This window comes from Aquibium sp. ELW1220, from assembly GCF_030398385.1.
Lineage (GTDB): Bacteria > Pseudomonadota > Alphaproteobacteria > Rhizobiales > Rhizobiaceae > Aquibium.
Genome location: NZ_JAOAOQ010000002.1, coordinates 121,600 through 290,762 on the forward strand (window position 1 = coordinate 121,600; position 169,163 = coordinate 290,762).

The window sequence follows — 169,163 nt, forward strand, 5'->3', positions numbered from 1 at the left end:
GCCGAGTTCGGGCGGGGTGCTCTTGCTCCAGAGGCCGGCGGCGAGCGCGCTGCGCAACTCGCCGAGCGCCTCGCACTGGCTGACGCGGTCGCAGACATAGAGGTCGGCGGCGGCGAGCGCCGCGGGGTCGATCTCGTTCTTGCCGGCCTGGTCGGAGCCAATGGCCGTGACGTGCAGGCCCGGATGCAGCCAGCCGGCTTTCAGCACCGGCACCTCGGCGGGTGTCGTGGTGACGACGAGCTGGCTCTGCGCCACCAGCTTCGCCGGATCGGCGACGGGTTCGGCGTCGATGCCGTGGCGGACGGCGATGTCGAGTGCGCAGGCGGCGGCCTTGTCGGCGTCGCGGCCCCAGACGAGCACCCGCCGGACCGGCCGCACCAAGAGCGCCGCCGCGACCTGCAGCCGCGCCTGCACGCCGGTGCCGATGACGCCGACCGTGTGGGTGTCGGCCGGGGCGAGATGCCGTGCCGCCACCGCGCCGGCGGCGGCAGTGCGCACGTCGGTCAGGTAGCCATTGTCGAGGAGCAGCGCCTGCACCAGGCCGGTCTTTGCCGAAAACAGGATCATCAGCCCGTTGAGGCTGGGCAGGCCGATCTTCGGATTGTCGAAGAAGCCGGGGCTGACCTTGATGGCGAAGCCGTCGAAGCCCGGCAGGTAGGCGGTCTTGACGTCGACCTCGCCATTGGCCTCCGGGATCGCCATCGACAGGATCGGCGGCATGACCACGCCGCCGCCCGCGAGCGCGGCGAAAGCCTTTTCCACCATGTCGACGGCCTCGAGGTCGAGCGCCACGATCTTGCGCAGGTCGGTTTCGGTCAGGATCGTCACGTCATGGGGCATAGGCGCGTCCCTCGAGCGTCAGGTCGCCGAGCGCCACGTCCTGGCCACCCATGATGCGGTGGAAGACCGCCATGTCGACGTTGCGGCCGGTGATGATGGTGGCGATCGGACCTTTGATGGCTGGAAGTTTGCCGGCTTGAAGAGCGGCGATGCCCACCACGCAGGCGCCCTCCGCCACCATGCGGTCCTCGTAGAACAGCGTCTGCAGCGCGCGGTAGATTTCCGCCTCGGTGACCAGCACCACGTCGTCGAGCAGGTCGCGGCAGAGCGGGAAGGAGAGGCGGTTGTCGAGGCCGATGCCGCCACCGAGCGAATCGGCGAGGCTCGCCACCTCCTCGACCTCGACGGGGCGACCGGCGCGGATCGAGGCGTCCATGGCCGCGCCGCGGTCCATCGAGACGCCGATGACGCGCGCCGACGGCTTGATCGTCTTGACCGCCAGCGCAACGCCGGCTGCGAGCCCGCCGCCCGACAGCGGCACCAGCACCATGTCGAGGTCGGGCCGGTCCTGCATCAGTTCGAGACCGATCGTGCCCTGGCCGGCGATGACGTGCGGGTCGTCGAAGGGCGAGATTTCCACGAACCCGTCCTCCGCGGCGATTCGCCGGCTCTCGGCATGCGCCTCGTCCTGGCTGCGGCCGACGATGCGCACCTCGGCGCCGATTGCGCGGATGCCGTCGACCTTGGCCTGCGGCACGAGGCTCGACATGCAGACGACCGCCCGCAGCCCGCGCGCCCGGGCGGCATAGGCGACGCCGCGGCCGTGATTGCCGGTGGAGCAGCAGGTGACGCCGGCGACGCTGGCCGGCAGGTTGAGGATGGCGTTGGCCGCGCCGCGCAGCTTGAAGGCGCCGATCGGCTGGGTGGTCTCCAGCTTGAGCAGGAAGTCCTGGCCGGCGAGCGCGGAGAGATGCGGCGACGGCACCAGCGGCGTGCGCACCGCCACGCCGCGGATGGTGCGGGCGGCAGCGAGGATGTCGGCGAGGACGAGGCTCAAGCGGCCTCCTTGACCGCGCTCAGGAACTGCTGCGTGCGCTCCTTCTGCGGATTGCCGAACAGCTCGTCGGGCGTGCCCTGCTCCTCGATGCGGCCGCCGAAGAAGAAGCAGATGCGGTCGGAAATGTCCTTGGCGAAGCCCATCTGGTGCGTGACCATCAGCATGGTGAGGTTGTGCCGGGCGACCAGCTGGCGGATGACGTTGGTGACCTCGCCGATCACCTCCGGGTCGAGCGCCGAGGTGACCTCGTCGAACAGCATGACCTTCGGCCGCATGGCGAGCGCACGCGCGATGGCGACGCGCTGCTGCTGGCCGCCGGACAGGCGGGAGGGATGCTGGTCGCGCTTGTCGGCCATGCCGACCATCTCGAGCAGTTCCTCGGCGCGCTCGCGGGCGTCCTTCTTCGGCATCCCGAGCACGTGGACCGGGCCCTCCATGCAGTTCTCCAGCGCGGTCATGTGCGGGAACAGGTTGAAATGCTGGAAGCACATGCCGATGTTGGACCGCATCTCGCGCAGGTGGCGGGCATTGGCGCGCACGAGCCGCCCGTTCTGCGGCATGTGGGTGAGCGGCTTGCCGTCGACATAGATGACGCCGTCATTGATCGTCTCCAGCGTCATCAGCATCCGGAGCACGGTGGTCTTGCCGGAGCCGGAGGGGCCGATGATCGTGACCATCTCGCCTTCGGCGACGTCGAGGTCGAGCGCGTCGAGCACGACGAGTTCGCCGTAGCGCTTGGAGACCTTCCTGAAGCTCACCATCGGCACGTCGGGTCCCTCGAGCGCGAGAGGGAAACCGGAGAGGTCTTCGTCTGTCATCAGCTCAATCCCAGTTTCCTGCGCACCCAGCGCTCGAAGACACGGATGCCTGCGGCAGTGGGCAGCGAGATGGCCAGAAAGATGAGCCCGACCAGCGTGTAGGGCTCGAGATAGCGGTAGGTTTCGGAACCGATCGCGGTTGCGGTGTGCATCAGCTCGGCGACGCCGATCACCGACAGCATCGGCGTGTCCTTGAAGATGCCGACCAGATAGTTGCCCATGCCGGCGAGCGAGGGCGGCAGCGCCTGCGGGATGACGACGCGGAAATAGGTCCGCCTGGTCGAGAGGTTGAGCGAGGTCGCCGCCTCCCACTGGCCCTTCGGCACGCTGTCCAGGCCGCCGCGATAGACCTCCGACAGGTAGGACGCGTAGTGCAGGCCGATCGCGATCATGCCCGCCGTCCAGGGCGAGAGGCGCAGCCCGAACTGCGGGCCGACATAGAAGACGAAGAAGATCTGCAGCACCAGCGGCGTCGACCGGATGAACTCGACCGCCTCGCGCACGACGAAGGTCAGCGCGCGGTAGGGCGTGCGTTGGGCGAGCGCGAAGACGAGGCCGAGCACGACGGCGATGCCATAGCCCAGCACGGCGGCGAGCAGCGTGTTGCCCGTCGCCATGATCAGGCGGGGCAGGATCTCGAAGGTGAAGTCCCAGCGCCAGTCGAACACGGCTCAGGCCCTCCCGACCATGCGCTGCATGAACCGCTCCAGCCAGCGCATGAAGGGCGTGATCATGAAGCGGGCGATGACGTAGTAGATGATCAGCGCGGTGCCGAAGGTCTGCGCCGACAGGAAGGTCGTGCCGTTGATCTGCTTGACCTGGAACATCAGGTCGGCGACCGCGATCAGCGCGACCAGGGCGGTGCCCTTCAGGAGCTCGATCAAGAGGTTGCCCCAGGAGGGCAGCATGATCAGCAGCGCCTGCGGCAGGATCACCCGTCGCATGCGTCTGGCCGGCGACATGTTGAGCGCCAGTGCGGCCTCCCACTGGCCCCTGGGTACCGACAGGATCGCGCCGCGCACGAGTTCGGCGCCATAGGCGCCGAGGTTCATGCCGACGGCGACGAAGCCGGCGGTGAACTTTTCCAGCGTGATGCCAAACAGCGGCAGGACGAAGAAGATCCAGTAGAGCTGGACGAGAAGCGAAGTGCCGCGGAATATCTCGATGTAGACGGTGGCTGTGCCGCTGACGAGGCCGTTCTTCGACATCCGCATGAGGCCGGCAGCGAGCGCGATCGCGACGGCGAGCACCGTGGCCAGCACGGTGAGCAGCATGGTGACCAGCGTGCCGCTGAGGATCCGGTCGCCATATTGGCCGAGGAACTCGAAATAGGACATGCGGCTCCGCCTTTCCCCTCAAGGCGCCGCAGCAGGGATGGCTCGCATCCCCGGCGGGCGGCCGCGAAGAGCGGCGGACCGGTTCTCCCGGCCCGCCACGCTTTCAGATCAGCGGTTGGCGCAGACCCATTCGGTCGTCCTGTCGCCGGGCAGGGACCCCTCGCCATAGCCATATTCGGCGACGGCGTTCAGCATCTCCTCGGAGCCGAGATACTCCGCCTGGGCCGCGTTGAACTTGTCGACGAAGTCCTGGTCGTCCTTGCGGAAGCCGATGCCGGCCCAGTTGAAGCCGTCTTCCGGCATGGCTTCCGGATCGGTGACCTCGACGGCGCCGTCGGAGCTGTCAGCCAGCTGCTTGACGGTGAAGTAGGTGCCGGCGCCGGCATCGGCGCGGCCGGCGCGCACGGCGGCGAGGATCTCGGTCGGCCCGGGCACCTGCATGATGTTGCTTTCCTCCACGCCGGCGGCCTTGGCGGCCTCGATGTTGGAATAGCCGGCGCCCGTGACCATGACGGCGTCGTTCGCCACCAGGCTTTCGTAGTCGCCGATCTTCTTCGGATTGCCCGGCGCGACAATGAAAGCGTCACCGATCCTGGCCATCGGCTCGGAGAAGGCGATGTTCTCGCAGCGGCTGGCCAGGATGTTCATGCCGCCGGTGACGATGTCGAAGCGGCCGGCGTTGAGGCCCGGGATCAACCCGCCCCACTCGGTCTGCACGGGCTCGATGTTGGTGTAGCCCATCTTTTCCAGCACGCCGAGCGCATGTGCGTTGACGAAGCCTTTCGGGCCGCCGTCCTCGCCGGGATAGGCGAAGGGAATTTCGTTCGCGAAGCCGATGCGGATCGGCTCGCCGGCCTCGATCCGATCCATCAGCGGGCCGGCATTGGCGAGGGACGCTCCCATGGTCAGGGCGGCGATGCCGGTGAGCATGGTTCTCAGGAGGGCGCGTGTCATGGCAGTTATTCCTTTTTCTGGAATGGAAAGATAACTGGGTGTCAGGCGGCGTTGTGCACAACATCATATCATAGGCATGATCTGTCAACGGTGAATGCATTCGGACCGTAAGGAAGCCTCTTCCAAACCGCCCCTCGAATGGAGTAGATGTACACAATGAAGCAATTGCCACCGACGCAGGCGACTGCGCGGTCGGGGAGGACGCATGCCTGCAAGTCAGTTGCCCTTCAGCGCGGGCGAATATGAACGCCGCCTGACGAAAGTCCGCGCCGCCATGGCCGCGCGCGAGATCGACGTTCTCTTCATCGAGGATCCCTCCAACATGGCCTGGCTGACCGGCTATGACGGCTGGTCCTTCTACGTGCACCAGGGCGTGGTCGTCTTTCACGACCAGGACCCGATCTGGTGGGGCCGCGGCCAGGACGCCAACGGGGCCGTCCGCACCGTCTGGATGGCCGACGAGCGGGTGAGGAGCTATTCCGACCACTACATCCAGTCGCCGAAGCTCCACCCGATGGAGACGCTGGCAGCGCTGCTGCGCGAGCACGGCTACGGCCGCCGGCGAATCGGTCTGGAACTCGAGAACTACTATTTCTCGGCCAAGGCCTATCTCGTGCTGCGGGACGAATTGCCGGATGCGACGCTGGTGGACGCCACCGCGCTGGTGAACTGGCAGCGCACGGTGAAGTCGGACGAGGAGATCGTCTTCATGCGCCGCGCCGCGCGCATCTCGGAAAAGATCGTCGACGGCATCATGCAGCGCGTCGAGCCGGGGCTGAAGAAGAACGACCTCGTGGCGGAGATCTACGGCGATGCCATCCGTGGCGTCGACGACGACTGGGGCGAGTACCCGGCGATCGTGCCCTTGCTGCCGAGCGGTTCGGATGCGGCGGCGCCGCACCTGACCTGGGACGGCCGCCGCTTCGAGGAAGGCACGGCGACATTCTTCGAGATCGCCGGCTGCTATCGCCGCTACCACGTGCCCTTTTGCCGGACCGTCTTTCTCGGTACGCCGCCTGCCTACATGCTGGAGGCGGAAAGGGCGCTGGCGGAAGGCCTGGAGGCGGGCCTGGAAGCCGCCCGCCCCGGCAACCGCGCGGGCGACGTGGCCGATGCGCTCTACCGCTCGCTGGAGAAGGCCGGCATCGAACGCGAGGGTCGCTGCGGCTATCCGATCGGCATCTCCTATCCGCCGGACTGGGGTGAACGCACCATTTCGTTCCGGACCGAAGACGACACCATCCTGGAAGCGGGCATGACGTTCCATTTCATGCCGGGGCTGTGGATGAGCGACTGGGGACTGGAGATCACCGAGAGCATCCTCATCCGGGAGAACGGCGCCGCCGAATGCCTGTGCAACCGCCCCCGCAAGCTGTTCGTGAAGAACTGAGCCGCCATGGACCTCCTGGCGCGCACGCGCGACATCCTGGGCGAGCTGATCGCCTTTCCGACGGTCTCTTCCGACAGCAACCTGGAACTCATCACCTATGCCGCCGACCTGCTGTCGAGCGCCGGCGCGACCCTGTCCTTCACGCGCGACGAGAGCGGCACCAAGGCCAATCTCTTCGCCACGCTGGGGCCGGCCGGCGATGGCGGCATCGTGCTGTCGGGGCACACCGACGTGGTTCCGGTGGCCGGCCAGGACTGGGCGAGCGACCCCTTCGTCATGACCGAGCGGGATGGTTTGCTCTACGGTCGCGGCGCCTGCGACATGAAGGGCTTCATCGCCTGCGTGCTGGCCATGGCGCCCCATTACGGTTCGCTCGACCTCAGGCGGCCGCTGCATGTCGCCCTGACCCATGACGAGGAAGTCGGCTGCATGGGCGCGCGGACGCTGGTGGCGGAGATCGAGCGCACGGGGCTGCGGCCCGCCGTCGCGATCATCGGCGAGCCGACCTCGATGCGCGTCATCGAAGGCCACAAGGGCTGCCACGAATACACCACCGAGTTCACGGGCCTGGAGGGCCACGGTTCGCGGCCGGAACTCGGGGTGAATGCCGTCGAATTTGCCGCGCGCTACCTCGGCAGGTTGCTCGATCTCCGCGAAGCCCTCGTCGGGCGTGCACCGGCGGGAAGCCGGTTCACGCCGCCCTGGACGACGCTTCAGGTCGGGCGCATCGCGGGGGGCGTCGCGCACAACGTCATCGCCGGCCAGTGCTCCGTCGACTGGGAGATGCGGCCGGTGCAGCGCGGCGACGCCGATTTCGTCAAGGATGCGATCGGGGCCTATGTCGAGCGCGAGCTGAAGCCGGCCATGCGCGCCGTCTCGCCGAACGCCGACATCGTCACGCACACCGTGGGCGAAATCGCCGGCCTCGCCGTCGTGGACGATTCCGAAGCGCGCGACATCGTCTTCGCGCTGACCGGCCAGAACGAGGCGGACGTGGTGGCCTTCGGCACGGAGGCCGGCCTGTTCCAGGCGCTCGGGATGTCGGTCGTGGTCTGCGGACCGGGCTCCATCGACCAGGCGCACAAGCCCGACGAATATGTCGCGCTTGACCAATTGTCGGCTTGCCTGAAGATGCTCGAGGGGCTGGGCGGCACGCTGGCGGGATGATGGAAACGATACGGAGTCTGGGGGAAAGCGGCGCGGACCTGCGAGCGCCCGCGGTCGAGGAGGGCGCGCGGCGCCGATTCGACCGCATCTACGATACGCTGCGCATGCGCATCTGCCTGCTCGAGTACCAGCCTCTGGAGCGTCTGCGCGAGGAGGATCTCGCCGCCGAATTCAAGGTGTCGCGCACGCCGATCCGCCGCGTCCTGGTCAAGCTCGAGGCCGAGGGCCTTCTGCGCTCCGTCCACGGCGTCGGCACCTTCGTGACCGACATCGACATCCGCGGGCTCGAACAGGTCTACCAGCTGCGCGTCGAGCTTGCCGAACTCATCGGCAGGCTTGCGCCGGTGAAGCCGGACGCGACGAGGCTTCAGGCGTTCCGCGACGCTCTCGCCCGATGCGAGGTGCTGGTCGTGACGCCGGAACCGCGCGATTTCTCGCGGCTCAACATCGACTTCTTCCATCTGCTCAACGGTCTGACCGAGAACGGACCGCTGCGCGAGATCTCCGAGCGCCTCTATTTCCAGACCACGCGGATCTGGCTGAAGACCGTCTCGACGCTGAACCGCTTCAGCCTCGTGCTTCACGAGGAGATCAGGACGTTCCACCGCGAGGTATCCGATATCGTGGCGGCCGTCGAAATCGGCGACCTGCAGTCCGTCGGCCATATAAGGCGCGCCCACATCGCCATGAGCTTCGCGCGGCTCCGCGCCTACTCGGCGGGACGGGGCACGGGCGAAGACGTCCCGTCGTGACGCGATTCAGCCCGCGCGCGCTTCGAGCCATCGCCAGAGATAGGGTCCGTGCGGGGCTTCGACATGCAGCCGCGCGCGACGGTCGGCCCGGCGGTAGAGGATCGCCTGGACGCCAGCGAAGAGAATTGCGGCAGACGGGCTGGATGCGTCGAGATCGGCGGCGGTGCCTTCGCGAATGACATCGGCCATTGCAGGCCCCTCCATGTCCACCACGAACCACGCATCGCCGGCCGTGCTCGCAGCCCAGCTGCCGTTCCAGCCCAGGGGAACGTCGAACGGCCCGGAGCCGACGAGCAGCACGCGGTCGCGGGCGATCCGCAGCGCGACGGGGTCGCCTTCCGCCACGGCCCACAGGCCGATCTCTGTCGCGCCCGGCGCGTGAGCGACGAGTGCGGCGCCGAAATCGCCGCTGACCAGAACCTGCGACAGTCCGACGACCGGCCGGGCTCGCCAGCCCTCGCGCTGGATGCCGGCAAACTCCCAGTCGGGGAAGGCGGGCCATTTGATCGCGGAATCATGCACGGGAGACGAACCGCTAGCCATTGATCCGTGCTCCTTCCGGGTCGAAGGCGCAGACCGGCGCGATCGTCGCCCGGCGGGTCGTGCCGAGATGGACGAAATCGAGCGTCTCGCCCAGGCGCGACAGGCCACGCTCGATCAGCGCCAGCGCCACCGGTCGACCAAGGACGGGGCTCTGGTAGCTCGAGGTGACGAAGCCGATGGAGCGGCGCGCGCCGCCGCGCGTCTCCACCGCATGCGCGCCGGTCGGCAATGGCGGTTCGCCCTCCGCCACCGTCAGGCCAACGCCCTGCTGCCGGTCGTCGCGCAGCGCGTTTTCGGTGAAGAGCGAGCGCTTGCCGACGAACTCGCCGGCGCGCTTGTCGCGCGGGCCGGCGATGCCGAGATCATGCGGCATGGTCGTGCCGTCGGTGTCCTTGCCGGCGATGATGTAGCCCTTCTCGGCGCGCAGCAGAAGCAGCGCCTCCGAGCCGAGCAGGACGGCATCGAGCGTGCGCCCGGCTTCCATCATGGCGAGGTGGAGCGCCTTTGCCGTTCCGGTAGGCACGGCGATCTCGTAGGACCGGTCGCCGGTGAACGACACCCGCGACACGCGGGCGGGTCCGCCGGCAAAGCTGCCGTCGGCGAAGCTCATATGCGGCAGCGCGTCGTCCGAGAGATCGACACCGAGCCCGAGCATGGCGACGAGATCGCGCGAGCGCGGCCCGGTTGCCGTCAGCGTCGCCCATTGCGGCGTCGAATTGTGGACGAAGACCTGGCTGCGGTCGAAGCGGTCCTGGCGCCATTCCTCCAGCCTGAGCACGACACCGCCGACATGGCCGGAGGAACAGGAGACGACGTAGTGGTCGTCGGAGAGTTTCGACACCACGCCGTCGTCATAGATCACGCCGCTTTCCGTCAGCATGAAGCCGTAGCGGATGCGTCCGGGCTTCAGCGTCGAGAGCGTCTGGTAGGAATTGTAGTCGACGACCGCGCCGGCCTGCGGGCCGATCACCTCGATCTTGCCGAGCGGCGAACCGTCGAGAATGCCGACCGTCGCGCGGGCCTGCCGCGCCTCGCGTGCGATTTCCGTGGCCGGCTGTCCGGTGCCGTACCAGCCCGGCCGCAGCCAGCCGCCATATTCGCGAAAGACCGCTCCGTCGGCGCGATGCTGGTTTTCCAGCGCGAGACGCTTGACCGGATTGAAGAATTCGCCGCGCCGTCGCCCGGCGACGACGGTGAACGGCACCGGCACGAAGGGCGGCCGATAGGTAGTCGTGCCGGTCTCCGCGATCGTGCGGCCGGTGATGGCGGCCATCGCCGCCAGCCCGTTCATGTTCGACGTCTTGCCCTGGTCGGTCGCCATGCCGAGCGTCGTGTAGCGCTTCAGGTGCTCGACGGAGCGGAAGTTCTCGCGCGCCGCCAGCGCCACGTCCTTGACGGCGACGTCGTTCTGGAAGTCGATCCATTGCCGCGCCTTGCCGCGCGGCGCGGGCCAGGCTGCGGCGACGGCGCAGGTGTCGTCCGGCGTCGTCGCGCGCGGCGGCTCGCCCGCCCCGCCGCCGGCCGCATGGCCCTGCGCCAGCACCTGCGAAACCGCGAAAGCGCCGTTGGCTGCCCCCGCCACCGCCATCCCGGCGACGGGATCGCCGGGGATGAATCCGGCGATCGCCTCGTCGAAGCGCAGCCTGCCCTTCGCCTGGCAGAACAGGTGCACCGTCGGCGTGAAGCCGCCGGAGGTCAAAACGCAGTCGGCCTCGATCGGGCGGCCGGAGACCGTGACGGACGAGACGCCACGGGCGCCCGAGACGCCGTCGATGGTGGCCTGGTGAATCACCTCCACGCCATCGCGCAGCGCGAGCGTCCCGCGCGGCCGCGTGTCGGCGACCGTCACCTGCGCGCCCGCCTCGTGCAGCGCGACCGCAACGGCATAGGCCTTGTCGTTGTTGGTGGCGACGACGATCCGTTCGCCAGCGAGCACGCCGTGGCGGCGGAGATAGACGAGCGCGGCTTCCGCCGACATCACGCCCGGCCGGTCGTTGTCGGGGAAGACCAGCGGCCGCTCGATCGCGCCGGCCGCCACGACGATGCGCTTCGCCCGCACCTGCCATAGTGCGTCGGGCAGGCCCGTCCGGCGCTGCCAGACGGCGACGAGCCCGTGATCGTAGAGGCCGAAGGCGGTGGCGCGGGAGAGTACCGTGTGACCGGCCGCGCGAAGCTCCGTGACCACGGCTTCGGCCCAGACGCCGCCCGGCATGCCGTCGATCACCGCCGGCCGATGGCCGAGCGACCCGCCTGGCGCGTCCTGGTCGTCAACCAGCATCACGCGCCCGCCCGCCCGGGCCGCGGAGCGAGCGGCGGCGAGCCCCGCCGCTCCGGCGCCGACCACCAGCACGTCGCAGCGAAGGTTGATCGAGGGGCTGTCGGCCGGAGGTTGATGCGCGGGGTCGAGCCGCCCGAGCCCCGCCATGGCGCGGATGCGCGGCTCGAACAGGTGCCAGTCGGGCCACAGGAAGGTCTTGTAGTAGAAGCCGGCCGGGATGAAGGCGGCGAAGCGGTCGAGGAAGCCGGCGCGGTCGGCCTCAGCGGTCGGCGCCGCGTTCACAGATCGCACCGCCATGCCGTCGGCGAGCGGCTCCGTCGTGGCGCGGACGTTGGGCGTGGTCTTCCCCGCCAGCGTCACGTCGACGACGGCGTTCGGCTCCTCGGCGCCGGAACCGACGATGCCGCGCGGGCGGTGATACTTGAAGCTGCGGCCGACGACGCGCACGCCGTTGGCGAGCAGCGCGGAGGCGATCGTGTCGCCTTGGATGCCGGAGAAGGACTTGCCGTCGAAGGTGAAGGGGATGGGGCGCGCTCCGCCCGCGGAGATTCGGCGCGCGGTCATTGGTTCGCCTCGCACGACGGCGCTCTACGGCGCCCCCCTCTGTCCTGCCGGACATCTCCCCCACGAGGGGGGAGATCGGCCGTCGCCGCGGCCTTGGCCAATCGCCGACCTTGTATGGGATGCGCCGGCGCCTGAGCTGCCGATCTCCCCCCTGGTGGGGGAGATGGCCGGCAGGCCAGAGGGGGGCGTGACGGAGTGCGGCGTATCATCGGGGATCACCCCCCAGCGCCTGAGAGCCCGCCACCGCATGGCTCACCGTGTCCCGCTCCATCAGGAAGAACTCGCCGCAGGTGACGTGCAGCCACACCTCGCGCGTCGGACCCTTCGGATTGTCCTTGAGATACAGGTATTTCGTCCAGCGCTCGGCACTGACTTCCGCCGCTGGCTCGGGCCGCGTCTTGCCGGCCTCGGTGGCGAACTGGAACTCGGTCTCGTCGCGGGGGCCGCAGAAGGGGCAGGGAAAGAGCTGCATCGTCAGGGCCTCAATGCGCGATACCGGAGCCGGCCGCCTCGTCCACCAGCCGGCCGGTGACGAAGCGGTCGAGGTCGAAGGGTCGGCTGACGGCGTGGTGGCTTCCCGTCGCCATGAGGTGGGCGAGCAGCCAGCCGCCGGCCGGAATGGACTTGAAGCCGCCGGTGCCCCAGCCGCAGTTGAGGTAGAGCCCGGGCAGTGGCGACGGGCCGATGAGCGGCGAGGAATCGGGCACCACGTCGACGTTGCCGGCCCATTGCCGCAGCATCTTCAGCTGGCCGAAGGACGGGAACATTTCCAGCATGCCCGACAGCACGGTGCGCTGCATCGGCGGGTTGCCGCGCTGCGCATAGGAGGGCACGCGGTCGAGCCCGCCCCCGACCACGATCTCGCCCTTGTCCGACTGGAACAGGTAGGTGCCGGTGCCCATGTAGAGCACCACCGTGTCGAGGCATGGCTTGACCGGCTCCGACACCATCGCCTGCAGCGAATAGGACTGGATCGGCAGCTGGAAGCCGGCCTTCGCGGCAAGCACGCTCGAATGCCCCGCCACCGCGAGCCCGACCGACCGCGCCCGGATCGTGCCGCGCGTCGTCTCGACGCCGGTGCAGCGACCGTTCTCGACGAGGAAATCCGTCACCTCGCAATCCTGTATAATGTCGACGCCGAGGCCGTCGGCGGCCCGCGCATAGCCCCAGGCCACGGCATCGTGCCTGGCGACGCCGGCGCGCCCCTGCCAGACGGCGCCGAAGACCGGATAGCGCGCGCGCGGATCGCGGTTGAGCAGCGGCGCCTTGTCGAGGGCCTGCGCCGGCGTCAGCAGTTCGGCATCGGTGCCGTTGATCTGCATGGCGTTGACGATGCGCGCCGCGATCTCCATCTCGCCCTCGGAATGGGCGACGGTGAGCACGCCGCGCTGCGAGAACATGATGTTGTAGTTCAGCTCCCGCCCAAGCCCCTCGTAGAGCTTCAGCGCGAAATCGTAGAGCGCCACGCTCTCCGGATAGAAGTAGTTGGACCGGATGGTGGTGGTGTTGCGGCCGGTGTTGCCGCCGCCGAGCCATGCCTTCTCGATCACCGCGACGTTGCGGATGCCGTGGTTCTTCGCGAGATAGTAGGCCGTCGCCAGCCCGTGACCGCCGCCGCCGATGATGACGGCGTCATAGGATGGTTTCGGCGCGGGCGAACGCCAGGCCGGCTGCCAGCCGGCATGGCCGCGCAGACCTTCCTTCGCCAGCGTCCAGGCCGAGTAGCGGCGCGTCAATCGACATCTCCGATCGTGTTCGGCATCCTGTCTACACGCATGGGTGCCGCCCTCAAAGCCGGGCCTGCGACACGAACATTAGCCGGAGCGTCGGGCCGATGGCACAACGGGGTGCTTTTCTGTAAACGGAACGGACGGAGGCGTCGGCGGTGGGAGAGGCCGGCCGGCTGCGACAGGGAGAGAGGGAAGCCATGCAAGCCACCCAGAACGCCGCGCGCACGCTGCGCCTGGCCGACGAGGACAACATCGTCGTCGCCGCGGCCCGGATCGAACCCGGCGCGGAGATCGCACCCGGACTTGCCTTGCGGGAGCGCATCCCCTTCGGCCACAAGATCGCCGCCCGTCCGATCGCCCTCGGCGAGCCGGTCGTGAAATTCGGCCAGATCATCGGCTTCGCATCGAAACCGATCGCCCCCGGCGACTGGGTGCACGAGCACAATGTCGAGATGCACAATTTCGCCCGCGACTATCGCTTCGCCGAGGCGGCGCGGCCGCAGAACGTGCTGCCGGTCGAAGAGCAGGCGACGTTTCAGGGTTTCCGCCGCGCCAACGGCAGGGCGGGCACCCGCAACTATGTCGGCATCCTCACCTCGGTGAACTGCTCCGCCTCGGTCGCCCGCTTCATGGCGGAGGCGGCGACGCGGTCGGGCATGCTGGAGGAATTCGGCAATGTCGACGGCGTCGTCTCCTTCACCCATGGCACGGGGTGCGGCATGGCAGGCTCCGGCGAGGGCTTCGAGCTCCTGAAGCGCACGCAGTGGGGCTATTCGGCCAACCCCAACCTCGGCGGCGTGCTGCTGGTCGGGCTCGGCTGCGAGGTCTTCCAGATCGGCCGCATGAAGCAGCTCTACGGCATCGAGGAAAGCGAGACCTTCCGCACCATGACCATCCAGGACTCGGGTGGCACGAAGAAGACCATCGAGCAGGGGCTGGAGCGCATCCGCGAGATGCTGGTGGTGGCCAACAGGGCCGACCGCGAGACGATCCCGGCCTCCGAACTGACGCTCGCCCTGCAATGCGGCGGCTCGGACGGCTATTCCGGCATCACGGCCAACCCGGCGCTCGGCGTCGCCGCCGACATCCTGGTCCGCAACGGCGGGACGGCGATCCTGTCGGAAACGCCCGAGATCTACGGCGCAGAGCATCTGCTCACCCGCCGGGCGAAGAACCGGGAGGTCGGCGAGAAGCTGGTCGAGCGCATCAGATGGTGGGAGGACTATACCGCCCGCAACGGTGGCGAGATGAACAACAATCCCTCGCCCGGCAACAAGGCGGGCGGGCTGACCACCATCCTGGAGAAGTCGCTGGGTGCGGCCGCGAAGGGCGGATCCACATCGCTGAACGCGGTCTACGAGTACGCCGAGCCCGTGACCGAAAAGGGATTCGTGTTCATGGACACGCCGGGCTACGACCCGGTTTCGGTGACCGGCCAGGTTGCCGGCGGGGCCAACATCGTCTGTTTCACCACGGGTCGCGGCTCCGCCTATGGCTGCAAGCCCGCACCCTCCATCAAGCTCGCGACCAACACGCCGATGTACGACCGCATGCGCGAGGACATGGACATCAACTGCGGCGACATCCTCGATGGCGTCTCCGTGCGGGTAAAGGGCGAGGAAATCTTCCGCGAGATCCTCGACGTCGCGTCCGGCAAGCGGACGAAATCGGAGGAGCTCGGCTACGGCGACTCGGAATTCGTGCCCTGGCAGATCGGCGCGGTGATGTGAAGGCGCGCCGGCTGTCTCAGCCGCGTCCCTTCGCATCCGCCAGCATCATCTGCGCGCCCTTGTCGGCGATCATGATGGTGGGGGAGTTGGTGTTGCCGGACGTAATGGTGGGCATGGCAGAGGCGTCGATGACGCGCAGGCTGCCGACGCCGCGCACCCGCAGGCGCTCGTCGAGCACGGCCATGCGGTCGCCGTCGGCACCCATCCGCGCCGTGCCGACCGGATGGAAGATCGTCGTGCCGAGGTCGCCGGCCGAGACCAGCATCTCCTCGTCGGACTGGATGTGGGCGCCCGGCTTGTATTCTTCCGGCCTGAAGGGTTCCAGCGCCTTCTGCGACACGATCCGGCGCGCCCATTTGAGCGAGTCGACCGCCACCTGCCGGTCTTCCTCGGTGGAGAGGTAGTTCGGCCGGATCGCCGGCGCGTCGGCGGCCTTCGGGCCGGAGACGTGGATCGAGCCACGCGAGGAGGGACGCAGGTTGCAGACGCTCGCCGTGAAGGCGGCGAAGGGGTGCAGGCCCGAGCCCCAGCTGTCGAGCGACAGCGGCTGGAAGTGGAACTCGAGATTGGCGGTCTCGTAGCGCGGCGCCGACTTGACGAAGGCGCCGACCTGCGAGGGCGCCATGGTCAGCGGCCCGCGGCGGCGCAGCGCATAGTCCACCCCCATCATCGCCCGGCGGAAGAGGTTGGCGTACATGTCGTTCAGCGTCGTGATGCCGGTGACCTTGTAGATCGGCCGGATCTGCAGGTGATCCTGCAGGTTCTCGCCGACGCCCGGCGAATGCACCAGCGTCTCGATGCCATGTGCTGAAAGCTGCACGCCATCGCCGATGCCGGAACGCTCCAGGATGCCGGGCGAAGCCACGGCGCCGGCCGACAGCACGATCTCGCCGCGCGCGGTGGCCCGCATCGGCCGGCCGTCCTTGTGATAGACGACGGCCGTCGCCCGGCCGTCGACGATCTCGACCCGGTCGACCAGCGCGCCGGTTTCGACCGTCAGGTTGGGGCGCGACAGGGCCGGACGGAGGAAGCCGCGCGCTGCCGACCAGCGGCGGCCCATCTTCTGGTTGACCTGGAAATAGGAGGAGCCGGTGTTGTCGCCTGCGTTGAAATCGTCGATCTTGGCGATGCCGGCCTGTTCGGCGGCGTCGCGGATTCGGTCGAGCACGTCCCAGCGCAGGCGGGGATACTCGACCCGCCATTCGCCGCCCTTGCCGTGCAGGGCGTTTGGCGGGTTGGCATGGTCCTCGTGGCGCATGAAGACGGGAAGCACGTCGTCCCAGCCCCAGCCGGTCAGGCCCATCTGGCGCCAGCCGTCATAGTCGCGCGCCTGGCCGCGCATGTAGATCATGGCGTTGATGGCCGAGGAACCGCCCAGGACCTTGCCGCGCGGATAGGGCAGCGAGCGGCCGTTGAGGCCGGGTTCGGGCTGGGTGGAAAACAGCCAGTCTGCGCGCGGATTGCCGATGGCGAAGAGATAGCCGACGGGGATATGGAACCAGATCCAGTTGTCCCGCTCGCCGCCTTCGAGCAGCAGCACCCGGTTTTTCGGATCCGCAGACAGCCGGTTCGCCAGGACGCAGCCGGCCGAACCGGCTCCCGCGATGATGTAGTCGAACTCGGCGGCGTTCGTCTCTCCCGGCATTTTCCCCTCCCGCGGAATGCAGCACGGGTTGTCCCGCGCGCGTGCGCGCCCTTCTTTAGCGAAGGCGACCGCCGCTTGCCCACCCTTTTCGGTGCAGAGCCGGATTGCGTCCGGTCCAGCCGACGTTTGGCCCTTGCGACGGTGGGGCCGGCATTCTAGCCTTCGTTCGAATCCAGGGGAAACGCGTGCTGAAGAACCATGGGAAGGGTGTCGTTCTCGATCGACGCCTCGACAACGACAGCGAGCCCATGACCTGGCTCGGCCTGTGCGAACTGCGGATCATGAACGATCGGCGCTGGCCGTGGCTGATCCTCGTTCCGCAGCGCCCGGACATGGAGGAACTCCACGACCTGACGCCGCTGGACCAGGCGATGCTCACCTTCGAAATCAATCTCGTCGGTGAGGCGCTGAAGCGGATCACCGGCTGCACCAAGATCAACACCGGCGCGCTCGGCAACGTCGTGCGCCAGCTCCATGTCCACGTCGTGGCGCGCAGCGAGGGCGACCCCAACTGGCCGGGGCCGGTCTGGGGCCACGGCGCCCGTGAACCCTGGCCGCGCGAGGAGCTCTTTCGTTTCGCCGAGCAGATCCGCGCCGCGCTCTGACGGGCTCATCCAGAAGGCATCTCCCATGCGTTTCCCCCTGTTCGACGCGCCCGAGCGCGAGCCGAGCCACTTCGTCGGCTTCGCCGGCAACCTGATCGACCGTTTGTCCGAGAACCGGAGCGACGACTGCGTCGAGACCGCGCTGGCGGACCCGGCGTGCCGCGTGATGCTGCTGCGCGGAGGCCGCATGCATCTGCGGCAGGATGGCCCGGGCTTCGAGGGCTACATGAGCGTCAGGCAGGCGCAGGCGCTGTCGGCAAAACTCGAACACGCCGTGCTGCTCGGCTGGGATGCGGCAGGCCCCGTGCTCGCCGCGCCGGCCGCGCTGGAACCGGAGGCGCTTCCAGCGGAGATGAAGGCGATCGACTACCGCTCGATCTACGCCCAGGGACTGCTCGGGGACGACACGCTGGGCGCGCTGGCGCAGGGGGCGGCGCTGCTCGGCTGGCATCAGACGCATCGCTTCTGCGGCCGCTGCGGCGGCGCCACGCAGATGCGCGCCGGCGGCTACAAGCGCAAGTGCGAGGCCTGCGGCGCCGAGCATTTTCCGCGCACCGATCCGGTCGCCATCATGCTCGCCGTCACGCAGGACCGCTGCCTGATGGGGCGAAGCCCGCATTTCGCGCCGGGCATGTATTCCTGCCTCGCCGGCTTCATCGAGCCTGGCGAGACGATCGAGGCGGCCGTGCGCCGCGAGACCTTCGAGGAAGCCGGCATCCAGGTCGGCCGCGTGGTCTACCACGCCAGCCAGCCCTGGCCGTTCCCCTATTCGCTGATGATCGGCTGCTTCGGCGAGGCCGTCTCGCACGAGATCGACGCCGACCGCACGGAACTGGAGGACTGCCGCTGGTTCACCCGCGAGGAGACGCGGGCGATCCTGTCGCGCAGCCATCCGGAAGGCATTACCGCGCCGCCGCCGATGGCGATCGCGCACCACCTCATCAAGGCGTGGGCGGAAGCGGAGGGCTGAGACCCGCCGCGCAGGCCGCTACTCGTCATCCTCGGACTGGGTCGAGCGGAAGGGATGCGCCTCGTAGACGCCGAGGATGCGGACCTCGCGGGAGAAGAACTGCAACTCCTCCAGCGCCAGCTGGACGTTGCGGTCGTCGGGGTGGCCCTCGATGTCGGCGTAGAACAGCGACGAGAAGAACTTGCCGCCGAGCTGGTAGCTCTCCAGCTTGGTCATGTTGACGCCGTTGGTGGCGAATCCGCCCATCGCCTTGTAGAGCGCGGCCGGCACGTTGCGGACGCGGAAGATGAAGGTCGTCATCATGCGCTGGCCGGTGCCGGTGCGCTCGGTCCAGCGCTTGGTCTTGGACAGGACGATGAAGCGGGTGACGTTGTTTTCGGAATCCTCGACGTTCTCCGCCACGATGTCGAGGCCGTAGAGCTGCGCGGCGAGCTGCGGCGCCAGCGCCGCGTTCGCGCGTTCGCCTTCCTGCGCGACGAGCCGTGCAGCACCCGCCGTGTCGCCGGCCACCACCGGCTTCCACTTGTGCCTGCGGATGACCTTCCGGCACTGGCCGAGCGCGTGGATGTGGCTGTAGACCGCCTTGATCTCCTCGATCTTCACCCCGGGCAGCACCATCAGCTGGAAATGGATCGGCAGGAAGTACTCGCCGACGATGTGCAGCTTCGAATCCGGCAGCAGGTGGTGGATGTCGGCGACGCGACCGGCGATCGTGTTCTCGATCGGGATCATCGCGAGATCCGCCTTGCCGGTCTCCACCGCGTTGAAGGCGTCCTCGAAGGTGGCGCAGGGCAGCGGCTCCATGTTTGGAAACATGTTGCGGCAGGCGGTGTCTGAGTTGGCGCCCGGCTCCCCCTGGAAGGAGATGCGGTTGGTCCTGGCAGTGTTCGGCATGCTCATCGTCCCTGCGCGAGCAGGCGGCGCGCCCGCTCGAGTTCATCCTGCGTGTCCACGCCGAGCGGCACCGTGTCGACGATCCGCACGTCAATGCGCATCCCGGCCTCCAGCGCCCGCAGCTGCTCCAGCTTCTCGCGCCGTTCGAGCGGCGAGGCCGGCAGCGACACGAACCGTTCGAGCGCTTCGCGGCGATAGGCGTAGAGCCCGACGTGATGGTAGAGCGGCCCCTCGCCCCATGGCGCCGTGGCGCGGGTGAAGTAGAGCGCGCGCAGCCTTCGGTCGCCGAGCGGCGAGCCGACGATCTTCACCACGTTGGGGTTGGTCTTCTCTTCCTCGCGGACGATCTCGACGCCGAGCGTGGCGATCTGGACCTCCCGTTCGGCGAGCGGCTCGAGTGCGGCGCCGATGATGGCGGGATCGATGGTCGGCAGGTCGCCCTGCACGTTGACGATGAACTCGACGTCCCCGGCCGGATCGAGCGCCGTCAGCGCCTCGTGGATGCGGTCGGAGCCCGAGGGGTGGTCGGTGCGGGTCATCACCGCCTCGAAACCGTGCGCGCGGACCGTCCGGTGCACCTCGTCGCTGTCGGTCGCCACGACCGTACGTCCGAGGCCTGCGGCCGCGGCCCGCTCGGCCACGTGCACGATCATCGGCCGGCCGTGGATGTCGGCCAGCGGCTTGCCCGGAAGGCGTGTCGCGGCCAGCCGCGCGGGGATGAGGATGAGGACGGACATGCTCGGTCTGGAAGGGCGATAGGTGTCAAAAGGTCTCACATGGAGCGGCCCTTATAGGAGTTGCATCGCCGGAGCAAAAGACCTAGTTTCCGCGCGAATTTGACCGGCTCCGCCCGGTCGGAAAAATGGCGCGTGGCCGGCGCCTGCCACCGCCTTCGGGAGCTTCTGGTCTATGGATTCCTTCGAACTCAACAAACTGCTCGGCGGCCTGCTCGGCGCTGTCTTCGTCGTGTTCTCGATCTCGCTCGCATCGGACGCGATCTTCTCGAGCCCTGCCCCCGAAACGCCCGGCTACGCCATCGCGGCGGCCGAGCCCGAAGAAGGCGCATCAGGCCCGGCCGAGCCCGAGATCGAGCCCATTGCCGTCCGGCTCGCGTCGGTCGACATCGCCAAGGGTGAAAGCCTGTTCGGACGCTGCTCGGCCTGCCACACGGTCGAGAGCGGCGGCGCCAACAAGGTTGGACCGAACCTCTGGGACATCGTCAACCGCCCGATCGCCGGCCATGAGGGCTTTGCCTATTCCGGCGCGATGAAGGAATTTTCCGGGGGCGGCACCGTGGTCTGGGACTACGACCACCTCGACCATTTCATCGCCTCGCCGAAGGGCCTCGTCCGCGGCACCGCGATGGGCTTCGCCGGCCTGAAGAACCCGCAGGACCGCGCCGACATCATCGCCTACCTGCATACGTTGTCGGACAATCCGGCACCGCTGCCGGAAGTCGAGGCGGAGGCCGCCGCTGCGCCAGAGGCGCCGGCTGCCGAAGAACCCGCCGCCGAAGCGCCTGCCGCCGAAGCTCCGGCCGCTGCGGAACCGGCTGCGCCCGAAGCGCCGGCTGCCGAAGAGCCCGCCGCCGAAGAACCTGCAGCCCCGAACGCGGCCCCTGCCGCCGGGGAGGCCACACCGGCTCCGACGGCGATGGAGACCGCTCCCGCCGCGCCCGCGACGGAAACGCCTGCCACTGAGACGCCTGCCACTGAGACTCCGGCCACGGAGATACCGGCGATCGAACCGGCCACGCCCGCCACCGACGGGCCCGTGATCGAGCAACCTGCCGAAAGCGCTGCGCCCGCTGCTCAGTAACCTGACGAAATCGTAATCGCATCACCATGAAAAAGCCGGGTTCCGCCCGGCTTTTTTTGTTAACGTCCAGGCTCACGGGACGGACGGGCTTTCCGTTCGCGCCTTGAAACCTAGCTTTGGACGAAGGATGCCACCCAACGTGAGAACCGGAATGCTGCAGACGAAACCTTTCGCCGCCGCCCTTCTTTCCGTTTTTCTGGCTGGTCAGCCCGCATACGCACAAGCGACCGACGGAGAATGGCGCACGACAGCCTCGTTGATCGGGGAGTCGAAATATGCGGACGGGTTTCAGCGCTACGCCCACGTCAATCCCGAGGCGCCCAAGGGCGGAACGCTGAACACCGTCACCTCCGGCGGTTTCGATTCCTTCAATCCCTTCATCGTGCGCGGTACGGCGGCCGCAGGCTTCACGCAGGCCGGCGGGCTGCTGTGGGACACGCTGATGGACCAGTCGATCGACGAGCCCAGCACCAGCCACCCGCTGGTCGCCGAGGCGTTCAGCTATCCCGACGACTATTCCTCTGCCACCTACCGGCTGAATCCTGATGCGCGGTGGCACGACGGAGAGCCGATCACGGCACAGGACGTGGTGTGGAGCTTCGGCAAGCTGAAGGAGATCAGCCCCTTCTTCAACCGCTACTTCGCCAACGTGACCGGCGCCGAGGCGATCGGAGAGCACGAGGTGCTGTTTACCTTCGACCAGACCGGCAACCGCGAGCTTCCGCTGATCCTCGGCGACATGCCGGTTCTGCCGCAGCACTGGTGGGAAGGGCAGGATGCGCAGGGCAACACCCGCGACATCACCCAGCCGACGCTCGAAAAGCCGCTCGGCTCCGGCGCCTATCGCATCGCCAGCTTCAAGCCGGGATCCGAAATCGTCTGGGAGCGCGTCGAGGATTACTGGGCAAAGGATCTGCCGGTGAATGTCGGGCGCAAGAACTTCGACCGCCGCCGCTACGTCTACATCCAGGACGAGAACGCCGAGTGGCAGGCCTTCATCAAGGGCGGTCTCGAGGATATGCGGCCGGAAAACAGTTCGCGTCGCTGGCACACGGAATACAACTTCCCGGCCATCGAAGCGGGCGACGTGGTTAAGGCCGAGTTCCCGACGGAGCACGGCGAAGCCATGCAGGCCTTCGTTCTCAACCTGCGGCGGCCGCAGTTCCAGAACAGGCGGGTGCGCGAGGCGCTGACCTGGGCTCTCGATTTCGAAAGCATGAACCGCAACCTGTTCTACAATTCAAACACCCGCACGGATTCCTATTTCGAGGGCGGTGAACTGGCCTCGTCCGGCCTGCCCGAGGGCCGTGAGCTCGAAATCCTGGAGGAATTCCGCGAAAAGCTGCCCAAGGAGGTCTTCGAGGAAGAGTTCAAGCTTCCCGTCTACGACTCGCCGCAGGCCGAGCGCCAGAACCTGCGCGAGGCCGTGCGTCTCTTCGCCGAGGCCGGCTGGACCATCAAGGGTGGCAAACTGGTGAACGGGGCGGGCGAGCAGTTCCGGATCGAGTTCCTCGGGCGCGGACCGACCGACGAGACCATCACCGGCTCCTATATTGCCAACCTGCGCAAGATCGGCATCGACGCGTCGCTGCGGATCATCGACCCGGCGCAGTATGTGAACCGCTACCGCGCGTTCGATTTCGATTCGCTCACCGGCCAGTTCGCGCAGTCGCTGTCGCCCGGCAACGAGCAGCGCGAATACTGGGGCTCGGAGGCGGCCGACCAGCCCGGATCGCGCAATCTGGTCGGCATCAAGGACCCGGTGGTCGACGCGCTGGTCGACAGGATCATCTTCGCCACCGACCGCGAGGAGCTGGTGTCGGCGACCCGGGCCCTCGACCGGGTTCTGCTGTGGAATTTCTACGTGGTGCCGCAGTGGCACCGGCCGGAAATCTGGCTCGCCTACTGGAACAAGTTCGGCATGCCGGACACCCAGCCGGCCTATGCGGGCGTCGACATCGATTCCTGGTGGGTCGATTCCGAGAAGGAAGCAGCCCTCGCCGCCAAGTATCGCAGCCAGAACTGACCGCGGAGCAAGACCATGATGGGCGCATCGTCTCGTCGTGATTTCCTGAAGGCGTCGGGCGCCAGTGCTCTGGCGCCGTTTCTTCCGGCCTTCGCGGGCGCGCTGGCCGGCGTGCCGCTGCTGGCGCGCGAGGCCTTCGCGCAAGTGGCGTCCGAAACGCCGCTGCATGGCATCTCGCCCTTCGGCGAGCTGAAATACGGACCCGATTTCGCGCATTTCGACTATGTCGACCCGGCGGCGCCCAAGGGCGGGCGCATCGTCACGCAATTGTCCCAGTGGTCGCTCAACCAGGCGCCGGACACGTTCGATACGCTCAATGCCTATGTGCTGCGCGGAACCGGCGCCGCCGGCATGGGACTGACGTTCGCCACGCTTCTGGCCGGGTCGGCCGACGAGATGGGCGCCTACTACGCCTATGCAGCCGAATCGATCACGCTCGGAGAAGACCGGTTGACCTGGCGCTTCCGGTTGCGCCCGGAGGCGGTCTTCCACGACGGCACGCCGATCACGGCCGACGACGTGGTGTTTTCGCTGGAGACGTTGCGCGACGAAGGGCACGAGAACCTGGCGAGCACGCTGCGGCAGATCGAGGTGATCGAGGCGCTTGACGACCGTACGGTTTCGGTACGCCTCAATCCGCTTGCCGGCATCTCGACCGTGTTCACCATTGCTGCCGGCTGCCCGATCATGTCGCGCGCCTGGTGGGCGGGGCGAACCTTCGATGCCACGTTGTCGGAAGGTCCGCTGGGCTCCGGCCCCTACAAGGTGGGGCGGTTCAATTTCGGCACCTACATCGAATTCGACAGGGTCGAGAACGACTGGGCGGCGGATCTGCCGGTCATGCTTGGCCGGTTCAATTTCGATCGCATCCGCTACGACTATTACCGTGATCGGAACGCCTCCTTTGAGGCTTTCAAGGCCGGGGTCATCCTGTTTCGCGAGGAGTTCACCTCCCGCAACTGGGCGAGCGACTACAACTTCCCGGCCATCCTCGATGGCCGGGTCAAGACCGACGAAGTGCCCGACGAGACGCCTTCGGCCGGACAGGCCTGGTTCTTCAACACGCGACGGCCGAAATTCGCCGACGCACGGGTTCGCAATGCCATCGCGCTGCTGTTCGACTTCGAGTGGACGAACAAGAACATCATGTTCAACTCTTTCGAGCGCTCGATGTCGTTCTACGAGATGACCGAGCACAAGGCACAGGGACGTCCGGACGAAGCCGAACTGGCGCTGCTCGAACCGTTCCGCGAGAGCCTGCCGGAGGCTGTCTTCGGGGAGCCTTTCGTGCCGCCGGTCAGCGACGGCTCGGGGCGCATTCGCGAACGCCAGCGCGAAGCGATCGCGATGCTCGAGACCGCGGGATGCACGCGGCAGGGCGGGAAGATCGTGCTGCCTTCGGGCGAACCCCTGACGATCGAATTCCTCAACAACAGCCAGACGTTCGAGCCGCACCACAACGCCTTCATCCGCAACCTCCGCCAGGTCGGCATCGAGGCGAGCTACCGGCTCGTGGATGCCTCGCAATACTCGTTGCGGACACGGCAGTTCGATTTCGACATGATCGTCGCCCGCCATTCCATGAGCCCCTACCCCAGCCGCGGAATCCGGCAATCCTTCGGGACCGAGACGGCGAACGCCCCCGGCTCGCTGAACTTGGCCGGCGTGGCCCACCCCGCCGTGGACGCGCTTCTCGACGAGATCATCGCCGCTAAGAGCTGGGAGGAGTTCAGGACCGCCAACCGGGCGCTGGACCGGATCCTGCGCGCCCAGCACTACTACGTGTTCCAGTGGTACAAGCCGACGCGGTGGCTCGCCTACTGGGACTATTACGACCGGCCGAAAGTGGCGCAGAGGTTCGGTGTCGGCGTCATCGATACCTGGTGGACGCGCCCCGACCGCATCGACGCGACCGGCATGACCGGCTAACGTAAGATTCGCATGACACCGCTCGGCCAGCCTCGACCCTCGCGCGACTCCAAATCCGGACAGACTTGATGGGCGCCTACATTCTCCGACGCCTCCTTCTCATGATCCCGACGCTGTTCGGTATCATGGCCATATCCTTCACCGTCATCCAGTTCGCGCCGGGCGGGCCGGTGGAGCAGGTCATTGCCCGCATTTCCGGGCAGGCGGGCGATGCGACCGACCGGATTTCGGGCGGTGGCGGTGATTCGGCGGGGCAGAACTTCGACGCCAGCGGCGAGATCACGTCGAAGTACCGGGGCGCGCAGGGGCTCGATCCGGAGTTCATCAAGCAGCTCGAGGTGCAGTTCGGCTTCGACAAGCCGCCGCTCGAGCGCTTCTTCGGCATGCTGTGGGACTATGCGCGTTTCGATTTCGGCGAGAGCTTCTTCCGCGACATCTCGGTGCTGGAACTGATCCTCGAGAAGATGCCGGTCTCGATCTCGCTCGGTCTCTGGCTGACGCTGATTTCCTACGCGATCTCGATTCCGCTCGGCATTCGCAAGGCGGTGAAGGACGGCTCCACCTTCGACGTCTGGACGAGCGGCGTCATCATCGTTGCCTACGCGATCCCGAGCTTCCTGTTCGCCATCCTGCTCCTGGTGCTGTTTGCCGGCGGCTCGTTCTGGGATTTCTTCCCGCTGCGCGGCCTGACCTCGGACAATTGGGACCAGCTGTCGCTGTGGGGCAAGATCGTCGACTACTTCTGGCACCTCGCCCTGCCGCTGACGGCCATGGTGCTGTCGGCCTTCGCAACCACGACGCTGCTCACCAAGAACTCGTTCCTGGAAGAGATCCGCAAGCAATACGTCATCACCGCGCGGGCCAAGGGCCTGTCGGAGCGGCAGGTGCTCTACCGGCACGTCTTCCGCAACGCCATGCTGATCATCATCGCGGGCTTCCCGGGTGCCTTCATCTCGGCCTTCTTCACCGGTTCGCTGCTGATCGAGAACATCTTCTCGCTCGACGGGCTGGGGCTGCTCGGCTTCCGCTCGGTGCTCGACCGCGACTATCCCGTCGTATTCGCGAACCTCTACATCTTCTCGCTGATCGGCCTGTTCGTGGCGCTGATTTCCGACCTGACCTACACCTGGATCGATCCTCGGATCGACTTCGAGCGCAGGGAGGTCTGAGATGTCCGAGGTCATCCTGAAGGGCGAGGTGGAGCGCGTGCGGTCACGCACGAGGCGTCCGTTCCTGTCGCCGCTCAACCAGCGCCGCTGGCAGAACTTCAAGGCGAACCGCCGCGGACACTGGTCGCTGTGGATCTTCCTCGTCCTGTTCGTCCTGTCGATGCTGGCCAATGTCATCGCCAACGACAAGCCGATCATGGCCTCCTACAACGGCGAACTGCTGTTCCCCGTGCTCGTCGACTATCCCGAGGAGAAGTTCGGCGGCTTCCTGGCCGTCACCGATTACCGCGACCCGGTGATCTACGAGGAGATCGAGGCCAATGGCTGGATCCTCTGGCCGCCCGTCCGCTACTCCTACCGCACGGTCAACAACGAGATCCCCGAAGCCGCGCCGGCGAAGCCGTCCTGGATGTACGACCGCGAGACCCGCTGCCAGCGCTACCCGCTCGGCGCCGAGGACCCGGCCTGCACGATCGGCAACTGGAACTGGCTCGGCACGGACGACCAGACCCGCGACGTGCTCGCCCGCGTCATCTACGGCTTCCGCATCTCGGTGCTGTTCGGCCTCGCGCTGACGCTGTGCTCGGCCGTCATCGGCGTGACGGCCGGCGCCATCCAGGGCTATTTCGGCGGCTGGACCGACCTGATCTTCCAGCGCTTCATCGAGATCTGGTCATCGATCCCCGTGCTCTACCTGCTGCTGATCATCGCCGCCGTGCTGCCGCCGGGCTTCTTCATCCTGCTCGGCATCATGCTGCTCTTCTCCTGGGTGGGGTTCGTCGGCGTGGTGCGGGCGGAGTTCCTGCGCGCCCGCAACTTCGAATACGTCAATGCCGCCCGGGCGCTGGGTGTGCCGAACCGCACCATCATGTTCCGTCACCTGCTGCCCAACGCCATGGTGGCGACGCTGACCTTCCTGCCTTTCATCCTGAACGGCTCGATCACGACGCTGACCTCGCTCGACTTCCTCGGTTTCGGCCTGCCGCCGGGTTCGGCGTCGCTCGGCGAACTGCTCAAGCAGGGCCAGAACAACCTCAACGCCCCCTGGCTCGCCATGTCCGGCTTCGTGGTGATCTCGCTGATGCTGTCGCTGCTGATCTTCATCGGCGAGGCGACCCGCGACGCGTTCGACCCGCGCAAGACGTTCCGGTGAGGGGCATGGAATGCTATATCCACCTTCCATTTTCGTCAGGAGGCAGGAATGGGCGTGAACATTGCGAACCCGGACATCGAACGCCTGGCCAATGAACTTGCGGCGGTCACGGGAGAAGACGTCACGTCGGCTGTCCGGAGCGCGCTTCAAGAGAAACTGCAACGGCTGAGCCGCGTGACGGAAAAGAGGAAGCGAATACAGGAAATACTGGACGCCCTCCCGCCTCCGCCTCCGGGGGTCACCAGCGATCATTCGGATCTTTATGACGAGTGGGGACTTCCGAAATGATCGTCGACGCATCGGCGATCCTTGCCATGCTGCTGAAGGAGCCGGAAGTGCTTGCGTTCGCGGATCATATCGGCGGGTGCGCAGAAGAAGCCGTCATCTCGCCGGTGAACTATCTGGAGATCGCTCTCCGGATCGATCGCGGCGAGACACCTGAACTGTCTGCCGCGCTCGACCCGCTGCTCGCATCTTTGGAAATGCGGATCGCAGCGATTACCCCGGAGCAGGCCTATCTCGCCCGTGAGGCCTACCAGCGCTTCGGCAAGGGCAATCACCCCGCCCGGCTCAACCAGGGCGACTGTTTCGCCTATGCGCTCGCCAAGTCGCGTGGCGAAGCGCTTCTCTTCAAGGGCGACGACTTCCGCCAGACAGACGTCGAGGCCGCGTTTTGAACCAACCCCTCCTTTCGGTCCGCGATCTCTCCGTTGCCTTCACCCAGGGCGGGCGAGAGCAGATCGCCGTCGACCGCGTCTCCTTCGACATCGCCAAGGGCGAGACCATCGCGCTGGTGGGCGAATCCGGCTCCGGCAAATCGGTCTCGGCGCTGTCTGTCCTGAAGCTGCTGCCCTATCCTTCGGCCAGCCACCCTTCCGGGTCGATCCTGTTCGACGGCCAGGACCTGCTGGCCAAGGACGATGCGGATCTGCGCAAGGTCCGCGGTCGCGATATCACCATGATCTTCCAGGAGCCGATGACGTCGCTCAACCCGCTGCACACCATCGAGCGGCAGATCAATGAGGTGCTGAAGCTCCACCAGGGCATGAACGACCGCCAGGCGCGCGAGCGGGCGATCGCGCTTCTCCTCGAAGTCGGCATCCGCGACCCCGAGAAGCGCCTCGATGCCTATCCGCACCAGCTCTCCGGCGGCCAGCGCCAGCGCGTCATGATCGCCATGGCGCTTGCCAACGAGCCGAAGCTGCTGATCGCCGACGAGCCAACCACAGCGCTCGACGTGACGGTGCAGGCGCAGATTCTCGAGCTTCTGGACACTCTCAAGGCCCGCAACGGCATGTCGATGCTGTTCATCACCCATGATCTCGGCATCGTGCGGCGGATCGCCGATCGCGTCTGCGTCATGAACAGGGGCCGGATCGTCGAGTCGGGTCCGACCGAGCGCATCTTCGCCGATCCGCAGCACGAATACACGCGCCACCTGCTCGCCGCCGAGCCGAAAGGCCGCCCGCCCGTGAGCGATCCCACCGCGCGCGAGGTCATGACCGGCAGGGACATGAAGGTCTGGTTCCCGATCAAGAAAGGCTTCCTGCGCCGCACGGTCGATCACGTGAAGGCGGTGGACGGCATCGACGTCACGGTGCGCGCGGGGCAGACGGTCGGCGTCGTGGGCGAATCCGGCTCGGGCAAGACGACTCTCGGTCTGGCACTGTGCCGGATGATCTCGTCGCAGGGCGCGATCCGGTTCGCCGGTCGCGGGATCGACAGCCTGTCGTTCAACGAGATGCGGCCGTTGCGCAGCGAGGTGCAGATCGTCTTCCAGGACCCCTTCGGTTCGCTCAGCCCGCGCATGTCGGTCTCCGAGATCATCGAGGAGGGTCTGCGCATCCACCAGCCGAAGCTCTCGGCCGACGAGCGCGACGACCTCGTCGTGGCGGTGCTGAACGAGGTTGGTCTCGATCCGGAGACGCGCTTCCGCTATCCGCACGAGTTTTCCGGCGGACAGCGCCAGCGCATCGCGATCGCCCGTGCCATGGTGCTGAAGCCGAAATTCGTCATGCTCGACGAGCCGACCTCGGCTCTCGACATGAGCGTGCAGGCACAGGTGGTGGATCTCCTGCGCGATCTGCAGAAGAAGCACGATCTCGCCTACCTGTTCATCAGCCATGACCTGCGGGTGGTGCGCGCTCTGGCCAACGAGGTCATCGTCATGCGCAATGGGAAGATCGTCGAAGCGGGCACCTCGGACGAGATCTTCGACCGGCCGAAGACCGATTACACGAAGGCGCTGATCGCGGCCGCCTTCGACATTGCCACCGCGCCGCAAGGCGTGGTCAGCGAATGACAGGACAGACGGACGGGACGACGATGACGCAGGCGACCAAGGGACGGGTCCTCCTCTCGGTGACGGGGTTCAACCCGCAACGCTGGCACGAGCTCCTGTCGGTCCGGCGCGAGGTCGTGCTCGAGCCGCAGGCGCCGAGCGATCCGTCGATCCACTATGCGGTGGTCTGGAAGCAGAAGCCGAACGTGCTGGCGAACCTGCCGAACCTGAAGGCGGTGTTTTCGATCGGTGCCGGGGTGGACCATCTCTTCTCCGATCCCGGCCTGCCGGATGTGCCGATCGTGCGCGTGGTGGCCGACAACCTGTCGCAGCACATGACGGAATATGTCTGCTGGCGGGTGCTCGACCATCACCGCCAGGGCCTGCTCTACCGGCAGCAGCAGAAGCGCAGGCTCTGGCGCGAGCCGGCCCAGCCGGCGGCGGACGCCGTGTCGGTGGGCATCATGGGGCTCGGCAATCTCGGCCGCGCCGCCGCCAGGGCGCTGATCGCCCTCGGCTTCAGGGTCAATGGCTGGAGCAGGACGGGCACGGCGATGGACGGCGTCGCCTGCTTCGGCGGCAAGCAAGGGCTCGAGCCGTTCCTGCGGGCCACCGACATGCTGGTCGTGCTGCTGCCGCTCACGCCGGCCACGACGGGCGTCGTCAATTTCGAGCTCCTGTCGAAGCTTCGGCGGGACAACCCGCTCGGCGGCGCGGTGCTGATCAATGCCGGGCGCGGCCGTCTCCAGAAGGACGCCGACATCGCGCGCGCGCTGGACGAGGGGATACTGAAGGAAGCGAGCCTCGACGTCTTCGAGACCGAGCCGCTGCCGAAGACGAGCCCGCTCTGGTCGCACGAGAGGGTCTTCGTGACGCCGCACGCCGCCGCTACCTCTGATCCGGCCCATCTCGCCGGACCCATGCTCGACCAGATGGAGGCCTGCGATCGCGGCGAGACGCTCGGGAACCTGGTCGACCGCGCCGCCGGGTACTGAGGGTCCCTGCGGCCTAAGGCCTGCGGAAACCCGTCGGCTGCCCATAGAGATAGCCGATCCGGGCGACCGCGCCGCTCAGGCTCTCTCGCGCGACCGACATCGTGTGCCCGTTCGCATGAATGATGCGGTCGGGGCCGGTGACGATCGCGACATGGCCCTTCCAGAAGACGAGATCCCCGCGTTCCAGGCTGGCCAGATCCGCGCCTGGCTCCACAACCGAGCCGATGCCGGCCGCCTGCATGTCGGAATCGCGGGGGGCGCTGCGGCCCGCCATCCGCATCGCCAACTGGACCAGACCGGAACAGTCGATGCCGAAGGCCGAGGCGCCGCCCCAGAGATAGGGCGTGTGTTCGAGCGTCTCGGCGACCCCGACCCAGTCGCTTGCAGGCTCGGAAAGCGGGCGCAGATGCGCCGCGATGGCCGCCTCCCCCGAGGACAGCAGCGCATAGCGCGTCCCGCGCGTCTCCGTCTCGCCGACGACATCGACGCGCGATCCGATCGAAAGCGTCTCGACGCGGTGCTTCTTCATATCGGGCTCCGCATAGAGGAAGGTACGCGGCGCATGGACGACATGCGTAGACGCGCGCGCCTCCACTGCGCCGAGCCCCTCGGCCTCGACATAGCCGACATATCCGTCGTCCCCGGCCTGCACCCAGGCCAGCCCGTCCTTTTCCTCGAAGACGGCGACGGAAGCGCCTCGGACGATTTGCGTGTTCAGACCGGACTGGCGGGACGGGCCGGCCAACATGTCGAGGACCGGGCGGATGATGCACATGGGCGTTCCGGCGACGAACCGGTCGGCCTCGACGCGGCCTTTCAGCCGGACGTCGGCGAGGTCGCTGCGGTAGGCGTGGAGACGCTTGTCGGGCAGGGTCATGGCGTGGTCGGTTCCTTCGCGCAGGCGATGATGACGTCTCCGAAACGTTCGACGAAGAGGGCGCCCTCGACGGTACGCTTCACCAGCACGTTGCGCCTGTCGCTTTCGTCGCGGTGGCGCGAGACCAGCTTCAGCGCGCCCATCATGTCCAACGCGCGGGTGATGACCGGTTTGGACACGTTCAGCCGCGCGGCAAGGCCGCGAATCGTGTGCGGCGGCGGTTCGAGATAGATCGTCAGCAGGATGGCCGCCTGCCGCATCGACAGGTCCGGCCGCCCCGCCCGGGCTTCCGTTACGGCGACGTCCTGCCACAGCCGCAGGGCCTCGCCCGGTCTCAGATGCACCGCCATCGCTCTTCTCCGTTCCGGAACCGTATCATTCCGGCGGGGGAAAGTTCCAGTGGGTCCGCTCAGTTGCCGTAGCGCGCCGCCAGCAGATGCTCCAGCGCCCGGATCGCCTGCGCCTCGCCGCCCGCAGGACCGTGCGGACGAGCCGCGGGATTCCAGGCGAAGATGTCGAAGTGGCTCCAGGCCTTCGCCTTCTCGACGAAGCGCTGCAGGAACAGGGCTGCCGTGATCGAGCCGGCGAAGCCATCGCTGGTCACGTTGTTGACATCGGCCACCTTCGAGGCGAGCTTTTCGTCATAGGGCGCCCAGAGCGGCATGCGCCAGACCGGATCGCCTGCCTCCAGCGCGGCCGATGCGATCTCCGCGGCGAGCGCGTCGCTGCCCGTGTAGAAGGGCGCGATGTCGGGACCGACCGCGACGCGCGCGGCACCGGTCAGCGTCGCCATGTCGATCATCAGATCCGGCGCCTCCTCGTCGGCGAGCGCAAGCGCGTCCGCCAGCACCAGCCGGCCTTCGGCGTCGGTGTTGCCGATCTCCACCGTCGGCCCCTTCCTGCTCTTCAGCACGTCGCCGGGCCGGAAGGCATTGCCGGCGATCGCGTTCTCCACTGCCGGGATGAGCACGCGCAGGCGCACGGTCAGGCCCGCTCCCATGATCATGTCGGCGAGGCCGAGCACGTTGGCCGCGCCGCCCATGTCCTTCTTCATCAGGAGCATGCTGCTGGAGGGCTTGATGTCGAGCCCGCCGGTGTCGAAGCAGACGCCCTTGCCGACCAGCGTCACCTTCGGCGCGTCCGCCCGGCCCCACGCCATGTCGATCAGGCGGGGCGCGTCCGCCGAGGCGCGCCCGACGGCATGGATCATCGGGAAGTTCCTCGCCAGCAGATCGTCGCCGACGATCGTCTCGACCGATGCGTCGTGCTTTTGCGCCAGAGCCCGCGCGGCGTCTTCCAGTGCGGCGGGCCCGAGGTCGTTCGTGGGCGTGTTGACCAGATCGCGCGTCAGGGAGACGGCCTCGGCGATGCGGCGCGCGCGTGCGCCATCCGCACCATCCGGCGCGGTGATACGCAGCGTGTTGCCGGCCTTGCCGGAATAGCGGGTGAAGCGGTAGCCGCCGAGCATCAGCCCGACCGCCGCCTGGGTGGGATTGGCGAGCGGTGCGGCAAAGTGCCAGTCGCCCTCCGGCAAGTCGCGCGCCAGCGCTCCCGGTACGAGCCGGGCAAATCCGACGTCCCTGTCCGGCAATCCGATCAGCGCACCGGCGACGGCGCCGTCCGCGCCTGGAACGACGAGCACGCGTCCCGGCTGTCCGGAGAAGTCGTTCGCCTTCGCCCAGGCCAGGGCGGCTGCCGGCAGCCCGGCCTCGTCCAGCCGACCTTTCGTGATCGGGTGGATCGGCTTCGAGGCCGCGCTTCGGGCATCGACGAGTTGCACGGGCATCGGGCGCTCTCCTGCTCTGCGCGCGGCGACGGACGGCTCGCGCTTAACCAACCGTTAGGGTTAACGGAATATTTCTTTCCCCGACATGGCGCCGCCTGCGGCGCCGATGACGGAGAAGGCGGCATGATGACCAAACGCGACCGGAACGCAACCGCTGGGCTTTGGCGCACGGCCGCGCTGGGATTGGTCCTTGCCGTCGCATTGAGCGGCTGCGCCAATTCGCGCATGACCACCGGCTCCATCAATCGCTCCCCCGGCAAGCCGGTGGCCGAGATGTCGGCCGGCGAACTGGCGCGCGCCGCCGACCAGCTGGGCAAGACGTATGCGAAGAATCCCGCCGACAAGGCCAACGGCCTTCGCTACGCCGAAGTCCTGCAGATGGGAGGGCGGACGGACCAGTCGCTGGCGGTCATGCGCAAGCTGGCGATCGAACATCCAGCTGACCGCCAGGTTCTCGCCGCCTACGGCAAGGCGCTTGCCGCGGCCGGGCAGCTGGAGCCCGCGCTCGATGCGGTCAGGCGTGCCCAGACGCCCGAATATCCGGACTGGAAGCTGGTCTCTGCCGAGGCGGCGATCCTCGACCAGCTTGGCAAGTCCGGCGACGCGCGGGCTCTCTATCGCCGCGCCCTGGACATGAAGCCGAACGAGCCTTCCATCCTGTCGAATCTCGGCATGTCCTACGTGCTCGAGGGCGACCTGCGCAGCGCCGAGACCTACATGCGGTCGGCGGCAAGCCTGCCCGGCGCCGACAGCCGCGTGCGCCAGAATCTCGCGCTGGTGGTCGGCCTGCAGGGCCGGTTCGAGGAAGCCGAGAAGCTTGCGCGCCAGGAACTCTCCCCCGAACAGGCCGAAGCCAACGTCGCCTACCTTCGCTCGATGCTGGCACAGCAGAACGCCTGGAGCGATCTCAAGCGGGACGAGAGCAAGGACACCAACTGACGCGCCGACCCGGCACCATCCACCTCCATCACCCGAAAGGCCGGCGCTCGCGCCGGCCTTTGCCGTCAGAGACGGTGCCTGACGAGGAATGGACAGTTGCGGTCGATCTGCTCCCGCCTGGCGCTGCGCCGGCCTATTCGGACGAACTCGATTCCTTCTTGTCGCCGAACACGCCGCGCTCGCTGAACTGCATGATCGCGGGACCGAGGATGACGGCGAAGAGCACCGGGAGGAAGAACAGGATCATCGGGACGGTGAGCTTCGGCGGCAGCGCGGCGGCCTTCTTCTCGGCCTCGTTCATGCGCATCTCGCGGCTTTCCTGCGCGAGCACCCGCAACGCATGCGCCAGCGGCGTGCCGTAGCGTTCCGCCTGGATCAGCGCCTGGCTGACGCTCTTCACCGTCTCCAGACCGGTGCGGCTGGCGAGGTTCTCGTAAGCCATGCGCCGTTCCTGGAGGAAGGAGAGTTCTGCATTGGTGAGGACGAGCTCCTCCGCCAGCTCGACCGACTGTGCGCCGATCTCCTCCGCCACACGGCGGAAGGCTGCCTCGATCGCCATGCCCGATTCCACGCAGATGAGCATGAGATCGAGCGCATCGGGCCAAGCCTTCTGGATGTTCTGCTTGCGCTTGGTGGCCTGGTTGTTGACGTAGACGACGGGCGCGTAGAAGCCCGCATAGGCGAAGACCACGACCACGAAGCCCTTGATGAAAAGCGGCTGCTCGGGCAGCGAGTCGAGCACGAAGACGTAGATGACGCCAAGGAACAGGCCGACGAACGGCAGGACCAGCCGGAAGAACAGGAACTTGGTGAGCGGGTTCTGGCCGCGGAAGCCGGCCATCTTCAGCTTCGCTAGCGTGGTATCGTCGGCCAGCGCGCGCTTCAGGTCCAGACGTTCGACGATGCTGCGCATGCCGTGCGACTGTTCCTCGCGAAGTCCCTTGCGGCGGCGTTCCGCATCGGCTGCGAGCCGCGCCCGCTGCTTGGCGCGCAGTTCGTCGCGTTCCAGTGCGACGGACTTCATGCGGGCCTTCAGCTCGCTGCCGCCGAAGGCGGGCATGACGGTGAAGACGGTCGCGAACACCGCGACCGCCACAAGGAGCGCGATCAGGAAGGTCGGATCGAAGACCGCCTTGGCGACCAGCTCGGACATGCTCAGCCCTCCTGACGATCAGACATCGAAGTTCATCATCTTCTTCATCACGAAGATCCCGATCGCCATCCAGATCAGCGACACGCCGAGGACGAGATGGCCGGTGCTCGTGACGAAGAGCGGCATGATGTAGTTCGGGCTGGAGAGATAGACGAGGAAGGCGACGATGAAGGGCAGCGCGCCGATGATGGCGGCCGAGGCCTTCGCCTCCATGGAGAGGGCCTGCACCTTGGCCTTCATCCGCTTGCGGTCGCGAAGCACCCGCGAAAGGTTGCCCAGCGCCTCCGACAGATTGCCGCCGGCCTGCGCCTGGATCTGGATGACGATGCCGAAGAACGCCGCTTCCGGGCAGGGCATGGTCTCGGCCATCCGCAGCGCCGCCTCTGGCGTCGACATGCCGATCTGCTGCGCCTCGACCATGCGGCGGAATTCGCCGCGGACCGGCTCGCGCGACTCGCTGGCGATCAGGCGGATGCCGTCATTGATCGGAAGGCCCGACTTGACTGCGCGGACGATGATGTCCAGCGCGTTGGGCAGCTCGTCCAGGAAGGCCTTGATGCGGCGGGCCTTGATGAAGACGATGACCCAGCGTGGAAGACCGACGCCGCCGGCAAGGGCAGCCGCGGGCACGGCCCACAGGGGCGCTCCTCCAATCAGAGCCAGCACCGCGAAGGCCAGTCCCGAGAGGGCCGAGAAGAGATAGAAGCGCTCGAGCGTGATCGTCATGCCCGCCTGCTTGATCTGCAGCTTCAGGGGAGGTTTCCGCATGTTGCGGTCCTTCGCCTTCTGCTTTTCGTCGAGGTCCTTCAGCGAATCCTGGACGGATTTTCGCCGCTTGGCAGCCTCTGCGAGGCGGTCGCGCGACGCCTTGACGACCGCTCGGTCGGTCTCCGCCTTCTTGATGGTCTCGAGCCGCTTGCCCGCCTTGTTCTCGTTGGCGATCGTGTTGAACATGAACACGTAGGCCACCGCGCCCGCCGACAGGCCGGCGAGAAGGATCATGGCGAGGACGGTGACATCGAGCCCGAACATGACGTTACGCTCCCGTACCGATCATCAGCCGGCCTGCTTTTCCATCGATTCGAGCGCGATGGCGAGGCGCGCCTCCTCGTTGTAGTAGCGGGCCCGGTCCCAGAAGCGCGGCCGGCCGACGCCCGTCGAAACGTGCTTGCCGAGCAGCTTGCCCTGCGCGTCCTCGCCCATGATGTTGTAGAGGACGATGTCCTGCGTGATGATCACGTCGCCTTCCATGCCGAGCACTTCGGTCACGTGCGTGATGCGCCGCGATCCGTCGCGCAGGCGCGCGGCCTGGATGATGATGTCGACCGATCCGACGATGATTTCACGTACCGTCCTCTGCGGCAGCGTGAAGCCGCCCATCGCGATCATCGATTCGATGCGGTTCAGGCACTCGCGCGGCGAGTTGGAGTGGATGGTTCCCATCGATCCGTCGTGACCGGTGTTCATGGCCTGGAGGAGGTCGAACACCTCAGGTCCGCGCACCTCGCCGACGATGATCCGCTCGGGACGCATGCGCAGGCAGTTCTTGACGAGGTCGGTCATGGTGATCTGCCCCTCGCCCTCCAGGTTGGGCGGGCGGGTTTCGAGGCGCACCACGTGCGGCTGCTGCAGCTGCAGCTCGGCGGAATCCTCGCAGGTGATGATGCGCTCGTCGCGGTCGATGTAGTTGGTCAGGCAGTTGAGCAGCGTCGTCTTGCCGGAGCCCGTGCCGCCGGAGATGACGACGTTGCAGCGCACCCGGCCGATGATCTTCAGCACTTCGGCGCCCTCGGGCGAGATCGCGCCGAACTTGACGAGCTGATCGAGCGTCAGCTTGTCCTTCTTGAACTTGCGGATGGTCAGTGCCGCGCCGTCGATGGCAAGCGGCGGCGCGATGACGTTGACGCGCGAGCCGTCGGGCAGGCGCGCGTCGCAGATCGGGCTCGATTCGTCGACGCGCCGCCCGACCTGGCTGACGATGCGCTGGCAGATGTTGAGAAGCTGCTGGTTGTCGCGGAAACGGATGCCCGTCTGCTCCACCTTGCCCGCGACTTCGATGTAGACGTTCTTCGACCCGTTGACCATGATGTCGGCGATGTCGTCGCGCGCCAGCAGGGGTTCGAGCGGGCCGTAACCCAAGACGTCGTTGCAGATGTCCTCGAGCAACTCTTCCTGTTCCGAGATCGACATCGCGAAGTTCTTGATCGCGATGATGTCGTTGACGATGTCGCGGATTTCCTCGCGCGCATTGTCCGGCTCGAGCTTGGCGAGCTGCGACAGGTCGATCGTGTCGATGAGCGCCGAGAAGACCTGGCTCTTGGTGTCGTAGTAGTTCTCGCCGCGTTCGCGCGGGGCGGCCGGCTTCTTCGCTTCCGGCGCCAGCGGCGGCGCCTCGACGTTGCGTCGGGCCGGCTCGCCATGCCTGCCCGCGGACGGGGCAGACGTCGGCTGGGCCGTCCGCTCCGCGACGGGCGACGTCGCGACGCCGCGGAACTCGGGCACCGTCCTGTTGCCGCCGTCGCTGCCTCTTTTTCCAAACATGACCAGGATACCAGTTTCGGGTTCGAACTACTTCTTCTTCGCTCTGAGCTTTTCCAGGATTCCCGTCAGACCCGGCTTGGCGCGTGCCTTGATTTCGGTACGACCGGTGATGACGTGCGCGATCTCCGTGATCGACCTCACGACCGCATGCTGTGCGTCCATCTCCGCCAGCATCCGCCCGTTGTTGGCGGCGTTTCCGAAGAACTGCGGCTCGAACGGGATGATCGCCAGTGGCGTCAGGCCAAGCGGCTCGGTGAAGTCGCTCGGCGAAATCTCCGGCCGCTTCGGCACGCCGGCCTGGTTGATGATCAGATGCGGCTGCTTGTCGTTCGGGCGCAGCTTGCGCAGCGTGTCCACGAGGTTCTTGGTGTTGCGCAGGTTGGCGAGTTCCGGCGTGGCCGTGATGATGACCTCGTCGGCCTCGACAAGCGTGTTGCGCGTCCAGCCGTTCCAGACGTGCGGGACGTCGAGCACGAGGAGCGGCGCGCTGCGCTGGGCGGTGTCGATGATCTGCGCAAAGGCATCCGGATCGAAGTCGTAGACGCGGTCGAGCGTCGACGGCGCCGCGAGCAGGGACAGGTGTTCGGCGCACTGCGCCAGCAGGCGGTCGAGATAGACCTCGTCGATGCGCTCGGGCGAAAACACCGCCTCGGCGATCCCCTGCGCCGGATCCTGGTCGAAGTTCATGTTGGCGGTGCCGAAAGGCAGGTCGAGGTCCGCCACGACCACTTCGGAACTGAAGGTGGTCGACATGGTCCAGGCGACATTGTGCGCGATGGTCGAGGAACCGACGCCGCCCTTCGCGCCGACGAAGGCGATGGTCTTGCCGAGCGGCTCGGACTCCGGATTGACGAAGATCTGCGAGATGTTGCCGATGATGTCGGCGAGCGACACCGGCGCGACGATGTATTCCGATATGCCGAACCGCAGGAGTTCGCGGTACAGCCATACGTCGTTGTAGTGGCCGACGATCACGACTTTCGTCGAAGGGTCGCAGACCTCGGCCAGTCGTTCCAGCGACTGCAGCAGGTCCTTCGGCTCCGCGCGCGATTCCAGGATGATCAGGTTGGGCGTCGGCGAGGTCGCATAATAGGCGAGCGCACCGTCCAGCCCGCCCATGGCGACGCGCACATGCGCTTTCGACATGCGCCTGTCTTCAGCGGCGCGTTCGATCGGCTTGGCGACACTTTCGGTCTCGCAGAAGGCGTGGATCGAGATCCGGGGTATCGGACGCAGGGCGTTGAGCTGCGCGATTTCCTCGGCGGTGGCCCCGCCGGCGCCTAACGGATCGGTATGGTAGGCAAGGTTGCTCATCTCGTGCGGTCCCGTGCAGGCGGATCAGTAGTCGACTTCTATGTTGTCCCGGAAGGTTCCGGTGACCTCACGCGCCTTGTACTCGTCGAGGGCGTCGCCCCGGTTCTCGGCGTCGATGTCGCCGGGCGCGCGGGGACCGAGCAGGTCGGCCGGGTTGGCCATCTGGGCCGCGAGGTTGTTCTGGTAGGCACAGCCGAAATTGGCGTAGTGCTTGTTGTCCGTCGTCTTCAGGATATCGTCTGGCCAGCGACCGCACTGCCCGGTGCTGGCCTTCATGCGCCGGTAGGAGACGCGGATCGGCGGGCTCGCGTCCGGTGCGCCGGCCTCGTACGGCATGGAAACCACGCGTCCACCGGGAATGCCGCGGCTCTGGATGTGACGGGCGATGTCGGCCGCAACCAGACCGGCGGCGACGGCGTTCGCGCTGCCCGACGGGTAGAGGATGGTGATCGGCGCGCCCGCGCTCTCGTCGTAATGCGCGATGTACCCGCTGAGCGCCGTGCGCTGGATTCGCGACATCGTGTTGTCGCCGACACCCACCGGCAGGTCGATCTTCTCTTCCTGCTCCGCGACGACGATGGGGTGGTTGGTACGGTAGTCGTCCGGGACCGAACCGACCGTGATGGAATCGCGCCGGGCGCAACCGGTCAGCACCGCCGCCGCGATGGCGGCCAGGAGGACCGCACGGGCGGCGGCGGCGCCGGGCCGTGCGGGGCCCGAATGATCATGGTACTGAGCGCTGCGCATGAGGTCCGTCCCCCGGATCACTTGTAGATGAAGCCGACGACGCCGTGATATCGGCCGTTCGGCTTGTCCGTTTGCATGGTGCCGTAGACGCGGTTGACGCGGCCGAGGAAAATCCCGGCCCCATCGCTGGCGGCGTTGAAATTGTCGTCCGGGCGCGCGAGCTGCTGGCGGGCGACCGGCCGCGCGAGATAGGGCGTCACGATGATCACCAGTTCGGACTCGTTGCGCACGAAGTCGCGGCTGCGGAACAGCGTGCCCAGCACCGGGATCTTTGTCAGGCCGGGAATGCCGGTCGACACCTGTCGGATGTCGTCGCGGACGAGACCCGCGATCATCATCGAGCCGCCGGACGGCAGCTCGACGGTGGTGTCGGCGAGCCGCTTGCGGATCGAGAGCATGTTGGTGCCGTTGTTCTTGCCGCCGGAGCCCATGGCGACGGAGCCCTCGGTGGTCGGTTCGGAGACCGAGGTGCGGATCTTGAGGCTGATGCGGCCGGGCGACAGGACGGTCGGCTGGAATTCGAGGCCGATGCCGTATTCGATCTTCTCGACGTCGTAGGTGATGGCGCCGGTATCGTCGTCGACATCCTGGCCGGTGACCAGATTGAACTCGCCGCCGACCTTGAAGACGGCCTTCTCGCCCGAGATTGCCGTCAGCGTCGGCTCGGCGAGCGTCTTCATGACGCCAGCCTGCTCCATGGCGTTGAGGTAGGAGTTGAGGGTGGTCGAGCCGAGCGCGGCACCGACGTTGAGCTGGTAGTTCGACATCTGCTTGCCGAGGCCGGAGATGCCATCGGTGAAGGTGTTCCACGAGATCCCGTTGGAGGTGCCCGAGGTGATCATGTTGACGCCGAGCTGTTTCATCACGATGCGGCTGACTTCGGCCACCGTGACCTTGAGCGTCACTTGGTCCTCGCCGATGATCTTCAGCAGGTTGATGATGGCGCTCGTCTGGCGTTCGGAATCGGGATTGTCGATGTCGACGCCGCCGCCATCGGTGGGCGCGGCGGCGGTCTGTGCGTACTGGCCGGTGGTCGCTTCGCCACCGGTGACGAAGGCCTTTGCCAGCTGGACGGCGCGCGCGGCATCGAGCGGCGTTTCGACCGTCCCGGACAGCACGACGTTGTCGTTGAGAAGCTCGACCTTGATGTCGGAGTTGGGCACGAACCGTTCGAGGTATTCCTCGAGACCGGCCACGTCGCGCTCGATCGCGAGATCCAGGTTGGCGATCTGCTCGCCATTGGCGCCGAAGACGAAGATGTTGGTCTCGCCGACCTGCTTGCCGAAGAGATAGATCCGGCGTGCCGTGCGAGTCACGGCGTCGGCGACCGACGGGTTGGCGACCAGGATGTCGTAGGCGTCCTGCGGCAGGTCGATGACCAGCGACTTGTTGAGGCCGAGCTTGACCCGCTGGGCGCCGGCCGTCGAGCGGACGCTCGTGTTGCCGGCCTCGGCAGGCGCGATCGCGGCGGGTGCCAGCAAGGATCCGGAGATGGCGGTCGCGGCGAACACGGTCGCGGCGAACCTTGAAAGCGGACGAACCCGGCTTTCGGTGGGGCACTTGTTCCCGTCAAGCGACGTCATTTGCGCGCTCCAACTTCCGTGACTTCTCCCGACCGGATGAGGCGGACGGTGCCCCTTCGGCCGTTGCCTGAAACCAGATAGTCCGCATCTTCGGACGCCGGTTCCTGCGCATCGGTGATCGACCGCAAGGCCAGCGTCAGGCGGTCGGCCATCTGCTGGGCGACGGTGATGATCTCGGACTGCTGCGGCGTGAGTTCGAGCGTGGCCGTTTCGCCCACCTTCACGCGCTTGCCTTCCTCGTTTTCCTGAATCATCTGGTCGATGGCGAGCACGCGGATGTTCTTCAGGATCGTCTCGGTCACGAAGCCCTGCGACGAGCCGTTCTCGGCGCGCCGGGTCATGATCACGTCGACATAGTCATTGGGCAGGATGAAACCGCCGGCCGACGTGTCGGCCGAGATCTGCGTCGCCACGGCCCGCTTGCCGGAGGGGAGGATCGACGACATGAAGCTCTGGCCCTGACCGATCAGCTTCGAGCGCCGGACCGGCTCGCCTTTGTACATGGTGAGGCGGGCGACCGAACCTTTCAGGAGTTCCATCGCGTCGGCTTCCTGATTGCGGAGGATGTAACCTTCCGTCACGGCCGCTTCCGGCCAGGACTGCCACTGCATCTGCGTCTCGAGCGGCTGCCCGGCAGGCACGTCCTCTGACAGGATCAGGACTTCCGTCAGGGGGATGGAGGGCTTCACGGGCGCTGCCGCGACGATTTCCGCCGGCGGCTTGGTGGCCATGTTCTTGGCGATGTACCCGGCGCCGCCTGCGGCGACTGCCGCGACGCCCAGTACGATCAAGCGTGATGTGTTCATCGACCCGCACCTCTACCCGGCGAATGTGTTCACCGGACCCGACAATGGGGGTGCAATCGTCAAATTACGGTTAATGGAATGCTTACGGTCGTCCTTAATGACGGGTTTATAGCCCCGGACAAGCCGTATCCGCTAACACGGACGCTAGCTGCCCGCCATGCGGGCGAAGGCCCAGACAGCGAGCGGTGACCCCGGGAAGGCCGCGAACCCGCCGATGGCCAGGGCTACTCCGTAAGGAATGCCGACCGACGTGTCGGCGACGTTGCGCAGCAGCAGATTGTTCCCAGCATAATGGCGAAGCGGCGAATTCCTGAACATCAGGATGGCGATCGTCAGAACTCCTCCGAATGCGGCGGACAGGACGACGTAGGTCGCGAGCGGCATGCCGAGGCCCATCCAGAGCGCGGTCGCCGCGAGCAGCTTGGCGTCGCCGCCACCCATGCCGCCGATCGCGAAAAGCCCGAAAGTAACGGCGAGCACCACGGCCATCGCCGCGAAGTGCAGGCCGTAGGTCTGCCAGTCCATGCCGGTCAGCGGCGCGATGATCGCGAAGCTCGCCACAAGTATGAGCGAAACGCGATTGGCGATGGTCATCGACAGGAGATCCGACACCGCCGCGAAGGCAAGGCAGAGCGGAAAGACGACGAAGATGGCGGCTTCGAGCATGTCTGTTCGTTCCTTCTGACCGTCCAGGGACGCTGTTAACTTACGATCCAATAGTGAACAATGATCAAGCCGTCCCAGGAATGGAAAAAGGGCCGCTCCTTTCGGGAGCGGCCCTTCCTGCGAAACCGCCTGAATGCGGATCGGCAATTAGTCGCCGGCACCGTCGACTGCGCCGGAGATTTCGGTGAACTTCGCGTCGAGGCTGGTGCCGAGGGCACCGGCGCCGGCCATGATGGCGACGGCGACAAGGGCGGCGATGAGGCCGTACTCGATGGCGGTCGCGCCAGATTCATTCTTCAGGAAGCGTGCAAAAAGCTTGGACATTCGAGAGCTCCTACTCCACGTGTTTACAGCGAACCGTCAACGTTCTTGCCGTGTTGATCGGATGTCCCAACAATAGGAGGGAGGCATTTCGATCGGCTTAAGAAACAGAATTACCGGTTTCCTAATCTCGCCGATGGGTGGGAATGGTTAATGCCCGGCGAATGACGCAATCTCCGGACGGCGTACATCGGTCTCGTCCGTTTATTGAAGCGCGCGCGCGATGAGACGTCTGCGCCGCCCTGCCGGTCGCAGCCTTAACCGCACATTCACCAATCGGCTTCATGATCCGCTAATCATCCTCTGGTCGGAGTTCTTCCATGGCGCGGACATTCTTGCTTTCGCTCGGCGCAGCGGCCGCCTGCATGGCGGCTGCGGCTTTCGCCGGAACGCCCGCCCGCGCGGAAGGCGGAATCCCGATCCTGATGAACGAGGCCAAGATCGTGAAGCTGGCGAGGCCCGCCGACACGATCGTCGTGGGTAATCCCGACATCGCGGATGCCTCGGTCCAGGACGCGACGACCATCATCCTCACGGGCAAGGGCTTCGGCGTTACCAACCTGGTCGTGATGGACGAGACCGGTGCGCCGATCGTCGACGAACAGATCTTCGTCAGCAGGCAGGACGCGCGGTCGGTGCGCATCTACCGCCGCTCCGAGGTGCAGACGCTGTCGTGCACGCCCTACTGCGAGGGCGCCTACAAGAGCGAGGCGGAGCGAACCTCCGAAGCCGAGATGAACGTCAGCCGCTGAGCGACCCGCCGACCGGCAAGGAGCCGCGGACAACCCGGGGCAGACCGGTGAACAAATCGTTGACGGCGCTGGTACAAGTCGAGGTTTCCGAAGAACGGGAAGTCAACGGCCCTGCGATAACGTCATGGCCGACTGCACAGGGGCAGCAGGATCGTGTCATGAGCAAGTGGATTTCCTTTCGCAGGGCAAAGCCTGACGCCAGGGTAGGCGAGCGGCACCTGGTGCGCTTCGCCCGCGACGAGAACGGTGCGCTGGCGATCGAATTCGTCGCGCTGGCCCTGCCGTTCTCCATGCTGGTATTCGCGATCCTCGAAAGCAGCATCTCCTTCGCCGGTCAGCAGGTTCTCGTGAACACGGCCGACAGCATCGCCAGGCAGTTCCGCACCGGGCAGCTCAAGCCCGCCGATATGAACGAGACCAAGCTCAGGAACCTGATCTGCGCGGATCTCAAGATCATCGTCGCTTCGGGGTGTCCGGGGCTGGAGATCGACCTGCGCCAGTTCGACACCTTCGAGGAGGCCGCCAAACTCCGGATCAAATACACCGCCGGCGGCGACATCGACACCACCGACTTCACAGTCGATCCGGGACCTTCCCTCAGCAAGAACACCCTGCGCATCTTCTACCGCTGGCCGGTGATGACCGACGTGATGCGCAAGTCGATGTCGAACATCGGCGACGGCTACACGCTGCAGTTCGCGACGGCCACGTGGCAGAACGAGCCTTTCGATGACTGAGACCACATCCATGACGATCAAGAACGATGGAACGCATCCGAACGATCCGATGCCGGCACGACCGACGGGGATCCTGAGCCGTATCCGCTCGCATCTGGCCAGGCTCGGTCGCGACCGCGGCGGCGTTGCCGCGATCGAATTCGCCTTCGTCGCCCCAGTGCTCCTGGTGACCTACTTCATGACGATGGAGGTGTCCCAGGGGCTGGAAGTGAGCAAGAAGACCGGGCGCATCGCGATCATCGTCGGGGACCTCGTCACCCAGCAGCAATCCCTCAACAAGGCGGATCTGGACGCGATCATGCGGATCGGCGAGGCCGTGATCCAGCCCTACAACCGCAGCAAGCCGTCGATCTACGTCACCGCGATCGAGATCACCAACGAAGACACGCCGAAGGCCAAGGTGGCCTGGTCACGAAAGCTGGTGAATGGCGCGGCCAACAATTACCTGTCCGTGGGTTCGACCATCACGACGGTGCCCGATGAGCTCATGATCGCGGGCTCCTTCCTCATACGCGCCGAGTCCTCTCTCGAATACACGCCGGTCGTGGTCTGGAGCGCGGGTGACGAAGCGGCCTTCGGCATGGCCTCGGCCTTCGACAAGCTCGACATGAGCGACCGGTACTACCTGCGCCCGCGCATGAGCCAGAAGGTGGCCTGCAACGACTGCTGACCGTCGTTCAACGCGTTCCGCCCTCCGCGACACGATCCACCATGGCCCTCGCCACCGCGTAATCATCGTCCGAGACCCGCACGAACCCGCCCTGGCGCATCGGTTCGAGATGCTGGAGCACGTCCGGCCGAGCATCGTGGAGGCCGGTCAGGAAGCGGACGAGGGCAGCCCTGGTTTCGGCAGGCATGTCGGCCCGGACGGCATGCGGACCGTATCGGAGCGGCTCGGACTGCCAGTTCACCAGGAGGTTCTCTTCCGGAACGCCGGCCGCCGCCAGGCGGGAGAGGGTGCCGCCTTCCGGTGCAGTCCCTGGCCGGAACGGGACCCAGCCGATCATCCCGTCCGCTTCCCCCGACGCCAGCATGTTCTCCGCGTCGGTAGCGGTCGCGGCCTCGACCAGACGCCCGGCTGTCTCCGGCCCCGGCTCGACCGACGCCAGCCATCCGGTCGCGTCGCCCGGCACGACCGCGATGCCCCCGGTGCCGTTGCCGTCCTTGCGGCGGATGAGGACCGCGCGCATGCCCGTCGAACCGTCGGTCCCGATCGGTGCCACGATCGCCTCCAGGCAGCTGCAGACGCGCCGAGCCGTGGCATAGGCGGTGGCCGAAAAGACGCCATAGTCGATGCGGCCCCGCGACTGGGCGTCGATAAGGGCCGCATAGTCCCGGGCGACGAAGATCTGCGTCGGCAGCCCCGTCGCATCGGAGAACACCTTTTCGATGAGGACGGCGCCGTCCACCAGGTTTCCGGCCGGCGGTTGCGCCACCATGCCGATCCGCAGGATGGACAGGGCGTCCCCGGTCTGGGCCGTACCGGACTGCGCCCACAGGAGCAGCACCAGGGCCGCGCCGGCCGCGAGGCTGGCCGTCTTCGTCAACATGATCGTCACTCCCGCTTCGCCACCCATCATGCCGCTGCAATCTTGCGGTTTGGTTTCCGAATTGCCAACGCGGCGCAACCTTCCTATCTCTGCACATCGCTTCTCGCAGTCTGGACCATCGCATGGCGCGCGCCTTCCTCTTCGTCCTCGATTCCTTCGGCATCGGCGGGGCGCCCGATGCGGCCCGCTTCGGCGACGAGGGCTCCGATACCTTCGGCCACATCGCGGCCGCCGCCTCCCGCGGCGAGGCCGATCGCGACGGTTTGCGGGCTGGCCCGCTGAAGCTGCCGAACATGATGGCGCTCGGCCTTGGCGAAGCGGCCCGCCTGGCCACCGGCGCCTGGCCGGCCGGCATGGACCGGCCGCGCCCCGAAGGCATCTTCGCCGCCGCGCAGGAGGTGTCGAGCGGCAAGGACACGCCGTCGGGCCACTGGGAGATCGCCGGCGTGCCGGTACCCTTCGACTGGGGGTACTTTCCCGACACGGTGCCGACCTTCCCGCCGGACCTGACGGCGGCCATCATCCGCGAGGCGGAATTGCCGGGTATCCTGGGCGATTGCCACGCCTCGGGCACCGAGATCATCGCCCGGCTGGGCGAGGAACACATCCGCACCGGCAAGCCGATCTGCTACACCTCCGCCGACTCGGTCTTCCAGATCGCAGCGCACGAGACGCATTTCGGGCTGGAGCGGCTCTACGAGCTTTGCGGGATCGTGCGCCGGCTCATCGATCCCCTGAACATCGGCCGGGTGATCGCGCGCCCCTTCGTCGGCGAAAGCGCCGCCGACTTCGTGCGCACCGCCAACCGCAAGGACTATGCCGTGCCGCCGGCCGAGCCGACGCTGCTCGTCCGCGCCGTGGCCGCCGGCCGCAAGGTCATCGCGGTGGGCAAGATCGGCGACATCTTCGCCCACCAGGGCGTGACCGAGGTGCGCAAGGCGCCCGACAACATGGCGATGTTCGACGCCGCCCTCGGTGCCATGGCGGACGCCGGCGACGGCGACCTCGTCTTTGCCAATTTCGTCGACTTCGATTCGAGTTTCGGCCACCGCCGCGACGTTGCCGGCTATGCCGCGGCGCTCGAGGCCTTCGACCGCCGCCTGCCCGAGGCGCTGGCGCGGCTGAAGCCCGGCGATCTCCTGCTCCTGACCGCCGACCATGGCTGCGACCCGACCTGGCGCGGCACCGAACACACCCGGGAGCGCGTGCCCGTGCTGGCGACGGGACCCGGTCTGCCCGCCGGCTCGGCAGGAGTGCGAGAAACGTTCGCCGACATCGGCGAGGCGGTCGCCGCGCATCTGGGCCTGCCGCCCGGCGCGCATGGCCGCTCCCTCCTGGCGGATCGCGCAGACCATGCCTGAACTGCCCGAGGTCGAAACCGTCCGCCGCGGCCTTTCCGGCACCATGGAGGGTGCGCGCATCGTCTCGGTCGACCAGCGCCGGCCGGATCTGCGTTTTCCGTTCCCGTCCGATTTCGCGGCGAGGCTGACGGGCCGCCGCATCGAGGCCCTGTCCCGGCGCGCCAAATACCTTGTCGCCCATCTCGACGACGGGTTGGCACTGATCAGCCATCTCGGCATGTCCGGTTCCTGGCGCATCGAACGCGGGTCGGACACGGCCACGCCTGGCGTCTTCCACCACGAGCGCTCCAAGCTTGTGGCGCACGACCATGCCGTGTTCCACCTCGAGAGCCCGGCCGGCGAAGCGAGCCGCGCGATCTTCAATGACCCGCGCCGCTTCGGATTCATGCTGTTTGCCGAGCCAGGCGCGCTGGCCGAGCATCCGGCCCTGTCTGGCCTGGGCGTCGAGCCGACGGGCAACGAACTTTCCGGCGACCTCCTTGCAACCCTGTTCCGCGACAAGCGGACCCCGCTGAAGGCCGCATTGCTCGATCAGCGGCTGGTCGCGGGACTGGGCAACATCTATGTCTGCGAGGCGCTGTGGCGCGCCGACCTGTCGCCGCGCCGCGCGGCGGGCACGATCGCCACCGCAACCGGGCGCCCGACGAAGGCGGCAGGCAGGCTCGCCACCGCGATCCGCGAGGTCATCGCCGACGCGATCGCGGCCGGCGGGTCGTCGCTGCGCGACTATGTCCAGGCCGACGGCTCGCTCGGCTACTTCCAGCACGCCTTCGCCGTCTACGACCGCGAGGGCGAAGCCTGCCGAAAGCCGGGCTGCGATGGCGTCGTGCACCGCATGGTGCAGTCCGGCCGCTCCACTTTCTATTGCCCCGCCTGCCAGGCTTAGCTAATCCGGAGCGGACAAAGCTCCGGAGGATGTCCATGGCCTATGAAACGATCATCGTCGAAACCCGCTCGCGCGTCGGATTGATCACGCTCAACCGTCCCAAGGCGCTCAACGCGCTGAACACGACGGTGATGGCCGAAATGGTCGCGGCCCTGAAGGTCTTCCAGCAGGATGCCGGCATCGGCGCCATCGTGATCACCGGATCGGAGAAGGCCTTCGCGGCCGGCGCCGACATCAAGCAGATGCAGTCGATGGACTACATCGACGCCTTCATGAGCGATTTCTTCGGCGGCTGGGAAGAGATGACGCGCGTGCGCAAGCCCATCATCGCCGCGGTCGCCGGCTACGCGCTCGGCGGCGGCTGCGAACTGGCCATGATGTGCGACTTCATCATCGCCGCCGACAATGCCAAGTTCGGCCAGCCCGAGATCACGCTCGGCGTCATGCCGGGCATGGGCGGCTCGCAGCGCCTGACCCGCTTCGTCGGCAAGTCGAAGGCCATGGACATGTGCCTGACCGGGCGCATGATGGATGCAGCCGAGGCCGAGCGCTGCGGCCTCGTCTCGCGCGTCGTGCCGGTCGCCGACCTCATGGAAGAGACGATGAAGGCCGCCGCCAAGATCGCGTCCTTCTCGCTGCCTGCCGTCATGATGGTCAAGGACGCGGTCAACCGTTCCTACGAGACGACGCTCGCGGAAGGCCTGCTCTACGAGCGCCGCATGTTCCACTCGCTCTTCGCCTTCGACGACCAGACCGAGGGCATGACCGCCTTCGTGGAAAAGCGCAGCCCCAACTTCCGCCACCGCTGAAGGTCCTGCCCTGCGCCAGCTTCGCCCTGGCCGGGCGATCGATGACGGAAACATGAAAGACGGCTTGGCATTGCGGCCGATATCGACTAGATGAGCCGCGCGTCCCCGTCGTGCTGCGACGGGGAACGCATGGACAGGTGGCCGAGTGGTTGAAGGCGCACGCCTGGAACGCGTGTATACGGGAAACCGTATCGAGGGTTCGAATCCCTCTCTGTCCGCCATTGACCCTCCTGACGACGCTTAGTCCGGCTTTCGAGTGGATGGCTAAGACCACTGAAAACAAAGGGAATTTCGCGCTCGGCTGCGTAGACGGCGCCGCTGGTGGCGCTCCATTTTCTCGATAAATGACCCTTAGAAAGGCGCCCTCCTGAAAAATACCGTACCATCGAGAACGGCGTACGGTATTTTTAGTCAAGTAATCACAGTGGTTTAGCTTTTGACCTTTCGCATCCGTTCCATGGATGGGAAAGAACCTTGAAAATGCGACTGCCTTCTATAGATTGAGCAAAACCAAGAAGAACAAGCCGATTCACAAGAAACGTGGCTTGCGCGATTAGCAGTTCACAACCAAAAATAACATCGAGAAAAAAATTACAACTGCGCTCAGCTAGTGATCTGACCCCAGCATTCCGAACCTCCACCCGAGCATTGGACGGATGACCGCAATTCGGGCCCTGCGGACATTGAATCCGATATCAATTTTATTTCGAATGTTCCACTATTGGTGCGGCATCAGGACAGCCGCTACCGTTCGGCTGTCGAATTATCTTGCGCTTGCCCATCGAAGCGCCTCTTCCATCAAGAAGGCTGGAAATAGGTGTCTTTCACAGCGGGTCGTGCTCGATGAATTCGACAGTGTCATCGGCTACCCGGTCTTCTGGCATGACGAAGATGGAGACCACGATGGAAGCCTGGTACCCGATTAAGTTCGAGCCCCACGTCGAACGCACCTACGCCCTGCAACTGCTGCAACGGTTTGTTCCGCTTGGCAGGTTGGGAATGTCCCTCGGCCTCGCTGCTTTTGTCGGCTACGGGTTTTGGGACCTGATGTTGGATCCCGATGCTTTGAGCAGGACGGCCCCGTTTCGCGCGGCGGCAATACTCCACTTCGCGATAGGCATCAGCGTTTCATTTCTGCCGACCATGCGGACCAGTCCGAGGTTATTTACATATTTTATGACGTATACCTACTTTGGGGTGGCGATTTTGTTTACCTTGATATTGGCGCAACTGCCCGGAGGCTTTGTCGCAGGCGTGGGAGGCCTTGTGACAGGAATGATATTCGTTCCGGCGATGACCAACGGCGCCCGGCAGGCCGCGATTATTTTGGTGTCGTATCTCTGCGTTGCTCTTCTCACGATGGCTCTGGCGGGAGCGACGTCCTTTGAGTATCCGTCTTGGTCAAGCAGGTTTTGGGGCCCAGTTGCGATTGGCTTTGACGAGGGCATTGGCAGTTTCGATGAGCTTGCGCATGATGGTGACGATGGCGACCTTGGCGGGCTTTCCGGCCTCGCGGAGTGTGGTGTATTTTGATTTGAGGTCCGGGTTGAACCTCATGGCCACAAGGGCGGGCATGTAGAGCGCGTCACGCAGGGGTTTTCGCCCGCCGCTGATGAATGACTTTCCCTTCCACTGACCGGACTCGCGGCTGTGTGGGACAAGGCCGGCGAGACTTCCGGCCTGCTTTCTTTCGAGGGTACCGATTTCCGGCAGGAAGGTGAGGATCAGAGCGGCTGCGATGGGGCCAAGGCCGGGGATCGAGCACAGGATCTCACGCTTGCGCTGCAAGGCTTCGTCGCTGGCGATATGGCGTGCAATCTCGTCATTGAGCTCGCCAAGCTGACGCTCGATGAGGGTTCGGCGCGCCTTGATCTGGCGCATCAGAAGCGGGTTGACCTGCAAATGGCTGCGGTTGCTCAAGCGAGTGAGTTCCTTGACCAGCGCCGTGCGTGCCACCTGCAAGTCTCTGAGAACAAGATGGTTCTCCGAGATTGGTGCATCCGGCTCCAAGTTCAGGGAGGCCCCCATCCGAGCCAGGATGCGTGCATCGACGGCATCGGTTTTGGCCCGCGTCCCGCAAGCTTCGGCGAAGCGACGTGCTTGCAGCGCATTGACCTTGACCAACGGAAACTTGCCCGAAAGCGCTGTTTCGAGGCCCCGATGATAGGGTCCTGTCGGCTCAAATACGATCCGGGCAACTGGCGTCTGGCCAAGCCAGCGGATCAGGGCCCGGATGCCCCGGGGCGTGTTCTCGAATTGCCGCGCTGCCTGGTCTTCCAGCCGGAACGCATCCAGATGGATTTTCGAAATGTCGACGCCAATGGTATGCTCAGTCATCTTCGCCATGTCCTATGCTTGTCGTGCGTGGCTCAAACACGCGTATCCGTTCAGGCCCAAGGTGAAGACGGCGGTCGACCCCACTCAAAAACGGTCCTGCAAGACCAAGAGGCTACCGATCCGACCGACGCCGCTGCCCGCCATAAATGGCGTGGCGGGCAGCGGCTCCCTTCTAGCCCGGGAGCCTGCGGAAGTCATAAGACAAGGTGCTGAACGCCATGGCCTGGACCAGTGGCGGCGTGGGATTTGCAATCGGTTTTGCCTATCTTCTGGACGTCGTGAATCGGCGCGCCTATCATCTGGAACGCTTGCTTGAGGAAGAAAAACGCCGTTCCGAGGCATTGCTTCTCAACATCCTGCCTGCGGACATCGCTGGAAGACTGAAAGCTCGGGAAGAACCTCTGGCCGACAGCCATGACTGCGTGTCTGTCTTGTTTGCCGACCTCGCAGGATTTACAGACATTTCGCGGAAGATGTCGGCGAATGAGCTTGTAAACCTGCTGAACGATCTGTTTTCGCGGTTTGACACGCTTGTGGCAGAACACGGCGCAGAAAAGATCAAGACCATTGGCGATGCGTATATGGTCGCTACGGGTCTTCAGGGCAGTGTTGCGGACCACGCCGAAAAAATTGCCGACCTCGCGTTGGGGATGCAGAAAGCCTTCGGCGAATTCCGCAAGGAAAACAATGTTGATCTGAAAATGCGGATAGGTGTCCATTCCGGAGCCGTCATCGCGGGTGTCATCGGCAAGCAGAAGTTCACTTACGATTTGTGGGGAAACACCGTGAATGTCGCCAGTCGGATGGAATCCGAGGGCGTTCCCGATCGAATCCAGATATCGACGGAAACACGGCAGCTCTTGTCTGAGCGCTACCAATCAACGCCGCGCGGTGAAATCGAAATCAAGGGACACAGGCCCAGAGCAACCTATCTGCTTGATGGGCGTGAGTAAGATTTGGCGGTAGCTGTCTGCATCGGGCTCGAGGCCGCCTTCGAGGACCAAGCTAATCTAGTCTAGTAGCCGATGATGTATTTACTATTGGCTTTGAGGAGGGCGCGCAGGGCAAGCGCGATTAGGGCGCACAGGGCGACAATGGCTGTGGTGGCGATCGCGAGGTTGATCCACGGGAGATGCGTCAGTTGGAAGAGAGTGGTGCCTCCGAGGAGATTCAGCACGAAGGGGTGGAGGAAGAAGATCGCGAAGCTGGTATCGGCGATGATGCTGACGATACGACCTGGGGGTGAAGACAACGTAGCGAACAAGCCGACCAACCCGAAGGAGAGCGCGAGTTTTTGAAAGCCCATCAGTTCGAAGCCGTGGATGGCGAAGAACGGCTTCTGCATATTGTCGCTCTGACCACCGGCAGACTGTATCACCGCCAAAAGGACCGCCGCCAGCAGCAGCCGCGGCCATTTTTTTCGAAGGGCTGGCAGTAGCGTTTCGCGGTGAAGCGACAAGAAGAGACCTGAAAGGTAGACTGGCAGGTAGAAGACGACGCTTTGGAATGCGTTGTCGTTGCCAATCGGGCGCTGGACAACGCCGCCAAGGATCGCGCCAACGACGATGATGGTAAATTGGTGCGAGGTCTTCAAATCCATGAAAAGCCGATGAAGTGGTGCGAGGGCAAACATCAGCAGGATGAAAGGGATGTACCAGTAAGCCTGAAATGCATCGCCGAAGACGAAATAGCGAAAGATTTGATCGGACGAGAGCCCTCCTCCTGCCCAGTTCGAAAACATAAACCCGGCAAGGATTGTCAGCAGGCAATAGGGGATCGCGAGCTTCTTCACGCGGTCGAGTATGAAGCTCCAATAGCTGTAGCGGGCGCTGAAGACGTAGTCGAAAACAAAGCCGCTGATGAATACGAAGAGCGCGGTGGCGCCTTTGACGAGGTCCGAGAGTGCATTGTCGAAGCCGGCGCCGAGGTGGATGCCGGAAAGGCCATAGGAGTGACCGGCCACGATCAAGAGGATCGCTATGGTGCGGAACCAGATAATCAACCCAAGGCGGGGATGACCTGCATATTCCGGCAGTCTGCCCGATACTCCTTCACCCGCTGCGTCAGCAGCCAAACCCCCGCTCATTCGTCACGAACCTGCTGTGCTGGGAATACCGTCGCGTGTCAGGACGGCGGGAGAACGCTGGTGATAGGGTGACTTGATGCCTTCATTTTCCAACATCCACAAGCCAATCCTCGAGGTCCGTGTTCGTGTCCTGACGGATTGTCAGTGCGGGCTTGTAAAGTTTTCGCCGCCTGTCAAACGGCAAGGGGTCGCCAGACAGACCAAAGAACTCCTGCAGCGCCTTGCTGAGGTCCGATTTCTGCTTCCGCATCTTCTGCCAGTTCGTCGAGCGGAATAGCTTCATCAGGTCCTGCATGTTCAGGGATGGCCCGCGTGCTGCGAACGCCATGAGCATGTACCACTTGTCGGTCGGGTTCTTTTCCCGGCTGGTGGCGGTGAACATGCCCGAGATATGCAGTCGCTCCCAATTCACGGCTGGCTGGCGGCCGCACTTGATCGCGATGATGTCGCGGGAAAGGAACGTGATCGTTATGTCGTTCCATTCCGTGCCCGGCGGTGTCGGGAATTTGGTGTCGCCTCCGACAGCCGACGGCGCTGGCGCCACGCGGTCTTTCCATGCGGCGACCGTCGCCCGACCGCCGGCTACCGCCGTCAGTTTCCCATCCGGGCCGATGCAGAGCAGATCGTCGAGTGCGATGATCAGGGATCGGCATGCCAGCGCCGTCTCCTGGTGCGCCGGCTTCTGGCACCTGCTGTTTGACACGATCAGCAGAAAGCATTCCCGCGGGCTCATCATCAGCCTGCCGAGCGCCTGATCGATGTCCGCGGCGGTGGCACAAAAGACGAAAAACACAGGCAGGGCATGGTCCCCGACCGTCGGGATGTTGCCAAGGTTCCAGACCTTGAAACTCTCGTCGATGCGTTTGGCGTCGCGACCATGGCCCAGACCATCAGCTATCCGGTCGAAAAGGCGTCCGTAATTCAGCCGGTAGACTGCTCGCTCCATCTTGGTGATGGGTTTCGTCTCGCAAAGCGCAGGATCCTGAACACAGATTCCGACCAGGTCGCCGGGCCCGTGCTCAATGATCTTGCGCTGACAGGCATTGCCATACTCACATGGCAGCGCCGACGCCATTTCCGATGTCAGAAGCAGCAGTTCGTCGGGGAACGCTCCCCATGCGGCGCGGACGCCGAGCTGACCAGGCAGCTCGGTCAGCTTAGCCCAGCTGGACAACATCGGTGCCGTCATGGTGAGCGTCGCCGCCTTCATCATGCTGTTTCGGAATCGCGAAGCCGCGATTGCGGAGCCATGTCTCGATCAGGTGGGCATCCTCGTTACGGTCGTAGTTGGCCTTGGCTGGCGGCGTGATCGAGATCGTGCGCGGACGTCTGGATCCGGTGAACTTGACCGAGAACTTTGCCGAATGAAGATTGCCGTCCTTCGGGAAGTTCTCCCCCGCCGCTTCGAGCATAGCGAAAAAGTCGTTGGACCGCCGGACCCGGAAATCATTGTGAGGGCTCGGATACTGGATCTGCAGCTCGGTCAGCTTGATCTCATCGATTCCCTCGATATCAGCTATGGCTAGGGAATCCTTGCCGGCGTCCCAGAGCGGGTCGAGGGTGAACTTGTGCCGCGAGATGAAATAATCGGGATCACCAAACAGCTTTTTGCCGATCACAGCGACATACATGGCACGCTCGCCCTTGGCCTGCGACTTGTTGAAGATCGCGAGCTCATTGCTCGTCCGGTCGTAGATGACGACATCGTGGAATTCGGGACGATAGAACACGGCCGAGGACTTGCCGTTCTCGATCTTGCCTTCCCGCTTGAACGGCATGCCATGCCGTATGAGGAAGTAGACCTTGTTCTCGTCCGTGGCATCGAAAGCGAAAACACGAGCGCCAGTGCCGCGCTTCCTGGAGGCGAACCACACGTCCATCGCCGCACCGACATCGGCCAACAGGTTCTCGTCGGGAAGGTCGAAATCCCCCGGCGCGTCCACTTCGGACTGGAAATAGAAATAGGTCTTTGGCTTGAGAACCAGGACCTCGGCATGCGATCGCCGCAGGCGCATTGGGTCTTTCAACCAGATTGCGAGCGCGACGTCGGCGGGAGACGAATCGGGCTTCACGGTGACTTCGACGGCATCTGCCAGCTTGCAGAGTTCCTCGAAGCGATCCTCGTCGGAAAGCTCGTGCAGCAGGAACAGCGCCTCAACCAGATCGTCATCAACACCCTCGGTCGGCTGCAGGAGGATTTCCGCGAGCTTCTCGAGATCGAGTTCGCCATTGCCATTGCTGGCAAGGCTGAACCCGCGCCCGCTCAGGTATCCCGAATAGGCGGACAGGAAGGTCAGCAGATTGTCCTGGTCGAGCTGGCGCAGGACATCGACCTGGGCAAAACGGCGCGGATTGAAAGTGCTCATGCAAGTCCTCGCTTTCTCAAATGGACTGCCCCGAGGTTCCCCGCATGCCAAAACGCCGGGCAAGGCCGTCGACGAAGGTTGCGCCGCTGCGGCGCCGATTGTGACCTTCACCGCGAAACGGCGGGCGTTGTCGTCAAATTGAGAATCGAGTCTTTTCAGATTAGTTCTTGATATGTTCCCGTTCAAGCCGCTCGGAAACCGCACGCCGGTTTATCCCCGACGGATTTCATGGCTCCTCGGTAAGTAAGACCTCGACAGCAACGCGAAGGGGTCAATTGCGATGAACATGCTCAATCCCGCACTGATGTCGGGCGACGAACGCCGCGCCGAGGCGGTACAGTACCTGGCGGTCGCCATCCTTCGGCACAAGGCGCGCCAAGTGTCTGCAAAACAACGGAAATCAGCCGCGTCTAAACTGGACTGCAGCGGCGCTTCGAGCCTTCATGCGCCTCGCATGGACACCTGAGTTTTGCGAGGAGTTACCGATGGACAAGACCGTACTGGCGCGTGTCGCCGCCCTGCCCAGGATGACCCTGCCGGAGCTGAAGGCGCTCTGGCGGGACCTCTACCAGGAGGATCCCCCGCGCACGAAATCGGCGCATCTGGTTCGCCGCCTTGCCTACCGGATCCAGGAGCTGGGTTTCGGGGTGGACCCGGCGATCGAAGCCCGCATTTCGGCGCAGGCGAAGGATCTGTTTGCGTCACCGGGGCGACCGAAGACGAAGAAGCCGGACTATGTCGAGCCGATCGTCGGCACCCGCCTCGTGCGGGAATACAAGGGCGTCGAGTATCAGGTCACGGTGCTGGCCGATGGCTTCGAGTATCAGGGCGCCAAATACAGGAGCCTCTCGAAGATCGCCGCTCTCATCACCGGGGCGGCGTGGTCGGGTCCGGCCTTCTTCGGTCTGAAGCAGCGCAAGGAGGTCAAGCATTGACGACGCTCGCCCGAAAGACGCGCTGTGCGATCTATACGCGCAAATCGACCGAGGAAGGGCTCGACATGGAGTTCAATTCGCTCGATGCCCAGCGCGAGGCCTGTGAATCCTATATCGCGTCGCAGCGGCACGAAGGCTGGCTGCGGCTCGACGACTCCTATGACGATGGCGGGTGGTCGGGCGGCTCGATGGATCGCCCGGCATTGAAACGGCTGATCTCGGATATCGAGCGCGGCTTGGTCGATACGGTCGTCGTCTACAAGGTCGACCGGCTGAGCCGCGCGCTGTCAGACTTCGCCAAGCTCATCGACATGTTCGACACGCACAAGGTCACCTTCGTCTCGGTCACCCAGCAGTTCAACACGACGACTTCGATGGGGCGATTGACGCTGAACATCCTGCTCTCCTTTGCCCAGTTCGAGCGCGAGGTGATCGGCGAGCGCATCCGCGACAAGTTTGCCGCGTCCAAGCGCAAGGGGATCTGGATGGGCGGCGTGACGCCGCTGGGCTATGAGGTCCGCGAGCGCCAGCTTCATGTCCACGACGAGGATGCGCGCGCCGTTCGGCTGGTTTTTGACAGCTTCCTGATGCTGAAATCTGTGGCGCGCGTGGCGCACGAACTGCCAGCCCTCGGGGTCGCCAGTCGTGCCCGCGTCACCCGGACTGGCCGCTCCTTCGGGGGCACGCCGCTCGATCGTGGGGCCGTCTACAAGATCCTCAACAATCCGATCTACATCGGCAAGATCCGTCACAAGGACAAGGTCTACGATGGTCGGCACGAGCCGATCATCACGCAGGAAGTCTGGGACCGGGCGCACGAACTCTTGCGCGACAGCCCACGACAGAAGAGTCCGTCGAGCAAGCGCAAGTCGCATGCACCGTTGACCGGCGTTCTCAAATGCGGCGGCTGCATGAGTTCGATGACGCCGGTCCATACCCGCAAGCAAGGCGGCAAGCTCTACCGCTACTATTCGGCCACCAGCTATTTGAAGGGCGGCTGCAAGACGTGCCCTATCAAGCGGATCGCGGCGCGGGAGATCGAAGCCGTCGTGGTGTCGCAGCTGCAGGCGGTATTCGCGTCGCCTGAAATGATCATGGGTGTCTGGAAGGAGGCGTCAAGACAGGACCGCTCCATCGACGACCATGCAATCCGCGATGCGCTTTCTGATCTGGTCCCGATCTGGAACGAGCTCTTCCCCAAGGAGCAGGAGAGACTGATCGCGCTGATGCTGGAAAAGGTCGTTGTCTATCCCGATGCCGTCGACATCCGCGTGCGCGCCGATGGGCTCGAAAGCATCGTCCGCGAACTCGATCGTCAGAAGAAACGACTGGAGGACGGTTATGACCACGCCCCGCATATCGCTGCAGAATGACGTCATCTCGATCCGGGTTCCGATCTCGCTGCGGCGGCACGGCGGCAAGAAGCACATGATCTTGCCTGACGCGGTTCAGGAAGCCGCCCGCCTGCGCAAGCCCGACGAGACGCTGGTCCGCGCGCTTGCCAAAGCCAGGCATTGGCAGGGCCAGATCGAGGCGGGCGAGTTCCGTTCGCTGGATGCGCTGGCCATGCACAAGAAGATCAACCCGTCCTATGTGTCCCGGATCATCCGCCTCAATCAGCTGGCGCCGGCAATCAAGCTCGCCATCCTCGACGGGCGGCAACCGCCGTCCATGGATGTTCAGACGCTGCAAAGGCCGTTTCCCGACCTGTGGCACGAGCAGCTGGCGCATTTCGGGTTCGAGCATCGGGTATCGCCGCCCGATGCCTGACTGAACTGCGCATGGCCGCAGGCTCGGGTACCGTCATTGATCCCAGGAACTTTCAGTCCTGACGGGACGTGTGCCAGCTAGCTTGCAGCCCCAACGGGGCAGCGGCAAGTTCATCCGTCAAGACCGTGGCATTTTCAACATTTGCAGGATCGATCCCATGAAGAGCGGGCTCGATGCTGTCGGTGAAATCTCACCGGGATCCGACAAAGTTTTTCAAGAAATATCGAGCCGCCCAAAGCCCTGTTCCGCAGGGCTTTCTTGTTGTGCAGCGCCCGTCACGAGGCCCTCAACCGAGCCTCTCGGTGAGATTTCGCGGTGGCCGGATGTTCCCGCTTTCGAAGCGGGCCATCACAGCCAAGGCGAAATCATGAAGAGCTGTAACCGCTATGACGGCATCAATCCCTACCTTCTTTCCCAGGTGCGCTATCGGGCCCGGCGTCTCTCCCGCCATTCCCTCATGCAGGGGATGGAAATCGAGGATATCGAGCAGGAGTTGATGCTCGACATCCTGGCGAGGACCCAGTCCTACGATCCCGACCGGGCGAAGTGGTCGACCTTCGTCGACCGGGTCTTGTCCAACAAATGTGCGACCATGATCAGCACGGAACTTGCGGCCAAGCGCGGCGCTGGCGTTCGCGCGATCTCGCTGGATGCACTCCGCGCCGAACCCGACGGAGACCTGCACGAGCCGGTCGATGAGGCGAGCATCGACAGGACCCATCTCGACATCCGGATCGATCTTGGACGGCATATTGCCGGCCTGCCACCCTGCCTGAGCAGGCTTCTCCGCAGTCTTTGCGAGCGCACCATGACCGAGATCGCCCGCGACAACGGTGTGCCGAAGGCGACCCTTTATGGCCATCTCGCCGTTCTCAGGGGTCCTCTCGCGCCGCTGCAGGAATATCTCCACTAGCGGCCGACGATTTCCGCGGGGTCTCGGTATGTAACCCTTTGAAGGCCACCTCGTCGGGGCCTCGCGGAAATACAAGACCGGCCAACGGGAATACCGCGACCGCTTGTCTCTCTGGGCGGCGCCAACCCCGGCTTCGGCTCCAAGACATCAGGATACTTCAACCGTCCAGCCACGGAACGATGACCCATGCCCTATCCGAACAACACAGCACCTTTGGACGAGCTGGTCCACCTGCCGATCGCCGAGATCGTCGCCCTGCCTGCGGTGGAGCTCGCTCGCCTTCAGCAAGACGCCGACGAGGCGTTGCGCAAGGCCAGGCTTACTGTTGCCTGGCTCGATGGCGCGCTGATCCAGAAATATGCCGAGCGTGCCAAGGCGGCGCGTGCGGATGCCGAGAAGGACTTCGGTGTCGCGCGCTTCACTGATGGCGACGTCACGGTCGTGGCCGACCTGCCAAAGAAGGTCGAGTGGGACCAGCGCGACCTCGCCGATCTCGTCGAGCGCATCAAGGCCGAGGGCGAAGATCCCCGCGACTATGTCGAGGTCAGCCTCAAGGTCTCGGAGCGCAAGTACGGCTCCTGGCCGCCTCATATCCGCAACGCCTTCGAGCCCTGCCGCACCGTTCATCCCGGCAAGGAGACGTTCCAGCTGATCGTCTCGGGAGGTGGCGCATGAACGCGCTCACCATCACGAACCTGGACACGTCGAGCCTCCCACGTCTGGTCGAAACGGCGGCCGCCGCGTTGGCCAACGCCCGATCGGCGGCGGAGGTGCTCGAGGCGCGAGAGATCGCTTCGTTCGCATATGACGTGGCGAAGCGGACAGCGCGGTTGCACCAGGCCAAGAACGCCCATGACGAATTGGTCGCCGCCGCTCATCGCGTTCAAGCCGATGCGCTGACCATCGAAGCCGGTGCCAAGCGGCGCCTGGCGGATGAATATGACGCAGCGCAGGCAAGGGGCGAGGTTGCTTCTGCCGCGATCAGTCGCGGCAACCAGTGGACCGTTGCAGCCGGCAACGAAGCACCGGTCACCGCCGCGGATCTCGGCCTTCGCCGCGACCAGATCCACGATGCCCGCCTGATCCGCGACGCGGAGGCGGCTGATCCCGGCATCGTGCGTCGCACTCTCGATGAGCGGCTTGAACGTGGCGAGGAGCCGACCCGCGCCGCCGTCCGTCGAGCCGCCGAGGCTCGGCTGGAGCGTTCCATCGACAGGCTCAAGCGCACGCAGGACAGCATCCAGCGTCTCGAAGCGGAGAAGGCCGAGCCGCTGACGGCAGAGCAGCGTGCCCGCCAGGTCGCGGTCTTCGGCACGGTGGACGACCGGGCGATCTGCGCGCGGATCGAGGAGATCGTCGAACTCATCGCCGAACAACCGGATGCCGCGGAGGCGGTGCGCCGCATTCCGCCCGCGTCGCGCCACGCCATCGACACCGTGCCGATCCGCCGCGCGGCGGCCTGGCTCACCGAATTCAGCACCCTTTACGAACAGGAGGCCCATCATGGGAACCATGCGTCTGAATGACGTTGTCGCCGAGATCGTCGGCGACGTGATCGCCGGCAGCACGATCAACAAGCGGCAGGCTGCCGTCGATCGGTGGGACGACATCGATGCCGATGGCCAGTATCTGGCCGGGATCGATGGTGTCGTCGGCCGGATCGATGGGCGGGCCCGTGCCCTGCGCGTCAAGGCCGAGAAGGTCGCCGATACCGCGCAGGCGGACCTGCCCTTTCAGCTGCCCATCGCGGTGGCCATGGACCTCGATGGCACGACGCTGGTCGCCACACGAAGCTTGTCGCGCGAAGGTTTCAAGCGCGCCATCGCGATCCGCCGTCAGCAGATCGCCCACGACCGGCGCGCGCTGCGCGAATGGCAGCAGGCGCTGAACCAGGCGGACCGCTTCTGGACAAAGCATCCCGATTGGAGCTTCGGCCAGTGCCTCGATGCCATCCTGGGTGCGACCGAAAATCTGGCCGTGACGTCGGAGGTGCTGTCATGAGCAGCACCCTCCCGATCATTCTCGCCGACCAGCGGCTCGCCGAGCGGCGCGGCATCAAGGCCGCGATCTTCGGCAAGAGCGGAATTGGCAAAACGTCGCTTCTCTGGACGCTGAACCCGGAAACGACGCTGTTCTACGACCTGGAGGCGGGCGATCTCGCCATCGAGGGCTGGAGCGGCGACACGATCCGTCCGCGTACCTGGGAGGAATGCCGCGACTTCGCCGTGTTCATCGGCGGTGCCAATCCCGCCATTCCCGATGGCCGGCCCTACAGCCAGCGTCATTACAACGAGGCTTGCGTCAGGTTTGGCGATCCGCGCGCGCTCGACAAGTACGCCACCATCTTCGTCGACTCGATCACGGTCGCCGGCCGCCTTTGTTTCCAGTGGGCGAAGGAACAGCCCGAAGCCTTCTCCGAAAAGAGCGGCAAGCCCGACATCCGCGGCGCCTACGGCCTGCACGGCCGCGAGATGATCGGCTGGATCACGCATCTCCAGCACACGCGCATGAAGAACGTGTTCTTCGTCGGGATCCTCGACGAGAAGCTCGACGACTTCAACCGCAAGGTCTTCGTGCCGCAGATCGACGGCGCCAAGACCGGCCTCGAGCTACCGGGCGTTGTCGATCTCGTGCTGACGATGACGGAACTGGCCGATGCCGACAAGCGGCTGCACCGGGTCTTCGTCTGCCAGACGCTGAACCGGTGGGGCTATCCCGCCAAGGATCGGTCCGGTCGTCTCGACCTCGTCGAGGAGGCCCATCTCGGGCGCCTGATCGCCAGAATCGGCGAGCCCGGCCGCTCTCCCCTCGAACGCCTGACCTTCAGCCGACCGGCGCCTGTCGCTCCGGATGCTGACGCCTCTCACCCCCAGTCCAAGCTCTGAAAGAGGAGACTTTCCCATGACGAACGCATGGAACGATTTCAACGACGCCCGGCAGAACGCCAACCTGATCCCCAAGGGCACGATCGCCAAGGTGCGGCTCACCATTCGCCCGGGCGGATTTGATGATCCCTCGCAGGGCTGGACCGGCGGCTATGCCAAGCGCGGCCAGACGGGCGCCGTCTATATCGACGCCGAATACACCGTGCTCGAGGGGAAGTATGCCAGGCGCAAGGTCTGGTCGATGATCGGGCTCTACAGCCCGAAAGGCCCGGACTGGGGCAACATGGGCCGCAGTCTCGTGCGCGGCATTCTGAACTCGGCACGCGGCCTTTCCGACAAGGACAACTCGCCGGAGGCGCAGAATGCTCGCCGCATCGCGGGCATTGCCGATCTCGACGGCATCGAGTTCGTGGCGCGCATCGATCTCGGCACCGACGCGAATGGCGACGAGAAGAACGACATCCGCCAGGCCGTCACCCGCGACCACAAGGACTACGCCGCCGCCGCAGGGAGTCTTGCGGCGCCGATGGGCTTCGCACCGGCTCCAGCCTATGCGTCACATCAGCCGGCCTATGCGGCCCAGGCCCAGCAACCCGCCTATGCGACACCGGCGGAGCAGCAGGATTTCGCGCCGCCGCAGCACCAGCAGCCCACTCATGCACCGCAGCAGCCCGCGCATGCACCGCAGCAGGCAGCACCGGCACCGGTCGCCGGCGCCCGTCCGACCTGGGCGCAGTGAGGCCGGCCATGCTGTTGCGTCCCCGCCAAAACCTCTTCGTCGAGCGCAGCCTGGCTGCGCTCGACACCCACGACAATACGCTGGGTGTGGCGCCAACCGCATCGGGAAAGACCGTCATGTTGTCGGCAGTCGCGGGCAGGATGGTCGCCGGCGGCGGCAAGGCCTGCGTGCTCGCCCATCGCGATGAGTTGACGGCGCAGAACCGGGCCAAGTTCGCCCGCGTCAATCCGACGATCGGCACCTCGGTCGTCGATGCGACGACCAAGTCCTGGGACGGCCAGGTCACCTTCGCCATGGTGCCGACGCTGGCGCGCGAGACCACCTTGTCCGCCATGCCGGCGCTCGACCTGCTGGTCATCGACGAGGCGCATCATGCGGTCGCCGACAGCTACCGCCGCATCATCGACCGGGTGCGCGAGACCAATCCCGATGCCCGGATCTTCGGGGTTACGGCGACGCCGAACCGCGGCGATCGGAAGGGACTGCGCGAGGTCTTCTCCAACGTCGCCGACCAGATCCGCATCGGCGAATTGATCGCGGCCGGGCATCTTGTGCGTCCGCGCAGCTTCGTCATCGACGTCGGTGTGCAGGAGGCGTTGAGAAAGGTTCGCAAGACGGCCTCCGACTTCGACATGAGCGAAGTCGACGCGATCATGAACAAGCAGCCCGTCACCGACGCGGTGATCGCACACTGGAAGGAAAAGGCCGGCGACCGGCAGACGATCGTTTTCTGCTCGACGGTCGATCACGCCGCCAATGTTGTCATGGCGTTCCGCGCGGTAGGGGTCGCTGCTGCTCTCGTCCATGGCGAGATGGGCAGCAGCGAGCGCAAGCAGACGCTCAGTGCCTATGACCGCCGCGAGATCCAGGTGATCGCCAATGTCGCCGTGTTGACGGAGGGCTATGACAACCCGCCAACGTCCTGCGTCGTGCTGCTGCGCCCGTCCTCCTACAAGTCGACCATGATCCAGATGGTCGGGCGGGGCCTTCGCACCGTCGATCCCGCCGAATACCCCGGCGTCGTCAAGACCGACTGCATCATTCTCGACTTCGGCACATCGAGCCTGATCCACGGCACGCTGGAACAGGATGTCGATCTCGACGGCAACACCGTGGCCGGCGACGCTCCGACGAAGACCTGCCCGTCCTGCAAGGGGGAGATCCCGCTCGCCGCCACCGAATGCCCGCTCTGTGGCGAGGTTTTTCCGCGCGACGAACCGGAGGCGGGCGAGGGCGCCGACGTCATTCCGCTGTCGGGCTTCATGATGACCGAGATCGACCTTTTGAAGCGATCGAGCTTCGAGTGGGTCGACCTGCATGGCGATGGCGCGGCATTGGTCGCCAACGGCTTCAACGCCTGGGCGGGCGTCTTCGCTCTCAATGGCCGCAGCTACGGCATCGGCGGTGCGCAGGGCAAGCGGGCAAGGCTTCTTGCCGTCGGCGAAGCGATGGTGTGCCTCGCGGCAGCCGATGATTGGCTGAACACCAATGAGACCGATGAGAGCGCCCACAAGACCCGGAACTGGCTGCGCCAGCCGGCGACGGAGCGACAGCTCGCCTACCTGCCGACCGAGTTTCGACACGACTTCAGTCTGACGCGCTACCAGGCCTCCGCCCTGCTGACGTTTCGCTTCAACCGCGATCGGATCCGCAGCCTCGTGTTCGGCGCCGAGGAGGCCGCGTTAGCGGCGGCGGCGTGATGGAGGAGCTTCATGTCGCCATCACCCACATCCGCCAGCGCGCGCTTCCGATGCTGGCATCCGCGCTTCGAGCTCTGCGCCGTCTGCCGGCAACCGACGCGTGGCTTTGGCTGGCAGGAGTCGGATCGTGTGAGCCGGCCGCGCCCGTCGGTGTGGTTCTGCTCCATCACCTGTCAGGCCTTCTTCTGGCAACGGGCGCGGAGATCGTCCGCCATGGTTGATCTCACCGACGCGGAAAAGGCCGCCATGCGCGCTGCCATGAAGATGGTGGCCGAGATCATGGAGGAGATCGGCTGGCAGACCCGGCTCGTCGATCTTTCCGAGGCGCAGGTCCTCACCCTCATCGAAGTCGCCATCGGCGGCTTCCAGGACGCGATGCGCGAGATCGCCGCCGCCAACGAACCACACTCACCCGAGGTACCGTTCTGATGCTGGACTACAACCACCGCCCCAGCCTTGCCGAGATGGTGAACGCTGTCGTCGATCACGCGCTCGAACAAGGCAATGCCGCTCGTCCCCGCCGCGCGTATCTTGGCGGCTCCCGCATCGGCCATGCCTGCGAGCGCGCCTTGCAGTTCGAGTTCGCCGGCGCGCCAAAGGATGATGGCGCCGACTTCGCGGGTCAGACCCTGCGCATCTTCGCCATGGGCCATGCGCTGGAGGATCTGGCGATTCAGTGGCTGCGCGCCGCCGGCATCGATCTCTACACCCGCAAGGGCAACCGCCCGGACGGCGAGCAGTTCGGCTTCTCCGTCGCCGGAGGCCGCATCCGCGGCCATGTCGACGGCATCATCGCCGAGGCCCCCGAGGCGCTGAAGCTCGCCGTTCCCGCGCTGTGGGAATGCAAGACCATGAACGCGAAGAACTGGCGGGCCTGCGTCAAGGACGGCGTCACAAGGTCAAAGCCGATCTATGCCGCCCAGATCGCGCTCTACCAGGCCTACATGGATGCGAGTGTGCCGGGTCTCGCCTCCAACCCGGCGCTGTTCACCGCCATCAACAAGGACACCGCCGAGCTTCATCACGAGCTGGTGCCGTTCGACGCCGAGCTTGCCCAGCGCATGAGCGACCGGGCCGTCCGCATCCTCAGCGCCACCGATGCCGGCGAGTTGCTGCCTCGGCTGGCCCGCGAGCGCGATCACTTCGAGTGCCGCATGTGCCCGTGGGCCAACCGCTGTTGGGAGTTACCCGCATGACGGATGAACCTGTTGACCCGCCAGACGTCCTGGACGCGCCGAAGGGTCCGTCTGCAAACGGTGATGACCGCAAGAGCGAACAGACGCCGGAGAACCTGGTCCATTTCAACCCGTGGCGCGACTTCAACGACGCGCCTTCACAGGTCGACGCTTTCGGCGACGATCCGGATCCGCAGCTGATCAGGGCGTTCCTCGACATGGTCTTTGGCTATTGCGAGGGCCTGGTGCCGATCCGCAGCTTCATCGACAAGGGGCAGGGCTACAACGGTCGGCCGCACAACATCTGGGTCGAGGCCAACGAGGCTCTGCCCGACAAGATGGCGACCTTCGCCCACTGGGCGAGCCGTGAGGGTGCTGCCGTCTATGTGATCCCCGGCACCGTGGCCGCCGCCGGCCAGGCCAGCGCCGATCATGTCGTGCAGATGCAGACGGTCGTCGTCGATCTCGACTGCGGCGACATCGCGGCCAAGCGCGCGCATCTGGAAAAGCACCTGGGTTCGCCGACCATGGTGGTCGAAAGCGGCGGCATCACGCTGGACGGCCAGCACAAGTGCCATGTCTGGTGGAAGCTGTCCGAGCCCGTCGAGGCCAGCGACATCGCCCGGGTCTGCCGGCTGCGCGGCGACATTGCCGCCAAGGTCGGCGGCGACATGCATTTCCGCTCGGCCCACCAGCCGATCCGTGTCGCCGGCAGCGTCTATTACAAGAACAGCCTGAAGACGCTGGTGTGCATCGTCGAGCACAATGCGCAGGTCGAGTTCCATCTCGACGAGTTGGCGCAGGCCGTCACCGAGATGCCGCCGGCGCCGGGCATTTCGATGCAGCCGAACTTCACCGCCCATGACAAGCCCGATGTCGGCGACGTTCTGGTGACGCCGGTGCGCGAGGGCGCGCAGGACGACTGGTCGCGCTTCGAGGGCGCCAGCGCTGCGATCGGTCATTTCATCCGCATGGTCCACGAGGGCCGGATGTCGAAGGACGAGGGCTGGGAAGGCATCTGTGGCTACAACGCCGCCATGCTTCGCCCGCAGTGGTCGGTGGAGCGGCTGGCGCGCGAGTCCGAGCGGCTGTGGAACCGGCATGTCGAAAAGTACGGCCCCCCGCTCATCCGCCTCGACAGTGCCGCCCCGGCGCCAAACGAGATGCCCGTCTTCACGCTCGGCGCTCTCATCGACGACGACAGCCCGATGCCGCAGGACATCATCGCGCCGCGCGTGCTGACACCTGGCGGCTTGCTGGTTCTGGGCGGCGCACCGAAGGTCGGCAAGTCGGACCTCCTGATCTCGCTTCTGGTGCACATGGCGGCCGGCGAGCCCTTCCTCGGCTTTGCGCCGCCGCGCCCGCTGCGCATCTTCTATCTGCAGGCTGAGATCCAGTACCACTACCTGCGTGAGCGCATGAGGCAGATCAGTCTTCCCAAGCTGGTCATCGCCGGTGCCCGCGACAATCTCGTTGCCACGCCGAAGCTGAAGATGCTGCTCGACACCGAGGGCAGCATGCGCGTGGCCGAGGCGATCCGGCGGGCGTTCCCGATCGAGCCCGTCGACATCATCTGCATCGACCCGATCCGCAATCTCTTCGACGGCGGTCCCGATGGCGGCGGCGAGAACGACAATGACGCCATGATGTTCTTCCTGAAGGACCGGGTGGAGGTTCTGCGCGATCACATCAACCAGGACTGCGGCGTGATCCTGGTCCACCACACGAAGAAGCTCTCCAAGCAACAGGTCAAGGATGACCCGTTCCTGGCGCTGTCGGGCGCCAGTGCGCTGCGCGGTTTCTATACCACCGGGCTGATCCTGCACCGCCCCGACGAGGAGAGCTCGCAGCGCCGCCTGGAGATCGAACTGCGCAACGGGCCGGCGCTGGACGCCAAGCTGGTCGACAAGGTCAACGGCGCGTGGGTCGAGATCAACCCGATGAACGAGCGCCTGGTGCGCGCCGAAATGGGCGCCAAGTATGATGCCGAGCGCGACCGCAAGCACGATGCCATCTTGGCAATCCTTCTCGATGAGGCGGCCGAGGGGCGACTCTACACCTCGACGCAGTTCGGTGAGGCCTTCGAGAACCGGAATGGTCTTGGCAGCCAGTTCACCATCCGCGAACGCCTCGGTGTCCTCGCCACCAAGGGCTTCGTGAAATTCCGCCGAGATCTGGCCGACCAAGGGTTTCCCGCGACCCGCTCTCACTTCGGCTACCTCTGCGTCGAAGATATGCGTTTTGGCCGGGATCCGATCATCGATGGCAACACCGGAGAGGTCCTCGGTGAGGGCATTTCGCTCCTGCCGAGCCACTACAAATGCCCCCATTCGGGCCGCGCCATGCCGGTCGAGAACCCTGCGGTCTGGGTCTACCCGGAGGGAGCCGACGAATGACTTTGTCATATGACAGAGGCCTTTGTCATCCTCGAGCCTCTGTCATGAATCCAATGAAATCAACACCTTGCAGATGACCATGACAAAGGCCCGCGTCATGTCCCTCCGTCATCAAAAAAAGGAGAAAGTGAAATGCAAACAGAGACTTAGCTTCAAGGCATGAGGAAGGGTGGGAAACCCTATACTTCGTATAGGGGGCAACCCAAGGGTTTGCTCCCCAAACGATACGAAGTCCCTGGCTGGCCCGTCCGACTTCTCACCAGACACATCCGACGACGGCGGCCCTGTACCGCCAAGCACCAGACCGCCGTCGTCTTCCACCACAGCAACCCTCCGGGGAAGGAGCGAACCATGGCTGACAGGACTCTCACTGTGCCGATCAAAAAGGCAAGCCACCCGCCGACAAAGTTTCCGTCGGCGCTCACTGCAACCCTCGCACTCGATTTTGGAACCACGACCGGCTTCGCCGTCCGCAACACGACCGGCCTGATCACCAGCGGCACGGTGTCGTTCCGACCCGGTCGCTACGAAGGCGGTGGCATGCGCTTCCTGCGCATGACCAACTGGCTGACCGCAACCGAGGAGGCCGCCGGTCCGATCGGCGCCATCTTCGTCGAGGAAGTCCGTCGACATGTCGGGACCGACGCGGCCCACGTCTATGGCGGCCTGCTGGCCGTCATGTCGTCCTGGGCCGAGTTGCGCGGCGTGCCCTATCAGGGCGTGCCGGTCGGCACCATCAAGCGGTTCATCGCCGGCAAGGGCAACGCAGACAAGGCAGCCGTCATTGCCGCCGTCCGTGGTCGTGGCTTCCAGCCTGCCGATGACAACGAGGCTGATGCCATCGCCATCCTGCTCTGGGCCATCGAGACCAGGGGAGGCGTGCGATGAACGGGGAGACGATGCTCCGCAATGCCGCGTCAGTCGTCGCCGGGCGGCGCAGGACCTATGGCGATCCGGCCGCCTCGATGGCGTCCGTCGCGGCGCGTTGGTCGATCACGCTCGGCACGCCCGTGACGGCCGCCCAGGTCGTGCTCTGCCTGATCGACCTGAAGCTTGCCCGCCTGGCACACGATCCCGCGCACCAGGACTCGATCCTCGACGTGGCCGGCTATGCCGCCGTCCTTCAGGAGGTCGTCCATCAACACCAGCAGGAAGGGATCTGAGCCATGGCACGTGGACGCAAACGCAAAGCCGGCAAACGCTATCCCTGTGGCAAGCTTGAACGCGCCGAGACCGAACGCGAGGCGATGTCGGTCGCCCTCGATGCCCGCGGCCGCCATTACGGCGTGTCGGCAAAGCGGGCCAGGGACGAACGGCTCGGGACTGCACTTGGCCGGCTCGCCTTCCGTGGATTGATCAGCGATCTGCAATACCAGGCCGGCGTCGCCTTCGCCGACCTCTACCTCAGGCACAACATGACCGTCGGTTTGCCGATGCCGAGCCCGAGCTCTGTCTCGGGCCTGCTCATCAACGAGGGGATCTTCGGTTCGAGCCCGAGCGAGCCGGTGCTCGAGGTGATCGAGAAGGTGAAGCGGCGCTTCGGCGAAGCGACCGCGGCGCTCGATGCATGTGACCGCGAGCACCGAATGTCTTCGGGCCGGAGGCCGACGTTCATGGTCTATCGTTGCGTGTGCGCGGACGAGGATACGAGGCTCTGTACCGACGATGATTTGGGCAATCTGCGCGTGGCGCTGAATGCGCTCGTGAGGGTGTTTCGGCTTTGACGAGGCCAATCCTAGCCATGGACACAAAAGTGCTAAAGCATTGTACGGATTGATAAAAAAAGAGCAGCGGCGTCGATTTTTCCATTGACGGAATTTCGGGACGCGGCTAAAAGTTCCGATATTGGAAGCTTGGAATTCCGCCCGGAGGTTACCTCTCCGGGCGTTTCTGCTTCAGAGGGGCAGAGATGCGTGTCGTGCTACTCGACGCCGACGATGTCCGCATCCGCTTCGAGGCCGCCTGCCATCGCCTTGGCGACGGCGAAGCGCGCCGTGCCTTCTCGATGGCGCTGAACAAGGAAGGCCGCAAGGCGTACACCGCGCATCGGCGCGCCCTCGTAAAGCAGACTTCCATCCCGCGTCCGGTCGTCACCGCCGCGATGCGCTTCGACAGCGCCCGCCGCAACCGGCTGGAGACAAGGATCACCGGCACCGGCCGTCACCTGTCGCTGTCGGTGTTCAAGCCGCGTCAGTTCTCCTACGGTGTCCGTGCAAAGGTCTGGGGCAGGCCCCAGACTTACCGCTCGGCCTTCCTGGTCAAGGGCTACGGCAACGAGGCGTTCAAGCGGGCTGGCAAGGCACGGCTGCCGATCGAAAGGCTGTGGGGACCTGCGGTGCCAACCGAGATGCTGCGTGACGAAGCGGTCGCGGTCTGGCAGGATCATTTGCCGTCCGTCGATGCGGAAGCGAAGCGTCTGATCGGCCTGATGATCGGCGGCCACCGTATTGGATCGCTGCGCTAAGCGACTTCTGAGTAAAGGCAAAGACCAGTATACTATTGTCGCCGACGCCGTAAGACGCGATCGGGCAAAGCAATTTCTCATGGATGAATACGTTGGAGAGAAATACTAGGGAGGGGGGGTATAGGAGCCCCATAATACTTGTTTATAATGCGCTGTCGCCGCTGCCCGGTTTTCGCGTGTTTTTTTCGGTTTGATTTTTCCGTTTTGTTTTGATTTAAGGGGGTCTAACATACTGAAATCATTGATGTCGACCCCAATAAAGCGGGTTTTGAAAGGGTAGAATGCGCACTTCCGTATTTTGCCAGTTCGTTTTGATTTCACGGGGTCCAACCCATTGAAACCATTGATGCCGCCCCCCGATTTCGCGGGTTTGAAGCGCGTGTTCGATGATCGCGTTTCGGCGCTGGTGCGTTTTGATTTCGAGCCGGCCTGACCGGCCCGACGTTGCTTCAGTTCGACTACTCCCGGAGAGCCCCATGATCGTCACCGACATGCCGGTCGAGCGGTTGATCCCCTATGCCCGCAATCCCCGCAACAACTCTGCGGCCATTGATGCGGTGAAGGCCTCAATCGCCGAGTTCGGGTTTCGCCAGCCGATCGTCGTCGATGAGAAGATGGTGGTGATCGTCGGCCACACCAGGCTGGAGGCCGCCAAGGCGCTCGGCCTCGCGATGGTGCCGGTGCATGTCGCGGAAGGCCTGACCCCGGCGCAGGCGCGGGCCTACCGGCTGATGGACAACCGCTCCCACGAAAACGCCGAATGGGACGATGAACTGCTCAAGCTCGAATTCGGCGACCTGAAGCTCGACGGCTTCGATCTCGACCTGACCGGCTTTGACGCCGACCAGCTCTCCCAGCTGCTGGCCGACGCGCCGACCGAGGGGATGACCGACGAGGACGATGTTCCGGACGCGCCGGCCAGGGCGGTGACGCGCCGTGGTGATCTGTGGATCCTCGGCAACCATCGCCTGCTGTGCGGCGACTCCACAAGTCCCGACGACGTCACCCGCCTGATGAACGGCGAGCGGGCAGCATTGTTTGCGACCGATCCGCCGTATCTCGTCGACTACGACGGCACGAATCATCCGACAAAGAAGAACGCCACGGCGCGCGCCCGGAAGATCGCGAACAAGAACTGGTCCGAGGAGTACATCGAGCAGAAGCACTGGGACGACTCGTCCCAGGGGCCGCAGTTCTACGAGGCCTTCATGCAGGTCGCCATCGACTGCGCCATCAAGCCAGACGCGGCCTGGTATTGCTGGCATGCCTCGCGCCGCCAGGCGATGCTGGAGGCTTGCTGGACGAAGTTCGACGTGCTGCATCACCAGCAGATCATCTGGGCCAAGAGCCGGCCGGTGCTGACGCGCTCGATCATGCTGTGGGCGCACGAGCCCTGCCTGTTTGGCTGGCGCTCGGGCCACAAGCCGCGCGTCAGCCGCGAGGGTTTCGAGAACTGGCCGACCACGGTCTGGAGCATTCCCTCGAGCGAGATCGAAACCCGCGAGCATCCGACCTCCAAGCCGGTCAAGGTGTTTACGCTGCCGATGGAGCTGCACACGGTACCAGGCGAGATCTGCTACGAGCCGTTTTCCGGCTCGGGGTCGCAGCACATCGCCGGTGAGAAGACCGGCCGTCGGGTCTATGGCCTGGAACTGTCCGAGACCTTCTGCGACGTGATCATCAATCGCTGGCAGGCGTTTTCGGGGAAAGCGGCCATTCTCGATGGCGACGGCCGGACTTTTGACGACATCGGCCGCGAGCGGCTTGGCAACGATGCCGGCGGCGGGAAAGCGGCCGAGCAGGATGCTGCGTGAAGCAGTCAGCCCTTGCTGCGGGTGTTTGAGGCGACCTGGGCGAGGAGGTCCAATGGTTGGGCAAGTCAGCGATCTGCGATGTAATCGGAACGCTCCTTCGCCACCGGATGCCTCGTTTTCGGAGACAACTGCGCTATGGGGCCGTTGCGAGTGTAGTCTACAGTCAGCCGCGCAGCCGAATGAGGCGTTCCAGCTCGTCGAAGGCGGAGGGCGCATCCTCGAACACGAGGTCTATGTCGACAAGGTCACGAACCATCTCCGCGTCGAGGCCACTTCCGGGGGCGACACCAATGATGGCGTTTGGCATGACGATACGCATCGCCACGACCAGTCGCACCAATGCGTCCAACCGACCAGCTGAACTGAGTGACAGACCAATAATGTGCGGCTCCGTGCACTCGATATGGGCGATAAGGCCATCATGATCTGTATCGGTCTGAAGATCGATCTCCCAACCCGCCTCACGGAACAGATCTGCGGCCACTGTGATCCCGAGGCCATGATCTTCGCCGGGAACCGTCGCAAAAAGCGCGCATCGTCGTGTGTCGAATGACGAAAGTGAAGAAGGCTGCTCGGCCCTCAGAGCCCGCATCAGGGCGTAAAGATGGCCGGTTCCGGTTGTAACTTCGAAGAATGACAGGCGGTCCTCATCCCATCGCTCGCCCAGGCATCGTGCCGCAGCGCCTATGTACCCGAGATAGATGTCATAGCGAGTTACCCCCTCTGCACGGCGGTCTTCAATGAACCGAAGGGCAGCGTCAGGTTCGGGCTGAACCAACGCGTCGCAGAACGCGGCTACGTTGTCCTCACTAATGATGGGGGCGTCGATACTTGGGGATCGTCGTGAATCTGAGGTCAGGCGGCGGATAACGTCACCGGCGAGTGCCGTTACGGCATCGGGGGGAAATGTGTCTCGCTTGATGGAGAATAGCGACGCGGTGCGGACGAAAATGTCAGCGTCGAACGAGACGTCATGTTTGCCCATAGACAGTGCTCCCCCCGTCATTTTGAATTTAATCCAGCATGAGAAACCGGCAAGTGGCTTGAAGTATGTGATCGGCGGATTCGCCTCCAATCACGCCCGAAAAGGGTGACGGTCGGCTGATTGAGCAGTCAAACCTGCGGCGCGGTTCCTGATCTGCCCTGACTTTGGGCTGTACGGCGCGGGCGCGGGGCTTGGAAACTGGCGGTGCGGTTGTCATCGTATCGGTGGTTTGCCCACTTGCTTTGTATTTGGAGTTGAGGGCGGTTCGGATGCGGAGCGCCAAATGAGCGACCGCCGCCCCTGAAGGACGGCGGTCCCAAGGATCGTTCTCGTGTCGTGTCAGGCGGGCGGCAAGTGATACGTCCGCCCGCGACCCTCGACCTTTTCCGTGGTGATGGTCAGCCCGAGCTTCTTCTTCAGCGCTCCAGCGATTGCACCACGAATCGTATGCGGCCGCCATTCCAGTGCGGCAGCGATCTCTTCGATGGTGGCACCGTCTGGCGCGCGCAGCATGGCGATCAGCGTGGCTTGCTTGGTGCCCTCGCGAAGCGTGCGCGGCTTGGGCGCGGTTTCGGTCGTGGTAGTGGTATCGGGCGCAGGTACCTCGACAGGCGCGCCCGTGGCGCCCGCTGGCCCGGTGTCGGCGTCGTCCGGCTCGATGCCGATGGCGGCGAGCCCTACGTCGGTCGCGACCAGCGTGATGCCGTGGCCGTCGTCGGTCTGTCGCCAGACTGTCTCGCCCTTGGGAAGGTCGGCGGCGGTTTCCCGCAGCAGTCCCTTGGCGATCATCGCGCCGACCACCTTGGCGGCGGCGCCGCCGCGCAGGCTGTCGGGCAGCGGCAGGGCGATGCGGTTGTCGCGCTGTGCGGCAGCGCTCAGAATCAGGGCTTGTGTATCGGAAAGCTTGGTCATGGTCGTCTCCGTAGCAGGGCGCGCGGGATGCTGCCCTTCCACGAGGCCAAGCCCGCCAGTCGGCGGACCGGATGCGGCGGCGTTGCTTTCTGCGCGCGCCGCGTGATGACATACAGGCTCTGTTTCGGATCGAAGCCAAGGCAATAAGTGCATCGGCCCGACTGTATTCTGATCGCTCCCACCGTTCGGAGGCATCATGGCCGAGCCATCCGGTCTGATCCCGGTCGGGCAGGCGGCCCGGCTGCTGATGATCTCGGAGGAGCGCATCCGCCAGTTGGTCAAGCAGGGCTATGTGCCGAGGTCCGAGAAGCGCGGCTATGTCCAGCTCGTCGGCGCCGTCCAGGGCTACCTCCGCTATCTGAAGGATGACGAACGCCGATCAGCCAAGTCGGCCGCCGACAGCCGGGTGCGCGATGCCCGGGCGCTCGAGATCGAGCTTCGGATCGCCGAGCGCACACGCGACCTGATCCCGATCGAGGATGCCCTGACCGACATGGCGGAGCTGGCAGGCATGGTGCGCTCGGAGCTGGCTGGGCTTCCCGCGCGCCTGACCCGCATCATCGATGAGCGCCAGAAGATCGAAGCGGAGATCGATGGTGTCCTTTCGCGCCTTGCCGAGCGAGCCGCAAAAAAGGCTGAAGGCCTGGAGGCTGGCAGAAGCCATCCTGCGGCCGGCACGAAGGCTGACGCCTGACGAGTGGGCGCGCGCCAACCGGATCTATCCGGAGACCTCTGGCCTGCCAGGACCGCGTGATCCCTCGATCACGCCCTATGTCATTCCGGTGGTGCGGGCGGTGCACGCCGGCCATCACAAACGCGTCGTCATGGTCTGCGGTGCGCAGATGGGCAAGACCGACGGGCTGCTCGACATCATGGGCGCCCGGCTGGACCAGCGTCCGGCCCCGATCCTCTATGTCGGCCCGATCCGGGATTTTCTGACCGACCAGTTCGAGCCGCGGCTGATGAGCCTGCTCGACGAGGCCGAGACGCTCGCCGCCAAGGTGGTGCGCGGGCGGCGCATGAAGAAGACGCTGAAGATCGTGGCCGGTGTTCCGGTCCGCCTTGCCCATGCCGGGTCTTCGGCTTCGCTGAAGTCGAGCCCGGCGGCCTTGGCGCTGGTCGACGAGTACGACGAGATGCTGGCCAATGTGAAGGGCCAGGGCGATCCGCTCGGCCTGGTGGAAGCCCGCGGCGAGACCTATGCCGACTTCGTCACCGCGATCACGTCGACACCGTCGCGCGGCCTGGTCGAGACCGAACGGGATGAGCGAAGCGGCCTGACCTTCTGGAAGGTTGGCGATCCCGACGCCGTCGAAAGCGCGATCTGGAAGCTCTGGCAGTCCGGCACGCGGCATCACTTCTGCTGGCCGTGCCTGCATTGCGATCGCTACTTCGTGCCGCGCTTCGAACAGATGCGCTGGCCGGAGGATGCAACACCGGCGCAAGCCGCGAAACTCGCGCAGCTGCAATGCCCACACTGCGGTGGCCTGCATCACGACGACGACAAGACGGAGATGAACGCCCGCGGGCTCTATGTCGCGCCGGGCCAGTGGGTCGAGGATGGCGAGGTCCGGGGCTCACCGCCGGACAACGCCGTGATCAGCTTTTGGGCGAGCGGCCTTGCCAGTCCCTTCGTGACTTGGGGCACGCGGGTCGAGCGCTATGTGCGGGCGTTGGCATCGGGCGATCCCGACCAGCTGCAGACGGCCCTCAATGCCGGCTTTGGCGAATGCTACACACCGGCATCGGGACGCGATGCCCTCGACTGGCAGGAGATTCTTCAGCGGCGCCAGCCCTACCGGATGAAAGAGGTTCCGGACGGCGTGCTTCGGCTTGGCATGGCTGTCGATGTTCAAAAACTGTCGCTCTACTACACCATCCGCGGCTTTGGCTCGCGCGGCCGCTCCTGGCTGATCGACAGGGGACAGCTGTTCGGACCGACCGATGACGACGATGTCTGGAACGCGCTCGCCGATCTGATGCTGACGCCGATCGCCGGGCTCCAGATCGAACGGGTGTTCATCGATTCCGGCTTTCGGCCCAACAAGCCGGATGGCGGTGACGAGCACAAGGTCTACGAGTTCACGCGCCGCTATTCCTGGCTGGTCTCGCCGACCAAGGGGCGGGCCACCATGTCGCCGCCCTATAGGGTGTCGAAGATCGAGGTGACGCCCAAGGGCAAGCAGGCGTCCTATTCGATCAACCTGGTGTGGCTGTCGACAGACTTCTTCAAGTCGCTGCTGGTCTCGCGGATCAGGACACCGCTCGATCAACCTGGTTCCTTCATCGTGCCGGACGACATCGACGAGGATTACGCCAGGCAGCTGGTCTCGGAGGTGCGCGTCGTCGATGGCGCCACCGGCAAGCCGCAATGGGTGCAGCGCTCGCGGCAGAACCACTTTCTCGACTGCGAGGCGCTGGCCATGGCGATCGGCTATTCGCTGAACGTCCAGCGCATCCCCGACGGCGTGGTTCGCGAACGAACGGACGCGGGGCAGCCTCTTTCGCGAGATGTCGACCTCGGTGCCGACGCTGACGCCATGGAAGAATCCATCGAGACGCCGACGGTCAGGACAGTCGCGACCATGGCGGCCGCGGCCACTCCCGATCTGCGGGCGCGCTTTGCCGGGCTCTCCTCGCGACTGAACAGGTGATCCATGGGCATGATGAACCGCGTCCGGGACTGGCTGGCGCCGGTCCGCGGCCGGCCGGCTGCACCGCCGACCATCCGCGCCGACTTCATGCGCGGCAATCGCGGCGTGGTGTTCGGTGGCTGGCGGCCAGCCCTTCGCGATGCAGCCGACGATGTCGGCGCCTCGTGGGATCTGGCCGCCGCGCGTACCATCGACCTGATCCAGAACTCCGGCTGGATGGCAGGCGCGCTCGATCAGGCGGTGGCGAGCACCGTTGGCACCGGCCTTCGCCTGAAGGCCATGCCGGAAAACGACGTCTTCGGCATGAGCAACGCCGATGCCGAGCAATGGGCGCAACGCGTCGAACAGCGGTTCGGGCTCTGGGCCGAGCGGCCCTATGAATGCGACATCGAGGGGAGACGGTCCTTTGCCCTGATGCAGGCCGGCGCCTTCCGCTCCTGGTTTGCCACTGGCGAGATCTGGGCCGAACTGCCATGGCGCGAGCGGCCGGGTGGACGATATGGCACCAAGGTCCGTCTCGTTCCCGCGCACCGCGTGTCGCGGCGAACCGACAGCCTGCGCCGTGTGGTCCAGGGCGTGCGCATGAATGGCGACGGCATGCCGGTGTCCTACCTGGTGAGCCGCAAGGATCCCGTCACCGGTCTGACGCAGGAGACGGACGTTCAGGCCCGCGACGGGCTTGGCCGCATCCGCGTCATCCATGTCTTCGACGGTCTTCCGGGGCAGGTGCGCGGCATCAGCCCGCTGACGCCGGCCCTGCAGGTGGCCCGGCAGTTCGACCAGCTGTCGGATGCGACGCTGACGGCGGCCATCCTGCAGACGGTGTTTGCCGCGTCGATCACATCGGATGAGCCGACGGAGGAAGTGCTCGCCGGCTTGCTCACCCCGCAGGAACAGGCGCGGCTGTCGGCCGGCGGCATCTCGCCATGGGACGCCTATATCCAGGCGCAGGCGGGCTGGTACGACAATGCAACCATCAATCTCGGCGTCAATGGCCGCATTGCCCATCTGTTTCCGGGCCAGAAGCTCGAATTGCACCGCGCCCAGCATCCGCATTCGGACTATCGCGACTTTGCCGCCCATCTCCTGCGCGAACTCGCACGCTGCATGGGAATGACCTACGAGAGTGCGACGGCCGACTACACCAACGCGACTTACTCGTCCGTGCGCATGGCAACCGGCGAGATTTTCCAGATCACGCTCTACCGCCGCGCCCATATCGTCGCACCGTTCTGCAATGCCGTCTACGAGGCATGGCTCGAGGAAGAGATCGCGCGCGGCGGCATTCCGTTTCCAGGCGGGCTCGAAGGGTTTGTCGCCCATCGCGCGGCGGCCTCGCGGGCCATCTGGCGCGGGGCGCCCAAACCGCAGGCCGACGATCTGAAGACAGCCAAGGCGCACGAGATCTGGTGCCGGCTCGGTGTGATGACCGACGCCTCGATTGCCGAGGATCTCGGCTACGACATCGAGGATGTCTATGCGCAGCGCGCCCGGGAGAAGGCGCTGCGCCAGACTTATGGCCTGCCGGACGCGCAGCATCAGGGCATCACGACGATGGCGGGTAGTGACCAGGGTGGTCAGGACGTCGACGGCGGTGCCGAGGAAGACGAAGCGTCTTCGGAGGCTCGCGATGACCGTTGACGAAAGCGACCCGTGTGCCGCCGCCGCCACTCTGCGGAAGGTCTACTACGACCTGATCGCGGGACAGGGCGCGATGATGGTGACGTTCAAGGCGGGATCGTCGGGTGTGGAGCGTTCGGTGACGTTCCACAGGGCGCAGCCCGACCGGCTATTGTCCGTCATCCGCGGCTTCGAGCAGAAATGCGCGCTGGCCGAGGGCCGACCCCCGCGTCGGTATGCGATCGCGACAGGAGGGGGCAACTGATGCAACCGCCCAACATCCTGCCGGCGGCCGAGGGCCCGACACTTGCCCATCTGGCGTCGCGCGTGCTGAACCGGCCGCTGCTCCTGCATCCCGACAAGGCGGCCATCGTGCTGCACGTGCTGCAGGGTCGGATCGGCGTGGAACAGGTGGCGCCAATCTCGCCCGACGCAAACCGCTTCATGGGCAGCCGGATCGGCGAGGACGGCCGGAAGCGGACCTATTCTATTGTGGGCGGCGTCGCGACGATCCCGATCGTCGGCTCGCTGGTCAATCGCGGCGCCTGGATTGGCGCCAGTTCCGGTCTCGTCTCCTATGAGGGGTTGAGCAAGCAGCTGTCGGACGCGGCCGCCGATCCAGAGGTATCGGCGATCCTGCTCGACATCGACAGTCCGGGCGGTGAGGCGTCCGGCATGTTCACGCTTGCCGCCCAGATCGCGCAGGTCACGCAGACCATGCCGGTCACGGCCTTGGTCAACGACATGGCGGCATCGGCCGCCTATGGCCTTGCCAGTGCCGCAAGCGAGATCGTGGTGTCGCCGACTTCGATCGTCGGCTCGGTCGGCGTGGTGCTGACCCATCTCGACCGTTCCGGCGAAATGGAACGCAAGGGTGTCAGGGCGACCCTCATCCATGCCGGCAGGCACAAGGTCGACGGCCACCCGTTCGGACCGCTGTCGGAGGCCGTTCACGCCGATCTGCAGGCCGAGGTGACGAAGGTCCATGACCAGTTCGTGAGCCTCGTCGCCGCCAACCGGCCCGGCATGACCGATCACGATGTCCGGGCAACGGAGGCTCGGACCTATCTTGGCCAGGACGCCATCGACGTCGGCCTCGCCGACCGGATCGCAACCCTGGACGCGGTCCTTGCCGAACTGTCCAAACCGGCCCGCGGGGCCACCAGCACAAGGAGAGGTTTTGCCATGAGCAAGCCAACCGAGACCGCCCCGATGGCTATCGCGGGCATCAGCCAGGCCGACCACGATGCCGCCGTCGAGGTCGCGCGCGCCGAGGGAATGAGGGCTGGCCAGACGGAGGCGACCGCCCGGATCAGGAGCATTCTCGGCTGCGAGGACGCGAAGGGCCGTGAAGCACAGGCCATGGTGCTGGCGCTGGATACGGCAATGAATGCCGAAGATGCCGCCAAGGTGCTGGCAGCTTCGCCAAAGGCGCCGAGCGGCGTGGCGTCGATTGCGGAACGCGCGGCCGGGCAGGCGGAAATGGGTGCGGATGCCGGCAGCACCCGCATCGATGCCACCGAGCGTGTCGCCAGCGGCTGGGCCCGGGCCATTGCCAACGCCAACCAGCGCTTCGCCTGACCCGCAGCATCTTCAAACATAGGGAAACACGACCATGACGGTTCTGACCGAGCCCCGCCACCCCGGCGAATTCCTGATGAGCGAGGCCAATGGCCAGCGCTCGCGCGAGACCATCACCATCGCCAGCGGCGCCGGCGTCATCGCGCCCGGCTCCGTGCTCGGCAAGATCACCGCGTCGGGCAAGTATCTGGTCTCTACCATTGGTGCCACGGATGGCAGCCAGACGGCAGCCGCCGTCTCGCTCTATGGCTGTGACGCCACCTCGGCCGACCAGAAGATCGCGGCGATCCTGCGTGACGCCGAAGTCAACGGCAACATCCTCACCTACCACGCTGATCGCGACCAGCCCGCCGAACGGGCCGCAGCCCAGGCCGACCTTGCCGCCGTCGGCATCATCGTGCGCTGATCGCCATCCGGCGCTGAACTCCCGCTTCCGGGCGGCAGTCCACTTTCATGATCGCCGTGCGTCGTAGCACGACGGCGACCGACCGCAGCTCACACCCAATCCCGCAGTCGTGGCCCCGGACGCATGCCATGCGCCGGCCGCTCTGCCGTGCGCAAAAAATGACAGGAGACCTCCATGTCCATTCTGAACATCTTCAGCCAAGACGCCTTCTCCGTCATGCGCCTCACCGACGCGCTGCGCGAGATCAGATACACCCCCTCGCGCATCGGCCAGATGGGGCTGTTCCAGATGACCAGCATCGACACGCTCGACATCGCCATCGAGAAGGACAAGCAGCAAAACCGCATGCTGGTCGCGGCAAGTCCCCGAGGTGGGCCGGGCCAGACTTTTGACAAGTCCAAGCGCGCCGTGCGCATGCTGAAGGTTCCGCACTTTCAGGTCGATGACGCCATCTACGCCGACGAGGTGCAGCAGGTTCGCGCCTTCGGCCAGGAGATCGCCGTCGAGCGCCTGCAGGCCAAGATCGCCGACCGGGCCGCGGAAGCCTCGCAGTTCTTTGCGCTGACCGAGGAGTATCACCGCCTCAATATCCTCAAGACCGGCCAGCTGCTCGACGCGGACGGCTCGGTGCTGTTCGACTATTTCTCCGAGTTCGGCGAAAGCCAACAGACCGAGATCGACTTCGACCTCGACAATGCCAATCCCACCGAGGGCGCCTTGCGCAAGAAGTGCGCCGGCGTGGTGCGCCAGATGGCCGGCATTCTCGACGGTCTGCCCTATTCCGGCATCCTCGCCTTTTGCGGCGACGCCTTCTTCGATGATCTCGTCACCCACAAGGAGGTGCGCGAGACCTACAAGGGCTATGCCGAGGCCGCCAATCTGCGTGCCGCCTACATCAGCACCGGATCTTCGGGCATCTACGGCACCTTCGACTTCGGCGGCATCACCTGGGCCAACTATCGCGGCGGCGACAATGTCGGCATCGCCACCGACAAGTGCCATCTGTTCCCGATGGGCGTGCCCGGCCTGTTTCGAACCGTCTATGGCCCGGCCGACTATATCGAGACGGTCAACACGCCCGGCCAGCGGCTTTATGGCAAGCAGTGGGAGATGCAGAACGGCAAGGGTGTGAACCTGGAGTTCCAGATGAACGCGCTCCAGTACTGCACCCGGCCACGCGTGCTGATCCCCGGCAAGAGAACCTGATCACGGGTGGGCTCTTCGTTTGATGTCCGGGCTGACGCATGATGAGCATGAGGCAGCCGGCATTGCCGATCAGGACCGGTGGGCGTCCCGGAGCTTCTCCCATCGATCCAGCAATGATTCGGTCTCGGCGATCAGCAGGTCTCTTTGAACATCATAGACCTGGCGCGCCGTTTCTCCGCCCAGCAAGTTGGGCTGTGATTCTTCTCTCGCAATCTGTTCCAGCCGTCGATGAATCGCCGCGAGGCGTTGCGTGATATGGTCGTCGTAAGCCATCGTGCTGTCCTCCTGCCAAAAGCATACAGGAGCCGATGGCGGGACGCGACACCCGCATCGAGCGCGAGAAATCCCAAGCCGAGACACCACCATGACCTCGCCGTTCGACGCCTTCGATGCTTCGTTGTCGGCTGCAACGGTGCAGGTCTTTGGTGAGCGCGCGGTCCTTCGCCCTCGCGTGTCCTCGCAATATGCCGAGCGAGCAGCCGACGAAGATCGCCATCAGCAGGCGGTGACCGGCGTCTTCTCGGCCGGTCCCGCCGAGAGTTCGCTCAAGGGGTCTGCCAGTTCGGGCGACTTTGCCGGTACGACAAGGGTTGCCACGCTGACGTCCGCGTTCTGGATCGCGGCCGATGTGGTCACAACACTCTCGGCGCGCCCCGTGAAAGGCGACACGATCATTTTGAGCGGCCGCGACGGCTGCCCGGTCTATACGATCACCCGGGTGGAGCCCTCCGATCGTGGCGACCTGAACTTCATCCTGGTGCGTGAGGATCAGCCGACATGAGACTTGCCCGCCTTGCCATGCGGATTGCAGCCGCACGTGCATTGCCACGCTGATCACCCGGTGTCCTCCGACCGGGCCGATCTCAACCTTCTTCTGGTCGGGAAGGATGTTGCGTCATGAGTCTGGCCCGTCTTGCCATGCGGATTGCGGCTGCGCGTGCCCTGAAGGGTGCGACACTTGCTGGCGACCGCGTCTTCGACAGCGCCATCGATCCGATCGACCAGACCATTGCCGAGACCCGCCAGCCGATCCTGGTCGTCATGACCGACGATCACGAGGCCGACATCACGGGCAGGGACCTGACCTATGGCGATGCCCGCTGCGACTTGGTGATCGAGGCGGCCATCGCTGCGCGGGTCGAGATTCCGGCGACGGATGGTGATGGCAATGCAACGACCATCGCCATTCCGCACACCGACGAGGGCATGGAGCTGGTGCTCGACATGATCGAGCATCAGGTCATTGCCGCCCTGTCGCGGGAGCGCACCGCCTGGTCGCGGGTCTGGATGAAGCTGGTTCCACGGATCAGCAAGCGGCTGTCGCGGCGCGGGGCATCAGCCGAGAACGGTGTGCGCTTTGCCGCCCGCCAGATCGTCATCACCTGCGATCTGATCGAGCCGCCCGTGGCTGGCGCGCCGATCCAAGCAGGTACGGCCTGGGACGACGTGCTCACCGTGATGTCGGCGGACCAGCTGCTTGTTCCGGTCGCAAACATGCTGCGCGCCGAGATCGAGGGCGAGCCTGCGTCCGACTGGCAGCGTGCCGCGAACATCCTCGGCATCACGATGAAGACGGCCGAGGGCCTCGGCATCGGTGAGGTGCTGGACGAGGCGGGTAACCCGGTCGAACTGTCCAGCATCATCCTGGATCCGGACGCGGGCGATCCCTTCATGGTGGCCGACGATGCGTGAGATCGTCGAACTGGCCGCGCGCATCGCCGAACTGGAACGCCGTTTCGCCGGGACGATCCGGCATGGCACGGTGGCCGAGGTCGATCCGGCCAAAGGCCGCGCCCGGCTCGATCTCGGCGAAAGCACCGCAGGGGGCCGGTTCCTGTCGCCATGGGTGCCGTATTCGCAGGTGGCGGGCGCGCTGAAGGCGCACATCCCGCCGACGGTCGGACAGCAACTGACGCTGGTTGCCCCCGGCGGCGACTGGCAGCAGGCCGTTGCGGTGCCGCTCGCTTTCTCCGACAAGAACCCGTCGCCGTCGAGTGCCGGGGACCGGAACGTCATCACCTACGGCAATGTCACGCTGATGCTCGCCGACGATCTGGTGACAATCGCCGTCGGCGGCGTTTCGTTCGAGGTCACCGGCTCCGGCATCGAGATCACGGGCGGCACGATCCGCCACGACGGCAGGAACATCGGCTCGAGCCACATCCATGGTGGCGTAACGCCGGGCGGCGGTACGACCGACGTGCCGGCGAACTGACGATAGCTCGGCGGCTCGATCCGTCTTCACACCGGCCTTCCCGATGAACACGGATGCCATCCGCAGCACAAATCATTTGATCATCAGGTGAAATCGGACGATCCTTTCAACAAGCGGCAGGTCGCTTGGGGAATGAAAAACCTAATGAAAGTCCATGACATATTCGGTGTTTGGAAGCTGATATCACTGCAATTTGCCAGAACGGACACAGGTGAGTGCAAGGACATGTATGGGGCCGATCCTCTCGGCTACATCTTCATCACCCCGGACAAGCGGATGATGACTATCGTAACCTCGCGGAACCGAGCAGAAGCGGACACCGACTCTGGCAATGCCGCCTTGTTCAAGAGCATGATGGCCTACTCCGGTCCATTCCGAATTGAAGGCAACGACCAGTTCATCACAAACGTCGAGGTTTCGTGGCATCCGGGGTGGGTCGGGACCGAACAAGCCCGGACTTTTTCAATCGACGACGACATCCTGTCCATCACGACCGCCGAGGTTTTACACCCGATGTTTCCCGGACAGAAAGGCTGCGGCATTCTCAAATGGCAAAGGACGTCGCGCTTTTGAAGGCGTCTATTTGCCAAGGTCGAAGCCGACACGGAATCGCTCGACAGCGGTGATGTCCGATAAGGTGTCTTTGCGACTTAAGCCGATCCCCGATCCCCGATCCTCGACCTTGGCGGCGTGACGCCGGGCGGTGGGATGACCGACGTGCCGGCGAACTGAGAAGCTGGCTCCAAGAGTCACCGCCCGTCCTTTGCTCGACGGTAGCTCGCGCCGATATCGCCGCTGGGCGTCGTGTTGGGGGAATATGTCAGCGACACGTCTCGACCGCCGCAACCATCGCAGCGCAGGCGGGGGATCAGGTCGGGCGCCATGGCGGGCGCGTCGGGACCGAGGCGCTCGCGCAGCAAGGAAAGATCGAGCTGGCGGTTGTGATGGCAGGCGTTGCATGACGCGTGCAGCGTCATGCGATCGTCGATCAGTTTTTGCACCGTCCAGGCCATGTCTCAAACATAGGCGTCGCTGCGCCCGGAGTCAGCCGCGCAGATCGCCGCGTTGCTGTTACCTTGCATGCATCACATTCAGCGGTTCCACGACCAGCGTGATCGCGAGTGTGGGTTGAAAAAATGGTGGGCCGGGAGGGACTCGAACCCCCAACCAAGCGGTTATGAGCCGCCGGCTCTGACCATTGAGCTACCGGCCCTATCAGGCGTTTCGGCGCGGACGGCAGAACGTTGACCAAGCACGATCGAAGTCGCGGGCTCTCGGTTCCTTGTGTCTGCCAATCCCACCAATTCCACCTTCAAAAGCGACCTATGCCGTTATCGATTGCGATACAAGCCTTCGATACAGCCCGCAGCGCTTAATCCAAACTGCGTGTTTCAACGAATGGCTGAGCGCTGCCGTCAATCCTATTCGTTGCCATCGGATTTCATCACATTCCGTATCAGGTGCTCGGCCGTCTCGTTGAAGTAGCCCATCATTTCGCGATGCAGCAATTGAAACTCCGCAAACACCACAGTCAGAAACTGGGAGCTTTGGACCTTGACGACAACCGTGGTGTAGCGTTGCCGCGAGGATCGGTAGGGCGTGATGCCGTGTTTGCGGCAGACGGCGAAAAACAGCCGCACGGCCCATGCGTCCGGCAACGAATACTGAAGTTCGACCAATGGCTCTTCGTTGCGTTCCGGCTTCTTGCCGACTTGCGCCTTGAGGCGCTCGATCGCGGCGGCGGCCGCTGCTGCTTCGCCGGCCGTCCCGGCCCTGGCGAACAGCGCTTCCACCTTTTTCAGGCGTTCGTAGATGTCGCTTTGCGATGACATGATCGTCCCCCGTGACCAGCGCAGTTCAAAGCCGGTCTGACACGCCAAATCAAGCAGAGACCGACCCAAAGGAAGACCCATGCCACGCTATGCGATCACCGAACGTGCCGGGCGTTTCGTCGCCGGCCAGACCAACACCGGCGTAGGAACGGTTCTCACCATGACCGAGAAGCAGGCCGAGCACGAGGTGCGTCTTGGGACGCTGCGCGCTCTGGTCAGCGTCGCCAGAGTCGCCAAGGCTGCTGGACAAGCGACGGATGCGGAAACGGCGCCAGTTCCGCGAAAGGGGAGCAGGCGCGCTAGCCGGATCAGTGATCCGGCCGCTGACGACGTAGATCGCGCGGCATCGGCATAGTCCGTTTCCGGCGACTGAACTGCCGCGGAGGCCATAGCCGATGGCGACGCTGCAAAATCCCTCGATCGGCATTGACGCTGCAACCGGCGGGACGATCACCGGCTGGGACCATGTCGAGCAGAGCCTGCGCGACATCTTCTCCACCCAGTTCGGCACGCGGGTGATGCGGGAATGGTACGGCTCCTTCGTGCCCAACCTGCTCGGCCAGAACATCACGCCAAAGGACGTCACGCCGTTCTTCGTCGCGGTTACCTCGGCGATCGAGCAATGGGAGCCGCGCTACCGAGTGACGCAGGTCCAGATCGTCAAGGTGACGCGCGAGGGCCGGCTGCACTTCTTCCTCGACGGCGAGTATCGCCCGCGTGCCGTGTTCGGCGATGTCACCGCCGTCGGAGCGAGGCGGGTTGACGCCTACGCCAACCCGGACGGCATCCTGATCGAGCAAAGGCAGACGTCATGAGCCGGTTCACCGCCATCGACCTGTCGGCCATGACGCCGCCCGACATCATCGAGACGCTGGATTACGAGACCATCGTCACCGACATGCGCGACGACCTGGTTGCGCGCTTTCCGGCCATCGTCGGCGTGATCGACCTTGAGAGCGAGCCAGCGCGCAAGCTGATCGAAGCTTTCGCCTATCGCGAACTTCTGCTGCGGGCGCGCATCAATGACAGCGCCCGAGCGGTCCTGCTGGCGTCGTCCTACGCCGGCAACCTCGACCATCTCGGCGCGCTGTTTGCGACAGCGCGACAACAGGACGAGCCCGACGACCGGTTTCGCCGCCGCATCCAGCTTGCGCCCGAGGCGTTCTCGGTGGCCGGCCCCGAGGGTGCCTACCAATATCACGCGCTGACGGTGGCGCCGTGGGCACGCGATGTGAGCGCGATCATGACGGCGCCCGGCACCGTGCGGGTGACGATGCTGAAGGAGGGCACCAATCCGGTGCCCACGCCGGCCGAGCTGCAATCCGTGCTGATCGCGCTGCGCGACGACGCGGTCCGGCCGCTGACAGATGTGGTGCAGGTGCTCGGCCCGCATGTGGTGCCGATTACGATCGACGCCCGGCTGACGCTTTATCCCGGTCCGGACGGGACGCTGGTGCAGAGCCGTGCGCTGGCAGCACTCACCGCATGGGTCGAGCGAAACCGGATGCTGGGCATGAACCTGCGTCGCTCGGCGATCTTCGCACGGCTGCATCAGGAGGGCGTCCATTCGGTCGAACTCGTCGCGCCTGCCGAGGACGTGGTTCTGGACGAGCGCCAGGTCTACGCGGTCACCGCGCTGACCGTGACCGTCCAGACGACCCGGGACCAATAGGATCGTCCGCTCTCTGTATTCATGGGCACCGATCCGCTCCGTAAGTCAGGACTGACCCATGACCCGCGAGACGCTCCTTCCGGCCAATCGCACGGCCTTCGAGGAAGCTGCGGACCTCACTGGCGCGCGCATCGCCGACCTGCCGATCGATTTGCCGAAGCTGGTACGACCCTTCGAGGCGCCGTCGCCCTTCCTGCCTTGGGTCGCGTGGGGCCTGTCGGTCGATTTCTGGGAGAAGGACTGGCCGGAGGACAAGCACCGGCTGATGCTGGCGCGCTCGCTGCGAATGCATGCGCGAAAGGGCACGGCCACGGCAATCGCCGAGGCGGTGAAAATCATGGGCGGCGACCTTCGCCGCTTCATCGTTCCACCCGCCAAGACCCACCTTTCGCCTGCCTTCACGCCAACCGAGCGCGAGGCGTACCTCGCGCTGTTTCCGCAGCTGCGCGTCTATCCCTTTGTCGCGCGCGGCCAGACGGGACCCTTCGGTTGCTTCCTGTCGGTGAAGCGCATGCTCGGTGAGACGCTGCTCGGACCGATCCGCCAGATCAGCACGAATGCTTCCCGCTACACGCGGACAGCAAAGTTGTGGGACCGCGGCGGGGAGACAACGCTGACGCTCCGGGAGGTGAGGCTGGAGCGCGCCGGCCTGGTTGGCGCCAAGGAGTTCGACGAGGTGATCCTCGGCCCCAAGGCCACCAGGGCGATCCACCTCGACGCCCCACCTCGGGCGCGCGGCTTCCTCGTCGATGATCAGGGTGTGGCGCAACGGATGATCCGCATCCCCCGCGATGCCAGCTACGTGTTCCGTCTCGGGCGCGAGACCTACACAACGGTCTGGCCGCAGGCCCAGATGATCGACGTGCGGCCTCGGTTCATCGCCGAGGTTCACGCGGGCCAGAAGGGTGCGGTCCATGCTGGTGGCGGAAGCCGGATCGCGGGCGGCTTCCTGCCGCCCACCATTGCCTGGCGGCATCTCTTCGAGCGCTGGCACATTCATGACCCCGATCGCATCCCGATCGAGCGGCGCAGGTCGATGCATCTCGGGAACACCCGTCTCGGCATGCCGGCCTACCATGCCGAGGCCAGCATCCGGCTGCTCGGTCGCCGGCCATGGCGCATCGCCGGCCGCTTCGTGCAGAGTTTTGTCATCTCGACATCCAAGCAGCCGATCGCCGACGCGCGGCATGCGGTGCGGATCACCAAGTCGCTGCGCGACAAGATCCTGATCGACACCAAAACCCATCGCGCCATCCGTGCCGGCGATCGCCAGAAAGTCGGCCAGGCTGCCGTCGGCGGATACATCGAGGTCTGAACATGGAACGCATCGTCATCTATCGCGACCGGCAGGAGCTCCAGTCGGGCGATTTGAACAGCACACAGGAGTTCGCGCGCACGTCGCTCGACCACATCGTCAAGGATGCGGTCGAGCCGGGGCGGGGCTATGTCGGTTTTGCGGTCACCAAGACCGGAGCAACCGAGGTGACGCTGTCGGCAGGCCGCCTCTACGCCAATGGCGAGGTCCATGACCGCAACGAGACCGTGGTGATCGACCTGTTCAACGCGCTGCCGTTTCTGACACGCCGTCGCGTGGCGATCGTCACCTTCGGCCAGTCGGTCGATACCGACGTGCAGCCGCGCGACTTCCTGATCGACGCGGAGGCTGGTACGACCGAGCCGCAGTCGGTGGCGATGGAGAACCTGCGCCGTGCCGAGGTCTCGACGGTCGCGGGCGTCGAGGGTCCGGACCCGAGCTATCCGACGACGGACGCCAACGTGACGGTCATCGCGTACCTGCTGCTCGACACCACCGGCGTTGTCGGCATCGAGCAGTGGGCGCCGACGCAGCTCCCGAACCTGCGCGCAGTGGCAAACCGCGCAACAGTGCTGGAGAACTGGCGCGGCCAGATCAGCGGTCAGGTCGACACACTGCGCACCGACCTCTCGGCGCTGGCCGACCGTTTTCTGGCCGTGGCACTGAAGAACGAGGTCGTCGATCTGACGCAGCAGCTCGACGAACTGCGCCAGCGGGTCTTTGAGCCCGGCGCCTACATCTACTACGGCACCGATCACTTCCTGAACGAGGAAGGCACCAACACCGATCATGCGAGCTACGACGCGGTGGTGGGCGAGGGCATTCGTTTCGCCATCGCCGGCACCCAGACCTCGCCGCTGGCGCTGCTCAATCCCAACAACGTCTTCATCCAGAACGCCTCTGGCTTCGTCCTGCCGAAGTTTTCTCATGGCCTGCGCATGGATCTCACCGGCTACACCGGTGAGACGCGGATGGCGCAGTACACCTTCGAGACGACGGAGGTCCGGCAGCTGACCCGGACCCGCGAGCGGCGCCGCTTCGGCTCGACGCGCACGGTCTGCACCAACTCGACATGGTGGCGGCAGGGTCAGTTCGACATGGTGCTGGGCGTGTTCCAGCGCGACGGCGAGACCTGGCAGGTCACCAATGGCGTGCCCGACACCATGCCGAACGGCCAGCGCATTCCGAACGGCAACGTGCACTGGGTGCGGCTGACGCAGTTCTGGATCGACGTCTATGTCGAGCCGTACTGGGACCGCGTCGCGTCCACGGCCACGATCAACGGGCAGCAGGTCGCGCAGACGTTTCTGAACAGCCAGGATGGCTGGCTCTCGCAGGTCGGCCTGTTCTTCTCGCGCAAGGCGGCCTCAGGCGACGTGACGCTGATGGTCTGCGAGACCGGGTTCGGCATGCCGAACCTCAACCGGGTGCTCTCGCGCACCACGGTCCCTCTGGCCGACATCCTGGTCGGCGCCAATTCCGGCGGTGCGGGTCTGCCCTCTCTGATCGAGACGAAGGTCGTGATCGCGCCGACATACCTGGTAGCGGGCCGCCGCTACGCGATCGTCGCGATCACGACCGGCGACCACTACGTCGCGATGACCAACAGCGACAATGGCGTGGTGCAGGGCACGTTCTTCGTCTCGACCGACGGGGCCTTCTTTGCCGGCAATCTCGTCGACGACCTGAAGATGCGGCTCTACTTCGCGAAGTTCGAGCGCACCCGGGTGTCGATCGAGATGACGGCGCTGCAGCTTGCCGGTGGCATCCTCGACATCGACATCCTGAACGAGGCGATCACGCCGCCCGCCTGCCGCACCGACTTCGAGGTGCAGGTGAATGGCGCATGGGTGCCGCTCGACGGGGCGCCGAACGGACCGAACCTGACCGGGCTGCCGGCGATCCTGCCGCTGCGCGTGACACTGACCGGCACCACAGACTTGATGCCAGGTCTGGGACTGACCGGCTCACAGGCGATCGTCAGCCGCACCAAGACCGCGTTCACGTGGGTCGGCAACACGCGGACGCTGGGCTCTGCGACGACCAGCGTCAAGGTGGTGACCGACCTGCAGGCATTCGACGAGGCACAGCACGACGCGACGGTAACGCTGCTGACAGGCGTAACACTGGATGGCACCGAGACCGCGGATGTGGTCGAGGACGTGGTTCTGACCGATGGCACCATCCGCCGGACCTCGATCTTCAACGTCGTCGCCGTGACCACCTATGCGGTGAAGATCGTCGGCTCCACCGTCTCGGCGGCGAGCACATTCCATGTCGCCGAGCTGATCGAGTTCGCCCAGTCCTGATCTGGCCCAGTCCACGCTGATCCGATGCCATGAAGGAGACGCCGTGATGGCGAAAACACCCTCGCACTACAAGATCACGGTGAACCGGCACATCGAGTTCGCCGCCGCGCGCTTCCGTCCGGGCGCGCGCTACACCGTCAAGGCGTCGGTCTACGATGCGCTGAAGGCCGAGCACCCCGAGGCGATCGCGTCGGCGAGCCCGATCCGGATGGAGTGACGCCATGGTGGTGCGGTTCGAAGACCTTCGGGTTCGTGACAGCCAGGACCTCGATCGGGACTTCTTCAATCGCCGCTACCGGCTGATCGTCGAGAGCCTGAACGAGCTGGCCGGGCAGATCACGACGATCACGACGGCGTCCGACAACCTGGTGATGCTGGGGCTCACCCGGGTGAACGAGGTTCTGGGCCCCGCACTAGCGCAGGTGAGTGCCGCGGCAGAGAGCGGGTTCCTGGTGGCGACGTCCGCGTCGCCGCTGACCGTCTCGGTTGGGCTTGAGACCACGATCGTCATCGATGATACGGCGGCCCGGGCGCTGTTTGCGCCGACGCCCTATGTGATTATGTCGCGCAACGCCGAGGGGGCGGCGGAGGGGACGATCGACGATTGGGCGCTCCTGGAGGTGCATGCCTACAGCCGCGAGAACGGCGGGCTGGCGTTCAAGGTCGCGGCGATCAGCGGCGACATTGGCGCCGCCCAGCACGACGACTGGGTGATCTCGGCGAGCGCGGGGCTGGCGAAGACGATCCTTGAGGCGGCCACCAACGTCACGGCGACGCTGGCTCTGGCACAGCAGGCAGCACAGGACGCCGCCGCTGCAGCTGCGACAGCAGAGGCGGTCCTGGCGTCGGGTCCGGTCGCCTCTGTCAACGGTCAGACCGGCGTGGTGGCGCTCGGCATTGGCAACATCCCGAACCTGACGACGGCCCTCGCGGGCAAAGCCGACAGCAACCACGGCCACGGCATCGGCCAAATCTCCAACCTGCAGACGACGCTGACCAGCCTGCAAACTCAGATCAACGCCATCAACGACGGCGGCTCGTACTGAGGCACGCGCCGACCACTCCACAACCCAATCCATCTCAACGCTCGCGGACTTCCCTACGCGGCGGCGATCATTATTGCGAAGACACGCCGTGTTCGATCCGACTTTCTGCATTTCCATCACGCGCATCGACAGCGAGCCGCGGCCCGCCCTGTTGAGTATCCCGGCAGGCTTCGTTGCGCTGAGGCTGCGGTCAAGGCCGGGCAGTTCCTCGCGCAGACCGCGCGTGGCGGCGTGCTGGCAACCCTGTCGTTCTCGCTGAAATCGGTTGGCGCGGGCCTGCGGCGGCTGACGCCGAACAACAAGCTTTGCTCGGCTTGGTGCGCTACGTTTTGTTTGCCGTGGCAGCGGAAATAATGGGACCTGCCGGCTTGCCGCCAACAAGATAGGCGACCGGACCAAGGCGATCCGCGATTCTCCAAAGCATCCAGGTCACGCCGTATACAAACATAAGCAGTAGCACGAACTCGACAGGCCACGTCCACGACAGTTGCGCGGCAATGGCGAGACCAACGAGCGTAACTGGAAAGTGCAGGACATAGACGGGGAATACCGCACGGTTCAACTCGGTCAGAATGGTACTGGGCCTGTTCAAAAATCGGACCGCAAGCCCGAGGGCGGCGATGCACCATGCCCAAGCCGTCGTGGCCTCGACGACCGAGTAGAGCGCGGCGTTTGCGGGCTGCAAACCCGCTGGAACCCATCCCCCTGCGGCGAGGGCCTGGCCAGTTGGCACATCCTCGAGCAGGGCGAGGGTAAGCAGGACCGTCTTGACCAGAAAAAGCAGGACAGCTGCGCTCAACAGCATCCAGGCATGGCGCCCGGCCCAATCCAGAACAACCTGATGCTTCGCACCGACAAGGTATCCTCCGATGAAGAAGATCAGATAGAGGGCAAATTGGTAGTTGTCGCCAACGAGTGCCGCGGCATGTGGCTTCAGTCCGAGGATAGCCAAAGCTGAGAGGGCAACCAGCATTGCCAGCAATGACCGGGGCGAAAGCGGCAACCGCGCGATCCCCTCGCGCAGGGCGAAAAGCGGCCAGCACACCAGGGTGTAGAGTGCGAGGTTGAACAGAAACCAGAGATGCTGGATCTGCCGTGGCGTCGGTTCCGTAAGCCAAAGCCACCAGAACGCAAGAAAGTGCGGGACGTCGCCGGTCATCCATGCAATCGCATACCCGCCGAAGACATTGAGAAAAGCCGCACCGAACAGCGCTGGCACAAGGAGCCGGGAGAGCCGGCTGCCAATGAATCCCGGGCCGGTAGCCTTGCGCGTGAGAAACCAGGTACCGATCCCGGCAATCAGAAAAAGCGAAGGCAATCTCCAGCTGTGGCTCCAGAAGATGAAAAGGCTCATCCCGTCACCAGCGAGGTCATTGTTCACAAACTGATAGATGTCGACGCCCCAATCGACAAAGCCGACGGCGATATGATGCGGAACCAGAAGCGCAAAAAGCAGCACGCGCAGGGCGTCCAGCTCATGTCGACGGCTCATGCCTTCTCCAATTTTGTGTGCATGGCCCCGCGCGACGATCATCCGGTGCGCATTCACCAGTGTTGCGATACGACCGGCTCCATTCGCATTCGTCATTAACTTATGGCGAAACACATGATCTGACCACCTTCGAAAACGGAAAACACCATGGCACGAGCCGAAGGGGTGCGGGCGCAGGTGGCGCTGGTGTCGAGACAATCGATGCTTCGTCGCGCACCAGTGGCTTTACCCACATGCCGTTTGCCAGCGCGACACTGGGGGCGGAGCAGCCGCTTCTGAGCAGCGGACTGCTGGGTTGTGATCGAAATCCGTGGGCACCTTCCGATCCAACCTACAGACGACGCTCGCGCGCTTGCAGACACAGATCCACGCCATCAACGACGGCTGCGTCTACTGACGCGGGTCTCTCCATCTGCACCACCCAAGCCATCACGGCGCCCGCGGACTTCCCTACGCGGGGCGATCATTTCATTGCGGAGACACTTCCATGTCCGATCCAACCTTCGGCATTTCCATCACGCGCATCGACAATGAACCGCGCCCCGCCGTGTGGAGCGACATGGCGGTCGTCGGCATCATCGGCACGGCGCCGGATGCTGACGTGCTCGTCTTTCCGCTCGACACGCCGGTGTTCCTCTATTCTGACGTTGCCACGAAGCTCACCGCCCTTGGCGCCTCGGGCACGCTGAAGGACGCCATCGTGCTGATCAACAACCAGCTCGGCGAGTTCCAGGTCGCTGCCAAGGTCGTCGTGGTGCGCGTCGCCGAGGGCGCCGATGTCGACGAGACCATCGCCAACATCGTCGGTGACGGCATCGCGACCGGCCTGAACGCCTTCCTCGAGGCAGGGCCGCTGCTCGGCGTCATCCCGCGCCTGGTCTGCGCGCCCGGCCATACCAGCCAGCGCGCGGTGGGCGAGGCCAATGCCGTCTGTGCGGCCCTTCCGGCCGTCTGCTCAAAGCTGCTTGCCCATGCCGTCGTCGATGGCCCGGCAACCAGCAGCCAGGATGCGATCGACTGGCGCGAGACGCTGAACTCGGACCGCCTGATCCCGGTCGATCCCGCGGTCAAGATGCTGGTCGGCGGTGTTGCGACCGTCGTTCCGCTGTCGCCGGCCGTGATCGGCATTGGCGTGCGCCGCGACCACGAGAGGAAGGGCCGGCCGTTCCACAGCTGGGCGAACCAGGCCGTGCAGGGCATCGTCGGCCCCTCGCGGCCGATCAGCTTTTCGTTGACCGACGGTGCGACCGAGGGCCAGACGCTGCTGTCGAACAACATCGGCGTGCTGTTGCGTGGCGAACTCGGTGTGGAGACTGCCATTGCCTCTGGCGGCTATGTCTTCGTCGGCACCGACAATGCCGGCGAGGACGATCTCTGGCGCTTCTACAATGTCACCCGGGGTCGCGACTACATCCACCTGATGCTGCTCAGAACGCTGCGATTCTATCTCGGCCGCTTCAACCTGACCGGCCAGACCATCCAGGCGGTGCAGAACACCATGGTCATGGCGCTGCGCGACCTGAAGGCTGACAACGACATCCTGGGCTTCGAGGTCAAGTTCACCCGCGACCAGAACTCGCCGGAGGAACTGCGGCTTGGCCGCTTCACGGTCAGCTTCGCCGCCGAGGAAGCACCGGTCCTGCGCTATCTCGGCATCCAATCCTCCCGTTACCGCCCGGCACTCGACGCCCTGCTTGGCGACCTCATATCGCAGGTCGGCGCGGTGACCGGCTGAGCCTTCGTCGGTCAACTCAGTTCGGAGTGTTGCCGCCGAGGATTCCGTACATGGTTGCGAGGGTCACGGTTTGAGAAACGTCGATGCGCTTCTCGTAGTCGCGGACGAGACGACGCCAGGGGATCATCCATCTGAAGCTGCATTCGACCCCCCATCGGCGGGACAGGATTTCGTTGTCCCTATCGTCGGCTGACCGGCGGATTACTTCGACCACGAACTCAAGATAGGCGGCCTTGTCCATCAGCTTGAGCCGTTCGTGGGCGCTGTCGGCGAACAGATGCTTCACCCACGGCCAACGTTTGCGGATTGCGTCCAGGATCAGCTGCGCCCCGGCATTGTCGGCGATGTCGGCCCTGGTCAGGTTGACCAACAACAGTCGCCCGTCTGTGCCGACGGCGATATGGCGATTGCGCCCGGCAATCTTGTAGGCTGCGTTTGACCACGCGGCTTCCGCGAACGGTGCCTTGACCGACTGATTGTCGATTACCTCACGCGCCGGAACCTCCGGGCCGATCATCATCGTCACATCATGGATGGTCTGAAACAGGAACCGCCGTACCAGCTCACGAAACCATTCGTAGACGGTCTCCCAGGAACCGAAGTGACTTGGCAGCATATGCCAGCCGCAGCCGGAACGCGCCAGATAGCGCACTGCGTTGATCACCTCGCGAAACTCGAACTCGCGTGGTCGACCCCGACGACCCGGCGCGGGCATCAGCGGCGCGATTCGCTCCCACTCATCGTCGGTCAAGTCCGACGGGTAGCGCTTCGTCTTGCTTGTGACTTTGGTCATTCACCCATGGCTTTGCTCTTTGCACTTCCAGAGCTTGAAACATAACCCCGACCGGCGCGAAAGCCCCACAGACCGGTCTCCAAACAACCTCTCACGCTTAACCGAACAAGGATGGATCGCCATGAGCACGATCTACATCATGGAAGCCGCCAACCTGTTTTGCGGCGATCACGATCCCACGGCATCAAAGCACCTGACGCTGACCGAGTTGCAGCTTCCAGCCTTGCAGGAGATGTACCAGGACCACCATGCCGGCGGCTCGCGCGTGCAGATCGAGGTGGCCGTCGGCATCCAGAAGCTGGAGCCGACCTTCAAGCTCGCCGGCTGGGATCCCGATCTTCTCACCCGGTTCGGCCTCGGCGCCAGCCGGGCGAGCGTCTTCACCGCCTATGGCGTCGTGCGCGACAAGCGCACCGGCGTCGCCCACGAGGCCAAGGCGATCATGGAGGGAAGGCTGGGCAAGGTCGAGGCCGACACTTTTCAGCGCGGCGAGATGATGGGCCACGGCTACGCCATCAACGAGGTGATGCATTACGAGCTCTGGTTTGCCGATCGCGAAAAACTCTATTGGGATTTCTATTCCACCGACTGGCGGCTCGACGGTGTTTCCCAGAATGACGACGAGCGGCGCATCCTGCGCATTCCGACCACCGGCTGAGGAGGAACACATCATGGCAAGGACAGTCACCATCAATCTGCGTGAGCCCATCGAGCATGATGGCATGGTGATCGCGGAGGTCACCGTGCGCAGCCCGAAGGTGCGCGATCTGCGCGCCATCGACGTCGAGGCCGGCAAGGACGCGACCGAGTTCGACAAGGGCATCGTCATGGCATCCCTGCTGACGGGCATTCCGGTCGAGGCGGTCGAGGAGATGGGCGCATCGGACTTCGCCGCGGTCTCGGAGGCGGTTGCGGGTTTCATGCAGGCGGGGGCAGCACCGTCCAGTGGCGCGGCCTAGTCGCCGACGTGGCGCATGTGCTCGCCACGCCGCTCCCCGCCTTTGACGACATGGATTGGGCCGAGCTGCTGCTCTGGCACGAAGAGGCCCGCCGCCTCAGCGGTGCCAGGCGTTGATGATCTCCAGGACCGTGCCGGCCGGAAGCATTTGGACCGAAAGCTGGACAGGTGGAGATGAACGATCATGGCGAGCCTGACGTCACAGCTGATCGTCTCGCTGGTCGACAATGTTTCGGACGCAGCCAGGAGGATAGGCAGCAATCTGTCCGGCATCTCGCGGACCATCCGCGAGACAAACGCGCAGCAGCTTTCGCTGTCGGAGCGTGTCGACGCTGCGATCACCCGCAACAATCGCGCACTTGAAAGCTCGCGCGGCCGCATGGCCGAAAGCATCGGCACCTTCTACGCGCTGCGTGCCGCCATTTCCGCGCCGATCGAAAGCGCCAAGGCGTTCGAGAGCACGCTGGCGGAGCTTGGCGCCAAGGGCGATCTGTCGGCAGGGCAGCTGGACAGCATCGGGGCGGCGGCTCGCCAGACCGGTGCAGACGTCAACCAGTTCGCCGCCGACATTGTGAAAGCACAGGACTTCCTGGTCGGCATGGGCCTCGACGTCGAGCGTTCGACGAAGGCGATGCCCGCCATCGGCAAGGCCGCCACCGCGACCAAGGCCGACATTCTCGATCTGTCGAAGGCCGGCTTTGCCGCCATGACGAACCTCGGCGTCGCAGCCGAGGATCTTGGCCATGCGATGGACGTGATGGCGCAGGCCGGCAAGGACGGCGGCTTCGAGTTGCGCGACATGTCGCAGTATCTGCCATCGATCACTGCCCTTGCTTCGGCCAAGGGCATGTCGGGAATGGGCGGCCTGGCGGATATCGCAGCCGCATTGCAGATCGTGCGCCGTGGCGCCGGTGACAGCTCCGAGGCTGCCACCAACTTCATGAACGTGTTGCAGAAGATCAACGCAAACGATGCGGCGGCGAAGTTCGCCAAGGCCGGCATCGACATCAACAAGGTGCTGAAGGATGCCGTCGCCAATGGCGCAAGCCCGCTCGAAGCCGCACTCAAGTCCGTCAACCAATTCATCGACGGCGACCTGTCGAAGCTCGGCACGCTGTTCAACGACGCGCAGGTGCAGAAAGGCCTGATCCCGCTCCTGAACGGCATGGAAGACTATGTCGCGCTGCGCGAAAAGGCCGGGGGCGCGGGCGGCGTCATCGACGCCGACTTCGCGCGCATGATGGACACGAGCGCGGAGCAGGCCAAGTCCTTCGAAGTGGCGATGCAGAACCTGAAGACCGGGGTCGGCACGTCTCTTCTCGACGCCATCGGCAAGATCAACACGGCACTGCTGCCGCTGGTCCAGACGCTTGGCGATCTGGTCGACAGGCATCCGAGAGTCACCGCGGCCCTGTTGGGCATCACCGCAGGCTTCATTGCGCTGAAGGCGGCGGTCAATGCCGGGCAGTTCCTCGCGCTGACCGCGCGGGGCGGCGTGCTCTCCGCGCTCTCGTTCTCGATCAACACGGTCGGCGCCAGCCTGCTGCGTCTGAAGGGCGGCGCATCGGAGATGATCCGGCTCCAATCCGCGCTGGCGGCCATGCAGGGGATCAACATGACCGGCTGGCAGAGTTTTGTGGCTGGCCTGCGCGGCATGATGTTGGCGATCCCCGGTATGTCCGGCATCACCGCCGTGATCACAGGCATCGTCGGCGCGATCGGTGCCATCTCCGCACCGATCTGGCTGGCGATCGCGGCTGCCGTTCTGGCGGTTGGCGCTGCGTGGAAATACTGGGATCGCATCTCGGCCATCATCAGCGGCGTCGCATCCGCGATCGGTGAACAGCTACGGCCGGTCTTCGATTGGCTGGGCGAGAAGCTCGGCTTCATGGAGCCGGTGCTCACCGCTGCAAGCGATGCCTTCGGCCTGCTAGGCACCGCACTTGGTGGCGTGGTCGATGCAGTCGGCGCCCTATTCTCCGGCATTTTCAGCCAGGAGGTTCTGACCGACGAAGACAAGGCGCGCATCTCGCAAAGCACTGCCGACATGACCAACCGCATCCTGAGCGGGTTCGGCAGCCTGGCCACCGGCCTCTACCAGGCCGGCGCGGACGCCATCCAGGCTCTATGGGATGGCATGAAGGCGGTCTTCGACAGGCTGATCGCCTGGGTCAATGAAAAGGTGGCGGCGCTCACTGCGCCGTTCAAAGGCATCCTGGGATCATTTTCCGATCCGGCTGCAGCGGCAAAGTCCGCTACACCTCCTCGCAGATCGCGCAACGCGCGCGCGCGCGGAGGCCCGGTCTCGCGTGGTTCGACCTACACGGTCGGCGAGAAAGGGCCGGAGCTGATCACCGCGTCGCGCTCCGGCTACGTCAATCCGACAGGCAGCGGGACGTCGGGCCCGTCCATAACGGTGGCGCCGAGCTTTACCTTCAACGCCATGAGCGCTGCCGACGCCGGCATCATCGAGGCGCAGGTCCGTCGCACGCTTCACGACGAGGTGCAGGAGATGTTTCGCGGCGTCTACGCCGATGCGGGCATGAGGTTTGCGTGATGCTGATGATGATCGGTCCTGTGCGCTTCGAGATCGCGCCGCTGAATGCCATCGGCTTCGGACACGCCCATGAGGCCGGCTTTGCCGAGAAGCCGGTCATCGGCACCATGCCGCCGTTGGAGTTCATCGGTGCTGGCCCCGAAAGCTGGACGATCGATGCAAAGCTGTTCCCGCAAAAATTTGGCGGCCTGGGCGATCTGGAACGGCTCGCCCAGGCCCGCGCGTCCGGCCTGCCGCAATACATGATGCGCGGCGATGGCTCGCTGATGGGCTGGGTGGTGATCACCCAGGTCTCCGAGAAATGGTCCTATCTGGATGCCAGGGGCATCGGGCGCGTCGTCGACGTGACGATCAGCGTTCAACGGTGCCAGGCGCCATCGTCGGGCGCCTATTTCTCGATCCTGTCGGCGGCACTCGCATGACCACGATGACGCAGACCGTCACTGTCGAAGGCGATGCGCTCACCGTGTCGCTGATCGTCTGGCGCCGCTTCAAACGGCCGATGCCCGCACTCGTCGAGGCGTTCCTCGATGCCAATCCGGGTCTCGCCGATCTCGGGCCGATCCTGCCGCTCGGCACGGTGTTCCAGATGCCGGTGCCGGTTACCCAGGACCACCAGGTGCTCGATCCGATCCGGCTCTGGTGAGGAGCAAAATCGATGTCGAAGCGCGCCATCGTCTCGGTCACCGTGGCGGGGACCAACATCACGTCGACGCTGATGCCGGTGCTGACCAGCCTCTCGGTCTCCGACAAGGTCGGCACCCATGCCGACACCGCCACGCTGTCGATCGACGACAGCAATGGCCGCATCATCCTGCCCCAGATTGGTGCGCCGGTGAGCATCGCACTCGGCTGGGCCGGAGCCGGTGTGCGTGTCGTCTTCGAGGGCACGGTCGATGAGGTGAAGTCGTCGGGCAGCCGCGGGGCAGGGCGCATGCTCACCATCACCGCCAAGGGCGTCGATACCACTGCGCCGCCCAAGCAGGGCCAGCAGCGGCACTTCGACAACAAGACGATCAAGGACGTACTCACGGACGCGGGGAAGGCGGCGGGCATCACATCGGTCGAGGTCGATCCCGACCTTGCCTCGATCAGGCGCGCCTATGTCGACATGCGCGACGAGAGCTTCGTTCACATTGGAGAGCGGCTCGCCCGCGAGATCGGCGGCAATTTCCGGATCCAGGGCAGCCAAGCCATCCTGTCGAAACGCGACAGCAGCTACACGGCTGCCGTCACCGCGACCTGGGGCATCAACCTGCACGCATGGGACCTTGCCCCGCAGCTGGGGCGCACCCGTTTCTCGGCGATCCGCACCCGCTGGTACGACACTTCGAAGGCGGAATGGAAGGCCGTTGAGACAGCGACCGGCCTCGACGTCGACGCCACCTATGCCGACCGCCTGCCGCGCGCCGATGAGCATGAGGCCAACCAGCAGAACGGCTCCGATAAGGCGACCACCCGGCGCGACAAGGGCGGCGGATCGGTTACCATCGAAGGTAACACCGAGGCCATCCCCGACGGGCTCTGCATCATCGTTGGCGCAAGGCCCGGCATCGACGGCGCGTACCGGATCGACAGCGTGACCCACACGTTCAGCCGCGGCGGCGGTTTCGTCTCGCAGCTGTCGTTGAAGCAGCCTGAGATCGACTGAACGGCGGGAGTACCGATGCCTGTCGATGCCGAGAGGGTGCCCACGCCGACGCTGTCATCGATCCGATCAATGCAGCGGTCTGAAGCCTCTCGCCATTGCCTCGTGGCACAGGCGTCCGACCTCCATGGCGGCCTCGTCAAAGTCGGCAAAGGATCGAATCGCTACCCGGGCCTTGCCGCCTTTCGATCCCGACAGGATCTCGACGATGAAGCAGCCAAACAGGTCTGCGCTGATCTCGGCGCGCCAGAAACGGACTGTGTCCAGTCCTCTGTAGGCCTGTTCGAGATGAACCGGCTCGAAAAGCCCGTCCTCGTCACGATCCCTGGTCCGGTTCCTGTCCAGATAGGGCTCGATCGAAACTACATTGTCGTCCCTGCCAAGGCGCCGAACAGGTCGGGAAACTGCAACTTGACGGGATGGGACAGGGGACGGGCATGGCTCGGTCATGGCATGGGTCATCCTGCCTGGTTGCACGGCTACGGGCGGTTTGGTTCGCCATCGCCGTCACACCACGACGGTTCGTCCCACAAGGTTAATTTTCCGTAAAAAACGCGCGAGGCCGGGCGACGCCTGCCGCCACGATGTCCGGAAATCGCGTCCGTTCTGGTGCCTATTCCCGCCGCGGGCTGATGCGTCGATCACCGCCCGTATGAAGTTGGCGCGACTGTGAGGGTCGAAACCATGACTGTCGACGTCAGCGACGGCCCGGCGATCGTCGCCGGCTATGAATACCGTTTGCAGGTCGAGGCGAACAGTCCGGCATTTCCCGACGGCTGCACGCTCGCAGCACAGCTTCGAGCCAAGGTCAGCGACACGACGGTCATCGCGACGCTGACCACCGGGAATGGCGGCCTCGTGCGCAGGTCGGACATGGTGATGGAGATCGTCATCGCGCCGGAGGCGAGCGCTGGTCTCCTGGCCGGCAGCGTCGTCCTCGACGTCGTGCGCACCGATCTGCAACCGCACCAGCACCTGAACTTCACCCTCGAGATCCCGGTCATCCGACCTGTCACGCGAGGGCTGCCATGACGGATAGGATCGAGATTGGAAACAACGCCGGTCCGATCCGGGTTCGCGTGTCATCAAGCGAGCCGGTCAAGGCTCGCGTGCTGGCCGCGCCGATGTCCGTTCGCGTGCTCGGTGCACCCGGACCGCCAGGACTGCCAGGCACACCGGGCGCGCCAGGCCCGCCCGGCAGTCTCGAAGCCGGGTTTGCGATCGACGGCGGCAACTTCTGAACCGAAAAGGCGTCACCAATGACAAACGTCATCCGCATCAAGCGGCGCGTCTCTGGCAATGCCGGCGCTCCAGCGTCTCTGAAGTCGGCGGAACTCGCGCACAACGAGGTCGACAACACGCTCTACATCGGCAAGGGCGACGACGGCTCCGGCAATGCCACATCGATCGCGGCCGTAGCCGGCGCCGGCTCGTTCGCCGATCTTTCGAGCACGCAGACCATTGGCGGCGCCAAGACCTTCTCGATCGTGCCGAAGTCGTCGCAAGACGCATCCGGCGCGACGGACCTGGTGCGCAAGTCGCAGTTCGACTCGGGGCTCGCCGCCAAGGCCAACACGTCGCACAGCCACGCGATCTCGGATGTGACCGGTCTCCAGACCGCGCTCGACGGCAAGGCGGCATCGTCGCATACGCACGGCATCTCCGATGTCACCGGGTTGCAGACGGCGCTCGACAACAAGCTCGACGACAGTCAGGCCACCGGTTTCGGCCTGTCGCTTCTCGACGACGCGGATGCGGCTGCTGCCCGCACCACGCTTGGTCTTGGCACCGCGGCGACCTCGAACACCACAGCCTTTGCCCCGGCTGCCCATTCCCATGCCGTCTCCGACGTGACGGGATTGCAGGCCGCGCTCGACGCCAAGGCACCGCTTGCGTCGCCCATTTTCACCGGCACGCCGGCAGCACCCACCCCTGCCGCCGACACGAACACCACGCAGGTGGCCACCACCGCCTTCGTCGTTGGCCAGGCATCCGCATCGAACCCGGTGATGAACGGGGCGGTTGCCATCGGCGGTTCGCTCAAGTTCGCGCGGGCCGATCATGTCCATCCAACCGATACCTCGCGCGCGCCTCTTGCATCGCCGACGTTCACCGGAACTCCGGCAGCGCCGACGCCGGCCAATGGCACCAACACCACCCAGATCGCCACCACCGCCTTCGTTCGCGCCACCCGCATCGACCAGCTCGCGCAGCCGACGGCCGACGTCGCGTTCAACGCCCGCAAGATCACCGGCCTGGCCGATCCGACGTCCGCACAGGATGCCGCGACCAAGAACTACGTCGATCTGGCGGTCCAGGGCCTCGACCCGAAGCAGTCGGTCAAGGCGGCATCGACCGCCAACATTACATCGCTCTCCGGCGCCATGACCATCGACGGGGTGGCGCTCGTTGCTGGCGACCGGGTGCTGGTCAAGGACCAGAGCACGGCCAGCGCCAACGGCGTCTATGTCGTGGCAGCCAGCGCATGGTCGCGGGCGACCGACATGGACATCTGGGACGAGCTTGTGTCGGCCTACCTGTTCGTCGAGCAGGGCACCGTCAACGCCGACATGGGCTTCCTCTGCACCGTGGATGCCGGCGGAACGCTCGGCACCACATCGGTGACGTTCGTCCAGTTCAGCGGCGCTGGGCAGGTGACAGCTGGTGCCGGTCTCACCAGGACCGGCAACACCATCGATGTCGGGACAGCATCGACGGGCCGGATCGTGATCAATGCCGACAGCATCGATCTCGCCACCACGGCTGTGAGCGCCGGCACCTATCGGTCCGTGACCGTCGACACCTATGGGCGCGTCACCGCTGGTTCCAATCCGACGACGCTCTCCGGTTACGGCATCACCGACGCGCAGCCACTCGATGCCACGCTTACCGCGCTCGCTGGCCTCGCAACGGTTGCGGACCGTCTGCCCTACTCGACCGGCGCCGACACCTTCGCGCTCGCGACCTTCACCGCCTTTGGCCGCTCGCTCGTTGACGACGCGGATGCCGCCGCGGGCCGCACCACGCTCGGGCTCGGCACCATGGCAACGCAGGCCGCCAGCGCTGTCGCCATCACGGGCGGCACGATCAACGGCGTGACACTCGACGGCGGCACGTTCTGACGCGCCGACGTTTCACCTCCCGGCACCATGGCAACTGAAGGGGAGCCCAAATGGGCATCAAGCTGAAACGCTCGTCCGTGGCCGCCAAGGCGCCGGTCGTCGGCGATCTTGAACTGGGCGAGCTTGCCGCCAACACATACGACGGCAAGCTCTACATGAAGAAGAACGATGGCGTGGACGCCATCGTCGAGATCACTGGCTCCGACGACACCAGGCACGGCACGCGCGCAGGCGGCACCCTTCATGCCGTTGCCACGACATCTGTCGCAGGCTTCCTGTCGGCGGCTGACAAGACCAAGCTCGACGACGTGTCGACCGGCGCCGACGCGACCGGGGCTGCCATCCACGCGGCCACGGCGAAGACCACCCCGGTCGATGCCGACACGGTGGGCCTGATCGACAGTGCAGCTTCTAACGTCCTGAAGAAGCTGTCCTGGGCGAATATCAAGGTGACGCTCAAGGCGTACTTCGACACGCTCTATGTCGCGATGTCCGGCAGCGCCCTGACCGGCGGCTTCACCGCCACAGCGGTCGACGACGGCACGAAATCGAGCGGCACCTACACGCCGACGCCGCTCAGTGGCAATTTCCGCCGCGCCATCAATGGCGGCGCGCACAGCCTCGCCGCGCCGACGGCGGCCGGCGACTACACCATGGTCGTCCAGTACACCAACAACGCCTCGGCCGGCGCGATCACGCTGACCGGCTTTTCCAAAACCAGCGGTGATGCCTTCACCACGGTCAATGGCGACGACTTCCTGGTCTTCATCACCAGGCTCAACGGCTTTTCGCACGCGCAGGTGGTCGCTCTGCAATGACATTCCCAATGCCGCACGTCCCACACGCAAGTTCGCCCTTGCTGATCATCAATAATCCGGGCGTGGCGTATTCAACCGACTTCGGGAACCATCAGAATGCGGATGATTGGTCTACGTTCAGGAGCGATGATCATGCTTCATTGTCGATTGTAAATTCCGGCATTATCTCCAGCAAATGTTTGCAACTTGAAGACGCCAACGCCGCAATGTCGTACATGGCGTATCAATGGCTGCTAAGTGATGCAGTCTCAACCGACGATCAGGAGGTTTTGGCGTTAATTGAATTTAACGGCACGAAAATCTCTCAGTCTGGTTTTGTTCTACAAGCTGCAGCAGCTATGAAATGCTCTAGTATCTTTCAGGTCATTTCTGCTGGAATAGGCAGGAATAGCTCTGCGGATAGCCAGGGACGATATTCAAACGCGTCATCTCAAGAAGGCGGCCAAGCTTCTTTCAGCTGGAGCGTGGGTTCGCGTTATTGGGTGCGTTTGCGCATCCAGGCAACGCGTCAGCTGCGACGCAAAATTTGGGCATACGGCGGGAGCGAGCCCGGGACTTTTACGACAAACACGCCCGCTACATCGGCTTGGCCTACTGCCGCTGGCAGGGCAGGTGTGTTTTTCTTTAACACGCCGGTCGGCGGGAATATGCGAGTGCATTACATTTCTGTTGCTTACGCCGGTGGCACAGCACCTTCGCCATAGAAACGCTCATTGCGCTGCATCGCCATCCCCCAGCACTGATACAAAGGAAGACCGATGTCCGATCTTGTCTTGAAGCACAACGGCGCAGACATCCGCCGCGTTCGCTCTGGCAGTTGGCTCGACCTGCCCGACGGCCGCAAGGTGTCGCCGGCCTATGCCGGCTGGCAGAGCGACGACGGCTACGCGCTGGTGGCGTACGTGGTGCCAGTCCCGCCCGCACCGACCGCAGAGCAAATGCGTGCCGAGCAGATCGAGGCGGTCAAGGCCGAGGCCATGCGCCGCATCCTGACCATCTGTCCGGAATGGAAGCAGCGCAACTTGACGGCACAGGCGGCGATCCTGGCCGAGAAGCGCCGCGCCAACTGGACGGCCGATGAACTCGCGGCCTGGGATGCCGGCAAGGCGATCTGGGACCAGATTGCGGCCATGCGAATACGCTCCGATGCTATCGAGGCGATGGACCCGATCCCGGTCGACTCCGCCGATGATCATCACTGGGCGTAACCGAACGCCAACGCCCGGGCGAAGGCGGTCGGTGCGAGCGCGGGATTGCTCGCACCGACCTGACCACTCTGCACTGGGGGAAGTGCTTCGTGGCTGCTGAAATATAGCACGCCCGTGTCGGAACCGATCCAGCCAGCAGAGCGGTAGCGGCTGGCCGAAAGGTGAGCCCGGCGGGCTTTTTGCAGGGCATCCTGACCGACTGGTGTTCCAGCCGAACCATACAATCCTGACCAACTGAACGAGGCACCCCGTGGACAGCAACTTCCAGCGGGCGCTTTCGCGCGTCCTCAAACATGAGGGTGGCTATGTCGATCATCCGAAGGATCCCGGCGGCGCCACCAACAAGGGCGTCACCATTGCCACCTTCCGCCGATACGTGAAGCCGAAGGGCACCAAGGCGGACCTGCGCGCCATCACTGCCGACCAGGTCGCCACCGTCTACCGCAAGCACTACTGGACCGCGGTTCATGGCGCCGAGCTTCCAGACGGCGTTGACTACGCCGTCTTCGATCTCGCGGTGAACTCCGGGCCATCCCGCGCCGCAAGGTTTTTGCAGCGCGTCGTGGGCGCCGCTCAGGATGGTCGCATCGGCCCAGCAACGCTGGCGGCGGTCAGGAAGGCCGATCCGACCGAATTGATCGGAAGACTCTGCGATGCGCGGTTAGCGTGGCTGAAGACGCTGAAGACCTGGCCGACCTTCGGCAGGGGCTGGGAGCGGCGCGTCACTGACGTAAGACACGACGCGATCCTCGACGCAGCCGAGCGGGCCATCGCGAAGGCCGTGGTCGAGGACGCAACCACCATCGGCGAGGTGCCAGCACCCATCCCGCCTACGTCCAAGGCTCACCGGATCGGCATCCTCGCCGTGGCAATCATCGGCGCCATCCTCATGGCGCTGTCGCAACTCTGGAACTGGATCACAGGAGGCTGACCGTGCTGCAATCCATCCTGAAATACGTCCTTCCCCGGTCCCTGACCTGGTGGGCCGGCGCCGCATCGGTCGCCACAGGTGCCGGCCAGATCATTGCACCGGATGCCACCGCGCTCGGGCAGGTCGGTGAGATCATCTCGATGCTGAACGGTGCCGGCGCTGCGCCGACGCCCGCCACGCTGATCGTGCTCGGGCTTGGCCTGATCGGGCTGCGCAAGAAGCTGGAGCAGGGCTGATGGCAGACACCGATGAAGCACGCCTCGACCGGATCGAGACCAAGCTCGACAAGATGGCGGAGGCCCTCATTGTGCTGGTGCGCGTCGAGGAGCGCACCAGCACCCTCTTCAAGCGTCTCGACGCCAGCGACGCGCGCATGAACGGCATTTCCACGCGGCTCACCGATCTCGAAAAGACCAGCGACCGGCGCGGCGTGACATTCGGTCTCGTCGACAGGCTGTTCTGGATCGCCGTCACCGCCGCCGTCGGCATCGGTGCCTGGTGGTTACGGGGTGGGTGAAACGCGACAGTCAAAGACAGGCGGGGGATGGTCGGACGCACGTTGGCCGCCGAAGCATGGCACCTCCCCCTGTTCACGACTTCAGAGATTTTCTGCAGGCGCAACCGCATAGCGGTGAAGGTGCGCTCGGGGCGAATGGGGGAGCGAAGGTCATTCATACGCGAGTTTCGCGCACCTGGTTCGGTAGTTCCTCAATCGTCCTCGACAGTGAGCCTCAAAGACTTCGAGAATCATCCAGGAGGAACGCAAGGCGAATCTCGGAACGTATAAAAACCTCACCGGCATTGCGTAATTACACACCCCCTTGCCACCGGGCCGAAAGCCTGAATCCATGCGGGCATGGATCGTGGTGATTTGCAGCGGCTTTCGAAGGACGAACTGATCGACCTGGTGCTTCGTTTGCAGCGGCCGGAGAAGACGTCGAGGACGTCGTCGAAGCCGCCCTCCACGGATCGCAAGGAGCGGCGTGACAAGGCGAAACCCGGCGGCGCCAAGCCGGGACACAAAGGCCACAGCCGTGCCCTGAGCGAGGATTTCGATCGCGTCGTCGATCACCATCCCGACCAATGCCCTTGCTGTCGGGCCAGCCTGTCGAGCGATCTTCCTGCCGAAACCGTGAGCGAGCACGAGACGATCGATCTGCCCGAGATCCGTCCCGACATCGAGCGGCACCGGCGGCTTTCGGTGCGATGCCCGTCCTGTGGGACGCTGGTCATTGCTCCGGTGCCAGCAGTGGCGAACGGCACTCCCTTCGGGCCGCGCACGCATGCGGTGGCAACCTATCTGAAGACCTTCCAGGCCTTGTCTTACGAACGCCTGCAAGGCGCCTTCGCCGATCTCTTCGGACTGACGATCAGCCAGGGCGGTCTGATGAACATGCTTCGCCGTTCACAGACGGCCTTCGCGCCCGAACGCGACGCGGCCATCGCCGTCCTGCGCCGGGCGGAGGTCGTAGCCTCCGACGAAACCGGCGTGCGGATCGAGGGCTGCAACGCCTTTCAATGGGTGTTCCGTTCGCGCGAGGCGGTCGTCCATCGCGCCGCTTCGACGCGCGGCGCCGTCGTGGTGCGTGAGCTGATGGATGGCCACCGGCCGCAGGTCTGGTGTTCCGACCGCTATTCGGCGCAACAGGGGCATGGCGTGGCGCATCAGACCTGCCTTGCCCATCTCGCCCGGGATGTCGCCTTTGTCGACGAGGCGAGCGAGGACATGCTGCCATCTCGGCTTCGCCTCTGGCTGAAGCGGGCCTTTGCCTTGGCCGACGGGATCGAGACCTTCGCCGCCTCGACCATTACCGCGAAGCGTCGGGCCCTGGAGCGAAGTCTTGCCGACATTCTCGCCGCGCCGACTGCTTGCGATCTTGCTCGCGAGCTTCAGATGAAGTTCCGGCGTGCTCGCGATCAACTGCTGGTCTTCGCTGCATATCCAGGACTGGTGGAGCCGACCAACAACGCCTGCGAACGAGCCCTCCGGCCTGCCGTCATCCAGCGCAAGGTCACAAACGGCTATCGCGCCATGTGGGCCGCAAATGGCGAGGCTGACGTGCGAACCGTTGTGGACACCGCTCGCCTACGAACCGGCGTCCGCCCGTTCCAGACCATCCTCAACGCAATCGCCACCTGAAATCCAAGTCCGAGAAACAGGGGGGTGGGTAATTACGGCATTGCAGCATGCGGCAGGCACCTGTATCGATAACCTACTTCAGGACCGTGCCCTAGATGACCTGAAGCCAGCCATGTGAGCAGTCCCCAAGGCGATTGCGAACTTTGCTGTTTTCTGCTATCCACAGTTGCGCTTGCTCCTGCTTCGGTCGCCTGGGAGTGCGGTAGCTGTTCTCGTCAGAATGCTGAGCAAGCGTCGAAAACAGGCACCATACCTGGTGTTCAAATGAAACTCTGGTTGTTGAACGCAGTGCAATGGATGTGGCGGGCTTCCCGAGTTGGACGAGGGGCGCCGATCGCACGCGGACAGGAGTAGTCGGGTTGATCTCTATTCCAACGGCCGGACCGGTTGTCGTGACCGCCAGGCACCGGATCCTTCGAATCCGCTACCAGCTTCTCGGCGGGTTGCTATTTGCCGTTGCTCTACCGGTCGTGTTGAGGAGCCTGGACGGCACGTGGGTGCTTGGCGCAGCCACGACCCAGAATACCGTGCTCGCTGCCATAGTCGCGCATGTGCTGGGCTTTCTCGCCTTCCGGCGGATCGGGAGTTTTCCCGGCGTCGCGGCGGCGGGCTTCATCCTGCCGACCTTCGCGCTCACCTACGGCCTGGTGTTTGCGGTCATCTTCTTCTTTCGCATCGACTACAGCCGCTTTCAGGCCGGCGGCAGCTTCATCCTTTCGACGCTCTGGTACTTCGGCTGGAGCATCGCCGTGCGTCGGGTGGTCCGCTACCGCCTCGCGGTCGTGCCTGGTGGAAACGTGACCGGCATCGAGCGCATTCACAACGTCGAATGGCATCACCTCGCCTCGCCCGATCAGCCGGCGGTCGGGGTCAACGGCATCGTGGCCGACCTGACGGCCGACCTGTCAGAGGCCTGGGAGCGCTACATCGCCGATGCGGCTTTGGCCGGGATCCCGGTCTACCACGTCAAGCAGGTCACGGAATCGCTCACCGGTCGCGCGGCGATCGAGCATCTGTCGGAAAACACGCTCGGGTCGCTCAACCCCAACCAGTTCTATCTGAGTTTCAAGGAGGCAGCCGATCGCGCCGCCGCGCTGGTGGTGCTGGTCGGGCTTTCGCCCCTGTTCCTGGTCATCGCGGCGGCAATCCGGCTTGATTCCACCGGCCCGGTCCTTTTTCGCCAGCAGCGGGTGGGTTATCGGGGCGCGATCTTCACCGTCTACAAGTTTCGCTCGATGACGGTCGAGCCGGCCTCCGACGACGATCGCGAGCGGGCCATGACGCGGCCGGGGGATGGTCGCGTCACGCGCGTCGGTCGGTTCCTGCGCAATTGTCGTCTCGACGAACTGCCGCAGGCGCTGAACATCCTGCGGGGCGAGATGAGCTGGATCGGCCCGCGACCCGAAGCGATCGCGCTGTCCCGATGGTACGAGGCGGAACTGCCGTTCTACCGCTACCGGCACATCGTGCGGCCGGGGATCACCGGCTGGGCGCAGGTCAACCAGGGCCATGTGACGGAAGTGGGCGACGTGCTCGAGAAACTGCACTATGATTTCTACTACATCAAGAACTTCTCCCCATGGCTCGATCTCGTGATCATCCTCCGCACGATCCGGGTGATGGCGACGGGACAGGGCGCGCGCTGATCCGATGAATGCGCAAATGGAACGCGGCCGGGCATCCATGCGTTCCTCGCTCGCCGAACTGTTCCGTCAGCTGTCGGCGCGGCGGCGGCGCCAGTTCGGCATGCTGCTTTGCCTCATGCTGGTCGGCGCGGTGGGCGAACTCGTCTCCATCGGCGCCGTGCTGCCGTTCCTCGCGGTCATCGCCGACCCTCAGGGCGTCATGCAGCATGCGCGGGTCCAGGGCTTCCTGCATGTTTTCGGGATCGATACGCCGGTCCAGATCGCCGTCGCCGCGGCGATCCTGTTCGCGGTCGCCGCGCTTGGCGCGGCCGCTTCGCGCCTGCTTCTTGTCTATGTCAGCCAGCGCTTCGTCTTCGGCGTGGCGCGCGACCTCAGCGTCGCGATCTTCAGCCGCACGCTGCATCAGCCCTACACCTACCATACCGGGCAAAACAGCAGCGAGACGCTTGCGGCCATCAACAAGGCTCAGCTGGTCGCGGGCCAGATCCTGATGCCCTTGATGCAGGCCACTGCCGCATCGGTCATCGCGGTCTTCATCCTGGCGGGGCTGCTCTTCATCGACCCGCTGATCGCGCTCGGTTCCGGCCTCGGCTTCGCGGCGATCTATCTCCTGGTCATGCGCATCACGCGCAAGGTGATGCGGGCCAACGGCGACATCATCGCGCGGGCGCAGGGGGAGCGGCTGCAGGCCGCAAGCGAAGGGCTCGGCGGCATCCGCGACGTGCTGCTGGATCGGTCGCAGGCGGCTTTCGTCGCCCGTTTCGGGGAAACCGAGGCGCGGCTGCGCAGCGCGCAGGCGCTCAACAACTTCATCGCCCAGGCGCCGCGCTTCATCGTCGAAGGGATCGGTCTTGCGCTGATCGCCGGTCTGACCCTCGTTCTCACCCTGCGCGAGGGCGGGCTCGCCGCAGCGCTGCCGGTGCTGGGCGCGCTGGCGCTTGGCGCCCAGCGGCTCGTGCCGCTGATGCAGCAGGCCTATTCGGGCTGGGCGGCGACGCTCACCGGCGGTCCCATGCTCGCCGACATCCTCGACATCCTGCGTCTTCCCGACGCGCCGCAGTTCACCGCCCCGCGCGACCGCGAGCGCCTGCCCTTCGAGCGCGATTTCGTCCTCAGCAAGGTCGGCTTCTCCTATCCGCAAGGGGGGCGGCCAGCCGTGGAGGGCATCGATCTCGTCGTGCAAAGGGGCGCGCGCGTCGGTCTTGCCGGCCGCACCGGCAGCGGCAAGAGCACGCTGATGGACCTCGTGCTCGGCCTGCTCAGCCCCGACAGCGGCCGCATCCTCGTCGACGGTGTCGAACTCAACGACGCCAACCGCGCCGCCTGGCAGGCCCGCATCGCCCATGTGCCGCAGTCGATCTATCTGTCGGACGCAAGCATCGCCGAAAACATCGCCTTCGGCGTGCCGGCGGGCGAGATCGACCGGGCGCGCGTGGCGGCGGCGGCCGCGAAGGCCGAACTCGCCGAGGTGATCGAGGCGCTGCCGCAAGGCTACGACACGCCGGTCGGCGAACGCGGCGTGCGGCTGTCGGGCGGCCAGCGCCAGCGCGTCGGCATCGCGCGCGCGCTCTACAAGCGGGCCGACGTGCTCGTCTTCGACGAGGCCACCAGCGCGCTCGACACCGAAACAGAGACGGCGGTGATGGGGGCGATCGGCAGGCTCGGCCGCGACCTCACCATCTTCATCATCGCCCACCGGCTGTCGACGCTCGACGGCTGCGACATGGTCGTGACGCTGGACGCCGGCCGCGTGCAGTCGGTAATGAAGAGTGACGAGAATCGGAGGGTGGTTTCGTGATTGGTGCGATCGGAAAAGCGACAGCAACCATCCTGCCTCAGGCTACTTATCAGAGGCTTCGGATTTACTCAGGCCGATTAAGGTTTTGGAGATCCATAATGCGAGATATGAGTGGGGTAGCAATTCAGGACAAGCTATGGCTCTCGCTATCCTTCTTGGCCGCACCACTGACCGCCGCGATTAGACTCAATGAATGGCGTGATCCCGTTCTTTTTCATGACCTTGTCTTGGATGTTGCCGATGTAGGGAGGTTCGCACTTAGGGGCCGGACAGACGACCTCTGGCATGTGGCGCCTATTCGAGAACGGGCAATCTTGGCCTGCGTAAGGGAGCGGCTCAATCCTGGCGATACTTTCGTAGACGCCGGGGCAAACATCGGTTTCTATAGCGTTGTCGCTGCGAGTCAGGTCGCCCCAAGCGGGAGCGTGATAGCAATCGAGATGATGAAGCAGACGGCCGAATTACTCCGCCGCAACATCGAACTCAACAATGCCAGTTCGGTTAGCGTTGTCGAAAATGCGTTGGCCGATCGAGGCGGTGAGGCTCTATTCGCGTCCATGCCGTCCGGCAATTTCGGTCAGGCCTCGCTTCAGTCTTCGCAGGGTGATGAACATTTCGAGGTACTAACAAACACGCTAGACGCCGTTCTTGCCGATGTTCCGTATATCAAGTTGTTAAAGATGGATCTCGAAGGCGCAGAACTCAGCGCACTAAAAGGGGCGTTGAAGGTCCTCGATCGAATTGAGGCGATCATCTTTGAGCATCACGAGCTTGGGGTTTTCAACTCGATTGAGAGAATCCTCGCTCAGTATGGATTTAGGGTTGAACCCCTTACTGATCGCGACAGTCTGGCCGTGCGAACTGAAAGGTAGTCAGGTGGGGCTCTGTTGTATCAATTCTATATGGATAGGTCCAAAGCTTGGGCCTTTGCATGCTGCGTGTCTCCGTTCATTTCTAAGGTGGGGTCATCGAATTGTATTGCACTCATATGGCAAACCATCAGATGTTCCAGACGGAGTAGAGTTGTCGGACGCGGAGTTACTTTTGCCTTATTCTAGTATATGTAGGCACAAAGAAACAGGAAGCTTGGCAATATTTGCGGATTTGCTTCGGTATGAATTGCTTAAGAAGGGTACTGGTCTCTATGTAGACTGCGATGTATTCTGTGTGAAGCCAGTTTACGATATGGAATACATATTCGGTTATGAGAACCATAATCTCATTAATAACGCGGTTTTGAAGTTACCTGCAGATTCGCCAGTTTTGTTAGAACTTGGCCGATTGAAGGACGAGAACTCATTTATTCCGCCGTGGTCAGGCCCAAAGCGGCGGACATACTACCGATTACGTTCGAGTATCGGCTTTCCGGTCGAACTGCAGGATATGCCTTGGGGATTTACCGGCCCTCACGCGTTGACTTGGTACCTTAGGAAGTATGGCCTTGAAACACATGCGTTGCCAATAGATTACTTTTATCCAATTCACTATGATCATACATCTCTTCTAGTTGATAGTGGGTTATCGATTGATGATTTGTGCACACATAGAACAATTCTTGTTCATTTATATAATGAACGTCTAAAGAAAATCGATTTATCCAGTGTTAGCCGAGATAGCCCCATAGGGCAAATGCTTGAGGTTTGATTTTGTCATTGAATATATTCGTAATCTCACTGAAGCGTGCAGCGGAACGGCGGAAAAAAATCGTCTCTCAGCTTAATGAAAAGTCCTGCGCTTATACAGTGATCGATGCCGTTGATTCGGCGGCATGCGAGCCTGAGTATCTTCTTTCCCATGTCGATCAGGCGGCTGTCATTCGAAATATTGGAAGGCCTCTTGCAGGTCCGGAGATCGGATGCGCATTGTCTCATAGAATGGCATACAAGATGATTATAGATAGTGGATCGCACGGTGCGTTAATTCTGGAAGACGATGTGACGCTCACTCCGAAATTTGAGATGGCGCTTTCTTACTTTAGTCAAGTCGGCCACCAGATCGAAATCCGACCTGAAGTCTATCATTTTGGAGCATTAAGCCGGCCCTATGCTAGGAATCTCGTTCTTCGTCGCAGAGGCGCAAAATCGGAGGGCAGTGGTCTCTGCTTCAGAGAGCCGGTCGATAGATTTTCCTCTGAAGTGTGGGGAACCTGCGGATACTATATAACAAAAAGAGCTGCCGAATGCATGCTGGAGCCTGGAAAGATAGTATCTGTTGCAGATCATTGGTCGCTTTGGATGAAGCGCTCCAATGGGAAGCTTTATGTAGCAATTCCTCCGCCTATACTGCATCCAGAAGAATTATCATTGAGTGATATAGAAAAATCCCGTTATATTGCTAGAAATCAAGAATATAAGAGTTCGCACCAAATGATTGCAGGGTTTTATTCGCGCGTTGTATTCAGACTTCGCGCTAAATTAATGATCTACGTTATACGGCCTCTCGCGAGAATTGTTTATGAGTGAATTCAATCGAGTATGAAAAAAGATGCCCCAAGAGTCGATTTTCCCGTATCGTTTGTAGTTTTAAGCTACAATAGAAGCGATCAAATTGAGAAAACTATTTTTTCTATAATGGAGATCGTTCGATATTGGGGCGGTGAGCTTATTGTTGTAGACAATGGTTCTACTGACGGGTCTGCAGAAATAATCCGAGAAATTGTTAATGGTGAAAAAAATGTGCGTTGTATATTTAACGACCGCAATTTAGGTGTTTCTAGAGGTAGAAACATCGGTTGGGAACTGGCTCGTTACGATTACATATTTAGTTTGGATGATGACATAATAATCGATACATCGGCGGTTGATAAACTACTCCTTTGCGTCCGGTCTGACAAACGTATTGCCATCGCATCGCCTCAGATATGCGACGCTACGTCGCGCAGGATACTGACTAGCGTGAGGGACGGAAAGATTTCGAGCTTCTTTTTTGAGGCGGCTTTTATGTTGAATAAGGAGGCGCTAGATAAAATCGGGTATTTAGACCCCTATCTGGAAGTAGCGGGTGAAGGCCTTGATTACTCCATGCGCCTGAAAGAAAAAGGGTATCGCGTACATCTTGTCGAGGAAGTTTCTGTTTTGCATTACGATAGGGCGCGAACAGATGTGGATAGGTTATTAAGGCGAAGGAAATGGGTTTTCTCATTATGTTATGTTTACTTTAAAAATATGGCAATACATAGCGCTGTATACTATTCAGCGCGTGCGACTGCAGCAAATGTTAAGAATGCGAGGGTTCGTTCCGGAGTCCTTTACATTGTATCTCTTGTATTTGCCGCATTGCGCGGCGCTGCAACTGGGCGATCTGCCCGGTTTCGGAATCATTTCATTGAAAAGGCAGCAGATGCTTAGAGGGCTAATAAGGCTTCAAGCAATTTACCCATCGCATGCCATCACTCGCATACAGTTGTGCTCGAAACAACGAACTAAATCGCGTCCATCACAAGCACTTCCCGCTGGCAGCCGCGCTGCCTTTGTCGCTGCGCTGTCTGCTGAGCCATCTCGTCGCGGGAACGCGCGCCAACGGGCCGCGCGCCGTTCCGCCGCTGCTGGGCGCCGCCTGGCGCGGCCTGCGCGACGGGCGGCGCCAGCACGTTCCCGTTCCGCCGCAGGTTGTCCGTTTCTACACCAACCCCACGCTCCGCCCCGATCTCGGCAACGTCCCGCTGTCGCGCAAGCTGCGCCGCCGCATGACGCGCTGATGTCATCCCCGCATGCCCACCCACTCGGTTCCGTCGAAAAACTGCGGCTCGTTCTGCGTCAGATTGTAGATCATCAGCCCCGTGGCCGGCGCGGCGATGGCGTCGCGCTGCTCCTGCGTCATGCGCGGCGGCAGGAAGCCCCTCTGCGTGCTTGCCAGATCGAGCAGCGCCGAGGCATGCGGGCTGGCCGTGCCGATGCCCATGCGCCCGGCCGCCTGGTAGAGCGAGGAATTGAGATAGCGCCGCTGCGTGCCGGCCACGTCGTAATAAGGCACGTAGCCGGTGGTCGCCCCCGACTGCTTCATCAGCATGTACCAGATGGCCCCGGCGACACCCGAAACCGCGGCGCCGCGAAAGCAGACCTCGGCATTGGCGATCATCAACTGGCTGAAGAAGCCGGCATTCACGCCGGTGATGGTCATCTGGTACCAGTCGCCGATCGGATTGTTGGCGATGAAGGCCGCGGCGTCGCCAAGATAGATCCCGGTGCCCTTGGCAACCTGCGCGTTGAAGTCGCGGATGGTGGTCGTGTCGGACTCCGTCCCGGTTATCACGTAGGAAGGGAGGCTGGCCTTGAGCTGCACCACCTTGCCGTCGGCATCGACGCCCAGCGTCTTGTTGGTGCGGGCGGCGGCGGGCGAGGCTGCCGTCAGGTCGGCGAAGGCAAGCCCGCTTTCGCCGGTCGCCCCGGGGGCGATCGTCAGCCCGGCGGCGTCGAGCCGGCCGGTTTCGGCGTCGAAGGCGAGCGCGGTGTGCCAGTCCGCGCCGTCGGGCGAGACCTTGACGGAAAAATCGTCGTTTCCGGCCAGCCCCATTTCGGCGCGGCCGGACCATCCGGTCTGGAACAGCAGCGAGCCGGTGTCGCCAGCCTCGGCCTTGTTGATCTTCAGCTGATGGCCGGCGCCGTAATGGGTGAGCAGCGTCGCGGGCGCGGCGACGGTGAGCCGGTTGACCGCATCCGCGGTGGCATTCACACCCACCATCGGCACCGATTGCAGGTCGACCACGGGCGCCCAGCCGGCGCCGTCATGGACGAGCAGCGCCCGCGTTTCGGCGTCCCAGGCCAGCCAGCCGGGCAGCGCCTCGTGAAAGGTCCAGGCGCCGTCCTGGAAGGCGGCGATCGTCCCCGCATGGCCGGCAAATGCGCCCGTCGGCGCATCGCCGACCAGGTGGCGCTCGCCTGCCGCCGGCTCGGCGGGCGGGTCGTTGCGATTGCTGCTTTCGACGCCCACCTGGACGATCGCGTCCAGCGCCCGCAGCGCCTCGTTGTGGGTGACGTGCTTCTGCGCCTGGGAAGGCAGGAGGTAGGGAAGCTTCAGTCGCGTGGTCTGTTCCATTGGGTTCGTCCTTCTGACACACTCTGGCGGCAAGGATAATCGATGGACCGACCCCGTGGATAAGTTCGCCCGTCCCATGCCGCCGCATGCGGCGATGGCGTATGCGCCGCCCTGGCTCGCCGGGCGGCGCGAGGCCCGGCCGCGCTTCAGCATCTGGACCTATGCGCCGCTTCTGGCCGCGCTCGCGCTGCGGCTTGCCTCCGGGCCGACGGCGGACCTGAGCTATCTCGCGCTGGCGGCCTATGCGCTCGCCGGCCGGCCGCACGCGCTGCGGGCGCTGGCGATGTCCTGGCTGTTTTCGATGATCAGCCCCGGCATCGCGCCCGATGCCGCCTATGCCGCGCTCGGGCGCTATGCGGTGCTGGGCGGGGCGGCGCTGTCGATGCTGCTGCATGGCGGCCTGTTCAAGGGCTCGCCGCCCGGCGGCGGCATGGTGCTCGCCACGATCCTGCTTGGCCTGTTCCTCGTTCTCCACTCCTACTTCGTCAGCCCGATGGTCGACGTCTCGGTCCTGAAGGCGGTGTCCTGGGCGATCGCGATGGCCGCGATCCTTTCCGCCTGGACCGGGCTGACGCCGGCCGAGCGCGACAGGGCGGCAGGCGAGCTCTTCGGCCTTCTGGTGCTGGTCCTGCTGGTCAGCCTGCCGCTGATCGCCCTGCCGATCGGCTATCTGCGCAACGGCACCGGCTTCCAGGGCATTCTCAACCACCCGCAGGCCTTCGGCCCGACCATGGCGCTGCTCGGGGCCTGGGCCGCGGCACGGCTGCTCGGCGAGCGTCATCCTACCTGGCGATCGGTGATCCTCGTCGGATTTTGCCTGTTCGTGGTGCTCGCATCCGAGGCGCGCACCGCTGGCGTTGCCATGGTGTTGGGCATTGGCCTGTCCGTTATGGCCGCTCCGGGATTTTCGGGCGTATCGGTGCGCCGGTTGCTGCCTGGGCTGCGCAGTCCGCGCCTGTGGACCGCCTTCTTCGCTGCCCTTCTGGCCGGGTTGATGCTGGCGCCGGTGATCGCGCAGAAGTTCGACCACTACATCACGAAATCCGGTCGCGCGGAGGCTGGTAGTCTCTTCCAGGCCTATGACCAGTCCCGAGGCCGCCTCATCGACAAGATGACTGAAAACATCGTCAAGCGACCCTTCACCGGAAGCGGCTTCGGCATCGCCTCCGAGCCGGCGCTCATGATTGTTCGACGGGACCCGATCCTCGGCCTGCCGGTCGGCGCCTCGATCGAAAAGGGCGTGCTGCCGCTGGCCATCGTCGAAGAGGTCGGGATCGCCGGCGCCCTTCTGGTGGGCGCCTGGTTCTTCCGCCTGATGCGCAATGCCGGCCGACGCGGAATCGCGCCTTTTGCGGTGGGCCTGACTGCAATCATCCTCAATTTCGGCGAAGCCACGCTGTTTTCCGCCGGCGGGCTCGGGCTCCTGCTTCTCTTGCTGCTTGGCTGGGGCGGAGCGAGCGCACGACCAGCCATGGATGCCCGCCGTCTTGGCTGATCCGGTCTGGTTCTGGCAGCGCATCGTGTCGCCGCACATGGCGGGGCTCGCCGAGGCCCTGGCATGGAGCGGCCGGCGCGTCACCTATGTCGCCGAGCAGCCGATGTCGGAAGATCGCGCGAAACAGGGCTGGACGCCGGCCAGGGCGGACGCGATGACGCTCCGATTGGCCCCTGACGCCGCCGCCGCAGCCAGCCTGGTCGCCGGGGCGCCGGAAGACAGCATCCACATCTGTCAGGGATTTCGCGGAAACGGCGTGGTCGGCCCGGCGCGCATCGCCCTGGACGCCCGCGGGCTGCGGCAGTGGGTGATCATGGAGACGGTGGAGGAGCGCGGCTGGGCGGCAACCATGCTGAAACGGCTCGAATATGCCCGGCTGATGCGCAAGTGGCGACACCGGATCGAGGGCGTTCTCGCGATCGGCCATGCCACGCCCGCCTGGCTTGCCGCCCGCGGGATGCCCGCCGAACGCATCATGCCCTTCGCCTATTTCCTGCCGGAACCGACAATCCCGACACAGCCGGAACGGTCGAAGGAGGCGCCCTTCCGTGTCCTGTTCGTGGGCCAGTTCATCGAACGGAAAAGGATTAACCTGCTCATCGATGCGCTCGCGCGGCTGGATGGCCATTCGCTCGAGCTGGTCGTCGTCGGCGCGGGGCCGCTCGAAGCCGACCTGCGGCAAAGGGCCGGCGCGCGCCTCGGCGATCGTGTCACCTGGCTCGGCCAGCAGCCGATGCACGAGATGCCGGCCATCATGGCCGGCGCGGATTGTCTCGTGCTTCCCAGCCGCCACGACGGCTGGGGCGCCGTCGTCTCGGAAGCGCTGATGGCGGGCACCCCGGCCATCTGTTCCGACCGCTGCGGCGCGGCGGGCGTGGTGCGGGCCAGCGGCGTCGGGGGCGTGTTCAAGGCCGGGGAGGTGGCAGAGCTGGCGGAAAAACTGTCAATGGTCGTTCAGTTCGGACAGGTCACGCCCGAACGTAGGCAGTCGATCAGGCATTGGTCCAAATGTCTGGGCGCGGATGCCGGCGCAAAGTTCCTGGACGACATCCTCGTGTCCAGAAAGAGGGGCGAGCCTCGGCCCGCGCCGCCATGGCACAAGATCGTCATTGGAACATGAGGCCGTTGCGTATCGCCCACACGATGGCGTCGCTTGATATTCAGGCCTCGGGTCCGGCCTACAGCATACCCGCGCTCGCAAGGGGGCAGGCTCGTCTCGGTGCTTTAGTGGAACTGCATGCTCTCGGTGGCAGCCCCATCCACGCGATGGAGAGGCTCGATGATCGCCGCCATCGAAACGACCTTGCGGGATGGACCGGCCTTTCGACACTAGGGATTTCGTGTGGAATGCGCGCGGCGCTTCGAACGGGTCGTTTCGACATCCTTCACACACACGGGCTTTGGAGGATGCCGAACGTCTACGCCGCCCCTGGCGCCCGGCTGGTGATTGCTCCAAGGGGCATGCTTGCCCCGCCCGCTCTGGCCTTTTCCCCCTTGCGGAAGCGGCTTTTCCTGAAGATCGCACAGGGCACAGCGTTGCGTGCAGCCGAAATGTTCCATGCTACGTCCGAGGGCGAGTACGACGACATTCGCCGGTTCGGCCTGAAGCAGCCTGTCGCGGTGATCCCCAACGGCGTCGCGGTGCCGCCGCCGGAAGCGGTTGCCCGTGTTGCGGAGGGCCGCAAGACATTGCTTTCCCTTGGACGAATCCATCCGGTCAAGGGATTGGATTCCCTCCTGGAGGCTTGGGCAAAGGTCGAGCCCGTCGCCCCTGACTGGGATTTGAGGATCGTCGGTCCGGATGAAGGCGGGCATGCTGCCGAACTGGCGGCGCTCAAGCGCCGGCTCGGTTTGAAGCGCGTGCGGATAGAGCCTCCGGTTCATGGACCTGCGCGAGATACGCTCATGGCCGCAGCCGATCTCTTCGTTCTGTCATCGCGCAGCGAAAACTTCGCCATGACCGTGGCGGAGAGCCTCGCGGTAGGCGTACCGGTGATATCGTCCAAGGGGGCGCCCTGGTCGGGGCTGGAGGCCAACCGGTGCGGCTGGTGGGTCGGCCACGGGCCGGACGCGCTTGCCCCGGCCCTGATGTTGGCGTTATCGCTTCCCGATGTTGAGCGTCGAGCCATGGGGGCGCGAGGGCGGGCATGGATGGAGCGGGATTTTTCGTGGGCCAGGATGGCGGCCATGTCGCTGGAGGCCTATGGCTGGCTTCTGGGGCAGGGCGACCGGCCGGAATTCGTACGGGTGGATTGACCTTTGCTTGACGTCCGCGCCAATCGCACGAGTCGGAAATGGAGCCGCCGGGAGCAGGCCGGCCGAGTGGCCTGGGCGCTTGTACAGCCGCTCTTCTCGCTCAGTCCCCGACCGTTCTGGGGCTGGCGGCGCTTCATCCTTCGCGGATTCGGGGCCCGCATCGGCAACCAGGTCCATGTTCATCCGACTGTTCGCATCGCCATTCCGTGGAACGTCGAGATCGGTGATGACTCGGCGGTCGGCGACAGGGTTATCCTGTATTCGCTAGGGCGGATCATGCTGGGCCGGCGGGTGACGGTGTCGCAAGGAGCCCATCTTTGCGCCGGTACGCACGATTGGCGAAGGCCCGATCGCCCGCTCATGAAACCGCCGATCCATGTGGAGGACGATGCCTGGGTCTGCGCGGATGCCTTCGTTGGCCCCGCGGTCACCGTTGGAGCCGGCGCGATCGTCGGCGCCCGGGCGGTCGTGATGAGGGATGTTCCCGCCATGGTCGTCGTGGCGGGGAATCCGGCACGCGAAATCCGAAAGCTGGTTGACTGACGACATGCTTCCCCGTGAGACCCACACAAAGCCGGCCGCCGAGCGAGACCTTGCCGTTGCGGTCGTCATCCCGGTCAAGAACGAAGAGAGAAATCTGCCTCGATGCCTGAGCGCGCTGTCGCGGTTCCAGGAGATCATCGTCGTCGACTCCGGCAGCACCGATCGCACGCAGGAGATCGCCGCTTCCGCCGGCGCGCGGGTGATCGATTTCCAATGGAATGGTCGCTTCCCGAAGAAGCGTAACTGGATCCTCATCAATCACCGGCCGAATTGCGAGTGGGTGCTGTTCATCGATGCCGACGAAGTCCTCGACGATGCGTTCTGCGACGAACTCGCCCGTGTCCTCGGATCGACCGCGCACAGTGGCTTCTGGCTGAACTACACGAACTATTTCCTGGGAAAGAAGCTGCGCCACGGTCTTGCCCAGAAGAAACTCGCCTTGCTGAAAGTAGGACGCGGCCTCTACGAACGTATCGATGAAGATTCATGGAGCAGCCTGGATATGGAGGTGCATGAGCACCCGATCGTCGAAGGCACGGTCGGAGAAATCAAGTCGCCGATAGAGCACAATGATTTCCGTGGGCTGGAAAAATACATCGAAAGACACGTTGACTATGCGCGATGGGAAGCCAGACGTTATGTCAACCTCGGGGAACGCAGCCCCCACGAATCATCTTCGCTCACTGCTCGGCAGCGTTTCAAGTACAGGAATATCACCAAGGTCTGGTATCCGGTATTCTACTTCACGTACACATATATATACAAGGCCGGATTTCTCGATGGCGGTGCAGGGTTCTCCTACGCATTTTACAAGATGTGGTATTTTCACACGATTCGAATTCTGATCATCGAAGCCGAGAAGGAGCGCCGTTAATCGTGCGGAAGACTTGTCGTTTGCAATATTTGCCTCGTGTCCGGTCGAAGAAAGTACCGGGGACGGCATCATCGAACAGGAGCGCTCCCTAGTGCCCAGACTCTACGACAGCCGTAAGAAAATTCTCGTCACGGGGGGCGCCGGCTTCCTGGGCTCGCATCTGATCGACCGGCTTCTGGATCAGGGGCACGAGGTCCTTTGTGTGGACAACCTGTTCACCGGCACGAAACGGAACATCGATCATCTGCATCGCCATCCGCATTTCGAGTTCATGCGCCACGACGTCTGCTTTCCCCTCTATGTGGAAGTCGACGAGATCTACAATCTCGCCTGTCCGGCTTCGCCCATCCACTATCAGCATGATCCGATCCAGACGACCAAGACCTCGGTCCTGGGCGCCATCAACCTGCTTGGTCTGGCGAAGCGTCTGAAATGCAAGATCTTTCACGCCTCCACCAGCGAGGTCTACGGCGATCCCAGCATCCATCCCCAGCCGGAGGAATACTGGGGCAACGTCAACCCTACGGGTCTTCGCGCCTGCTATGACGAGGGCAAGCGATGCGCCGAGACGCTCTTTTCCGATTACCGGCGGCAATGGGGCATCGAGGTGAAGATCGCCCGCATCTTCAACACCTACGGTCCGCGCATGCATCCGGCGGACGGCCGGGTGGTGTCCAACTTCATCGTCCAGGCGCTTGGCGGCGAACCATTGACGATCTATGGAGACGGCAGCCAGTCCCGCTCCTTCTGCTATGTCGACGATCTGGTGGAGGGGTTTCTCCGCTTCATGGAAACCGGAGCTCAGGTGTCCGGTCCGATCAATCTCGGCAATCCGGAAGAGTTCACCATCCTCGAGCTTGCCGAAAAGGTCATCGAGATGACGGGGTCGGCCTCCAAAATCGTCCGCCTGCCGCTGCCGCAGGACGATCCCCGGCAGCGCAAGCCCGACATCGGCAAGGCGCGCGAGTTTCTCGGTTGGGAACCGAAGGTCGGGCTGGACCAGGGGCTGTCGAAGACGGTCGATTACTTCAAGTCGTATTAATGATACCGATGGACCAGAGTATCCATCCATCAGATCACTGCGTCCAGAAGCCCTCGTCCGAATGAAGATCACCATCATCACCGCCGTCTTCAACCGAGAGGCGACGATCGCCCAGGCGATCGAGAGCGTGCGGGCGCAGACCTGGCCGCATGTCGAGCATCTGGTGATCGACGGCGCGTCGACCGACGGCACGCTTGCCGCCATCGACGGCGCGCGCCGCGAGGCGATGCGGCTCGTTAGCGAGCCGGACAAGGGGATCTACGACGCGCTGAACAAGGGCGTGGCGCTGGCCAGTGGCGATGTCGTGGGGCTGATGCATTCCGACGATTTCTTCGCTCACGATCAAGTGCTGGCGAAGGTGGCCGCCGCCTTCGAAGCCCCAAGCGTTCTCGCCGTGTATGGCGACCTCGACTACGTGTCGGCGGCCGACGAGAGCCGCGTGGTGCGTCGGTGGCGTTCGGGTTCCTACAGCCCTGCCAGGTTGCGACGCGGCTGGATGCCGCCACATCCCGCCCTGTTCCTGCGGCGCCAGGTGTTCGAACGCCATGGCGCCTACGACACCAGCTACCGGATCGCGGCTGATTATGACGCGGTCCTGCGCTATTTCAGCCGCGGGAACCTCAATCCGGCCTACATCCCGGACGTGCTCGTCAAGATGCGTCTCGGCGGCGAAAGCAATCGCTCGCTCGGCAACCTTGTCCGCAAGTCGCGCGAGGATTATCGAGCGCTGAGAGCCAACGGCGTAGGCGGCCTTTATGCCTTGGCATGGAAGAATCTTGGCAAGGTCGGGCAGTTTGTCGGAAGCGACCGCTAAATCGCTCGTTTCACTCAGGTCATATACAAGGATGGAGTTGGGGTGCCGATGACACGGAAAACAGCACTTGTCTGCGGGGCAGGGGGGTTCATAGGCGGGCATCTGGTTCACCGCCTCAAGAGAGAAGGTTTCTGGGTCCGCGGCGTCGACCTGAAGTTCCCCGAGTTCCGGGACGTAGAAGCGGACGATTTCGTCATTGGTGACCTGCGTCGGCAGGATGTATGCGAGCGCGTGATCGACCGCCGCTTTGACGAGGTGTACCAGTTGGCGGCGGATATGGGGGGGGCGGGCTACATATTCACCGGCGAGCACGATGCGGACATCATGCACAATTCCGCAACCATCAACCTGAACATCGCCGATCTGTGCCACAAGCGGACCGTTCGCCGCGTCTTCTACTCCTCGTCGGCATGCATGTACCCGGCCTACAATCAGGAGGATCCGGACAATCCGAAATGTGCCGAGGATTCCGCCTATCCGGCTGCTCCGGACAGCGAGTACGGCTGGGAGAAGCTTTTTTCCGAACGATTATTTCTAGCCTACAATCGAAACCACGGCATGTCGAACCGTATTGCGCGATATCACAACATCTTCGGGCCCCAAGGCACCTGGCAAGGCGGCAAGGAGAAGGCGCCAGCGGCGATCTGCCGCAAGGTCGCCTCAACGCCCAACAATGGCGAGATCGAAATCTGGGGAGATGGGCTGCAGACGAGATCGTTCCTCTATATTGACGAGTGCATCGAGGGCACGCTCCGACTGACCCGCTCAGGGTTTGAAGGTCCGGTCAACATCGGCTCCGACGAGATGGTGACGATCAATCAGCTGGTCGACATCGTCAGCGATATCGCCGGCAAGACGCTCCACAAGAAGCATATTGACGGTCCCACAGGCGTGCGCGGACGGAACTCCGACAACAATCTCATCGAGGAGCGGCTTGGCTGGCGTCCGTCGCAGCCGCTACGGTCAGGGCTCGAGGAGACTTATGCTTGGATCGAGCGCAACGTGCGCCGCAATGCCGATTGATCGCAGTCGGTCTTTCGGCGATGGCAGGGGATGGTCAGGTTCACCATTGGCGTGCAACGCACTCGGTTCCTGCGGATGGCGCTGGAGCGCCGGTCTTTTTTTTGATTTGCTGAACCAACGGACTCCCTAGCCATGAACGAACAAGCCCGCACGTCGCCCGACCATGGCCTGGCTGCCCGCATCGAGGGGCGCGAGGCCGTGATCGGCGTGGTCGGCCTTGGCTATGTCGGTCTGCCGCTCGCGGCGGCCTGTGCCCGCGCCGGCTTTTCGACGCTCGGCTTCGACGTCGATCCCGGCAAGATCCGCGACCTGAATGCCGGACGCTCCTACATCGACGCGGTACCTTCCGCCGATCTCGCCGCGCATGTCGCGGCCGGACGCTTTTCGGCCACGGGCGAAGTCGCGTCCTTTGCCCGGTGCGACGTCATCGTCATCTGTGTTCCGACGCCCCTGACAAGGCACCGGGAGCCTGATCTCCAGTATGTCACGATGACCGCCGAGGCGATCGCGGCCCATCTGCGCCCGGGCCAGCTCATCGTGCTGGAATCGACGACCTATCCGGGAACGACGGACGAAGTGCTGAAGCCGATCCTGGAAGGAAGCGGTCTTTCCTGCGGCGCCGACTTCTTCCTCGGCTTCTCGCCCGAGCGCGAGGATCCCGGCAACGTCGCCTTCCAGACGGTGTCCATTCCCAAGATCGTGGCCGGCGACGGACCGGTCGCTGCGGCGCTCGTCGAGGCCTTCTACGGCGCGGTGGTGGCGCGCGTGGTGGCGGTGTCTTCGCCCTCGGTCGCCGAAGCGGTGAAGATAACGGAGAACGTGTTTCGCGCCGTAAACATAGCCCTCGTCAACGAATTGAAGGTGATCTACGACGCCATGGGGATCGACGTGTGGGAGGTCATTGACGCTGCCGCGACGAAGCCCTTCGGCTACATGCCCTTCTATCCGGGCCCCGGGCTCGGCGGGCACTGCATCCCGATCGATCCCTTCTACCTCACCTGGAAATCGCGCGAATACGGTCTGACGACGAAGTTCGTCGAGCTTGCCGGCGAAATCAACGTCTCCATGCCGCGCTACGTCATCGCCAATGTCGAGCGGCAGCTCGATCTCCGGCAGAAGCGGTCCCTGAGTGCGTCGAGAATTCTGATCCTGGGACTTGCCTACAAGAAAAACGTCTCGGACATCCGCGAAAGCCCGTCCTTCCACCTGATGGACATCCTGACGCAGCGCGGCGCGCGCGTCGATTATCACGATCCCCACGTGCCGGTGATTCCGTCCACCCGCGAGCACGGGCAGTACGAGGGCATCCAGTCGGTGGCGCTGACGCCCGAGGCCATCGCGGATTATCATGCCGTGATCGTCTCGACCGACCACGACGCGGTCGACTATCAACTGGTGGCGAAGCACTCGACGCTGGTCATCGATACGAGGAATGTCTTCGCGCGGAAGGGAATCGAATCCCCGGTGATCGTGAAGTCCTGATCTTGTTGCAGTTTCGGCGTGCTCGCGCGCCGGAGCGCCGTGATGGCTAAAGAGGTGGAACAAAGCCGCTCACTGGCACCTTGCGCGTCACGTGCGCCGTTCACCCAAGGTCGACGCCGCGCGGAATGTCCCCAAGCTCTGCTGTCGCGTCCGCGTCCGTTCCGATCCCGCGCTCCCCCTCCTGTCGCTCGGCCTGCTCGATCGCCTCTTCCATGCTGAGTGTGTTGAGGACGAGTTCGAATTGCTCGAGGATCTCGGGCGCATGGCGGTCCACATACGAGCGCACGGCATCGTTCTCGAGAACCTTCTTCAGATAGCCCTTGGCAACTACGAGGTTCAGGAGTTCCGAGCCATAGCTTTCCTCGGTGCGCTTGTATTTTTCCTGGACCTGGTTCATCTCGCGCTCCAGCTTGACGATCTGCTCAAGCGGATCGCTCTTTGGCTCGTCCGGCTTGGGCGGCGCATAATCCGACCGCTGCTCCGGCGGGGTCGCTTTCAACAGGGCGTCGGCATGGGCGGCGGTGATCGTGTTGGCCGCCATCATCAGCTCGACTGCCTCGATCTGCCGGGCTGCTTTCATCTTGCGCAAATGCCGGGTCACGTCTGGAGCGAACTGTTGGTCTTGTAGAAGTTCCACCGCCTTGGGGCAGATCCCATGGAGCAGGTTGACCCGGCTATTGATCGTCGAAAGGTTGACGCTGAAGGCGCGGGCCAGCCGCTCCTTGCTGACGCCTTTGTCAATCGCGCGGCGCAGCATGTAGTGCTCCTGCACCGTCGAAAGCCGGTTGATCCGGTGATTGTAGGTATAGGTCTCGAAGTCCTTGGCGATCAGACAGGGGGCGGTGTCCTGACCGAGCTCTTTCAGCGCCAGAACGCGCAGGTTGCCGTCAAGGAGCAGGAAGCCCGATGCATTGGGATCGGGCTTGATGACCGAGAGCGGCTCGATCAGGCCGATCTCCCGGATCGATGAAACGATCTGGCGGAATTTTCGTGTCGTCATCACGCCATCCGGCACCTTCTTCGATGGCATCAGTTCCTCGAGCGGGATCTGGTAGGTCTCAAGATCGAAGCCGAGGGTCAGGTTCAAAGGCGCCTTCGGATAGGGCGTGTCATTGTCCTCTGCTCCGGGCGGCGGGAAGATCCCGGGGTAAAGCGGTTTCACGGTGCTGTGGGTGTTCATGGTGGGCTCCACGGGTTCAGGCGGTTTCGATGCGGTCGGCAAGGTATTTGGGCAATGTGTCCAGCCCTTCGGCGCGCAGGAGCGTGACGAAGTTCTCGTCGGCGAAGAGCCGTTTGAGGCCCTGGACGACCAGGAGGAGCTGCTGCTGGGCATGATCGGCCTTCAGCATCAGCTTGTGCTGGCGCGCCACTTCGCGCTGGTAGGTCTTGACCAGCGAGTGCGCGGAGTTCGGCAGCTTCGGGCGCTCTCCGCCTGTGCGGGGACCCTTTTCCCGGCGTTTTTCGATGAGCCGCTTGGCTTCCGTGATCTGATGGCCCTTCAACTGGCCTGACTTGTAGGCCTCTTCCAGCATGTCGCCGAGGTTTTCGTCGTCGTGCTTGGCGCGGGCGATTTCGAGTGCGGTGGTCAGCGGAATGGTCCCGTTCTGAACCGCCTCGATCAGTCGCTCCTCTCCCTTCTCCAGAAGAAAGACAATGTCGCGGACATACTTCTCGGAAAGCCCGGTCCGCTCGACGATGTCGTCGATGCTGTAGTTCCGCGCCAGCAACAGTTCGATGTCGGCCAAAATCTCGAGCGGGCGGTGGCCGCGCCGGGCGATGTTTTCGGCGAGCGACATGATGAAGGCGTCCTCGTCGGTCACATTAACCACCAGCGCCGGAATGTGGGTTTCACCCAGCAAGCGAAAGGCGTTGAGGCGGCCTTCGCCACAGACCAGCAGATAGGCGGGCGCCCCATCGGCGCCCTCGCGCTCGGTCACCGTGATCGGCTTCTTCAGGCCGATGGTGCGGATGTTTTCCACGATTTCCTCGAAGACCTTCATGTTGCGGTCTCGCGAGTTCAAGACCTCGATCCGGTCGATCGGAACAAACGTTACGCTGTCGGGTGTGTCAGTCATCATCTGGTGATGTCCTTTCTGGGTGTTGATCGTTCATGATATGTTCAGTCGACGAAAATCTGTGCCTCGTGTCTCACCCCCATTTCCGCCGAATGCCGACACGCTCGGCCATGCCGTAGAAAAAGCCGAGATCCTCGAAGCGGAATGCTTCAAAGGCGATGCTGGTGCGATTGCAGAGCCGGATCTCGTGCCGGGGCAGGTCGAGCCAAGGCAGCAGGTAGTAATCGAGCTCCTCGCGGTTTTCGGGATCGAGCCGCACCGCCAGCGTGACATCCGCCTGATAGCGCATGGGGTCGAAGCGGATGCGCCAGCGCAACCTTCCGTCGCCCATGGGCTGGCAGCGCGCCAGAACGAGGCTGACGATCATCTCGTCGTTGATCGAGAAGAGGTCGGTCTTGGGGTTGCGCACCACCCGGCCGCCGATAGCGGCGATCGCGTCTTCTGTGCGGGTGATGATTTCGGGATGCATGGCGCGCAGGCGCTTGTTAAGCGCAAGACGCTCCTGATCCCTGTCTGTCCGGTAGCCGATCATTTCGTAGGCTCGCGCCAGCGAGCCGAAGCGGCTGCGATAGGTCGCGGCCGAGGGCATATCGGAGGTCTGGTCGATCAGGAACCCGGACAGCTGCCCGGCATCGGCATAGAGCCGTTGCAGATGCTCAAGCAGTTCCTCGTCCGACACTCGGGCGGAGCGCGCGGTGATGATCTCTTGCGCCGTCAGAAAAAACTCGAGCGGTACGATGCCTTCGAAGGCTCCCTCCTTGCGGATCCACATTTCGGGAGGATTGTCGACATGAACCTTTTTTAGCTTGAAGGAACTGCGGTTGAAGACGTTGTTGCCGATGTATTTCTCGTTGGTCAGCACTGTGCGAACCGTGCCCGAGGTCCAGGGCTTGTCGAGATCAGTCGGCACGCCCGCTTCATTCATGCGGTCGGCGATCTCACGGAAGGACAGATCCTCCTCGATCAGCCAGCGGTACATCTTGTTGACCCAGACCACCTCTTCCTCGGGGCCCGGCATCAGAATGACGCGGTCGGTCTGCAGCGACTTGTGCTCGCCGCGCTTCAACTCGGCCTTGATGGTGCCGCGCTCGTCGATCAGCACCCGGCGCAGGCCAAAGCCGGCGGGGCCGCCCTGGCGGTAGCCAAGTTCAATCAGGCGGCACTGCCCGGTGAAGACCTTGACCGAAAGCTCCCGGCTGTACTCGCCAGCCATGGCGCGTTTGACCCCCTTGACGATGGTCGAGACGGGAGAGCCGTCATTTTCGAACTGCTCGGCGCAATAGGCAACCTGAATCCCGGCGCGCTTGCAGATGTATTCGTAGTAGGCGGACTCGTCCGCGTCCTGGAAACGCCCCCAGCGGCTGACATCGTAGACCAGGATGACGTTGAAATCGAAGGCGCCCGATTCGACATCCGCAATCAGCCTTTGCAGGGACGCGCGGCCGCCGATCGACAATCCGCTCTTGCCGTCGTCGGCGTAGGTGCGAACGATCTTGATCCCGCGCGCCGCGGCATACTCGCGAATCTTGTCGGACTGATTGTGCGTCGAATACTGCTGGTGCTCGGTGGACATGCGCACATATTGCGCCGCACGGAACTCGCTCACCTCGTCATCTCCGCCCAACCCGCCCTCCATCGCTTCCTGCGTTGCGTTGGACGTTTGCGTGACCGGGCGGAGCTTTCAAGTCATGTCGGCGGAATCGTCGAACAAAAACAGCCATTTAAGCCAAGGCAGCGCTGTCGGAGCACACAATTTGACCGATTGATCTTCAAAGAACAGTTGCCAGCCTGCGTTGCGATGCGGCATATGCTCAGCGTTGAGCGGAGAGGTCGAATGACGTTTCACGATCGCGGCACGAGTTGGTTTCTGGCCCAGTTGAAGGCGAACAGCGGTCACATCGCCGAGCGCAATCTCAAGCGGCAAGGCTTTCGGACTTTCCTGCCGATGGAAAACGCAACGAGACAGGTGCGGGGCAAGTTCGTCAACGCGCTGCGGCCGCTGTTTCCGGGCTATGTCTTCGTGGCCTTTGACATCACGATGGGCCATTGGCGGGCGGTCAATTCGACATACGGGATTACCCGGCTGGTCAGCTTCGGCAAGGATCCGGCGCCAGTGCCGCTCGACATCATCAGCCAGTTGATGCTGCGCTGCGACGCCTCCGGCAAACTCCTGGCGCCAAAGCTCCTGAAGCCCGGCGATCAGGTGCGGCTTACGACGGGTCCCTTTGCGGATTTCGTGGCGACCGTCGAGTCCATCGCGGCCGACCGGCGCGTGTTTGTCTTGATGGAGATCATGGGCGGCGAGACCCGCGTCGCGGTTCCGGTCGAACAGCTGCGCATCGCATGAAGCACCACCATCTGGCTCGTGGCGCCGAGAATGCACACCGGAGGGACCGCTATTGGCGTTCGCGGCCGTCCCGGACGGTACGAGGCGGACCGATACGGCGCGGATCGGTTGCATTGATCGCCAGACGCCATAGAACTGGGTGCGACGGTTCAACGCGGCAGGCCCCGATGGTCTTCTCGATCGGTCGGCGGGTCCGCCATCGCGGCTGTCGCCCGAGCGGCGGGCTGACCTGGCCGCAAAAGTCGAGGAGGGTCCTGACCGCGCCGTCAAAGGCTTCATGCGCTGGCGGCATGTCGACCCGAGGCGCATCATTGGAGCGTTTCCAGGTAGCCTGCACTGCCGGCGGCCCAAATCCGCACCATTCAGGTGGACGCGACGCGGTTCATGCGCTTGAGCAGGACTGGCCAGAGCACGGCACCCAGCGCCAGGCCGCCAGCCACTCCGGCCAGCGAGGCGGCGAAGTCTAGGATCGATGCAGTGCGACCTGGAACAAAAATCTGCATAATCTCAACGCCGCCTGCTACCACCGACAAGGCAAGGGCCGACCAGATCAGGGAGCGAAAGGCCAGCGACGCCGTCAGACCCGCCACGAGGAAGGCCAGTAAGTGGGCTACCTTGTCGTTGAACAGGAAGAAGGATTGCACCTGCATCTGCTGAATGTGGCCGAACGAGGCTAGCCAGGCGATGCACCCCACCTCCACCACAAGAGCAGTCTTTGCGGCAAGGCGCAGGCGCGGAGAAGCGAGGGCGGCGAGTCGGGAAACTTCGGATGACGTCATCAGGGCTCCGCTGTCCTGCCGATCATCTCACTGCAAACCGTATGCGGTCGCGATCCTGCCTTCGCACCGGAGTGTCATTACACTCACCGCCGAAGAGTCTTTCCGCAACTTCACCGCCGATCTCATCGCCGAACTCCTTCGGCAATACGGGAGCGGTGCCTTGCCGGCGGCAGTGGACGGTATAGACTGTAGTATCTTGCCAGCGGGGCTGTCGCATGAGCATGAGGTCGCAAAGCCTGACGAGGGGCGTGCTATGGCGGCACGACAAGCGCTGGCTGTGGCTGCTGTCAGTCCTGTCACCTGCCATGCCAGGGGTCGGAGCAATGATGCTACTGGCGGGTGGGGATCCGCTCTGGTCGTGGTTCTCGCTGGCCTATGGCTACGGCGCACTGACGCTGCTGGACGTCATTGTCGGCGAGGATCCCTTTAACCCGCCCTCGGATAAGGTCGAGGAGCTAGCACAAGACCCGTGGTATCGAGGGCTACTCTTTCTGGCGCTGCCCGTCTACTGGCTTTCCCTGATCCTGTCGGCTGTCGCGGTCGGAACGCTTGACCTGCCGCTATGGGCCTTTGCCGGGGTCACGCTCGGCGCCGGCGCGATGTCGGGAACCGCTCTCGTCGTCGGCCACGAACTCGGTCACAAATCCGATCGCGTCGACCAGATCGCGGCCAAGTTGGCCTGCGCGCTCAGCGGCTATGCGCATTTCTGCATCGAGCACAATCGAGGCCATCATGTGCAGGTGGCGACGCCGGAAGATCCGGCATCGGCGCGCTATGGCGAGAGCCTCTATGCCTTCGCGCTGCGCGAACTGCCGGGCGCCTTCAAACGCGGCTGGGGTCTGGAGACGGCGCGCCTTGACCGCAAGGGGCTGCCCTTCTGGCACTGGCGCAACGATCTCCTCCAAGGCTATACGCTGCATCTGGCGCTGGTTGCCGCAGCGACCGCGGCCTTCGGCTGGATCATGCTGCCCTTTTTCCTGATCCACGACATCTTCGCTTGGTGGCAACTCACCATGGCCAATTATGTCGAGCATTATGGGCTTCTGCGCCAGAAGCGGGCCGACGGGCGGTACGAATCCTGCGAGCCGCGCCATTCCTGGAACACAAACCACATCGTGTCCAACCTCGTGCTGTTCCACTTGCAGCGCCATTCGGATCACCATGCCAATCCGCTGCGTCCCTATCAGGCGCTGCGCAATTTCGACGACCTGCCGCGCCTGCCCTCTGGCTATCCTGGGTCGTTCCTGCTTGCGTCCATCCCGCCGCTCTGGTTTGCCGTCATGAATCCGAAAGCGTTGGCTTGGGCCGGAAACGATGCGACGCGCCTGAATCGGGGCTGACGGAGCGATCCCAGTTGGCTTGCCTATGGCACGTTCTGGCCCTCGCTCGCCTGGCACGGCGGTGGGGTGGTTGTCGGACCGCGTCACACTCCGTATTGTGATCCGTATCTAATTGAGCAGGGCTTGCTGCTCGCTTCAGTTTTCGCGCAATTTTCAAAAATACTATAGTTTTCAATGCCCTGAGCGGCGGATTCGCCGTGAAGATTGTATTTTTTTGAGTCAATACACCGCCACTTGCAGTTACCGAACTCGTTTAGGTGCTCTCGCGGAGCCCTTTTTTCTTTATATTTCAAAGGGGTTTAGCCAAGGCGACCGGCCTTCAGAGACTGGCAAAACGCCAAAAATCGGTCTCTGAACGCTCCACGTCTCTTTCCGACCGGCCCTCAGGTCGAGCACAACGGTCGGAAAGTATGCTGCATTAACAGTGACTTGCAGATTTCGGGAAACCGTTGTGTTCGGAACTGCATATGGTGCCAAAATCGGATACGAATCCGAGGTACGGTGGCGTTTGACCGCGTTAACAACGTCGATTGTCAAAGTCGTCGGTTGCATATAATTTCGAACGGATGGCAGGGCTGGGGAGCTTTTTATGCAGATCGCACGTCATTTGGGTTTCGCAGTGATAACCGGGTTTTCACTAGCAACGCTCGGGACAATCGCCATCATACCAGCTGACGCTGCCACATGGGAATGTTCAGCCAAGGGACTCAAGAGCTACCGCTACACGGGTGGCAGTTCCGCCATGATCCACCTGAGCGCCTATTCAAGCGGCGGCACATACCGTGTTACCAAAGTGAGTGCCACGAAGGTCACAGGCAAGACGCAGGACGGCACGGCCTTCACCTGCGTCCTGAAGTGATCACCAACTGATATCAGTTCGAAGTATTGTGTCGTTGCGATTGCCGTGGGATGGCGCAGCGAGAGCGAAGCCGGCGTACGTCATGAGATGCATATCCAGCGACGTGCTCGAGAGGCCGACAATTCATGTTCATCTTTCCAAGCCGTTAAGCTCGATGAATGTTCGCGGAACGCCCGGCAGGCAGCGATGTCAAGCAAGTGCTGACGCGAGAGGCAGCCGGTGAGAATCGCGGTCATCTCTGCTTTCCCGTTCCTCTCAAACCCGGGGATGATCACCGTCGACCGGGCGCTGATCGATGTGCTACAATACTCAGGTATCGAATGCGAAATAGACTTCTTCTGCCTGGAGAAGTCGTTCACGCTTGATCTCGGCTATGTCGAGATCGACTACAACCTGCTGGACGGTGCGGATCAGCTTGCCACGTTCGATCGCATCCTGTTCTGGGGCGATTTCCTGCACTGGAAGAACTACGTCCTGCGAGACGTCGCGCCGCGGATGGTCAGAAGCGGGGCAGCCGATTGCTCGGCGGCCGTTGTGGATGCCTGGTACCAGCGGTTGATGCTCGAAGGGCGCGAAGACCTCCAGCGCAAGTCGATTGTCTTCGGATCCACGATCTATGCGCTCACCGCGACGGATCTGGCCGACGGACGCTATGTCGCTGCGCTGTCGTCACTATACGCGAATGCCCGCCTCGTGCGGCTGCGCGACGTCATGTCGGCCGGATTCGCCGCGCAACTTGTCGGCGACGGCCGCGATTACCTAGGTTGCGACTGCGCATTCTTCCTGAAGCGGCGCGAGATAACCGTTGGAGATCGCCCCGCACCATCTGGCGAAGTCGTGGTCGCCTTCGGACGGTCTGGCTCCACGATGCTCTACCGAGGATTTACTGAACGCATTGCCGAAATGGCCGGCAGGAGAACGCTCGACCTCGGCTGGTTGGACCGGACCGCCCCCCTTGAGATCGACCACAGGATCGACGTCGTCCGCAATGCCGCCTTCGTGGTGACCGACATTTACCACGTCGCGGTGACAGCGATGCGAGAGGGCACACCGCTCCTCTGCTTCGCGCGCGGTACCGCGGCCACCGACTCGACCTTGTCTGACAAGAAAAAGGAGATCCTGATGAGCCAGCATTTCGCGCGCCGCAATCTCGTGCATCAGGAGATCATCCATCTCACCTCATCCAGCGACAAGACGGCCAAAGCGCTGGTGGACCAGTGTCTCGAAACGATACGCGATCAAAATCATCAGCGTGCGATCTCGACAGGCCTGCGTCGCCATGTCGATCGGCAGGTCAAAAGCCTCCATGCCGCCATATTCGGGTGATGGGTCGGGTCACCGTGCCGAGGGTAGATAAGCTTCGCGGCGCTCAGCCGCAAAATGCTCGAGAACGTCGCCATAGGTCGTCAGGATTTCGTGCTTGAGCGCGCGGTCGATCGGATAGGCGCTTCCCCGTTCCTGGACGACGAGGTCCGCCAGGATGTGTTCGTCAATGGTTTCGCCGATCAGCGCCGCGATCGCTTTGACGACCCGACCCGGATCGGCGACGACGGCCTCGCTCGAGATTTCGAGCGGTCGTATCCCATGCTCGGCGAACGCCATCTTCCAGAAGCGTTCGCTGTCGATCACGAGCCGGCAGGCACGCTCCACAGATTCACGATCGAGGCGAAGGTCGAGGATCCGAAATTGCGTGCTCGTCTCGGAGAATGACCAGCGGTTCGTGGTAGCCGCGGTGACGAGACTTGCGACCTGGGCGGCGAACCCCTCGCGAAAGAGATGGATGAAGTGGTTCTGGACTGACGCGTCAAAGCCCTTGGGATGTACTTTGTTGAAGAACCGGGTCTGAGCAGCCATCAGCTTGGCAGCGAAAAACCCGCCGGAAGTCCGACGACGCAGAAGCTCGCGACCGTAGGCGAGGCGCGCGGCCGCGCCGGCGCTCGGGTCACCGCGAACGCCCCACCTCGCCGCCAGAATTCTGGCGACGTGGGCGCTATAATACTCGTTCGGGATGCCCCAACCTTGCCCGATCATAAGGCGGCAAAGCGTGAAACTCGCAGTTCTCGGCGAGGTGCATAGGTAGATCGCCTTTGTCGCTGGTCCCTCGTCGCTGTCGAACCGTGGCGAAACCAACTGATGGATGTCGAGCCGGTTCAACTCAGATCGACTTTCACCGTGAAACGCAGGGAGCGCTCGAAGGTGCAATTGGCGATGAACGGCGGCGAATCGATCTTTGGCAATGGAATTTCGATGAAAGCGCCGTCGCTGAAGACATCCTTCGACCGGAACAGATCATCAATCCGCTTCCACAATTCGCGACGGAAACGCAAGTCGATGTCGGCCTTCATCTCGAACCGCATGAGGAGGCTCTTGATCTCCCGATAGAGCTTGCCCTTGGCGAAGGACAGTTTCCGGCCAACGCCGTAATTCGCGACGCGTTCGTCATTGGAATGCTCTATGATGCAGGAAACCCCGGCCTCTGGCAGGACATGCCGTTGATAGCCCATCAGTTGCAGTCGGTGGTAGAGATCGACGTCTTCGCCGCAATAACCCTGCATGACTTCATCATAGCCGGCAACTTCGTCAAAGGCGCTCCGCTCAACGACGCAGGTGCCTCGAACGTCGTTGCGGAAAACAAACTCGGCGAAGTGCTCCTTGGGGATGCCGCGTACCAAGTCCAAGAAGTCCGGCGCCAGCACGATGTCAGCATCTACGAAGACCAGCTTTGCCCCATTAGCGCGTCTCGCGCCGGCATTCCGGGCGACGGAAGCGTTGAAGAGCGGTTGACCGTCGATCTCGACGATCCGGACGCCGGGATGATTCGCGCGAACGTAGTGACGGGTTCCCTCCGGGCAGTCGAAATCGACCACCACTACCTCGCAGCCGGCAAAAGCGGTGAGCTGCGGCAAGGTTTGCTTCAAATGGCCAAGGCGGCCCTTGCAGGTCGTTATGAACGAAATATCGGGAATGGGATCAGACATCGGCGAGCCAGCGGTTGATCGTCTCCGAAACCATGTCGGTCTCGGTGACATGTACGAAATGACCACCACTTACCACTGCGATCGAGACCTGTGCGCCGCCAAACTGCGCCGAACGTTCGAAGGTGCCCGCCAAGATGTATGGATCGGCGGCACCGTAGACCAGCAGGAACGGTGCCGGCCCTGACGGCAGCCCTTCGAGGCACATGTCGCGAGCACGTGGATAGTTCTGATTGTAATAGCTGGCCATGGCGAATGAAGACGAACGCTCGAGAGCGGCAACAAGCCGTGTCCTGTGGGTCTCATCATTGCACCAGTAGGCGAGCCGATCCATCTCGAAGACCTCATGCCGATCCCGCGCGGCAATCGTTCGTGCATAAGCAGACGCTTGCCACTGGCCGTCATCGGCCATGCCGGCGAACAAGGCGGACGGATGCGGCGCGGCGATCGACACGAAAGCACGGAACTTGGGGGCTGCCATCATCCACAGCCACCACGCCACCGCTCCTCCCCAGTCATGGCCGACGAAGACCATGTCTGAAGCGCCTAAGTTACTGGCCAGATCCGAAAAATCTCGGGCGACGTCAAGGATACGATAGGCTTCGGGAGCGGCCAACGGCGGGGTCCCGTTGTAGCCGCGCAGGTCAAAGAAGACGTTCGTTCCCGTAGGATTCAAGCGTTTCGACAGAGGTATCAGGCTTTCCCAGAAATCTGGAAAACCATGCAGGAAAACGAATACAGGACCACCGTCACCGATGGTCCTGTACGTTGTCAGGTTGTTTGGGCGCCGAAGGCAATATTCACGGACGCCCAATGCGACCCCAGCACACTCGAAAGCGCGACGATCAGAATTTCAGTTTCAGACCAACGAAGGGGCCGTGGATCAGTATATCATCGCCCTCACCAGAGCCCGTTACGTTCCACAGCTGCTGCCCTCGGTAGCCAACGATCACCTCAGTTCCGTCATTCGGCTTGAATGATACGCCAGCTGAACCGGTTATCTCGGCAAGCCAATCGTTTTCATTTTGGCTTTCACCATACTCGACATTGTACTGATAAAGATCATCGAAAATTTGGTAATCGATGCTGGCACCGTTCTTGCGCTGACCGTACATGGCAGAACCGGACACCGCACCAACGACGCCCCATGTCCCACCCAAGCGAGCTTCAACGCCAACACGAGGACCTGCCCCGAGAAACTCGGTGGTCCCGACCTTGCCAACGGCTACGCCATAGTTGCCGTTAGACGCGCTGAAATCGCTTCCTTGGTCCAGCTTCAAATGCATTCCACGCACGCCCGCGAAGAAGCGGGCCTCAAAGTTGTTCCGCTGGACGCGTCGACCGATGTCAAAGTCAACCGATTGCATCCCGAAGCTGGTGCTTTGGCTGACCGTGCCAATCCCACCGATAAAATTGTCGCCGTAGCTTTCCTCGTTGTCCAGGAACTGTGTCACAGTTCCAGTGATGCGCCAATCATAGGGGGAGGACGCGTCGAATGCCCGCCCGACGGCAATCGCACCATAGCCGCCCATATCATTACCGAAGTCCAGCGGCCCGCCCACCTTTCCGATCGCCTTCGAATAATCGGAGAGCGTCAAGCCGCCCTCTGTCATGATCTCGAGCGACGGATAGCTATCATCGGCGGAGGCAACGGCAGGCGCCGCGATCGCCGCGGCACCCGCCGCAACGAGCTTGATTGTTCTTCCAGACATACCGTCGCGACGCTCCATGTTGCTTTCCCAAGATTGGACCAATGATTGCATTTTGCCCTGTCGAAACCTCTCCTGCAAGAACCGCCCGCGTGTGCAGACGCAGGGATTAGGTTTTCTTGCCGAGTGTGGCCCGTGCGCAACAGGTGCGCCGCATGTCCCGAGGAAGCTGTTGCGTCGGTCTTGCTTTGTGAGATAAGCGGTGCCGCCGTCAGGCGGGTTGCATGTCCTCGCGACGGTTGCCGGCGGAGGGGATTGATGCGAATAACCGAGCAGCTGATCATCGCGCTATACGCCGCGGCGGAACGTCAAAACCGTGGCGAAGAAGTACCGGAATTCGTCGCCGATCACGTTACGATCGGTCAGATTTTGCGCAATGGCGACCTCTTTCGCAAGGATTATGGCCTGATCAGCGAGTTCATGCTCAGCCGATTCAATACGGACGGCAAAGGCTGGAAGGACCGACGCAGCATTTCTCAAAATTATTTTGGCAGCGTTAAAGCCACCGCCTTTGCCCACAGCATGAGCAAGGCTGCCGAGGAGGCCTTCGATCCGGGTGTAAATTTTGCAGGAAGCGGCTTGCGTCGGCATTGCATACGTTATGCTGCCGGTAACTTGTTTCGCATGTTTGGATGGGATTCGGTGCCCGACGGCTTCGTGGAGTGGACTGAGCAAATGAGGGTGTTCGTCCAGGAACTTCAGATCAGGACTTTATCCGGGACGGCGGGCGCGAATTCTATCGCCCCGCGGAAGGAAGCGCTTCTTGATGAACTGCAAGCGATCCTTCCCGCCGGGTTTCCGATAATCGCCGCTGGTATCGAGCGCCTTGGAGATGAGCGGCAGATCCTCGAAGAACTGGCCATGCTGCTCTTTGGCGGCGTCGAATCGACAGTTTCGACAATGTTGTGGTGCATGGAGCTGCTCGGGCGGGGCGCGGAGTACCAGGGCATTTTGCGCGAGCAAGACCCTCGGCGACGGCGCGAACTGGTCGTCGTGTTCATCAACGAGATCATGCGCCGTTTCCCGGCCGTTCCGCTTTTAGTTCGTACACCCGCTGCCGCAACGACGATCGGAGGCAGATGGTTCCCGAAAGACCAGCCGGTGATGATCTCGATCATCGGCGCTCATCACGATGCGCGCAACTGGGAAAATCCGTTCATCTTTGATTATCGTCGTCGAGAGTTTCTGGATGGATCCTTCAGGCATGGGACCTTCATCCCATTCAGTCATGGCCCGCGCACCTGTGCGGGCGCCCGGCTGGCAGCAGACGAGATCCGCGAGGCGATGCTCCACCTCACAGTGCGGTTTGAGATCGAGCAGCCAATCGAAAATCTTGCTTTCGATTACGGTTTGACGCTCAATCCAACGACGTGGGAGCATATTCGGTTCAGGCCCCTGCACTAAACCGCCGGAGTATGACCAAAGGCATTGGAGATCGGTTTGACCGACATAGTTGACAACAGGGCCTTCGAGCGTCCCGTCCTTTTCACTTCGACGATGGATCTTCTCGCAGCGACACCACCGTTCAAGGGGTTCGAGCTTGAAAGCATGGTTCGAAGCGTTCAGTTTCAGATCGACCAGAACACCTGCCTCTTCGCGATCGATGAAGGGCGGATGGCGGGGTACATCGGCTGGATCCTCACCTCGCAGAACGTCGTCGATGAATGGCGCTATTCCGGGGGCATCCTGCGGCCCGCGGTTGAGGCGGAAGTGATCGTCGTGACGATCATCGCCGTGCAGTCGCCGAAGCTGATCCTGCCTTTGATTCGCAAGGCGAAGACCAAGTCCAAGGGACTTCCGGTCTACTGGAAGCGGATGAGCCCCGACGGCCAGTCGGAAGTCATAAGGTCCGTGCCGTGATCACCCGAACTCAGCATGAGATAGCCATTCGCTTCGGCTCGGTGGTCGGTACGATGAAGGTGCGCGTTTGGTCGCCTTCGGACGATGCCCCGGTCCTGTTCTGTTTGCCCGGATTCATCGGCCACATCGGCAGCGAGTACTGTTTCATCGCCGATCACCTTGCCCGCAACGGTTACAAAGTCGTTGTGCCCGACCTGATCGGACGCGGCGAGAGCACCTATTTCGGACGCAAGGAAGTTTATTCGCCACGCAACATTATGTATGCGCTGCATGCCGTGATCAGCGCGTTTCCCGGTCGGTCGCGGTTCCTGATGGGCACCTCGTGGGGCGGCATCATGTCCATAATGTACGTCCAGGCATTCAGGGAGCGGTTCCAGGGCCTTGTCCTGAACGACATACCTGTTACCAACGGGGGCACCAACATCGAGTTCCGTGATCACCTGATCGCGATGTGCAACGCCGAGTTCGACAGTCTGGACGAGGCGGCGCGATGGGGCCACGACCTGCTCGACAACACGCTAGGCCCACTTCCGGCCAATCTCGATTCGCGGTTCTTCGGCGAGCACTACGTTCGCAAAGCTGGGTCTCGGTTCCGCTACAAGATCGATCCGGTAATCGCCGAGGTCATCCGCGACAACGTCGCCACGCGGTTCGATTTGACCGATTCGATCCTCGGCATGAACTGCCCAGTCGCGATGCTGTACGGCATCGACAGCTGGCACCGAGATGCCGCCAACATCGCCTCGTTTCGGAAGGGCGGGCCCGACATCACCATCTTCGACAGCCTCGTTGGCAAGCATCCGCCGCTGCTTGCGACGCGCGACCAGCACATGATCGTGCAGGGCTTCCTGGATTATGCAGGCAACAAAGCGAAAATTGGCGTCTCGTAGGACCTGTTGCTAAACGGGTGCCTTGGTAATACTAAAACCGTGCCGGCTTCTCTCGATTCACGGCCCGCTGGCGGGGTGCGTCACTTTGTTGAATTTGCCTTTCGGGTCACCACGACCGAATTCTAATGGGAAAGGCTGACTCAGGTTGGCGCTACGAATGTCCGCCGGAGCCCTGCATCAGCATGCCTTCCATCCGGAGTTGCTCACAACTCGGCCGGAGCGGCGTTGGTTAAATTATATCTGGTGGGCATGGCCGCGACTAGGGCAACTATTTCGCGCGACAAATGTCACGATCTGACCAAGGCGGAAAATAGGAAGCGTCGTCGCCTTGCCCCATGCACTCCTCGTCGCGATCCATCGGGATAAACCCGCCGGCTTCTATAGGGGGCGAGGGGAGCCGGCGGGTCTGGTGCATTACAACCGGATGGGGGAACGGCTGCAGACCTCGGTTACATCAGTATGGTAAACAAAACATTAACACGGGTAACCATTTTGTTGGGACAAGCCGCCTCCACCCCCGCACCGCCGGTTCAGGATTCGGCTGGCGCCGCGTTGAATACGGCGCTTTCCTGGTCGTCCCAGGCCAGCCAGGCGATGTTGGCCAGTTCGAGCAGCGTCACGGCAGAGGTTTCGCGGCGGTAGACGAGGCGTCTGAGAACGGCGGGGGCGAGCCAGGCAAGCCGCATCTGCCGACTGACCTGCCGTTCGGACAGTTTGAGGGCGATGGCGAGGTCGCGCACCGTGCCGAACTCGCCAGCCTCCATCCGCCGCCGCCAGCTCCAGGCCTGGCCGATGGCGCGCAGGATGTGCGGGTCCTGCGTCTGGTCCTCGCTGGGCAGGTAGCCAGCGGGCGGCAGGATTTTCGGCCGCCCGTTCTTCTTGCGCAGCTTTAGGGGCACGAAGATCTGGATGCTGTCGCTGGTTTTCATCATTCAGCCGCCTCCAATACGCGCGGGGTCATCAGGTCCCGCATAACGCCGGCGATGCCGTCGGTGCGCAGGTCGATCACGAGGCCGTCGGCACCCACGGTGACGCGTCGGACGAGCAACTGGACGATGCGAGCCTGCTCCGCGGGAAACAGCTGTGCCCAGAGATCGTGGAAGGTCTGCAGGGCTTTGATGGCGTCCGCCTCGGCGATGTCGCCATGCCCGTCGCGGGCGAGTGTCGCGAGCACCGGCGCCGCGGTCTCCGGCGCGCGCAGGACGCGGCGGATTTCGGTGATGACGGCGCTCTCGACCATGTCGGCGGCCAGCCGGCGGGGAACATTCTCCTCGCCCGTGTCGCGGTTCTTGATGACGTCCATCGAGACATAGTACCGATAGCGCCGTGCGCCCTTGTTGGTGCAGGACGGCGTCATCGCCACACCCGTGGTGGTGAAGATCAGCCCCTTCAGCAGGGCAGGCGTCAGCGCTCGACTGTTGTTGACGCGCTTGCGCGGGCTTTCCCCCAGAATGGCATGGACCTGATCCCAGAGGCGTTCCTCGATGATGGCCTCGTGCTCACCCGGATAGGCGGTGCCCTTGTGGATGGCCTCACCGCGATAAACGCGGTTGTTGAGCAGCCGGTAGAGGTAGCCCTTGTCGATCAGGGTGCCCTGCTTTGACCGGACGCCATCGCGCCGGAGGTCCCGCGCCAGCACTGTCGCGGATCCGATTTCGACGAAGCGTTCGAACACCGTGCGGACGGTGGCGGCTTCCTCAGCGTTCACGACGAGCTTGCGGTCCCGGACATCGTAGCCGAGCGGCACATAGCCGCCCATCCACATGCCCTTCATCCGTGAGGCCTTGACCTTGTCGCGGATGCGCTCGGCCGTGACCTCGCGTTCGAACTGGGCAAAGGACAGGAGGATGTTCAGCGTCAGCCGTCCCATCGAGGTGGTGGTGTTGAAGGACTGGGTGACCGAGACGAAGGTGACGCCGTTGCGGTCGAACACCTCGACCAGCTTGGAGAAATCCATCAGCGAGCGCGACAGGCGATCGATCTTGTAAACGACCACCACGTCGATCAACCCGTCCTCGATGTCGGCCAGAAGCTGCCTCAGCGCGGGGCGCTCCAGAGTGCCGCCGGAGATGCCGCCATCGTCATACTGATCGCGCACCAGCACCCAACCTTCGGAGCGCTGGCTGGCAATGTAGGCCTCGCAAGCCTCGCGCTGGGCATGAAGCGAATTGAACTCCTGTTCCAGCCCCTCCTCGGAGGATTTGCGGGCGTAGACGGCGCAGCGCAGCCGGCGGGGCGGCGGTTTCGACATCGCGTCCATCAGCGTTCACCTCGCTTGCGCTCGCGAAGCCCGAAGAAGCGGTACCCATTCCAGTGTGTGCCGGTGATGGCCTTGGCGATCGCCGACAGCGACTTGTAGGGGCGCCCCTGCCATTCGAACCCGTTGCGCAAGACGGTGATCGTGTGCTCCACCCCGGACCATTCGCGGACCAGCCTGGTGCCAGCCACCGGATTGCGCGGATCGGCGATCTGGCTCTTGCGATTCAGGACACCGTCCACCTCGTCGGCCAGCAGATCCAGCATGCGACGCGTCTCGCGGTCGAGGCCGCCGTGGGTCAGTTCCTGGATGCGATAAGCCAGCCGCCCCTCCAGATAGGATCGGCTGTTGTTGGGGGCAGCAGCGCCAAAGAGCACCTGCCACTCGGCCTTCAGCTCGTTGACGGACATGGCCTTCAGCGCGGCCAGGCGGGCGGGGATGGGGTCATGCGTCGTCATGCAGGTCTCCGGTGCGTTGGAGTTGCATGACGGCATTGGTCGGGCGGGAAGTGTAGGCAACTTTCTCGCGCACCGGAAGAAAGTTCACGGCGTTCCCGCATCCGCCCATGCAGCTGCACCAGTCCGAGCGCGAGCAGGCGGCAGAGCTCAGTGCGGCGCTCGGTGGGGGTCATTGCCGATGGAGCGAGAGCATTTGGACGACGGATGGGATCGGGATCGAACATCATGGGCAATCGATGGCGCATCGCGCCGCGCGTCGCGACCTCGGAACCGGTCACCCCATGTCAGGCGGGATGGGTGGAACCGTTCCACCCTTCGCTACCGGAATGCCTTGAGTAGATTCGATGTTCACATTATGTTCGATCTATCCCAACCCCGACCCATGAGGCCGCCGATGTCGTTGAAGACGCTCGATCGCACGCAATGGAGCTTCGATGAGGCGCTCGCGCATATTCAGAAGGTGACGGTAGCGCGGGGAATTGAAGCGGCGAAGTTGCTGCCGAAGCGCGAACCGGCATATCAGCCCTGGGACCTTCCGCAGGATCCGAAAATCGCCTGGAAGGCGCAGGGCGAGACCGAACTGCTGGTCGCACTGCGCGACGGCGATATGATAGCGCAAGGTCGCTACACGGAGGAGCGACCCAATGGCTGGGGCTTTGGCGCCAGCAGCGGCTTCGGGCTGCACTCGGGCTATCACACCAGCATTCGGCCCGAAAAGTGGCGCGAGGGCCGGTATCTGATGGGTAAACTCACAGCGCGCGACTGGGAGTTCATCGATATCCGGATGCCGCGCTTCATGGTGAAGGCGATCTGGTCGGATCACATACCGGAGGTGGATCGCAACCTACCCGCCTCTTCCGATGCCGTCTACACCACGCCCTATCTCGAGCTGATGCAGGCAGCGATTGCCAGGTTCGGCATGACGAAAGACCATCAGAGCAAGAAGGAGAACCTGTCGGACTGGTTCCTCCAACAGCAGGTCGAGGGCGAGCCGGTGTCGCAGAACTTGGCCGACGCCATGGCGACGCTGATCCGGTTGCCGTCGGCGCAGCGCGGCGGCGCGAAGCGGGTGTAGGGGCCGGATCTGCCGAAAGTGGGATGAATCGGTCGATAGCCGGGGCTCCGTCCATCGTCATGATCTCAGGTCGGCGATCCCGAGTTCCGTCCACATCCAGTTGAAGTCATAGCCGTGCATCGGGTCGTCGTCGGGGCTGCGCGCACTCGCCTGCTCGAGACCCTTGATCCAGTTCGCCACCGCAAGCCGTCCCTTTGCGCTGCGTACCGCCTGCCGGGGCGTCTTGCCTCCCAGCATGGGTACTGGCTCGTTGAGGCTTTTCCGATAGTGTCGGTCCAGAACCTGATGAACCGCCTCGCGAACATCCGCCGGGCTCATGTCGTCGGAAAGACCTGCTGCCGGGGAGGACGATCCACCGCGCCGGCTGGCCATGGCCTGTTCGGGCGTGACCCGCTCGGTCAAAGGTTCGCGAACGAGCCCGGCGAGCGCGGTCTTGAGCTGGCCGCGGATGCGCTTTGCTCGGGCTTCGGAATTTACAAACACCTCGAGCGTGGTTGCGGTCAGCGTCAGGTTTCCATGGATTGTCCGACCCGTATCGGGATCGGCCTTGCCTCGTCGTTTCCGCGGCTTCGACGCGGGTTTTTCAGGCGCGAACCATGTCCAGTGCGCGTCGTCGTCGTCGCGCCGCAGGTTTGGGATACCGGCCAACGCCTGAGCGATATCAGACGCGGCGACCTTCGGCAAAAGCCTGAAGTGAAGCGTCATCAACTCGAGCGGCTCGCCGTCGGTGTTGACCAACTCGGGCAAAGGCGCCAGGCAGCGACGGATCGCGTCGTTCAGCCAGAGCGTCGTGATCGCTGGCGCCGCGGCTGACAGGAGGCTCTCGTCACTGAGGAGTTCGGCCTCCAGCCGGGCTCGCAGGGCGGGATTGGCGGCCGTGGCGAAGCTTTCAGCGACATTCGGTGCGCGACTTCGCGTTCGTTTTAGCAACGCCAGCATTTCGTCCGCGAGGACCCGCTCGACATGGAGAACCGCGCTGCTCATCTGGACCACGCCGCGTATGGTGACGATGCGTGCGGCGATGACGTCCCAGGACACCAGCGTCTTCGTCGCCGTCTGATCGGCTACCCGGACGGGTTCGCCACCACGAACCAGATCGCGGGCAAGGAAACTCTCACCGGGCCGTACGTCGCTCACCTCATGGAGGCTGACGACCGAATGACGGAGCGCTTCGATGTAGGCGCGGTTGATTGCGCTCTCCTTCCAGCCACGCCGCCTGAGATAGTCGCTGGCAAGGTTGCTGCCGTCCTCCCAGGTCACCGTGCAGCAATCCTCGAAGGCGCAGTCCATCGCCGCCAAGGCAGCGTCGCCGATCACGTTTGGAAGATCGTAGATATCGATGTCGTTCAGATCGCAGGCGCGGCGGATATGTCTTTCGACCATCTCGCCCATCCGTTCCCGCCACGGATCGCGGCGGGACCATTCGACCAGACCGCTGGCGTTTCCCCAAGGCCTGTTCATCGGAACCTCCCGCGGATGTTACCGCCGGCGATCAGCGCCGGCACGGTCTTGATAGCCGAAGCGGGAGCGGGGTTGAAGATCGAAGTCGCGCGGGGTTTTGCATGGAACCCTGCTGGGACGGTCAAAGACCGCGCCGAATGATTTGAGCGAGAGCCGGCCTGACGGGTGCTTCGTCCCGAGCATGTTTTTGGCTGGAACAAGCACCCAGTCACTTTGGGGGCAGGGCTTCAGCCAAAGAAAGTGTCGCCTTCGCCAAGGTCGGGCTGGCCGAGGACTCCATTGCGGCGCAGACGCGTGGTGGAGGCGGGGCGAGATCGCTGCGGTTACGAGCAGTCGCGGCAACCAGTGGACCGTTGCCGCCGGCAACGAAGCACCTGTGACCACGGCCGGCCGCGACTTTCGCGCAGACCCGAGGGGTCCACCCACCTCGCCACGGCGCATCGGCAGGGTGGAACCGTTCACCCCATTCGTGGCGGGGTGGGGTCCGCCCACTGCCGGTCACCAGCTCCCGGCGGCGTGTGGAGCCGGCCATTTCGGTCCTTGGGCTCCACCCTTTTTCTGAAGTGATCACAGCTACTTGCCGGAAGGGTTCCACCCTTTCCGGCGACCCGGCGTGCGGCTGGGTGGACCGGTTCCGACGTCGCGAGGCCTGCCCGGAACGCGGCAGAACCGGGGGCAACGACGCCCTCAACCCGGTTCCGAACGCCCGTGTCCGCCCGCCTCCGTCACCCCCTGCGCATCGTCGCCTCGGCCTCCGGGTCGCTCGGCGCGATCGCGCACGTCCCGTGGTGGCGGCGATGAGCGGGCGGGACTGGCAGGCCTTCGACGCTGACCTGCGCGCGCGGGTGCCGGAGCTTGCGGTCGAGCTTCTGGGCAAGCCGAGATTTCGCGCCGGCCAGGAATGGCGCTGGGGCCGCAAGGGTAGCCTGTCCGTCGTGATCGGCGGTGCAAAGGCGGGCATGTGGTTCGACCACGAGGCGGGGCAAGGCGGCTGGTTCGTCGATCTGGTCGGTCGCGCCCTTGGCCGCCCGCGTGATGCAGCCCTCGACTGGACCGCCGACCGGATGGGGTATGGATCACGCGACCGGCCCGTTGGGCAACGCCCGACGCCGGCAAGTTTCCCCGCCACTCCACCGAGCCAAGCCTCCGCACCGCGAGATGAGGAGCAGGAGACGGCGGTCGCGGATGAGGGCGTCGACCTTGCAGCGATAAGGGCAGAAGGCGCTGCCGATCGCGCCGCCCGGATCTGGAACGCTGCGCACCCTGCGCCGAAAGACCATCCCTATCTCGTCGCCAGGCAGGTCGCGCCGCTTGCCCTGCGCATGGATGCTCGCGGCCAGCTCGTCGTTCCATTGCAGGATGCCGCCGGCAAGCTTCACAGCATCGAGACCATCGCACCCGACGGCGCCAAGCGCTATCTCGCGGGTGGCGCCAAGCGCGGGCATTTCGCCGTGGTGGGGGCCGGGTCTGCGCCGCTTGCGGAGCCCACCGGACCCGTCCTGATCTGCGAAGGCTGGGCCACTGGCGCGAGCCTCGCCATTGCCACCGGACACAGCGTCATCGCCGCGATGGATGCCGGCAACCTGCTGCCGGTCGCAGAGGCGCTGCGGGCGTGCTTCCCGCATGCCGATCTGGTGCTGATCGCCGACAACGACGCGAAGCCCGATCGCGACACCAACCCCGGCGTCGAGGCCGCGCACAAGGCTGCACTGGCCGTCGACGCCCGTATCGCCATTCCGGTCATTCCGGGCGATGCCAACGATCTTTTTCGCACCGAGGGAAAGGAAGCAGTCGCTGCCCTCGTGGCGGGTGCGGTGCGAATCCCTCCGCTGCCACCGACCTATCCGGCACCCGTGCTCACGCCCGAAGAAGCCCGTGCCAGCCTGGCCGACGCCATCAACACCTTCATGGCCGAGGTGCCGCGGCACTGGGCCGCCGTCGAGGCTGCGATCGAGGCGGCAAAGGATGCCGCGGAGGACCGCAGTCCTCTGGATTTCAACATCGTGGCGTGCGCCGTCGTTCCGCCGCTGCTTGGCCTGCCGGTCGATGTGGGTCTCGGCAAGACCTCGAGCGCGCGGGCCGCCATCGCCGCCCTCATCGCCTCAGGCGGGCTTGGCGGCCGCAAGGTCGTCTACGCCGTGCCGCGCCATGATCTCGGAGCCGAACAGGTCGCCGCCTTCCAGGCCCTTGGCCTTCGCGCCATGCTCTGGAAGGGCCGAACGGCTCGCGATCCCACCCCTGAGAAGCCCGAGCAGCAGATGTGTCTCGACACGGAAGCGACCTTCGATGCCCTCGAGATCGAACACCCGGTCGAACAGAGCTGCTGCATGGCCAGGCGCGGCAGCGAGTTTCTCCTGTGCGCCTACTACCATGCCTGCGGTTACCAGCGGCAGAAGCCGCTTGCGCAGGTAGCCGACGTGATCGTCTGCGCCCACGACAGCCTCTTCCACATGAAGCCCGAGGCCATTGGCACGGTTGGCCTGCTCGTGATCGACGAGGCCTTCTGGCAATCGGGCCTGCGCGGTCTCGACGGCAAGGCCACGTTGACCCAGGACGGGCTCGAGCCGGGACGCGCCTCGCTCGTCTGCTACACGTCGCAGGGCAAGATCGACCCGGAGGCGACCGCCAAGCTGGTGGCAGCCCGCGATCGGCTCTTCAAGGCGCTGCAGGTCACCGAACCCGGTCAGCTGCGGGCAGGCTTGCTGGAAGCCGTCGGCCTCACGCCCGAGGATTGTCGCAAGGCGGCTACGCTCGAACGTCGCCGGATGCGCGATGCCGGGCTGTTGCCGGGCATGTCGCCAGCGGGAGAGCCATGGGCGCCGCCCGGACGTTGCGTGACGCTCTGGCTGATCCTTGCCGAAGCACTGGAGACAGGTCATGACGCTGCCGGCGCCGAACTCGGCCACGAGATGACCGAAGCCGGTTCGGTCCGCGCGCTTCGCCTGCGCTGGCGCAGCCGCATGCGCGCCGGCTGGGCCATCCAGGTGCCGATCCTGCATCTTGACGCCACGCTCCGGCCTGAACTCGTCCAGACCTACCTGCCGATGATCGGCATCGGCGCGCCGGTGGCTGCGTGCCAGCCGCATGTGCGGATCAGGCAGGTCACCGGCAGCCCGACCTCGGCCCGCGGGCTGACGCCGGGAGCCGACGCGTCGGATCGGGACCGCAAGGCGGCCGCGACCCGGTTGCGCGATCTCAGCGCCTGGATTGCGCTGCGCGCGCGGCAGTGTCATCGCCCTGGTGCCGCGGTGGATCTCCTCGTCATCGGCCAGAAGAGCGCGGTCGATGCGCTGCGGGCCGCAGGGTTGCCGCCACGTGTCGAGGCGGTTCACTTCAACGCGCTGAGCGGGCTCGACCGTTGGGGGCAAGTCGGTGGCATGATCGTGCTGGGTCGCACGCTGCCTGCACCACGCACGGTCGAGCTCATCACGATCGCGTTGACCGGCCGCGTGCCGGCGCCGAACCCGGAAGAGGCAGGCTGGTGGTATCCGATGGCCGACCGCCGTCTTCGCCTCGCAGACGAACGAACCGCGCCGCTCGCCATGGAAGCCCATGTCGATCCGATTGCCGAGGCCGTGCGCTGGAGCATCTGCGAGGGCGAACTGATCCAGGCGATCGGCCGCGGGCGCGGCGTCAACCGGACCGCCGACACGGTGCTGGAGATCGACCTCCTGACCGACGTCGTCCTGCCGGTGACGGTGGATGCGCTCGTGTCATGGTCGGAACTGCGGCCGACCCGACGCGATCTGATGGCGCTGTCGGGCATCGTGCTGAACAACGCCGCCGACATGGCGACGTGTTTTCCAGATCTCTGGCCGACGCGCGAGGCTGCCAAGAAGGACGGCCAGAGGAAGGGGACAAACTGCTATTATAGGAGCTTCTATAATAGCAGAATGTCCCCATCCTCTGTGGAGGTGACCTACCGCCCGATCGGCGCTGGCCACCGCGCGCGGATCGCGCTCGTCGATCTGGCCCGCATTCCCGATCCGGAGGCCTGGCTCACCAACCGCATCGGACCACTCGCCAGCTGCGAGATCCGGCGGGTCGAAAACGCTGTGACCGACGCGCCTGGCCCGTCCGACTAGCCCAGCCGGATGGATCGGACTTCGACACCCTTTCGCCCTGGGCCAAGCCTGACGAGTACGCCCTGATCAGCGGCTAGCGTGGAAATCCCGCTGCGCGTCAATGCGGTTGCGTGGACAAACACGTCGCCGTTGTCGGTACTGATGAATCCAAAGCCCTTGATCGGGTCGTAACGCTTTACGACACCGCTGTGCTCCGGGCCTTCGGGATCCGCCCGAACAGGAGGTTCAGAACCAGCACGGATGGCATGTCCTGCAACCGGTCCGCCGCCCATGGTGACCGAGACGACCTCGGCGACCTGCGGACCCTTGAGGCCGATTTCCGTCCTGACCGTCAGGCGCGAACCTTCAGACAGATCGCTGTATCCGGCGGCCTGCAGACGTGAGCCGTGAAGATACGCACTCGAGCCGTCACTCAGCTTCACGAAGCCGAAGCATCGACCGGCGTTGAACCAGAGCAGCTCGGCGTCCTCGGCCGCGCTGACCGGCGTCTCGGCAGGCGCGGTCTGCCACACAGGGGCAGTCCGCCGCTGAAAAAAGCTAGGCTCCGAATCTACACCGCCCTCATAACCATAATGGCCGCGGCTTCGCGACTGACGATGATCTCGATACCTGCCCATTCTCGCACCGGCTACATAGGAACCGGCGCCGCTTATAGCCGGGATTGATCCCCAATCAACAGACTTTCCCTGTCTCGCAATCCGGAAAAATCCAAACCGACACCACCGTCGCGTGCGATGGAAAATCAGCCGGTCTTTCGCTGTGAGGGCATGCAGTATCACGCACGCGCTCGATTGCCGGCCGCCTGATCGAGGAAGGCATCATGGGCTTGAGCCCGACCGAGCCGACGCTCGACCAGATCGAACGGCTGCACCGAGGCTTTCCCGAGGTTGCGCCGGAACTGATCGAATGCGAGACCGACGCCTGGGATGCACGCATCGACCGCTGGCTGACCCACGACATCCGCAGTGTCAATCGAGGCCATGGCGGCTACGAGGACTGGCGGGACGAGGAGTTCGAGCGCGCCGCGCCGATCCGCGACGTGTCGGTCGGCGAAATCCTCGAGGGCGCGCTCGGGATCGAGCCAGCGAAGTGGACCAAGGGCGATCAGATGCGGGTCGGCGCCTGGCTGAAGTCGCGGGATTGGGAGCGCTATCGCAACCGCAACGGCGCGGCTCGTGAATGGCGATATCGCAGGCCGGATGGAAACGGCTGACGGCAACCACCGCTGATCGAAGGGCAAAGGGTATCCGAAAGGGTGCCCTTTTTACGTTCAGGGTAGGTCCCACTTCGAGATTGGTCCCACCTTGGCAGCGAAGTGGGACCAGGAAAAACCGTTTGAAATCAATGCTGGTCCCACTGGTCCCACTTGGATCACCACATTCCTTTCTTCCTATAGAGAAAGGGTATGTCCCTGCCGTTTTTCGTTCTTCCTCATACGACGTAAGGAAAAAGGTGGGACCAAGTGGGACCAGTGGGACCAGCATTGTTTTTGTTGATGTTTTTGGTGGTCCCACTTCCGAGCAAGGTGGGACCTGGCATGAGCAAGTGGGACCAGGCAGCAGCCAGGGCGATTTCTCTTGAACCACGGCCGCCGACATGATTCCCTACCCATGACCAAAGCCGAAGGCCCACAGCTTGTGAGCCTTCACCATGAACACAACGATCCTCGCGCAGGACATCCGCCCCGAACCGGGGCGCCGTGCCGCATCAGGCATCCTCGCCCTCGATCTGGGCACCGCCAACGGTTGTGCATTGCGCGACCATTGCGCAAAGGCTGAAACCGTCGAATGGCGGTCAGTCCCGGACTGGCCGGCATATGAAGCATCATCCGATGGCCGCATCCGTAGGGTTCATCGATCCTCGGGTGCAGTGGCGGGCCGCGAGCTTCGCCCCCTGCTCAACAAGAAAACGGGGTACCTCTCGGTCTGTCTTTCCGAGCGCTCTCGCTCGAAGCGCATCGACATTCATCGTCTCGTTGCAACCGCATTTCACGGCCGCCAGCCGTCCGCACGCCATCTCGTCGCGCACAATGACGGCAGTCGGATCAACAACGCGTCCGCCAATCTGCGGTGGGCAACGCAAACCGAGAATCTCGGCGATTGCCACGCGCATGGCACCGCCTTGATCGGTTCGAGAAACCCGGCGACCCGCATCAGTGAAATCGACGTTCTTGCCATTCGGGGGATGAAGGCCACGGGAATTCCGCGACCCGTGATCGCGGAAGGCTACGGGCTGCACAAGCGATCGGCCTTCAGGATTCTTGCCAAGTCCACCTGGGGGCATGTGCAATGAGCATTCTTTCACTGGACCTTGGAACTCGGACTGGTTGGGCGCTTCTCGGCCGCGATGGGATGGTCACGAGCGGCACCGTCGATTTCAAGAACAATCGGTGGCAGGGCGGCGGCATGCGCTTTCTGCGCTTCCGTGCCTGGCTGGACGAAGTCCATAGCCTCGCCGGCGGCTTCGATCAGCTGATCTACGAGCAGGTTTGCCGGCATGCTGGAACGGACGCCTCGCATCTTTACGGAGGTTGGCTGGCAATTGTCGCAGTATGGTGCGAGCACCACGGCATCGCTTACCAGGGCGTGCCGATCGGTACCATCAAGCGGTTCATCGCCGGCAAGGGCAACGCCGACAAGGCGGCGGTCATTGCCGCCGTCCGTGATCGTGGTTTCCAGCCTGCCGACGACAACGAGGCTGACGCCATCGCCATCCTGCTCTGGGCCATCGAGACCAGGGGAGGCATGTCGTGATGAACGCGCAAGCTCTGCTCAGCGAGGCGGCCCGCATCGTGTCGGACCGGCGCGTCGCCTATGGCGATCCGGCGTCGTCCATGGCGGCGATCGCTGCCCGCTGGTCGGTGACGCTCGGCGCGCCCGTGTCGGCCGCCCAGGTCGTGCTCTGCCTGATCGACCTAAAGCTCGCCCGCCTGGCGCACGATCCGGCGCATGAGGACTCGATCCTCGACGTGGCCGGCTATGCCGCCGTCCTCCAGGAGGTCACGCGATGAACTGGCTCCCCAGAGGATATGGCGGCGAACGCCGCGATCCCGAACAGGTCAAGGGCGAAGGCTGGCGCAAGCAGGGCCTGCTGGTCGTCAGCCCAGCCGACCCGCGCCTCACATGGCCAGAGCGGGAACTGGTCAAGCAACTCGGCGACAAGCTGTACGGCAAGCGCCCCGAGCCGAAGGAGAGCCGGTGATGGCACGAGGACGCAAACGCAAGACCGGCACGCGCTATCCCTGTGGCAAGCTGGAACGAGCCGAGACCGAACGCGAGGCGATGGCGGTCGCGCTCGATGCCCGCCGCCGCCACTACGGCGTGTCGATCAAACGAGCGAGGGACCAGCGGCTTGGTTCAACACTCGGCCGGCTGGCCTTCACGAAGCTGATCAGCAATGACCAGCACGAGGCTGGCCGGGTCTTCGGCGAGCTCTACCAGCGTCATCATGCCGTCATGGGTTTGCCGGCTCCCACCCCGCGCTCGATCGCGGGTCGCCTGATCGAGGAAGGCATCATGGGCCTGAGCCCGAGTGAGCCAACGCTCGACCAGATCGAACGGCTGCGCAGACGATTCCGCGAGGCCGCGACGGCGCTCACCGAATGCGATCGCACAAACCGCTTCGATCCTGGCCGGGGTCCGAGCCACCTCGTTCACCGCGTGGTCTGCACCGATGAGGATACGCTGTCCTGGTCGAACGACGACATCGCCAACCTGCGGGTCGGCCTCAACGCGCTGGTGCGGGTGTTCAGGATCTGATGCGTCGGGGTCGCTTATGAACGAAAAAACCCGCCACCTGGAAGGTGGCGGGTTAAGATATCCTCCAGCTTCCGATGCGCTCCGGCGCAACTTCGGGATGAGGAGGGCTGACAGACTGCCTCCGCCTCTTCAGACGTTCCCTCGGAATGAACAAGGGGCCTTTCGGCCCCTTGTGAAAAACAGATCGTCCGGAAGGCGTCAATCGAGAGCTTCTGCCCAGCCGGCGGCGCGATAGGGCATGGTCGGCGTCTGGAAGACGTTGAAAGTGTCCTTGGCCGTGCCGGCGCCGCCGAGCGCCACCGACAAGCCGATGCGGAAGGCATGCTCGGTACCACGGTCGTCGTTTCCGTTCTCGTAGTCGCGGTACTCGTAGGACCCGGTCGCGAAGATCGGAAGCTCGGACGACACCCTGGCCGCACCCTTGGCTCCGATGTTCCAGAAGCGACCCCACTCATCGCCGTCGTCGAAGCCGTCTTCGGCGTAGCCATAGCCGCCCGACAACGCCACCGCGACGCGGTCACTGAAGCCGTGGATCACGCTGCCGCCTACGAAGTACCCGGTGAAGCCCTCGTCATCCTCGTCGACGCGAATGTCGGCCCAGCCGGCATGGCCCGTCAGCGTGGTGTCGGCCGTCAAGGCGTGCGTCAGCAGGACGCCCCCGGTCCAGCCGAAGTTTTGATCATCAGCTTCGTCATACTGGCTGGTCGTTCCGAAGCTTCCAAAAGCTCCGATTGTGCCGCCACCGACGCGGACGTTCAGGCTCGAGCCGGCCACGGCCAACAGGTTCGGTGCATTTTCGTCCCAGTCCTCGTCTTCAGCCAGATGCAGCAGTTCGAACTGCAGATCTGAACTCCAAATCAAGCTCTGAGAGACATCGACGTTGACAAAACCGGAAGCATAGCCGCCCCACAGTGTATCGGATACCTCGGGGTCCCCATCTTCTTCATTGGAGAACCCCAGCGCATTGCCGCCGATCTCGAAGGCGCCCTTGATGCGACTTTCGACAACGGGTTCGATGAAGGACTCGGGAACGATTGCGTCGGCGGCGACCGCGACACTGGCGCTGGCCAGCAGTGCCAAGACTGACAAGGAATGCTTCATGGATAATAAACTCCTAAAGAGCCTGTCGCCCAATGGGTGCGTCTTAGGATCCGTGGCGCTCCAGCGCGCCATGACGGCGTAGGGAGCCGGGTTTCAGCCGCTCATTGCGACCTGTCCTGGCCGTTTTTGCAGTTCTACCCCGCGTTTTCTGTTCGGCGGACGGACTCCCGGTGCAGTTTTCGAAGGTTGTGAACGGCGGCCTGGAGCTGCCACTCGCCGCGGCAGAGCTCAAGCCCGCGCATGCTGAAGCGACCGGCATCCTGGCGATCCTTCATCTGTCCGAACACCGGCTCGACGCTGGCTCCCCGTTGACGGTAGAGCGCGCGGCCGCGCTTGGTCCGCAGCTTGCGGTCCATGCGCTCCCGCGCCGTCATGGACTTCGGCATCCGCCCCCGCGGCGGTGGAGCCTCCCGCAAGGCAGCTCGCTGCTTGTGGTCTTTCTGCGTTGCAATGAACAGTTCGCATTCCTCGGTCTGGCTGGCGGCATTCGCCTCCGACCAGTACCCGGCATCCGCAACCGCCGCACCGAGAACAGCTTCCTCGCCCGCTACTGCTTCGACATTGGCCTGTGCCTGGTCGAGCATGCCGGTGAGTTGACGGACATCGTTGGCCTCGGTGGTGACGTCAGCGGCCAGGATGATCTGCCCGGTCGTCACCACCGCCTGGGCGTTGTAGCCCTGCACCCAGCCGCGCCGCGTCTTCAGGATGCCGCTCTCCGGATCCGTGGTGTTGGCCACCGTGTCCGGATCGACACTCGGGTCGGGTTCCTTCGGCTTGCGTCCGCGCTTGCGCCTGCCGGTGGCCTTCTCCTCGGCCTCCCGTGCCGCGATCTTCTTTTCCTGGCGGCTGGCCGCAGCGGCAGCCTGTGCCTGGAGCTTCTCCTGGCAGGCCTTCAGTCGAGCCAGACGCTCTCCGCGCCGCTTCAGATCGCCAGGCATGGCCGGACCACTGGCCTCGGGGCCGAACTGACGGTCCTCGCGGGCATCCGTCGCCTCGGCCTCCGCCAACACCCGGTCGATCTGCTCCCCGATCGTGCTGGCCGTGCGGTTGGCGTCCAGTGACGCGTTGGCTTTCACCTTGGTGCCGTCCAGCGCAACCAGCCCGAGCCGGATCAGGCCGGCCTCCCGGCACAGCTCCAGAACCTGGAGGAAGACGCCCTTCATCCGCTTGGCATGGCGCTGGCGAAAGCGTGCAATGACGGAGTGGTCGGGAACGTCGTCGCCGACGATGAACCGGTAGCCGGCATCGCGCCGGCACAGCCGCTCGACCGCCCGGCTCGACCGCACACCGTGGCTGTAAGCGTAGATCAACAGCGCCAGCAGCATCGCTGGCGCGAAAGGCGGCTGGCCCGCGCGACCGACCTTGCAGGTCGCCTCGAAGTCGCTGAGGTCCATGAGCCCGACGGCATCCACAATGACGTGGACGATGTCGCCCTCGGGCAACCAGTCCATCATGTCGACCGGGAGCAGGAAGCGTTGGCGACGATCCGGTTCGCGGAAGAAATGGGCCATGGCGAATCCCTCAACGGCTGCTGGCGCTCAGAAAATCATGCCGCTCAAAGCCCCGTCAACTGAGGGACGGCGATAGTAGCGAGGTTCCGACCGCCGAGACGCCGATTCTGCAACAGGCTCTAAATTGGTTGATAACCATTGCTGTTAACCATCTCGCGCCGGCGACGCAATTAGGCAATCGCGACCCAAGAGATGATTTGTTTCCCAGTGTTGTGCTTTGGCAACACGCGTGTCGAGCCGCACCGCACAATCACTCGAGGCCTCGGCTGTCCGAGGCCACCGCCGCACTCGACGACTGCGATCGTGAACATCGGCTGTCACCCGGACGCCGGCCCTCGTTCTGGGTCTACCGGGTGATTTGCGCCGACGAGGACGTGCGGCACACGGACGACGACATTGGCAATCTACGCGTCGCGTTGAATGCCCTGGTACGTGTATTCCGCCTCAGATGATGCTTTCCCACAGGACAGCGCTACGCAGCGTTTCGCTAGAGCACGAAGAACTTATCATGTTGATATGTATCGCAAAAAGGCTTGACGATCACATGCCGTGCGGCTAAAAGTTCCGATATTGGAAGCTTGGAATTCCGCTCGGAGATTACCTCTCCTGGCGTTTGTGTTTCAGGATCCGCGTTGCACCTCGTCGTCCTCGCCGCTGACGCCAACCGCATCCGTTTCGAAGCCGCCTGCCATCATCTTGGTGATGGCGAAGCCCGTCGTGCCTTCTCGATGGCGCTGAACAAGGAAGGCCGCAAGGCCTACACCGCGCACCGACGTGCGCTGGTCAAGCAGACCTCCATCCCACGCCCTGTGGTCACCGCCGCGATGCGCTTCGACAGCGCCCGTCGCAATCGCCTGGAGACGAGGATCACAGGCACAGGCCGGCATCTGCCGCTGTCAGTGTTCAAGCCACGGCAGTTCTCCTACGGTGTCCGTGCCAAGATCTGGGGCAGGGCACAGACCTACCGCTCCGCCTTCCTGGTCAAAGGCTACGGCAACGAGGCGTTCAAGCGCGTGGGCAAGGCACGACTGCCGATCGAAAGGCTGTGGGGACCTGCGGTGCCGAGCGAGATGCTGCGTGACGAAGCCGTCGCGGTTTGGCACGATCAGCTACCGGCGATCGACGCGGAGGCGCGGCGTCTGATCGGGCTGATGCTTGGCGGTCATCGTATTGGATCGCGTCGGTAGGCGAATGGCGAGTAGAGACGAAGACTAGTTAACTATTGTCTCCGACGTCGTAAGACGCAATCGGAATAGTGAGATTGTTAAGAATGAACACGCGAGAAAGAAATACTAGGCAGGGGGGGTATAGGAGCCCCATAATACTTGTTTATACTGCGCTGTCGCCGCTGCCCGGTTTTCGCGTGTTTTTTCCCGTTTGATTTTTCCGTTTTGTTTTGATTTCAGGGGGTCTAACACACTGAAATCATTGATGTCGACCCCAACGAACCGGGTTTTGAAAGGGTAGAACGCGCACTTCCGCATTTTGCCAGTTCATTTTGATTTCAGTGGGTGCATCGCATTGAAATCATTGAAGCCGACCCCCGATTTCGTGGGTTTCAACCGCGTGTTCGCCGACCGCGTTTCCGCGCCCGTCCGTTTTGATTTCGAGCCGGCTTAACCCACTCGTCGTTGCTTCAGCTGGACTTCTCGGAGAGCCTCCATGATCGTCACCAACATGCCGGTCGAGCGGCTGATCCCCTATGCGCGCAATCCCCGCAACAACACCGCGGCGATCGATGCGGTGAAGGCCTCGATCGCCGAGTTCGGATTTCGCCAGCCCATCGTCGTTGACGAGAAGATGGTGGTGATCGTCGGTCACACCAGGCTTGAAGCCGCCAAGGCGCTCGGGCTTGCGACGGTGCCGGTCCATGTCGCGGAAGGCCTGACGCCAGCACAGGCCCGCGCCTACCGGCTGATGGACAATCGCTCCCACGAAAACGCCGAATGGGACGATGAACTGCTGAAGCTCGAATTCGGTGACCTGAAGCTCGATGGCTTCGATCTCGACCTGACCGGCTTTGACTCCGACCAGCTGTCGCAGCTCCTAGCCGACGTGCCGAGCGAGGGTCTGACCGACGAGAACGATGTTCCCGAGGCGCCTGCCAGGGCGGTGACGCGCCGTGGCGATCTGTGGATCCTCGGCAACCACCGCCTGCTGTGCGGCGACTCCACCAGCTCCGACGACGTCACGCGTCTGATGAACGGCGAACGCGCGGCGCTGTTTGCGACCGATCCGCCCTATCTCGTCGACTACGACGGCACCAACCATCCCACGAAGAAAAACGCCTCGGCGCGGGCCCGGAAGATCGCCAACAAGAATTGGTCCGAGGAGTACATCGAGCAGAAGCACTGGGACGACTCCTCCCAGGGGCCGCAGTTCTACGAGGCCTTCATGCAGGTGGCCATCGACTGCGCCATCGCGGAGGATGCGGCCTGGTATTGCTGGCATGCCTCGCGCCGCCAGGCGATGCTGGAGGCGTGCTGGACGAAGTTCGACGTGCTGCATCACCAGCAGATCATCTGGGCCAAGAGCCGGCCGGTGCTGACGCGTTCGATCATGCTGTGGGCGCACGAACCCTGCCTGTTTGGCTGGCGCTCGGGCCACAAGCCGCATATCAACCGCGAGGGTTTCGAGAACTGGCCGACCACGGTCTGGAGCATTCCCTCGAGCGAGATCGAGACCCGGGAGCACCCGACATCGAAACCGATCAAGGTATTCACGCTGCCGATGGAGCTGCACACGGTGCCGGGCGAGATCTGCTACGAGCCGTTCTCGGGCTCCGGCTCACAGCACATCGCCGGCGAGAAGACCGGCCGCCGCGTCTATGGGCTGGAACTGTCCGAGACTTTCTGCGACGTGATCATCAATCGCTGGCAGGCGTTCTCGGGCAAGGCGGCGATCCTGGATGGCGACGGCCGGAGCTTCGACGAGGTTTCGCGCGAGCGGGTTGGCGACGATGCCGGCGACGGGAAAGCGGCCGAGCAGGATGCTGCTTGATGCAGATGCGGGGTGGCCTGGGTGCGGAGCGCCGGATGAGCGACCGCCGCCCCTGAAGGACGGCGGCTCCAAGGATCGTTCACGTGTCGGGTCGTGTTAGGCGGGCGGCAAGTGATACGTCCGACCGCGTCCCTCTACCTTCTCCGAGGTAACCTCAAGCCCAAGCTTCTTCTTCAGCGCTCCGGAGAGAAAGCCCCTGATCGTGTGTGACGCCCAGTTGGTTGCTACGGCGATCTCGTCGATGGTGGCGCCCTGCGGTGCTCGTAGCATTGCGATAACGGCTTCCTGCTTGGTGCCCTGGCGCATCGTGCGCGCCTTGGGCGCGGGATCGGCCGCAGTGGCGGTATCGGGCGGGGACACCTCGTTCTGCGCGCCCGTGGCGCCCTCTGGCCCGGTGTCGGCGTCCTCCGGCTCGACGCCGATGGCGGCAAGCCCTGCGTCGGTCGCGACCAGCGTGATGTCGTGGCCATCGTCGCTCTCGCGCCAGACGGGCTCGCCCTTGCGGACGTCGGCGGGAACCTCTTCGAGGAGGCCCTTGGCGATCATGGCGCCGACCACCTTGGCGGCGGCGCCGCCACGCAGGCTGTCGGGGAGAGGCAAAGCAATGCGGTTGTCGCGCTGCGCGGCAGCGCTCAGGATCAGGGCCTGAGTGTCGGAAAGCTTGGTCATCGTCGTCTCCGTAGTCGGGCGCGCGGGATGCGGGCCCTCCTACGAGGTCGAGCCCGTCGCTCTGCGGGCCGGATGCGGAGGCGCTGCTTTATGTGCTCGCCGCCTGATCGCATACAGGCTCTGTTTCGGCTGGAAGCCAAGGCGATAAGTGCATCGGATCATGGGTTTGCTGATTCCTTTCAGCGTTCGGAGGCTTCATGGCCGAGCCATCCGGTCTGATCCCGGTCGGGCAGGCGGCCCGGCTGCGGAGAACCGCAAGAATGCACCGTGCTGAGCACTCGCCGCCGAAGGATGCCTCCACATGCACTCTTGAAGCGGAAGTAGGTCCGATTGACTACCGTCATTCACCAATGCCTGAAACTTGTGTCGGTCGACTGTGACGGTTGATCCAGACGAAGACCGAAAGGCGTCGCCTTGATATCGCCATGCATCACGATAACCTGCGATCGGGTTACATTGGGGAATGCTGGGCATGTGGAATCGTTTGATGAATGTATTCGGAGTCCGTCACGCGAAGGTCAGCATGGCGGGCATTCTGACTGTGTTCATTGTTATCACCCAGTCCTTCGCCCAGGACGCGCAACCGCTGAAGGGCGTCGCACTCGTGATCGGAAATGGACAGTACGAGCATCTGCCGCCGCTCGCCAACCCGGTTAACGACGCCCGCGCCGTCGAGGCCCTTCTGGACGATCTCGGATTCGAGACCACCATCGTTTCCGACCGTGATGCCCGCCGCCTCAACCGAGATCTCGGCATCTTTCTTGAAGATGCAGAAGGTGCGGACGTCGCTGTCGTCTACTATGCGGGCCATGGCATCGAGGCGGGTGGCGAGAATTTCCTCGTTCCCGTCAACGCGAACCAGTCCGCGCTCGAAGCGGCAAGTGAGACCCTTGTTCCGGTCTCGGCCTTCATCGAGCGGCTTCAAACGGTGGTGCCGGTTGCCATCGTGATGCTCGACGCCTGCCGCGACAATCCCTTTCCTCCCGGCGCGGTGATACGTCTGGATCCGGGGGCGGAACCGGTTGCGATCGGAGCCGGCGGGCTCAACGCGACGCGCGGCGCGAGGCCGCTTTCGACCACGATGATGTCTGCCACCGAAAACGTTGGCACTGTCATATCATTCGCCGCGGAGCCAGGCCGGGTCGCGCTGGATGGAGCAGCTGGCGGCAACAGTCCCTACGCCGCTGCCCTGCTGCGCCACTTCGGTGCGATGGTGGGTGACGAGTTCGGCGTGGTGATGCGTATGGTCGCCGAAGAGGTATATCTCAAGACCTCCGGCCGACAGCGGCCATGGGTCAATGAAAGCCTGCGCCGTCTTCTCTACTTTGGAGTATCGCCGCAGATGGAAGCGGGCGACGAGGGCGAACTGCTGAAGGAGCGGAGGCAACTCCTGCTCACCATCGCCGACTTGCCTCCGGCGGGGCGCCGACTGGTCGAGAATGTCGCAACGCTCGACGGCGTTCCACTCGACGCGCTTTACGCCATGCTGAAGACGTTGGGTCAGGAGGTTCCCGAAGACGCCGAGGAGTTCGACCGCCTCCTGCGCGACCAGGCTGAGCGAATTCGGCGGATCCTTGCCAACCGCGACATGCTCGAAAGTTCCGATCCAGAGATCGCGCGGCTCGTCGAACTGGCGGACCGGGCCCTGGACGAGGGGGCGCTCAGGACAGCTGTCCGCGTGTACGACGAGGCCAAGGCGCGGGCCGAAGAGATCAGCAGCGTTCTGGATGATGTCGAGGAGAACCTTCGCCAGCGGCGGATCGAAACCGCTATGGTGTTTGCGCGAAGCGGTGGCGCCCGTGAGCTCGCGCTCGATCATCGCGGTGCAGCTACGGATTACGCGCGCGCCTTCCGTGAGGCTCGTCAATGGGACCCCGACGCGGCATGGGGCTACAAGATCGCCGAAGCGAACGCGCTGGTGAGCCTGGGCGATCGCACGGGCGACATAGAACGGTTGAACGAAGCGCTACATGCGGTCCAGGAAGCAGTGGAGCTTGCCGAGACGCTTGGAGATTCCGTGAAGCTGTCGGCATCGAACAAGGTCCGCGGCGATGCGCTCACGGTCCTTGGACGGTTGGACTACGGCACCGGATCGCTTGAGAACGCGATCGACGCCTACCGCATGGCGATCTCCCAGTACCCAGCCGGCTCCAGGGGACCGGAGTGGGCCCACCTTCAACAAGCGCTTGGCGTTGCCTATCTGCTGCTCGGCGAGAGGGAAAGCGGCTATGAACGCATATTCGAAGCGGAACGGGCCTTCCGTAGCGTAGCCGAGTTCTGGGAGGCCAGCGGTTCGCCATATGAACTGGCCCTGGCGAAGGTGGAGATCGGCCGCACCTATCTTGCTCGACTGGATGATTCCGCCCACCGTTTCGAGACGACCCAGTTCTATAGGCTCGGGCTTCAGGAATGGTCGGGCGAGAACGTCACCTTCATCGACCTCGACAGCACGATCAGTGATTTCGAGTTCTATCGGTTGGATCATATTTTCGGTGAGGATTCCTATCGCGAGAATGCCGGCTATGCCGCCTCGCTGTTCCGGGAAGCCCGGACTGCACTGGCCGACGATCGGTACTCGGTCCGGTTGGCGAGTATCGCCACCGACCTGGCCCAGGCCCTCGTCCATGAGGCGACGTCGGAACTCTATGCCAGCCTGGCATGGCAGATGTCGAACGAAGGAGATTTCTTCCTTCCTCGCAGCCTGCGTGAGGATCAGCGTGCAGATACCATTAGCGCTTTGGACCAGATCGAAAGCGCGATAGCGCTGATTGAGGACCTGGCGAACGACGAATTGCGTGCGATTGCCCCCCTTCAATGGGCGCGGGCCCGGCTGACTATGGCGGATGGTCACAGAATTCTTGGCTTCTTCGCAGGTGATCCGGCTCAGCTTCGTGAGGCGGAGCGCCTGTATCGCGACGCGCTGGTTGAAATGACTCCGCAACGTTCCTCGCTCGAATGGTCGCTTGCAACGGCCAGCCTCGCGGACGCTCTCTTGCACCTCGGCGCGGCCGAAAGGAGCCTGTCGTTGACCGAGCAGGCGGTCGAGACCTACCGGCTTGCCATTGGCCGGCTGGATCGCCGCAGCACCCCGATGGAGTGGGCGTCCATCCATACCCGTATGGCAGGAGCCTTGTTTCTGAAGGGCATCAGGCATGCCAATGCTGAAACGGGCCCGTCGGTCGAGTTTCTCAACAATCCGGCTTTGGTCGAAGCCCGCGAGGCAGTGCTGACCGCTTTCGAAACATATCGCGACACAGGACATTCCCACTACGCACGCTACTTCGACGCTGTGCTCGAAGAGGTTATGCTTCCCTTCTTCGTTCCAAGCTCCGAGCCGCCTTTGGCGCCCATCTCCACGGCCACCACCGGTAGGCTCGATCTCGAGCCATTCCTGGGCTCGGTTGCCACGCTGCAGTGGAACGGCGAACCGACTTCTGCGCCCGAACCATTCGATGTGGTCTTCACGACCAGACTGCGTGGAGAAGACGCGGTGCCTACGCTGCACGACCCTCACTTCCTGCCGGCCGACGGTCATCTCTACGGGCATTTCGACGTGGAGTTCAGCTTCTGGGTCAGCGGCTCGGCGGGCACGTTTGGCACGAAGGATCAGTGTTACTGGCGCGATGGCAAGATCCTGGCGGTCTGTGGGCAATATGGCCTGTTCGCGACACGCTCTGCGGACGGAGCATTGACCAGCCTCTCGCTGATCGCCGGCGGTGCGTCGAGTCGCGAGACGTGGACCGTCTCCGGTTTCTCCCTGGAACTCGGAGATTACGTCGACCTCGAGTTGCGAGGCGTGACGGATGATCACGTACGGATCCCGATAGCTATCGAAGGGCTCGACATGGCACCCGCCGGGCCTGTGGATATTGGCTCATCGCTCCCTCAGTAGGCCCACCTTGCAACGACCACTGCTGAACGCAACCAGACCTGCGATAACGATCCCAATTGCTCAGGGGAGGCCGATGCGGCCGTCATCGCCCGAGCGTTGCCGGTTCCGCAGTCTCAATGCACCGGCCGTAAGGGAGCGTTCGCCGTTACCGGCGTCGCGGCGGATGACAGGCTGAACATCAGATCATCGCCGCATGGCGATGCGCCGGTGACGGGAAAGATTCCTGCGAACGGCTCCGGCATTCACGTTTACGAATGCCGCAAGGTTTCCGGCTATACGCGCGAATGGTGCCGGATGGAATGGAATTGCACCGAAGGGTGGGTGTATTCCCGTTACATCTCTGAGCCGGCGGCTACCGCCTCATCCTATCGCGTCGCTGACGTGGAGAACTGGGAGTCTTGAACATGCGCTCGGCGCCGACGGCCCAGGCTAGCATCTTGGCAGAGATTCCATCGAACGGGACCGACATCGAACTGCATTCCTGCGTGGTCACGTCCGGTCAGGGAAACCGCTGGTGTGAGGTTTCCTGGCGCGGCATTCGCGGCTGGACTTCCCCGCTACTTGGCGGAGGGAAGCACAGGCGCGCGTCCGTGATGCGCCTGCCGAGGTGAACTGATCAGTTTCGACCAGACACCCGCCATAGGCAACGAAGCCCAAAACAGGCTTGAGGATTGGCTTATGTCCGAGGACTCCGTGGCGGGGGCGCGGGGGATACTGCTGTTCGGTGTGGTCGCCAGTTTTCTGATCGCTCCCAACGTTCGGAGGCATCATGGCCGAGCCATCCGGTCTGATCCCGGTCGGGCAAGCGGCCCGGCTCCTGATGATCTCGGAGGAGCGCATCCGCCAGCTGGTCAAGCAGGGCTATGTGCCGAGGTCCGAGAAGCGCGGCAATCTCCAGCTCGTCGGCTCCGTCCCGGGTTATCTGCGTTACTTGAAGGACGATGAACGCCGATCGGCCAAGTCGGCCGCCGACAGTCGGGTGCGCGATGCCGGGCGCTCGAGATCGAGCTTCGGATCGCCGAGCCTATCACGTCCGAAAGCCCACGATCGCAGGCTTCAATAGGAGGCGGCTTTGCGCAGGTCCGAAGCCGCCAAGATCTCGTCGCGGCGGTCGAAGAGGATTTCCGTCAGGGCGCAGATGCGGTTGAGGCCGTCCATGTCGGGACGCGCGACTGCGGCGGAAGGTTTCGGGCGCTTGAGCACGGCATTGATGGCGGCGAGGAACCGGCGCGGGTTCTTGGCCATCTCGATGTCGATGACGTCGACCCAGCCGAACTCGGCCGCCCGATTGGCGCGGATCGTCTGTTCGCGGCGCGGTGCGGTCCGCGGCACGAAAAGCGCGCGCTTGTCGAAGGAGATCACCTCGCAGAAGGTGTTGTAGCCGCACATGCCGACGACGGCGCTGGCATTGGCGACGATCGCCTCGAGATTGGCGTCGAAATCGATGATGCGGACGTTAGACAGGCTGCTCGCGCGCGCGGCGATCTCGGACCGCTCACAGTCGGTCATGAAGGGGCCGAGCACGATCAGGAATTCGCGGTCCGGAGTCCGGTCCTGACGCGCGGCGCTCAGCGCGGCGGCCATGAGTTCGTAACCGTCGCCGCCGCCACCGGCGGTCACCAGAACGTAGTCTCGGCCGTATTTCTCCGACGCATCCTCGTCGACCGTGGTGCGCGGCAGGAAGCCCGTGTAGCGGGTCTGCGACAGGATGGCTTCAGAAAGGTCGATCCCCGCGAGCGGATTGTAGAAGCTGCCCGGCCCATAGATCCAGATTTCGTCGTAGAGGGTCAGGTGCTCGACGATGTGCTTGCGCTGCCATTCCTCCCGCAGGAGTTCGGGTGCGTCGAGCACGTCGCGGAGCCCAAGCACCGTGATGGCGCCTTGTGCCTTGGCCCATTTCAGGGTCGAAAGCATCTCGCGGGCAAGCCCGAGGGGCTCCTTGTCGACGATGATCATGTCGGGACGGATACGCTTGGCGGCCGCGCGGATGACCGCCTCGCGCGCGGTGACTGTCTGCTCGAACGTCAATTCGCCGCTGCCCGAGGCATAGGTTCCGTTGTAAAGTTTGTTGGCTGGCGGTATCTGGATGTAGTCGACGCGATCCTCGAAGGGAAATGCGCCAACCACCGGAGAGCCAGAGACGATCGACACGCGAACGCCGGGAAAATGCGAAACGAGCGCATGCGCTATCGTGCGGCTACGCCGCAGATGCCCAAGTCCGAACGTGTCGTGGCTGTACAAGAGTACAGAGAAATTGAAGACCGGGTCCATGCGCGCCTGGTTACGTTCGGCAAACACTTCGTTGCCTCGGTGTCAGACAAGGACCACAGAGGCACCGTGTGCACCCAGGTCCTCGCCTCCTCCGAGACGGGACAGCCATTCACGGTTCCCTCGGTCCGTCGCACTCACGATGGGCGGGCCAGCGACCAACAGCAGACCGAACATTCACGCTCGGCGCGCCGAAATCAAGCTCCAAAGCGGGTACCTGACGACGGACCTTACTGAGCCGCCTACCGGTTGGCGCGTTGGTGCAGCAGCTGCGCGCCTTCGACCAGGAGATCGCGGTCGAGGAGCTACGGCTGAATCTGGGTGACGCGGCCTGATCACGCGGCGCGGTTTGCGTTGTCGGTTTGGGCGACACCGTCGGTGAATGTGACGCCTTCGATGACCATTGGCAACTGGTTCGCGCCCTTCAGGCGTCGCCAGGTCCTTGCGGCGGCCTGAACGAGCTTGAACACCATGAGCTTCGCGGTCTTCTGCGACACGAGTGATCGGGGCCGATCCTCTTGCGCCTTGCAACTCCGTCACCGTCGTCCAGCCGGATGGCGTCGGGCGATCGATGAGCTATAAGCGCTGGCGATGAAAAGCAGGGTGTCGTGATGCCGAGACGCGTACTGGCTGGGCTCG

The 169,163-nt window shown here is 64.0% G+C and carries 169 protein-coding genes, 2 tRNA genes and 2 pseudogenes (1 of these 173 running past the window's edge); 115 read left to right on the top strand and 58 right to left on the bottom strand.

From position 1 onward, the window contains the following. The 6 genes from N1F91_RS02535 to ehuB all read right to left on the bottom strand — a co-directional run. On the bottom strand, positions 1–840 hold the 5' portion of the coding sequence (locus tag N1F91_RS02535) for a cyclodeaminase (RefSeq protein WP_289990013.1). The gene continues 153 nt to the left of window position 1, outside the view; 840 of the gene's 993 nt are visible here — the first part of the coding sequence; it begins with the start codon at positions 838–840; its stop codon lies off the left edge, out of view. Then, the gene (eutB, locus tag N1F91_RS02540; RefSeq protein ID WP_289990015.1) at positions 830–1,837 is read right to left on the bottom strand and encodes a hydroxyectoine utilization dehydratase EutB; all 1,008 of its coding nucleotides are present in this window, start codon (positions 1,835–1,837) and stop codon (positions 830–832) included. The genes N1F91_RS02535 and eutB overlap by 11 nt, the downstream gene beginning before the upstream one ends. Continuing rightward, the gene (gene ehuA, locus N1F91_RS02545; protein ID WP_289990017.1) at positions 1,834–2,655 is read right to left on the bottom strand and encodes an ectoine/hydroxyectoine ABC transporter ATP-binding protein EhuA; all 822 of its coding nucleotides are present in this window, start codon (positions 2,653–2,655) and stop codon (positions 1,834–1,836) included. The genes eutB and ehuA overlap by 4 nt, the downstream gene beginning before the upstream one ends. Then, complete coding sequence (ehuD, locus tag N1F91_RS02550) at positions 2,655–3,323, bottom strand: ectoine/hydroxyectoine ABC transporter permease subunit EhuD (RefSeq protein ID WP_289990020.1); 669 nt, start codon at positions 3,321–3,323, stop codon at positions 2,655–2,657. Before ehuD ends, ehuA begins: the two co-directional genes overlap by 1 nt. Before the next feature lie 3 nt (positions 3,324–3,326). After that, positions 3,327–3,992: an ectoine/hydroxyectoine ABC transporter permease subunit EhuC gene (ehuC, locus tag N1F91_RS02555; RefSeq protein ID WP_289990022.1), complete on the bottom strand. Its 666-nt coding sequence runs from the start codon at positions 3,990–3,992 to the stop codon at positions 3,327–3,329. A gap of 108 nt (positions 3,993–4,100) precedes the next feature. Then, positions 4,101–4,946, bottom strand: coding sequence for an ectoine/hydroxyectoine ABC transporter substrate-binding protein EhuB (ehuB, locus tag N1F91_RS02560; protein WP_289990024.1), 846 nt, complete (start codon positions 4,944–4,946; stop codon positions 4,101–4,103). Positions 4,947–5,151: 205 nt separating this feature from the next. Between ehuB and N1F91_RS02565 the strand changes: the two genes are divergently transcribed. From N1F91_RS02565 to N1F91_RS02575, 3 genes are read left to right on the top strand one after another with little or no spacing between them, the layout of a single operon-like run. Then, entirely contained in the window at positions 5,152–6,336 is a 1,185-nt protein-coding gene (locus tag N1F91_RS02565) for a M24 family metallopeptidase (protein WP_289990026.1), read from the top strand. A 6-nt stretch (positions 6,337–6,342) separates the two neighbouring features. Then, positions 6,343–7,503 (top strand): acetylornithine deacetylase, encoded by a 1,161-nt coding sequence (argE, locus tag N1F91_RS02570; protein ID WP_289990028.1) that lies wholly within the window; start codon positions 6,343–6,345, stop codon positions 7,501–7,503. Further along, the gene (locus tag N1F91_RS02575) at positions 7,500–8,255 is read left to right on the top strand and encodes a GntR family transcriptional regulator (protein WP_289990031.1); all 756 of its coding nucleotides are present in this window, start codon (positions 7,500–7,502) and stop codon (positions 8,253–8,255) included. The genes argE and N1F91_RS02575 overlap by 4 nt, the downstream gene beginning before the upstream one ends. A gap of 6 nt (positions 8,256–8,261) precedes the next feature. Here N1F91_RS02575 and N1F91_RS02580 read toward each other — a convergent pair whose 3' ends face one another. From N1F91_RS02580 to N1F91_RS02595, 4 genes are all read right to left on the bottom strand, one after another. Continuing rightward, positions 8,262–8,798 (bottom strand): hypothetical protein, encoded by a 537-nt coding sequence (locus tag N1F91_RS02580; RefSeq protein ID WP_289990033.1) that lies wholly within the window; start codon positions 8,796–8,798, stop codon positions 8,262–8,264. Beyond that, positions 8,791–11,640: a 2Fe-2S iron-sulfur cluster-binding protein gene (locus N1F91_RS02585; RefSeq protein WP_289990035.1), complete on the bottom strand. Its 2,850-nt coding sequence runs from the start codon at positions 11,638–11,640 to the stop codon at positions 8,791–8,793. The genes N1F91_RS02580 and N1F91_RS02585 overlap by 8 nt, the downstream gene beginning before the upstream one ends. A gap of 205 nt (positions 11,641–11,845) precedes the next feature. Beyond that, entirely contained in the window at positions 11,846–12,112 is a 267-nt protein-coding gene (locus N1F91_RS02590; RefSeq protein WP_289990036.1) for a sarcosine oxidase subunit delta, read from the bottom strand. A 10-nt stretch (positions 12,113–12,122) separates the two neighbouring features. Next, positions 12,123–13,376, bottom strand: a complete 1,254-nt coding sequence (locus tag N1F91_RS02595; RefSeq protein WP_289990038.1) for a sarcosine oxidase subunit beta family protein — start codon at positions 13,374–13,376, stop codon at positions 12,123–12,125. A gap of 191 nt (positions 13,377–13,567) precedes the next feature. Between N1F91_RS02595 and N1F91_RS02600 the strand changes: the two genes are divergently transcribed. Then, entirely contained in the window at positions 13,568–15,100 is a 1,533-nt protein-coding gene (locus tag N1F91_RS02600) for an altronate dehydratase family protein (RefSeq protein ID WP_289990041.1), read from the top strand. A 16-nt stretch (positions 15,101–15,116) separates the two neighbouring features. On the opposite strand, the gene N1F91_RS02605 is transcribed toward N1F91_RS02600, so the two are convergent. Then, the gene (locus N1F91_RS02605) at positions 15,117–16,745 is read right to left on the bottom strand and encodes a GMC family oxidoreductase N-terminal domain-containing protein (RefSeq protein WP_289990042.1); all 1,629 of its coding nucleotides are present in this window, start codon (positions 16,743–16,745) and stop codon (positions 15,117–15,119) included. A 185-nt stretch (positions 16,746–16,930) separates the two neighbouring features. On the opposite strand from N1F91_RS02605, the gene N1F91_RS02610 reads away from it, so the two are divergent. Next, on the top strand, positions 16,931–17,350 hold the full coding sequence (locus N1F91_RS02610; protein ID WP_289990044.1) for an HIT family protein: 420 nt from the start codon (positions 16,931–16,933) through the stop codon (positions 17,348–17,350). Positions 17,351–17,375: 25 nt separating this feature from the next. Next, a complete protein-coding gene (nudC, locus tag N1F91_RS02615; RefSeq protein ID WP_289990046.1) occupies positions 17,376–18,320 on the top strand; it encodes an NAD(+) diphosphatase in 945 nt (314 codons plus the stop codon). 18 nt (positions 18,321–18,338) lie between these two features. Here the strand turns inward: nudC and N1F91_RS02620 are convergent, their stop codons facing one another. Beyond that, a complete protein-coding gene (locus tag N1F91_RS02620) occupies positions 18,339–19,214 on the bottom strand; it encodes a prephenate dehydratase (protein WP_289990048.1) in 876 nt (291 codons plus the stop codon). Positions 19,215–19,216: 2 nt separating this feature from the next. Continuing rightward, on the bottom strand, positions 19,217–19,951 hold the full coding sequence (locus N1F91_RS02625) for a 3-deoxy-manno-octulosonate cytidylyltransferase (protein WP_289990050.1): 735 nt from the start codon (positions 19,949–19,951) through the stop codon (positions 19,217–19,219). 172 nt (positions 19,952–20,123) lie between these two features. On the opposite strand from N1F91_RS02625, the gene N1F91_RS02630 reads away from it, so the two are divergent. From N1F91_RS02630 to N1F91_RS02670, 9 genes are all read left to right on the top strand, one after another. Beyond that, positions 20,124–21,032, top strand: coding sequence for a c-type cytochrome (locus N1F91_RS02630; protein WP_289990052.1), 909 nt, complete (start codon positions 20,124–20,126; stop codon positions 21,030–21,032). Positions 21,033–21,183: 151 nt separating this feature from the next. Further along, entirely contained in the window at positions 21,184–23,058 is a 1,875-nt protein-coding gene (locus N1F91_RS02635) for an extracellular solute-binding protein (RefSeq protein ID WP_289990055.1), read from the top strand. Between the two features lie 15 nt (positions 23,059–23,073). After that, positions 23,074–24,987 carry an ABC transporter substrate-binding protein gene (locus tag N1F91_RS02640; protein ID WP_289990058.1) on the top strand — a complete coding sequence of 638 codons (1,914 nt, stop codon included), beginning with the start codon at positions 23,074–23,076 and terminating at the stop codon, positions 24,985–24,987. Between the two features lie 68 nt (positions 24,988–25,055). Continuing rightward, positions 25,056–26,156 carry a microcin C ABC transporter permease YejB gene (locus N1F91_RS02645; RefSeq protein WP_289990060.1) on the top strand — a complete coding sequence of 367 codons (1,101 nt, stop codon included), beginning with the start codon at positions 25,056–25,058 and terminating at the stop codon, positions 26,154–26,156. A gap of 1 nt (position 26,157) precedes the next feature. Beyond that, positions 26,158–27,309 carry an ABC transporter permease gene (locus N1F91_RS02650; RefSeq protein WP_289990061.1) on the top strand — a complete coding sequence of 384 codons (1,152 nt, stop codon included), beginning with the start codon at positions 26,158–26,160 and terminating at the stop codon, positions 27,307–27,309. Between the two features lie 48 nt (positions 27,310–27,357). Then, positions 27,358–27,597 (top strand): type II toxin-antitoxin system VapB family antitoxin, encoded by a 240-nt coding sequence (locus tag N1F91_RS02655; protein WP_289990063.1) that lies wholly within the window; start codon positions 27,358–27,360, stop codon positions 27,595–27,597. Further along, the gene (locus N1F91_RS02660) at positions 27,594–27,986 is read left to right on the top strand and encodes a type II toxin-antitoxin system VapC family toxin (RefSeq protein WP_289990065.1); all 393 of its coding nucleotides are present in this window, start codon (positions 27,594–27,596) and stop codon (positions 27,984–27,986) included. Before N1F91_RS02655 ends, N1F91_RS02660 begins: the two co-directional genes overlap by 4 nt. Then, positions 27,983–29,611, top strand: a complete 1,629-nt coding sequence (locus N1F91_RS02665) for an ABC transporter ATP-binding protein (RefSeq protein ID WP_289990069.1) — start codon at positions 27,983–27,985, stop codon at positions 29,609–29,611. The genes N1F91_RS02660 and N1F91_RS02665 overlap by 4 nt, the downstream gene beginning before the upstream one ends. Next, positions 29,608–30,585, top strand: coding sequence for a glyoxylate/hydroxypyruvate reductase A (locus N1F91_RS02670; RefSeq protein WP_289990070.1), 978 nt, complete (start codon positions 29,608–29,610; stop codon positions 30,583–30,585). Before N1F91_RS02665 ends, N1F91_RS02670 begins: the two co-directional genes overlap by 4 nt. A 13-nt stretch (positions 30,586–30,598) precedes the next feature. On the opposite strand, the gene N1F91_RS02675 is transcribed toward N1F91_RS02670, so the two are convergent. Genes N1F91_RS02675 through N1F91_RS02685 form a run of 3 tightly spaced genes read right to left on the bottom strand, consistent with a single transcriptional unit; the run spans position 30,599 to position 33,248 of the window. Further along, a complete protein-coding gene (locus tag N1F91_RS02675) occupies positions 30,599–31,462 on the bottom strand; it encodes an NlpC/P60 family protein (protein ID WP_289990072.1) in 864 nt (287 codons plus the stop codon). Then, on the bottom strand, positions 31,459–31,812 hold the full coding sequence (locus tag N1F91_RS02680; protein ID WP_289990074.1) for a MarR family transcriptional regulator: 354 nt from the start codon (positions 31,810–31,812) through the stop codon (positions 31,459–31,461). Before N1F91_RS02680 ends, N1F91_RS02675 begins: the two co-directional genes overlap by 4 nt. 59 nt (positions 31,813–31,871) lie before the next feature. Further along, a complete protein-coding gene (locus N1F91_RS02685; protein WP_289990075.1) occupies positions 31,872–33,248 on the bottom strand; it encodes a leucyl aminopeptidase family protein in 1,377 nt (458 codons plus the stop codon). A 123-nt stretch (positions 33,249–33,371) separates the two neighbouring features. On the opposite strand from N1F91_RS02685, the gene N1F91_RS02690 reads away from it, so the two are divergent. Continuing rightward, positions 33,372–34,187, top strand: a complete 816-nt coding sequence (locus N1F91_RS02690) for a tetratricopeptide repeat protein (RefSeq protein WP_289990077.1) — start codon at positions 33,372–33,374, stop codon at positions 34,185–34,187. 133 nt (positions 34,188–34,320) lie between these two features. On the opposite strand, the gene N1F91_RS02695 is transcribed toward N1F91_RS02690, so the two are convergent. From N1F91_RS02695 to N1F91_RS02735, 9 genes are all read right to left on the bottom strand, one after another. After that, complete coding sequence (locus tag N1F91_RS02695) at positions 34,321–35,340, bottom strand: type II secretion system F family protein (protein WP_289990079.1); 1,020 nt, start codon at positions 35,338–35,340, stop codon at positions 34,321–34,323. Positions 35,341–35,358: 18 nt separating this feature from the next. Further along, complete coding sequence (locus N1F91_RS02700; protein ID WP_289990081.1) at positions 35,359–36,372, bottom strand: type II secretion system F family protein; 1,014 nt, start codon at positions 36,370–36,372, stop codon at positions 35,359–35,361. Between the two features lie 24 nt (positions 36,373–36,396). Next, positions 36,397–37,881, bottom strand: a complete 1,485-nt coding sequence (locus N1F91_RS02705; RefSeq protein ID WP_289990083.1) for a CpaF family protein — start codon at positions 37,879–37,881, stop codon at positions 36,397–36,399. A 27-nt stretch (positions 37,882–37,908) separates the two neighbouring features. Further along, a complete protein-coding gene (locus tag N1F91_RS02710; RefSeq protein WP_289990085.1) occupies positions 37,909–39,195 on the bottom strand; it encodes an AAA family ATPase in 1,287 nt (428 codons plus the stop codon). 24 nt (positions 39,196–39,219) lie between these two features. Then, positions 39,220–39,942: a CpaD family pilus assembly lipoprotein gene (locus N1F91_RS02715; RefSeq protein WP_289990086.1), complete on the bottom strand. Its 723-nt coding sequence runs from the start codon at positions 39,940–39,942 to the stop codon at positions 39,220–39,222. A 17-nt stretch (positions 39,943–39,959) separates the two neighbouring features. Then, positions 39,960–41,525, bottom strand: coding sequence for a type II and III secretion system protein family protein (locus N1F91_RS02720; protein ID WP_289990088.1), 1,566 nt, complete (start codon positions 41,523–41,525; stop codon positions 39,960–39,962). Continuing rightward, positions 41,522–42,331, bottom strand: a complete 810-nt coding sequence (gene cpaB, locus N1F91_RS02725) for a Flp pilus assembly protein CpaB (RefSeq protein ID WP_289990091.1) — start codon at positions 42,329–42,331, stop codon at positions 41,522–41,524. Before cpaB ends, N1F91_RS02720 begins: the two co-directional genes overlap by 4 nt. 144 nt (positions 42,332–42,475) lie before the next feature. Then, positions 42,476–42,997: a prepilin peptidase gene (locus N1F91_RS02730; RefSeq protein ID WP_289990093.1), complete on the bottom strand. Its 522-nt coding sequence runs from the start codon at positions 42,995–42,997 to the stop codon at positions 42,476–42,478. Positions 42,998–43,144: 147 nt separating this feature from the next. After that, the gene (locus N1F91_RS02735; RefSeq protein WP_289990095.1) at positions 43,145–43,321 is read right to left on the bottom strand and encodes a Flp family type IVb pilin; all 177 of its coding nucleotides are present in this window, start codon (positions 43,319–43,321) and stop codon (positions 43,145–43,147) included. Positions 43,322–43,683: 362 nt separating this feature from the next. Between N1F91_RS02735 and N1F91_RS02740 the strand changes: the two genes are divergently transcribed. The 3 genes from N1F91_RS02740 (at position 43,684) to N1F91_RS02750 (ending at position 45,477) form a co-directional block, all read left to right on the top strand. Next, the gene (locus N1F91_RS02740) at positions 43,684–44,070 is read left to right on the top strand and encodes a pilus assembly protein N-terminal domain-containing protein (protein ID WP_289990329.1); all 387 of its coding nucleotides are present in this window, start codon (positions 43,684–43,686) and stop codon (positions 44,068–44,070) included. Between the two features lie 158 nt (positions 44,071–44,228). Further along, the gene (locus N1F91_RS02745) at positions 44,229–44,807 is read left to right on the top strand and encodes a TadE/TadG family type IV pilus assembly protein (RefSeq protein WP_289990098.1); all 579 of its coding nucleotides are present in this window, start codon (positions 44,229–44,231) and stop codon (positions 44,805–44,807) included. After that, positions 44,800–45,477 (top strand): TadE/TadG family type IV pilus assembly protein, encoded by a 678-nt coding sequence (locus tag N1F91_RS02750; protein ID WP_289990100.1) that lies wholly within the window; start codon positions 44,800–44,802, stop codon positions 45,475–45,477. The genes N1F91_RS02745 and N1F91_RS02750 overlap by 8 nt, the downstream gene beginning before the upstream one ends. Positions 45,478–45,484: 7 nt before the next feature. Here the strand turns inward: N1F91_RS02750 and N1F91_RS02755 are convergent, their stop codons facing one another. Then, a complete protein-coding gene (locus N1F91_RS02755; protein WP_289990102.1) occupies positions 45,485–46,357 on the bottom strand; it encodes a PhnD/SsuA/transferrin family substrate-binding protein in 873 nt (290 codons plus the stop codon). Between the two features lie 122 nt (positions 46,358–46,479). Here N1F91_RS02755 and N1F91_RS02760 point away from each other — a divergent pair, with 122 nt between their 5' ends. The 5 genes and pseudogenes from N1F91_RS02760 to N1F91_RS31085 all read left to right on the top strand — a co-directional run. After that, entirely contained in the window at positions 46,480–47,718 is a 1,239-nt protein-coding gene (locus tag N1F91_RS02760) for a phosphopentomutase (protein ID WP_289990104.1), read from the top strand. After that, the gene (gene mutM, locus N1F91_RS02765; RefSeq protein ID WP_289990106.1) at positions 47,711–48,604 is read left to right on the top strand and encodes a bifunctional DNA-formamidopyrimidine glycosylase/DNA-(apurinic or apyrimidinic site) lyase; all 894 of its coding nucleotides are present in this window, start codon (positions 47,711–47,713) and stop codon (positions 48,602–48,604) included. The genes N1F91_RS02760 and mutM overlap by 8 nt, the downstream gene beginning before the upstream one ends. Before the next feature lie 35 nt (positions 48,605–48,639). Further along, complete coding sequence (locus N1F91_RS02770; RefSeq protein ID WP_289990108.1) at positions 48,640–49,413, top strand: enoyl-CoA hydratase; 774 nt, start codon at positions 48,640–48,642, stop codon at positions 49,411–49,413. Between the two features lie 131 nt (positions 49,414–49,544). Beyond that, a tRNA-Ser gene (locus tag N1F91_RS02775) sits at positions 49,545–49,634 on the top strand. 826 nt (positions 49,635–50,460) lie between these two features. Continuing rightward, positions 50,461–50,805, top strand: a pseudogene (locus tag N1F91_RS31085) (hypothetical protein); the annotation flags it as partial. A gap of 9 nt (positions 50,806–50,814) precedes the next feature. Here N1F91_RS31085 and N1F91_RS02780 read toward each other — a convergent pair. Next, entirely contained in the window at positions 50,815–51,759 is a 945-nt protein-coding gene (locus N1F91_RS02780) for an IS110 family transposase (protein WP_289990111.1), read from the bottom strand. A 209-nt stretch (positions 51,760–51,968) separates the two neighbouring features. On the opposite strand from N1F91_RS02780, the gene N1F91_RS02785 reads away from it, so the two are divergent. After that, a complete protein-coding gene (locus N1F91_RS02785) occupies positions 51,969–52,703 on the top strand; it encodes an adenylate/guanylate cyclase domain-containing protein (protein WP_289990113.1) in 735 nt (244 codons plus the stop codon). Between the two features lie 62 nt (positions 52,704–52,765). On the opposite strand, the gene N1F91_RS02790 is transcribed toward N1F91_RS02785, so the two are convergent. From N1F91_RS02790 to N1F91_RS02800, 3 genes are all read right to left on the bottom strand, one after another. After that, a complete protein-coding gene (locus N1F91_RS02790) occupies positions 52,766–53,824 on the bottom strand; it encodes an acyltransferase (RefSeq protein WP_289990115.1) in 1,059 nt (352 codons plus the stop codon). Between the two features lie 94 nt (positions 53,825–53,918). After that, the gene (locus N1F91_RS02795) at positions 53,919–55,049 is read right to left on the bottom strand and encodes a hypothetical protein (RefSeq protein WP_289990116.1); all 1,131 of its coding nucleotides are present in this window, start codon (positions 55,047–55,049) and stop codon (positions 53,919–53,921) included. After that, positions 54,994–56,202: a hypothetical protein gene (locus tag N1F91_RS02800; RefSeq protein WP_289990118.1), complete on the bottom strand. Its 1,209-nt coding sequence runs from the start codon at positions 56,200–56,202 to the stop codon at positions 54,994–54,996. The genes N1F91_RS02795 and N1F91_RS02800 overlap by 56 nt, the downstream gene beginning before the upstream one ends. Before the next feature lie 280 nt (positions 56,203–56,482). Here N1F91_RS02800 and N1F91_RS02805 point away from each other — a divergent pair, with 280 nt between their 5' ends. From N1F91_RS02805 to N1F91_RS02895, 19 genes are all read left to right on the top strand, one after another. Next, entirely contained in the window at positions 56,483–56,668 is a 186-nt protein-coding gene (locus N1F91_RS02805) for a hypothetical protein (protein ID WP_289990120.1), read from the top strand. 19 nt (positions 56,669–56,687) lie between these two features. Then, positions 56,688–57,137, top strand: a complete 450-nt coding sequence (locus tag N1F91_RS02810; RefSeq protein WP_289990123.1) for a DUF2924 domain-containing protein — start codon at positions 56,688–56,690, stop codon at positions 57,135–57,137. Next, entirely contained in the window at positions 57,134–58,510 is a 1,377-nt protein-coding gene (locus N1F91_RS02815) for a recombinase family protein (protein ID WP_289990125.1), read from the top strand. The genes N1F91_RS02810 and N1F91_RS02815 overlap by 4 nt, the downstream gene beginning before the upstream one ends. Next, positions 58,479–58,907 carry a hypothetical protein gene (locus tag N1F91_RS02820; RefSeq protein WP_289990129.1) on the top strand — a complete coding sequence of 143 codons (429 nt, stop codon included), beginning with the start codon at positions 58,479–58,481 and terminating at the stop codon, positions 58,905–58,907. The genes N1F91_RS02815 and N1F91_RS02820 overlap by 32 nt, the downstream gene beginning before the upstream one ends. A 157-nt stretch (positions 58,908–59,064) precedes the next feature. Beyond that, complete coding sequence (locus N1F91_RS02825) at positions 59,065–59,820, top strand: sigma factor (RefSeq protein WP_289990130.1); 756 nt, start codon at positions 59,065–59,067, stop codon at positions 59,818–59,820. A 186-nt stretch (positions 59,821–60,006) separates the two neighbouring features. Beyond that, entirely contained in the window at positions 60,007–60,495 is a 489-nt protein-coding gene (locus N1F91_RS02830; protein WP_289990134.1) for a hypothetical protein, read from the top strand. Next, a complete protein-coding gene (locus N1F91_RS02835; RefSeq protein ID WP_289990136.1) occupies positions 60,492–61,346 on the top strand; it encodes a hypothetical protein in 855 nt (284 codons plus the stop codon). Before N1F91_RS02830 ends, N1F91_RS02835 begins: the two co-directional genes overlap by 4 nt. A 25-nt stretch (positions 61,347–61,371) precedes the next feature. Continuing rightward, complete coding sequence (locus N1F91_RS02840; RefSeq protein ID WP_289990138.1) at positions 61,372–61,821, top strand: hypothetical protein; 450 nt, start codon at positions 61,372–61,374, stop codon at positions 61,819–61,821. After that, positions 61,818–62,705, top strand: a complete 888-nt coding sequence (locus N1F91_RS02845; RefSeq protein WP_289990141.1) for an ATP-binding protein — start codon at positions 61,818–61,820, stop codon at positions 62,703–62,705. The genes N1F91_RS02840 and N1F91_RS02845 overlap by 4 nt, the downstream gene beginning before the upstream one ends. A gap of 16 nt (positions 62,706–62,721) precedes the next feature. After that, positions 62,722–63,444 carry a hypothetical protein gene (locus N1F91_RS02850; RefSeq protein ID WP_289990144.1) on the top strand — a complete coding sequence of 241 codons (723 nt, stop codon included), beginning with the start codon at positions 62,722–62,724 and terminating at the stop codon, positions 63,442–63,444. An 8-nt stretch (positions 63,445–63,452) separates the two neighbouring features. Continuing rightward, positions 63,453–65,144, top strand: coding sequence for a DEAD/DEAH box helicase (locus N1F91_RS02855; RefSeq protein WP_289990146.1), 1,692 nt, complete (start codon positions 63,453–63,455; stop codon positions 65,142–65,144). Positions 65,145–65,357: 213 nt separating this feature from the next. Beyond that, the gene (locus N1F91_RS02860; protein WP_289990148.1) at positions 65,358–65,573 is read left to right on the top strand and encodes a DUF6511 domain-containing protein; all 216 of its coding nucleotides are present in this window, start codon (positions 65,358–65,360) and stop codon (positions 65,571–65,573) included. Continuing rightward, on the top strand, positions 65,573–66,340 hold the full coding sequence (locus N1F91_RS02865) for a hypothetical protein (protein WP_289990150.1): 768 nt from the start codon (positions 65,573–65,575) through the stop codon (positions 66,338–66,340). The genes N1F91_RS02860 and N1F91_RS02865 overlap by 1 nt, the downstream gene beginning before the upstream one ends. After that, complete coding sequence (locus N1F91_RS02870) at positions 66,337–68,715, top strand: AAA family ATPase (RefSeq protein ID WP_289990152.1); 2,379 nt, start codon at positions 66,337–66,339, stop codon at positions 68,713–68,715. Before N1F91_RS02865 ends, N1F91_RS02870 begins: the two co-directional genes overlap by 4 nt. Positions 68,716–69,066: 351 nt before the next feature. Beyond that, a complete protein-coding gene (locus N1F91_RS02875; protein ID WP_289990153.1) occupies positions 69,067–69,603 on the top strand; it encodes a hypothetical protein in 537 nt (178 codons plus the stop codon). Next, positions 69,600–69,878, top strand: coding sequence for a DUF6378 domain-containing protein (locus N1F91_RS02880; RefSeq protein WP_289990156.1), 279 nt, complete (start codon positions 69,600–69,602; stop codon positions 69,876–69,878). The genes N1F91_RS02875 and N1F91_RS02880 overlap by 4 nt, the downstream gene beginning before the upstream one ends. A gap of 3 nt (positions 69,879–69,881) precedes the next feature. Beyond that, a complete protein-coding gene (locus N1F91_RS02885) occupies positions 69,882–70,439 on the top strand; it encodes a hypothetical protein (protein ID WP_289990158.1) in 558 nt (185 codons plus the stop codon). 185 nt (positions 70,440–70,624) lie between these two features. Then, positions 70,625–71,179, top strand: coding sequence for a hypothetical protein (locus N1F91_RS02890; RefSeq protein WP_289990160.1), 555 nt, complete (start codon positions 70,625–70,627; stop codon positions 71,177–71,179). A gap of 476 nt (positions 71,180–71,655) precedes the next feature. Further along, positions 71,656–72,993, top strand: a complete 1,338-nt coding sequence (locus N1F91_RS02895; RefSeq protein WP_289990161.1) for a DNA methyltransferase — start codon at positions 71,656–71,658, stop codon at positions 72,991–72,993. Between the two features lie 163 nt (positions 72,994–73,156). Here the strand turns inward: N1F91_RS02895 and N1F91_RS02900 are convergent, their stop codons facing one another. Together N1F91_RS02900 and N1F91_RS02905 are read right to left on the bottom strand one after the other, a co-directional pair. Then, on the bottom strand, positions 73,157–73,978 hold the full coding sequence (locus N1F91_RS02900; RefSeq protein ID WP_289990162.1) for a cobalamin-dependent protein: 822 nt from the start codon (positions 73,976–73,978) through the stop codon (positions 73,157–73,159). 339 nt (positions 73,979–74,317) lie between these two features. Beyond that, the gene (locus N1F91_RS02905) at positions 74,318–74,890 is read right to left on the bottom strand and encodes a DUF3489 domain-containing protein (protein ID WP_289990163.1); all 573 of its coding nucleotides are present in this window, start codon (positions 74,888–74,890) and stop codon (positions 74,318–74,320) included. Positions 74,891–75,137: 247 nt separating this feature from the next. Between N1F91_RS02905 and N1F91_RS02910 the strand changes: the two genes are divergently transcribed. The 7 genes from N1F91_RS02910 to N1F91_RS02940 all read left to right on the top strand — a co-directional run bounded on the left by N1F91_RS02910 (position 75,138) and on the right by N1F91_RS02940 (position 82,357). Further along, a complete protein-coding gene (locus N1F91_RS02910) occupies positions 75,138–75,584 on the top strand; it encodes a hypothetical protein (protein WP_289990164.1) in 447 nt (148 codons plus the stop codon). Then, positions 75,484–77,544 carry a terminase gpA endonuclease subunit gene (locus N1F91_RS02915; protein ID WP_289990166.1) on the top strand — a complete coding sequence of 687 codons (2,061 nt, stop codon included), beginning with the start codon at positions 75,484–75,486 and terminating at the stop codon, positions 77,542–77,544. The genes N1F91_RS02910 and N1F91_RS02915 overlap by 101 nt, the downstream gene beginning before the upstream one ends. A 9-nt stretch (positions 77,545–77,553) precedes the next feature. After that, a complete protein-coding gene (locus N1F91_RS02920) occupies positions 77,554–79,185 on the top strand; it encodes a phage portal protein (RefSeq protein ID WP_289990167.1) in 1,632 nt (543 codons plus the stop codon). After that, on the top strand, positions 79,175–79,429 hold the full coding sequence (locus tag N1F91_RS02925; RefSeq protein ID WP_289990168.1) for a hypothetical protein: 255 nt from the start codon (positions 79,175–79,177) through the stop codon (positions 79,427–79,429). The genes N1F91_RS02920 and N1F91_RS02925 overlap by 11 nt, the downstream gene beginning before the upstream one ends. Then, on the top strand, positions 79,429–80,745 hold the full coding sequence (locus N1F91_RS02930) for a S49 family peptidase (protein ID WP_289990169.1): 1,317 nt from the start codon (positions 79,429–79,431) through the stop codon (positions 80,743–80,745). Before N1F91_RS02925 ends, N1F91_RS02930 begins: the two co-directional genes overlap by 1 nt. A gap of 34 nt (positions 80,746–80,779) precedes the next feature. Continuing rightward, entirely contained in the window at positions 80,780–81,151 is a 372-nt protein-coding gene (locus N1F91_RS02935; RefSeq protein WP_289990170.1) for a head decoration protein, read from the top strand. A 174-nt stretch (positions 81,152–81,325) separates the two neighbouring features. Further along, entirely contained in the window at positions 81,326–82,357 is a 1,032-nt protein-coding gene (locus N1F91_RS02940) for a major capsid protein (protein ID WP_289990172.1), read from the top strand. A gap of 69 nt (positions 82,358–82,426) precedes the next feature. Here the strand turns inward: N1F91_RS02940 and N1F91_RS02945 are convergent, their stop codons facing one another. Continuing rightward, entirely contained in the window at positions 82,427–82,630 is a 204-nt protein-coding gene (locus N1F91_RS02945; RefSeq protein ID WP_289990174.1) for a hypothetical protein, read from the bottom strand. Positions 82,631–82,721: 91 nt separating this feature from the next. Here N1F91_RS02945 and N1F91_RS02950 point away from each other — a divergent pair, with 91 nt between their 5' ends. The 4 genes from N1F91_RS02950 to N1F91_RS02965 all read left to right on the top strand — a co-directional run bounded on the left by N1F91_RS02950 (position 82,722) and on the right by N1F91_RS02965 (position 85,145). Beyond that, positions 82,722–83,138, top strand: coding sequence for a hypothetical protein (locus tag N1F91_RS02950; RefSeq protein WP_289990176.1), 417 nt, complete (start codon positions 82,722–82,724; stop codon positions 83,136–83,138). Between the two features lie 116 nt (positions 83,139–83,254). Beyond that, positions 83,255–84,049, top strand: coding sequence for a hypothetical protein (locus tag N1F91_RS02955; protein WP_289990178.1), 795 nt, complete (start codon positions 83,255–83,257; stop codon positions 84,047–84,049). Continuing rightward, positions 84,042–84,572, top strand: a complete 531-nt coding sequence (locus N1F91_RS02960; RefSeq protein ID WP_289990179.1) for a phage baseplate assembly protein V — start codon at positions 84,042–84,044, stop codon at positions 84,570–84,572. Before N1F91_RS02955 ends, N1F91_RS02960 begins: the two co-directional genes overlap by 8 nt. An 87-nt stretch (positions 84,573–84,659) precedes the next feature. Next, entirely contained in the window at positions 84,660–85,145 is a 486-nt protein-coding gene (locus tag N1F91_RS02965) for a lipocalin-like domain-containing protein (RefSeq protein ID WP_289990181.1), read from the top strand. A gap of 176 nt (positions 85,146–85,321) precedes the next feature. On the opposite strand, the gene N1F91_RS02970 is transcribed toward N1F91_RS02965, so the two are convergent. The 3 genes from N1F91_RS02970 to N1F91_RS02980 all read right to left on the bottom strand — a co-directional run bounded on the left by N1F91_RS02970 (position 85,322) and on the right by N1F91_RS02980 (position 86,404). Beyond that, positions 85,322–85,585, bottom strand: a complete 264-nt coding sequence (locus N1F91_RS02970; RefSeq protein WP_289990183.1) for a hypothetical protein — start codon at positions 85,583–85,585, stop codon at positions 85,322–85,324. Positions 85,586–85,709: 124 nt separating this feature from the next. Continuing rightward, a tRNA-Ile gene (locus N1F91_RS02975) sits at positions 85,710–85,785 on the bottom strand. Positions 85,786–85,993: 208 nt separating this feature from the next. Beyond that, on the bottom strand, positions 85,994–86,404 hold the full coding sequence (locus N1F91_RS02980) for a hypothetical protein (protein ID WP_289990188.1): 411 nt from the start codon (positions 86,402–86,404) through the stop codon (positions 85,994–85,996). A 79-nt stretch (positions 86,405–86,483) separates the two neighbouring features. Here N1F91_RS02980 and N1F91_RS02985 point away from each other — a divergent pair, with 79 nt between their 5' ends. Genes N1F91_RS02985 through N1F91_RS03015 form a run of 7 tightly spaced genes read left to right on the top strand, consistent with a single transcriptional unit; the run spans position 86,484 to position 92,746 of the window. Beyond that, positions 86,484–86,759: a hypothetical protein gene (locus N1F91_RS02985; RefSeq protein WP_289990190.1), complete on the top strand. Its 276-nt coding sequence runs from the start codon at positions 86,484–86,486 to the stop codon at positions 86,757–86,759. A gap of 40 nt (positions 86,760–86,799) precedes the next feature. Next, positions 86,800–87,219, top strand: a complete 420-nt coding sequence (locus N1F91_RS02990) for a GPW/gp25 family protein (RefSeq protein ID WP_289990193.1) — start codon at positions 86,800–86,802, stop codon at positions 87,217–87,219. Next, positions 87,216–88,076, top strand: a complete 861-nt coding sequence (locus tag N1F91_RS02995; protein ID WP_289990194.1) for a baseplate J/gp47 family protein — start codon at positions 87,216–87,218, stop codon at positions 88,074–88,076. Before N1F91_RS02990 ends, N1F91_RS02995 begins: the two co-directional genes overlap by 4 nt. Positions 88,077–88,134: 58 nt before the next feature. Next, positions 88,135–89,391 (top strand): phage tail protein I, encoded by a 1,257-nt coding sequence (locus tag N1F91_RS03000; protein ID WP_289990197.1) that lies wholly within the window; start codon positions 88,135–88,137, stop codon positions 89,389–89,391. 2 nt (positions 89,392–89,393) lie between these two features. Beyond that, positions 89,394–91,700: a hypothetical protein gene (locus N1F91_RS03005; RefSeq protein ID WP_289990198.1), complete on the top strand. Its 2,307-nt coding sequence runs from the start codon at positions 89,394–89,396 to the stop codon at positions 91,698–91,700. Positions 91,701–91,746: 46 nt separating this feature from the next. Next, complete coding sequence (locus N1F91_RS03010) at positions 91,747–91,917, top strand: hypothetical protein (RefSeq protein WP_289990200.1); 171 nt, start codon at positions 91,747–91,749, stop codon at positions 91,915–91,917. A gap of 4 nt (positions 91,918–91,921) precedes the next feature. After that, complete coding sequence (locus N1F91_RS03015; RefSeq protein WP_289990202.1) at positions 91,922–92,746, top strand: hypothetical protein; 825 nt, start codon at positions 91,922–91,924, stop codon at positions 92,744–92,746. Between the two features lie 322 nt (positions 92,747–93,068). Here N1F91_RS03015 and N1F91_RS03020 read toward each other — a convergent pair whose 3' ends face one another. After that, a complete protein-coding gene (locus N1F91_RS03020; protein ID WP_289990204.1) occupies positions 93,069–94,238 on the bottom strand; it encodes an acyltransferase family protein in 1,170 nt (389 codons plus the stop codon). A gap of 487 nt (positions 94,239–94,725) precedes the next feature. Between N1F91_RS03020 and N1F91_RS03025 the strand changes: the two genes are divergently transcribed. Next, positions 94,726–95,973: a phage tail protein gene (locus N1F91_RS03025; RefSeq protein WP_289990206.1), complete on the top strand. Its 1,248-nt coding sequence runs from the start codon at positions 94,726–94,728 to the stop codon at positions 95,971–95,973. Between the two features lie 16 nt (positions 95,974–95,989). Here the strand turns inward: N1F91_RS03025 and N1F91_RS03030 are convergent, their stop codons facing one another. Next, positions 95,990–96,766, bottom strand: a complete 777-nt coding sequence (locus N1F91_RS03030; protein ID WP_289990208.1) for an IS5 family transposase — start codon at positions 96,764–96,766, stop codon at positions 95,990–95,992. A gap of 121 nt (positions 96,767–96,887) precedes the next feature. Between N1F91_RS03030 and N1F91_RS03035 the strand changes: the two genes are divergently transcribed. The 6 genes from N1F91_RS03035 (at position 96,888) to N1F91_RS03060 (ending at position 101,932) form a co-directional block, all read left to right on the top strand. After that, the gene (locus N1F91_RS03035) at positions 96,888–97,424 is read left to right on the top strand and encodes a phage major tail tube protein (RefSeq protein ID WP_289990210.1); all 537 of its coding nucleotides are present in this window, start codon (positions 96,888–96,890) and stop codon (positions 97,422–97,424) included. Positions 97,425–97,437: 13 nt separating this feature from the next. Further along, a complete protein-coding gene (locus tag N1F91_RS03040) occupies positions 97,438–97,725 on the top strand; it encodes a phage tail assembly protein (protein ID WP_289990212.1) in 288 nt (95 codons plus the stop codon). A 183-nt stretch (positions 97,726–97,908) separates the two neighbouring features. Beyond that, entirely contained in the window at positions 97,909–100,281 is a 2,373-nt protein-coding gene (locus tag N1F91_RS03045; RefSeq protein ID WP_289990214.1) for a phage tail tape measure protein, read from the top strand. Continuing rightward, positions 100,281–100,703 carry a phage tail protein gene (locus N1F91_RS03050; protein ID WP_289990216.1) on the top strand — a complete coding sequence of 141 codons (423 nt, stop codon included), beginning with the start codon at positions 100,281–100,283 and terminating at the stop codon, positions 100,701–100,703. Before N1F91_RS03045 ends, N1F91_RS03050 begins: the two co-directional genes overlap by 1 nt. Then, complete coding sequence (locus N1F91_RS03055; protein WP_289990218.1) at positions 100,700–100,927, top strand: tail protein X; 228 nt, start codon at positions 100,700–100,702, stop codon at positions 100,925–100,927. The genes N1F91_RS03050 and N1F91_RS03055 overlap by 4 nt, the downstream gene beginning before the upstream one ends. Positions 100,928–100,939: 12 nt before the next feature. Further along, positions 100,940–101,932, top strand: coding sequence for a contractile injection system protein, VgrG/Pvc8 family (locus N1F91_RS03060; protein ID WP_289990219.1), 993 nt, complete (start codon positions 100,940–100,942; stop codon positions 101,930–101,932). Between the two features lie 66 nt (positions 101,933–101,998). Here N1F91_RS03060 and N1F91_RS03065 read toward each other — a convergent pair whose 3' ends face one another. Next, positions 101,999–102,379 (bottom strand): WGR domain-containing protein, encoded by a 381-nt coding sequence (locus tag N1F91_RS03065; RefSeq protein ID WP_289990221.1) that lies wholly within the window; start codon positions 102,377–102,379, stop codon positions 101,999–102,001. A 234-nt stretch (positions 102,380–102,613) separates the two neighbouring features. On the opposite strand from N1F91_RS03065, the gene N1F91_RS03070 reads away from it, so the two are divergent. From N1F91_RS03070 to N1F91_RS03140, 15 genes are all read left to right on the top strand, one after another. After that, positions 102,614–102,961 carry a hypothetical protein gene (locus tag N1F91_RS03070; protein WP_289990223.1) on the top strand — a complete coding sequence of 116 codons (348 nt, stop codon included), beginning with the start codon at positions 102,614–102,616 and terminating at the stop codon, positions 102,959–102,961. Positions 102,962–103,188: 227 nt separating this feature from the next. Continuing rightward, on the top strand, positions 103,189–105,051 hold the full coding sequence (locus N1F91_RS03075; RefSeq protein ID WP_289990224.1) for a hypothetical protein: 1,863 nt from the start codon (positions 103,189–103,191) through the stop codon (positions 105,049–105,051). A gap of 50 nt (positions 105,052–105,101) precedes the next feature. Continuing rightward, entirely contained in the window at positions 105,102–105,869 is a 768-nt protein-coding gene (locus N1F91_RS03080) for a hypothetical protein (RefSeq protein ID WP_289990227.1), read from the top strand. A gap of 38 nt (positions 105,870–105,907) precedes the next feature. After that, a complete protein-coding gene (locus tag N1F91_RS03085) occupies positions 105,908–106,573 on the top strand; it encodes a hypothetical protein (protein WP_289990228.1) in 666 nt (221 codons plus the stop codon). A 54-nt stretch (positions 106,574–106,627) separates the two neighbouring features. After that, the gene (locus N1F91_RS03090) at positions 106,628–107,077 is read left to right on the top strand and encodes a hypothetical protein (protein ID WP_289990230.1); all 450 of its coding nucleotides are present in this window, start codon (positions 106,628–106,630) and stop codon (positions 107,075–107,077) included. A 250-nt stretch (positions 107,078–107,327) separates the two neighbouring features. Continuing rightward, positions 107,328–108,008: a glycoside hydrolase family 108 protein gene (locus N1F91_RS03095; RefSeq protein ID WP_289990231.1), complete on the top strand. Its 681-nt coding sequence runs from the start codon at positions 107,328–107,330 to the stop codon at positions 108,006–108,008. A 2-nt stretch (positions 108,009–108,010) separates the two neighbouring features. Continuing rightward, on the top strand, positions 108,011–108,244 hold the full coding sequence (locus N1F91_RS03100; protein WP_289990234.1) for a hypothetical protein: 234 nt from the start codon (positions 108,011–108,013) through the stop codon (positions 108,242–108,244). Next, on the top strand, positions 108,244–108,525 hold the full coding sequence (locus tag N1F91_RS03105) for a hypothetical protein (RefSeq protein ID WP_289990236.1): 282 nt from the start codon (positions 108,244–108,246) through the stop codon (positions 108,523–108,525). The genes N1F91_RS03100 and N1F91_RS03105 overlap by 1 nt, the downstream gene beginning before the upstream one ends. 339 nt (positions 108,526–108,864) lie before the next feature. Beyond that, complete coding sequence (locus N1F91_RS03110; protein ID WP_289990237.1) at positions 108,865–110,148, top strand: IS66 family transposase; 1,284 nt, start codon at positions 108,865–108,867, stop codon at positions 110,146–110,148. Between the two features lie 527 nt (positions 110,149–110,675). Next, positions 110,676–111,794 (top strand): sugar transferase, encoded by a 1,119-nt coding sequence (locus N1F91_RS03115; protein ID WP_289990239.1) that lies wholly within the window; start codon positions 110,676–110,678, stop codon positions 111,792–111,794. A 37-nt stretch (positions 111,795–111,831) separates the two neighbouring features. Beyond that, positions 111,832–113,592 carry an ABC transporter ATP-binding protein gene (locus tag N1F91_RS03120; RefSeq protein WP_289990240.1) on the top strand — a complete coding sequence of 587 codons (1,761 nt, stop codon included), beginning with the start codon at positions 111,832–111,834 and terminating at the stop codon, positions 113,590–113,592. A gap of 98 nt (positions 113,593–113,690) precedes the next feature. After that, entirely contained in the window at positions 113,691–114,464 is a 774-nt protein-coding gene (locus tag N1F91_RS03125; RefSeq protein WP_289990241.1) for an FkbM family methyltransferase, read from the top strand. 780 nt (positions 114,465–115,244) lie between these two features. Continuing rightward, the gene (locus N1F91_RS03130; RefSeq protein WP_289990244.1) at positions 115,245–116,054 is read left to right on the top strand and encodes a glycosyltransferase family 25 protein; all 810 of its coding nucleotides are present in this window, start codon (positions 115,245–115,247) and stop codon (positions 116,052–116,054) included. Positions 116,055–116,066: 12 nt separating this feature from the next. After that, complete coding sequence (locus tag N1F91_RS03135; protein ID WP_289990247.1) at positions 116,067–116,939, top strand: glycosyltransferase family 2 protein; 873 nt, start codon at positions 116,067–116,069, stop codon at positions 116,937–116,939. A gap of 35 nt (positions 116,940–116,974) precedes the next feature. Further along, positions 116,975–117,289, top strand: coding sequence for a hypothetical protein (locus tag N1F91_RS03140; protein WP_289990248.1), 315 nt, complete (start codon positions 116,975–116,977; stop codon positions 117,287–117,289). Positions 117,290–117,291: 2 nt separating this feature from the next. Here the strand turns inward: N1F91_RS03140 and N1F91_RS03145 are convergent, their stop codons facing one another. Next, positions 117,292–118,626: a DUF2793 domain-containing protein gene (locus N1F91_RS03145; protein WP_289990250.1), complete on the bottom strand. Its 1,335-nt coding sequence runs from the start codon at positions 118,624–118,626 to the stop codon at positions 117,292–117,294. A gap of 55 nt (positions 118,627–118,681) precedes the next feature. Between N1F91_RS03145 and N1F91_RS03150 the strand changes: the two genes are divergently transcribed. The 9 genes from N1F91_RS03150 to N1F91_RS03190 all read left to right on the top strand — a co-directional run bounded on the left by N1F91_RS03150 (position 118,682) and on the right by N1F91_RS03190 (position 128,155). Then, complete coding sequence (locus tag N1F91_RS03150) at positions 118,682–120,121, top strand: hypothetical protein (RefSeq protein WP_289990253.1); 1,440 nt, start codon at positions 118,682–118,684, stop codon at positions 120,119–120,121. A gap of 37 nt (positions 120,122–120,158) precedes the next feature. Next, the gene (locus tag N1F91_RS03155) at positions 120,159–121,241 is read left to right on the top strand and encodes a glycosyltransferase family 4 protein (protein WP_289990255.1); all 1,083 of its coding nucleotides are present in this window, start codon (positions 120,159–120,161) and stop codon (positions 121,239–121,241) included. A gap of 23 nt (positions 121,242–121,264) precedes the next feature. After that, entirely contained in the window at positions 121,265–122,377 is a 1,113-nt protein-coding gene (locus N1F91_RS03160) for a glycosyltransferase (RefSeq protein ID WP_289990330.1), read from the top strand. Between the two features lie 66 nt (positions 122,378–122,443). Next, complete coding sequence (locus tag N1F91_RS03165) at positions 122,444–122,920, top strand: colanic acid biosynthesis acetyltransferase WcaF (RefSeq protein WP_289990257.1); 477 nt, start codon at positions 122,444–122,446, stop codon at positions 122,918–122,920. Beyond that, positions 122,913–123,794 carry a glycosyltransferase family 2 protein gene (locus N1F91_RS03170; protein WP_289990259.1) on the top strand — a complete coding sequence of 294 codons (882 nt, stop codon included), beginning with the start codon at positions 122,913–122,915 and terminating at the stop codon, positions 123,792–123,794. Before N1F91_RS03165 ends, N1F91_RS03170 begins: the two co-directional genes overlap by 8 nt. Before the next feature lie 91 nt (positions 123,795–123,885). Continuing rightward, the gene (locus N1F91_RS03175) at positions 123,886–124,836 is read left to right on the top strand and encodes a UDP-glucuronic acid decarboxylase family protein (RefSeq protein ID WP_289990261.1); all 951 of its coding nucleotides are present in this window, start codon (positions 123,886–123,888) and stop codon (positions 124,834–124,836) included. Positions 124,837–124,897: 61 nt separating this feature from the next. Further along, positions 124,898–125,650: a glycosyltransferase family 2 protein gene (locus tag N1F91_RS03180; protein WP_289990263.1), complete on the top strand. Its 753-nt coding sequence runs from the start codon at positions 124,898–124,900 to the stop codon at positions 125,648–125,650. A gap of 48 nt (positions 125,651–125,698) precedes the next feature. After that, positions 125,699–126,673, top strand: coding sequence for an NAD-dependent epimerase/dehydratase family protein (locus N1F91_RS03185; RefSeq protein WP_289990265.1), 975 nt, complete (start codon positions 125,699–125,701; stop codon positions 126,671–126,673). A 132-nt stretch (positions 126,674–126,805) separates the two neighbouring features. Beyond that, positions 126,806–128,155 (top strand): nucleotide sugar dehydrogenase, encoded by a 1,350-nt coding sequence (locus N1F91_RS03190; protein WP_289990267.1) that lies wholly within the window; start codon positions 126,806–126,808, stop codon positions 128,153–128,155. A 100-nt stretch (positions 128,156–128,255) separates the two neighbouring features. Here the strand turns inward: N1F91_RS03190 and N1F91_RS03195 are convergent, their stop codons facing one another. The 3 genes from N1F91_RS03195 to N1F91_RS03205 form a co-directional block, all read right to left on the bottom strand. Continuing rightward, on the bottom strand, positions 128,256–129,335 hold the full coding sequence (locus N1F91_RS03195) for a plasmid partitioning protein RepB C-terminal domain-containing protein (protein WP_289990269.1): 1,080 nt from the start codon (positions 129,333–129,335) through the stop codon (positions 128,256–128,258). Between the two features lie 16 nt (positions 129,336–129,351). Further along, positions 129,352–130,233 (bottom strand): ParB/RepB/Spo0J family partition protein, encoded by an 882-nt coding sequence (locus N1F91_RS03200; RefSeq protein ID WP_289990271.1) that lies wholly within the window; start codon positions 130,231–130,233, stop codon positions 129,352–129,354. Positions 130,234–130,303: 70 nt separating this feature from the next. Beyond that, on the bottom strand, positions 130,304–131,803 hold the full coding sequence (locus N1F91_RS03205; protein WP_289990273.1) for a recombinase family protein: 1,500 nt from the start codon (positions 131,801–131,803) through the stop codon (positions 130,304–130,306). Between N1F91_RS03205 and N1F91_RS03210 the strand changes: the two genes are divergently transcribed. Both N1F91_RS03210 and N1F91_RS31090 read left to right on the top strand, forming a co-directional pair. Beyond that, complete coding sequence (locus N1F91_RS03210) at positions 131,789–132,577, top strand: transcriptional activator RfaH (RefSeq protein ID WP_289990274.1); 789 nt, start codon at positions 131,789–131,791, stop codon at positions 132,575–132,577. The genes N1F91_RS03205 and N1F91_RS03210 overlap by 15 nt on opposite strands. 139 nt (positions 132,578–132,716) lie before the next feature. Continuing rightward, positions 132,717–132,971, top strand: coding sequence for a helix-turn-helix domain-containing protein (locus N1F91_RS31090; protein WP_354670515.1), 255 nt, complete (start codon positions 132,717–132,719; stop codon positions 132,969–132,971). Here N1F91_RS31090 and N1F91_RS03215 read toward each other — a convergent pair. Beyond that, positions 132,940–133,356, bottom strand: coding sequence for a VanZ family protein (locus tag N1F91_RS03215; RefSeq protein ID WP_289990275.1), 417 nt, complete (start codon positions 133,354–133,356; stop codon positions 132,940–132,942). The genes N1F91_RS31090 and N1F91_RS03215 overlap by 32 nt on opposite strands. A 323-nt stretch (positions 133,357–133,679) precedes the next feature. Here N1F91_RS03215 and N1F91_RS03220 point away from each other — a divergent pair, with 323 nt between their 5' ends. The 3 genes from N1F91_RS03220 to N1F91_RS03230 all read left to right on the top strand — a co-directional run bounded on the left by N1F91_RS03220 (position 133,680) and on the right by N1F91_RS03230 (position 136,881). Then, positions 133,680–134,696, top strand: a complete 1,017-nt coding sequence (locus N1F91_RS03220) for an alkane 1-monooxygenase (protein ID WP_289990277.1) — start codon at positions 133,680–133,682, stop codon at positions 134,694–134,696. A 589-nt stretch (positions 134,697–135,285) separates the two neighbouring features. After that, positions 135,286–135,555: a hypothetical protein gene (locus N1F91_RS03225; protein WP_289990279.1), complete on the top strand. Its 270-nt coding sequence runs from the start codon at positions 135,286–135,288 to the stop codon at positions 135,553–135,555. A gap of 267 nt (positions 135,556–135,822) precedes the next feature. After that, entirely contained in the window at positions 135,823–136,881 is a 1,059-nt protein-coding gene (locus tag N1F91_RS03230) for a polysaccharide pyruvyl transferase family protein (protein ID WP_289990281.1), read from the top strand. 9 nt (positions 136,882–136,890) lie between these two features. On the opposite strand, the gene N1F91_RS03235 is transcribed toward N1F91_RS03230, so the two are convergent. The 4 genes from N1F91_RS03235 to N1F91_RS03250 are packed head-to-tail and all read right to left on the bottom strand — an operon-like array spanning position 136,891 to position 140,260. Next, positions 136,891–137,709: a Stf0 family sulfotransferase gene (locus N1F91_RS03235; RefSeq protein ID WP_289990282.1), complete on the bottom strand. Its 819-nt coding sequence runs from the start codon at positions 137,707–137,709 to the stop codon at positions 136,891–136,893. Then, on the bottom strand, positions 137,706–138,533 hold the full coding sequence (locus tag N1F91_RS03240) for a glycosyltransferase (RefSeq protein WP_289990283.1): 828 nt from the start codon (positions 138,531–138,533) through the stop codon (positions 137,706–137,708). The genes N1F91_RS03235 and N1F91_RS03240 overlap by 4 nt, the downstream gene beginning before the upstream one ends. Beyond that, on the bottom strand, positions 138,526–139,344 hold the full coding sequence (locus N1F91_RS03245; protein ID WP_289990284.1) for an alpha/beta hydrolase: 819 nt from the start codon (positions 139,342–139,344) through the stop codon (positions 138,526–138,528). Before N1F91_RS03245 ends, N1F91_RS03240 begins: the two co-directional genes overlap by 8 nt. Before the next feature lie 31 nt (positions 139,345–139,375). Beyond that, entirely contained in the window at positions 139,376–140,260 is an 885-nt protein-coding gene (locus tag N1F91_RS03250) for an Lpg1974 family pore-forming outer membrane protein (protein WP_289990285.1), read from the bottom strand. Between the two features lie 237 nt (positions 140,261–140,497). On the opposite strand from N1F91_RS03250, the gene N1F91_RS03255 reads away from it, so the two are divergent. From N1F91_RS03255 to N1F91_RS03265, 3 genes are read left to right on the top strand one after another with little or no spacing between them, the layout of a single operon-like run. Beyond that, a complete protein-coding gene (locus N1F91_RS03255) occupies positions 140,498–141,643 on the top strand; it encodes a cytochrome P450 (protein WP_289990287.1) in 1,146 nt (381 codons plus the stop codon). 24 nt (positions 141,644–141,667) lie between these two features. Next, a complete protein-coding gene (locus tag N1F91_RS03260; protein WP_289990289.1) occupies positions 141,668–142,099 on the top strand; it encodes a hypothetical protein in 432 nt (143 codons plus the stop codon). Beyond that, positions 142,096–142,989 carry an alpha/beta fold hydrolase gene (locus N1F91_RS03265; protein WP_289990291.1) on the top strand — a complete coding sequence of 298 codons (894 nt, stop codon included), beginning with the start codon at positions 142,096–142,098 and terminating at the stop codon, positions 142,987–142,989. The genes N1F91_RS03260 and N1F91_RS03265 overlap by 4 nt, the downstream gene beginning before the upstream one ends. A gap of 530 nt (positions 142,990–143,519) precedes the next feature. Here N1F91_RS03265 and N1F91_RS03270 read toward each other — a convergent pair. Genes N1F91_RS03270 through N1F91_RS03280 form a run of 3 tightly spaced genes read right to left on the bottom strand, consistent with a single transcriptional unit; the run spans position 143,520 to position 145,704 of the window. After that, positions 143,520–143,921 carry a hypothetical protein gene (locus N1F91_RS03270; RefSeq protein WP_289990293.1) on the bottom strand — a complete coding sequence of 134 codons (402 nt, stop codon included), beginning with the start codon at positions 143,919–143,921 and terminating at the stop codon, positions 143,520–143,522. Beyond that, positions 143,918–145,249 (bottom strand): recombinase family protein, encoded by a 1,332-nt coding sequence (locus N1F91_RS03275; RefSeq protein ID WP_354670516.1) that lies wholly within the window; start codon positions 145,247–145,249, stop codon positions 143,918–143,920. The genes N1F91_RS03270 and N1F91_RS03275 overlap by 4 nt, the downstream gene beginning before the upstream one ends. Then, positions 145,249–145,704, bottom strand: coding sequence for a DUF2924 domain-containing protein (locus N1F91_RS03280; RefSeq protein ID WP_289990295.1), 456 nt, complete (start codon positions 145,702–145,704; stop codon positions 145,249–145,251). Before N1F91_RS03280 ends, N1F91_RS03275 begins: the two co-directional genes overlap by 1 nt. A gap of 394 nt (positions 145,705–146,098) precedes the next feature. Here N1F91_RS03280 and N1F91_RS03285 point away from each other — a divergent pair, with 394 nt between their 5' ends. Next, the gene (locus N1F91_RS03285; protein ID WP_289990297.1) at positions 146,099–146,779 is read left to right on the top strand and encodes a hypothetical protein; all 681 of its coding nucleotides are present in this window, start codon (positions 146,099–146,101) and stop codon (positions 146,777–146,779) included. A 57-nt stretch (positions 146,780–146,836) separates the two neighbouring features. On the opposite strand, the gene N1F91_RS03290 is transcribed toward N1F91_RS03285, so the two are convergent. Next, complete coding sequence (locus N1F91_RS03290; protein WP_289990298.1) at positions 146,837–148,240, bottom strand: hypothetical protein; 1,404 nt, start codon at positions 148,238–148,240, stop codon at positions 146,837–146,839. A 797-nt stretch (positions 148,241–149,037) separates the two neighbouring features. Here N1F91_RS03290 and N1F91_RS03295 point away from each other — a divergent pair. Next, entirely contained in the window at positions 149,038–152,325 is a 3,288-nt protein-coding gene (locus N1F91_RS03295; protein ID WP_289990301.1) for a toprim domain-containing protein, read from the top strand. Here the strand turns inward: N1F91_RS03295 and N1F91_RS03300 are convergent. Next, positions 152,322–152,837: a cold shock domain-containing protein gene (locus N1F91_RS03300; RefSeq protein WP_289990303.1), complete on the bottom strand. Its 516-nt coding sequence runs from the start codon at positions 152,835–152,837 to the stop codon at positions 152,322–152,324. The two genes, N1F91_RS03295 and N1F91_RS03300, sit on opposite strands and share 4 nt — an antisense overlap. A gap of 308 nt (positions 152,838–153,145) precedes the next feature. On the opposite strand from N1F91_RS03300, the gene N1F91_RS03305 reads away from it, so the two are divergent. From N1F91_RS03305 to N1F91_RS03330, 6 genes are all read left to right on the top strand, one after another. Beyond that, complete coding sequence (locus N1F91_RS03305; RefSeq protein WP_289990305.1) at positions 153,146–153,538, top strand: hypothetical protein; 393 nt, start codon at positions 153,146–153,148, stop codon at positions 153,536–153,538. 437 nt (positions 153,539–153,975) lie between these two features. Then, entirely contained in the window at positions 153,976–154,617 is a 642-nt protein-coding gene (locus N1F91_RS03310; protein WP_289990307.1) for an NUMOD4 domain-containing protein, read from the top strand. Beyond that, positions 154,614–155,078: a hypothetical protein gene (locus N1F91_RS03315; protein ID WP_289990309.1), complete on the top strand. Its 465-nt coding sequence runs from the start codon at positions 154,614–154,616 to the stop codon at positions 155,076–155,078. The genes N1F91_RS03310 and N1F91_RS03315 overlap by 4 nt, the downstream gene beginning before the upstream one ends. Next, positions 155,078–155,335 carry a DUF6378 domain-containing protein gene (locus N1F91_RS03320; RefSeq protein ID WP_289990310.1) on the top strand — a complete coding sequence of 86 codons (258 nt, stop codon included), beginning with the start codon at positions 155,078–155,080 and terminating at the stop codon, positions 155,333–155,335. Before N1F91_RS03315 ends, N1F91_RS03320 begins: the two co-directional genes overlap by 1 nt. After that, positions 155,332–155,526, top strand: a complete 195-nt coding sequence (locus tag N1F91_RS03325; protein ID WP_289990313.1) for a hypothetical protein — start codon at positions 155,332–155,334, stop codon at positions 155,524–155,526. The genes N1F91_RS03320 and N1F91_RS03325 overlap by 4 nt, the downstream gene beginning before the upstream one ends. Further along, the gene (locus N1F91_RS03330; protein ID WP_289990314.1) at positions 155,526–156,083 is read left to right on the top strand and encodes a hypothetical protein; all 558 of its coding nucleotides are present in this window, start codon (positions 155,526–155,528) and stop codon (positions 156,081–156,083) included. Before N1F91_RS03325 ends, N1F91_RS03330 begins: the two co-directional genes overlap by 1 nt. 198 nt (positions 156,084–156,281) lie before the next feature. On the opposite strand, the gene N1F91_RS03335 is transcribed toward N1F91_RS03330, so the two are convergent. Then, complete coding sequence (locus tag N1F91_RS03335) at positions 156,282–157,184, bottom strand: hypothetical protein (protein WP_289990315.1); 903 nt, start codon at positions 157,182–157,184, stop codon at positions 156,282–156,284. A 134-nt stretch (positions 157,185–157,318) separates the two neighbouring features. Further along, positions 157,319–158,695: an IS1182 family transposase gene (locus tag N1F91_RS03340; RefSeq protein WP_289990316.1), complete on the bottom strand. Its 1,377-nt coding sequence runs from the start codon at positions 158,693–158,695 to the stop codon at positions 157,319–157,321. Between the two features lie 632 nt (positions 158,696–159,327). On the opposite strand from N1F91_RS03340, the gene N1F91_RS03345 reads away from it, so the two are divergent. After that, a complete protein-coding gene (locus N1F91_RS03345) occupies positions 159,328–159,882 on the top strand; it encodes a hypothetical protein (protein WP_289990317.1) in 555 nt (184 codons plus the stop codon). A gap of 475 nt (positions 159,883–160,357) precedes the next feature. Further along, positions 160,358–161,695 (top strand): ParB N-terminal domain-containing protein, encoded by a 1,338-nt coding sequence (locus N1F91_RS03350; protein WP_289990318.1) that lies wholly within the window; start codon positions 160,358–160,360, stop codon positions 161,693–161,695. A gap of 96 nt (positions 161,696–161,791) precedes the next feature. On the opposite strand, the gene N1F91_RS03355 is transcribed toward N1F91_RS03350, so the two are convergent. Next, positions 161,792–162,364: a DUF3489 domain-containing protein gene (locus N1F91_RS03355; RefSeq protein WP_289990319.1), complete on the bottom strand. Its 573-nt coding sequence runs from the start codon at positions 162,362–162,364 to the stop codon at positions 161,792–161,794. A 523-nt stretch (positions 162,365–162,887) separates the two neighbouring features. Here N1F91_RS03355 and N1F91_RS03360 point away from each other — a divergent pair. From N1F91_RS03360 to N1F91_RS03365, 4 genes are all read left to right on the top strand, one after another. Beyond that, positions 162,888–166,256, top strand: a complete 3,369-nt coding sequence (locus N1F91_RS03360; protein WP_289990320.1) for a caspase family protein — start codon at positions 162,888–162,890, stop codon at positions 166,254–166,256. Between the two features lie 96 nt (positions 166,257–166,352). Then, the gene (locus N1F91_RS31095; RefSeq protein WP_354670517.1) at positions 166,353–166,658 is read left to right on the top strand and encodes an SH3 domain-containing protein; all 306 of its coding nucleotides are present in this window, start codon (positions 166,353–166,355) and stop codon (positions 166,656–166,658) included. A 2-nt stretch (positions 166,659–166,660) separates the two neighbouring features. Beyond that, positions 166,661–166,867 carry a hypothetical protein gene (locus N1F91_RS31100; RefSeq protein WP_354670520.1) on the top strand — a complete coding sequence of 69 codons (207 nt, stop codon included), beginning with the start codon at positions 166,661–166,663 and terminating at the stop codon, positions 166,865–166,867. A gap of 158 nt (positions 166,868–167,025) precedes the next feature. Next, entirely contained in the window at positions 167,026–167,319 is a 294-nt protein-coding gene (locus N1F91_RS03365) for a hypothetical protein (RefSeq protein ID WP_289990321.1), read from the top strand. On the opposite strand, the gene N1F91_RS03370 is transcribed toward N1F91_RS03365, so the two are convergent. Next, positions 167,313–168,554 carry a glycosyltransferase gene (locus N1F91_RS03370; RefSeq protein ID WP_289990322.1) on the bottom strand — a complete coding sequence of 414 codons (1,242 nt, stop codon included), beginning with the start codon at positions 168,552–168,554 and terminating at the stop codon, positions 167,313–167,315. The two genes, N1F91_RS03365 and N1F91_RS03370, sit on opposite strands and share 7 nt — an antisense overlap. A gap of 305 nt (positions 168,555–168,859) precedes the next feature. After that, positions 168,860–169,021: pseudogene (locus tag N1F91_RS03375) on the bottom strand (IS256 family transposase); the annotation flags it as partial. Positions 169,022–169,163 lie beyond the last annotated feature (142 nt).

Coding starts and splice junctions, on each gene's coding strand:
- ehuA (WP_289990017.1), bottom strand. CDS start 2,655: ATGACAGACGAAGACCTCTCCGGTTTCCCTCTCGCGCTCGAGGGACCC.
- ehuC (WP_289990022.1), bottom strand. CDS start 3,992: ATGTCCTATTTCGAGTTCCTCGGCCAATATGGCGACCGGATCCTCAGC.
- ehuB (WP_289990024.1), bottom strand. CDS start 4,946: ATGACACGCGCCCTCCTGAGAACCATGCTCACCGGCATCGCCGCCCTG.
- N1F91_RS02565 (WP_289990026.1), top strand. CDS start 5,152: ATGCCTGCAAGTCAGTTGCCCTTCAGCGCGGGCGAATATGAACGCCGC.
- argE (WP_289990028.1), top strand. CDS start 6,343: ATGGACCTCCTGGCGCGCACGCGCGACATCCTGGGCGAGCTGATCGCC.
- N1F91_RS02575 (WP_289990031.1), top strand. CDS start 7,500: ATGATGGAAACGATACGGAGTCTGGGGGAAAGCGGCGCGGACCTGCGA.
- N1F91_RS02580 (WP_289990033.1), bottom strand. CDS start 8,798: ATGGCTAGCGGTTCGTCTCCCGTGCATGATTCCGCGATCAAATGGCCC.
- N1F91_RS02585 (WP_289990035.1), bottom strand. CDS start 11,640: ATGACCGCGCGCCGAATCTCCGCGGGCGGAGCGCGCCCCATCCCCTTC.
- N1F91_RS02590 (WP_289990036.1), bottom strand. CDS start 12,112: ATGCAGCTCTTTCCCTGCCCCTTCTGCGGCCCCCGCGACGAGACCGAG.
- N1F91_RS02600 (WP_289990041.1), top strand. CDS start 13,568: ATGCAAGCCACCCAGAACGCCGCGCGCACGCTGCGCCTGGCCGACGAG.
- N1F91_RS02605 (WP_289990042.1), bottom strand. CDS start 16,745: ATGCCGGGAGAGACGAACGCCGCCGAGTTCGACTACATCATCGCGGGA.
- nudC (WP_289990046.1), top strand. CDS start 17,376: ATGCGTTTCCCCCTGTTCGACGCGCCCGAGCGCGAGCCGAGCCACTTC.
- N1F91_RS02620 (WP_289990048.1), bottom strand. CDS start 19,214: ATGCCGAACACTGCCAGGACCAACCGCATCTCCTTCCAGGGGGAGCCG.
- N1F91_RS02625 (WP_289990050.1), bottom strand. CDS start 19,951: ATGTCCGTCCTCATCCTCATCCCCGCGCGGCTGGCCGCGACACGCCTT.
- N1F91_RS02630 (WP_289990052.1), top strand. CDS start 20,124: ATGGATTCCTTCGAACTCAACAAACTGCTCGGCGGCCTGCTCGGCGCT.
- N1F91_RS02635 (WP_289990055.1), top strand. CDS start 21,184: ATGCTGCAGACGAAACCTTTCGCCGCCGCCCTTCTTTCCGTTTTTCTG.
- N1F91_RS02640 (WP_289990058.1), top strand. CDS start 23,074: ATGATGGGCGCATCGTCTCGTCGTGATTTCCTGAAGGCGTCGGGCGCC.
- N1F91_RS02645 (WP_289990060.1), top strand. CDS start 25,056: ATGGGCGCCTACATTCTCCGACGCCTCCTTCTCATGATCCCGACGCTG.
- N1F91_RS02650 (WP_289990061.1), top strand. CDS start 26,158: ATGTCCGAGGTCATCCTGAAGGGCGAGGTGGAGCGCGTGCGGTCACGC.
- N1F91_RS02655 (WP_289990063.1), top strand. CDS start 27,358: ATGGGCGTGAACATTGCGAACCCGGACATCGAACGCCTGGCCAATGAA.
- N1F91_RS02660 (WP_289990065.1), top strand. CDS start 27,594: ATGATCGTCGACGCATCGGCGATCCTTGCCATGCTGCTGAAGGAGCCG.
- N1F91_RS02670 (WP_289990070.1), top strand. CDS start 29,608: ATGACAGGACAGACGGACGGGACGACGATGACGCAGGCGACCAAGGGA.
- N1F91_RS02675 (WP_289990072.1), bottom strand. CDS start 31,462: ATGACCCTGCCCGACAAGCGTCTCCACGCCTACCGCAGCGACCTCGCC.
- N1F91_RS02680 (WP_289990074.1), bottom strand. CDS start 31,812: ATGGCGGTGCATCTGAGACCGGGCGAGGCCCTGCGGCTGTGGCAGGAC.
- N1F91_RS02685 (WP_289990075.1), bottom strand. CDS start 33,248: ATGCCCGTGCAACTCGTCGATGCCCGAAGCGCGGCCTCGAAGCCGATC.
- N1F91_RS02690 (WP_289990077.1), top strand. CDS start 33,372: ATGATGACCAAACGCGACCGGAACGCAACCGCTGGGCTTTGGCGCACG.
- N1F91_RS02695 (WP_289990079.1), bottom strand. CDS start 35,340: ATGTCCGAGCTGGTCGCCAAGGCGGTCTTCGATCCGACCTTCCTGATC.
- N1F91_RS02700 (WP_289990081.1), bottom strand. CDS start 36,372: ATGTTCGGGCTCGATGTCACCGTCCTCGCCATGATCCTTCTCGCCGGC.
- N1F91_RS02705 (WP_289990083.1), bottom strand. CDS start 37,881: ATGTTTGGAAAAAGAGGCAGCGACGGCGGCAACAGGACGGTGCCCGAG.
- N1F91_RS02710 (WP_289990085.1), bottom strand. CDS start 39,195: ATGAGCAACCTTGCCTACCATACCGATCCGTTAGGCGCCGGCGGGGCC.
- N1F91_RS02715 (WP_289990086.1), bottom strand. CDS start 39,942: ATGCGCAGCGCTCAGTACCATGATCATTCGGGCCCCGCACGGCCCGGC.
- N1F91_RS02720 (WP_289990088.1), bottom strand. CDS start 41,525: ATGACGTCGCTTGACGGGAACAAGTGCCCCACCGAAAGCCGGGTTCGT.
- cpaB (WP_289990091.1), bottom strand. CDS start 42,331: ATGAACACATCACGCTTGATCGTACTGGGCGTCGCGGCAGTCGCCGCA.
- N1F91_RS02730 (WP_289990093.1), bottom strand. CDS start 42,997: ATGCTCGAAGCCGCCATCTTCGTCGTCTTTCCGCTCTGCCTTGCCTTC.
- N1F91_RS02735 (WP_289990095.1), bottom strand. CDS start 43,321: ATGTCCAAGCTTTTTGCACGCTTCCTGAAGAATGAATCTGGCGCGACC.
- N1F91_RS02740 (WP_289990329.1), top strand. CDS start 43,684: ATGGCGGCTGCGGCTTTCGCCGGAACGCCCGCCCGCGCGGAAGGCGGA.
- N1F91_RS02745 (WP_289990098.1), top strand. CDS start 44,229: ATGAGCAAGTGGATTTCCTTTCGCAGGGCAAAGCCTGACGCCAGGGTA.
- N1F91_RS02750 (WP_289990100.1), top strand. CDS start 44,800: ATGACTGAGACCACATCCATGACGATCAAGAACGATGGAACGCATCCG.
- N1F91_RS02755 (WP_289990102.1), bottom strand. CDS start 46,357: ATGTTGACGAAGACGGCCAGCCTCGCGGCCGGCGCGGCCCTGGTGCTG.
- N1F91_RS02760 (WP_289990104.1), top strand. CDS start 46,480: ATGGCGCGCGCCTTCCTCTTCGTCCTCGATTCCTTCGGCATCGGCGGG.
- mutM (WP_289990106.1), top strand. CDS start 47,711: ATGCCTGAACTGCCCGAGGTCGAAACCGTCCGCCGCGGCCTTTCCGGC.
- N1F91_RS02770 (WP_289990108.1), top strand. CDS start 48,640: ATGGCCTATGAAACGATCATCGTCGAAACCCGCTCGCGCGTCGGATTG.
- N1F91_RS02780 (WP_289990111.1), bottom strand. CDS start 51,759: ATGGCGAAGATGACTGAGCATACCATTGGCGTCGACATTTCGAAAATC.
- N1F91_RS02785 (WP_289990113.1), top strand. CDS start 51,969: ATGGCCTGGACCAGTGGCGGCGTGGGATTTGCAATCGGTTTTGCCTAT.
- N1F91_RS02795 (WP_289990116.1), bottom strand. CDS start 55,049: ATGATGAAGGCGGCGACGCTCACCATGACGGCACCGATGTTGTCCAGC.
- N1F91_RS02800 (WP_289990118.1), bottom strand. CDS start 56,202: ATGAGCACTTTCAATCCGCGCCGTTTTGCCCAGGTCGATGTCCTGCGC.
- N1F91_RS02805 (WP_289990120.1), top strand. CDS start 56,483: ATGAACATGCTCAATCCCGCACTGATGTCGGGCGACGAACGCCGCGCC.
- N1F91_RS02810 (WP_289990123.1), top strand. CDS start 56,688: ATGGACAAGACCGTACTGGCGCGTGTCGCCGCCCTGCCCAGGATGACC.
- N1F91_RS02820 (WP_289990129.1), top strand. CDS start 58,479: ATGACCACGCCCCGCATATCGCTGCAGAATGACGTCATCTCGATCCGG.
- N1F91_RS02825 (WP_289990130.1), top strand. CDS start 59,065: ATGAAGAGCGGGCTCGATGCTGTCGGTGAAATCTCACCGGGATCCGAC.
- N1F91_RS02830 (WP_289990134.1), top strand. CDS start 60,007: ATGCCCTATCCGAACAACACAGCACCTTTGGACGAGCTGGTCCACCTG.
- N1F91_RS02835 (WP_289990136.1), top strand. CDS start 60,492: ATGAACGCGCTCACCATCACGAACCTGGACACGTCGAGCCTCCCACGT.
- N1F91_RS02845 (WP_289990141.1), top strand. CDS start 61,818: ATGAGCAGCACCCTCCCGATCATTCTCGCCGACCAGCGGCTCGCCGAG.
- N1F91_RS02850 (WP_289990144.1), top strand. CDS start 62,722: ATGACGAACGCATGGAACGATTTCAACGACGCCCGGCAGAACGCCAAC.
- N1F91_RS02855 (WP_289990146.1), top strand. CDS start 63,453: ATGCTGTTGCGTCCCCGCCAAAACCTCTTCGTCGAGCGCAGCCTGGCT.
- N1F91_RS02860 (WP_289990148.1), top strand. CDS start 65,358: ATGGTTGATCTCACCGACGCGGAAAAGGCCGCCATGCGCGCTGCCATG.
- N1F91_RS02865 (WP_289990150.1), top strand. CDS start 65,573: ATGCTGGACTACAACCACCGCCCCAGCCTTGCCGAGATGGTGAACGCT.
- N1F91_RS02870 (WP_289990152.1), top strand. CDS start 66,337: ATGACGGATGAACCTGTTGACCCGCCAGACGTCCTGGACGCGCCGAAG.
- N1F91_RS02875 (WP_289990153.1), top strand. CDS start 69,067: ATGGCTGACAGGACTCTCACTGTGCCGATCAAAAAGGCAAGCCACCCG.
- N1F91_RS02880 (WP_289990156.1), top strand. CDS start 69,600: ATGAACGGGGAGACGATGCTCCGCAATGCCGCGTCAGTCGTCGCCGGG.
- N1F91_RS02885 (WP_289990158.1), top strand. CDS start 69,882: ATGGCACGTGGACGCAAACGCAAAGCCGGCAAACGCTATCCCTGTGGC.
- N1F91_RS02890 (WP_289990160.1), top strand. CDS start 70,625: ATGCGTGTCGTGCTACTCGACGCCGACGATGTCCGCATCCGCTTCGAG.
- N1F91_RS02895 (WP_289990161.1), top strand. CDS start 71,656: ATGATCGTCACCGACATGCCGGTCGAGCGGTTGATCCCCTATGCCCGC.
- N1F91_RS02900 (WP_289990162.1), bottom strand. CDS start 73,978: ATGGGCAAACATGACGTCTCGTTCGACGCTGACATTTTCGTCCGCACC.
- N1F91_RS02905 (WP_289990163.1), bottom strand. CDS start 74,890: ATGACCAAGCTTTCCGATACACAAGCCCTGATTCTGAGCGCTGCCGCA.
- N1F91_RS02910 (WP_289990164.1), top strand. CDS start 75,138: ATGATCTCGGAGGAGCGCATCCGCCAGTTGGTCAAGCAGGGCTATGTG.
- N1F91_RS02915 (WP_289990166.1), top strand. CDS start 75,484: ATGGTGTCCTTTCGCGCCTTGCCGAGCGAGCCGCAAAAAAGGCTGAAG.
- N1F91_RS02920 (WP_289990167.1), top strand. CDS start 77,554: ATGATGAACCGCGTCCGGGACTGGCTGGCGCCGGTCCGCGGCCGGCCG.
- N1F91_RS02925 (WP_289990168.1), top strand. CDS start 79,175: ATGACCGTTGACGAAAGCGACCCGTGTGCCGCCGCCGCCACTCTGCGG.
- N1F91_RS02930 (WP_289990169.1), top strand. CDS start 79,429: ATGCAACCGCCCAACATCCTGCCGGCGGCCGAGGGCCCGACACTTGCC.
- N1F91_RS02935 (WP_289990170.1), top strand. CDS start 80,780: ATGACGGTTCTGACCGAGCCCCGCCACCCCGGCGAATTCCTGATGAGC.
- N1F91_RS02940 (WP_289990172.1), top strand. CDS start 81,326: ATGTCCATTCTGAACATCTTCAGCCAAGACGCCTTCTCCGTCATGCGC.
- N1F91_RS02945 (WP_289990174.1), bottom strand. CDS start 82,630: ATGGCTTACGACGACCATATCACGCAACGCCTCGCGGCGATTCATCGA.
- N1F91_RS02950 (WP_289990176.1), top strand. CDS start 82,722: ATGACCTCGCCGTTCGACGCCTTCGATGCTTCGTTGTCGGCTGCAACG.
- N1F91_RS02955 (WP_289990178.1), top strand. CDS start 83,255: ATGAGTCTGGCCCGTCTTGCCATGCGGATTGCGGCTGCGCGTGCCCTG.
- N1F91_RS02960 (WP_289990179.1), top strand. CDS start 84,042: ATGCGTGAGATCGTCGAACTGGCCGCGCGCATCGCCGAACTGGAACGC.
- N1F91_RS02970 (WP_289990183.1), bottom strand. CDS start 85,585: ATGGCCTGGACGGTGCAAAAACTGATCGACGATCGCATGACGCTGCAC.
- N1F91_RS02980 (WP_289990188.1), bottom strand. CDS start 86,404: ATGTCATCGCAAAGCGACATCTACGAACGCCTGAAAAAGGTGGAAGCG.
- N1F91_RS02985 (WP_289990190.1), top strand. CDS start 86,484: ATGCCACGCTATGCGATCACCGAACGTGCCGGGCGTTTCGTCGCCGGC.
- N1F91_RS02990 (WP_289990193.1), top strand. CDS start 86,800: ATGGCGACGCTGCAAAATCCCTCGATCGGCATTGACGCTGCAACCGGC.
- N1F91_RS02995 (WP_289990194.1), top strand. CDS start 87,216: ATGAGCCGGTTCACCGCCATCGACCTGTCGGCCATGACGCCGCCCGAC.
- N1F91_RS03000 (WP_289990197.1), top strand. CDS start 88,135: ATGACCCGCGAGACGCTCCTTCCGGCCAATCGCACGGCCTTCGAGGAA.
- N1F91_RS03005 (WP_289990198.1), top strand. CDS start 89,394: ATGGAACGCATCGTCATCTATCGCGACCGGCAGGAGCTCCAGTCGGGC.
- N1F91_RS03010 (WP_289990200.1), top strand. CDS start 91,747: ATGGCGAAAACACCCTCGCACTACAAGATCACGGTGAACCGGCACATC.
- N1F91_RS03015 (WP_289990202.1), top strand. CDS start 91,922: ATGGTGGTGCGGTTCGAAGACCTTCGGGTTCGTGACAGCCAGGACCTC.
- N1F91_RS03020 (WP_289990204.1), bottom strand. CDS start 94,238: ATGAGCCGTCGACATGAGCTGGACGCCCTGCGCGTGCTGCTTTTTGCG.
- N1F91_RS03025 (WP_289990206.1), top strand. CDS start 94,726: ATGTCCGATCCAACCTTCGGCATTTCCATCACGCGCATCGACAATGAA.
- N1F91_RS03030 (WP_289990208.1), bottom strand. CDS start 96,766: ATGACCAAAGTCACAAGCAAGACGAAGCGCTACCCGTCGGACTTGACC.
- N1F91_RS03035 (WP_289990210.1), top strand. CDS start 96,888: ATGAGCACGATCTACATCATGGAAGCCGCCAACCTGTTTTGCGGCGAT.
- N1F91_RS03040 (WP_289990212.1), top strand. CDS start 97,438: ATGGCAAGGACAGTCACCATCAATCTGCGTGAGCCCATCGAGCATGAT.
- N1F91_RS03045 (WP_289990214.1), top strand. CDS start 97,909: ATGGCGAGCCTGACGTCACAGCTGATCGTCTCGCTGGTCGACAATGTT.
- N1F91_RS03050 (WP_289990216.1), top strand. CDS start 100,281: ATGCTGATGATGATCGGTCCTGTGCGCTTCGAGATCGCGCCGCTGAAT.
- N1F91_RS03055 (WP_289990218.1), top strand. CDS start 100,700: ATGACCACGATGACGCAGACCGTCACTGTCGAAGGCGATGCGCTCACC.
- N1F91_RS03060 (WP_289990219.1), top strand. CDS start 100,940: ATGTCGAAGCGCGCCATCGTCTCGGTCACCGTGGCGGGGACCAACATC.
- N1F91_RS03065 (WP_289990221.1), bottom strand. CDS start 102,379: ATGACCGAGCCATGCCCGTCCCCTGTCCCATCCCGTCAAGTTGCAGTT.
- N1F91_RS03070 (WP_289990223.1), top strand. CDS start 102,614: ATGACTGTCGACGTCAGCGACGGCCCGGCGATCGTCGCCGGCTATGAA.
- N1F91_RS03075 (WP_289990224.1), top strand. CDS start 103,189: ATGACAAACGTCATCCGCATCAAGCGGCGCGTCTCTGGCAATGCCGGC.
- N1F91_RS03080 (WP_289990227.1), top strand. CDS start 105,102: ATGGGCATCAAGCTGAAACGCTCGTCCGTGGCCGCCAAGGCGCCGGTC.
- N1F91_RS03090 (WP_289990230.1), top strand. CDS start 106,628: ATGTCCGATCTTGTCTTGAAGCACAACGGCGCAGACATCCGCCGCGTT.
- N1F91_RS03105 (WP_289990236.1), top strand. CDS start 108,244: ATGGCAGACACCGATGAAGCACGCCTCGACCGGATCGAGACCAAGCTC.
- N1F91_RS03110 (WP_289990237.1), top strand. CDS start 108,865: ATGGATCGTGGTGATTTGCAGCGGCTTTCGAAGGACGAACTGATCGAC.
- N1F91_RS03120 (WP_289990240.1), top strand. CDS start 111,832: ATGCGTTCCTCGCTCGCCGAACTGTTCCGTCAGCTGTCGGCGCGGCGG.
- N1F91_RS03125 (WP_289990241.1), top strand. CDS start 113,691: ATGCGAGATATGAGTGGGGTAGCAATTCAGGACAAGCTATGGCTCTCG.
- N1F91_RS03135 (WP_289990247.1), top strand. CDS start 116,067: ATGAAAAAAGATGCCCCAAGAGTCGATTTTCCCGTATCGTTTGTAGTT.
- N1F91_RS03140 (WP_289990248.1), top strand. CDS start 116,975: ATGCCATCACTCGCATACAGTTGTGCTCGAAACAACGAACTAAATCGC.
- N1F91_RS03145 (WP_289990250.1), bottom strand. CDS start 118,626: ATGGAACAGACCACGCGACTGAAGCTTCCCTACCTCCTGCCTTCCCAG.
- N1F91_RS03155 (WP_289990255.1), top strand. CDS start 120,159: ATGGCGGGGCTCGCCGAGGCCCTGGCATGGAGCGGCCGGCGCGTCACC.
- N1F91_RS03160 (WP_289990330.1), top strand. CDS start 121,265: ATGGCGTCGCTTGATATTCAGGCCTCGGGTCCGGCCTACAGCATACCC.
- N1F91_RS03180 (WP_289990263.1), top strand. CDS start 124,898: ATGAAGATCACCATCATCACCGCCGTCTTCAACCGAGAGGCGACGATC.
- N1F91_RS03185 (WP_289990265.1), top strand. CDS start 125,699: ATGACACGGAAAACAGCACTTGTCTGCGGGGCAGGGGGGTTCATAGGC.
- N1F91_RS03190 (WP_289990267.1), top strand. CDS start 126,806: ATGAACGAACAAGCCCGCACGTCGCCCGACCATGGCCTGGCTGCCCGC.
- N1F91_RS03195 (WP_289990269.1), bottom strand. CDS start 129,335: ATGAACACCCACAGCACCGTGAAACCGCTTTACCCCGGGATCTTCCCG.
- N1F91_RS03200 (WP_289990271.1), bottom strand. CDS start 130,233: ATGATGACTGACACACCCGACAGCGTAACGTTTGTTCCGATCGACCGG.
- N1F91_RS03205 (WP_289990273.1), bottom strand. CDS start 131,803: ATGTCCACCGAGCACCAGCAGTATTCGACGCACAATCAGTCCGACAAG.
- N1F91_RS03215 (WP_289990275.1), bottom strand. CDS start 133,356: ATGACGTCATCCGAAGTTTCCCGACTCGCCGCCCTCGCTTCTCCGCGC.
- N1F91_RS03220 (WP_289990277.1), top strand. CDS start 133,680: ATGATGCTACTGGCGGGTGGGGATCCGCTCTGGTCGTGGTTCTCGCTG.
- N1F91_RS03225 (WP_289990279.1), top strand. CDS start 135,286: ATGCAGATCGCACGTCATTTGGGTTTCGCAGTGATAACCGGGTTTTCA.
- N1F91_RS03230 (WP_289990281.1), top strand. CDS start 135,823: ATGATCACCGTCGACCGGGCGCTGATCGATGTGCTACAATACTCAGGT.
- N1F91_RS03240 (WP_289990283.1), bottom strand. CDS start 138,533: ATGTCTGATCCCATTCCCGATATTTCGTTCATAACGACCTGCAAGGGC.
- N1F91_RS03250 (WP_289990285.1), bottom strand. CDS start 140,260: ATGGAGCGTCGCGACGGTATGTCTGGAAGAACAATCAAGCTCGTTGCG.
- N1F91_RS03255 (WP_289990287.1), top strand. CDS start 140,498: ATGCGAATAACCGAGCAGCTGATCATCGCGCTATACGCCGCGGCGGAA.
- N1F91_RS03270 (WP_289990293.1), bottom strand. CDS start 143,921: ATGATGAAAACCAGCGACAGCATCCAGATCTTCGTGCCCCTAAAGCTG.
- N1F91_RS03275 (WP_354670516.1), bottom strand. CDS start 145,249: ATGGACGCGATGTCGAAACCGCCGCCCCGCCGGCTGCGCTGCGCCGTC.
- N1F91_RS03280 (WP_289990295.1), bottom strand. CDS start 145,704: ATGACGACGCATGACCCCATCCCCGCCCGCCTGGCCGCGCTGAAGGCC.
- N1F91_RS03285 (WP_289990297.1), top strand. CDS start 146,099: ATGTCGTTGAAGACGCTCGATCGCACGCAATGGAGCTTCGATGAGGCG.
- N1F91_RS03290 (WP_289990298.1), bottom strand. CDS start 148,240: ATGAACAGGCCTTGGGGAAACGCCAGCGGTCTGGTCGAATGGTCCCGC.
- N1F91_RS03295 (WP_289990301.1), top strand. CDS start 149,038: ATGAGCGGGCGGGACTGGCAGGCCTTCGACGCTGACCTGCGCGCGCGG.
- N1F91_RS03305 (WP_289990305.1), top strand. CDS start 153,146: ATGGGCTTGAGCCCGACCGAGCCGACGCTCGACCAGATCGAACGGCTG.
- N1F91_RS03310 (WP_289990307.1), top strand. CDS start 153,976: ATGAACACAACGATCCTCGCGCAGGACATCCGCCCCGAACCGGGGCGC.
- N1F91_RS03315 (WP_289990309.1), top strand. CDS start 154,614: ATGAGCATTCTTTCACTGGACCTTGGAACTCGGACTGGTTGGGCGCTT.
- N1F91_RS03320 (WP_289990310.1), top strand. CDS start 155,078: ATGAACGCGCAAGCTCTGCTCAGCGAGGCGGCCCGCATCGTGTCGGAC.
- N1F91_RS03325 (WP_289990313.1), top strand. CDS start 155,332: ATGAACTGGCTCCCCAGAGGATATGGCGGCGAACGCCGCGATCCCGAA.
- N1F91_RS03330 (WP_289990314.1), top strand. CDS start 155,526: ATGGCACGAGGACGCAAACGCAAGACCGGCACGCGCTATCCCTGTGGC.
- N1F91_RS03335 (WP_289990315.1), bottom strand. CDS start 157,184: ATGAAGCATTCCTTGTCAGTCTTGGCACTGCTGGCCAGCGCCAGTGTC.
- N1F91_RS03340 (WP_289990316.1), bottom strand. CDS start 158,695: ATGGCCCATTTCTTCCGCGAACCGGATCGTCGCCAACGCTTCCTGCTC.
- N1F91_RS03350 (WP_289990318.1), top strand. CDS start 160,358: ATGATCGTCACCAACATGCCGGTCGAGCGGCTGATCCCCTATGCGCGC.
- N1F91_RS03355 (WP_289990319.1), bottom strand. CDS start 162,364: ATGACCAAGCTTTCCGACACTCAGGCCCTGATCCTGAGCGCTGCCGCG.
- N1F91_RS03360 (WP_289990320.1), top strand. CDS start 162,888: ATGGCGGGCATTCTGACTGTGTTCATTGTTATCACCCAGTCCTTCGCC.
- N1F91_RS31100 (WP_354670520.1), top strand. CDS start 166,661: ATGCGCTCGGCGCCGACGGCCCAGGCTAGCATCTTGGCAGAGATTCCA.
- N1F91_RS03365 (WP_289990321.1), top strand. CDS start 167,026: ATGGCCGAGCCATCCGGTCTGATCCCGGTCGGGCAAGCGGCCCGGCTC.